The sequence below is a fragment of the Bacillus cereus group sp. MYBKT14-1 genome (genome assembly GCF_051915185.1).
In the GTDB taxonomy this organism is placed as follows: Bacteria; Bacillota; Bacilli; order Bacillales; family Bacillaceae_G; genus Bacillus_A; species Bacillus_A cereus.
The window spans coordinates 802,046-1,032,731 of the sequence record NZ_JBQAEF010000001.1 but is presented as its reverse complement, the minus strand read 5'-3'; the positions used below and the strand labels follow the sequence as shown (position 1 = coordinate 1,032,731).

Below are 230,686 nucleotides of genomic sequence, written 5' to 3'. Positions count from 1 at the left end.
CTCAATAATAGGATTAGAATGAACGGTTCCTTTGTTTTGAACATTTGCCGTTAACCCAAGCGCACCTGTTTGAAAATCTACTGTTCGAGTAGGTCCTAATTTATAAGGAATCGGACAAATAAATTTCAAAGTTCCTTTACCTAACGTAACGAAATCATCAGGATTAAAATCTTCATCAATCACAGCTAAATATGTTCTATCAGGAGTTGCATCAAAAACTAACTCAACTGCTTCTTCTGTAATTAACCAACCCGCTATTTCTTCTTTTAACGTTTCTAAATTCGTTCCATCTGGAACAATGATTCCCACAGGGACAGGGAGTGGACGAGGATCCGTTTCTGTTCCTAATAATCTTGCACCAGGGTATCCAGGTGTTTTTAAGAAATTACGTTTTAGAGGTGCCCATGTTGGTGGACTCCATCCCTTTTCTATTTGAATGTACTCCTTTCGTTGGTTGTTAAAAGTAAAAGAACTCATGCCAACACCTCATTTCTTTATAAAATAAAAGAAACCCAAACCTAAAAGGCTGAGTTTCTTTTTGCTTCTCTTTCTTGATACTCGGTTGTATAGCGATAAGTACCGCGTGCCACGTCTCTTCCTTCTAAATTAACAGGCACTTCAATAACTAAATCTCCCCCAAGCATTGGAATAACTTCACCACTAGAAGATGAACCAGATCCGTAATTAATCACTTGATTTGATACGCTGCTTGCCATAGCTTGTCTACTATTTGACATACTTCCATACACACCACTCATGACACTCTTTAATCCTGATAATTGACTCACAGAACTAGCCATCATACGGCTCATGTCACCCATTAGTTGATTTATTTCTCTCGGCATTGCAAATTGTTGTCTTGGCATGGCTGCCACAATTCCTGCACCAATATCTCCAAGTGTCTTTTTATTCAGAGGAAGCACTGCTTCTCGCCCCGCTTCTCCTGCACCTTGCAAGTTTCCGCCATTCATTCCAAAGATAGTTGGTTTAGTAAAGATACCGCCTTTTGCACGCCAATCAATATTAATTCCTGACGGAAATGTAATATCTTTACCTAAAACATTTTTCGTGCTTGTTTGTAAGCTGAAGTGTGGAAGAGGTGGCATTTCTGGTTTTGGAATTTTCAACTTCAAGTCACTAAAGAATCCTTTAATCTTTCCAATGAATTTTTCTATACTGTCAACTGCATCTTTAATTGGATCTATAATGAAATGTTTTGCCGCTTCAAATTTTTCTTGAGCTGCATTCTTAACAGAATCAAATTTTTCCCGTGCTGTATTGTACATATCATTGAATTTCTCTTTTGCAGAATTATAAGCTGAAATAACTGGTTGAACGATGTATGTGTAAACCATCTTCCACGCTTCAAGTGTATAGCCTTTTATTTTCGCCCAAATTCCTAACATCCAATTGGATAAATCACTAAACTTTTCTTTTACTAAATTCCAAGTATCTTGTACAGGTTTTATAATATATTGTTTAAATAACCCCCATGCTGCTGATGTATATGATTTAACTGTCTCCCATTGTGAATTTAGCCAAGAAACTAAATCACTGAACTTTTCTTTTACTAAGCTCCAAATGTCTAGAACAGGTTGAATAATATATTGCTTAAATAGTCCCCAAGCAATTTGTGCCATAGCTTTTGCAATTTCCCATTGTGTACCAAGCCAAGTGACCATTTCACCGATTTGTGTACTTACCCAGTCGTAAGCTTCCTGAATCGGTTGAATAATATATTGACAGATTGCCGCCCATGCAATTTGTGCACCTGCCTGTATTAACAACCAACCAGCTTCTAAAACGGTGGAAACTGCCGAAATAATTGGATCTAAAACAGTAAGAATTGTATCCCATGTTTCTTGCCATGCTTGCGTTAATGTTCCCCACAATTCAGATGCTGTTTCAACTAAAGAGGACCACCAGGAGGAAGCAGTTTCAACAATCCCAGACCATAAACTACTAAAGAATTCACCTATCGGATCAAAGAAACTATGCATCATTTCTATGAAAGAAGACCATGCTTCAGAAAAGAATTCAACAGTAGAATTCCATGCATCGCTACACGCCTGCTTCACACCCTCCCATAAATCACTAAAAAATTGACCTATCGGATCAAAAAATTCATGCATTGCTTCTAAAAATGAAGACCATGCTTCACTACAGGACTGGGATATCCCGTCCCAAAGCTCTACTAAGTACTCTTTAATAGAATCCCATGCTTCTATTGTCCAATTTTTAATATCATCTCAGTTTTTATAAATAGCCACTCCTAGAGCAACTATAGCCGCTATGATAATAGGAACTATTGCAACTATGCCTAGTGCGGCGGCGGCTCCGATTTCAAATACACCCATGACCGCCATAACTATTGGCGCAATTGCCATAAGTGCCCCTGAAATTACCCCAATAGCCGTTGCAACTGCTGCTAATGTCGCTGCTAATTCTGGATTATTAGAAATCCAATCAGCAATACTAGCAACAACATCAGCAATCACTCCTAGTATAGGTTCAAGAGCCATTTTTAAATCTTCCATTGCCTTTTGAAACTTAACTGCTGGATTTGCATCCATTTTTTTTATGGATTCATTCAATTTCTCCTGATTCTTTTGGAAGTCTACGGTTTTTTCCGAAGCTCTTATTAAAGTATTAGTTAAATTTTGCCCTTGGTCCTCAAACATAGTGGCTAGAACTTTAACCCCTACTTGATTCTTTTTAACAGGATCTTCTATTCCTTCTATCGCTTTAGCTACTTCTACCATAGCTTTTGAACCATCACTTCCACCTTTAGCGACAGCTGCACCCCATTTTTCTATTTGTTCAGTTGCAATACCAGAACCATCAAGTGCTTCTTTTAAAGCTTTGTCAGCTCCTTGTGCGAATTCATTTAATTGAATCCTACCTTCTTTAAGCCCATCTAAAAGATTATCAATCATTTATATTCAACGTGATGCGCAACGTCACGCACGTTCTCTTATGAACTGCTATACGTCACCGTATAGATTAGACTATATCTTCAACTACTTGAGTTGCTCCCCGTTTCGAGTGTCATTTGCTTACACCCTACGTCTTCCGACTAGTCGTTGCACGTTCCTTAATAAAAAGGCTTCGCTCAGTATTGTCTCATTTGAGAGTTTCACTGAATTAAAGGAGTTTTTCATTGTACGTCACCATACAAGGGAACTATAATCTAATTCCAACTACCAGTTTCAACACCAGCTTCCATAATTGCTTGGACTTCTTCAGCTTTAAATCCTGCACGAGTCAACTGACTCCCATATTCGGCAATGATATCTAATTGTTCCGGTGGAAATCCCATTTTTAACAACGCATCTGTCATAGATAGAGCGTGTTCTTGAGATATTCCTAATTCATTACCTATTTCATAGGTTTCTTGAATTAATTCAGTAAAATCAATCCCTTCATAGGATTGAGCTATAACTGCTGCACTTTTTGCCATTGATGCATTTGCTTGGTCACTTATATCTTTATTTAAAGCCCATTGTCTTCTAATACCTTCTAAAGCCGCTGCTCCATCCACACCATATGCCGTAATTACTCTTACAGCTTCTTCAACTGATTTTTTCGAAGACTCTGGGACCTCAAAAGTAATATCAATCTTTGTCTTTAACTTTGACATATCCATCGCTTGTTCTACTGCGCTTGCAATACCACCACCAGCCGCTATACCACCAATGACGTTTTCGAGTCCTACTTTGAGTCCTTCAAACTTCTTCTCTGTTCTGCCAGCTTCTTGTTGTAAATCTCTTAACTCATTTTGTACTTGTTGTATAGAGTTTCCGGCATCCACAGATCGAAGGGCACGTTGTAATTTTTCAATATCAGCTTCAGTTCCTAATGCTTCACGACCAATAAGACCAATTGCTTGTTCTAACTGTCGACTTGTAGCCGATCCACTTTTAATTGCATTTACAAGACGATTACCTAATGCCCTCGCAAAATCATCAACACTTTTTCCTGTAGCACTAAATAAAGTTTCTAATTGTCGTGTTGAACTTGCTACATTTTCTTGTTCGGCTTTCATATTACCGAGCTTGTTTTTCAGACCATCAAGTGACCCTTGTGTAAATTCAATTTCACGCCTAAATGCGCGGTACTGCTCTTCTGAAATTTTCCCATTCTGAAATTGCTCTTGAACCTGTTGCTCCGCTTCTTTTAATTTATCGAGCTTTTGTGTAGTTTTTTCAATTTGTTGTGTAAGCAACTGTTGCTTTTGAGCAAGTGCCTCAACGTTACCGGGATCAAACTTTAATAAACGTTCAACATCTTTTAACTCTTTAGTCAAAGAATCACTTTGCTTATTCACGTCTTTTAAGGCATTTTGTAACGGCTGCGTATTCCCTCCAATTTCAATCGTAATTCCTTTAATTTTTCCTCCTGCCATTATCTCACCCCTTTTTCTTAGAAAGCATTAAAGTCTTCTTGAGTTGCTTTTCGAACTTTTTCTTTTCCTGGATTTTTCATTTCAGCATACTCAGCGATATAATCAAAACAATCACCAATCGTCATCACTTCCAAGTCCCAATATGTGAGCTTTGCTTCATAACAAAGAGCAAGGAACAATTCAGTGCTTAATTCTTCATCACCGAAAGTCCCTTGCTCTTCATTAATTTTCTTTACTTTTTTTTTGCTCCCATTGTTTTTTGAACCATCTCATTAATTTCCGGCATTATATCGTAAATAGGAAACTCATCAAACCCTTCTAACCAAGTCATCGGGTCTGGAATTTCAGGTTCAGCTGTTTTAGCGTATAACCAAACTAAATCGTAACAAACTTCAAAATCTACTTTATCGAAATCTAAGTTAGAAAAATCAATGGTGCCTTCTGTTGCATCTTGCGAAGCGAATGTACCTATAGCTCCTAATTTAAACATATCGGCAAATAAATCCCGTCTAAATTGCGCCTTATATCGCTTGGCTGATGCTGCGTTAGCTTTTAATTTGACCTGTTTTCCGTCTATTGTAATTGTCTTTTCCATCTACTTACGCTCCTTTTGGTAATGCAGGTACTTTTGTATACACTTTTTTGTACCAATTATTATAAATATCTGTTTTTGATTTAGTAGTAGTTTTCGTTTTAACCATACGTTTTCCATTAATATCAATAGGGCTGGATACAAATTTAAGTTCATTTGTATTTGGCTCCGCTGAATTTGTTTTCGTTTTAGATGCAAGTGTTGGACGACTTGCAGAACAGTTAAACATAACGTGGCGAGTTGCTCGTACATCGCCATCAAATTCAAATAATAATGCAAATGATTTTCCTTTCGCATCCGCTAACTCATTTAACACACCATCTTCTTCGTCTAATTCCTCTCCTAGTGCATCAATTGCAAATTGTTCCGGAATAGTCGCAATAGAAAGCGTTCCATCATACCCTTGGTTATTACTTGCAGCGTAATAAAGCATGTCATCAGCGTAGAATTCAATTAAATCCCCTCGTGGATCAAACGTTAATTCAACCGCACCAGGTAATGGAATTGGTGTATTAAATGTAACTACACCATCTTTAATATCGAAAAGCGCATAATGGACATTCTTTAAACCAAATGCTACTTTATTTTCATTCATTTATATCAACCTCGTTTCATAAAATTTTTGATACATATTTTCAGATTCAATAAAAGTCCCATACGAGTCATAAGGAATCTCGTAATCATCTAGAACTTGTTCTAGCTTGGCTTCCGCAACTACATCTTTCTTAGTTGTATAAAGCTCAATATTTACATCATTAATCTTGTGATACACCTTGTTATCAGCCATTAAATTTGCTGATCCATCCACAAGAAAACAGATATACGGTGGCGCTGGAACTGGATTATTTGGTGTTGCTATGAAATGCGAATAGGCCACAGGATAGCCTGTAGCTTCAAGAATTTTTATAAATTCTCCTAATGTTAATGTCATGATTCAATTGCCCTTTCAATACGTTTTGGCAATTCATCAATTACATACTCTTCAACGGGACGAATATGCACTTTCTCCGGTACTCGGCCACCACTAGCTTTCGCATGGCCATTTTCTAAAAGATGCGTTAATTGCCCTTTTGTATTATGGATAACAACGGCTTTACCTACTTTTTTCTTACGCCAACCTTTACGATAACCACCTGTTTTTTTAGGGCTATTTTGTCTTAACTTACTTACAGCAATATCAGCTACATCTTCTTGTGCATTTGTTAACTCTTCTTCCACAACATTTGCATATCTTTGTAATTCTCTAGCAATCTCACTCGCAAAATCATTCATATTAAGTATGCTCCTTTGCGATAATAGTCAATGTTTGATACGTTTCATCATCATTCATTGGCGGTTCGATAATATCAAAGATACGACCTTTCATATTGATTCGCATTTCTTCTGTAATATCAGAAGCATAAGGAATCACAAAGCGATAAACCCGTGTAGCTTGCGAAGCAGAAGCTTCAATGTACTCGGAACCTTTCACCGTTTTTATCATTGACCAGGCTTTCTTTAATTCTTGCCAAGATGTTTGGATTACTTGGTTTAATTCATCTTTTATTATTACAGGCTGTTCAATGCTAATCCGATTTCTAAAATCACCTGTATTCAGTGGTTTTTTATACTGAAAAGGACGCATATTACTCACCGTCCAGTTTAATTTCTTCTAATGCTTTATCAATACCTAAACTATTAATCTGACTTGAAAAATTCTTGTCAAAATACTCTAATGCATCGTTATAAACATAACGAGAGCGTTCAAAGACTAATTCTTTGAACTCCTCGTCTTTATTTAAATCATAATTCCCACAAACCCTAATTAATACCTTGTTAGACGTAAAAAGGATGCGTTTTAAGTTATCATCTTCCTCATCTCCTAAGTGCATCCTCTCTTTAAATTCTTGCAATATTTCATCTGAAATTGTTGCGTTTCTCATTCACTTCACCCTTTATTTAGTTTTTGTTTCTGTAGATGGTGTAAATGAAATTTCTAAATCGTAAACAAGAGCCGCTTTATTATCTTTCGGTTTCCCATTAGCAAATTGTTTAATTGTATAAAGGGTAGCATCTTCGAAAGCTAATGTTTGATCAAATTCTTTTAGCTTGTATCCACCTGCGATTGCAGCAATATATTGTCCTTTTACAAAGAATAATGCTTTACCAACAGGAACTTCCTCACACTCGACAGGTTTAATGTTATAAGGCAATGCCATTACCCATTGACCTGTTGCGGTCTGGATTGTATTACGTGCTTGTACGCCAATCGCATCAATCGGGTTAACTACCATTACAATTTTATTTAATACTTTTCTGGATTTCCCTTTTGCATCAACAGATAAAGCTTTTACTACTTCATAAAGTTCGCCTGCTACAATTACCCCTTTATCAGACGGAGCAAATGTTAGTTTACCAGAAGATTTTTTATCAGTAACAGCGCCTGTTTCTGGATTTACATCTTTCATTAAACCAACTGGTTGATGTGCTACAGATCCGCCACCATTAATAAAGCCAAATTCTAGACCGACTGAATATGTTTCTACTAAAACAGTTCGAACATAACGTTCAATCCATTCCGGGCCAAGTTCCTTCATATCATTTGGAATTGCTGCAAATGCAGTTAATTTAAGTTGACCAATTTTTTCTTGTTTGAAGATAGCATCAATTTGCCCACGGATTTCCCCGAATAATTCGCCCCATACATACGCCTTCGTTGCATCAGAGTAAATAAACTTCGTAACTGCTCCTAAATCTTGCAAACCAATTTCAGCTAATAAGGGATGTTCTGTAACTAAATCTTCAAACACACGCTCTTGAGTCGTTACAGGAAGGATTGAGCCATCTGTAAATCCACCTTCTTTAACAACTGCATTGAAGAATTTTGTTTCTGCTGAAGTTAAAACATTTTGACCACGTTGCTGTAAAATTGAACGATCAAGCATATCGTTATTTACTTGTTCACGGACCGTATTTGCTACATCTGTTTGTAGTGCATCAAAGAAACCTTCAAACGCTGACGTTTGTTCTTGTTCTGTACTTTCCGCGTTAGTTAAAGTGTCCGTCAATTTTGCTTTTGCTTTATTAAATGCTTCAGATTTATTAAATTTAATCGTCATTATGTGTTTCCCCCAATTTTTATAATTTTAAAAGGAGCCCTTTAATCCCACTGTTTTTTACAGGTTTAGGATGCGGCTCCTTTGGTTCTTCTATATTGTTTTGTAAATCATTCAGGATTTCATTTTTTAATCCTGATAATGCTGCATTTAAATCTTCTTTTGTAATCCCTTGGCCTTTGTTCATTGTTCCATTTCTAAAGCCATCGATTACTTTCTGCGGAAGCATGGTGGCAGTAGCAGTTGAAGCTGTCATTTTAACCTGATTATCCATAAACATAATTTCATCCACAAAATTATTTTCTAATGCTTGTTGCGGCCCCATCCAAGTCTCTTCAGCCATCATATTAAGTAGTTCCTTTTCTGATTTACCGCTTTTAATGACATAAGCATTTACAATTGCTCTATCTGTTGTTTTCAACATTTCAGCTGCCTTTTCCATGTCACGATGATCTCCACCATTCCACATTGAAGCATTATGAATCATAATTTGTGCTGTAGGTGAAATTCGGACTTTATCACCAGCCATCGCAATAACAGAAGCTGCACTTGCAGCCAAACCAACAATTTGAACTTCCACATTACCAGGATAATTTTTTAATGCTGTATAAATTTCTGATCCTTCGTGCACATAACCACCAGGACTGTTAATCGATACAATTAAATCATCACCATTGGCATTAGTTAGTTCTTTTGAAATTTTACCTGGGCTTGCAGCATCCATTTCAAACCAATCATAAATCCAAGCTTCATCATTTGAAATAATTGGTCCTTTAACGTCAATTTTCACCGTCATTTGTATTCTCACCTCCTTCAGATTCAGTTAGTTTCGTATAGTTTTTCGTAATATGATGTGTATTTAAGTTAGGATCATCAGAAACTTCATATCCTACTTCTAATCGAATCTCATTCCCTGTAAATGCACTTGAAGAAATGAGTTTATCGATGCTTGTTGCAAGATCAAATATACTTTGATAAGAAACAGCTTTAACTTCAATTTTTTGACCTGAAAGATACTCTTCTTCTTCAAAAAATTTAACGTTTGCTTCATCAGAAATCTTTTTTAATAAAGGTTTCACTGTGAAAAGCATATAATTTTTCGTTTGCTTCTCAACGTCAGCCATTTCGCCATATATCAAAGCAGTTGGAATACCAAAAGCCATTGCTACTTGATTTAAGAAGCCATTTGTTACTTTATTAATTTCCTCCACACTCTGCCCAGAATTTGCTCCACCTGACGTTTCAGCATACTTAAAACCTGGTTGTTGTGGAATGATAGCGACATCTTTTTCTCCAATCGCTTTGTACATGTTATCAATGAACTCTTGCAGTTTTGATTGGTGTTCTTTGCTCTTTGCAGCGAGCATGTCCATATCAACTGTTCCACGAATTTGATTCTTACGTTTTTGAGAACTTAATATTCTACCGAATAAATCACCATAATCAGTAAACAAACCATCGATAAGAGGTGATAACTTATCATTCCTGTATCTTAAATGAATGACTTCACTTTGTTTAAAACTTCTCTTAAACTGATAATCTTTTACAGTGACATTTGTAAAAGTATCTTCAAACACAGCATATTCGTTATGTTCAAAGTCATCAGCAATAAGTAGATCACCATCATCCGCTTGGACAATCAAAGCTTCATTATCATAAATAAGTTTATAAATGAAACTCTCCCAAAAGGTACTTGCTGTCATATTCTTATTTGGTCTAACATTTAATCGGTAATAAAGCTCATCCTTTTCAAATTCTTCACCGTTTTTCACTCTGAATTCCGACTGACTTATTGTTCTTCCTAAAAAAGAAATACATGTATCAATCGCTAGTCGCTTCATATGGACTCTATTTGCCTTTTCGATAAACATTTCCACATCAAACATAAATCCTACTTCACTATTTCTTTTAAATACTGCGTCCAACCATCCAATGATTATCACCCCCCTTATTAGAATTTAATACCGTCTAACATAAAGTCGAATTCATCCACAAGAATGTTATCCGCTTGCCATAATGCATGGATAAAGGCTTGGAATCCATCTGTTTTTCTCTTAAATTCATCTTTCTTCAAATATTCTTTGTTGCCGTCTTTTTTGATGTGGACGTAGACGTTATTGGTGTACCAACGCATTAATGGATTATCACCAAAAATAATACGATTGTTTGCAAATAACGTTTCTACCCTTGGCGCTAATAAAGAATGAATAGCTTTTGGGTTACGAATGTATAACAATATGAAGCCTTCAGCTTCAAGTGCTGTTTTAACAAGATCAAGACGGAATGTATCAGCTACTATTGTGTTAAATCCGTATATCTCACGCATTTTTACAAACCAATCCACAATATGAGAGATATTAATAACCGGCTCATCCACAATAGTTAGTAAGCCATTTTCAGCCCATTCATAAATAGGCGCTTTTAATTTCACCTTGTCCAAGAATCCTTTACGTACAAATGAATGACCTTTCCATATATAATCTTCACCATGTTTAAATAGCAAGCCGACTGCTGCGAAGTCTTTGATGCTGGCGAAGTCGAGACCGCCTACAGCTACTTTGTGCTTTAAATCCGGAACTTCTCTCAGTGTTTCTCCATCTTCTTCAAAACCAGTACGCATGATTTCTTCCCATGAAGCTACAGACTTTGTTAAATCTACTTCCGGTATATTCATCCTCTTAGTCATGAAATTTTCTCTATTAGACGGATCGTTTTCTAGATTTTTATACTGACGCATAACTTTCTTAAACAATCCTCTAGCGTATTGACTCATTGGCTTACTAAACATCGGATTTGCTTTTTCCCACATATCAGGATTATCTACTTCTTCAGCGTTATCAAGCTTACAAATAAAAGGAAACAATCTATCTTCTTTTTCTTTCCCTTTCAGGATATTCATAGCTCGCTCTTTCATTTTGTCAAGATACCCCTCACGAACAAATCCATCTGTGGTAATAAAAAATTCCCTAGAGTTAGGAACTTTACCTAAACCGCTAGAGAACACTTCTACAACATCGCTATTTTCATATCTATGTATCTCATCGTAAATAACACACCCGTCCCTTAACGAGTCTTTACTCCCAGCATTAGACGTATGAAATTCAAAAGTCGAACGAGTAGCTTTATTTGTTATCAATTGTTTTGTTGATACAAATAACTCGTCTAATATTTCATGTTTTTTATTCTTTTCATAAACATCTATAAAAGAAGTTTTAGCCTGTCTTTCTGTATTAGCAACTACTGATACATTGTAATGCTCAATACCGTGCAACTCGCTAATAAAGAAGTGTGTCAATGCACTAATCAATCCGTTTTTACCAGCACCCCTTGCCATCATCCAGAAGTGTTGATCAAAATAAACATCCTCATATTCATCAAACAAAAACACAAATGCTATTAAAAATTTCTGAAAGGAATTTAATTTGAAATGCCACTTTTCTATGAAAGTTACACATTTATGAATTAAATCCACATCAAAATGTAAATCATTACGGGTTAATATATCTTGCTTTAAATAATTTATAAGCATGATACGTTCTTTATTTAATACCACTGTTCCTATTTCATATAGTTCTATATATTCACTTACATACTTATGAACAATCATATTAAATCACTTGCCGAATATTTCTTAATTTCTTTTTTATTATTTCCTTCTGGCAACAAATCCGTTAGTTGTTTAATGACCCTTTGATATGATTGATCACGGGTATTATATAACCGGGCAACAGGTCGTTCTCTTTCATACGGCTCTGTTTTATCAGATTGTGAGAACATTTCATAGTCACCATTCTCAGATATATCCATCCACATCTCATTTAATAAAACTCGTAATCTTGCTGCCTGAATAATTAATCCTTCAACCACTTTTAACTTACTAGGTGGGATGTCTTTAAATAATTTTTTCAAACGATTTTTTTCTTTGTTAACTAGCACCTCACGCTCATCAATATCCGCCATAATATCACCTCGATTCAATCATATTTTCATACTGGGTAGGGGTCCTATACGAAACAACTTAAAAATCTGGAAAAACGACCCCCTCCTCCGGTGCCCCTTAGAGCATTTTTTGATGAAATATTTTAAGGGGGGGACTGTTTTCGAATCATTTTTACCACTTTTCATCGTGTTCCCATTTATTCTGTTTCTTTTTGAATGTTCTACCGTGTTCTTTATTGTGGCAATCCACACATACTGTTTCTAAATTGTTTATTTCTAACGCAAGTTCTGGATGATGTTCTAGTTCTTTTATATGATGGACAACGAGTTGTATCTTTTTACGCTTGGCACTCTCACTGTATTCATTATTGTCTGTTTGAACACGACCATTCCGTTTACATTCCTGACATTCATAGTTGTCACGCTTCTTTACTTGCTCGCGTATACTCTTCCACTCACCACTGTCATAGAACTTACGCTTCTCTTGTTTGGTTTTATATTCTTTCATCTGTCTTTACCCAGCGTGTTTGATTTCCTCTATCTCTTTCCAATAAATCTTTTATTGGTGTTTGCGTGAGATATTCTACAGAGTAAAACATCGGCTTCTGTTCATACAGCTTATAATACTTAAATCGATTAACATCAATCCCAACCTTCTTATACGCCTTCTCATTAGGCTTAAGGTATTTGATGTATGCTTTCTTATCGATGGGTATAAGACCAAGTGCAGCGATTCTACCATTTAAAAAGCTATCCAATTCCCCTCACTCCTTAACCAAAATAAAAAGCACCCGAATGGATGCTTAGATTAAACTTATTCATTATTACTTTCTCTACTTTCATCATCATCTTCTGATTTCGGGTCTAACATACTTTCTATATCAGGCGGCAAAGTTAACTCTATGCCAGCTACTGGCTGATTATCCTCATTAAAATAATACTTCTTCACCTTATTCAATTCTTTACTTTTCTTATTTTCACTCATATTACCCCGCCTTTTATGTATGATATTAAATACTTTACTTAATATGTACATCGAGAAAGATAATATACTATTCTTTTAATCCTCACATTACTCATGCAATTTTTGCATAATGAAAGAGCAACCGTGCACCAGTTGCTCTTTCGTCAAAATCTTTTGTTATTACTATATAAATACGGTATTTATTCTTGTTTCAATCACTTAATACCGTTACATTCATTCACTCCCACAATATTAAGTAACTGGAAGAAGAGCAAAAGCCCTTCTCCATCTACACAATGTGAATTGCAATTGAATGTAAAAACAAGAAACAATTGTTCATCCAATCTACAACCACCGCCACCGGCCATGACGATCCATTTTCAATTATCAGGCATCTTGTGAGCGTTATTTTCCGCCACTACTCACAATACAAATATAACATGCTAATTCCAAAACAATCGGCACATTTACTGCCAAAAAGCGGTCATGACTCTGCCACTTATTTTAATTCGCTAATAACCTTTATTTCCTTAGACTAGCTCACTGCAACAGCCATAAAGAATAGATTAAATTTTATTTTTGTTATTATGCTTGATCTGATTGTAGAACATGTAATGGAGGTGGAATAATCCAACCTTTTTTCTTATTCAGACGAAGCAATATAGCTCCAGCTTGTGCTTTTTTCATATGAAATTGACCAAACATCATTCCAACATCTTCTCGAAGAGATTGTCCCATAGCTTGACTACATGCTACTAGCCCAGCAGCAAGATCCATAGAAACTTTAGCTGCAATTTCCGCATCATTAATACGAGCACCAGGAGGAATCGTTTCAATAGATGCAACTGGTCTTTCTGGAGGTGCTGGTGGTAATGCAACTCCATTTAATTTTAATAAGTTTTTTAATTCTTCAACCTCTGATTGGATATCATTCTCTACAAGGTTTTCTAAAAATTTCTTTAAGTCCTCATCTCCTGTGTGGTTAATAAGAACTTGATATCCAGCAATTGTGCCTTGTGCTCCTGCAAGATAACTCCAAATCCCAAAGACTTCCCCGTAGTGCATTGGTTCATTTTGTGGATTTCCACTTAAAATACCCATAAAAATATTCCTCCTTAAAGAAATTAAACTTTTAGCAACAATACTTACTATAGAAAAAATTTTCCTAACCATGTTCTGGATTAAAGAAAATAAGTTCTTATAACTCATACGGAACACCTTACCCAAATATAGTAATTTTCCCTCATAGAATGTACCGTTACTAAAAATTTATTCTTATAAATAATAAATACATTTCAATTAACTTAATCCATTATTATAAGTACTTTTAATAATAAAAATTAAAGATGTTTATCATAATTTCAATTCAAATGGTTTTATATATTTTCAAACGAATATTGTCTAAAAAAACTGGAGACATTACTGAATATGAAAGGAGGGAAAACTATGAAGAAAAAATTCTCATCTATTTTAAGTGCTCTATTACTAACTATTATGGTTTTTGGTACCAATGTTCATGCTGAATACGATGGAAATAATATGGATAGAGTTAATAATAATATTACAACTCGAGTTAATGACAATAACATGAATAGAGTTAATAATGATACTAGAACTCGAAATGTGAATACAACAAATGATTTGAACAATGATCGTGACAATAATAATAATTGGGCGTGGCTTGGTTTATTAGGACTAGCAGGTTTATTTGGTCTTAGAAGAAAAGAAAAAGAACCAGAAAGACGTTAATATAGAACATTGTATTTAAAAGATACTTACTTATCAAAAGAATGCAAAATGAATAAACTATGAATCGCCTTTAATGAGGCGATTTTTTATTTTTTCAAAATCAATAACAACTACATAAAAATGGATACTATTAATTGGAAACAATGAATTTCTTAACTTGATGATAATGAAGCTTTACGTCCATTTGGTAAACCGTGCTTTTGTTTTATGCCGTTGCTTCACTTACCCATATCTTATATTGTGTGTAACTGGTCCTATCGTGAAATCCCTTGGTATCATTGATTTCATTTAACTTTCTCTTTTGAGTTATACATTACAAAAATTATGAGTAACTGTATAGGGATACCACCAACATTTTTCAAAATAACCTACGCTATGCGGAAAAATAAAATAAGCTGCCCATATGGACAGCTTATTTACATAATTATCGTTATCAGAAGTAAAATTTAACTCGAAAATAGCTAATTTTATCAGTTGTTGAATGTCTGAAAAAAATCAAACCAAGGATATTGTTGAGATCCTTTGGCAATTTCTTGCTGTGATGACTATCATAGTGACTTTTTCTCCAACAACAACTATTAGTAGCTAATTACCATAAGGACTTACTTTTGAAATTTGCTATTTTTTAGAAAGTATGTTAATTTAAGAAAGACCTATTTTTGTTCGGTTTGAGATTAAGAATAAATTTTGTTTTTCGTCTAAGGTATTTGAACAAGGGTAGTAACATATGTGTGGGTATCCACACTAGGAGGCAACAATTATGGAACAAGGTAAAGTAAAATGGTTTAATGCAGACAAAGGTTTTGGATTCATCGAGCGTGAAGGTGGAGAAGACGTATTCGTACATTTCTCAGCTATCCAAATCGACGGTTACAAATCTTTAGACGAAGGACAAAGTGTAACGTTTGAAGTAGAACAAGGACAACGTGGCCTACAAGCTACTAATGTTCAAAAAGCTTAATATTAGCTGATGAAAGACTCTCTTGTAGGGTCTTTTTTTTATTTTGTTACAATATTCCGAATACAAATTTTTTAAGGGGATTTGGGGTGCTTAACTTTTAATGAAAAAGAAATAAGCAATAATTAGATTTTAAACCTAGTCATTGCTTTATCCATTGCATCTTGGTTTACACCTATATAACGTAACGTGACCTTCTCTGACGAGTGATTGAATATCTCCATGAGTAATGCTATGTTTTTCGTTTGCATGTACATGTGATACCCGTATGTTTTTCTTAACGTATGTGTTCCTATTTCATCTAACCCAAACTCTGCCGCTGCCCCGCTTAATATCTTATATGCCATGCTACGACCAATTGGACGATTCTTACCTTGTCTGCTTTGCAATAAATACTCATTGTCTTCTCTCTCTATAATAAACCATTTTAGTTCTCTTTTCAGTGCTGCAGTAATTTGTATTCGTTTCTGTTTCCCTGTTTTCTTTTCCCGCATAGATATATGACTGCCTTTAACATCCCCTACTTTCAATTTCAAAATATCTGAGATTCTGAGACCTGTATTAATACCCATAATGAAGAGAATGTAATTACGTAAGCTCTTTTCCTTAAAATACTCTTTTAAATGCTGTATTTGCTCTGGATCACGTATTGGTTGAACAAAATTCATTATTCATTACCTCCAGTTTCTTCTGCCTCATATACTTCTAATCTGAGAGCAAAAGCTAATTTATAAAAAGCATTAGATTTATTTCGTCTATATGTACGCTCACTCATACCAATTTCGTTATAAACCATATAATCAAAGACTTCTTCATCTTCTAAATATCTTTTTACAATAATATCCCTTTGGTTTTTACTAAAACGACTTAACGCCTTATCAACTTGAAAAGACAAACGTTGTAATTTCACTTCTCTTTCACTCATAGCAACATTTGCTAAAGCAATATCTTCAGCTGGCTTCCCTACTATATTTCTTGGACCGTGATATCTTACCTCGCTAGATGCTGTAACCTTCATCTCATGTCTAATCATCCCAAATTGTCTATAAATACGAACATTTTCAAGAATCTCTTCTAAACGAACCTGAGTTGCTTTGCGATCAATTTTAGGTAAGAAAGTTAATTGCGTCATATATATAAACACTCCTTATATATTTTGTTAATAAAAACAAAAAAGCGGACACCAACTACAGAGCAATATCAATAATGCTCTTCATAGTTCAGTGTCCGCTGGTTCTTCCAGTAGGACTAAATGTGTAATTTGGATTATTATATCATTTTCTCATATTTTAGTAACCTTTTATTAGAAAAGGATTATTTTGTTAAGTTTCTACAAAATGGTAATTGTTATATAATTAAATTATTAAAATATTAGGTGGTGTTGTAGATGACTGAAACAATCCGAATTGCTCTTTTCATTCTTGTAGGAATCAGTGCTTTATTCTCTGTAATTAAAGAATTTCAAAAACCAGAAAAAAGAAAATTTTGGATTACATTTGAAACTTTAGTTCTAATCGGGGCAGCCTGGATGTTAATAGGACTTCTCATGTAACCTACATAATTAGTAACCCCCTGAATAAAACTCAATATTCCGTTAATACTGTAGACAACCCATTTCGAACCATATTCTATTACCCGGGCAGTTAGCTTTTGCTAGCTGCTCTTTTATTTCGTTCCTGCTCTTGCTTTTTAAAAAATTCTTTAACTGCGTTTTCCCAATAAGTGCACATTATCCATTCCTCCTCGAATAAATTTCTAAATCTTGTCCATACTATAAATACACTTGAGTTCTGAACTTCCTTCTTAATGCTTTTCTGGAGAGCAGTTAGCTTTTGCTAGCTGCTCTTTTTACGTTTTAAGTAAATAAAATTCTAAACATTGTCTAACACTATAGACAAGACTTTAAAAAGTCGATTTCTCCCACTCTAGCTTTCTTGGTCGAGAGCCGAGCGGTTAGCAAAAGCTAACTGCTCTTTTTTTAATTGAAGGTTTTCTATAACATAATTTATCTGTTTTATGATTAAACTTTCATGATTCTATCTATACTAAACTTGGGCTTTATAGCTCAAATAATCTTTCATTCACTTGGCGGACAGTTTATTTAATAAATTGTCTGCCTAAGCCATTTAATAATTCTGCTTTATATTAAAATGAAAGTTTTATTAAGATCATTATTATTTTCACATAATACTTTTAATTCTGCTTATACTATAGCTGTAACTTAAAGTTACATATCATTTACTTGTAGGGCCTAGTTTCTTTTGTACAGCAGGTAGTTAGCTCATTAAGCTAGCTACTTTGTTGTGCAAAAGAAAGTTTTTATTTAGTTTACTTTCCTGCATAACATTTTCAAATCTGTTTATACTATAAATGTAACTTGTGGTTACAATTTGCGTATCCATGTGGAATAGTATTTACAGCAGGCAGTTAGCTACTTTAGCTAGCTGCTTTGTTGTGCAAAATAGCGTTTTTGTTCAAATACTTCACGCCCATGAAAAAATTACATATGATATCACGTACCCTTTTACATTAAGAGTTTTGGTCCGAAGAGCACTTATATATGGTGCTCTTTTTGGTATGGAATTTAAAATAGAGGCTTGCTCTTAAAACCTATTATGTAATTTTCATAGGTTTTTTCCTTACACCCGTGTGTCTGTTTACTCATAAGTTGTTAAAGTATAAATATAAATTGTTAGTTAATTTATAAGGGAGGTGTAAAAATGAGTAAATTTAAAAAGAATTGTCACATACCCTTTCCATGTGCCTTTCCTTTACCTCAAATCGGGTCTACTGGATTAACCGGTGCTACTGGACCTTCGGGACCTACTGGAGCTACCGGACCTTCAGGTGGACCTCGGGGACCTACCGGGCCTACTGGAATTCAAGGTAGCCTGGGACCTACTGGGCCTCAAGGTATTTCTGGACCTCAAGGGATTCCTGGGATTTCTGGATCTATTGGTCCAACTGGACCTTCTGGAATTCAAGGTATCCAAGGTATCCAAGGCATTCCTGGCATTCAAGGTCCTATTGGACCCACTGGAATAACAGGGGTCACTGGAATTCAAGGGATTCCTGGCATTCAAGGGATTCCTGGCATTCAAGGGATTCAAGGGATTCCTGGTCCGACCGGCCCTCAAGGGATTCCTGGCATTCCTGGTTCTGTAGGTCCAACTGGACCTTCTGGAGCTGTTGGACCTACCGGCCCTTCCGGGGGACCGCCAGGACCAACGGGCCCGACTGGACCTTCTGGGGGACCGCCAGGACCAACCGGAGTGACTGGCCCCACTGGACCTTCTGGGTCACCAGGACCAACCGGACTTCAAGGTATCCAAGGTATCCAAGGCATTCCTGGCCCCACTGGACCTCAAGGAAGTCAAGGGATTCAGGGGATTCAAGGTAATCCGGGGCCTATTGGTCCTATTGGACCCACTGGAATAACTGGGGCGACTGGAATTCAGGGTATCCAAGGTATTCAAGGTAATCCGGGACTTATTGGACCTATCGGCCCGACTGGCCCAACTGGGCTTCAAGGTATCCAAGGCATCCAAGGCATTCCTGGGCCTACTGGATTACCAGGAACCGCTGGAGCTACCGGACCTACTGGGCCTACCGGTCTTACAGTATCTGGGTTATCTCATTATGCTTATGTTTTCAATACAGCAGCTCAAGTTGTTGCCTTAGAAGCACCTATTCTTTTTAATTCACATGGTAGAATGACATCTGGTTTTACTCATACACTGGGAACTTCTCAATTAATGGTTCTTAATGCAGGAGATTATAAAATTTCTTTTTCTGTATCAGGAGTTGAGCCTAATCAATTCACACTTTTTTTAAATGGTGCTCCGGTTACCAGCGCAGTTTATGGATCAGGTGCAGGAACTCAACCAAACAACGGCCAAACAATCCTCGCTTTAGCTGCAGGTGATATTATTACCCTTAATAATCATACTTCCGCTGCTGCAGTTACTTTGCAAACTTTAGCAGGTGGAACACAAACAAATATAAATGCTTCGATTGTAATTGAAAAGTTAAATTAATTTAATCATTTATTTCTTGAAACTCTGCCAGTAAATAACCTGGGGTGGATTCTTTTTTCAACAAGCAGTTAGCTTTTGCTAGCTGCTCTTTTAATTAAAATAACGATTTTGTTTTAAATCCTTACATTCCTAAAAAACATACATACAGTATCATGAGGTATTCTTTTTTATTTTTCTTAAGGAGCGCTTTAAAAAGCGCTCTTTAGTTTTTAAATAAAGATTTTGTTTTACTTTTGCTAGCTACCCTTCCCTTGTATAAATGCACCTTTTTTACATACGATATTAAAATCCAAATAACCCTCTTTTAGGACGGTACTAATATGAACAAGACATTAAAATACATTTTAATCTTCTTTTGTGCGGTATTTTATATTGTAATTATGGGCTCGATTGTCTATCTAAACTTTGTTTAAGAGCATTTTATTTCTCCAAGTAAGAAATTAATCTAAGATCGAACATAAGTATTTATAATTAGGCATAAGGAGCGCTCTACAAGGTGCTCTTTAACTTTAAAATAAGGATTTTGTTTAAAATTCATTAACCTTATTGATTCCTTTGCATACATTACAATCACAAGGGATTCTACAGGTTTCCCTAGGCCAGTTACCTTGTATTCCTTGCACACCTTAAGGGAAGAATCCGTTTATAACAAACGGGTTCTTTTATTTTTGGTTATAAAATAACTATTTTGATCATATCCTTTTGGGACATACATATACTAAGGTATACGATATGCGAAAATATTCGCGTGGCCCTCTTGCAGGGCTCTTTTATTTTTATTTGGTACAAAATAACGCTTTTGTTCGAAAATTAATTAACGCTTATTAAGTTCTTTTATCAACTTTTCTCGTTTCTTCAACCCTGCGAGCTTCCTGCGTTAATTGCAGGGCTTTTGTTCGGAGTTTTCCAGCCCTATCATAGTCTCCCTTTAAAGATGCTTGCTTTGATCTTGTCTCCCAAAGGCTGGCTCTATTTAACAATGTTTCTATTTTTCGGCTCACAGTCACATTCACCTACTTCTATACAAAATTCAAATTTTATTAAATCAACTGTGTTTTTCGTTCTTCCATACGAATTACTTTTCCGCTTTGATATATAAATGATTGTTCACCAAATCCACCTTGAGGTGGTTCTATTAGTTGCACCTGACCATTTTTAACAATATATATTCCATTTGTTTTCAAATCTATTTCAGCTGTCATTTCAACAAGATTTTCTTTTCTAATTCCCACCAAGATCACTCCCATATGTTATAATTACTTTGTCGAAGTAAGTTGAGAGTAATCTCAGCTTTTTTTTATTTATCTATAGATATCGCACAACATTTTCCGGAACAAATGCTTGTTCCAGTGATAGATGAAGCCGTATTGGAATCGGCTTTTTTTCATCCCTTGCTCGCTTACACATTTCTTCAGCTTCTTCCCATACAAATTGTTTATCCTCCACTCGCTTATAACGCCAAATCCCAATTGTGTAATCTTCAAACAACTCATAACGTTCATCAGGCGCTGTTGTTGGTTTTAATTCATCAATCGCTTTGGCTTGACGTGGGATTTGTACAACCACATCTGTATACCGTAATCTTGAATTCAAACGGTGAATATGAGCTTTCTTAAGATCAAATGATACAACTGGTTCTACATCAAAAATTGTTAATTGCTTTGGCATTGTTTTCCCCCTCCAAAACCTGCAAGCTTGCAATTAAAATTCCTTCAAGCTGCGTTAATGTTAGTTGATCCAATGTTTGTCCGTTAATTTCAGTTAAACCTAACCCCAATAATTTACGAATGATTATTAGTTTTCTACGTTCTACTTCCTGACGTAACAACATGATTAAGCCTCCTGTTGGTGGTTGAACTTTCTTTCTAAATTTACAAACTTACTAAATTCTTTAATGAATGCTAATTCAACTACACCAACTGGCCCATTCCTCTGTTTCGCTAAAATAATTTCGGTTATATTTTTATTTTCTGTCTCGCGGTCATAGTAGTCTTCACGGTATAAGAACGCTATTAAATCTGCATCTTGCTCAATTTGACCATTCTCACGTAAATCTGATAGCAATGGCCTCTTATCTTGCCTACTTTCTACAGCACGACTTAACTGTGATAATGCAACTACACATACATTTAATTCTCTTGCCATCAATTTTAACTTACGACTAATCTCACCGATTTCTTGCATACGGTTCCCTTTATGCTTTGGATCTCCCACAATAAGTTGCAAATAATCAATTGCAATTAAAACCTTTTTATCAGGGTACTTACGCTTTAATTTCCTAGCCTTTGCATAAATCTCTTGCATCGTTACATTTGCTTTATCGTAAATTTCTAATGGCAAATCATTAATTAATCCCATCGCTTGACTAATTTTTTCCCAATCCTTTAAATTACATAGTTTCTTAGGATTCTTTAATTTTGTAGCATCAATATTTCCAGTACTTGAAATCATCCTCTTAAGTAGCTGTTCCTCCCCCATCTCGAGCGAAAAGATTCCTGTTGCTGTATGAGCACTTGCTGCATGAAAAGCAACGTTTAATACAAATGCCGTTTTCCCCATTGAAGGCCGGGCACCAACAATGATTAAATCGCCTTCTTGTAAACCTGCTGTCATTCTGTTCAAGTCGTCATAACCAGTTGGTATACCGGTTAAATCTCCTACATCAATTTGCATGTTCTTATACAAATCAACAAGCGTATCTTTCAAGTTAAATTCATCTGAGTAACCCGTTTCTTCAATGGCGCTTAATTCATCAATTGATGTACTAATAGCACTCATATCCCTATCTTGCTGAAGGCGATTATATAAGTTACCAGCAACCTCTTGAGCATGTCTCATCTTCCAAGCTTCAATCACTAAACCTTCGTGATACGAGAAGTTCTTAGTTGTTGTTACAACTTCTGTTAGGTTTACAAAGAATTCAATTCCGCCAATTTGATGCATAAAGCTTTCATCGAATTTTCCAATGAGAGCAACAAGATCTATCGGAACCTCAGCACCCTCTAATTCCCTCATTGCCTTAAAAATCACTTGGTGCGTTGGTAAAGAAAACTGTTTTACCTTTAGCTGACAATCTTTAATTAAATCGCCTTCTTGGATAATGCTACCTAAAACACTTTGTTCAGCTTCTACATTACGAATCATATCGTTACTCATTGGGCCAACCACGCATTCTGTCGGTTAAGTACTGCAAGTTCTTCTTCTGTTGGAATGTTCTGCTCCCATGCTTGTTGCTGTTGTATTACGTTTTTAGTAGTTTCCGATAACCCTTTTTGTTGATAAGGAGCTTGTGTCTGTTGCTGCGATTTTGTTAATCGTTGAGCACGGAATGCTTTATCAGCTGCCTCAACATCAGTTACTGTTTTAAAACCTTTAAGATGCCAATCTCTTAAGATTGTATTTACGTAAGACATGTTTCTCGTATTCTTCTCTAAAGCAATCTCCATAGCCTTAATAACTAGCTCTGCATTTAAATCATCTATCCAAGCATAAATACCATCTGCGATAAAAGGTGTAATGAATCCAAAGTTTTGCTCGTAAAAAGAAATTGGATTAACCTCAACAACTTCTTCCGCGCCTGCGCGTTCTTCTTGTTGTTGTTCTTTTTCTTTTTCTTTTTCTTCTTCCTTGCTAGGGTCTTGGAAGCCCCTTATAAGCCCCTCCAAACGGACTGATAAATACTCCTTAATACGAGGGATTTTAAAATCTTGTTCTCGTTCTAATTGCAAGCAAGTTTCATAGAAATCAACTAAAAAATCCTGGTCCTTTACAGATTGAATTTCTTTTAAAACACACTTTTCAATGTTTACATTTTTAATTGGATTAAATTTCAACCAGTTGATTAAGAACAATTCTTTTGTTTTTTGGTTGTAATTAATTTTTCCGTATTCAGCAAAACGTTCTAATAGCTTCATAACAGTTTCACGGTTATATCCTGTATCCGTTTCAATGATACGAAGTGGAAGCTCATAGATTCCTGATTGAGATGTCTTACTATTTGTCATCAAATATAAGTAGAAATACTTCTCCTCCGGTGTAAGATCTAAAACAAATGAATCCTGCCAAAATGAAACATGTACTGGTCTATAAACTGCCATATTATTCATCCTCCCGTTTACATATCGCGAATCCGTCCTCTACACGTAATAAGCGATAATTCTTGTATCCTATTTTGAGATATTGTTTTACTAAGTAAATTAGGTGTTGCTCTGATGTTGCTTGTTGAAGCACTTTAGGATTCAGCAACACTCTATGTAACGATTTGTCTAAAAGCATGTAGCACACTCCGTTGTTATACGAATGCTAATTTGATATAATTAATCCCAAGATCTTTTGCAAGACCGTTTGTCTATCACTCTGCCAAGTGATAGATCTTTTTATTTTCTACGTGTTACTAACGAAGCGTTAACTCCTCTTGCTCTTAAATCTTTAATTACTACACGATAACTCATCGATGCCTCATGTTCCTCTTTTGTATCACGAAGCATTTTAAATTCCCTTATACATCGCTCCAGCTCTTCTTCCCAGTGATTTGATTCTTCGGTTGATTCTGCATTAAACATGTTATGAATACATTCACTCATACAGTTACGAAGTTTATTCGCAAATGAAAAATCTCCAGGAAGAACTAAATCATGAAGACGATTGTTTTTATCGTTCATGAATTACATCTCCTTTCTAATTAATTTGATGCTGTACGCATCGTTACAACCAGAAAGGAACATTGTAGAGGTATGGGAGGAACAATCCCTTTCTGGTCATAACGACAAGCACAGTGGCTTGTCCAAATGATTTATATAATGTTATAATTGCTTTACGATATTTTTCAGAGCTACTGTTGTCTAGGCGGTAGCTTTTTTATTTACCCATTTATGCTTCAAAATAAATGATGCTTCTATAATTTTGATTCGAATCCCCAACAATTTCTTCTCTTGCTTTAACTCAACTGTTTTTAAATCCTCATTAAGTAATTCTGCTATTTTAATTTCACCAGTTAGTTTTGCATCATAACGAATTAATTCCTTATATTCTTTTAAGCTAGGTTTCTTATAATCTACTGTCATTTTTATCCCTCCTTTACAGCATCTTCGTTAAAGTCATTAAGCTATCCACCGATTGAATAATAACGTTTTCCGCCATAGCCTTTTGCAACCAACTTCTTTGTATTTGTTCCATAATGCCAAAGTGAACTTGTTCAAGGGCTTGTACTACACATTGAGTAGCTTGGATTGTATCGAAGATTTCTTTTGCATGAACTGCATATTCATGTTTCTTTTTTTCATCATGCTTCCATGACCTTGTTGTAACTTGTAAGTTCATGATTTCCTTTGCTGCCGCAATCCCCTCTTCGGCCTGTTTAATGTAGTTCATCAATTGTAGATTTAAATCTTGAGTTAAACGTGGATCTGTAGGCGGTAATCCAACACCATAAATATGTTTAATCGCTTGTTGATTTAACTTTGCTCCTGTTGCATGGCACCAATCCATCGCAAGTTCAAATTCTGGTTTAGAAAGTCCGGATTCAATACGGGTTAATCTTTCATGTGTAATACCAAGGTACTTAGATAGCCCTTTCTTCGTTTTCAGCTGAACATTGTCACAACATTCTCTAGCATTTTGTAATAATTCTCCTATTGCTGAATTGCAGTATATGCTTGTTCCCATATCTGTTCGCCTCCATATTTAGTTTTCAAATAGTTACAATGAACTTAATACATATGTAACTTGTCTACTTTTCGTATAAAAAGAGAGGAACTACTCCTCAACGTTTTCTTTTACTTGTATTTCTTTGATGATAGCCCAACCAGCCTTGTAATATGCTTGACGGATTTTATCAATATCCTTTTGTGATTTTGGCTCAGGAGCCACAACATGGACTTTCGTTTTTCCAAATTCATAAGTCGCCGCATATTCTTCTTGTTGGCTCATGGTGTCACCTCTTGAAGTGCTTTTTATATGTTTATGCGACGGTTCTGTTGGTACTGCCATGTTAGTTGATGGCATTTTCTCACCTACTTTTACACAAGTTTCACAACAAATTCCACTTTACGTGTAATATTTATTCAAAAAAAATTGATGGATGTTCATTTAGTGCCTTTGCAACACACTTTAATTCTTGTGCTTTAAACGAACGTTTCCCTGCTTCTTTCATGTTATAAGCTGATACAGAAATACTAAGTTCTTTTGCCATAAATACTTGTGAAATACCCTTAGAAATTCTTAATTCCCGTATCTTTTGATTAATCTCCATTTAACACCACCTCATTCCACGTAACGTGAACCTTATATATCAATAATAATTACACGTAACGTGAAAGTCAATGTTATTTTTAACTTTTAGTGAATAAAGTTTCACATAACGTGAAATATTGTTAAAATAATTAACGAAAAGACAAATGGAAGAATGGAAGGATAAACTATGACTTTAGGCTATAGATTAAAAAAAGAAAGAGAAAGACGCAAATGGTCTCAAAAGTTTGTCGCCGAAAAAATCGGTATTACAAATACTGTCCTTTCAAATTATGAGCGCGACTATCGTGATCCCGATACAACAACATTAGGCAAATTAGCTGATTTATATGAAATATCTACAGACGAATTATTGGGTAGGTCTAACAAACTTTCTAAAAAGGAAGAACGCGATATTGCACGTGATTTAGAAAAAACATTAGAAGAATTAGAAAATAGCGAAGATGCTTTAATGTTTGACGGCGAACCAATAGACGAACACACAAAAGAAATGATTCGTATTTCTCTAGAAAACTCTATGCGCATGGCAAAACAATTAGCAAAACAAAAATTCACTCCAAACAAGTACAAAAAAGATTGAACGGAGCGAGAAATGAAAATTAAAGACTACGTAATGAAAATCGTAAAAAAACACGGCACAACAAACCCCTTTGAAATCGCTAAACGAAAAGATATTATAGTGTTGTTTGAAGACCTAGGGAATACTCTTGGTTTTTACAACACTTATAAACGCTTTAAATTCATTCATATTAATAATAGGATTGACGAAACTACACAACGCTTTGTGTGTGCCCACGAACTAGGACATGCCCTATTACACCCAAAAGCTAATACTCCATTTTTACGAAATAAAACCTTTTTTTCTGTAGATCGATTAGAGATCGAAGCAAATACATTTGCAGTCGAACTCTTATTACCTGATGAAATGATTTCTGAATATCAAGATACAAATCTATCAATTCAAGAAATAGCTGAAATCTATGGAATTCCAGAAAGTTTTGCTCGTTTAAAAAGCTATTAATATGAATTTTAAATACAACTTTATAAGTTAGGAGCTACATAAATGAAAATATTTTTCTCATTTCTATTTGCAATAGCAATGCTGGCCACGTTTATTTTATTAATCACATCTTTGGTATTTCGTTTAAAAAAGAAACCAAACACTAAGAAATATTTTAAGTTTACAGGAATAGCTTTTATTTTATCTATTATTTCATTAATTGTAGTTAACATGAACATGACACCACAGGAAAAACAAGAAATTCTCGCTAAACAAAAGGCTGAAGAAAAGTTAAAAGCCGAAGAAAAGCAAAAGGATAAAGAGCAAAAAGAGGCTGAAGAAAAGCTAAAAGCCAAAGAGAAACAAAAAGCTAAAGAGCAAAAAGAAGATGAAGAAAAGCTAAAAGCCGAAGAGAAACAAAAAGCTAAAGAACAAAAAGAGGCTGAGGAGAAACAAAAAGCTGAAGAGAAGAAATTAGCTGAGGAACAAAAAAAGGCTGAAGAAAAACAAAAAGAATTTACTTCCTATGCCCAAAACATTAGAGGCGGAAATTTTATTAAGGATATGAAACTTAATAATAAAGATGCTGAAATTACATTCCATGATTCATTTGCATCTTATAAATCAGCAAAACCAGATAGCAACGTTACTGAAGAACAATATAAACAATATTTTTCAACAGGGGATGCTATTGAAAAAATGTTTGTAAGCGAACCTGCGAGATTACTAAGACAATTTCCAGATTTGAATGCTGTAAAAATGACTCTTCCATTTGAAGGAAAAACATACAATATCAACTTAGATAGAAAATCATTAAATTCACACTTAGAATTTAAAATTGAGGATTTAAAAGTTGAAGATAAATCTTGGGTCAAGAAATTTAATGATCCATACGTATATAATAAAGCAAAACGTAAAGCGTTCTTTACAAAGTTTGTTATTGTTCAATGATTTTTAAGTTCATGCTATAATGATGAACTTTTCTCTTTCAATATTTAAAGGAGTATTTTTATGTCTGTAGAAAAAATTTATGATTTATTAAAAATTATAGCTCCACTTCTTGTGTTTCTATGTACTGTAATTGGTTTCTTTTATAATATGTATTTTAAAGTAAAAGTTATTAAAGATTATGATAAAATCTTTTTAAAAAAAGATGAAGTTCAAAAAATTAATTTTATGGATTCTCTTTTTAATTATTTTTTATTTGTTATTGGTATGTATGTAGCACCTGCTACAGGAATTAGTATGTATGTTACAGAAAGAACCGAAGATATTTCCCAGCTTTCCAAAAATATTTTACTTTCATTTTTATTTTTATTGCTAATTATATTTATCATTTCCATAGCAATTTACGCCTATATCTTTTTCTTTTCTAATATTCGTAAAAAACTTAAACATAAAAAAAGAAACCTAATAATTACTTTTATAAGTATAATCTCTAGTAGTATTTTATATAGTTCTATGCTTACCACTATATTTTTTGAAAAACAAAGTGAAGAATTCATGCTTAGCATTATATTATGGCCTATTATTTTAAGCCTTGTTTATTCTTCCATACTAAACTTTTATAATAACAAAGCAGTTAACACGTATCTGGTAAGCACAATAGAAAAAAAAGAACTTGATAAATTAAGCTTAATTCAAAGTCACATGCTGGATAATGATAAAATTGTATTATATGAAAGAAATACATCTATAGAAGATACATTTTATATGTGTGACTATTCCTCCGAAGTTTATTTAAAGTACCAGAAGCAAAACATATATAAACCTGACGTAATACGAAAGAACCCCAAAAATAAATTTTAGAAATAGCTCCAGAATGGGGCTTTTCTTTTGTTATTAACTATCTTTACTTCTTATGCCTATATACCTATCGTATAATAAACCATAACAAGGAGGTTTCCACAATGAAAACCGCACTCTACCTAAGAAAATCCCGTGCCGATTTAGAAGCCGAAGCACGTGGCGAAGGCGAAACTTTAGCAAAGCACCGGTCTACCCTACTGAAAATTGCCAAGGAAATGAACCTAAATGTTTTATCTGTTCGTGAGGAAATCGTTTCTGGTGAGAGCTTAGTGAAACGCCCTGAGATGTTAGCGCTACTTGAAGAGATTGAAGATAATAAATATGATGTTGTTCTTTGTATGGATATGGACCGTTTAGGTCGTGGTGGTATGAAAGAGCAAGGAATCATTTTAGAGACGTTTAAACGCTCGAATACGAAGATTATGACACCTAGGAAGACTTATGACCTTAATGATGAGTGGGATGAAGAATATAGCGAATTTGAAGCGTTTATGGCTCGTAAGGAGTTAAAGATTATTACACGACGTATGCAACGAGGTCGTGTCGCTAGTGTAGAGGCTGGGAATTACCTTGGTACACATGCACCATTCGGATATGATATACATCGTTTAAATAAGCGAGAGCGTACTTTAACGATTAATTCAGAAGAAGCTTCTGTTGTAAGGATGATATTTGATTGGTATGCAAATGAGGATATGGGCGCTAACGCAATCCGAAGCAAGTTAAATGATCTTGGTTACAAAAGTAAGTTAGGGAATGAATGGAACCCCTACAGCATCTTAGATATATTAAAAAACAATGTGTACATCGGAAAAGTAACATGGCAAAAGCGAAAAGAAGTAAAACGTCCTGACGCTGTAAAAAGAAGTTGTGCACGACAAGATAAATCGGATTGGATTATTGCAGATGGCAAACATGAGCCAATCATACCTGAAAGTTTATTTGAACAAGTACAAGAAAAATTAAACTCAAGATATCACGTTCCTTACAATACGAACGGAATTAAAAATCCTCTAGCTGGCATTATTAAATGTAGTAAATGTGGTTATAGCATGGTCCAACGTTATCCAAAGAATCGAAAAGAAACGATGGATTGTAAACACCGTGGCTGTGAAAACAAATCAAGTTATACTGAATTAATTGAGAAGCGTTTACTCGAGGCATTAAAAGAATGGTACATCAATTATAAAGCTAATTTTGAAAAACATAAGCAAGATAACAAATTAAAAGAAACACAAGTTATTCAAATGAATGAAGCTGCATTACGCAAGCTTGATAAAGAATTAGTAGATGTCCAAAAACAAAAAAATAATTTACATGATTTATTGGAGCGTGGTGTTTACACAGTCGATATGTTTTTAGAACGTTCGAATGTAATTTCTAATCGCATTACTGAAATTACTTCCACGATGGAAAACTTAAAGAAAGAAATTAAAACCGAAATTAAGAAGGAAAAAGTCAAGAAAGATACAATACCTCAAGTGGAGCATGTTCTTGATCTATACTTTAAGACAGATGATCCCAAAAAGAAAAATAGCCTCCTAAAATCGGTTTTAGAAAAGGCTGTTTATAAAAAGGAAAAGTGGCAGAGGCTCGATGATTTCGAACTTGTGCTTTACCCTAAGCTCCCTCAAGATGGCGACATATAAGCGTTTATGCTTTGTCGTCACCTTGTTGGTGTAATTAGATTTACCCCATTTAATCCTAAAGCATCATTCGTCGAAACCGCCAATACGACAGGCTTGCCATTTCTTAGCGTCGCTTTTGCTGCCATTAGTACTGGAGAATCTGTCATTGCATTTGCAAATTTACTCATAGAATTTCCTGTTAAAGGAGCGATTACCATGCAGTCTAATGGAATTTTAGGTCCAAGTGGCTCTGCTCCAACAATTGAATTAATTGCTTTAAAACCTGTTATTTCTTCAATCTTCTTAATCCACTCTGCTCCTTCTCCAAATCTAGTATTTGTTGATTGAACAGTGTATGAAACAACAGGACGTACTTCTGCTCCTTCAGCAATTAATTTTTCTAAGTGCGGCATAACTTCCTCATACGTACAATGTGAACCTGTAAATCCGAAACCAATTCGTTTCCCCTTCAAACTCATTTCTTTTCCTCCTCCTTTGCGATTGCATCTGCTGCTAATAACTGAGAAAGAACATTTGCTAAGATTTGCCCAGCCGTTTTTGGGGCAACAATACCTGGTAATCCAGGTGCTAGCAATGCTTTGACTCCTCTTTTTTCCGCATATCTAAAGTCGGTACCGCCTGGTTTAGAAGCTAAATCAATCACTAACGTATGAGCTGGCATTTTTGCAATAACATTCGCTGTTACAACGAGGTGCGGAATCGTATTAATTACAATATCGATATTTCCTACTTCTTTCTCTATGTCTTGCATATGAAAAGGAGAAAACATCATTTCTGTAATACGTGCAATATGTTCAGATCGTCTTGCTCCAACTTTGACATGGGCTCCTAATGATTGAAATGCTCTCGCAACACTCATTCCTGTTCTACCAAATCCTAGAACCATTACATTGGACCCATGAATTGTATAGTCGGTATGTTGAATTACCATCATTAATGTACCTTCTACCGTTGGAATAGAATTGTATATTGCTACATCATCACGATCAAATAATTTAACAAGTTTTCGGTTCGTAGTAGATACGAGATTTTCCAAGTAAGGTGTACCAATACCTGAATATATAGTAAAGTGTTCTGGTGTATTTTCAATTTGTTCTTTCGTTATTGAAACTTTTTCATTTGAAAAAATAGTATCTACTTCTCCTTTGGCATTTGTACCGGCAACCGGCAAAATAATTGCGTCTACAGAAGTGAAATCTAAATTTTGTATACTTTCTTTTGCTGCCCCTGTGAAACCATGATCTAACTGATCAAAACCTATCAAAGAAAGTTTCGCATCCAATTCAACTAGCTTACGAATTACTTCTAGCTGTCTTGCATCTCCTCCTATGACAGCAATATGCATCTCAGTCAACATTCCCTAATTCACCTTCTTTTTCTGTCATTTATAAGAAAAGTGCCTACTTTTTCTTTTTCCTCCACATCATATGTAATGTACGAGTTTATGGTGATTGAAAATCCAAATGCACATATGATTTATCAGGTTTCTATGTAGATACAAAAAAAGATGACCAAAATGGCCATCCTTCACTCCGAATTTGAACGATCTATACTATCACAAAGAAGCATATCGTGTCCGACTTTCTTTATTTGACTCCATGCCACCCTTACTTCTTGTGGTTCCTTTTTAAAACCTCCCCACTTCCCTACAGGTATTATAAGTGTTTGTATTTGCCCGTCTTTCTCATTAATCTCTAAATCCATATAACCTAAGACTCCCATTTTTTCCGCTTTTTCTATATCTACAACCTCTTTACCACTTAATTCACTTAATCGCATACACACTCCACTCCCCTAATGAATTTTTCATTTGCATTGTCTATAATTAGTACCTATTCTATATGTATAAAAAAAATAACCTTCTCTCATTTAAAAAGAGAGAAGGTTATTTTTTTTACATCGTAAAAATTGATTATAGTTTTATTCCTTTTGGAAGTTTTCCGTCTGGACTAATAAGTGCCGCAGAGAACTCGTCAGTAAACATATTGCGAATTAATCCGTCCACATTTTCTTTTGTTACAGTGTTTACACTTTCAATAATCTCATCAAGTGAACGATGTTTACGAAGAAGCAATTCATTTTTACCGTTACGGCTCATACGGCTATTTGTACTTTCTAAACTTAACATTAAGTTTCCTTTTAATTGCTCTTTACTATTCATAAGCTCTTTTTCTGTAATACCTGTATTTTTCAATGTCTCTAATGTTTCTTGCATTGTTTCATACAATGTATCTAATTGTTGGCTACCTGTTCCACCGTAAAGTGTTAACATGCCTGTATCTTCATAAGAAGAGTGGTAAGAAAATACTGAGTAAGCTAATCCACGTTGCTCACGTACTTCTTGGAATAAACGGCTACTCATGCTACCGCCTAAAACATTATTTAATACAATTAAGTTATAAATATCTTCGTGTCCCATTTGTAAGCCTTTATATCCTAGACATAAATGAGCTTGTTCCGTTTCTTTTTTACGGGCTACCTTATTGAAATGGAAAATTGGGCTATGTACTTGTTCACGGTTTGTTGTTCCTTCATAACTACCGAAATATTGCTCCACTGTTTGTAAAAATGCTTCATCAATATTTCCTGCGATTGATACAACTACATTTTCAGGTGTGTAATGATCTTTTATATATTGACGTAACGTATCACCTGTAAACGTATTAAGCGTTTCTTCTGTTCCTAAAATAGGATATCCAAGTGGATGCGTTTCATATGTTGCTTTCGTTAACATATCATGCACAATATCATCTGGAGCATCTTCGTACATTTTAATTTCTTCACATACGACATTCTTCTCTTTTTTCAATTCTTCTTCATCAAATGTTGAATTAAAGAACATGTCAGCTAATACATCTAAAGCATATTTAGCATGTTCATCTAGTACTTTTGCATAGTAACAAGTGTATTCTTTTGAAGTAAAAGCATTCACTTGTCCACCAATGCTATCAAATGATTCTGCAATTTCGCGTGCACTACGTGTTTCTGTCCCTTTAAAGAACATATGCTCTAAAAAGTGAGAAATCCCGTTATTTTTTTCATTTTCATTTCTTGATCCCGCATGGATCCAAATACCAATCGCAACCGATCTTACAGTTGGTATATTCTCCATAACTATTCTTACACCATTTTTACAAGTATATTTTTTAATCAAAAACTTTCCTCCTACTGCCAGTTTCTCTAAATAAGTGCTATTATTTAATGATAACAAGTTTAAGGATGAATGTCATGCAAATGTATTTAATCCACACGTTTTTCATCCAGTAATTCTGTTATATTCCCCACTTTATATCCTTGTTCCTTCAATTTTTTAATCATTGTATCTAATGCTTCTGCCGTTGACGAAGTAGGATGCATTAATACGATAGCACCTGGGTGTATTTTTCTCATTACTCTCTGCAATAGTACATCTGGCTCAGGTCGCTTCCAATCGATTGTATCGACAGTCCACATAATCGTTCCCATTTGGAAATCATCAGCGATTTTCACGACTTCATCCCGAAAACTTCCACTCGGCGGGGCAAACCATCTTACTTTTTGATTCGTTACTACTTCTATCATTCGATTTGTTTTTTGTAACTGCTCTCGTATTTCATCAGACGATAGCGTTTTCATATTAGGGTGCGTATAAGAATGATTTCCGACTTCTTGATTTGCATCGACAATCATTTTTGCAAATCGTAAATTTTCTTTCACCCAACGTCCTTCTAAAAAGAAAGTCGCCTTCACATCATGCTTTTTCAATATTTCTAATATACGAGGCAAATACTCATTTCCCCATGCCACATTTATTGTTAATCCTACCATTTTTTTATTCGGATGGCCTCTATAAATTGGAGCGGGTGATAAATCTTCTAAATGGACACTCGGTGATACTTCCTTGAATTCAAGGTGTTTTTGATCAAATTCCTTTAGCTTCTTCATATTGTTATAGGATGCTTCCATATCAACTTGTCTTCCATTATATCCTGGTGTTGCTTTCCATATTTTATCAATCATCGCATTTTGAGGTGCAATCTCATATTGTTTTGCATGCTTTTGAATTTCTTCATATAAGTTATCCTGTGCAAAAACAGAATAAGAGCCTAAGCTGACATATAAAGAAAATATACATATGTATGCCAATATACGAACTTTCATATAAACCCTCCCAATTTAACTATATAAAAAACATTTTTCTTCTTATCTTTGTTAATTTGAGCGTTATAATGAAAACTATACCTATGCTGACATAAAAATATATATAAATCATATTTTTACATAACAAAAAAGCCAGTTAAACTGGCTTTTACTTATTGCTGCTCTTGTTTGTTTTCTTCTTTAGCAGCTTCTTTTTCTTGCTCTTCTTTTAGCAATACTTTTCTAGATAGATTTACGCGACCTTGCTTGTCAATCTCGATAACTTTAACCGTAATTACATCACCGATTTTTACAACGTCTTCTACTTTACCTACACGCTCAAGTGCAAGTTCAGAAATGTGAACTAATCCATCTTTACCGCTGAATAATTCAACGAAAGCACCGAATTTCTCAACACGTTTCACTTTTCCTTCGTAGATTTCACCTACTTGTACTTCGCGAACGATATCTTCGATAATTTTCTTAGCTTTGTCGTTCATTTCTTGGTTTATTGAAGAAATGAATACTGTGCCATCTTGCTCGATGTCAATTTTAACGCCAGTTTCTTCAATAATTTTATTGATTTGTTTACCGCTCGGTCCGATAACGTCACGGATTTTATCTGGATTAATTGTCATTGTAATAATCTTTGGAGCGTACGCTGATAATTCAGTGCGTGGCTCTGGAATAACAGATAACATATGATTTAGAATGTGCACACGACCAACTTTCGCTTGTTGTAATGCCTCTTCTAAAATTTCACGAGATAGACCATCGATTTTAATGTCCATTTGTAGTGCAGTTACACCTTGTGCTGTACCTGCTACTTTAAAGTCCATATCACCTAAATGATCTTCCATACCTTGAATATCAGATAAAATTGTGTAATGCTCACCAGTTTTAACTAGACCCATTGCAATACCTGCAACTGGAGCTTTAAGTGGAACACCAGCATCCATCATTGCTAAAGTACTACCACAAATACTTGCTTGTGAAGTAGAACCATTTGATTCTAAAACTTCAGATACAAGACGTACTGTGTATGGGAAATCTTTTTCAGATGGAATTACAGGCTCAAGTGCGCGTTCTCCTAGTGCACCGTGACCGATTTCACGACGACCTGGTCCACGCATTGGTCTTGTTTCACCAACACTAAATGATGGGAAATTGTAATGGTGCATAAAGCGTTTTGATTCTTCTACGCCAAGACCATCTAAAATTTGCACATCGCCTAATGCACCTAATGTACAAATACTTAATGCTTGTGTTTGTCCACGAGTGAACAAACCAGAACCGTGTGTACGAGATAAAATACCAACCTCTGATGCTAATGGGCGGATTTCGTCACCTTTACGGCCATCTGGACGGATTTTTTCAACTGTAATAAGACGACGTACTTCTTCTTTTACAATTTTATATAAAATCTCATTTACTTGTCCTAATGTATCAGCGTCAGCTTCCTGCGCTTCGTAATGCTCAATAACACGCTTTTTCACTTCGTTAATTGCATCTTCACGTGCATGTTTCTCATGTACTTGAATTGCTGAATGCATATCTTCTTCAGCCATTTCACGTACAGCTTGGTTAAGATCAGCGTCAACTTCATAAAGTTTCACTTCTGATTTCTCTTTACCTACAGCTTGTACAATCTCTTCTTGGAATGCAATTAGACGTTTAATTTCGTCATGACCAAACATAATTGCTTCTAACATTGTTTCTTCAGGTACTTGATCTGCTCCTGCTTCAACCATGTTAATCGCATCTTTCGTACCAGCTACAACTAAGTGGATATCACTTTGTTCTTGCTGTTCTACTGTTGGGTTAATAACGAATTCGCCATTAATACGGCCAACTGTCGCACCAGCGATTGGACCTTCAAATGGAATATCTGAAATCGATAACGCTAATGAAGAACCAAGCATAGCTGCCATTTCAGAAGAACAATCTTGATCAACACTCATTACAATGCTGACAACTTGTACTTCATTACGGAAGCCATCTGCGAATAGCGGACGAATTGGACGGTCGATTAAACGACTTGCCAAAATTGCTTTTTCACTTGGACGACCTTCACGCTTAATAAAACCGCCAGGAATTTTTCCGACTGCATATAAACGCTCTTCATAGTTTACTGTAAGTGGGAAGAAATCTACATTTTTTGCTTCTTTTGATGCAGTTGCTGTAGATAGAACCGCTGTATCGCCATATCTTACTAATACTGCTCCGTTCGCTTGTTTTGCAAGCTGACCAGTTTCAACTGTTAGCTGGCGACCAGCTAAATCTATCGAGAAGACTTGCTTTTCTTGACTCATTTAAGTACCCCTCTCAATTTAAAGTATTCAATTCTTCTATGTAAATGGATAGTATATCACAATATTCTACCTCTAGTATTGCCTAAAATTAAGTAAGCTATAAAGCGTAGAAGATATATTTTTACCTAACAAAAAAGCGGGAATATTCCCGCTTCTTTGACTATCGACGTAAGCCAAGCTTTGTGATTAATTCACGGTAACGTGTGATATCGCTATTACGAAGGTAAGTTAGTAAGTTACGACGTTTACCAACCATCTTTAATAGACCACGACGTGAATGATGATCTTTCTTGTGAGTACGTAAGTGCTCGTTTAGAGTGTTAATTTGCTCCGTTAGGACAGCAATTTGAACCTCTGGAGAACCAGTATCAGTCTCATGAGTTCTAAATTGTGCAATGATTTCATTTTTACGTTCTTGTGTTAAAGCCATCCTATTTCACCTCCTATTAATTAAACCCCCAATTACCTAGCAAGCGTCGGTGAGTCGCAATGCCAAGCAATGGTTGTCATAAAGTACATAACATAGAATACTACTTTTCATTTGAAAAAGCAAGTATATTCTTCTCGCTCATAAAATATTCTTGTGCTGTTTTCTTATCTTTTGCGATTTGTTCAACTAACTCATCAATACCGTTGAATTTCTTTTCTGATCTTATACGCATATGCCACTCTACTGTAACATTTTGATCGTATATATCTTTGTTAAATTCAAATAAGTGCACTTCAATTGATAATTGACGCTCATCTTCTTTAAAAGTCGGTTTATATCCAATATTACATACACCATCGTACCATTCATCGTGAACTTTTAATCTCACTGCATAAACACCTACAGGTGGCAATAAATACTCATCACTTAAACCTACATTAGCTGTTGGGAAACCAATTTGACGCCCACGTTTGTCGCCGTGTATAACTGTTCCCGCTACAGTATAGGCTCTACCTAAAATAGATGGAATTTGCTCCATTTCGCCATTTCGAATTAACTTTCGTAATGCTGTAGAACTTACTTTCTCTTCTTGAAATTCAACTTTTTCAATCACAGTCTGTGTAAACTCCCCTCTTGCATGAAATGGTAAAGTCTCCATCTTTCCCTTTCCTAAACGTCCATATGAATAATCAAACCCTGCTACTACATGCTTTACATTTAAACCAATAATATAATCATCTACAAATTGTTGCGGTAATAACCCTGCAAATGATTCATCAAATTTAATCACATATAATATATCGATTCCTAAGCTTTCGACTATTTTTTCTTTATCGCGCATTGGTGTAATATACTCCACATGCGCATCCTTTTTCCCTAAAACAACAGATGGATGAGGATGAAATGTCATAACTGCACTTTTATATCCTCGTTCGTCCGCTATTTTTTTCGCAGTTCGAATTACACATTGATGTCCTAAATGAATGCCATCAAAAAATCCTAATGCCATTACAGTAGGTGGTAATTCTAATTTATTTTGTTCATGTGGATGAGTTAAATGAATAAGTTTCACGCTTGAATTCACCTTTTTCTGTAATAATCCTTCCAATAATTCATTATAGCTTTAGTTCTTGATTATTCACAAGTACTTTCATCGGCTTTAACATCCCAGGATGTTTCGGATGATGTTCATAAATTGCTAAGCAACGATCATTTTTATCAAACACTGTAATAAATGGTGCTGTTATTTCTAATTCATTCTTTAAGAACATACCATTCTTTATTTTCTCTGCTTGCTTTTCATCTACAACCATTTTTGGAAACTTGCTTAATGCTTGATCAATTGAAATGAAGATAGACTCTACTGTTCCATTTTGCACGTTTTCTTCAATTTCTTCAAATGATATGCAATCTTCTAATAAAAATTCACCAGATGCCGTTCTTACAAGATGAGACATATGTGATGGGAAACCAAGTTTCTCCCCGATCATTACAGCTAACGTTCTTACATATGTTCCTTTACTACACGTTACACGGAAACGGAATGAAATATTTTCTCCTTCAAAAACTTCACGATCATCAAGTAATACGAATTCATGAATTGTAATTGTACGAACTGGACGTTCCACCTCTTGTCCTGCTCTTGCATATTCGTATAATTTTTTCCCGTTTACTTTTACAGCCGAGAACATTGGTGGCATTTGTTCAATCGTGCCTGTTAATTCCGCAAGGACTTTCTCTACTTCCTTACGAGTAATAGTACGATTTACATTTTTCGTTTCAACAACCTCACCAGAAGCATCTTCAGTTGTCGTTGAAAACCCTAATGTTACTTCACCTTCATATGTTTTCGTTTCACTTGTTAAAAATTGTGCAATTTTCGTTGCTCTTCCAACGCAAATTGGTAATACTCCTGTTACATCTGGGTCTAATGTTCCCGTATGACCAATTCTCTTTTCTCGCAATATCTTTCTTAATTTAAATACACAATCATGTGATGTCATGCCTTTTGGCTTATGTAATAATACTACACCTTCCATATATGTTCACCTCATCATAATTCTTTCGTATTAAATATCCAAAACTTATTTTGCATTGAAAAAATGGATAGACAAATGTCTATCCATTATTCTTCACGTTTACCGTCTTTATTAATTTCATGTAAAAGTGTATCAATTCGATGACCATATCCGATAGACTCATCAAACTCAAAGGTAATTTCCGGTGTTTTACGAAGACGAATACGTTGGCCAATCTCTGAACGAATAAAGCCTTTTGCCTTCGCTAAACCTTTTAAAGTATTTTCTTTCTGTTCTTCGTCACCTAAAACAGAAATATATACTTTAGCAATTTGTAAATCACCACTCACTTGTACATCTGTTACTGTAACAAATCCAATACGTGGGTCTTTAATTTTACGACTGATAATGTCGCCTAATTCTTTTTTCATTTGCTCGCCCACACGGTTCGCACGTAATTTCATAACTCTTCACCTCATTCAATACCATTCCAAATGTGTTATTGTACGTTCAATTTCAGGAAATGAATCGATGTACTCAAGTACACGATTCATTTCTTTTTCACAGATAACACGATTTGAGGATACGGAAACAATTGCAATTTCTGTACGTTGCCATACATCTTGGTGCCCAACTTCAGAAACAGCTACATTATAGCGCTGTTTCACACGAGTTAACACACGTTGTAAAATTGCACGTTTCTCTTTTAAAGAATGCACATCGTAAATCATACACTCGAATGAGAGTGAAGCGATAATCATCGCTTCACTTCTTCCATAATGTACGCTTCAATGATGTCCCCTTCTTTAAGATCATTATATCTCTCAATTGTAATACCACACTCATAGTTTTGTGCAACTTCTTTTACGTCGTCTTTGAAACGTTTTAACGTATCAAGTTGTCCTTCGAAAATTACTACGCCGTCACGGATAATACGTACGCCACTATCACGCGTAATTTTACCGTCTGTTACGTAACAACCTGCGATTGTTCCAACTTTTGTTACTTTAAACGTTTGACGAACTTCTGCTTGACCGATTACTTTTTCTTCGAATTCTGGATCAAGCATACCTTGCATAGCTGCTTCAATCTCTTCGATTACTTTATAAATAATACGGTGTAAACGAATATCAACGTTCTCTAATTCAGCTGTACGCTTCGCGTTCACATCTGGACGTACGTTAAATCCAATTACAATTGCATTAGATGCAGAAGCTAAAATGATATCAGATTCTGTAATCGCACCTACACCAGTGTGAATGATTTTAACTTTTACGCCTTCAACATCAATTTTACGAAGTGATGCTGCCATCGCTTCAACAGAACCTTGTACGTCTGCTTTTACGATTAAGTTAATTTCTTTTACATCGCCCTCTTGGATTTGTTGGAATAAATCTTCAAGGCTTAATTTAGATTTCTCACCACGTTGTGCAACTAACGCTTCTTGTGCACGTGATTCACCAATTTGACGAGCTTTCTTCTCATCAGCGAATGCCATGAAACGATCTCCAGCTTGTGGTACTTCGTTTAAACCAGTAATTTCAACAGGAGTTGATGGACCAGCAACTTTTACACGACGACCAATATCACTTACCATTGCACGAACACGTCCGAATGAAGTTCCAACAACGATTGGATCTCCAACTCGAAGCGTACCGTTTTGAACAAGTAATGTCGCGATAGTTCCTTTACCTTTATCAAGCTGTGCTTCGATTACTGTACCAGTTGCATAGCGGTTTGGATTTGCTTTATATTCTTCTACTTCACTTACAAGAAGGATCATTTCTAGTAAGTTGTCAATGCCTTCGCCTTGAATTGCAGAAATTGGTACGAAAATAGTATCTCCGCCCCAAGCTTCTGGAACTAATTCATATTCAGTTAGTTCTTGCATTACGCGATCAGGGTTTGCAGCTGGTTTATCCATTTTATTCACAGCAACAATAATTGGTACTCCTGCTGCCTTCGCATGGTTAATTGCTTCAACCGTTTGTGGCATAACACCGTCATCCGCTGCAACAACAAGGATTGTAATATCCGTTACTTGTGCACCACGAGCACGCATCGTTGTAAATGCTGCGTGACCAGGTGTATCTAAGAATGTGATCTTCTTATCGTTTACTTCAACTTGATATGCACCGATATGCTGAGTAATTCCACCCGCTTCGCCTGCAGTTACTTTTGAGTTACGAATAGAATCCAGTAATGTTGTTTTACCGTGGTCAACGTGTCCCATGATTGTAACTACAGCTGGACGTTCTTTTAAGTTCTCTTCATCATCTTGCTCATCAATGAATGTTTCAAACTCAGTCTCGCTCACAATTACTTCTTCTTCTACTTCAATACCGTAGTCGTTAGCAATTAACTCAATTGTATCTTTATCCAAGTCTTGGTTAATTGTTGCCATAATTCCAAGCATGAAGAGCTTCTTAATAATTTCAGATGGCTCTTTGCTTAATTTTTTAGCAAGATCTCCTACTGTAAGGCTTCCAGAGAAAGTAATTTTATCTGGTGTTTCTACAATTTGAGTTTGTTGTCTACCAGCAAAGTTTTCTTGACGTTTGTCTTCGTTTCCTTTGCCTTTTTTCTTTTTCTTATTGCTGTTCTTTTTACTGCGAACAACTTTTTCTTCTACTTCAAACTCATCTGCAACAGAAGGTTTTTCAGTTTGATATTCATTATCTAATTTATTTACTACTTCATCGTCTAACATTGTCATATGATTCGAAACCTCGATATTCATTTCTTTTAGTTTTGTCATAAGATCTTTACTTGAGATATTATGTTTTTTTGCATATTCATGCACTCGAATTTTACTCATACCTTCACCCCCGGTAATTTGTATCGAGCATGCTACGCAGCTTTTTCGCAAAGCCTTCATCTAACACAGCTACAACGACTCGCTCATCTCTCCCAATCGCATGCCCTAATTGTTGTCGATTTTCGACCTTTCTCATTGGTACGTTGTAGTACGTAGTTTTATCTGTGATGCGTTTTGTAGTATTTACTGACGCATCTTCAGATAGCAATACAAGTTTTGCTTTGCCACTTCGTACTTCTTTTAAAACGAGTTCTTCACCCGAAATAATTTTCCGAGCCCGGTTTGCTAGTCCTAAAAACGATTTCCAATCGGACACTTATTTCGACTCCTTCTCAACAAGCTCAAGAAGCTCTTCATATAAAGAACCGTCGATTTTCGCTTTTAGATGATGTTCCAAAACATTTTTCTTTTGAGCTTGAAGAATGCTCTCCTTGTCCTTCGACAAGTAAGCACCTCGTCCTGATTTTTTCCCAGTTAAATCAATGGACACTTCTCCCTCTTTGGAACGAACAATGCGAACGAGCTCTCGTTTTGATTTCATTTCTTGCGTTGCAACACATTTTCGTAACGGAACTTTTCGATTGCTCATACTCATCACCTCTATTCGATTTCGTCTTCCACTGAATCGAATCCAAATGCGATTACGCTATCTTCTTCTGTTACAATACCAAGTTGTTTCGCATCAGACTCACTCTTAATGTCAATTTTCCAGCCTGTTAATTTAGCTGCAAGACGTGCATTTTGTCCACGCTTACCGATAGCTAATGATAGCTGGTGGTCTGGAACAACTACTGTTGTCGCTTTTTCTTCTTCATCTACAAGTACTTTAACAACTTGTGATGGGCTTAATGCATTTGCAACATATTCAACTGGATCATTTGACCAGCGAACGATGTCAATTTTTTCACCTTTTAATTCGTCTACAATGCGTTGTACACGTTGCCCTTTTGGTCCTACACAAGAACCAACTGGATCAACATCAGTGTTCTCTGCATATACAGAGATTTTAGAGCGATCGCCAGCTTCACGTGCTACAGAACGAATTTCTACAGTTCCATCATAGATTTCAGGAACTTCCATTTCGAATAAACGTTTTAAAAGACCAGGATGTGTACGTGATACGTAAATTTGTGGTCCTTTTGTCGTTTTTTCTACTTTCGTAATGAATACGCGAATACGATCATGTGGTTTGTATTGCTCATTAGGCATTTGCTCACTTACAGGTAATAAAGCTTCTACTTTTCCTAAGCTTACATAGATAAAACGAGCATCTTGACGTTGTACAATACCTACCATAATATCTTCTTCACGATCACTAAACTCAGAGTAAATAACACCGCGCTCTGCTTCACGCACTCGTTGTGTTACAACTTGTTTTGCAGTTTGTGCTGCAATACGTCCAAAGTCTTTTGGTGTTACTTCAATTTCTAGTACGTCACCATCTTGGTAGTTTGGATTAATTTGTCTTGCTTCCTCTACAGAAATTTCAAGACGTGGATCAAACACATTGTCTACTACGTCTTTACGTGCTAAAACTTGAATTGTTCCCACTTCTGGGTTAAAGCTCACACGAACGTTTTGTGCTTGATTAAAATTGCGCTTATAAGCAGAGATTAAAGCTGCTTCAATCGCATCAATAATAATGTCTTTGCTAATGCCTTTTTCAGATTCTAATACGAGCAAAGCATCTAATAACTCAGTGCTCATGAAGATCCCCCTTCTAACTAAAACGTAACAGCAAGTCGCGCATTTGCGACTTTATCCATCGAAATTTGGATTTCTTTTTTACGTGTTTTAATTGTTAATAATAATGTTATTGTTGTACCATCGTAAGAAAGCAGTTTTCCTTCAAACATCTTTTCACCATCAATCGGCTCATATGTTTTAATTGCCACTTGTTTTCCTACCGCTTGCTGGAAGTCTTTTTCTTTCTTTAATGGGCGTTCCGCTCCAGGAGATGATACATCCAAAAAGTAAAGATGAGGAATTGGGTCCTCTTTATCTAAAGCTTCGCTTAAACGTTCACTTACCGCACCGCATTCTTCAATGTCGACTCCCTTTTCAGAATCGATGAATACGCGTAAGAACCAGTCTTGTCCTTCTTTCACATACTCTACATCTACAAGTTCAAGATTTAACTCTTCAACGATCGGCTGCGCAAATGCTTCTACAACTTCTGTGACTTTCTTATCCATAAACAGCCTCCTTCCTGCCGTCATGTACCATTTAAAAGAAGAAGACCCCGCCAATTTAAAAACGGTCTATCTTATTCTTTCTCGTTAGCTAACAAAAGCCCCTGCTGTTCAGCAGGGATTATCTGTCTTAGTATTACCAAATTTAAGAAGTAAAACTTGTAACAAAATATGTATATACGACAGAAATCTTTTACCTATCTACGTAGATAAAACATAGATAGTAACACGAAAGAGTGGGTTTCCCCACTCTTTTCTTTACACAATATACATGACATGGTTATCTCGGTTAATAGTATATCATAGGAAATGTTGATTTGCAAAGACTTTTCCTACCTACTAGAACAGTGATAACTGGTTTTGATCTGGTAAGTCTCCTAAACAACCTTGGCTATCTAAATACTCAATAATTGTTTTCGAAACCTTACTTCGCTGTTGCAAGTCTTCTTTTGATAAGAAGTCTCCATTTTTACGTGCTTCTACAATACTTAAAGCTGCGTTTGTGCCAAGACCAGGTACTGCATTAAATGGAGGGATTAATGTATCTCCATCAATAATAAATTCTGTTGCATGTGAGCGGTATAAATCCACCTTTTGGAATGAGTATCCACGCTCACACATTTCAAGTGTCATTTCTAGTACCGTTAATAAACTCTTCTCTTTCGGCGCAGCATCGAGTCCCTTTTGAGCAATTTCATCAATTCTTGCACGTATAGATGCTGAACCTTTCGCCATTGCCTCTACATCAAAATCATCTGCACGAACTGTAAAATATGCGGCATAGAATAACAGTGCAAAATGTACTTTAAAGTATGCGATACGTACAGCCATAAGTACGTAAGCAGCCGCATGGGCTTTAGGGAACATGTATTTAATCTTCTTACATGAATCAATATACCAACCTGGTACATTATTATTTTTCATGTCTTCTTCCCATTCTTCCGGTACACCTTTACCTTTACGAACTGACTCCATGATTTTGAAGGCTAATGATGGATCTAGACCTTGATAGATTAAATATACCATGATGTCATCACGACAACCGATAACTTCGCTCAGCGTACATGTACCGTTATAAATTAACTCGTTTGCATTACCAAGCCATACGTCGGTACCATGTGATAGTCCAGAAATTTGGACTAACTCTGAGAATGTCGTCGGTTTTGTCTCTTCTAACATCTGTCTTACGAATTTTGTACCAAACTCTGGTATACCAAGTGTACCTGTTTTACAGTTAATTTGTTCTTCCGTTACCCCTAACGATTCTGGACCAGAGAAAATTTTCATTACTTCTGGATCATCCGTTGGGATTGTTTTCGGATCAATACCACTTAAATCTTGTAACATACGAATAACGGTCGGATCATCGTGTCCTAGTATATCAAGTTTCAATAAATTATCATGAATCGAGTGGAAATCAAAATGCGTTGTTCTCCATTCAGCACCAATTGAATCAGCTGGATACTGTATTGGTGAGAAATCAAAGATATCCATGTAATCTGGCACAACGATAATACCGCCTGGATGCTGTCCTGTTGTACGTTTTACACCGGTACACCCTGCTACTAAGCGATCAATCTCTGCATTTCGAATCGTTAAGTTATGATCATTTGCATAACCTTTTACATATCCGTAAGCAGTTTTTTCCGCAACTGTACCAATCGTTCCTGCACGATATACATAGTCTTCACCGAACAGTACTTTCGTATAGTTATGGGCACGTGGTTGGTATTCCCCGGAGAAGTTCAAATCGATATCGGGTACCTTATCTCCTTTAAATCCAAGGAATGTTTCGAACGGAATGTCATGTCCATCTTTTACATATGGAATATTACAAGCAGGACATTCTTTATCTGGTAAGTCAAAACCAGAGCCTACAGAACCATCATTAAAGAATTCTGATTGCTTACACTTCGGACATACATAGTGTGGTGGTAATGGGTTTACTTCTGTAATTTCCATCATCGTTGCAACAAATGATGATCCTACCGATCCACGCGAACCTACTAGATATCCGTCTACTAACGATTTTTTCACAAGCTTATGTGAAATTAAATAAATTACGGCGAATCCATGCCCAATAATACTTTTTAATTCTTTTTCTAAACGTGCTTCTACAATTTCCGGTAGCTCTTCACCATAAATGCTACGCGCCATTTTATAACTCATATCACGCGTTTCATCATCAGCACCTTCAATTTTCGGTGTGTATAAATCGTCTTTTACTGGATGCACATCACCAATTAATGACGCAATCTTTTGTGTATTTGTTACAACAACTTCTTTCGCTTTATCTTCACCTAAGAATGAAAAACATTCTAACATTTCATCAGTTGTACGGAAATGTACTGGCGGTAATGAATGTCGATTTAACGGATTGGCTCCGCCCTGCGAACTGACTAAAATTTTACGATACATTGCATCCTCAGGGTCTAAATAATGCACGTTTCCTGTAGCAACAACTGGTTTATCTAACGTCTCACCTAGTTTTACTAAGTTAGAAATAATTGTTTTTAATTGACCTTCGTCTCGAACAAGTTCACGTTCTACTAAATGACGCAACACCTCTGGAGGCATTACTTCAATGTAATCATAGAACTGGGCAATTTCTTCTACCTCTTCAGGTGCCTTTTGCATCATTGCCTCGAAAACTTCACCTTTATCACAAGCCGTTCCTACTAAAATTCCTTCACGGTATTTTTTTAATAGTGACCTCGGCACACGTGGTACACGGTAAAAGTAATTAAGGTGAGAATATGAAACAAGTTTATATAAATTTTTCAATCCAACATCTGATGTGGCAAGTAACGTCATATGACTTGGACGGCCACGCTTATACGCATCCCCTTGTCCCATGCTATCATTTAATTGATCGTGATATTCAAATCCCTTTTCAATTACGTCTTTCAACATTTTCACAAGTAAATATCCCGTCGCTTCTGTATCATAAATCGCACGGTGATGTTGTGTTAATTCAATATCAAGTTTTTTACACATCGTATTTAATCGATGATTTTTCATTTCTGGGAATAAGAATCGTGCAAGTTCTAACGTATCAATAACGGGGTTATTCGTTTTTTCTAGTCCAGCCTTTTTAAAACCTACGTTAATAAAGCCCATATCAAAGCTCGCGTTATGGGCAACAAGTGTATGGTCGCCCATCCATTCCTCAAACTTTTTAAACACTTCGTCCACTTCAGGTGCATCAGTTAACATATCATCTGTAATACCTGTTAATTCAATGATCGTCGCCGATAATGGTTGATGCGGATTTGCAAAAGATTCAAAGCGGTCAATAATTTCGCCACCCTTTACTTTTACAGCAGCCAACTCAATAACTGTATCGTATACAGCTGATAAACCTGTCGTCTCAACGTCGAAAACAACATACGTTTCCTCTGCAAGTAAACGATGCGCTTCGTTATATGCTATCGGTACACCATCATTAACTAAATTTGCTTCTACACCATATATAACTTTAACTCCAGCCTTCTTCCCCGCAGAATACGCCTCTGGGAAAGACTGAGCCACGGCATGGTCTGTAACCGCAATAGCCTCATGTCCCCATTTACCAGCTTGAGCAACAAGCTTAGAAACTGGAGTGACAGCGTCCATTTGACTCATCGGAGTATGGAGATGCAGCTCTACTCGTTTTTCGCCTTCTGGTGCTTTATCTTTACGAGACGGTCCTGTTATTTCATTAATATCATTTGCAATCATTACTAAATCTCGAACGAATGTATCGTTTTGAACAGAACCACGCGCTTTCACCCACATTCCTTTTTTCAAGGATTGCAGCATTGGAATATCTTCTTTGTCACGCGAGAACATTTTGATCATAATAGAATCCGTATAATCCGTTATTTTTAAAGTTAATAACGTACGTCCACTACGAAGCTCTTTTGTTTCTACATGGAAGACATATCCTTGAACCGTTTTTCTTCTTTCTTCATCTTGAATTTCTCGCATCGGTGTAATCTCTTCATCTGGCTTAATAAGATACCCGAGTGTAATCGGTCCTTCATACACAACGCTGCTTTCCTCAGCTTGCTTCTTCGCCATTTCTTCCATAGCTTGTATAACACGCTCGCGGTCTTCTTGCTGCGTTTGTTCACGAAACTTTTGCATTTCTTCTGTATTTTGCTGTATATGTGTGTCTAACTGAAAACGCGGGAATCCAAAAATTTCGTATTGATCCCCTACTGGTTTCGCAACGTTTTTCTTTAAAGCAGTAGACTCCAACTCGTTATTCACATTTATTAGCAACTTCACTCCATTCACCTGTGGAAGCTGCTTCTTTAAGTATGCGAACATAGGTGAAAATGTAATTCGTTCCGTACAAAGCGGCCAATACGCCCTCACTTCTTCTTCTGTAAATTGTTTATTCTCTGTTTCTAATGCAAATGTTGTTCTTGCAATATGAGAAAATGATTGCTTAAGCTTTGTTTCTAGCAATTCATATAATTCTGTAGGCAAAATACGTGGCACTTGTAAATCAAAATGCCAACTTTTATTCGCTTTATCAATAACGAGCCTTTCAATACCACCGCCTTGTAAATATTGATTTATAAGGTCGTCTGGTATTTGCAACTGCTGGAGCAAAATTTGAAATCGCTCTTGTTGTTCATTTGTTAAAGACATAAGCACTCTCCTTCCATTTGCTATTATAAATTGAAACGTACCACAAAGAAAGATTTCTCACCTCTTCTTTTACAAAATACGTTTACAAAGAAAGAGAAGGTACCCCATTACGAGGTACCTCTTCTTATTTTAAAATATTTGCAATATATGTTTGAAGTTCTTCTACTTTTACTTCTTCAGACTCACCTGTAGCACGTACTTTCACTTCTACAATACCTTCGTCTGCTTTTTTACCAACTGTAACACGAACTGGAAGACCGAATAAATCTGCATCTGCAAATTTAACTCCTGCACGTTCTGCACGATCGTCTAATAACACTTCATAGCCTTGTTCTTGTAATGAGTTGTAGATATTTTCACCCATTTCACGTTGTGCATCCGATTTCATATTTACTGGAATTACATGCACATGGAACGGTGCTACAGCTTTTGGCCAAACTAAGCCGTTCTCATCGTTAAACTGCTCTGCAATTGCTGCCACTGTACGAGATACCCCGATACCGTAACAACCCATAATAAGTGGTTGTGTTTTTCCGTTTTCATCCAGGAATGTTGCGTTCATTGCTTCACTATAACGAGTTCCTAATTTGAATACATGACCAACTTCAATTCCGCGTGCAAAAAGAATTGTTCCATTTCCGTCTGGAGATTGGTCTCCTTCTTGAATGAAGCGTAAATCTGTATATTGACTTACTTTAAAGTCACGTTCTGGATTTACATTTACATAATGGAATCCTTCTTCATTCGCTCCTGAACATCCGTTAACAATTGATGCTACAGCATGATCAGCAATAATTTCGATATCACCTGTTACATTAATCGGCCCTAATGAACCAACTTCACAATTTAATAATGCTTTTACTTCTTCATGAGAAGCAAGCTCAACAACTGAAGCGCCGTATACATTTTTCACTTTCACATCGTTTACTTCGTGATCACCACGAACAAGTACCACTACTAATTTCTCATCTACTTTAAACACCATAGACTTAATGCACTTGTCAGCTTCGATGTTTAAGAATGCAGATACTTCTTCAATTGCTTTTTGGTCTGGTGTTGCTACTTTTTCAAGTGCTTTTTCTGCTTCGTCACTCTTCGTATACGTAGCTACAACAGGAGCCATTTCGATGTTTGCTGCATAATCAGATGTGTCAGAGTATGCAATTGTATCTTCACCAACATCAGATAATACCATAAATTCATGTGTATCTTTTCCGCCCATTGCTCCAGAATCAGCAATAACTGCACGGAAATTCAAGCCACAGCGAGCAAAAATGTTAGAGTATGCTTTATATAAACGATCGTATACTTCATCTAAGCTCTCTTGTGTAGCATGGAAAGAGTATGCATCTTTCATTAGAAACTCTCTTCCACGTAATAAGCCGAAACGAGGTCTTTGCTCATCACGGAATTTTGTTTGAATTTGGTATAATGTTAACGGTAATTTTTTATATGATTTCACTTCATCACGCACAAGATCCGTAATTACTTCCTCATGTGTCGCTCCTAATGCGAATTCACGAGCATTACGATCTTTCATACGCATTAATTCAGATCCGTAAGAATACCAACGACCTGATTCTTGCCATAATTCCGCAGCTTGCATAGCTGGCATTAATAATTCTACAGCTCCTGCGCGCTCCATTTCTTCTCGAACGATACGTTCTACTTTGTGTAATACTTTTAATCCAAATGGTAGAAAGCTATAAATACCAGAAGCATTTTGACGCATAAAACCTGCACGAAGTAATAGCTGATGACTCTTAATTTCAGCATCAGCTGGAACTTCACGTAATGTAGGACTGAATACCATACTTTGTTTCATTTATTTGCACCTCTTCATTTTACTCTTACACGCAGTAAAACCCCTCACCTCGAGTTAGGTGAGGGATTTTATTCTACGAGCTCTATTTCATTATAAGTTTCACTTTATTTTACAAGAAAAACTTACGAATGTCATTCCAAGTTACAACTAACATAAGTAACATTAATAATGCAAAACCAATAAAGTGAACCATTCCTTCTTTTTGGCGATCAATTGGTTTCCCTCGTAACGCTTCAATTAAGAAGAAGAATAAACGGCCACCATCTAAAGCAGGAACTGGTAATAAATTAAATAAACCAAGATTAATGCTTAGAACTGCAGCTAAACTTAGTACACGCGTAAACCCATAATCTACAACTTGATCTGTTAGATTATAAATTCCTACTGGACCTGATAACTCATTAATAGAAAATTGACCAGTTACTAATTTAACAAGAGATTCAAAAATTAGTTTCGTCCATTGGTACGTTTGTTCAAATCCTGATTTAATAGAACCCATTACTGTTTTCTCTACAGGAGAATACACACCGATTCTACCAACTTCGTCTTTTCCTTCTTTATCGAGTGTTGGCGTTACTTTCACATTAAACTGTTCATTATCACGCTTTACTTGTAACGTAATTTCTTTATTTGGGTTTTCACGTACAATAGTAACAACATCTTTCCATGTACTTGTGTTTTTCCCATCAATAGCTTGAATTGTATCATTCTCTTTCAATCCAGCTTGCTGTGCTGCACTGTTATCCATCACTTTTCCAACCATTGGTTTGTCAATAGGAACCCCTTGTACAAATCCAAGAATCACAAAAATAACAAATGCTAAAATGAAGTTCATTGCAGGACCCGCAAAGATTGTTAAAGCGCGTTGCCCTAGTTTTTTCGAGCCAAATTGTCTATTATACGGAGCAATTTGAATTTCTTCCCCCGCAGTAATAATACGAGCCTTTTCATTCACTCGGAATGTTTGAAGCTCTTCCTCGTACTCTTCATAGCCCGAAATTGTTAAATTATGCTCCAAATCAGCTTGTTCGACTTCAATAACACGAACATTTGGATACTTTTCATATCCATCAAAAACTAATTTCACAACTTCGTCTTTTTCATTTAATACAAGGCCAACCTTTTTCCCAGGCTTTAACTCAACTGTGTCCGCATCCTCGCCGGCCATTCTTACATAGCCACCAAGGGGCAGTAATCGAATCGTATACACCGTTTCATTCTTTTCAAATGAGAATATTTTCGGACCAAAACCAATCGCAAACTCGCGGCATAAAATACCTGCTCTTTTTGCGAAATATAGATGCCCTAGCTCATGGAAAAATACGAGTGCACCGAAAATTAATATAAAGGCAATCGCTGTATTCAATTCCATAACCACCTTTGCTAAATTTGTTCCATCACAAACCGTCTTGTGGCCGCATCAATTTCCAAAATTTCCTCTAAGCTCGGTCGTGCAATGACATTGTGATGGTTCATTGCTTTTTCAATGAGGTCTTCCACTGTTAAGAAACCAATTCTCTTTTGTAAAAAGGCTTCAACAGCTACTTCATTCGCTGCGTTCATTACAGCTGGCATACTTCCACCTGCTTTTCCAGCTTCATACGCAAAACGTAAACAACGGAATCGTTCTTGGTCCATTTTCTCAAAATGCAACGTCCCTATTTCCCATAAGTTTAACTGTTTTGTGTCTGAAAGAGGCAATCTATCAGGATATGTAAGTGCGTATTGAATTGGTACTCGCATATCAGGTGAACCAAGCTGCGCCATTACACTACGATCTTCAAATTCAACCATAGAATGGATAATACTTTCTTTATGTAAAACAACATCGATTTGCTCATAAGGGATACCAAAAAGCCAATGTGCTTCAATTACTTCTAGTCCCTTATTCATCATTGTAGCAGAATCAATTGTAATTTTCGAACCCATTGACCAGTTTGGATGTCGAAGCGCATCTTCTACGGTCACATGATGCAATTCATCCCTCGTTTTATCACGGAAACTTCCACCAGAAGCCGTTATAATAAGACGAGAAATTCTTTTTTCATTTTCACCATTCAAGCACTGAAAAATAGCCGAATGTTCACTATCTACTGGAAGTAACGAAACATTATGTTTTCGTGCTGCTTCCATTACAAGATGTCCTGCAGTTACTAACGTTTCTTTATTTGCAATTCCAATTGTTTTTTTCGCCTCAATTGCACGAAGTGTTGGTAACAACCCTACGCTACCTACAACAGCATTTACTACAATCTCCGCATCTGGATGTAATGCTACTTCTAAAAGTCCTTCACTACCATATACAATTTTTGTATTACCAGAAACAGATTGTAATTTTAAAACATCTTCCTCTCTTTGCACAGAGACGATTTGCGGAGAAAATTCTTGAATTACCTTTACTGCGTAGTCAATATTTTTCCCTACAGAAAAAGCAACGAGACGGAATTGGTCTGGGTGCGAGCGTAATACATCTAAAGTTTGTGTACCAATTGATCCGCTTGCACCTAATAAACTAATGTTTTTCATGACTCCAACCCCTCGTTCATTTATTAATTGTATTGTAATAAGAAGTAGAGAATTGGTAAAACGAATAACCAACTATCTGTTCGGTCTAATATACCACCATGCCCAGGTAAAATTGTACCTGAATCCTTTACGCCATAATGACGTTTAAAAGCAGATTGTACTAAATCACCAATTTGTCCAAAAATAGAAATGATAATTGTCAGCACAATTAAAATTACTACATTCGATTCGACTGGGAAGAACACGTTGTAAACAAGTGCCACAATAATTCCACAAACGATACCGCCTAATGAACCTTCAATCGTTTTATTCGGACTAATTTCTGGCCACAATTTTCTCTTGCCCAATGCTTTTCCTACGAAATATGCGCCTGAATCAGTAGCCCATATAACAAATAATGCGCAAAATACATATTTAATTCCTAATATTCTCGTTTCATTTAAATATAAGAATCCCATTGCCACATATGTCGTTGCCATCAGTAAAAACGAAGCATTATCAAAAGTAAATGTATTCTTAGAAAGGACTGTATATGATAAAAGTAATAAAACAATCACAAATGTGATTTCCAATTTACCTAATCCAATCCATGCAAACAGTTCTGATGCACTACTTGGAATTAAAAGAATCCACAATAATACTGCAGCTAAAACTGTCGGTACTGAAATAAGCGTAAGCTTATTCATACGAATTAATTCATATAAACCTATAGAAGCAAGTGCATACACTAAAACCGTAAAAGGCACGCCACCGTATATTACGATGGGAATGAATAGCGCGGCAGCAACCACTCCAGTAATAATTCTCTGTTTCACTACCAAACCCTCTCTTTCTACACGCCTCCGAATCTGCGCCCTCTATGTTGAAAGTCAGTAATCGCATTTAGCAAATGTTCTTCTTTGAAGTCTGGCCAATACACGTCTGTAAACCAAAACTCCGAATATGCAATTTGCCATAACATGAAATTACTAATACGTAGCTCTCCGCTTGTTCGGATTAACAACTCTGGATCAGGTAAAGAACTCGTCATTAAGTAGGAGGAAAGCATTTCTTCACTTACCTCTTCAGAACGAATTTTTCCTTCCTCATTATCTTTCATCATATGTTGCACAGCAGAAACGATTTCATCTCGACTTCCATAGTTTAACGCGAAATTAAGAATTAATCCCGTATTCTCTTTCGTATCTTCCATGGCTTTCTCCATCGCTCTGCGTGTATGCGTAGGAAGACGATCTTTTTGCCCTATTACTCGGACTTGTACGTTTTCTTCAATCAATTCTGGTAAAAATGTACCTAGAAATTCTTCTGGAAGCCTCATTAAATAATCAACTTCCTTTTTCGGTCTTTTCCAGTTCTCAGTTGAAAAAGCATAGAGAGTTAACACTTTCACATTAAGTTTACTTGCAAATTTTGTAATTTTCTTTACAACTTGCATACCTTCATGATGTCCCGCAATACGAGGCATTGCTCTCCTCTTTGCCCATCTTCCATTCCCATCCATAATGATGGCAATATGTTCTGGGATATATCCTTTTTTCACTTCTTCAACGAGATGATCAAACGATGTGTCCTTTTTACCTTTAAAAAAAGGAAAGTTTTTAAACATCATTCATACCCTCCAGCAAGCAGACGTATGCCTAAAAGTGTAAAAAGACCCCCTTAAGAAGAGGGTCATATTTGCGAAGTTATCGCTATTACACTTCCATGATTTCTTTTTCTTTGTTTTTTGCGATTTCGTCAACTTTTGCAATATATTTATCTGTTTCTTTTTGGATATCTTCAGTATATCCTCTTAAATCATCTTCTGTAATCTCGCCAGCTTTTTCAAGCTTCTTAAGATCATCATTTCCGTCACGACGTACGTTACGAACAGCAACTTTTGCTTCTTCAGCATATTTTTTCACAACTTTTACAAGATCACGACGACGCTCTTCTGTTAGTGCAGGGAATGCAATACGAATTACAGTTCCATCATTAGAAGGGTTTAAGCCTAAATCTGCTTTTAAAATTGCTTTTTCAATATCACCGATAGAAGTTTTATCATAAGGTTGAATTACTAGTAAACGCGCTTCTGGAACTGTAATGTTCGCTAATTGCACAACTGGTGTTGGTGCACCATAGTAATCAACTTGTACCTTATCTAATACAGACGCGTTTGCACGGCCAGCACGAACTGTTGCTAATTCACGAGAATAAGCAGCAACTGCTTTTTCCATTTTTTCATTTGAAGACTTCAATACTTGTTGTCCCATATTTATTTCCCCCTTACCACTGTTCCGATATTTTCGCCTAAAACGGCACGTTTAATATTACCTTTTTCCATAACTGAGAATACAATTAATGGAATATCATTATCCATACATAGAGAAGAAGCTGTAGAATCCATTACACCTAAACCTTCTTTTAATACGTCTAAGTAAGTAAGCGTTTCGTATTTCGTAGCTGTTGGATCAATAGATGGATCTGCATTATATACACCATCTACATTGTTTTTCGCCATTAAAATTACATCTGCTTCAATTTCTGCCGCACGTAATGCTGCTGTTGTATCTGTAGAGAAGTATGGGTTACCTGTACCTGCTGCAAAGATAACAACACGTTTTTTCTCTAAGTGACGAACTGCTTTACGACGAATGTAAGGTTCTGCAACTTGACGCATCTCAATTGAAGTTTGTACACGAGTTTGAATTCCGATATTCTCCAAGCTATCTTGAAGAGCTAATGAATTCATAACTGTCGCTAACATGCCCATGTAATCTGCCCCTGCACGATCCATGCCCATTTCACTTCCAATTTTCCCGCGCCAAATGTTACCGCCACCAACAACAACAGCAACCTCTACATCAAGTTCTGCAATTTCTTTTACTTGTTCCGCAACTGACTTAATAACAGTTGGGTTAATTCCAAATCCTTGCTCTCCAGCTAAAGCTTCTCCACTTAGCTTTAAAACGACACGATTATATTTCGGTTTACTCATAATGAACCTCCAATTGCTTACATCTTTATTTTAAAAAAGGGAACACAATGTGTTCCCTAATCTGTATTAGTTACTACCTTTTACTTGGTTCATTACTTCTTCAGCAAAGTTGTCTTCGCGTTTTTCGATACCTTCACCAACAGCGTAGCGAACGAATCCTTTTAATGTTCCGCCTTTAGACTCAACGAACTGACGAACTTTCATATCAGGGTTTTTAACGAATGCTTGGTCAAGTAAGCAAATCTCTTCGAAGAATTTGCCTAGACGGCCTTCAACCATTTTCGCAACAATTTTCTCAGGCTTGCCTTCGTTTAATGCTTGTTGTGTTAATACTTGACGCTCATGCTCAACTTCTTCAGCTGTTACAGCATCGCGGTCGATGTATTTAGGGTTAACTGCAGCGATGTGCATTGCAACATCTTTAGCAGCAGCTTCATCAGTAGAACCTTCAAGAACTGTTAATACACCAATGCGTCCACCCATGTGTAGGTAAGCGCCGAATGCATCTGCATCAGTTTTTGATACGATTTCGAAACGACGAAGTGTAAGTTTTTCACCAATTTTAGCGATTGCTTCGTTGATGTGCTCTTCAACTTTTTTACCGTTTTCCATTGTTTGAGCCATAGCTTCTTCAACGTTAGCTGGTTTGTTAGTTAATAAGTGAGCAGCTAATTCTTTAATTAGTGTTTGGAAACCTTCGTTTTTCGCAACGAAATCAGTTTCAGAGTTTAATTCTAAGATTAAAGCGTCGTTACCGTTTGTTTCGATGAAAGTTAAACCTTCAGCAGCAATGCGGTCTGCTTTTTTAGCAGCTTTCGCAATACCTTTTTCACGTAAGAAGTCAATTGCCTTCTCCATGTCGCCGTTAGTTTCTGTTAAAGCTTTTTTGCAGTCCATCATACCTGCGCCAGTTTTTTCACGTAATTCTTTTACCATTTGAGCAGTGATTGCCATACTTTTCATCCTCCTAAAATATGTATTTATACCTTTTATAAAGGTGTTTATACCTTAAAAAAGGTGATAAAAGGCCGAACCCCTTATCACCTTTCCAACTTTGTTACGCAGTAACAGTTTCTTCACCTTGTTTTGCTTCAAGGATCGCGTCTGCCATTTTAGATGTAAGAAGTTTTACAGCACGAATTGCATCATCGTTTGCTGGGATAACGTGATCGATTTCGTCTGGATCACAGTTTGTATCAACGATACCGATGATTGGAATGTGTAATTTGCGTGCTTCAGCAACTGCAATACGCTCTTTACGAGGGTCTACTACGAATAATGCACTTGGAAGACCTTTCATATCTTTAATACCGCCTAAGAATTTCTCAAGACGCTCTAACTCTTTTTTAAGTTGAACAACTTCTTTCTTAGGAAGTACTTCGAAAGTACCATCTTCTTGCATTCTTTCGATGTCTTTAAGACGCTTGATACGCTTTTGGATTGTTTGGAAGTTTGTTAAAGTTCCGCCTAACCAACGTTGGTTAACGAAGTACATACCAGCACGAGTTGCTTCTTCTTTAATAGCTTCTTGTGCTTGTTTTTTAGTACCTACGAATAAGATGTCTCCGCCTTCAGCAGCGATGTCGCGCATCGTTCTGTAAGCTTCCTCAACTTTTTTCACAGTTTTTTGTAAGTCGATGATGTAGATACCGTTACGCTCTGTGAAAATGTAACGCTTCATTTTTGGGTTCCAACGACGAGTTTGATGTCCGAAATGAACACCAGCTTCAAGCAATTGCTTCATAGAAATTACTGACATAATATAGTTCCTCCTAAATGGTTTTTGATATCCTCCGTTTACTTCATCTCTAAGCGAAACTACAAACGTAGCACCAACACTTAAATCAGTAAACGTGTGTACTTTGTACTGACACCACTGCTTACTATATCATACTGAAATATTTCAATCAAGTCGAAAATGCGAACAATGTAAAACTTTCTTTGTTCATACTCGAATTCTAGTATTACCAACCTTCATTTCTTTTAAGCAAAAAAGTAAATACAATTAATAGTTTTCCCAGAAAACACACTTATGACACTTTTCACAAGCATCATCTATCCATTGCACAAAAAAACTCTCCTCAATTGAGGAGAGTTTTTTATAAATTAGTTTGTTTTTAATTTAGCAAGTTCTTGTAGAAACTTGTCGTTTAGCACTTTAATGTATGTTCCTTTCATACCTAAAGAGCGAGACTCAATAACACCAGCACTTTCTAATTTACGTAGTGCATTTACGATTACAGAGCGAGTAATTCCTACGCGATCAGCAATTTTACTTGCAACAAGTAAACCTTCTGTTCCATTTAATTCTTCGAAGATATGCTCAATTGCTTCTAACTCACTGTAAGATAATGAGCTGATTGCCATTTGAACAACAGCTTTACTACGCGCTTCCTCTTCGATTTCTTCTGCTTTTTCACGTAAGATTTCCATACCTACAACAGTTGAGCTGTACTCAGCAAGGATTAAATCATCATCTAAGAACTCTTGACCAAGACGAGCTAATACTAATGTACCTAGACGCTCACCGCCACCAACGATTGGTACGATTGTAGTTAAACCTTGACCGAATAATTCTCTGTTTTCTACTGGGAATGCTGTGTAAGCACTGTTCACATCTAAGTTTGAAGATGTTTCTGTAATGTTGAATAAGCTTTGTGTATATTCTTCTGGGAATTGACGTTCTGCAAGCATTTGCTTCATGCGTTCGTTTTCGATTTGTTGGTGAATTGCATAACCTAGTAATTTACCACGACGGCTAACTACGAATACGTTTGCTTCGATTACTTCACACATTGTGTCAGACATTTCTCTAAAGTTTACAGGCTTCCCTGCTGCGCTCTGTAATAACGCATTTAATTTTCTCGTTTTTGCTAATAATTCCATTTCAAAAGTTCCTCCTACATGTTACTCACATATTTTTTCATCACTTGGAAACTAGGGCGAGTCACCTGATGACACTATTACAAAATAAACTGGCTCACATCTTTATTTTTAGCAATTGTTGCTAATTTCTCCTCAACGTATTGAGGTGTTATCGTTATTTTCTCTAACGTAATTTCAGATGCTTCAAACGATAAATCTTCAAGGAGCTTCTCCATAATCGTATGAAGTCTTCTTGCTCCAATATTATCTGTATCCTGATTAACTTGATAAGCAATCTCAGCAATCTTACGAATAGCTTCGTCTGAAAATTCAATTTCTATACCTTCAGTCGCTAATAATGCCATATATTGTTTAATTAACGCATTGTCAGGCTCGATTAATATTTTAACAAAATCGTCTGTCGATAATTTTGTTAATTCTACTCGAATCGGAAATCTCCCTTGCAATTCCGGAATTAAATCCGACGGTTTAGACATATGGAACGCTCCAGCTGCAACGAATAAAATATAATCCGTTTTTACTGATCCGTATTTTGTCGCAACATTCGACCCTTCTACAATTGGCAGAATGTCACGTTGCACACCTTCACGTGATACATCTACGCTATTCGACTGCTTACCAGCAATTTTGTCAATTTCATCGATAAAAATAATCCCGAGCTGTTCAGCACGATAAACAGCCTCTTGTGTAACTTCATCCATATCAATTAAGCGCTGTGCCTCTTCATTTGTCAAGAGTTTTCTTGCTTCTTTTACAGAAAGTTTACGTTTTTTCGTTTTTTTCGGCATAAAACTTCCTAGCGCATCTTGGAAATTCATTCCCATTTGTTCCATGCCAGTTCCTTGTAACATATCAAACATGGAAGACTGTTGTTCAGTCACTTCAATCGATACAATTTCTTCTTCAAGAAGCCCTGCAGCAAGCTTTCTCTCCACATCTTGACGTTTCTTTTCGATTTCAACATCTTCTTGTGTATCAGACGTTTGATTCGAATTTTGAGCGCCTCCAAAAAGCATCTCTAATGGATTTTTGAATCCAGATTGCTTCTCCGGACTCGGCACTAAAATTTCAACAAGACGTTGATTCGCTTGCTCTTCTGCTTTATCTTGAACTTTCACTACCATTTCTTCTTTTACGATACGAACCGATGTTTCCACCAAGTCACGTACCATCGACTCTACATCTCTACCCACATATCCAACTTCTGTGAATTTTGTAGCCTCAACCTTAATAAAAGGTGCTCCAACGAGTTTCGCCATTCGTCGTGCTACCTCTGTTTTCCCAACACCTGTCGGTCCAATCATTAAAATATTTTTAGGTGCAATTTCGTCACGTAAATTTTCAGCTAATTTACTGCGGCGATATCGATTTCTCAACGCTACAGCAACCGCTTTCTTTGCGTCTTTTTGACCGATGATGTATTGATCTAATTTTTCCACAATTTGGCGCGGAGTAAAATGTAAATGCATATAAAATGCCTCCCTTACGATTCTACAATTCTTCAACAATTATGTTGTGATTCGTATAAACACAAATATCGCCAGCAATCTCTAAACTCGCTTTCGCAATTTGCTTCGCTGTTAAGTGTTCACTTGCATATTGCTTTAAAGCACGACCTGCAGAAAGTGCATAATTCCCACCAGATCCAATTGCTAAAATACCATCATCCGGTTCAATCACTTCTCCTGTACCTGAAACAAGGAGCATAGTTGTTTTATCCATGACAATGAGCATCGCTTCTAGCTGACGTAACATTTTATCGCCACGCCATTGTTTTGCCATTTCAACAGCAGCACGCTGCAAGTTGCCATTATACTCTTCTAATTTCCCTTCAAACATTTCAAAAAGAGTAAATGCGTCAGCAACTGATCCTGCGAAACCAGCTAAAACTTTACCTTGGAAAAGTTTACGAACTTTACGAGCTGTATGTTTCATTACAACAGCATTTCCCATTGTCACTTGGCCATCTCCAGCCATTGCACATTCTCCATTATGATGAACTGCAAATATCGTTGTAGCGTGGAAATTTCCCATAGAAAAAACTCCTTTATTTGTTTTTATAGCTTTTAAAGCAATTTATGCCCGCGGGTGATGCTTCATGTAAACAGAACGCAATCTTTCTTTAGAGACATGCGTATAAATTTGTGTCGTCGACAAATTTTCATGGCCTAATAGCTCCTGTACAGTACGTAAATCCGCCCCTTCATCTAGCATATGTGTAGCAAATGTATGCCTTAACATATGGGGACTTATCCGCATTGTCAGCGAAGCCTTTTTAATGAGTTCATTTAAAACATAACGAACCCCACGACTTGTTAGCGGTGTACCTTTCGCATTTAAAAATACCATATGAGAATCTTCGTCAGTCTTATTAACTAACTGTTTTCTCCCATTCTCTATATAAGTAATTAAAGAATCTTGCGCATAGCTTCCGAACGGAATATACCTTTGTTTTTTTCCTTTTCCCATTACTAAAATTGTTCCCACCGCAAAGTCAATATCGGTAAGTTGTAAATTGACACATTCACTCACACGGATCCCAGTCGCATACATCAACTCTAATAAAGCTTGATTCCTTTGACCTAATGGCGTTTCCGTGTCAGAAACTTCAAATAATTCCTCTAACTCTTCAGCATATAAAAACTTTGGGATTGACAATTCTTTTTTGGGGAGTGACGCAAGTGCAAACGGATTATCCTTTCGATAACCTTCACGCATCAAAAAACGATATAAACTTCGTAAGCTTGATACTTTTCTTGCGACAGATTTACGGGCTAACTTTTCATCGTGCAACGTCGTTAAGTACAAACGAACATCCGCGTATGTAACGTCTAAAAAAGAGGATATGCCTTCTCGTTCCATAAATTGCACAAAATGTTCTAAATCATTTTGATAACTTGCAATTGTATATTTTGAATAATTTCTTTCAATTTGTAAATATCCAACGAATAATTGTAACAATTTCTTCACATTCACACAACTCACCTCAATAAAGGCTACTAAATCGTATCACAACTTAGTAGCCTTTGCAAGAAATTTAACTAAATATTTACAAAATTTCGAATCGTTTCTAAAGCGCGTGCTGCGTACGCTTCATTTCGTTCTGCTTTCTTTTTAATCTTCTTCTCTAACGGTGCAAATAGACCGAAGTTCGCATTCATCGGCTGGAAGTTTTTAGCGTTCGTTGCCGTAATGTAATTTGCCATGCTACCCATCGCAGTTACTGGCGGTAATACAACTGGCTCTTCACCTTGCACAAGACGCGCAGCATTAATTCCTGCTAATAATCCTGATGCTGCTGATTCAACATATCCCTCTACTCCAGTCATTTGACCAGCGAAGAATAAATCATCACGTTGTTTATATTGATATGTTGGACGAAGCAAATTAGGTGAATTAATAAACGTATTACGATGCATTACACCATAACGTACAATCTCTGCATTTTCCAATCCCGGAATTAACTGTAGCACTTCTTTTTGCGGTCCCCACTTTAAATGAGTTTGGAAACCTACGATATTGTATAAAGTTCCCGCTGCATCATCTTGACGTAACTGAACAACAGCATATGGCGTTTTCCCTGTTTTTGGATCTTCCAATCCAACAGGTTTCATAGGTCCAAATACTAACGTCTGTCTCCCTCTACTTGCCATAACTTCTACTGGCATACAACCTTCAAAGAAAATTTCTTTTTCAAACTCTTTTAAAGGCACTGTCTCAGCAGCAATTAGAGCCTCATAAAAACGATCAAACTCTTCTTCTGTCATTGGGCAATTTAAATATGCAGCTTCACCTTTGTCATAACGCGATTTCAAATACACTTTATTCATATCAATGCTGTCTTTTTCTACGATTGGGGCTGCAGCATCATAGAAGTAGAAATAATCTTCTCCTGTTAATTCTTTCAATTTTGCAGAAAGATCAGGAGATGTTAATGGACCTGTAGCAATAATTGTCGGTCCCTCTGGAATATCTGTAATTTCTTCATTCATTACAGTTACATTTGGATGGTTCTTTACGTATTCTGTTACTTTAGCTGCGAACTCATGACGATCTACAGCTAAAGCACCTCCAGCTGGTACAGAGCACTCATCCGCCGCACGAATAATTACAGAATCCATTAAGCGCATTTCCTCTTTAATAACTCCAACTGCATTTGTTAAAGTGTTTGCACGAAGTGAGTTACTACATACTAATTCAGCGAATTTATCTGTGTGATGAGCTGGCGTTTGCCTTACCGGTCTCATTTCATATAATCTAACTTGGACACCACGTTTTGCAATTTGGTAAGCTGCTTCACTTCCTGCAAGACCTGCGCCAATGACGTTTACTACTTGTGTTGTCATTTATATCACCTTTCCTTTTCTTCTCGAAAAAAATGTGAGCAGTTACGCTCACATTTGTTGTTCTTCTTCATAATCGCACGAAATACATTGTACTTGCACGCCTTTTTTCAACTTTTTCTCTACAAGCATGCCTTCGCACTTCGGACACTTACGACCAATTGGCTTATCCCAAGATACAAAGTCGCATTCCGGATACGTACCGCACCCATAGAAAAGACGTTTCTTTTTATTACTACGGCGTTCAATAATTTGACCCTTATCACACTTTGGACAAGTAACACCGATTTCTTTCACAATCGGCTTTGTATTACGACAATCTGGGAAATTCGAGCAAGCCATAAATTTCCCGTATTTACCCATTTTAAAGACCATTGGGTGATTACATAATTCACAATCTTCCCCAGCTGGTTCATCTTTAATTTCCACTTCACGCATTTCTTTTTCCGCTTTTTCTAAACGCGGTTCAAAACCTACGTAGAAATCATCAACAATTTTTACCCAATTCGCATTTCCTTCTTCTACTTCATCAAGGCTTTGCTCCATATTGGCAGTAAATTCAATGTTAATAATTTCTGGGAAAAACTCTAAAATAAGTTCAATTACTATTTCACCAAGTTCAGTCGGAACGAAGCGTTTATTATCCAAACCTACATACCCACGCTTTTGAATTGTTTCAAGTGTAGGTACATATGTTGACGGTCTTCCAATTCCAAGTTCTTCAAGTGTTCTTACTAGGCGAGCCTCTGTATAGCGCGGAGGAGGTTGTGTAAAATGTTGCTTTGGTTCTAAATCCTTTGAAAATACAGTTTCCCCTACTTCTAAAGGTGGCAACATCTTATCCTTTTCTTCAGCACCATCATCTTTTGACTCTACATACACTTTCATAAATCCTGGGAACTTTACAACCGATCCACTTGCACGGAACTGAACATTGTTATTAATGAGTCTCGCTGTCACAGTATCCATTATAGCAGACGCCATTTGACTTGCAACAAATCGCTCCCAAATCAATTTATATAATCGAAGTTGATCACGACCTAAGAAACTTTTTAGTTCCTCTGGCTTTCTCATTACTGAAGTAGGACGAATTGCCTCATGCGCATCTTGTGCATTTGACTTTTTCGTTTCTTTCTTCTTTTCTGTTCCTATGTATTCCGTACCATACGCTTCAGTGATGTAAGTACGAGCCTCTGTTTGAGCTGTTTCTGAGATACGTGTTGAATCAGTTCTCATATACGTAATAAGACCTACAGTTCCTTGTTTTCCAAGATCTATCCCTTCATACAATTGCTGTGCAAGCATCATTGTTTTCTTTGCTCGCATGTTTAACTTACGTGCTGCTTCTTGTTGCAAGGAAGATGTTGTAAACGGTAATGCAGGATTACGTTTTCGCTCTTTGCGCGTTACATTTTCAACTGAAAACGCATTGTCTTTCATCTGTTCAATTATTTCATTCACTTGCGTTTCATTTGTTAATTGAACTTTTTCACCATCTACACCGTAAAAGCTTGCTTCAAATGTGTCTTTTCCTTTTACAAATTCTGTTTTAATTGTCCAGAATTCTTCAGGTTCAAAGTTTTGAATTTCCCTTTCACGCTCGATGATTAAACGAACTGCTACAGATTGTACACGTCCTGCACTTAATCCTTTTTTTACTTTCTTCCATAATAAAGGACTAATATTGTAACCAACAAGACGATCAAGTATACGTCTTGCTTGTTGTGCATCCACTAAATCCATATTAATTGCACGAGGATGTTTAAATGATTCTTTGATTGCATCTTTCGTAATCTCATTAAACACAACCCGACAATCTGATTCAACGTCCACATTTAACGTATTCGCTAAATGCCAAGCAATCGCTTCCCCTTCACGGTCTGGATCGGCCGCGAGATAGACTTTCTTTGCTTTTTTCGCCGCTGATTTTAAATCTTTTAAGACGGGACCTTTACCACGAATGGTAATATACTTCGGGGTGAAGTTGTTCTTTACTTCTATCCCCATTTGACTTTTTGGCAAATCGCGAACATGTCCCATAGACGCGACAACTTTGTATTTTTTTCCTAAATATTTCTCAATGGTCTTCGCCTTAGAAGGCGACTCCACGATTACGAGGTAATCTGACATGCTAGTGCCTCCTTAAGAGGTGGATTCAAGTCTTCATTAATCTTATTGATTTCTCTTGTTTTTGTCAATCAAGAATGAATATACCATACAGTGCCAATCTACCATTTGTCAATAATTGTTTAATAAAAACATAAAAATATAAGGTTAATTTAAAATCTCTTCCAAGATATCTTCTGCATTTCTTACTAGTTTTGCTCCTTGCTGAATAAGATGATTCGTTCCCGATGCCCCCTCTACAAATATAGGTCCAGGAAGCGCAAACACCTCTCTATTTTGCTCTAACGCAAGGTCTGCAGTAATAAGTGTTCCACTTCTCGATTTCGCTTCTACAACTAAAACACCTTTACTTATACCACTAATAATCCGGTTCCTTTTTGGAAAATACCATTTTTTCGGTGCATAGTGCGGCGGATACTCTGTCAATAACAATATATATTCCTTCCACATTTCATATAAATGTCTATTTTCTTTCGGATACATAAAAGACAATCCATGCCCTAATATCGCAATAGTCGGGCAATGATGCCTTACTGTAATCTCATGAGACATTGTATCTATCCCTTTTGCAAACCCACTGACAATAAGCCACTCTCTTTCTAATAAAGGGTGTAAAATAAACTTCAAACTCTCATGACCATATAATGATGGTTCTCTCGTTCCAACAACTGCTAATTTATTTACTTTATTCAGGAAATCTTTCTCTCCTTTTCCATATAAAACGAAGGGAGGGTCTTGTATTTCACGTAATAATTGCGGATAATCTTCATCCCATATCGTTATATAAAAAATACGATTTCTCTCTAAATAAGATATATATTGCGGAAGATTTGAACTTTGAAGAAATTTTACTAGTTCTGAAGATTTTTTCGAGGATATTCCAGTGTAGTGTTCCATTTGTTTTTCGTTAAAATTATATATGTTCTTTAATTCTGGATCGACATATAGTAGCCTCTCCATCGCTTTCCAATAATCTGCTAGCAAGTAATGAAGATGTAATAATCTCTCTCTTTTCATCTTAATTCTCCTTACCCATAATTTTTATTATGTAAACAGAAAAAAGTGTAAAAAGACACCCTCAAGTAAGAAGGTGTCTTTCAACAGATTAATAGTTTTTACAAGTCTCAAATAAACCTTTTTCTTTTAAAACAGAGATTAGCGTTTCTCCCATAACTGCTGGAGTTTCAGCTACTTTAATGCCACAAGCTTCCATTGTTTTAATCTTTTCAGCAGCAGTTCCTTTACCGCCAGAAATGATTGCACCAGCATGGCCCATACGTTTGCCAGCAGGCGCTGTTTGACCACCAATGAAGCCTACAACAGGTTTTGTCATATTAGCTTTTACCCATTCAGCTGCCTCTTCTTCTGCTGTACCGCCGATTTCACCAATCATAATTACAGCATGTGTTTCTTCATCTTCATTAAATGCTTTTAACGCATCAATAAAGTCTGTACCGTTAACAGGGTCTCCGCCGATACCTACAGCAGTAGATTGGCCAATACCTTCTTGTGTTAACTGATGTACAGCTTCATAAGTTAATGTACCAGAGCGAGATACGATACCAACATGACCTTTTTTATGAATATATCCTGGCATAATACCAATCTTACATTCATCTGGTGTGATTACACCTGGGCAGTTTGGTCCAAGTAAACGTGTATGTTTACCCGCCATATATCTCTTTACGTTTACCATATCTAATACAGGAATCCCTTCAGTAATACATACTACTAAATCAATTTCTGCATCAACAGCTTCCATAATTGCATCTGCCGCAAAAGCGGGTGGAACGTATACAACTGAAGCGTTTGCGCCTGTTGCTTTCACTGCATCTTCTACTGTATCAAATACTGGTACACCTTCAATATCAGTGCCGCCCTTACCTGGTGTTACACCACCGACAATTTTCGTACCGTATTCAATCATTTGTTTTGTATGGAATAAACCTTGAGAACCTGTAATACCTTGAACAATAACTTTTGTATCTTTATTAACTAATACGCTCATTTTTCTCCCCCGCTTTCTATTAGCCCACTAGTGAAACAATTTTTTGTGCACCGTCTGCCATAGATTCTGCTGCAACAATATTTAAGCCAGACTCATTTAAAATTTTCTTACCTAGTTCTACGTTTGTACCTTCAAGACGTACAACTAAAGGTAACTCAAGACCTACTTGTTTCGTTGCTTCAATAACACCTTCTGCAATAACATCACACTTCATAATGCCACCAAAAATGTTAACGAAGATACCTTTTACATTTTTGTCAGAAAGGATAATTTTGAATGCTTCTGTAACTTTTTCTGCAGTTGCACCGCCACCAACATCTAAGAAGTTAGCTGGGTCACCGTGGTAATGTTTAATGATATCCATTGTAGCCATCGCTAAACCTGCACCATTAACCATACAACCGATATTTCCATCTAAAGGAATGTAGTTTAAGTCGTATTTTGAAGCTTCAATTTCTTTTGAATCCTCTTCATCAAGATCACGAAGCTCTAAAATGTCTTTATGGCGATATAACGCATTAGAATCAAAGTTTAATTTTGCATCTAATGCCATAACTTTACCTTCACCTGTTGTAACAAGTGGATTAATCTCAGCGATAGAGCAATCTTTTTCGATAAACGCACGATATAAGCCCATCATAAACTTCACAGCTTGTCCTACAAGCTCTTTTGGAATATTGATGTTAAATGCAATTCGGCGCGCTTGGAAACCTTGTAAGCCTACTGCTGGATCAATATATTCTTTAAAGATTTTTTCAGGTGTTTTTTCTGCTACTTCTTCAATTTCTGTTCCGCCTTCTTCAGACGCCATTAAAACAACTTGAGAAGTTGCACGATCTAAAACTAGACCTACATAATATTCTTTTTTAATATCGCAACCTTCTTCGATAAGTAAGCGTTTTACTTCCTTACCTTCAGGACCTGTTTGATGTGTCACAAGTGTAGTTCCTAAAATGCTTTCTGCATATGTACGAACTTCATCTAAATTTTTTGCAACTTTTACTCCGCCAGCTTTGCCGCGTCCACCAGCGTGAATTTGTGCTTTCACTACACATACATCTGTTCCTAATTCTTTCGCTGCTTCTACAGCTTCTTCTACTGTAAACGCAACCTTCCCGTTCGGAACGCTAACCCCATAGCTTCTAAGGACTGCCTTACCTTGGTACTCATGGATATTCATGGTCCCATCCTCCCCTGTTTTCCTGTTTTACTCGAAAAGTTTTTTAATGTTTAAAAAACATTACATTGCCATTGTATAAGATGATTGGCACGCTGTCTACAATAAAGTGTCAGAAAACTGAAATCGCTTTATTCTTTTTCAAAAATAGTAATGTTTATATCCCAAAATAAAAAAATAAGCTGTATATTTACAGCTTATTTTTGAATCATATCTTTAATTGGCGCGAATGACTTTCGGTGTTCATCTAATACTCCATGCACTTCAATTGCCTCTAAATGTTGCTTTGTGCCATAACCCATATGTTGCTCAAATCCATATTGAGGATACTTCTCTCCCAGTTCTTTCATCATACGATCTCTCGTTACTTTTGCGATAATGGATGCGGCTGAAATCGAAACACTTTTCGCATCACCTTTAATAATTGATGTTTGCGGAATTGGTGTAGGAAGCTTCATCGCATCAATTAATAAATGTTGGGGTGTACAAGATAAATTTGCAACTGCATCTAACATCGCTTGTTTCGTTGCTTGGTAAATATTAATGTCATCAATAACTTGCGGTGATACAATTCCTACTCCAATTGCAATTGCTTGTACTTTTATTTCATCATAAAAACGCTCACGTTTCGCTTCACTCAACTTTTTCGAGTCATTTAACCCTGGAATATAAAAATCCTCAGGAAGAACGACAGCTGCCGTCACAACAGGCCCAGCCAACGGACCGCGCCCTACTTCATCAATACCCGCGATATATGTGACCCCTTTTTCACGCAAAGCATTTTCATACTTGGACATTTCAAAAAACTTCTCTTTTTCTTTCTGTTCTAACTCTTTTTGTTTATACCACTTCAAAACGAGCTTTTGAACACCTTTTCGCTCATCTTTCATTAATAGTTGAAAGCGATCATCTTCTTCATTCATAATTTCTTTCAATACATTTTCCGCTTCTTTTATCGTCATAGTTTGCATTTATACAAGCTCCTTTTTAAACATATCCAAAAAGAAAAGACGCACAAACGCACGTCTTATACTTCTTCTATTTTTTCCACATCTTCCACTTGCTCTCCAAACTCTTCCGGTGTTTCAAACGTCATTTTTCCAAGTTTGCCACCACGAAGCTCACGAAGCACAAGCTCAGATGTCTTATCATAATCAATCATTCCGCCGCCCATTAAGCAACCTCTATTTTTTCCAATTGCATCGAATAATTCCACAATATCTTCTGGAATCTCATTTAAATTATAGCGTTCTTTCAAGCGTTCTGGATAATGTTTCTCCATAAAACGTAATGCGTAAACAGCTACATCTTGTAAATTTAAAATTGAATCTTTAATTGCACCCGTTGTCGCTAAACGAAGACCCACTAATTGATCTTCAAATTTAGGCCACAGAATACCTGGTGTATCTAACAATTCCATTTCCTTCCCAACTTTAATCCATTGTTGAGCTGTTGTCACACCTGGACGATCTCCTGTTTTAGCAATATTTTTCTTTGCCAATTTATTAATCAATGTAGATTTACCAACATTTGGTATACCTACAATTAATGCACGAATCGCTCTCGGTCTAATACCTTTTGCAACCATTTTATCAAATTTTTCTTTAACAAGCACTTTACAAGCTGCTGCAATTTCCTTCATACCTTGTCCAGCTTGCGCGTTAATCGAAATTGCCATATGGCCGTTTTCTTTAAAATATGCGATCCATTGTTTTGTTAAACGATCATCCGCCATATCCGCTTTATTTAAAACAACAAGCCTTGGCTTATGTGTAATGATTTCATCAATCATTGGGTTTCGAGATGATAATGGTAATCGAGCATCTACAAGTTCAATTACAACATCAATTAATTTTAATTTCTCCGTTACTTGGCGTCTAGCCTTCGCCATATGCCCTGGAAACCATTGAATTACCATGTTGCCACCTTCTTTTTCATTTATTTCACAATACGTGCGTCTTCTAACGGCCAATATAACATATTAGCTTTACCAATTACTTGATCCATTGAAATCGTACCGATTGAACGGCTATCTTTACTAAAACGACGATTATCACCTAAAACAAATAATTGATCTTTTGGAACGGTTTTCTTGCCTGTCATTTCTTCAAGATTAAAATCATATGTAAGCGGTCCGTCAGCAATTTGCTTTTTCTGCTTGTCTAAATACGGCTCCTCATAAGCTTTTCCGTTAACATACAGTTTATCATTACGATACTCTATTTCATCGCCTGGCAGGCCTATAATGCGCTTAATGTAATCTTTATCTTCTGTTGCTCGAAATACGATAATATCAAAGCGTTTTGGATCTCCAATGTGATAACCAATTTTATTCACAATCATTCGATCACGATCATGTAAAGTAGGTGCCATCGATACCCCGTCTACGAGAATTGGCGCAAAGAAAAACTGTCTAATAACACCAGCTAATACAACAGCAATCAAAATTGCTTTAATCCATTCCCAAAGTGAACTCTTCTCTTTTTTCATGCATTTCCCCTCCACGGTTATGTAAACTGCTCGTATTATACCAAAATTTCATATAGATTGGAAAAAGGGAGCTTGTGCATTTACAAGCTCCCATACATGTCTTATCGAATTTCTTTAATACGTGCTTTTTTACCGCGAAGGTTACGTAAGTAGTATAACTTAGCACGACGTACTTTACCACGGCGAAGTACTTCGATTTTCGCGATTCTTGGCGTGTGAACTGGGAATGTACGCTCAACACCTACACCGTAAGAAATCTTACGAACTGTGAATGTTTCACTGATTCCGCCACCACGACGTTTAATTACAACACCTTCGAAAAGCTGAATTCTTTCACGAGTTCCCTCAACAACTTTTACGTGTACACGTAAAGTGTCACCAGGACGGAATGAAGGAAGGTCAGTTTTTAATTGGCCTTTTGTAATTTCTGCGATTAATTGTTGCATATTAAATTCTCTCCTTTAAACAGATGCTCTTATAAAGTCTTAATAAATTACAGCGGAACATCGTTAATACGGCTACTGATTTCAGTAGCACAAATGTTATAATAGCATATTACTAGGCCTGTTGCAATAGCAAATATATGAAGTTATTACTGCTCTCGCTTTATTTCCTCAAGCCATTTTTTCTCTTGTTTAGATAACTCTCTCTCATCTAATAAATCAGGTCTACGCGTATACGTTCGGCGCAAAGATTCCTTATGTCGCCATTCATCAATATTTTTATGATTCCCTGACATTAATACATCCGGTACCTTCATACCACGAAAATCAGCCGGACGTGTATAATGAGGATGCTCTAATAAACCTGTACTAAACGAATCCTCTACTTGTGAAGCATGATTTCCTAACACACCTGGCAAGAGACGTACCACACTATCAGTAATAACCATAGAGGCTAATTCGCCGCCCGTTAATACATAGTCACCAATAGAAATCTCATCCGTTACGAGATGCTCACGAATTCGTTCGTCATATCCTTCATAATGCCCACATACGAAGATTAAATGTTCTTCCCCTGCAAGCTCTTCCGCTTTCTTCTGCGTAAACCTTTCGCCCTGCGGACACATTAAGACAACTCTCGGCTTACGCTCTGTTTCTTTCGTCAAATCTTCTACAGCATCAAAAATAGGCTGAGGAGTAAGCACCATACCAGCTCCTCCGCCGTAAGGATAATCGTCTACGCTATTATGCTTACTTGTTGTATAATCACGAAAGTTAACAACACGAAGGTTTACCGCTTCTTTTTCTTGCGCCTTCTTTAATATAGAAGATCCAAATACACCGGTAAACATGTCTGGGAACAACGTTAAAATATCAATTTTCATTATAGCAGCCCTTCCATTACATGAATGGTTACTAATTTATTTTCAATATTAACTTGAAGTACAACGTCATCGATATAAGGAATTAAGAGATCTTGACCCTTCGGGCGTTTAATTACCCAAACATCATTTGCACCAGGAGATAGAATCTCTTTGATTGTCCCTAGCGCTTCTCCTTCTTCCGTTACAACACTGCAACCAATAATTTCATGATAGTAGTATTCACCTTCAGCAAGTTCACCTAACTGCTCTTCTGGTACTTTTATTAAAGAACCTTTAAACTTCTCTACTTCATCTACATTGTTATATCCTTCAAATGTTAATAAATCGAATGTCTTATGTTGGCGATGAGAAGTTACCTTCACCGGAAGGTAGTCTGTGCCTTTCTCATTCGATATGTATAACGTGTTTCCTACTTTATATCGCTCTTCTGGAAAATCAGTACGAGAAATAACACGGATTTCTCCTCTTACGCCATGAGTATTTACAATTTTCCCTACGTTAAACCATTTTGTCATAAATAGTATGTCACCCCTGGTTTCTATATAAATTAAGCATCTCCATTTCACAGATGGAACATGCACTCTCTATTTAAATGTTAAAAAAGGGAGAGGAATAACTCCTCGCCCTTTTTTACGTTTATTGAATTTCCAGTGTTACTTTTTCATCATTATGATGTCCCACTGAATACAAGAGCATTCGAATCGCTTTCGCAACTCTCCCTTGCTTTCCAATGACTTTCCCAACATCCTCAGGATGTACAGTTAATCGATACTTTATCTCTCCGTTGCAAAGTTCCTGTGTAACTTTTACATCTTCAGGATAATCGACAAGAGGCTTGACAATCGTCTCGACTAACTTCTTCATAGTCATTGCCTCAATTACTTACCTTGTTTAGATAAGTGGAATTTCTCCATGATACCTTGGTTAGAGAATAAGTTACGAACTGTATCAGATGGTTTAGCACCATTTCCTAACCATTTTAATGCTGCTTCTTCGTTGATCTTAACTTCAGCTGGTTGAGCAACTGGATTGTAAGTTCCGATTTCCTCAATGAAACGTCCGTCACGAGGAGAACGAGAATCTGCAACAACTACACGATAGAAAGGAGTTTTTTTAGCTCCCATACGTTTTAAACGAATTTTAACTGCCATTTATAAAGCACCTCCGAATTTATTTCACACAGATAATTATATTAGCAAAAAGACTATTGCTTTGTAAAGTATTTTTTCTTAACAGAGCCATCTTTTTTTCCTTACATGAATGGAAACTTCAATCCACCTAGTCCTTTTTTCTTACCTTTTTGCATTCCCGTCATCGTCTTCATCATTTTTTTCATGTCATCGAATTGTTTAATTAGACGATTGATTTCTTGTACAGTTGTACCGCTACCTTTGGCAATGCGCTTTTTGCGACTAGCATTGATTATTTCCGGTTGTTCTCGTTCTAATTTAGTCATAGAACGAATAATTGCCTCAATATGCCCAATTTGTTTTTCATCAACTTGCGCGTTTTTCAGCCCTTTAATTTTATTTGCACCAGGAAGCATTCCTAACAATTCATCAAGCGGCCCAAGTTGACGCACTTGTCCAAGTTGTTCTAGGAAATCGTCAAGCGTAAACGAAAGCGTACGCATTTTTTGCTCAAGTTCTTTTGCTTTCTCTTCATCAACTGTAGCTTGCGCTTTTTCAATCAATGTTAAGACATCGCCCATCCCTAAAATACGGGATGCCATACGCTCTGGATGGAACGCTTCAATTGCATCTAGTTTTTCACCCATACCAGCAAATTTAATCGGCGTGTTTGTTACAGCCTTAATAGATAATGCAGCACCACCGCGCGTATCACCATCTAATTTCGTTAATACAACACCTGTTAAACCTAACTGTTCATGGAAACTTTGCGCAACATTTACCGCGTCTTGTCCCGTCATCGCATCGACAACAAGGAAAATTTCATCCGGTTTCGCAACTTCTTTAACTTTCGCTAATTCATCCATTAGTTCTTCATCAATATGCAGGCGACCCGCTGTATCGATTAAAACATAATCGTGATGATCTTCTTTTGCTTTTGCAATCGCTTGTTTCGCAATTTCAACAGGACTTACTTGATCTCCTAAAGAGAATACAGGCATGTCCAATTGCTTCCCTAATGTTTCAAGCTGTTTAATCGCTGCTGGACGGTAAATATCCGCTGCAACAAGCATCGGTTTACGGTTATGCTTTTTACGAAGCAAATTCGCAAGCTTACCTGTCGTCGTTGTTTTACCCGCACCTTGCAGACCAACCATCATAATAACAGTCGGTGGCTTATTAGCAACAGCAATTTTGCTTTGCTCTCCGCCCATAAGTTCTGTAAGTTCTTCCTGTACAACTTTAATTACTTGTTGTCCAGGTGTCAAACTTTTCATTACATCTTGTCCGACAGCACGTTCAGACACACGCTTCACAAAATCTTTTACTACTTTAAAGTTAACATCTGCTTCTAAAAGAGCTAGACGAACTTCTCTCATCATTTCTTTCACATCGGCTTCAGAAACTTTTCCTTTGCCGCGGATTTTTTGCATTGTCTGTTGAAGTCGGTCGGCTAATCCTTCAAATGCCATATTGCCGCCCTCCTAATCTAATTTTTCGATAGCTTCAACAACTTGTTTCATTTCTTCATTTACATGCTCTTCTTCGCTGATTAGCTGTTTTAGCTTTGCAACAAGTCGCTGTCGCTCTTGAAACTTTTGAAGTAATACTAATTTTTCTTCATATTCTTCAAGCATCGCTTCAGTCCGTTTAATGTTATCATACACGGCTTGGCGACTTACATCAAATTCTTCCGCAATTTCACCAAGAGATAAATCATCTAGATAATAAAGCGACATATAACTTCTTTGTTTTTGCGTTAACAACGATTGATAAAAATCAAATAAATAGTTCATTCTCGTTGTTTTTTCGAGCATGTTGGATCATCCTTTGTTAAGTGATTTCCCTTTACATGAATTAGTTTACATGTAGTCCAAAAGAGTGTCAAGTTTTTTTCTTAACATCATATATTTTTTATAGAAAAAGAAGCGGAAATACCGCTCCTTTCACTTATGCTTCTTCTGTTTCTACTAAGTTCGCAAATAAACCATACACATATTGTTCTGGATCAAACTGTTGCAAGTCATCCATTTGCTCTCCTAATCCAACAAACTTCACTGGTACATCCATTTCGTTACGAATCGCTAATACAATACCACCTTTAGCAGTTCCATCTAACTTCGTTAAAACAATACCAGTTACATTCGTTGCTTCACGGAATGTTTTCGCTTGGCTTAAACCGTTTTGTCCTGTTGTTGCATCAATAACAAGTAATACTTCATGAGGAGCACCTGGTACTTCACGCTCAATTACACGCTTCACCTTCTCTAATTCTTTCATTAAATTTACTTTATTTTGCAAGCGTCCTGCTGTGTCACATAGTAATACATCTACCTTACGTGCTTTCGCAGCTTGTACAGCGTCATACATAACCGCCGCTGGATCAGATCCAGATCCTTGTTTAATCACTTCTACGCCAACGCGATCGCCCCATACTTCTAATTGTTCAATCGCTCCAGCACGGAATGTGTCTCCTGCCGCTAATAGGACTGACTTACCTTCTGATTTAAACTTATGCGCCAGTTTACCAATTGTCGTCGTTTTTCCTACACCATTAACACCAACAAATAAAACAACCGTTAATTGGTCCTCTTGCATATTAATTTCGTTACTAAAATCGCTGTCGCCTTTGTAAATTCCTACTAGTTTTTCTGAAATAACAGCTTGTACTTCTTTTGGATCTTGAATGTTACGACGTTGTACTTCTTCTTTCAATTGGTCAATTAATTCCATTACCGTCGCAACGCCAACGTCTGCACCGATTAAGATCTCTTCTAACTCTTCGAAAAAATCTTCGTCCACTTTACGGTAACGATAAACTAAATCATTCACTTTATCCGCAAATGAATTTCTCGTTTTTTCTAATCCTTGTTTAAATTTCTCTGTAACTGTATCCGTTTGTTTTGAAATTTTTTCTTTTAGTTTTTTAAAAAAACTCATACTTTCCCATCCTTCCTATTCACTTGCAATAAGTTCTTCTCCGGCGTCTAAACGAACCGAAACAAGTTTAGATACCCCTGATTCTTGCATTGTTACACCGTACAACACATCAGACTCTTCCATTGTACCTTTTCTATGTGTAATTACAATAAACTGCGTCTCATTACTGAATTTCTTTAAATACTGTGCAAAACGAGCTACATTCGCCTCATCAAGGGCTGCCTCTACCTCATCTAGTACACAGAATGGTACTGGGCGTACTTTTAAAATACCAAATAAAAGCGCAATTGCTGTTAAAGCACGCTCTCCACCTGAAAGTAAACCTAAGTTCTGCAGTTTCTTCCCTGGCGGTTGTGCTACAATATCAATACCCGTATTTAGTAAATCCTCTGGATTAGTCATTACTAAATCCGCTCTACCGCCTCCAAATAATTCAGAGAATACCGATTGAAACTCCATTCTAATGCCTTCAAACGTAGTAGAAAAGCGTTTTTTCATTTCTTCATCCATTTCGGTAATAAGCTGGTGCAATGTCGCTTTCGCTTCTTCTAGGTCGTCTCTCTGCTCTAGTAAGAATGTATGACGCTCCGCTACACGTTCATATTCATCAATTGCCCCTAGGTTCACTGTACCTAACTCTTCTATAGATAATTTGATTAATTTTACTTTCTTACGCGCATCTTCTGCAGGCATTGTCATTGTATATTTTAGTTTTGCCGCTTCAAATGAAATCGTATATGTTTCACGTAAATGTTGTAATCTATTTTCCAACTCTACATCAAGTCGATTTATTCTCACTTCTTGATCTTTCAACATTTCAAGAATATATTTATGTTTACCTGTCGTTTCTTTCAAATTGTGCTCTAAATGTTCTACCCTCTCTTGCAACGATACACGTTGTTCACGACGAGAGCGAATTAATTCTGAAGTTTGATTACGATCATATGCTTTCTTCTCAATCATATTCGTAATTTGCTCTTCACCACTTGAATTAGATGTCATTTCTTGTTTTAAGAACGCTAAATCCTCTTTCGTTTTTACAAGTGTCGCATCCGTTTCTTCTTTTTCCTTCGTCAATCGTTCAACTTTTTCTTTTTGATTAAATAAGCGTTGTTGCTTTTCAGCTACCAGCACTTTTAACTCCGTCATTTCTTTTTGAACTTTTTCTTTCGAAGAATGTTGCTCACTTTTTTGTTTTGTTAAAGCTACAATTTTACTATCTAACTTAGTGATATCAGCTTGAAGATTCGTTAAAATCCCTTCTAACTCCTCTTTACGCCCTTGCATTTTTACTCGATCTTGTAAAAACCCTTCAATCTCTAAATCATAAATAGACAATCGATCATTAATACGATGTTCTTCTAATTCTAGACGATTAATCTCTTCTCTTAATTTCTGCTCATCTACACGATCTACTTCTACAGTTTGCCTTAGTTCGCGTATTTTCACTTCTTTTTCTTGAATCTCTTGTTTTACTGCTTTAACAAAGTTTTCTAACTTCATTGTTTTTTCTTCCATATCAGTTAACTTGCGAGTCCACTCTTCCAGTTCACGTTGGCGTCCTAATAAAGAAGATTTCGCTTGCTTTACCGCCCCACCAGTCATAGAACCGCCAGGATTCACTACATCACCTTCGATTGTTACAATGCGATAACGGTATTGCAGTTGTTTCGCCAACTCATTTGCTCCGCGTAAATCTTTCGCAACAATAACCGTACCTAATAAATTTGAAACTACATTTTCATATTTATTGTTGTACTGCACAAGTTCTGCCGCCACACCTACAAACGATGGGTGTTGATTTGCAATGCGTAATTGCTCAAATGATAAAGACCTGCTTTTAATAACAGCTTGCGGTAAAAACGTTGCACGTCCATGTTTATTTTGCTTTAAAAATGCTATCGCATTACGAGCATGCTCCTCTGTTTGTACAACAATATGCTGCATCGCTGCACCTAGAGCAATTTCCATTGCAACTTCGTATTCTTTCGGTACCGTTAACAGTTCCGCAACAGCACCCTCGATACCTTGCAACCTATTTTCTCTAGCTTTCAATACTTCACGTACACCTTGATAGAATCCAGAATAATCTTCTTGCATCTCTTCAAGCATTTCTTTTCGAGAACGTGCCTGTTGCACAAATTGATATGCTTGATACAGTTTTGTTTCATTTTCACTATACTGCGTCTTACATTTCCCAAGCGCCGCCTCTGTCTTCTGTATGTTTGAGAGAATGCCAGCTACTTTTTCTTTCGCTTGTTCGTAACTTTCTACAAGTTTCGTCTTTTTCGCTGTAATTTCCATACGCATTTCTACATATTTCGCATTCTCTTCATCTAGACGCTCGTTTTTAGACGTTTGCTGTTTAGATTGTTCTTCAATCATAGATAATTCATTACGATGACTAGCTTGTTGATTTAAAAGCTCAATATAGTCACCTTTTAAATTCTCAATCTGTTCCTCTAAATTGTCAGCAAAAGTAGCAAGCAGTTGCTCATTATCATGCAATTTTTGCTCCAACTCTTTTACTTCATTCACAAATTGCATTAAAGCTTCTGTACTTGACTCAATCTCACCATCGTAACTTTTAGCTTTCTCTGTTAATTCAACAATTAACTGCTCAAGTTGCGCACAATGCGTCGTAGCATTTTGCTTTCTCTCTTTTAACAACTCGCGCTGCCCTTCAAGTTTTTCTAGCTCTTTACTAGAAAGAAGAAGTACTTCTTGCAACGAGTCTACAGACTCATCTACCGCTTGTAATTGTCCTCGTAATTCCTCAAGCTCTTCTTCACTTTTTTGTAAATTCGTTGACATTTTAGCTTCTTCGTTTTTATTATGCCCAAACTGATTTCGAAGCGCTTCCCATTTCTCGTGCAATTCTTCAATTTCATGGACAATAAGCGCAGCTTCTACTTTCTCTAATTCTTCTTTATTCTCAAGATAATCTTTCGCAATAGAAGCTTGTCTTTCTAAAGGTTCTACTTGACTACTTAATTCATGAATTATATCTTGTACACGATTTAAGTTTTCTTGTGTTTCTGCTAATTTCCCTTCAGCTTTCTTTTTGCGAAGTTTGTATTTTAGTACGCCTGCCGCTTCTTCAAATACACCTCGACGCTCTTCTGACTTACTACTTAAAATCTCTTCCACTTTCCCCTGGCTAATAATTGAAAAAGCTTCTCTTCCCATACCAGAGTCCATAAATAAATCGATAATATCTTTCAATCTACATGATTGTTTATTAATATAAAAATCACTATCACCTGAACGAGATACACGACGTGTTACACACACCTCATTGTATTCAATTGGTAAACGTTGATCTTCATTATTTAAAGTTAATGTTACTTCAGCAACATTAACCGCTCTCCTCGTATCACTGCCTGCAAAAATAATATCCTCCATCTTTGCACCACGTAATGATTTTGCAGATTGTTCACCAAGTACCCAGCGAATTGCATCAGTAATATTACTTTTCCCGCTTCCATTAGGTCCTACTACAGAAGTTACACCTGGGACAAAATCAACAGATACACGCTCAGCAAAAGACTTAAACCCTGCTATTTCTAATCTTTTTAAAAACACGAAAGGCCTTCCTCCTATTCTCCGTCGTTATAAATGTTCTCTATACAAAAACAAGTATTATACGGATTTACCTTCTTTTTCATTATAAACAAAAAGAAAGTTTCATTCTATGCACAAGGAATCCCCCTCATTCAAAGGGGGATTCCTTATAGTTGTTCTTTTAATTTTTTCAATGCTTCTGCAGCAGCTTGTTGCTCTGCTTCTTTTTTCGACTTACCACTACCAAGACCTAAAGCTACGTTATTTAACGTAACACGTGACACAAATTCTCGATTGTGAGCTGGTCCTTTTTCTTGCAAAATTTGATACTCAACATTGCCACTGCCATCACGCTGAATCAATTCTTGCAACTGACTCTTATAATCCATCACATGAGAAAAAGCACCCTCATTAATTTTCGGATATACAATTTCTTTTAAGAATTCCCAAACTGTTTCTAGCCCTTGATCAAGATAAAGGGCACCAATAAACGCTTCAAAGACATCCGCTAATAAAGCTGGTCGTTCACGTCCACCTGTCATTTCTTCACCTTTTCCTAATAAAACAAGGCTACCAAATGACAATTCGTTCGCAAAACGAACAAGAGATGGCTCACATACAATAGCTGCACGTAGTTTTGTTAACTCTCCTTCGCTCATTGTCGGATATTTTTGAAACAGATACTGCGATACAGTCAGTTCCAATACTGCATCTCCAAGAAATTCAAGACGCTCATTATCTTCATGCGGTTTTTTTCGATGCTCATTCACATACGATGAATGCGTAAATGCTTGAATCAATAATTTTTCATCTGTAAACGTAATACCTATCTTTTCTTGAAACACTTTAAATGCTTCACGATATTTTGTTTCGTATTTTTTTTCTCTATATTTTCGGTACGGCATAGGTCCCTCCAGATATAAGCCAGAAAGCCCCGCTAAAAAACGGGACTTCACTTAAGCATTATAGATGACTCTCTATGTAAGTCACAGCATCGCCAACAGTAGCAATCTTTTCAGCATCTTCATCAGAAATTTCCATTTCGAATTCATCTTCTAATTGCATTACAAGTTCTACTACATCTAGGGAGTCTGCTCCTAAATCTTCCTTGAAGCTTGCAGCTGGTACTACCTCAGTCTCTTCTACTCCTAAACGATCAACGATGATTTTTGTTACGCGCTCTAAAACATCTGCCATTCCATTCACCTCCCCTCAAATATTATATTAAATATTGACCAAAAAAACTAGGTGAAATCGATTCTTTTATTACATTACCATACCGCCATCAACATTTAACGTTTGACCTGTAACATATTTGCTTTGATCAGAAGCAAAAAACGTTACAGCATTCGCGATATCTTTCGCTTCACCAAATTGAGCAGCTGGAATAACTTTTAACATTTCGGCTTTAATATTCTCATCTAGTACATCCGTCATATCAGTCGCAATAAAGCCCGGCGCAATTGCATTCACTGTAATATTTCGACTTGCTAACTCTTTTGCAGATGTTTTTGTTAATCCAATAACACCCGCTTTAGCAGCAACATAGTTAGCTTGTCCTGGGTTTCCTATAACACCAACAACCGAAGCGATGTTTATAATTCTACCGTGACGTTGACGCATCATATAACGAGATACTGCTTTTGTACATAAGAATACACCTTTTAAGTTTGTATTAATAACTGTATCCCATTCTTCTTCTTTCATACGCATTAATAAATTATCTTTCGTTACACCAGCATTATTTACAAGAATATCAACTTGTCCAAATGTATCTACTGTTTGTTTCACCATATTTGTAACATCATCAGCATTTGCAACATCTGCTCTTACCGCAATTGCATCAGAACCTAATTTTTTAATTTCATCTACTACTTCATTTGCTTTTTGTTCATTACCAGCATAATTTACTACTACATTTGCCCCTTGTTTCGCTAAATCAATCGCAATCGCGCGACCAATTCCACGTGAAGCGCCAGTTACTAATGCTACCTTCCCTTTTAACATCAGTTTTCTCCTCTCAAATTTGAAATGGTATCTTTTAATGTCTCTTCATCGTATATCGCATATGCTTTTACTGATGAATCAATTGACTTCATAAGTCCAGCAAGTACTTTTCCAGGTCCAATTTCAATAAATGTATCTACTCCCTGGTTCACCATATATTCAATAGACGGGTACCATAATACAGGCGAATAAAGCTGTTCGATTAACTTTTCTTGAATGTCTGCACCACGTGTAATAACTTCCGCCGTAACATTTGCAATAACAGGAATATTCGTGTCATGAATTGTAATTTCATTTAAAACACTTTGGAACTTCTCAGCTGCCGGCTTCATAAGTGAAGAATGGAATGGCCCACTTACTTTTAGTGGAATCGCTCTCTTTGCACCATTTTCTTTCGCTCTTTGAGAAGCAACCTCTACGCCTTGCTTCGTTCCAGAAATCACAATTTGCTTCGTACTATTCATATTAGCGATTTGCACTGCATATCCTTCACTTGTTACTTCTTCTGTAACTTGTTTCAGCATATGTGGGTCAGCACCTAATATAGCTGCCATTGCGCCTTCCCCGCCCGGAACAGCTTCTTCCATATATTCCCCGCGTTTCCTTACAGCATATACAGCATCTTCAAAAGTTAATGCACCAGCTGCTACAAGAGCACTATATTCACCTAAACTATGACCAGCGACAAAGTCAGGTGTAATGTCATACTCTTTCAAAGCTGTCAAAATAGCAAAACTCGTTGTTAATAATGCAGGCTGCGCATTTGTTGTTAATGTAAGCTTTTCCTGCGGTCCTTCAAAAATCACTTCTGAAAGTGAATCTTCCAACACCTCATCTGCTTTTGCAAACACTTTTGCAACCTCTTTATTATTCTCTGCTAATTGTTTACCCATTCCAACTGCCTGTGAACCTTGGCCCGGAAAAAGAAATGCTATTTTTCCCATTTCAAATCCTCCTCTTATTGGAGTGACTCTTTCTCCATTACGCTTGAAATCGTAGGAATTACTTCTTTCGCTACCATTTCTCTCGTTTGACGAATCGCACTAAATATCGACTGGTCATTAGAAGAACCGTGAGCCTTAATGACAGGTGCTTTCAATCCAAATAATGCAGCTCCTCCATACTCCGAATAATCCATTTTATCTTTTAATACCATAAGTTTTGGCTTTAATACCGCCGCTGCTAATTTGCTCGTAAATGAACTCATTAACTGTTCTTTCAACATAGAGAATAGCGCAAGTGCTGTTCCCTCTAATGATTTCAACGCTACATTCCCTGTAAAACCATCACATACAACAACATCTGCTACACCTTGCAATAAATCTCTTGATTCAACGTTCCCCACGAAATTAATTGGCGCATCTTTAAGCATTGCAAATACTTGCTTTGAAAGCTCGTTTCCTTTTCCATCCTCTGTTCCAACGTTTAATAGTCCAACGCGAGGATTTTCAATTCCTCTTACCTTCTCAGCATAAACAGATCCCATTACTGCATATTGATATAAATGAATTGGTTTTGCATCAACATTTGCTCCAACATCTAACATAACAAAACCTTTTCCATCTACAGTTGGCATTGTAGGCGATAAAGCTGGTCGCTCAATTCCTTCCATACGACCGACTACAAATAATCCAGCTGCCATTAAAGCTCCTGTACTACCTGCGGATATACAAGCGTCTGCTTCTCCATCCTTTACTTGTTGTGCCGCAAGCACCATTGAAGCTTGTTTTTTTCGACGAACCGCTCTTACTGGTTCCTCCGTTGATTCTATTTTTTCGTCTGTATGAAGAATAGTAATTCGTTCATCACTCGTTAAGTATTGACGAATTTCCTCTTCTTTCCCTACTAACGTAATATGTAAATCAGAATATTCCTTAATAGCTTTCATTGCCCCTAATACTACAGCCTTTGGAGCGTAATCTCCGCCCATTGCATCTATTGCGATTTTCATAAGTTGTTACCTTCCTCACTATAATTACTAGATCGATACATTTCAAAAGTGCCTGTAAAAACAAGTTCTTCTCCAACGAAGCTACGCACTTTGACAACCGTCCGTCCTTTATCATTCTCTACATCTTCAACGCGCGCTTTTGCAACAACACGCTCTCCTAATTTTACAGGGCGAATGTATCGAATGGTAGACTTTGCAGTTAAAGCTAATTCTTCATCAATAACCGCAACAGCTAGTGAGTTTGCTTGCGCAAACAGATGATGCCCACGAGCGATTTGATTTCTTTTAAATACATGTTCTATCTTTACTTCAAAGATAGAGATTGCATGTCTATCTAATTCAATATCAATAATTTCTCCAACAACCTCTTCTAACGGTAAAGATTTCACATCTTCTTCATGTTGCTTTGTAGCTACATGTTTAATTCTCTCTCTTAATTCAGGAATAGACAATTCCATACGATCAAGTCGTACCGTTTGTATACTCACTTGAAATTTTTCCGCTAAATCTTCATCCGTAATAAAAGGATTTGATTCGATTGTTTGTTGTAATAACTCTTGTCTTTCTTTTTTACTTCTTCTTTTTTTCATACCGCACCATCCATTTTTATGACTAGGTACTAACAGTAGTATATAATCATTAAAAGTAGAATGCAACAAAAACTTTTGTTGACTCCCTTTAATCGAGCTTCTCTCCTTGGAACACACCTGTCCCATCAAGATACGTACGCAAGGCAGCATACTGATCATTGTGCCAAAACGCTTCTGAATCTACTAGTATCGCCGCATCTTGCCTTGCCGTTTCTAACGCTCGATAATCATGTACCATGTCAGCAACCTTAAATTCTGGTAAGCCACTTTGCTTACTCCCAAAGAAATCTCCAGGACCTCGTAATTCTAAATCTTTTTCTGACAATACAAATCCATCATTTGTTTCAGTCATTATGCGCATTCTTTCTTTCCCTGTTTCTGATTTAGGGTCTGCTATTAATAAACAATATGATTGTTCACTACCACGGCCGACACGCCCTCTAAGCTGATGAAGCTGCGATAAACCGAAACGTTCTGCATCATAAATAACCATTACAGTCGCATTCGGTACGTTCACACCTACTTCAACAACTGTTGTCGATACAAGAATTTGTACTTTATTTTCACTAAACTGTCCCATTATCTCTTCTTTTTCCTGAGACGATAATCTCCCATGCATCAATCCAACTTGGCATTTCCCTTGGTAATGATGCGTCAGCATACTATGTAAGTCGATAGCATTTTGCACATCAAGTTTCTCAGATTCTTCAATTAGAGGACAAATAACGTATGCCTGTCTTCCTTTTTTTATCTCCTTTTCAACGAAACCGAGAACGCGATCTAACATATCATGTTTTGCCCAGTATGTTTCAATCACCTTTCTACCTGCTGGCATCTCATCGATTATCGAAACATCCATCTCTCCAAATGCAGTAATTGCAAGCGTACGCGGAATTGGTGTCGCTGTCATAAATAATACATCTGGACTTTCACCTTTCTCCCGTAAAACTCGGCGCTGCGCTACACCAAATCGATGCTGTTCATCTGTAATAACGAGACCCAACCTATGAAATATAACTTCATCTTGAATTAAGGCATGCGTTCCAACAAGAATATCTATTTCTCCTTGTTCTAACTTCGCTAAAATTTCTCGACGTCTCGCTCCTTTAACAGAACTTGTTAACAGTTCCACCTTCATACCAAAATGCGAAAACGTTTCAGCAAGCGACTGATAATGTTGCTCAGCTAAAATTTCTGTAGGAACCATTAAAGCACCTTGATAATGAGCTAATTTCGATGCATAAAGACCAATCGCAGCAACAACTGTTTTCCCAGAACCAACGTCACCTTGCAATAGTCGGTTCATCCGATAAGGAGATGTCATATCTTTCAAAATTTCATCTACAACTCGGCGCTGCGCACCCGTTAATGGAAACGGCAGTGCATCGATAAATTCTTGTAATTCTGCTGACGGAATCTCTTTCTTCGTCCCTTTTGAATTTTCCCTCTCCATTTTCCGGAGCGTTTGCATTTTCAGCTGAAATAAGAAAAATTCTTCATATACAAAACGGCGACGCGCTTGCTTCAAATCTTCCTGTCCTACCGGAAAATGCAATGCCCTGAGCGCTTCATATCTTGGTAATAATTTATATCGCCCTAACAAACCATCCGGTAACACTTCGACTATAGAATCTCCATATTCCTTTAACGCTTGAGCAATAAAACGACGCATCTGTTTTACTGTAAGTTTCCCCTTTACTGAATAAACAGGTTCCACTTCTTGTTGACGTACAACCGGTCCAAAATGAAGTTCTGATACAGCAATTGTTTGACGATGTTGATCCCATTTACCAGTAATCGTTATCGTTTCATCTAACTTTAATTTTTGCTTATAGTAAGGCCTATTAAAACATACCGCCGTAATTAAATAACGACCGACGAGAACACGAACTGTTAAACGCGATTTCTTCTTACCATAATATTGCAGCAAAGGAGCACTATGAACCTTCCCTTCAACTGTTACACGTTCATCATGCTTTACTTCAGCAAGATCTTTCATCGCATAATCTTCATAACGGTACGGAAAATGTTCTAATAGATGAGAAACTGTATAAATACCCATCTCATGTAGTAACTCAGATGTTTCTCCTCCGATCCCCTTTACATCCGTAACAGGAACTTGTACAACATCATTCAAGATTCTCACACCCCGTCACATTATTTTCTTTATTGCATTTTATTTGAGTACCAATTAGCATCTGTAATCGCTCTCTTTCACCTTATATATTCTATCATAGGCATTCTAAGAGAAACTACTCAAATCCCTTATATAAAACAAGTAAAAAAGAGCCTCACTATTAGCAGCAAGGCTCTTTTCTCTCTTCAATATGCTAGCCTTTTGAATAAAAACTAGTAATAAACTTCATATTACTACTTCTTATCCATTAGCAAGTAAGTAATCCATTTATTTTCAAAACGAATCTTATCTTATTCTACAGAGAAGATGAAAGAATACACTGGTTGGTTTCCAGCATGTACTTCTACTTCTGCATCTTCAAATTTCTCTTCTACAAATTCAACTAACTCCGCTACTTCTTCATCAGTTGCATCTTCCCCTTGTAGAATCGTTACGATTTCAGAATCTTCATCAATAAGCGCTTCTAGTAATTGCTTCGCAGCTCCTACCTTTTCAGCATTTGTAGATACAATTTTCCCATCTGCAATACACATGAAATCATCTTTTTGAATTGCTACACCATCAATTTCCGTATCACGTACAGCATACGTAATTTGACCTGTTTTCACATGAGATAAAGCTTCTTGCATGTTTTCTTCATTCTCTTCTAACGTTCCAACTGGGTTAAATGCTAACATTGCTGCCATACCTTGAGGAACTGTTTTCGAACGAACAACAATAACTTCTTGATCTACAACTGATGCCGCTTGTTCTGCTGCCATTACAATATTTCCGTTATTCGGTAAAATAATGATTTTTTCAGCATTTGCTTCTTCAATTGCCTTCACGATATCCTCCGTACTTGGATTCATCGTTTGACCACCTTCGATAACTTTCGTTGCGCCGATGCTCTCAAATAAAGTTTTAATACCAGAACCCATAGCTACAGTTACGATACCATATGGTTGTTTTTCTTTCGATTGAGCTGGTTGCTCAGGAACCATAGTAGGTTCATCTAACAAAGCAGTATGCTGTTCACGCATATTTTCTACTTTAATCTTAATTAAACTACCGTATTTTTGCCCGTAGTTCATAGCGTCTCCAGGATGTTCTGCATGGATATGAACTTTTACAATTTCATCATCAGACACAACTAGTAGAGAATCACCATATACACTAATATCTTCACGGAATTTTTGTTCAGAGAAATTATGCTCTTTCACCTTTTCAGCCTCTAATTTCACCATGAACTCCGTACAATATCCATACTTAATATCTTCTGTACTCAATTGGCTTTGTACACTACGGTGATGTTCTGCGCGTACCATTTCATTCATAGATGGTTGCGTCGGTGCATCAGAAGAAATCGTTTCTCCTTTTAAGTCAGCTAAAAACCCTTCGTATACCACTACAAGACCTTTACCACCGCTATCTACAACGCCAACTTGTTTTAATACAGGTAATAAATCTGGCGTACGATTTAACGATGCGTTTGCTTCTTTCACAACGTCTTCCATAAACAAAACAAAGTCGCGCTGTTTTTTCGCAACTGTTACTGCATATTTACCCGTTTCTCTTGCAACCGTTAAAATCGTTCCTTCAATCGGTTTCATAACCGCTTTATAAGCCGCCTCTACTCCAGCTTCTAGTGCTGCAGCAAAATCAACTGTTGTTAATTCTTCTTTTTGTTCAATGGATTTAGAGAAACCACGGAACAACTGAGATAAAATAACTCCAGAGTTACCACGAGCTCCCATTAATAATCCTTTGGCTAAACTTACGCCGACTTTACCAGCATGCTGTGAAGGATTTGCTTTCACTTCACGCGCACCTGAAGTCATAGATAAGTTCATGTTTGTACCGGTATCGCCATCTGGAACTGGAAATACGTTTAATGCATCAACAAGCTGAACATTATTTGTTAAATTATTCGCTCCTTGCATGATCATTTGTGATAAACGTTTTCCATCAATTTTTTGAATTGACACAGATTTTCCTCCTTAATGCACATTACAAGTTTATTACTTTAACTCCTTGTACGTAGATGTTTACAGAATCTACTGCTAGTCCTACAGTTTGATCTAATGTATATTTCACTTTCGTCTGCACATTATGTGCCACTTCTGAAATTTTCGTACCATAGCTCACAATAATATACATATCAATATGCACTTCATCTTCATCTTTACGAACAATAACACCTCTAGTGAAGTTTTCTTTTCGTAAAATGTCTGTTAATCCATCTTTTAACTGATTTTTTGATGCCATACCTACGATACCGTAGCAATCTACCGCGGCACCTCCAGCAATTGTTGCAATTACATCTGTACTAATATCAATTTGACCGTACTTCGTTTTAATTTCAATTGACATCTCGTTTCCCCCTTCATAAATGGTGAAAGTGAGCTAGACTACTTTAGTTACTATCATATAATCTTTTTAAAGAAAATTCCATCGTTCTTTCTTTTCACTCTCATATTTTATGTTTTAAATTACACTTTTTTATGATGAGCAAAATAGTCCATTGTTATTATACAACATGTACCACTATAATATGTCAAGCAATTTTTATGGATTTCAACTTTTCTTCATTGACATATAGTGTCAAGTAAATTTTCTTGATTTCTTTTTTCTACGGTGTTGCATTCTCTTTTTAGTTGTGTTAAATTATAGTAGTGTTTTTAGCATCGCATAAAAGACTAACATTGAAAAATTACGTATGGTAAGGTATCAAGGGAGGGAAATATAAATGGCTCGTGTTTGTGCTATTACTGGAAGAAAAGCTCGTTCTGGTAACTCTCGTTCTCACGCAATGAACGCTACAAAACGTAAGTGGGGCGCTAACCTTCAAAAAGTTCGCGTACGCATCGACGGAAAAGTTCAACGTGTTTACGTTTCTGCTAGAGCATTAAAATCTGGCAAAATCGAACGTGTTTAATAATAAAAAAAAGAGCCGATAGGCTCTTTTTTTACTATAACAATGGAAAAAGCACCGGTGATAGGTGCTTTTTTTAATCTTTTTTGAAGGTATTTAACATTGCACGAACAATTCCACCAAGAAATTTAGGTAACTTAATTGTATAAAATCTCATGGTTTCCCTCCTAATCCCCATTACTCCACTTGGTCACTATATGATGTAAGGAGCAAAATTGTTTCTTCAATCAGTGCTTCTTATCAACATTAATATGCCAGAAGTAAATGAAAAAGTACCTTTTTCCTCAACGAGTTCGTTACTAATACAAAGTGTTGATCCCCACTCTATTGTTTTATTAGTAAGCGGGTACTTAAAACCAAACAATGTAATCCCTTCCACTATTTCAGTAACTGGTACAAAAGATACATAAGGAAAATTTTTATTTTCTTCAATTATATGTGTACCCACTTTTTTAACTGTTATTTCATTTTTATTGTCCACAATACACATTTCTATCTCTACTTCTAACCCTTTTAAAAGCATCTGTATATTTGCCAAACCGTGATCAAGCCTTCCACCGGTAGCACCAAAAATACGAATTAGTGCCGGCTTCTGTCCTAATGCCCAGTTAATTGCAATTTCTAAATCCGTTTGATCTTTTTCTCGCGGAACAATATGTAATTCGTTCGTTTGCTGTCCCATCCATACTAATTCTTCTTCGGTAACTGAATCGTAATCTCCAAACGCAACAGCCGGTGTAATCCCTTTCTTTAATAGACGGTATACTCCCCTATCAACCGCTGCCCACACTACTTCCTCATCCTCATATCGAGCAAAATCTGCACAATATTCCGAAGGTCCTCCTGCCAAAATATGAATAATCATTTTTTCTTCCCCTTCCATTGTAAAAAGGCAATCTGCCATTCGGTAGATTGCCTTTTTACATATTTTTACGCTATCCTATGAATACCTTACTAGGATAAAGTTCATCACTACCCACGAATTACGCGAATTGCTTCACCGCGGTCTTTTTGATTGTATACTGCTGATCCAGCTACAAGTACATTTGCTCCTGCTTCCACACAAAGTCTTGCTGTTTCAGCATTTACACCACCATCAACTTCAATTTCTACTTCTAGATTGCGCTCTTTCACCATGTCTGCAACTTGTTTAATTTTCGGTAATACAGAATGGATAAACTTCTGTCCACCAAATCCAGGGTTTACTGTCATAAGTAATACCATATCTATATCTTCTAATACATGCTCAATTACTGAAACTGGCGTATGTGGATTTAATACAACGCCCGCTTTAATACCATGAGATTTAATTAACTGAATTGTACGATGTAGATGTGGACACGCCTCTACGTGAACAGTAATAATATCCGCTCCCGCTTGTGCGAAAGTCGGGATATAGTTATCAGGATTTTCAATCATTAAATGTACATCTAATGGTAATGATGTAATTGGACGGATAGCTTCTACAATTAACGGTCCAATCGTAATATTTGGTACGAAATGTCCATCCATTACGTCAACGTGAATGTAATCCGCTCCGCCCTTTTCTACATCTTTAATCTCTTCCCCTAATTTTGAAAAATCTGCTGATAAAATCGATGGTGCAATTTTAATCATAACTAATACCTCGGCTTTCTCTCTCTAATTTCTTCTACGAATTGTTTATAGTTCTTATAGCGATATTCTGTAATCTTCCCTTCTTCAACCGCAGCTTTCACCGCACATTTCGGTTCAGAAAGATGTGTACACCCTCTAAATTTACAGTATTGGCTCGCTTCTTTCAACTCTGGAAAACAATATGTAAGATCTTCTACTTCTATATCAATGAAATCTAGTGAACTAAAACCCGGTGTATCTGCTACTAGTCCACTCCCAATTGCAATTAATTCTACGTGTCTTGTCGTATGCTTCCCGCGTCCTAAATGGGAGGAAATATCATTTGTTTTCAGCTCTAATTCTGGACGTAGCACATTAAGTATTGAAGATTTCCCCACACCAGATTGACCCGCAACGACAGAAACACAATTTTCTAAGTATGGTTTTAATATATCAATACTTTCTGACGTATTAATAGAAGTAAATAAAACATCATAACCCATCTCACGATAATCATTCGCATAAGCTTCAACAGTTGCTTTCATCTTTTCATCTACTAAATCCATCTTGCTAATACAAATAATTGGCTTAATGTTATGATATTCAATCAGCACTAAAAATCGATCTAACAGTCCAGGATTAAAATCTGGTTCTACTGCAGAGAACACAAGAATCGCTTGATCGACATTAGCAATAGGAGGTCTAACAAGTTCATTTTTTCGATCAAACACTTCAAGCACATAACCTTCAGTTGGATTATCTGCCTGAAAAACAACTTGGTCTCCTACAAGTGGTGTAATTTTATTTTTTCTAAATACACCTCGTCCACGACATTGCGTAACCCCTTCTTCATGCTGCACGTAATAAAACCCACTTAAAGCTTTTATAATTTTTCCTTCTGGCATAGAATTCTCCTTTTTTGTATAAGGTGATGCTGAATTTAAAAATGAATGGATTTAAATTTTCTAAATAACGATTTCAAAACCTACCATATATACTTTCGCTAATATACATTAAATTTCCCATTAAATGCAAAAAAATATTTACAGCTGCATCACGTTACTAGCTTTTTGAATCATATATTTTTGCCTGCTATACCGTCCACTTTGTAGACAGCATAACAGGCAATAATAATAAGTAGACTTTCACTATTATTGAGTTGGATATGGTACTTCTTTATCAATAATCGTTACTCCATCTCGTACAATTTTATAGTGTCCCTTTGAACCTTCTTGAATTACAAATTCTAAAGAAATAGTCGCTGATTCAGTAATTGTTCTCGTTTCAACCGGTCTATCCATTTTTTGCTGCATGTCTTCTTTATAAATTTCTATTGTTTGCGGCTTTTTTTCACCTGTTACAGCAGGCTCATATGGGATAGAGATATTGTCCAATTTTACCGTTTTAGTCACTTTAGGCTTTTGACCATCAGAGATAATAATAGTTACTTTATCTCCCTCTTTTAATGGTGTACCTGGTTTTGGAAATTGCGAAATTACAAGTCCTTTTTCGATTGTATCTGAATACTCTCGTTTTATATCTGACGTTAGTTTTCTCTCATTCAAATAACCAGTTACACTATTTTCAGTCCACCCCGAAAAGTCACCTGGTCTAATTTGATAAGGACCTTTACTTACCCAGATTTTCAGTTCTTGCTCCGCTTCTATAACCATTTGATCAGGCGTCGGAATTTGCTCTACAATTTCACCTTTCGGCTTATCATTTTCAATATAATTTACTGTAACTTGTTTATATTTTTCTTCTAACTCAGCTTTTACACTCTCAAAGTTTTGCCCTGTGAAATTCGCCATCTTACTTTTCTTTTTCCCACCTGATTGATAGATAGTAATTTTAGCGTTTTCTTTTACGACTCTTCCTGCTACAGGGTCCGTTTTTATTACATCCCCAACTTCAACATCATCTGTATATACAATATTAGGCTCCGTCACCTCAAAGCCCTTTTCTACTAATGTATTTACAGCTGTCGTGTATTTCATACCAGCCACATCAGGAACTTTCACATCTTTCGGAATAAATAATCCTGGAATAACCGTAAGCGCTAATGTTATTCCTATTGCTAAAAATAAAAATGTTGAAATTAAAACTTTAAGCCACTTGTTACTCCGTTTTTTCTTCTTATCTAACTCAGCTGCTTCTGCTCTTATCGGTTCTTCCACCTTACTCCCTTTTAAAACAATCGTTTCATCACTTACATTTTCAAATAATTGTTCTTGTTGAATAATCGGAATCGCTTTCGTCGCTTCCATATCTTCTGGTATGTAAAACGGTTGCTCATTTATCCTCTCTGGATATAGCGCAGTTTCAATATCTCGCTTCATCGCATTGGCAGATTGATATCGATGGAACGGATCTTTTGCAGTTGCTTTTAATATAATATTTTCAACACTTTGCGGAATATTTTCATTCCATCTTTTTGGTGATGGGATTTCACTTTGTAAATGTTTTAAAGCTATAGCAACAGCAGATTCGCCAGAAAACGGTTGTCTTCCTGTTAACAATTCAAACATAACTATCCCAAGAGAATAGATATCTGATTGTTTATTTGCTATTCCGCCACGTGCCTGTTCTGGTGATAAATAATGGACTGAACCGAGCACTGAATTTGTATGTGTAATTGTTGTTGCACTTGTAGCTGTCGCAATTCCAAAATCTGTTACTTTTATTATTCCATCAGCTCGAATTAAAATATTGTGCGGCTTTATATCACGATGCACAATTTCAAAATGATGGGCGTGTGCCATAGCGGATGTTAACTGCTCCATAATATCAAGAGCTTCTCCTATAGGTAACATCCCTCGCTCAATTATGTATTGCTTCAATGTTTGTCCTGGTACATATTCCATGACAAGATAGTATATACCATCTTCTTCTCCGACATCATACATATTCACAATATTTGGATGCGACAACGTTGTAACAGACTGCGCTTCTCGATGGAAACGTTTAATAAACTCTTCGTTATTTGAGTAGTCGAGTCTTAATATTTTTACCGCTACATCTCGGCCAAGTATATCATCATGAGCTAAATATACATTGGCCATTCCGCCACCACCAATCATTTTCAGCAGCTTATAACGGTCATTTAAGCGTTTTCCAATCAGCACGTTGTACTTCACCTACTTTCGTTTGTCGAACCCGCATAATCAATAAGAACAAGTGTGATATTATCTTCTCCACCGCGATCATTTGCCAATTGAATGAGACACTGCCCTTTACCTTCAAGCTGTTCATTTAACTGTAAAATTTGTCGCATATCATCAATAGAAACTTTGTTTGATAACCCATCAGAGCAAAGAAGTAATTGATCATCTTCCTCAATCACCAACGTTTTAACATCTAACCCAACTTTTTCTTCTGTTCCTAATGCTCTTAATAACACATTCTTTTTCGGATGATACTCTGCGTCTTCCTTTGAAATTTCACCATGTTTCACAAGCTCATTTACAAGCGAATGATCTTCCGTTACTAGCGTCATTTCTCCTTCTGATACCATATAGCAACGACTATCTCCTATATGCCCTATTGTCACAAAGCTTGGTGTACAAACAGCTATTATAAGCGTTGTTCCCATACCATTACATTCTGCATTTTGCTGAGCATATTCATATATACGCTCATTAATAATCCCAACACTAGTATGTAACCATTGTTCTACTTTTTTCGGCTCATTCATATTATGTGTTTGCTTCCAATAATCATGGAATAATTGAATGGCCATCGAGCTAGCTACATCACCAGCTCGATGACCTCCCATTCCATCTGCTACTACCGCTAATACATTTCCATCTAAATTGTGAAAAACTCCTGCACTATCTTCATTATGTTGACGAACTTTTCCTTTATCCGATAGAAATACGGCTTTCATCTCGTCACCTCGTCTCTTCTTTGCGCTCCTTCGCACGCAACTGACCGCAGGCTGCATCAATATCATGACCTTGTTCACGGCGAATCGTTACATTCACTCCACGATCTTTTAACGTTTTTTCGAACAAGAAAATTTGTTCACGTGGCGTACGTACATAATCACGTTCAGGTACGTAGTTTACCGGAATCAAGTTCACATGACATTTTACACCTTTTAAGAGCGCAGCAAGCTCTTCAGCATGCTCTACTTGGTCATTTTCTCCTCCAAATAATCCATATTCAAAAGTAATACGACGCCCTGTTCTATTTACATAGTATTTAATAGCTTCCATTAAATCTGGTAATTTATAAGCACGGTTAATCGGCATTAATTTTGAACGTAATTCTGAGTTTGGAGCATGCAATGAAATCGCAAAATTAATTTGTAGATCTTCTTCAGCAAACTTATAAATTTTCGGGATAATTCCACTCGTCGAAACAGTCATATGTCTCGCACCAATATGAAGTCCTTTTTCATGGTTAATGATGCGTAAGAATCCCATTAAATTATCATAGTTATCAAATGGTTCTCCAATCCCCATAACAACAAGAGAACTTACACGTTCTTCTGTTTCATCAAGCGCACGCTGAACTTCTACTACTTGCGCTACGATTTCTCCAGCTTCTAGGTTTCGCTTTAATCCACCAAGTGTCGAAGCACAGAACGTACACCCAATACGACAACCAACTTGCGTTGTTACACAAATGGAATTTCCATATTCGTGTCGCATTAATACCGTTTCAATAGAATATCCGTCATATAATTGGAATAAGAATTTAATTGTTCCATCCGAAGACGTTTGTTTTACTAACGTTTTTAAAGTAGTAATATCAAAGGAATTCGACAATTTATCACGCAATCCTTTAGAAAGGTTTGACATATCCTCATAATTTTTTACACGTTTTTTATATAACCAATCAAAAATTTGTCCAGCACGGAACTTCGGTTCTCCTTGTTCCTTTAACCAATCTTGCATTTCATGAAGTTGTAAAGAGTAAATTGATGGTTTCTTCGTTTCTAAATTTTTCTTTTGTTTTCTTACAGTCGTTTCCATGATGCTACACCTTCTTCCTTAAACAAGCAATATAAAAGCCATCCGTCGCAAAATAATGCGGTAAAATTTGCACTTGACCTTCATCAATATACGGAGTTAATTTTTCTGGCATACGCTCTTTAAGCGTAGTATCCCATTCAAATTCAGGATGTTCTTGTAAAAATTTCTCTATTACTTGTTCATTTTCTATTTTCTCAATTGTGCACGTACTATAAACAAGACGACCGCCTTGTTTTAATAATGGTGCTATTTTTTCTAGTATTGCAATTTGAATCGTCGATAATCTTTCACTATCGCCTTTATCTTTTCCTAACTTAATATCAGGTTTACGTCTAATTACACCAAATCCAGAACACGGTGCATCTACCAATATTTTATCAAACGTTTCATTTGCAAAGTGCTCTTGCACTTTTCTAGCATCTAGCGCTTTAGTTTCGACATTTTCTAGACCAAGTCGCTCTGCTTGCTGTTTAATTAAACGTACTTTGTGTGCATGTAAATCAAGGGACATGACCTTACCAGTTCCCTTTAATCGTTCCGCGATATGCGTTGTTTTTCCGCCTGGAGCAGCACAACTATCAAGAACTGCATCTCCCGTACTCGGTTCTAAAGCGCGTGCTACAAGCATAGAACTTTCATCTTGAATAGAAAGAAATCCTTTTTTAAACGCTTCTGTATGCGCTACATTTCCTCTTTCAATCTGAATAGCATCATCTGATAAGTCACCACGTTTTGCTTCTATACCTTCACTTGCTAACAACTCAATCGCTTCTTCTACAGTTACCTTATCAACATTCACACGCGCTGTTGGTACAGGGGGTAACATGTTTACTTCGCACATTTTTTCTGCAGTTTCTAAACCGTATTCTGAAGTCCACTCTTGGACAAGCCAAACTGGATGACTTGTTGTAATTGCAAGACGTTCTACTGGATCCTTGATTTCATCTACAGAAGGTACACCTTCTCTCTGAATCGAACGTAATACACCGTTCACCATACCAGCAATTCCTTTATGCCCGCGACGCTTTGCAATCTCAACCGCTTCATGAATAGCCGCTCTTTCTGGCACTCGGTCTAAATAAATCATTTGATATAAAGATAAGCGAAGCAATACTCTTACCCACGCCTCAACCTTCTTTTTTAAAAAAGGCTGTAAATAATAATCTAATGTGTCACGACGTTGAATCGTTCCATATACAATTTCAGTTAATAAACCAATATCTTTTCTATCAATTGCACTTTTTTCAATTAGATTATTTAAAAGTAAGTTGCTATATGCACCACTTTTTTCCACTTGAATTAAACCATCAAGAGCTAATTCACGAACATTTTGTCTCATGCATTTTCTCCTAACTTCGTTCCAATTTCAGGTTTTGTTCCACGTAAAAATTGTGAACAACTCATACGCTTTTTACCAGAAGGTTGCAATTCAGTAATTTTAACACCTGTTTCATTACTCGTTGCTACAACAAAACCATCTTCTTCGATTGCAACAATCGTACCTGCTTCAGCCGGTTCAGTTATAGGCACTTTTTCCCCCCACCATACTTTAACAACTTGTCCTGCTAAAGTTGTATAAGCAACTGGCCATGGATTCAATCCGCGAATGTGATTGTATACTTCTTCACCTGTTTTTGTCCAATCAATTTTCTCTTGCTCACGTTTTATATTGTACGCAAACGTTACTTCTTCTTCGTTTTGTTTAATCGGTTCTAACTTACCTTGAATTAATAAAGGCACTGTTTTAGATAGAAGGTGTGCTCCTGCTTCACTTAATTTATCAAATAATGAGCCTGTCGTTTCACGCTCTTCAATTTCAACTTCCACTTGCGTTAAGATATCACCAGCATCCAATTTTTCTACCATATACATAATTGTAATACCTGTTTTTTCTTTACCTTCCATAATTGCATAATGAATTGGTGCACCACCACGAAGTTCAGGAAGTAAAGAAGCGTGAACATTAATACACCCATACTTTGGTGCTTCTAAAATTTCATTTGGTACAATCTGCCCAAATGCAGCTGTTACAATTAAATCTGGCTCTAATGCCAATACTTTTTCATATTCATCTTTTTCACGAATTTTTAACGGCTGTAACACAGGGATACCATGTTTTTCCGCTTCAACTTTAACAGGTGTAGGTGTTAATACTTTTTTTCTACCTACTGGACGATCAGGTTGCGTCACAACACCTACTACCTCATAGCCATCTTCAATAAGACGACGAAGCACCGGCACTGAAAAGTCCGGTGTTCCCATAAACACTACTTTTATCATTTAAAAACCGCTCCTTTTAACACCTATTCTAGTTCGTTTTCTTCATAATATCTTGTCACTTTCGATGTAAATAAAACACCGTGTAAATGATCAATTTCATGTTGAATTGCACGCGCTAAAAATCCTTCCGCTTCTAATAAGAATACTTTCCCACGGCGATTTTGCGCTCTTACTTTAATATAATCGGCACGTTCTACTTCACCATAAAGTCCCGGGAAGCTTAAACAGCCTTCGGGACCTACTTGTTCACCACGTTTTTCTAATATTGATGGATTGATTAACTCGATTTTCCCAGTATCATCATCGACATCAACAACCGCTACTTGCAAGCTTACACCTACTTGAGGCGCAGCTAAACCGACTCCGTCCGCAATTAACATTGTTTCATGCATATCTTTCAACAATTTCACTAACTTTTTATCAAAGTTAATTACTCTTTCGCATGGTGTTTCTAACACTTCATTTGGATGCTTTATTATTTCTAAAACTGCCATATTTCCCTCCGCTACATTAACATTGTTGGATTAAAATCAATTGAGATTTGTAGCTCTTTTTGCATTTCTGCTTGATAATGTTCATTTACCATTTTGAGCACGTTCTTTAAGTTTGGTTCCCGTTTGTATTTTATCATGCATTGATAACGATATCTATCTTTTATCCTTGGAATCGCTGAAGCAACTGGTCCTAGCACCATTGTTTGCTGTGAGCAATGCGTTCGTAAATACGAGGCAATTTTTTCCGTCACTTGTACCGCTTTTAATAATTCTGGATGAGATACAGTTACGAGTACAACATAGTAATATGGGGGATATTGTCTTGTTCGTCTCATTTGCATTTCTTGGTCAAAAAACACATCATATTGTTGGTTCTTCGCTAACTCTATACTGTAATGTTCTGGCGTATACGTTTGAATCACAACTTCCCCTGGCAATTCATGTCTACCCGCTCGTCCACTTACTTGCGTCAATAACTGATATGTCTTTTCACTCGCCCGAAAATCAGGTAAGTGAAGCATCGTATCTGCAGTTAAAACCCCAACGAGCGTTACTTTCGGAAAATCTAATCCTTTAGCAATCATTTGTGTTCCAAGTAATATATCTGCTTTTTCTTCCCCAAACGCCTTTAATAATTTTTCATGCATTCCTTTTCGACTTGTCGTATCTACATCCATTCGAATGACTCGCGCCTCTGGAAATAGTTTTGTAATTTCTTCTTCTACCTTTTGTGTACCTGTACCAAAGAAACGAATGTATGTACTTTGACAAGCTGGACACTCAGTTGGCATATTCTCTTCGTAACTACAATAATGACATTTTAAACGATGATTCATTTTATGATATGTCAATGAAATATCACAATGCGGACATTGGACAACATACCCACAATCACGGCACATAACAAATGTAGAATGACCTCTTCTATTTAAAAAGAGTACCATTTGTTCTTTCTTTTCTAATCGATCTGCTATTTTTTCATGCAGCGCCTTAGAAAACATTGATCGATTCCCGTCACGAAGTTCTTCTCGCATGTCAACAATCTCTACCGTTGGTAAAGCTTGTTCATTCATACGTTTTTCCATTGTTAATAGTTCATAAACACCTTTTTTCGCCCTTGCAAACGATTCAAGTGTTGGTGTCGCACTACCAAGAACGATAGGACATTTATGATATTGTCCTCTCCAGACAGCTACATCTCTTGCATGATACCTCGGATTATCTTCTTGTTTGTAACTTGATTCATGCTCTTCATCAATAATAATAATCCCTAAATTCTCAAAAGGCGCAAAAACAGCTGAACGCGCACCAACTACAACTTTCACTTCTTTTCTTAAAATCTTACGCCACTCGTCATACTTTTCTCCAACAGACAACGCACTATGAAGAACTGCAACTTGCGAGCCAAACCTACCTTTAAAACGATCCACCATTTGGGGCGTTAGTGCAATTTCAGGAACAAGAACGATAGCTTCTTTTCCTTTCTTGAGCACTGCTGCTATAGATTGTAAATATACTTCTGTCTTTCCACTTCCTGTAACACCATATAGTAAAAATGGATTATAAGTTTCATTTGTAATTGATGATAAAATCGGTGTAATAACTTGTTTTTGTTCCTCCGTAAGTGGAAATGGTTTTGTTTGTTCAAAATCATCATCGTCATACGGATTTCGGTATACTTCCACATACTTTTCTGAAATGAATCCCTTTTTAACAAGTGCTTTTATTGGAGCATCTGTTATTTGTAACTCTTCTGTAATTACTTTCAACGGTGTACTTTTATAATTTTCCACAAAATAATACAGTACATCTTGTTGTTTTTTACTTTTCAGTTCAAATGCCGCTAATTCCAATTTATCTTCTGGCAACTCCGGCTGAACCACTCTTTGCTTCTTCTTTTGTACTTTATCTTTCACCTGATAAACGACTTCAACCGTACCATTTTTAATTTCTTGTTGAATAGTTCGGTATAAATGTGGCTGTTGCTCGATTACTTCAAAATCAATTGCTTCTTTATCCTGAAATAAATATAGTATTTCAGGTGCTATTTCTTCCTGTTTACAAAGTTGTAGACGTTTTTTATACGTTGCTTTTATCGCAGTTGGAAGCATCACTTGAAAAGCTGAAATCATGTAGCATAACGTTTCACTTGTAAGCCAATATCCAAGCTTTAATAATTCATCATTTAAAACCGGTGTTACATCTAATATTTCATGGATTGTCTTTAACTTCTTACTTTCTACATCCACCGAATCTTTAATCCCAATAATAAAACCTTGCAATTTTCTTGGCCCAAACGGAACTACTACACGCATTCCTGTCTGTACAATATCTTCCCATTTTTTAGGAATAATGTAATCAAATGGTCGATCTGTCTGACGGGCAGGTACATCAACAATTACACTTGCAAATTTCATAAACGATCATCTTCTAACATCATTTCAATTTGCTTCAATATTTCACGAGCTACCTCTTTTTTCATTAAAAGTGGCAACTCAATAACTTTTCCATCTTTTCTATACATTGTTACAATATTCGTATCCGTGCCAAATCCAGCTCCTTGCGCTTTTACATCATTCGCGACAATCATATCTGCATTTTTCTCACGTAGTTTTTTCGTTGCATATTCCTCTACATTTGTCGTTTCAGCAGCAAAACCGATAAGTAACTGTTTATCCTTTTTCTGACCTAATGTTTTTAAAATATCCACCGTTCTTTCAAGTTCAATGACAGCATCACCATTTTGCTTTTTCATTTTATTCTCATGCACATATTTCGGACGATAATCTGCAACTGCTGCTGTTTTAATGACAACGTCTACGTTTTGATAATGTTGAAGAACTGCTTCTAACATATCTTGTGCAGATTCCACTTGCACTGTCGTTACATGTAACGGTGGATTTAATGCTGTCGGTCCTGAAACGAGTATAACATCAGCGCCTAAATTCGCTGCCACTTCCGCAATCGCATACCCCATTTTCCCAGAAGAAAAATTCGTCATAAAACGAACTGGATCAACCTTTTCACGTGTTGGGCCAGCAGTTATTAATATTCTTTTTCCCTGCAATGGTTTGTGTTCTGAGAAAGCTTCCTCTAACCGTGCAATAATTGCTTCAGGTTCTTCTAGTCGTCCCTTCGCTACATATCCACATGCTAAAAAGCCTTCCCCAGGCTCAATAAATGTATATCCTAGCGTTTTCAATGTCATCATATTTTTTTGAACTATTTTATTTTCATACATATGCACATTCATAGCAGGCGCAATCCATACCGGAGCTGTAGTAGCTAACAAAGTAGTTGTAATCATATCATCTGCAATACCACCAGCTAACTTTCCAATACAATTGGCAGTAGCAGGTGCGACAAGTACAACATCCGCCCAATCTGCTAAATCAATATGAGCAATAACAGCTGAGTCTTTCTCATCGAATGTATCCGTATATACATCATGGCGAGAAAGCGCTTGGAATGTAAGAGGCGTAACAAACTTCATTGCCGACTCACTCATCATTACTTTGACAATTGCGCCAGATTGTGTCAATTTACTCGTTAACGCAGCTGCTTTAAAAACCGCAATGCCTCCTGTTACACATAAAAGTATCTTTTTCCCTTTTAGCATATGACTCGTCCTCTTTCTTTTTCAAACTTATAATACTGAAATAGAATTCTCAGCTCGTCAGTACCGATATTTCATTCCTTTCGTAAAAAAATAACAACCTACTTGTAAATAGGTTGTTACCGTTACATAGAAAATTATAAAGTCTATGTTTTATTTTGTCGAAGGCAAAGGCTTATTCAGCTACTTTATCTTCACTTGGTACGTAGCTTAATGCTTCTGCATCGATTTCTTCTAATGCTTTACCTACACATTTATGAGAAACAGGTTTTTCTACAACACAGTTATTAGCAAGTTGCATTTCACGTGCGCGTTTTGCAGCCACTGTTACTAAAGTGTACTTAGAATCGATTTTTTGTAGTAATGAGTCAATTGATGGATTTAACATAATTATAGACCCTCCGTCATTTCTTTATAATATTTTGCTACCCTTTCGCGGCGGCAATGTTCGCCAACCACAATTGCTTTAATTCTATCACAAGCTAATTCAACTTGATCGTTTTCTACTACATAGTCGTAAGCGTCCATCATCTCGATTTCTTCTTTCGCTACAGTTAAACGATTTTCAATAACATCTTCAGTCTCTGTACCACGTCCGACAATACGGCTCTTTAGTTCAGATAAACTTGGAGGTGCTAAGAAAATAAATACACCTTCTGGGAAAGCTTTCTTAACTTGAATTGCTCCTTGCACTTCAATTTCTAAGAATACATCTTTTCCTTCTTGTAATGTTTTTTCAACATAGTCAATCGGTGTTCCGTAATAATTACCTACGAACTCAGCCCACTCAAGTAATTTTTCATTACGAATCATTTCCTCGAATTCTTCTCTTTCTTTAAAGAAATAATCCACACCATCTACTTCACCTTCACGCGGCTTACGTGTCGTTACTGAAATAGAGTACTGAAAACGTGTATCCTCATGGCTAAACAGCTCTTTACGAACCGTCCCTTTTCCAACCCCAGAAGGCCCTGAAAGAACGATGAGCAATCCTCTTCTACTTCTCATAAATATGTAAAACCTACCCTTCCTCACTTAAATCTTCTTTATTATTCAAACGATGTGCAATCGTCTCTGGTTGAATTGGACTTAATACAACATGCCCATCATCCATAACAATAACCGCCCTTGTTTTTCTCCCATACGTAGCATCAAGCAAAGCATTATGTTCGCGTGCTTCTTGTACTGTTCGTTTAATAGGAGCTGACTCCGGACTTACAATAGCAATAATTCGATGAGCAGATACAATATTTCCGTATCCAATATTTAAAAACCGCATGGCCATAGTTTGCGCCTCCTAGTAAGTCTATCCGATTTCTCCACCACGTATAACTTTATATATTTTTTGAAAGCTACTCAATATTTTGTACTTGTTCACGAATTTTTTCAAGGTTATTTTTCATTTCTACAACATATTTTGAAATTGTTAAGTCATTTGCCTTAGAACCAATCGTATTAATTTCTCTATGCATCTCTTGCACGATGAAATCCATTTTCCTTCCAACAGGCTCTTCAATCTGCAATGTTTCACGAAATTGCTCTAAATGACTTTGCAAACGAACTAACTCTTCATGAATATCACAACGCTCTGCAAAGATTGCGACTTCTGTTAGCAATCTTTGTTCATCTAGATCTTGATTATGTAATTCTTTTAAGCGATTTTCTAATCGTTCACGATATTTTTGTGTAACAATTGGTGCATGTGGAATAATCGCATTTACACAATTGCTAATCTCTTGTAAACGATACGCTATATCTTTATGTAATCGTTCTCCTTCGCCATCTCTCATCGTTTTCAACATATGAGCAGCTTGACGAACAGCCTCATATAAACTGTTCTCAAAATGTTCATTTACATTTTCTATTTCTTCAATTGCTGTTACTTCTGGCATTGCCATTAATTGTTCGAGTGTAATAGAATCTTGTAATTGAAATTTCCCTTTTATATCTTCCATCATCGATTGGTACTGCTCAAGAAGTGACCAATTCACACTTAATTTTCTTTCAACAAGTCCTTCACCTGCTATACTAATAGACACTTCGATGCGCCCACGTCGAACTTGCTGTGCAATTATTTTACGAATTTTGTCCTCAAATACCATCATTTGCTTAGGAAGTCGAATACTCATCTCTAAAAAACGGTGGTTCACCGATTTCATTTCTACTGTAATTTGAAAAGTATCACTTTCTACTTTCGATCTTCCAAACCCTGTCATACTAGAAATCATTTTTATCACATCCAAGCCATAAAATAACTCAATGAAAAAGGTAATAGAGACAAGGCTCTACTACCTTCTGTAAATTATATCACATTTTCATAACATTGACTATTTCAAGTTTAATCCCTTCTTATATAACATCGGCTTTTTCTTCTTAGCCTTTTTCCCTGTTAATAAAGAACCTACTAGTAAGAAAGTCGGAATTGATGACAAACCTCCAATTAATAACCAATCTCTTGCTTGTATCGGCATTGTGCTAAAGATCGGTTGTAACGGTGGATAATATATAACCACTAGCATAAGTAGTAACGAAATAATAACCGCCCCTACTAAATACACGTTCCCAAATGGATTACGGTGAAAGACAGAATGCTCACTACGACAATCAAATACATGAATAAGCTGTGCAAGTACCAACGTCGCGAACGCTACAGTTTGTGCATATTTCAGTTCATTTGGATGTTGGTTATACGCAATAATAAACGCCACTAACGTCACTGCTCCAATTAAAAACCCTCGACTTATTATTTTCCACGCAAGCCCTCTAGCGAATACCCCTTCTTTCGGGTGACGCGGTGTTCTCTTCATCACATCTCCTTCAGCCTTATCCAAACCTAATGCCATCGCTGGTAAACCATCAGTAACTAAGTTCACCCATAAAATTTGAATAGGAACCATCGGCAGTGGTAATGCAAGTAACATCGCAAATAACATAACTAAAATTTCTCCAACATTTGACGCCAATAAGTAGCGAATGAACTTACGTATGTTCTCGTATATATTTCTTCCTTCTTTAATCGCTGACTTAATTGTAGCAAAATTATCATCTAGTAAAACAAGTGAAGAGGCTTCTTTTGCAACATCTGTCCCTGTAATCCCCATCGCTATCCCAATATCCGCTGTTTTTATAGCTGGAGCATCGTTCACTCCATCACCTGTCATCGCTACTATATGTCCTTGATTTTGCAATGCTTTAACAATTTTCAATTTATGCTCAGGTGATACACGAGCGAATACATACGTATCTTCTACAACATTTTCTAATTCCTCCACATCCATATTCGCGAGTTCTACTCCTTCAACAACGCGTCCATCTGGTGGTAAAACTCCTAATTGTTCAGCAATCGCCATTGCTGTCACTTTATGATCACCTGTAATCATTACTGTTCGAATACCAGCTTCTTTACACTCTTTTACCGCCTGCGCGACTTCTGGCCTTGGCGGGTCAATCATACCTTGTATCCCAACCAACATAAAATCTTTTTCAACGTCTCTTTCATGTTCAATAGAATCCGTGACTTTTAAAGGTTTAAACGCAACTGCAATTGTTCGAAGCGCTTGACTACCTAAGCTATGAATAGCCGCCTGTACTTCTTTTCTATATAGCTCACTTAACGGCTGCTGCTTATCCCCCCATAAGATTGTTTGACTCATTTGCAAAAGAACATCCGGTGCTCCTTTCGTAACAATAAACTTTTTCCCCTCTCGATCTCGTACAATAACACTCATCATTTTTCGAGTTGAATCAAATGGAAATTCACGAATAATTTCAAATTTCCCTTTCAATGCCTCACGTGTTATCCCAGCTTTCATTGCTGCAGCTACAAGCGCTCCCTCTGTTGGATCCCCATCTAATACGTACGCCTTTTTCTTTTGAATAATATTTGCATTGTTACATAGTGAACCAAATGTAAGTAGCTGATAAAGTGATTTTGTCTTAGCTGGATTCACTTCTTTTTCACCTTTCATAAAAGAGCCATTAGGTTCATATCCTTGCCCTGTCACTTTCCACAATTCTCCGCCTGACCACATATGTGTTACCATCATTTTGTTTTGTGTCATTGTTCCCGTTTTATCAGAGCATATAACAGAAGCGCAGCCTAACGTTTCTACGGCCGGTAACTTCCTTACAATTGCTCTCTTTTTTATCATACGCTGTACACCAAGTGATAAAGCTACTGTAACAATTGCTGGCAATCCTTCTGGAATAGCCGCAACAGCTAGCGATACGCCAGCTAAAAACATATGATATACTTCATTCCCTTGATACACACCAGCCAATACAACGAGCGCTGTCAAAATAAGAGCTACAATAATTAATATTTTTCCGAGCTGTTCTAACCTTCTTTGCAGTGGCGTTTCCATTTGCTCTGCATTTTGCAACATATTTGCAATTTGCCCCATCGCTGTATTCATACCAGTTGCTACAACGACTCCTGTACCAGATCCTCGCGTAATCATTGTCCCCATAAAAGCCATATTTTTTTGATCCCCAATTGCAACATCTTGCCCTTGCAGTGCTTCTACCTTCTTTTGTACAGGTACGGACTCCCCTGTCAAAGCAGACTCTTCAATATATAAACTTGATGCCTCAACAAGACGCACATCAGCCCCAATACGATCACCACTGGAAAACTTAATAATATCACCTAAAACAAGTGCTTTAGATGGTGCTTTTACCCACTTTCCATTCCGCATTACAGTAACTTGCGGGGCAGCTAGTTCCTTTAAAGCTTCCAATGATTTTTCAGCTTTTCTTTCTTGAAAAAAGCCGAGAATACCGTTGATAATAACAATGGCAACAATAGCAATAGAATCAATGTATTCACCTAAAAACGCAGAAACAATTGTTGCTCCAAACAAAACGAGTACCATGAAATCTTTAAACTGTGCTAAAAATACCATTAGTGCAGAAGGCCTTTTTGCTTCTTCTAATTCATTAGTACCAAATTTCTTTACTCGCCCTTCTGCTTCTTTCTCTGTAAGTCCAACCTTTACATTCGTATTCGTTCTTTCTTCCACTTCATGTGCTCGCATTCCATACCAGTTCATCCTGCTATCGACCTCCTGATTCCAGACATACTCTATTGAAAGCTTATTCAGCCTCGTCCAAAAAAATGCTATAATTAACATTTAGTTAGAAAGGAGTGTTCATTTATGGCATTCGATGGATTATTTACAAGAGCGATTACACATGAAATTGAAAATTCTCTTTACACAGGAAGAATTTCCAAAATATATCAACCTTCAAAATACGAGATTTTATTACATATTCGAGCGAATGGAAAGAACCAAAAACTAATTCTTTCATCTCATCCTACATATGCTCGTATGCACTTAACGAATCAAAACTACGATTCGCCAGCAATACCGCCGATGTTCTGTATGCTTCTTCGCAAACATTTAGAAGGTGGATTTATTGAAAAAATTGAACAAATCGACTTAGAACGCATTATTCAAATTACAGTTCGCAGTCGTAATGAAATCGGAGACGAATCATTAAAAACATTAGTAATTGAAATAATGGGACGACATAGTAACATTATCTTATTAGATACGAAAACAAACGTGATTTTAGATAGCTTAAAACACGTTTCATTAGCCGTAAACCGTCACCGAACTGTATATGCTGGTGCTGAGTACGTCGCGCCACCAGCCCAACATAAAATCAATCCTCTGCAAATTGAAACCGCAGATGATTTTATTAGACCGCTAGACTTTCTATCTGGAAATATGGATAAACAACTCGTCGGTGCTTTCATGGGAATATCCCCATTATTTGCAAAAGAAGTAGTAAAGAAAGCCGGTATGGTAAACGAGAAAGCATTATCAGAAGCATTTTTCTCTATACAAACACCATTACTATCTCATGCATATACACCTACAATGATTACTGCAAATGGAAAAGAATTCTTTTATCTTTTCCCTCTTACACACTTGCAAGGAGAAGAAAAAACATTCTCATCAGTAAGCGAATTGTTAGATCGTTTCTTCTTTGGCAAAGCAGAACGTGATCGTGTAAAACAACAAGCTCATGATTTAGAACGCTTTATGCAAAACGAAAAAAATAAAAACGAGAAAAAACTCATTAAACTCGAAAAAACACTGCAAGATGCTGAAAAAGCAGATAAATATCAACTATTTGGAGAGCTACTTACAGCCAATATGTACGCTTTAAAAAAGGGCGATAAAGATATTGAGGTCGTTAATTATTACGATGAGGATGGTGGAACTGTAAAAATCACATTAGATCCTTTAAAAACACCATCTGAAAATGCACAACGCTATTTCCAAAAGTATCAAAAAGCAAAAAATTCGGTTGCTGTTGTAGAAGAACAAATCGAAAAAACAAATGAAGAAATTCTTTATTTTGATAGCTTACTTCAACAAATGGAAGCTGCTTCTTCAAAAGATATTGAAGAAATTCGTGAGGAATTAGCTGAAGAAGGTTATGTGCGCAATCGCAAAACGAAAAACGCAAAGAAAAAGCCTACTAAACCAGTATTAGATAAATATGTAGCAAGTGATGGCACAGAGATTTTCGTTGGTAAAAACAATAAACAAAATGATTATTTAACAACGAAGTTTGCCCGCCGTGATGAAATTTGGTTACATACGAAAGACATACCTGGCTCTCACGTTGTCATTCGTTCTTTAGAGCCTGCTGAAGAAACTTTACTAGAAGCTGCCAAAATTGCTGCCTATTACAGTAAAGCGAAAGAGTCTAGCTCTGTACCTGTTGATTTCACCAAAATACGCCATGTCAAAAAACCGAGTGGTGCAAAACTTGGTTTTGTTACGTACGACAATCAGCAAACCGTATATGTAACACCAGATGCTGATATTGTAATGAAATTAAAAGCGTAAATACAAAAATGCGTTGCTTATAAGCAACGCATTTTTTATATTCGTTCACACTAGTTCATATACCCATTTACTAATTCATAACATCTTGCTTTTGTCATCTTATATTTCTCTTCTGAAGCTTCTATACGCCTCATCGTTCCGTTATTTGTATCAGTACCAATTGCTTTAACTTTACTTTCTTTTTCTTTAACCCACGCAATTTGTTTCGTTTTTAACGACTGAAACGCATCAGGTGACATCGTACTTTTTAATGTACTGTAAATTTCATTTAGTTTATTATCCCACAGTTCATAATTTCCTTCTATTTCATTTACTATATCATTGGTTGACATAGCATTCGTATGTTTTTCTTGTTTATCTATAGCAGCTAATTCACTTAAAACATTTGCTCTATCTATCTTTGAAGAAGATTCTTTTTGCGATTGTTTCTCTTCTTTTGAGCCTGTATACGCACTCGAATCCTTTCTCTGTACTTGTTCTGTTTCTTGAATATTTCTTTCTTTCGTTACCTTTTCATACCTATTTTTATCTACATTGTATGAAATAAGAGATGTTTTCGCATTTACAGTAATTAATCCGTTACTATCTTTGAATATGTATTTCTTATCGCCACTATTTTCTTCACTTACAAATGACACATTCTTATCGTCTGGCATTTTTAAAATTCTATTTGCTTCTTCTTTTGTAAGTTTTAAATCTTCAGGAAAAACGAATGACCATTTATCCATTAACCATCCCCCTTCTTTATACACCAAATGAAATTCCCAATCTTGGGCCGCATGACCTATTTCATCTTCTAAACTTAATGTATGTACCGTTAAATTTTCTTTATCTTGTGAAGAAGAAAATCTTATTTCAGTTTGAAAATAATTTGGGAATGGTAACATATCAGTCTCTCTCGATCTATTAAAGTTAGCAAGCAATTCAGGAAGCTGATTCTCTACAAACTTTTCTGAAACCAATCCTTTAACTCCTTTTTTAGCTGTCTCTAAATCCCCAGGATTATTTCGGCTCCATCCATTTTCTTTTTCCATCTCACTAAACGCATTTGCTATTCCATCTACACTCTTTCTTACAATCTTTTTCGCTTCTTTTTCTGTCACTTCTGGCGCTTCATCAAGCTGTTCAATCGTTTCATTTACTTGAACTTTGTGTTCACTTGTTTCACACCCCGTTATAACAAGCATACTAGCGGCAAACAAAATGACATTACTTTACTTAATTTCTTCATACACTCACATTCCTTAACCCAGTTTTTTTCGTTACATCTCTTTACCTATAAAAAACGTAACAATCCCTTATTATACCAATTAAATTAATCCATTTATACAAAAAATATAATATTTAAATTAAAAAGATTTTCGTTTGCGAGTTTATATTATTGTTCAGTCACATAAAAACTTACTGTAAAAATTTTATATATATTTATTTTACATTCGTCTAATTTTTTTGACACACAGCTACCCTCTTCTCTTTTATTCTAAATAAATATACTGGCACAATTCTTGCTTTATTAATGTAAAAAGGAGGAATTAAAATGAATGTAAGAATAACTAACATCCAAAAACAACTACATAATTACGGAATCGACGGGTTACTTATTACAAAAAAAGAAAACCGTCAATACGCAACAAACTTTACAGGTAGCGCAGGCGTTGTCTTAATCGCTGCGCATAAAGCTATTTTCATTACTGATTTCCGTTACATAGATCAAGCAAAAACGGAAATAAAAGCAGCAGAAATTATTATGCATAAAGGAAATTTAGAAGAAGAAGTTGCAAATCAAGTATCAAAATTAAAAATTCAAAAACTTGGTATAGAAGACAATAATATGACTTTGCAACAATTTAAGAAACTACAAAAATATATACATACAGAAATGGTTCCAGTGTGTGAGATTATTGAAGATATTCGACTTATTAAAGACACATCTGAAATAGAAACAATGAAAATCGCAGCTACGATCGCTGACGAAGCATTTCACCATATTGTTACATTTCTAAAGCCTGGAATAAGCGAGACTGACGTTCGAGATGAGTTAGAATTTTTCATGCGAAAAAAAGGAGCCACATCTTCTTCATTCCAAATCATTGTAGCCTCAGGCGTTCGTTCTTCACTTCCCCATGGAGTTGCATCAAATAAAATAATCGAACGAGGCGATATCGTTACATTAGACTTCGGTGCACTTTACGACGGATATTGTTCCGATATAACACGTACCGTAGCAATCGGGGAACCATCGGAAGAATTCCAAAAAATATACAATGTTGTACGAGAAGCGTTAAAGCGTGGGACTGAAGCAATTAAGCCTGGAGAAACTGCGAAAAGTATCGATGATATAACGAGGAATTACATTACAGAACATGGATACGGTCAATACTTTGGCCACTCTACCGGGCACGGTCTTGGGTTAGAAATACATGAACCACTTCGCTTATCCCAAGAAAGCAAGGCAACTTTACAAGAAGGTATGGTTGTTACAGTTGAGCCGGGCATTTACATACCGAACTGGGGCGGTTGTAGAATCGAAGATGATATTGTCATCACCAAAGATGGTTATGACGTTATTACAAAATCAAATAGAGAACTAATTATAATCCCTTGTTAATATTATGAAGGTTTAAACAAAACTTTTTTTGCACATAGAATTCCTTCTCTGGAGTATTCATTTAAAGAGGGGGAATTTTAATTGAATTTTGTAATTGATAAATTGGAGGGTTTACATGTAGAATTTTCAAAGCTTGTTTCCATGATGAATTACGCTCGCTATACAACAATGCAAGCAGTGGAAAGTTTAACAATTGAAGAACTTGATTATTTATATGATAAGGAAGCAAATTCAATTGGCATGTTATTGTATCATATGGCTGCTATTGAATTTTACTACCAAATTCATACTTTTGAAGACCGTGAACCAACGGAGGCTGAATTAGAACGCTGGTTACCTGGCATTGAATTAGGCGATCTTGGGCGTGAAAAAATAAAAGGAAACGCTATAGAATTTTACATAAATACATTACAAGAAGTACGTTCCAAAACAATCGAGACTTTTCAATCGTTACCTGATGAATGGTTATTTAAAACGACAGACTTTTGGTATGACAAACCAGCAAATAACTATTTTAAGTGGTTTCACGTTTTTGAAGATGAAATCAATCATCGTGGACAAATTCGTTTAATTAAAAAGATGCAAAAAGCTCATGCAGTAAAATGAGGAAATGCCACCGAATAAGGTGGCATTTTCTTTTATTCATTAACGAATAGCTTTTCGTTTACTATTTTAGCGACTACCACTACCAACATTAAAATGCATATTAAATATAGCATTTTCGCAATAAACAACCACCCTTGAAACATTACAATTCCATCTATTATCTCATTTCCTTTCCATAACAAAAACGGAATTGTGCTGATTATAATGACAAATTCGATACTGAAAACCATTTTCTTTTTTCGACTATATGCTTTCCATTCATTCCAGTGATACATAGGAGCAAAAATCAATACTCCTATACATAATATAACTGGTACCCATTCACTGTTAAGAAATTGTCCTGAAATAATTGATAATAGTAAACAAACTAGCACACCATAATATCCTATTTTTTCTCTCATTCGTACTCCCCCATTCTACTTCTCCTTTAATATGTAACTTGCTATACTTATAACAATTCTTAGAAAAATAACAACTATAATTACAAGATAAAGAACGTTTGCCGAAGACATCCATTCTTGAAAAATAGACATTTTCTCCATTTGTTTCTGATCCTCTATTAAAATACCCCCTGCGAACAATGAGCAAACAACGATGATACCTATCATAATTCCCATACTTTTTACTGTATTGTTTCATACCATCCCAGTTATATAAAAGTATAAATACAAACCCGAAAACAGGTATAATACTTATCCATTCATTGTTTGTAAATAGCTTTAAAATGATTAATAGACTACAAGATATGATAAATCCCAAAAATCCAATTTTTTTGTGCATAAGCCCTCCTCGAATTCCATTTTTAGGATTAATTGTATTGTAACATCCATTTTTTATCCTTACCATTGCAGTACATGAAATTTTACCTTTTTTTCTGTTTCTTATACTCACATACTTTCCCTACTTTCATACAATAAACTACACGATTGCCTAAGGATGTGAATGTTATGGGAGTTGAATTAACGCTATTACACGCTCTCTATGTTATTTGTTTACTCACTATTATTACCTTTTTTATTCTCCGGAAAGATACTACAATTATTTGTATCGTTTTTATCTTTTTATTAGCATTAATTGCTACAAGTTCTATCCCTCTTGCCGTTAGCGGCATTTTTCAAAGTTTTATTTACGCCATTACTGAGCTATTACCAACTATATTAATCATTTCTATTATTGTATCCATGAGCAATTTACTCGTTCATACCGGTATAAATGATACAATGATTTCACCATTTACAAAGATGATCCGTACCCCTACCCTCGCCTACTGGATTATTGGCCTTTTGATGATGACAATTTCTTTCTTCTTTTGGCCTTCTCCCGCTGTCGCCTTAATGGGAGCTATTTTATTACCGGTTGCTGTACGTGTCGGTCTCCCCCCAATTGGAGTAGCAATTGCTATGAACTTATTCGGTCATGGGATTGCTTTATCCGGCGACTTCGTTATACAAGGCGCACCAAAATTAACCGCAGACGCTGCTGGTCTCCCTGTTTCCAGCGTCGTATCTGCAAGTGTTCCACTCGTTATCGTTATGGGCGTTGTGACAACTTCCGTCGCTTTTTTCTTCTTACGAAAAGAGTTTCATACAGGCTTAGCTATACAAGAATCTATTCTATCAACTGAGTCTTCTAAAACGCTCACTTCATTATCTCCTCGCACAAAGAAATGGCTCGCTATTTGTATCCCTATCGTATATATCATTGATATCCTTTGCATGATTCAATTTCAACTACAAGGAAGCGACGCAACTGCACTTATCGGCGGAACAACTGTTATTATGATTATCATCATTTCTCTCATCGCCTACAAAGGTAATGGACTGAATAAAACGACCGATTATTTCATAGAAGGGCTCCAATTTGGCTTTAAAATTTTCGGACCAGTTATTCCTATCGCTGCACTCTTTTATTTAGGAGATAGTGGCTTTGTGAAAATTATCGGAGACTATTTACCGAAAGGTTCACACGGAATCATTAACGACTTAGGCATCGCTTTATCTCAAACTGTTCCTTTAAATCAATATGTATCGGCAGGGACATTAACCATCGTGGGTGTCATTACCGGCTTAGATGGATCAGGTTTTTCAGGTATATCACTTGCTGGTTCCATTGCCAATCTTTTTGGAACAGCACTTGGTCATGGAACAGCTACATTAACAGCACTCGGGCAAATTGCAGCTATATGGACCGGGGGCGGGACGTTAATTCCTTGGGCACTTATTCCTGCTGCTGCGATTTGTAAAGTCGATCCATTTGAACTTGCACGCCGAAACTTTTTACCGGTTGTTATCGGTTTAATTGTCACCACGATCGTTGCGATGTTTATCCTATAACGTAAGCAAGTGTTCTCTTGCTTACGTTTTTTCTTGTAAAATTCATCATGAATTACTGGTTTTCAACAGGGATTCGTTATCCCTTAGCGAAATTATATTAGGAGAGTAATTTTTTCAAAACGTTTACGAGAAACAGATTACTGCAATTAGAAAAGGGGACATACCTATGAATGAATTGATTTTCGTCTTATTAATTTGTCCGTTACTTATCTTTATCGTTTCTGTTATTGGAACGCGCAAGACGAAAACGTATTACGTAATGCCGATTGTAACGTTTGCTAGTTTTTTAATAATAGGTGTTATCGCCTTTACTCCAAAATTTTTCTTTTGGGTCGGCATGTATAGCATTTTCTCATTTATTGTTTCTTATGTGACTCTATTGTTTGTAAAAGGATATAAACTTGCAGAAAGCACTAAGTAGTTAAGGAGATTGTAATATGATTTTCTTTGATATTGATGGAACTTTACTTGATTATGAGGCTGCTGAAAGAAATGGTATTATAGATTTTTTTCAAATATATATTTACTTCTAGTGAACTTGGTATATCGAAACAGATCCTGAAATTTTTCACAGAACCGTATTATAATCGAACCTTGAAATGAAAGATTGCTATTATATTGGCGATTGATTAGAGACTGATGCGATTAGTAGTACAGCAGCTGGGATGCAAGGGATATGGTTAAATCGAGATAACTCACAACTCAAGTATGATTTTCCTACTATCTGTTCTTTACATGAAGTTTTAACAATAATATAAAAAACGACCGCGTTCCCCCGCGGTCGTTTTTTCATGTTACGCTGTGATCCAAGCTTCGTTAGCTGGATTTTTACGCCACTCTTGTAATTTTTTCGTTTCAGCTTGTCCAATCATACCTTTTTCTGCTGCAACTTCAGTTAATGCACTGTAATCACTTAAAGAATATGATGCTACGTTAGCTGCTTCTAGTTTTTCTTTTCCTGCTTCTAACTCATATGTGAAGATTGATACGATTCCTAATACTTCACATCCAGCTTCGCGAAGTGCTTCTACACATGTAATTGCACTACCACCAGTTGAAATTAAGTCTTCTACTACTACGACTTTTTGACCTTTTTCAGCTTTTCCTTCGATTTGGTTCCCTTTACCGTGACCTTTTGCTTTACTACGTACGTAGCACATTGGTAAATCCATACGATCGCTTACCCATGCAGCGTGCGCAATACCAGCAGTTGCTGTTCCTGCAATAATTTCTACAGTTGGGAAGTGCTCTTTAATTAACTCTTCTAATCCAGCTGCAATCGCTTGACGTACTTTTGGATAAGATAAAGTTAAACGGTTATCACAATAAATTGGTGATTTCATACCTGAAGACCAAGTGAATGGATCATTCGGTTGTAAAAATACTGCTCCAATTTCTAATAAATGCGATGCGATTTCTTTTTTCATACTGTTACACCTTCCCACTGTTGTTTTACTGTTTTATACGCTTCAAGCGGATTTTCTGCTTTTGTAATACTACGTCCAACTACGATGTAGCTTGAGCCAAGTTCCCTCGCACGTTTCGGTGTTGCTACGCGCACTTGGTCATTTACATCATCGCTTGCAAGACGAATCCCCGGTGTTACTGTTACAAATTCATTTCCGCATACTTCACGTAATTTTGGAACTTCAAGTGTTGAACAAACAACGCCATCAAGTCCACTTTCTTTCGTTAATTTTGCATAATGAGCAACCGCTTCTTCTAACGTTTTCTCAATGCCGATCTCTTTTTTCATCATAGCTTCCGAAGTGCTTGTTAGTTGTGTAACTGCAATACAAATCGGTCTCTCTTTTCCTTCTTGCTTACCTTCCTCTAATCCCTCAATCGCAGCTTTCATCATGCTGCTTCCCCCAGCAGCATGAACATTTACCATATCAACATCTAGACTAGCTAGGCTACGCATAGCGCTTTTTACTGTATTCGGAATATCATGAAGTTTTAAATCTAAGAAGATCTTATGTCCTTTTTCTTTTAAGTACGTAATAATCGCAGGGCCTTCTTTGTAAAATAACTCCATACCTACTTTGACAAATAACTCTTCCCCTTCAAAGTGGTGTAAGAATTGTTCTACTTCTTGTTTCCCTGGAAAATCTAGTGCAACGATTAACGACTGTGACATGTTTGCTTCCAGCTCCTTCCTTGACATTCCGAAATGTGATCAAATCCTAATTCATCTAATAATGCTGGTAACTCTTCAATAATTGTCGGACATACGAACGGATCGATAAAGTTCGCTGTACCTACTGCAACTGCGCTTGCGCCAGCATAGAAGAATTCAATTACATCTTCAGCTGTTTCAATACCACCCATTCCGATAATTGGAATGTTAACCGCTTGGCTTACTTCATGTACCATGCGAATTGCTACTGGCTTAATCGCAGGACCTGATAATCCGCCTGTACGGTTTGCTAAAATTGGTTTAGCTGTTTTTAAATCTAGACGCATACCAAGCAATGTATTAATCATCGTTAAACCATCTGCACCTGCATTTTCAATCGCTTTTGCAATTTCTACTATGTTTGCCACGTTCGGTGACAATTTCACGTATACAGGTACTTCAGAAACCTCTTTTACTCGCTTCGTTAAATCAGCAGCAATTTCAGGATTTGTACCAAAGGCGATACCACCTGTTTTTACGTTCGGACAAGAAATGTTTAATTCTAGTGCATGGACATTAGGCGCTTTAGAAATTTCCTTCGCAACCGCTACGTAATCCTCAGCTTGTGAGCCTGCAACGTTTGCAATAATTGGAAGGTCAAATTGTTCTAACCATGGTAATTCCGAATTCATTACTTTGTCTAATCCCGGGTTTTGAAGTCCGATTGCATTTAGCATGCCCCCTGGTGTTTCAGCAACACGAGGCGTTGGATTTCCATAACGTGGTTGTTCTGTCGTCGCTTTAATCATGATTGATCCTAGTACACTTAAATCGTAAAACTGTGCATATTCACGACCAAACCCAAAGCATCCAGATGCCGGTATAATTGGATTTTTTAATGATAATCCTGGTAATTCAACTTGCAATCTGTTCATAGTACAACCTCCCCGATTGGAAATACTGGTCCGTCGCTACACACCTTCTTGTAAGAATGTCCACTTGGATCTTCTTGTAAGTGGCATACACATGCGAAACAAGCTCCAATACCACAGCCCATACGTTCTTCTAATGAAATATAGGCTTTTTTCTCTTTGTAACGTCCTTCTAATGCACGAAGCATCGCTAGCGGACCACATGAATAAAGAATATCAAAGTCAATTCCGTAATTATCAATTACATCTGTGACAAATCCTTTTGTACCGTGTGTACCGTCTACTGTCGCAACGTACGTATCACCAAGTTCTGCAAATTTTTCTTCATAGAAAACTACATCTTTCGTTTGAAAGCCTAAGATGTGAATAACACGTACACCTTTTGCAACGAGGCGCTGTGATAATTCATAAAGTGGTGGTACACCAATTCCCCCACCTACTAGTAAAGCTGTTTGACCAGCTTCTGCTTCTTCTACAGGAAAACCGTGTCCTAATGGTCCTAGTACATCTACCATTTCACCTTGTTTTCTAGTTGCTAATGTTTTTGTCCCTTGTCCTTCGGCACGATATAGCATTGTAAATTCGTTCTTCTCTTGATCTACATTACAAATACTAATTGGGCGGCGCAGAAGGGGCGCAATGCCCTCTGCTACCTTAATGTGTACAAACTGCCCTGGTTCGTTCATTTGCTGTACTAACGTTCCTTGAAGCACTAATTCGTAAATATTTTTTGCGATTTCTTTTTGGTTAACGACGATCATATTTTGCTTTTGCATCATGCATGTACCACCTCGTGACGCTTTGTTTGCGTAATTTCTTTCATTGAATGAGCTGAGAATGTCATAGATTCTAATACTCGTAAGATTGCTCTTGTTGTATCAAGTGATGTTAAGCAAGCCACACCATTTTCTACTGATTCACGGCGAATGCGGAAACCATCACGCGCTGGTTGTTTACCTTTTGTTAATGTGTTAATTACAAACTGTGCTTTTCCTTGACGGATAATATCTAGTAAGTTGTAGTCTTCAGAATCAATTTTGTTTACAACTTGTACTGGGATATTTTGCTCTTCTAATGATTGTGCTGTTCCAGCTGTTGCTAATAAGTTATAGCCGATTTCGTGGAAACGTTTTGCAATTTCCATCGCCTCTTCTTTATCTTTATCCGCTACAGTAATGATTACTGAGCCGTGCGTTGGGATGTTAATTCCAGAAGCAACTAACCCTTTATATAATGCTTTTTCAAGCGTTAAGTCTTTACCCATTACTTCCCCTGTTGATTTCATTTCAGGTCCTAATGTTGTATCAACTGAGCGTAGTTTCGCGAATGAGAATACCGGAGCTTTTACATATACTTCTTTCTCTTCTGGGTGATAGCCAGTTCCGTATCCTTGCTCTACTAGGTCTTGCCCTAAAATAACTTTCGTTGCAACATTCGCCATCGGTACGCCTGTAATTTTACTTAAGAACGGTACTGTACGGCTTGCACGTGGATTTACTTCAATTACGTACACTTGATCTTTGAATACTACAAACTGGATATTTAGTAATCCAACAATGTTTAATCCTTTTCCAAGTGCAATTGTATGTTCAATGATTTGTTCTTTTAGTTTTTCAGATAAACTTTGTGGTGGATATACTCCAATTGAGTCACCAGAGTGAACTCCAGCGCGTTCAATATGTTCCATAATACCTGGAATGAATACATTCTCACCATCGGAAATTGCATCTACTTCAATTTCTTTACCAACCATGTAACGGTCGATTAATACTGGGTGATCTGCATGAACTTTAACTGCATTTTTCATGTAGTGCAGTAGTTCTTCTTGACGATATACGATTTCCATCGCACGTCCACCTAGTACGTAAGATGGTCTTACTAATACTGGGTAACCAATTTCTTCTGCGATTGCTACCGCTTGTTCTACAGTCGTTGCTGTTTTACCAACTGGTTGCGGGATGCCAAGTTTTGTTAAAGCAGCTTCGAATTTATCACGATCTTCTGCACGGTCTAAGTCTTCAAGTGATGTTCCTAAAATTTTCACACCGTGTTCTTCTAGTTTCGCTGCTAAGTTAATTGCCGTTTGTCCACCGAACTGAACGATAACACCTTCTGGTTTTTCTAAATCGATAATATGCATTACATCTTCAATCGTTAATGGTTCAAAGTATAATTTGTCAGAAATACTGAAGTCTGTTGAAACTGTTTCTGGGTTGTTGTTAATGATAATTGCTTCATATCCAGCTTCTTTAATTGCCCATACTGAGTGAACTGTTGCGTAATCAAACTCAACACCTTGACCAATACGGATCGGACCAGATCCTAGAACTACTACACTCTTACGATCTGTTACAATCGATTCATTTTCGTCCGCATATGTGCTGTAGTAATATGGCGTTGCAGATTCAAACTCTGCCGCACAAGTATCTACCATTTTGAATACTGGCATCATATTATTTTCTTTACGCATATCGTAAATTTCGCGCTCCGTTTTGTTCCAAGCTGCTGCAATGTAGTGATCGCTGAAGCCCATTTCTTTTGCAGTTTGTAGTACTTCCATATTTCCTACATTCGCTTTTACTTCACGTTCCATATTTACGATGTTTTCAACTTTTTGTAAGAAGAAGAAGTCCATTTCACACCATTCATTGATTTCTTCTTTCGTTACACCTTGGCGAATTGCTTCTGCTACAATAAACAGTCGTTCATCATCCGCTTTAATGATACGTTTTTTCATCGTTTCTTTATCAAGTTCTTTTAAGTGGTCTAATTCTAAGTGATAAATGCCAAGCTCTAAAGAACGAACTGCTTTTAGTAATGATTCTTCTAAGTTACGTCCGATTGACATAACTTCACCAGTTGCTTTCATTTGTGTTCCAAGCGTTCTGTTCGCTGATTCAAACTTATCAAACGGCCAACGTGGAATTTTTGAAACAACATAGTCTAACGCTGGCTCGAAGCAAGCGTAAGTTTTTTGTGTTACTGGGTTTACGATTTCATCTAACGTTAAGCCGACTGCAATTTTTGCTGCTAATTTCGCAATTGGATATCCAGTTGCTTTAGATGCTAGTGCAGATGAACGACTTACACGTGGATTTACTTCGATTACATAGTATTGGAAGCTATATGGATCTAGTGCAAGCTGAACGTTACATCCACCTTCAATTCCTAGTGCACGAATAATTCGTAATGACGTGTTACGTAACATTTGGTATTCACGGTCGCTTAGCGTTTGGCTCGGTGCTACAACGATTGAATCACCTGTATGAACACCAACTGGATCGATATTTTCCATGTTACACACTACAATCGCGTTATCATTTGAATCACGCATTACTTCGTATTCAATTTCTTTACAGCCAGCAATACTTTTCTCTAATAAACATTGTGTTACTGGGCTATGTTTTAAACCACTTGTTACGATTTCAATTAGCTCTTCTTCGTTATGACAAATTCCGCCGCCCGTTCCTCCTAATGTGAACGCTGGTCGAACGATTACTGGGTAACCAATTTCGTTTACAAATCCATATGCTTCATCAAGGTTATGAATAATTTCACTTGGTGGTGTTGGTTCATTTAAATCTTGCATTAATGTACGGAATAAATCACGATCTTCCGCTTGCTCGATTGCTGATAATTTTGTTCCTAAAATTTCAACTCCACACTCGTCAAGTACGCCTGATTTTGCAAGTTCAACAGCCATGTTTAAACCTGTTTGACCACCTAATGTTGGTAGGATTGCATCAGGACGTTCTTTACGAATAATACGGCTTACGAATTCTAATGTTAATGGCTCGATGTATACTTTATCTGCTGTTGCAGTATCCGTCATAATTGTTGCTGGGTTAGAGTTAACAAGGATTACTTTGTAACCTTCCTCTTTAAGAGATTGACAAGCTTGAGTACCAGAGTAGTCAAACTCCGCTGCCTGCCCAATTACAATTGGTCCTGATCCGATTACTAAAATTGTGTTAATGTCTAGGCGTTTTGGCATAACTCTTCCCCTTCTTTCTTGAAGTTTTCAATCATTGTTAAGAAATCTTCGAATAAATCATTTGCATCTTCTGGTCCCGCTGAAGCTTCTGGATGGTATTGTACTGTAAATGCCGGGAACTTCTTATGACGAAGACCTTCTACCGTTCCATCGTTTAAAGCAACATGTGTAATTTCAAGATCTGTATTTTCAACTGATTCTTCTTCTACTGCGTATCCGTGGTTTTGAGATGTAATTGCTACTTTTCCAGTTGCAAGATTTTTTACTGGATGGTTTAAACCACGGTGACCAAATTTCAACTTACTTGTATTTGCACCTGATGCTAGAGCGAACAATTGATGTCCTAGGCAAATTCCGAATAAAGGAACTTTACCGATAATGTCTTTTAACATTTCAATTGCTTCTGGTACATCTTTCGGATCTCCAGGTCCATTACTTAACATAATTCCATCTGGGCTAAGGCGTAAAATTTCTTCCGCTGTTGTGTTGTAAGGAACTACAATTACATCACAGTCACGCTTATTTAATTCTCGTAAAATACCATGTTTCATACCGAAGTCTACTAGTACAACTCGGTGACCACGACCTGGGCTTGGGTATGGATCTTTCGTTGATACGCGTTTTACATGATCTGTAAATACTGTCGCTTTTAATTGGCTTACAATGTACTCTACATCTGCATCCATGTTACAAAGGCGTCCACGTAATGTACCGTATTGACGAATTTTTCTCGTTAATTTTCTCGTATCAATCCCTGCTAATCCTGGGATATTTCTTTCTTTCAAGTAATCATTTAACGAAATTTCATTACGGAAGTTTGATGGGTGATCACAAATTTCGTTTACGATTAAACCATTTACAGATGGGTGAATGGATTCAAAATCGTCACGGTTAATGCCGTAGTTTCCGATTAATGGGTACGTGAATGTTACGATTTGACCGCAATATGATGGATCAGATAATGTTTCTTGATATCCAGTCATTCCTGTTGTAAATACAACCTCACCTGACTTTTCGATTTCGCCTCCGAAACCTGTTCCAATTAATACTGTTCCATCTTCTAAGATAAGTTGTCTTTTCATACTAATGCACTCTCCTTTTGCCATGCGATCTTACCACCAACGATTGTCATTACCGGCCATCCTTGGCATTTCCAACCTGCGAATGGTGTATTTTTTCCTTTTGATAAGAATGTTGTTGGGTCAATCTCTTCTTCTTGTTCTAAATCAATGATTGTAATATCAGCTGCTCTACCTTCTTTTAGGCGACCTGCTTCTAAGCCGAATGTATCAGCTGGCTTTTCTGTTAAGAATTGAATTAACTGTTCTAGCGTAATAACTCCCTTTTTCACAAGGTTTGTGTATAGAAGCGGGAATGCTGTTTCAAAACCAGTAATTCCAAACGGTGCTCTTTCAATTCCTTGTGCTTTCTCTTCCGCTGTATGCGGTGCATGGTCAGTTGCGATCATATCGATCGTTCCATCTAATAAACCTTCAATTAATGCTGCATGGTCTTCTTTTCCACGAAGCGGTGGGTTCATTTTAAAGTTAGGATCAGCTGATGGGATATCATCTTCACATAACACTAGGTGATGCGGTGTTACTTCTGCTGTTATTTTAATTCCAGCGCGTTTCGCATCACGGATTACACGTACAGAACCTTTCGTACTTACATGACATACGTGATAGTGGCAATCTGCTGCTTCAGCAAGCAGTATATCCCTTGCAATATGTACAGATTCACATACTGATGGGATACCGTTTAATCCGTGTTTCTCAGAAAACTTCCCTTCATGTACACAACCTTTATTAATAAGCGTATTCTCTTCACAGTGCGCAACTACTGCCATATCTAATTTTGCTGCACGTTTCATAGCCGCTAACATCATGCTCGCATCTTGTACGCCTACGCCGTCATCTGTGAAAGCAAATGCTCCAAGTTCTTTTAATGTTTCGAAATCTGTCATTTCAGAACCAGCTTGACGTACTGTAATTGCTCCGTATGGTAGTACGTTAACATGAGCTTTTTCTTCAATACGTTTTTGCAAGTCTTCCATATGTTCTCTGCAATCTGGTACCGGGCGTGTATTTGGCATTGCGCAAATTGTAGTGAATCCACCTTTTGCCGCTGCTAGTGTACCTGTTTCAATTGTTTCTTTATGTTCACCACCTGGTTCACGAAGATGTACGTGTACATCTACTAATCCAGGTGCGATTAACTTTCCGTTCACATCGATTACTTCAGCATTATCTGCCGTAATATTTTCTGCTACCTTAGCGATTTTACCGTCTTGTACGAGAAGATCCGTTGCTACGATTTTTCCTTCTTCATTCATATAACGACCATTTTTAAACAAATAATTCATGTTTCATTCCTCCTAATACATTTGGTAAGGCGCGTTTTAGTACAGCCATTCTTACGTAAACTCCATTTTCCATTTGTTTAAATATACGTGAACGCTCACACTCAACAAGTTCACTTGCAATTTCAACATCACGGTTTACAGGAGCTGGATGCATAATAATGCTTCCTTCTTTCATACGCTTTTCTCTTTCTACTGTTAATCCGTGTTTCTCATGATATTCTTTCATAATGTCTGTTTCATAATGATCATGACGCTCATGTTGTACACGGAGTAACATCATTACATCAACTTCTGGAACAAGTTCATCTAATGGTTTGTATGTTCCAAATGTGTTGTCTTCATCTTTCCACTCTTCTGGACTTGCAAAGTAAATTGTTGCACCAAGCTTCGTTAATGCTTCTGCATTAGAACGTGCTACTCGGCTATGACGAACATCTCCTACTATTGCAATCTTCAAACCTTCAAATCTTCCAAACTCTTGTTTAATTGTAAGAAGGTCCAGTAGGCACTGTGTTGGGTGGTTTCCGCATCCATCTCCAGCATTTAAGATTGGAATATTCACCTGATCTTTTAGTTCATCGAAGTAGCGATCTTGCTCGTGGCGGATGACCACTGCTTTTGTTCCGATTGATTCTAGTGTTCTTATCGTATCGTATAGAGTTTCTCCTTTTTGTACGCTAGATGCATCAGCTGAAAAGTTTAAAACATCAAGTCCTAATCTCTTCTCAGCAACTTCAAAGCTAAATCTCGTTCTCGTACTATTCTCAAAGAACAAGTTCGCAACAAAAGTTTGCTCTGTCGTTTTGCTCTCTTTTCCATTCGCAAAATCTTCTGCATCTTTTAGGATTTCTGAAATTTCTACTTCCGATAATTCACTCATCGTTAACAAATGGCTCATCGTCATCCCTCATCTTTCTGATTTTTATGTTACCACTTTTGAATTTTTATAACAACCTTTGCATAAAAATACCCTAATCGTGTGAGACTAGGGTGCAAGAAAGAAGCCACCCTTTCCGGTCTCACAGGACTGAATTAAAAGGTTATTATTATGAAGCAATCTGCTTAGATTGTTTTATTTGTTTCGTTTCCGGTAGTAGTAGATTTAACAGTACACCTACAATTGCTGCTAGTGCCATTCCTTCTACTTGGAATGATTCTCCTACGTGAAGTACCGCTCCACCAATACCGATTACTAATATTACTGATGCAATCATTAAGTTTCGTTTGTCACTTAAATCTGTTTTATCATCTACCATCATGCGTAATCCGCTTGATGCGATTACACCGAATAGTAAGATTGATACACCACCCATAACTGGTGTTGGGATCGAATGAATCAGTGCAGAAATCTTACCGATAAATCCGAACATGATTGCGAATACTGCTGAACCGATGAATAAGTATACACTGTATGCTCTCGTAATTGCTAGCACACCGATGTTTTCACCATACGTTGTATTCGGTGGCCCACCGATTAGTGACGCGATTAATGTTGCTACTCCGTCACCGAAGATTGAACGGTGTAAACCTGGTTTTTCAATTAAATCTCTTTTAATAACATTTCCAAGAACAATTTGATGTCCGATATGTTCTGATATTGTTACTAGTGCAACTGGTACCATCAAGAGTACAATCTTCCATGAAAACTCTGGTGTGTATGTTACAAATGGTACTGTGAAATCTGGTACAACAAACCATTTTGCCTCAGCTACCGGCTTTAAGTCTACTAGCCCTTGGAAGTAAGCGAAGATATATCCGCCGATAATGCCAAGTAACACTGGTATGATACTGAAAAATCCTCTTCCAAATATCGAGCATATAATTGTAATTGCTAATGTTACTAACGCTACTGAAAAGTGTGTAAAGCTATATTTGCCATCCGCACCGTTCATCGCCATGTTAACTGCTGTATGTGCTAAAGCTAGACCGATTACCATTACTACTGGACCAACTACGATTGGTGGTAGTAATTTCATAATCCACTCTGATCCTGATTTCTTAATTCCGAGTGAGATTAAGATGTACACAAGTCCTGCTAGCAAACCACCAAGCATTGCCGCTCCCGGTCCACCTGCCGTTTTCGCTGTTATAATCGGTGCGATAAAGGCGAATGATGATCCTAGATAAGCAGGTACTTGACCTTTCGTTATAAGAAGGAATGCTAACGTTCCTAATCCACTTGATATTAATGCTACTGATGGATTCAATCCTGTTAAAAACGGAACAAGCACTGTTGATCCAAACATCGCGAACAAATGTTGTATACTTAAAAATAACCATTTTCCCGGTTTCGGTACTTCATTAACGTCTAACACTGGCTTTTGTTCCATTGTTACATCCTCCTTCAGTTTAAATCTTTGCAATAAAAAAACTCTTTGTGCCTGTGCACAAAGAGTCCTACACTTTCGTATGCCAAATTTGACATATGAAAGCCAAGACCCTTTGGCAGCCTCACAGGACTACATTTAAAAGGGCTTTACTTATCGTATATGCTTACTCGATCTTGTTGATCTGTCTCTTGCAAATCAACTTCGATACGCTCTTCACTTGATGTTGGAATATTCTTCCCTACATAATCAGCGCGAATTGGTAATTCGCGATGACCTCTATCAACAAGAACCGCCAATTGGATTTGAGATGGTCTACCTAAATCCATAAGAGCATCCATTGCTGCTCGAACTGTTCTTCCTGTATATAATACGTCATCCACAAGGATAACTTTTTTCTTCGTAATATCTACAGGGATATCAGAACCTTTTACAAGTGGTTCTTTATTTTTCGATTGTAGTGTTAAATCATCACGATATAACGTAATGTCTAACTCTCCAACTTCCATTTCTTTTCCTTCAATTTGACCAATTCGTTCTGCCAAACGTTGTGCAATAAAAATTCCACGAGTTTTAATTCCGACAAGAACACAATTATCGACACCTTTATTTCGTTCCACGATTTCATGACTAATTCGTGTTAAAGCGCGGCGAATCATTTGGTCATCTAAAACGACAGCTTTCTCTTGCATGCTCTACACCTCCAAGCTTTTTTCTTGCGTGAGAGTAATGGTATAAAAAAAGTCCTCTCAACGTGTGCGAGAGGACTTTTGAAAAAAGGGTACAACATACCCTAAGTATTTCAAACCGTTACCTTCTCAACCTCACGGGGCTGTGTTAAAGGATCATTATTTAACTGTTGTCAGTATCTCAATTTTCTTATGATTTGTCAATACTATTTTCGTAAAATATTTAATGCGTCTTCAAACACTTCTGGAATCGGTGCCTCAAACTGAATATATTCACCCGTACGAGGATGATCAAAGCCTAAAATACCCGCATGAAGTGCTTGTCCATTCATATCTAACGTTTTCTTCGGACCATACTTCGGATCTCCTGCAAGTGGATAGCCAATATATTTCATATGAACACGAATTTGGTGCGTACGTCCCGTTTCTAAGCGACATTCTACAAGTGTAAAGTCTTTAAAGCGTTCTAACACTTGGAAGTGCGTAACAGCGTTCTTACCATTTTCATCAACTGTCATACTTTGACGCTCTTTCTTATCACGAGCAATCGGAGCATCAATCGTTCCCTTATCATGCGGAATCACACCGTGTACAATCGCTTTGTAACGTCTCGTTACTGTTTTTGCTACAAGCTGATTCACAAGCGATTCATGTGCCATATCATTTTTAGCAACCATTAATAGTCCAGATGTATCTTTATCAATACGATGCACGATACCTGGACGCATTACACCGTTAATGCCTGATAAGTCTGTACAATGATGCATAAGGCCATTTACAAGTGTACCACTTGTATGCCCTGGTGCTGGATGTACAACCATACCACGTGGCTTATTTACAACAAGCACATCTGCATCTTCATAATAAATTTCTAAATTTAAATCCTCTGGTTGAATATCTAACTCTTCTGGTTCAGGAATTGTTACTGTAATTTCATCTTCTTCTTTTACTTTATAATTCCCTTTTACCGCTTTCCCGTTTACTGTCACAACGTCATCTTTAATCCATTGCTGCACTTGCGTACGTGACCATTCGTTATTTATCCCTGCAACGAATTTATCAATTCGCTCATTTTTTTGCTCTGCTGCAACTGTTACTTGTACTACTTCACTCATTCAATTACTCCTTCGCTTTCTTGCCTTCTAATAATGTTTGAATAATAATTAATACAACACCAATACATAATGCTGAATCAGCTATATTGAATACTGGATAGTTGTACGAGAAAATATACACGTGAATGAAATCCACTACTTCTTGTCTAAATACACGATCAATAAAGTTACCAATTGCCCCGCCCAAAATTAGGCCTAACGAAATACCTAGAAGTTTGTCTGTTTTCGCATACTTTTTCATATAAAATACAATAAACACTACAAAAACAACTGTAATAATGTAGAAGAACCACATTTTATTTTCTAAAATACCCCAAGCAGCGCCTCTATTTCGATGTGATGTTATGTATAATACATTGTCGATAATCGGAATACTCGTACCCAATTCCATGTTCTTTACAATTAACCACTTCGATATTTGATCGATAGCAATGACGAATAACGCTATTACATAATATATCATTTTCATTTCCCCCACAAAGACAGTGTACCTCAAAATTTTAGCATAGCTGCTACCTTTTCACAATGAACCTTTATAGAAGAATAAAATAAATTAAAAAAAGGTAATATAATATCGTTGTGCGTATTCATACATTTACCTTTTCATAAAAGAATTCATGAATCGTACGGGCAGTCGGCATTGTCTTCATTTGCTTTGTCGAAATTAATCTCCCCGTCTCTTCACAAATACCATACATGTCTATTTCCATTTTAAATAATGCGCGTTCTACATCCTTTAAATCCTCTTTTATATCATGTAATAGCAATTTTTTCTTTATCTCTTCCTTAATTTCATATCCAAGCTCTTGGCTGAACTCGACATCATATTTGTGCATTACTTCTTTAGCTAGTCTCTCTTGCAACTCTTTTCTCATCAATTGCAATTCTTCTTTTATTTCCATGTAAATTTCATTCACGTGTACATTCCTCCTAGCTGTAATGTACAGTTAGTGTGTCCGAAATTTATTTGCTTACCTCACACACATTTTTCCTTCACAGGAAAGAGTCTGAAAGTGATTTTGATATGCCATAAACAAAAAAACTGACTGCATCAATAGCAGTCAGCTTTTTTGTTTATTTTACATAGTTTTCTTTAACAACTGTTGCACAACGCTCACATAATGTTTCATGTTCAGCATCTTTACCAATTGTTTCTGAAACTACCCAACAACGTTCACATGTTTCACCAGTTGCTTGAGCAACAACAACCGCTGTATGTTCATACTTCGGTGCATCTGCTGGCGCTTCATCCATCATACCACCAAGTTTATACTCAGAAACGATGAATAATTGCTTTAAGTCTTCGCTAATAGACTCTAACATAGCTTTCATTTCTGCAGTTGGATATAGCGTAATGCTTGCATTTAATGACTTACCGATTACTTTTTCATTACGAGCTACTTCTAGTGCTTTTAACACGTCATCACGTAATGTCATAAATGCATCCCATTTTGTTTTTAACGCTTCCGCATCATCTAATTGTACAGCTTCTGGCATATCAGTTAATTGTACACTTTCTTCTGTTACGCCTGGAATGTATGGCCATACTTCATCAGCTGTATGCGGTAAGATTGGTGTTACAAGTTTCGTTAACGCAACAAGAACATCATATAATACAGTTTGAATCGCACGACGATCTTCGTGGTTTGCACCTTCAATATATAAAATGTCTTTTGCAAAGTCTAAATAGAATGAACTTAAATCAATTGTACAGAAGTTATGAATTGCATGATACACAGCAGCGAAGTCGTATGTCTCATATGCTTCTTTAACTTTTGTAATTAAGTCATTTAATTTCACTAACATGTAACGATCTACTTCACGAAGTTCAGCTACAGCTACTGCATTTTCACTTGGCTTAAAGTCGTCTAAGTTTCCTAATAAGAAACGGAATGTGTTACGGATTTTACGATACACTTCTGCTACTTGTTTTAAAATATCATCTGAAATACGTACGTCAGATTGATAGTCAACAGAAGATACCCATAAGCGTAAAATGTCTCCGCCTAATTGATCCATAATTTTCTTCGGTACGACAATGTTTCCAATCGACTTACTCATCTTACGTCCTTCACCATCTAGTACGAAACCGTGACTTAGTACGCCTTTATATGGAGCTTTACCTGTTACAGCAACTGCTGTTGATAATGAAGAGTTAAACCAACCACGATACTGGTCAGATCCTTCTAAATATAAATCAGCTGGACGCTGTAAATCTTCGCGCTCTTCTAATACCGCTTGGTGAGAAGAACCTGAATCGAACCATACATCCATGATGTCTGTTTCTTTACGGAATTCGCCATTTGGGCTACCTGGATGTGTAAATCCTTCTGGTAATAGATCTTTCGCTTCACGCTCGAACCATACGTTAGAACCGTGTTCACGGAATAAATCTGCTACATGGTTAATTGTTTCATCCGTAATAATTGGATCACCATTCTCAGCATAGAATACCGGAATTGGCACACCCCATGCACGCTGACGAGAAATACACCAGTCACCACGGTCACGAACCATATTATGAAGACGAGTTTCTCCCCATGCTGGTACCCATTTTGTTTCTGCTACAGCTTCTATTAATTCTTTACGGAATGCTTCAATAGATGCAAACCACTGTGCTGTCGCACGGAAAATAATTGGTTTTTTCGTTCTCCAATCATGTGGGTATGAATGTGTAATGAATGTTAGTTTCAGTAACGCGCCTACTTCTTCTAATTTTTCTGTAATTGGTTTATTAGCTTTATCATAGAATAAGCCTTCAAATCCAGGTGCCTCATTTGTTAATACACCTTTATCATCGACTGGGCAAAGTACTTCTAATCCATACTTTTTACCAACAACGAAGTCATCTTCCCCGTGTCCTGGTGCTGTATGAACACAACCTGTACCTGCATCTGTTGTTACGTGGTCTCCTAGCATAACTAATGAATCACGATCGTAGAATGGATGTTTTGCAACTGTGTACTCAAGTTCGCTACCTTTTACTGTTTTCACAACTTCAGCATTTTCCCACTCTAACGTTTTTGCAACTGTCTCAAACAGCTCAGAAGCAATGATATATTTCTCATCGTTTACTTTTACAATGCTATATTCAAGCTCTGGGTGAACAGAAATACCTAAGTTTGCAGGTAATGTCCAAGGTGTCGTTGTCCAAATGATGTACTTTTCATCACCTTCTAATACGTTCTTTCCATCTTTTACAGGGAATGCTACGTAAATAGATGCTGATTTTTTATCTTGATATTCAATTTCAGCTTCCGCTAAAGCAGATTCACTCGTTGGAGACCAGTAAACTGGTTTTTGACCTTTATAGATATAACCTTTTTTCGCCATGTCACCAAACACTTTAATTTGTTGTGCTTCATAAGCTGGCTCTAAAGTAATATATGGATTATCCCAATCTGCACGTACACCTAGACGCTTAAATTGTTCACGTTGACGTTCTACTTGTTCATATGCATACTCTGCACATAACTTACGGAACTCAGCAACTGTCATTTCTTTACGTTTTACACCTTTATTTGTTAAAGCTTGTTCAATTGGTAAACCGTGCGTATCCCATCCTGGAACATATGGCGCACTAAAACCAGTCATTGATTTATAACGAACAATAAAGTCTTTTAATACTTTATTTAATGCATGTCCCATATGAATGTCACCATTCGCATATGGAGGTCCATCATGCAATACAAATAAAGGACGTCCTTTTGTATGTTCTTGTACTTTTTCGTAAATATTCATTTCAGCCCATTTTTCTTGCATTGCAGGCTCACGTTTTGGTAAATTCCCACGCATTGGGAACTCTGTTTTTGGCATCAGTAATGTATTTTTGTACTCCATGCTCAATTCCTCCTTACATGTATAAAAGAAACACTTAAAAAACGGAATAAAAAAGAGACCTTCTCATCCCAAAAAGGGACGAGAAAGTCTCCCGCGGTACCACCCTAGTAGATCATATACATATGTATAGAATCCTCTTTATATTCTTAACGCGAATACACGCCTACGCTTACTCTATTTGTTCAGCGCGGAACTCCAGGGTGATATTCCCACTATCTCCTTATCCTGAGCTTACACCATCCTCAGTTCGCTATATAAGGTTTGAAAAGGTACTTATCCCTATCTTCGTTTTTCTTAATAAATATGTTGTTTAAAATTATATGTAATAATGAGAAAAACGTCAAGCTTACACTGTTTCTTCTTTTTTCAACAGTTCATCTACTTCGTCTTCTAATTCAATTAGTTTATCCCAATCATCGTTGTTTAACATCTCAAGCTGTGTTTCTAATAACATACGGAAACGAGTTCGGAATACTTTCGCTTGTTTCTTTAGCTCTTCAATATCAAAAGCAACTTTTCTTGATTTTACTAATGCTTCGTTAATAATACGATCAGCATTCTTTTCAGCTTCACGCACAATTAATTTCGCTTCTTTTTGCGCATTACGTTTTACTTCTTCCGCTGCTTCTTGTGCAACGACGATAGATTTGTTTAACGTATCTTCAATATTAGAGAAATGATCTAACTTCCCTTCTAACTGCGCAACTTTTTCTTCTAAAGCTTTTTTCTCACGAATGACCAATTCATAATCTTTGATAATTTGATCAAGAAACTCATTTACTTGATCTTCATCATAGCCACGGAATCCGCGACCAAATTCTTTGTTATGAATATCTAATGGTGTTAACGGCACAACGCCACCTCCAAGTAGTTATCTAAATTTCCTCTTTCAATTATATCTTTTCTTCGACAAAATAGGAGGATTTCCTTCTAAAAAACCAATCATTTTAGTATACCATACAAAATTCTCCATTTGTCGCGTTTTGTTCTACCTTCTACAGAAAATAATTTACTTCGGCCATATCCTCTAACAGAAAAAACATCTCCTGGATAGCATTCATAAGAAGTTTGCTCCACTGTTTTCCAATTGACTTTTACTAAACCATTTTTTATGAAAGGTTGTACTTTCTGTCTAGATAAATGTAACATTTCAGCTAACATAACATCTAAACGAAGTGAAGAAACCGTTCCAGATTTCTCTCCCCACGTTTCATCTATCTGTAGAATTTGTTCTCCTTGCACTGACGCTAAAGAGACTTTTACTTTCCCTATTGATTGTAAGTTCATCTCAATATACGATACAATTTCTTTCGCAACTACAATTTGGGCACGATTTTCTTGCAGCAAAATATCACCACATTTTTCTCTTGTTAAACCAAGAGACATAAATGTACCTAATATTTGCCTATGTTCTAGCGTATAAAACTTGGAAGGATAGTCAATTTCTAATACTTCTACTTGAAATTCTTCTTCATTTAATTCTAGATAGTCTGGATAAATAAGTGCTCTTTTACGCTCTGCATTAGGCGTTGCACCACCAAATTGTACAGCAACATCACCTTGTCCTATTACCATAGAAACAATTTGTTGTTGCCTAGGATCAAGAAAATCCGTTAACTTCACTTGATGGTACTCCGCCGCTCGCTTCCACTCTAGCACTTTGTCCACAAAGACCTCCTCATCAGGCCTAAAATGTTCGTAGATGCTCATGTATTTACCTTCTTACTATAAGAAATAGCTTAATAAACTGAACAAACCAGTTTTAGCAAGTTTCAACGCAAAGATCGCAACGATTGGAGAAATATCAATCATTCCAAGCGGCGGAATAAAGCGGCGGAATGGTTCTAAATACGGTTCACAAATACGTGCCAGGAACTCTCCAAAAGATGATTCCTTTGCACCAGGAAACCATGATAGGAGAATGTAAATAATAAGTGCCCACGAGTAAATCTCGATAGCATAACTTAACACTATAAAAACTGTTGTCATGGCGTATTACCACCTCTTTATATTTGTTTCTTCTTCTTCACCGAATAACTCTGAAATCGCACCAACAATATCTACATTTTCAGGTGTACACATAAATGTTTTCGGCCCTATTTTTTGAATGTCCCCGCCTATAGCGTATACAGTACCACTTAAAAAGTCAACGATACGTACCGCTTGATCAGTAGACATTCTCTGCAAATTAATTACAACAGCTCGTCTACCTTTTAAGTGGTCCGCAATCCCTTGTGCTTCCGAATATGTGCGTGGTTCTAATAAAACAACTTTTGAAGATTGTTTTGCTGTTTCAATACTCACAACATTTTGCTTCGGTTGCGCTTTCGGAAACGTAACGTCTTGTTGTTCTGGTGGATCTTGCTGCTTTTTCATGTCTGTTTGCTCCTTTTCATAACCATATTGAGCTGCTTCTTTTTCTTCCGGTGTATCAAAAAAGAAGTATTTTACTTTTGACCAACTCATAATAAGATTCTCCTTCCTTTTACGCTTTTCCTACTAAAATCGTTCCCAAACGAATATATGTAGCCCCTTCTTCAATTGCAATTGTGTAATCGTTGGACATTCCCATTGATAATTCTTTACATGGCGCATGTAATAACTCTAGCTCCTGCACCTCTGTTTGCAGCATACGTAATTCCTTAAAACAGCGTCTGATTTCTTCCTCTTCTTCTGTAAATGGAGCCATCGTCATTAGTCCAACCACTTCAATTTTATCGAATTCTTGCAAACTTTGAATAAAAGAAACAACCTCTTCTATTGCCAATCCTTGCTTCGATTCTTCAGATGAGGTTTTCACTTGAATAAAGCATTTCACTTTCTTATCAGCACGTTTCTGAATTTCTTTCGCCAGCGAAAGACGATCTAACGAATGTAAATAATCAATTTCATTAATGATTTCTTTTACTTTTCTCGTTTGTAATGAGCCAATAAAGTGCCAATTAACTTTTGAACCGAAATGCTCGTATTTCTGTAAGAAACCTTCATTTCTATTTTCACCTAAATCGATAATTCCAGCTTCAATTACTTCGTTTGTTTTTTCAATCCCTACAGTTTTTGTAACTGCAACAAGTTTAATATCTTGCAACGAACGTCCAGCTCGAGCGCAAGATTCTTTAATAGCTTCATTTACAATTACTAAATTTTCTTGTACTGTCACTTGCTTCCTTCCTCCTTAAAACCTATGAAACTCAACATTCTTCCTGTCTTACCTTGATCACGACGATGAGAGAAAAATAGTTGCTCTTCACAGCTTGTACAAAGAGATGACATTACAATATGCTCTTCTTTTATGCCTGCTTGTACACATAATATACGATTAATTTCTTTTAAATTAATTGCGTACTGCCCGTCAGAAATTTTTTGATGAGGAACAGCACCGCTAACTACTTCCTGTGCTGCTGTTAATACACGATCATCCACAACATAACAACAAGATCCGATCGACGGCCCAATTGCAACATGAATTTCATCACTTGAAATACCTTCTGCATTCCACTTTTGAATCATTTCCTTTGCAATCTCTTGTACAGTGCCTTTCCATCCAGCATGCGCAAGTCCTATCATACCATGTGATGGTGCATAAAAATAGAGCGGAACACAATCCGCGTAACAAGACGTTAACAGAACATCTTCATTACTCGTATAAATGCCATCTGTTTTTGAAATGCCGTCCTCATATGAATAGACACCACTTCCCTTTTCCTGTTGCCCTACTTTTTCAACATGATGAGCATGAACTTGTTCAGAGCAAATCCAGTTTTCTAATGGTTTTTGTAACTTATTTGCTAAAATGCGTCTGTTTTCATGAACGTTCTCCACGATATCATTCACATGTAATCCTAAATTCATCGCATGAAAGGAGCCCGTACTTATCCCACCATCTTTTGTCGTAAATCCAGCAGTAATGTTTCCAAGTTCTTTCCACGCTTGTAAATACAGTATACCGTCCACATATTTAAATGGTTCTCTCATAATAAAGCGGCTCCTTTTAATTAAAATAACAGAAAAAAGCATGGTACTTCCTGTCTATTTTACCATACTTTTATTTTTTCATAATCCTAACAGAAAAAAAAGAGGAATTTGTAATATTCTTTATGAAATTGTCGGTGTTTGTATTGATTCTGTTACAGAATTAACAGGATTTACTCTTACAAGTATGACATCTTCCCCAATTTTCACAATTTCCTTCCAAGGAATTACAATCTCAACATCTTTTCCAAAAATACCTAGCATACGTGTCTGTTTGGAAATAATGACAGAACAAATTTTCCCTGTGTTCATATCAATTTCAATATCTCCAATATTCCCAATCCTTTTTCCATCTGAAATATTTATAACATCCTTCATCTGTAACTCTGAAATTCGTATCACCATTTTTATCCTCTCCCTTATATGACAAATTGGAAACTGTTTCTCATATTTACAGGAAGCCATCTATACGAAACACCATGCTAGTTTCATTATATGAACACTAATCCCCTACTATGAGCACAAACCATATTACATATAAAAAGGTCTCACCATAATTGGTGAGACCTTATCCTTGAATCGTTTTATTCATTTGTTTAATGGCTGACTTCTCTAAACGTGATACTTGCGCTTGGGAAATCCCAATTTCTTCTGCAACTTCCATCTGTGTCTTTCCTTGGAAGAAACGTTTTCTAATAATCATTTTCTCTCTATCATTTAAACGCTTCATTCCTTCTTTCAATGCTAATTCTTCAACCCACTGCTCGTCCTTTTGTTTTTCATCACTTAACTGATCCATAACAAAGATAGGATCTCCCCCATCATTATAAATCGGTTCAAATAATGAAACTGGATCTTGAATCGCATCTAAAGCAAATACTATCTCTTCATGAGTTACTTCTAGCACTTTTGCAATATCCATTGCTGTTGGTTCTTTTGAATTTTCTGCAATCAATTTTTCTCTTACTTGCAAAGCTTTATACGCAATATCTCGCAATGAGCGCGATACGCGAATCGGATTATTATCACGCAAATATCTGCGTATTTCCCCAATAATCATCGGCACAGCATACGTTGAAAATTTTACATTTTGGCCTAAATCAAAATTATCAATTGATTTCATAAGTCCGATGCAACCAACTTGAAATAAATCGTCAACATATTCTCCTCTGTTATTAAATCTTTGGATGACGCTCAGTACAAGACGTAAGTTTCCATTCACTAATTTTTCTCTTGCGCTTATCTCTCCACTTTGCATTTCACGAAATAATTTACGCATCTCTTCATTTTTTAATACTGGAAGTTTAGCTGTATCAACACCGCAAATTTCTACTTTGTTTCTCGTCAAAGTGTTCCCTCCTATCGGGAGTTGCTGTACAGTGTAAAGTATTTCCTTTGAAGGGGATTTTATGCATGTGGTTTTTTCACGATTTATTATTTAAATTATCTTTCCTAATACAACTAAATAGAATAAGACCAGCCTACATAACGGCTGGTCTTATTCTTTACACCATTTTATTAAATTCTTTTCGTAATCTTTTTATAATTCTTTTTTCTAAACGCGAAATGTATGACTGTGAAATCCCAAGCATATCAGCCACATCTTTTTGCGTCTTTTCCTCTCCTCCAGCAAGCCCAAACCGAAGTTCCATAATTTGTTTTTCACGATCATTTAATTGGTGTAATGCTTTCATTAAAAGGTGACGATCTACAGTAGCTTCTAAATCTTTTGTAATAATATCATCATCTGTACCTAACACGTCAGACAATAACAGTTCATTCCCATCCCAATCAATGTTTAGTGGTTCATCAAAAGAAACTTCCGAACGATTTTTGTTATTTCGACGTAAATGCATTAAAATTTCATTTTCTATACAACGCGATGCATATGTTGCTAATTTTATTTTCTTTTCTGGATTAAATGTATTTACCGCTTTAATAAGGCCGATTGTTCCTATACTAATCAAATCTTCAATATTTATCCCTGTATTTTCAAACTTTCTTGCTATATATACAACGAGCCTTAAGTTACGTTCAATAAGTAATGACCTTGCTGCCTGATCTCCTTTTGGCAATTTATTCAAAAGAACTTCCTCTTCTTCTTTTGTTAACGGTGGTGGCAACGCTTCACTTCCACCAATATAATAAATTTCATCGGTCTTAATTCCTAATTTCAGCAATACTTTATACCAAAGGTATACTAAATAAAATTTTAATTTCATCATATTATCCCGCCTCTCATTTATTAAGCAATCACCATTTTTTGCGAAATCAACATTTTTGGATGCACAATACATTGATACTCCCCATTAGTAGACAGCTGTTGTGTATTTAATCCAATTAATACTTTGTTTACAACAATAGAACTACCTTCATGGTCAACTTGCACACTGTCAGGCTTAATTGCCCACAAAAATTGACTCTCTACTCCTACTGCACGGAAAGGAATTAAGCGTAATTTGGTCGCCCAACCAGAATCATTTTCTGGTATTTGAGGAATTTCTGTTTTGGAATAAATTTGTTCTGTTAACCAAGATGGTAAGCAATGTTCTAATGATGAAACATGCATAATCATAACAGGTGTTTTTGTTAATGGGTCATAAAGTTGGTTCCCACTGTCAATAAGACCTGCGAGTTCTAGTTCTTCTTCGGCTAATTGAATTTTTACTTTCACAATTTGATCATAGTGTATTTTCGTGACCTCTACGCTTTCAATACGCTTTTTAGAAAAATAATAAATTACTGGAAAACCAAAAATAACAAATAACCAACTAATTGGATCACCGTAAGAAATTGACTGAGATTGAACCAATCCATTTACCATTTCATTCGTTTGCAAAAAGAAATGAGTTCCAATTAATCCTCCGCCAACCATAAAGGTTACAAAGTAAAAAGTAAAAACAGTTTGTGCATAATTTCTAAATGTCGTAAACCCAAATGCTGTATACACAATAAGTAACGAGTACAGTAGTTTCATAATTGGATGTGTCATCATAGAAGCAAAAGGAGTAAAGGCAAAAATAACAATAGTTGAACCTATAAATGCCCCTAACACAAGCCTCCATCTTTTGATTTTCTTTTTTAACACGGTAGCTGTTAATAAAAGCAAAAGAAAATCAATGCAGGCGTTTAACAACCAAACAACGTCGGCGTAAACAACCAAACAATTCACCTCTTTTTTCAAGTTGAGACTAGTATAATGCATATCCAATAGGAAAGTGTGTCAATTTGCGGAGGTGTTTTTTTGTTATTTTGTGATTTCTAGACATAATCTGTCGGTAAAAAATAAAAGTACAAATTCATAGAATGATATACTCTTATTTTCACAAACAAAATATATTGAAATATACGAAATAAAAAAAGACCTGCTTAGCAGGTCTTTTCCATAAAAAATAAAAAGGAGCATGAAAGCTCCTTTTTTTATCGTCTACGACGGTTACGTAAAAATGCTGGAATATCGATATCATCTGAATCTGAATGACGCTCATGTACAACTGGCTCTTCACGCTTCATTTCACGTTTTACTTCACGCTGTTTTGAAGGTTGAGCTACTGGTTGTTGCTGTTGTTGCGTGTGGTTCGCATTCGGACGAATAATTGGTTTTGGTGGTTGAGTTGCAATGCTATCATCAAAACCAGTTGCAATTACAGTTACAACGATATCATCTTTTAATCCTTCGTTAATAACAGAACCGAAGATCATATTTACTTCTGGATCTGAAGCTGAAGCTACGATGTCTGCCGCTTCTTGTACTTCATATAAGCTTAAGTTAGCGCCACCCGTAATGTTCATGATAACACCTTGAGCTCCATCAATAGATGTTTCTAGTAATGGGCTAGAAATCGCTTTTTTCGCAGCTTCTGCAGCACGATTTTCCCCATTACCAGAACCAATACCCATTAAAGCAGAACCTCTATTAGACATAATTGTCTTTACGTCTGCAAAGTCTAAGTTAATTAAACCTGGCGTTGCAATTAAATCCGAAATACCTTGAACACCTTGACGTAATACGTTATCAGCTTCACGGAATGCTTCTAACATTGGCGTATTTTTATCAACAATCTCTAATAAGCGATCGTTTGGAATTACAATAAGAGTATCTACATTTTCTTTAAATGCTGCAATACCAGATGCTGCTTGCGTCGCACGCTTACGTCCTTCAAAAGTAAATGGACGTGTTACAACACCTACTGTTAAAGCACCTAATTCTTTTGCAACTTGAGCAACAACTGGAGCTGCACCAGTTCCAGTTCCACCGCCCATACCGGCAGTTACGAAGACCATATCCGCACCACGAAGTGCTTCTTGGATCTGTTCTTTACTTTCTTCTGCAGCTTTTTTCCCTACTTCAGGGTTTGCGCCTGCACCAAGTCCACGCGTTAATTTTCCACCAATTTGCATTTTTGTTTCAGCTTTTGATAGATTTAATGCTTGTGCATCAGTGTTCACAGCGATAAAGTCTACACCTTGTACACCGTGTTCAATCATACGGTTTACAGCATTGTTTCCGCCACCGCCGACACCGATAACTTTTATATTCGCTAATTGATCTTGAGTAGTATCAAACTCTAACATGTCGAAATCCCCCTAGAACCTCATTTTTCGTGTCCAATTTTAATCCCATAAATAACGGAATACACGTTTTACTTTTGACATCATGCGGTCATCATTTTGATTATTATTGTTTTGATTACGAGTTTTTTGTTTCGTGGGTTGCTGTTGTACCGGCGTTGGTGCTGGTGCTGGTACTGGTTCAAAATGCTCTTGCTTTTCCTGCACATTTTTCCCACGTAATTTAGCTTTTTGATAAGAATGTTTAATTAATCCAACTCCACTTGTATATTGGGGCTCACGCACACCAATATAATCAGGAGTTGCTACACGAACATTTTCATGTAAAATATCATATGCAAGATCAAGAACACCTGGCATAGAAGCAATTCCGCCAGTTAGTACATAACCAGAAGCCACTTGCTTTACTCCTAACTTACGCACTTCATCTTGAACAAACATTAAAATTTCCTCTACACGAGCCTCTATTATATCCGATAATTCCAACTGAGAATATTGTTCTGTTTGATCACTTCCCATAATAGGAACCGTAAACATCTCTTCTTCAGATGCTGTATCATAAAAAGCATGTCCATATTTCAACTTAATTTGATCTGCATTTTCTGTTGAAGTTTTCAACCCAATCGCAATATCTTTCGTTATATGGTCTCCACCTAATGGTAATACGCTTGTCGCTTGTAACTCTCCATCTTTAAAAATAGATAAAGTTGTAGATCCTCCCCCCATATCAACAAGGGCTACTCCTCTATTTTTTTCATCTGAAGATATTGCAACTGTTGCAGCCGCTAAAGGTTGAAGACAAATATCAACAATTTCAAGACCTGCTTTTTCTACACAACGAAGTAGGTTATGTAGTAAAGTTCTCGAGCCTGTAATAAGTGTACCTTCCATTTCTAATCTTACACCGATCATCCCGCGTGGATCGTTAATCTCGTCAAGACCGTCTACGATGAACTGTCGAGGTACCACATCAATAAACTCACGTTCTGGAGCAATTGACACAACTTGTGCTGCATCTAGAACGCGTAAGACATCTTCATTCCCGATTTCACGATCTTCATTTGAAACAGCGACTACTCCGTGACAAGGAAGTAGCTGTACCTGGTTTGCATTGACACCTACTACAACTTGCTCAATGTGGATCCCCACCATGCGCTCAGCTTGTTCAATTGCTTTTTTAATTGATCGAACAGTCTCGTCTATATCAACTATCGATCCCTTCTTTAAACCATTTGATTTTACATTTCCAACACCAATAATGTTTAAGCTGTCATTAACCATTTCACCAATGATGACTTTAACATTGGATGTACCGATGTCAAGACTAACATATATTTCATTGCTGTTCATTCTTTGGCACCTCCTTCTTTATTTATACCATACAACTCAATATATGGAACAACAATCGCAACTTTACTATTTATAAGAAAAATATTCAACGTCTTTATACGTTTCCCTTTTTTAACCCTATATTTTTCTTATTTTTATTTAGCATTCAATTAAGAATATCGCAGTAAACTATGAATAACTGCTTATCTTGAAATAATTCTATTTCGAGTGTAAAGTTTACCGCCAAGTATAAGTCTACACTAAGATGTACTCATAGAAAAGTGAAACTTGTACCAATACTAGTATGAATCTAAGAATTTTTACATATTTTTCATCAAATGAACCATTCTTCTAAATTCGTATACACATAATAGAACGTTCGTTTCGTTTTTTCTGCTATAAGTAACGAAAACTACCATTCTATTCTTTTTTTTCTTCCGCACCTAATTCTTTCGTATATGCACCTACTTCTAAGTCAATTAATACCTTCTTACCTGGCTCAATTGTTTTTAAAATAAGCGGATAGGCTTCCATACGTTTTGCGAAATTTTGAATTGTAGTGCTCACTTCATAACCTTCATTCATATATAAAGTAAGATGATCTTCATTCGCATTCGTTGGTGAATAGCGAATCTCCGAAATAGATTTTAAAATAGCTGGTGTTAATTTTTCTAGTTCAGCGATTAACTCCTTCATTTTCTCTTCTTTAAAAGGTTCGAAAATCGGTGCTGCAACAGGAAGTTTTCCATTAGGTAGTACATCAAGCGTTTTTCCATTCTCTAATAACGGTTGTAATTTTCCCTCTTTATTTATATAACCAATCGTTAAATATTCTTCGATATGAATATCAATATTGTTTGGAAAACGTTTTTTTACATTTACTGCTTTAATTTCTTTTCGCTTCGTTAAGTTTTCTTCAGCTTTATGTGCTGTCACTCGGAAATAACTTGTATCATATGTTACGCCTGAATCCTTCATTACTTGTTCATCCGTCATATAGTGATTTCCAAACACACTAATCTTTTTTATATTACTAAGCGGAGACCGAAAATAAATTAAAAAGAGCACTAATAAAAATAAAATTGATATGTATAAAATCAATCGATGATTAACATTTTTTTTGTTTTTTTTCTTTTGATTTTTCAATTTTGGTACACGATCTTGTAGTTTAATCACTTTACTATTATTCATGTACGATCCCCCTATGTAACATAAAGAACGGCATGTTCCTCATGCCGTTCTTATCTTCTTATTATAACATAAATGATAATGAGCGGAACGAATAACCGTTATCTTCCAATGATTTCTACTTCTGTGTGCATATCTACATCAAATTTATCCTTAATTGTATGTTTTATTAATTCAATTAAAGACAATACATCTTGCGCTGAAGCTCCCCCAGTATTAACAATAAAATTGCCATGCATTTCAGAAATTTGAGCTCCACCAATCCTATAGCCACGAAGCCCTGCTTTTTCTACTAAATCTCCTGCAAAATGTGGGATTGGATTCCGAAATACACTTCCTGCACACGGGTGATTCCATGGTTGCGTTTCACGGCGGTAATCTTTATTATTTTGCATGCTACGTACAATTTCTTCACGTTTCCCCGCCTGTAATTGAAACACCGCCTCTAAAACAATACCAGGACGTTTCGTTTGCAATACAGATGCCCGATAAGAAAACTCCAGTTCTTTATTCGTTAACCAGTCAATTGCACCGTCTTCAAACAGAATGAGAGCCTTCGATAATACACTCGATATATCCGATTTATGTGCACCTGCATTCATATATACTGCACCACCGACACTTCCTGGAATACCGCTTGCAAACTCCAATCCAGCTAACCCTTGACGACTAAGTAAAGTTGACAATTTAATAAGAGGATACCCACTACCAACTCTTACCTTATGTTTTTCGACCTCTAAGTGATCTAATCCTTCTCCTAAACGAATAACAACACCTTCTATACCTTGATCAGATACAAGAAGGTTTGAACCGCGACCAATTACAGTCCACTTCGCTTTGTATTGCTTTACTAACTGTAATGTTTTTTCAATACCGGCTACATGCTTTGGCACAATTAAAATATCCGCTGGGCCACCTATTTTCATAGTTGTATAACGTGCTAACGGCTCGTTAACCAAAACACGACCAACGTCTGCTTCTATAAGCTCATTTACTAATTGTTCCATAGACAATCTCCCCCATATTAAGTCTCCTTATGACAATAATATGCAGGGCGTTCACCTAACGTTATCCCTCTATTTACGGGCAGTACAGCTCCTAAATCAAAATTAGGTGATAACAAAGAAATTAGGCGGAATGAGGATACCAGTAAACATCCGATTAGTGAAAGGTAATAATCAAAGAGAGAGAATCACTCCCCACTGATTAAAGCCTCACTTTATTTTTTTACAAGTTTATTCATTACTTCATACAGCTTATTTGCTGCATCTGGAATACCTAGTTGCTTAGCAGCTAGCTTCATATTTTGTAATGTTTGTGCATCTAATAAAATCTCATCAATATCACGAATAAGCGTTTCAGCTGTTAAATCTTTTTCAAGTAACATTTTTGCCGCTCCTTTATCAACAACTGAACGTGCATTCTTTTCCTGATGATTATTTGTTACATACGGACTCGGTATTAACACACTTGGTTTTCCTAACGCTGTTAATTCTGCAAGTGTTGTTGCCCCAGCCCTTGAAACAACAAGGTCTACACCAGTTAGTACCTCTGGCATATTATGAATGAACGGCTTAATAATAACATTGCTTGGGTTCCCTTTTTGCTTCACGGCTTCCATCACTTTGTCATAATGTACTTCACCTGTTACATATAGTATTTCGTAGCTTTTGTTCCCAAACTGTTCAATTGCTTCAACGAAGGCATCGTTAATCGGTCTAGCCCCACGACTTCCACCAAATATAAGTACAGACTTTTTAGGAAGAGAAAGCCCAACTGAACGTTTCCCCTTCATTCCATTTTGTTCCATTACCTCTGATGCTCGTGGATTACCTGTCATTACCACTTTTGACTCCGGAAAATGCTCTATAGCTGCTTCAAAACAAACAGCAACTTTATCAACATAACGGCTTAAAAACTTGTTCGTTACACCTGGTACACTATTTTGTTCATGTACAATAGTTGGAATACCTAATTTGGCTGCAGCGTATACAACTGGTCCACATACATATCCACCCGTTCCAATTACGATATCCGGATTAAAACGACGAATATATCGTTTACTATCCTGTACACCTTTTAGAAAACGCATTACTGTTTTCACATTATCTAATGATATTTTTCGTTTAAATCCACTTATAACAATAGATTGAAATGGTATACCTGCTTTTGGAACGATTGTACTCTCTAGTCCATTTTCCGTACCAATATATAAAAATCTTGCTTCTGGATTTAACTTTTTTATTTCTCTAATTAAAGCAAGAGCTGGATAAATATGACCACCAGTACCCCCACCACTCACTAATACACGCACTACTAACTCCTCCGCTTCTCTTTTCTTATTTCCATTATATTTATTTCTATATACATATTGCATTTTTACACACATACGAAAAACCCTGTCTTATAAACAGGGTTTAGTAGCGAGAATGGCGACTTATATTTAATAATACACCTACTGCCATTAACATTAATGTCAAACTTGATCCACCATAACTTAAAAACGGTAAGGTAATACCCGTAACAGGCATTAGTCCTGTTACAACACCAACATTAATCATTACTTGAATCGCAATCATCGCCACAATACCTACTGCTAAAAACGTACCATATAAATCTGGCGCTCCTAATGCGATACGAATCCCGCGCCATAATAATAGACTAAATAATAATAACACAAATGAACCACCAATAAAACCTAATTCCTCGGATAAGATCGCAAATATAAAGTCAGTTTGTGGTTCAGGTAAATAAAGAAATTTTTGTCTACTTTGTCCAAGTCCAAGCCCAAATAATCCACCAGGTCCAATTGCAAGTAATGATTGGATAATTTGAAATCCACTCCCGAGCGGATCTGACCACGGATCTAAATATGATGTAATGCGTTTCATTCGATACGGTGCTGATGCAATTAACCCTACAAATCCTGCTACACCAATCAAACCAAACATTGCAAAGTGAAAAACTCTCGCTCCCGAAATGAATATCATAATGATACATGTCCCAACCATTACCGTTCCTGTCCCAAGGTCTGGCTGTAACATAATCATCCCAAAAGCAAGAAACACAAAACTAAGAGCCGGTAATAAACCACGTTTAAAAGATGTAATCAATTTTTGCCGTTCTGCTAAAAACTTTGCCAAGAAAATAATCATCGCAAACTTCATAAATTCTGACGGCTGAATCGAAAATGCTCCGATTCCAATCCAACTTCGTGCTCCTCCTCGAACAAGACCTACTCCAGGAATAAGAACGAGAATAAGAAGAATGAAGCAAACTAGCAAAATCACTTTTGAATACGTACGCCACACCCAATAATCAATTTTCATAATAAAAAACATAGCTACTACACCAAGACCCGCAAACAGTAATTGTCTTTTTGCAAAAAAGAATGAGTCCCCCATTTTATAAGAGGCCCAAACTGCACTCGCACTATAAACCATAATCATTCCGATTGTCAACAATGAAAGTGTTACGATGATGAGAATAAAATCAGGCGTTTTCTTCATTACCCACAAACACCACCTCTTTAGGCACAACCTTTTGCCCTATGTAACAAAACATCAGTAGGTGTTAGCCTACTGATGTTTTGATTTACTTTATATAAGTTTATGCACAGCTTGTATAAAAATGTCTCCTCTTTCTTCAAATGTTTTAAATTGATCCCAGCTTGCACACGCTGGAGAAAGAAGAACGACATCACCATCTTTAGAATGAGCATAAGCTTTCACCACTGCTTCATCTAAAGTATCGACACTTTCAATTATATCTAATCCCGCTTTTTCTGCCGCTCTTACTAGTTTAGGAGCTGTTTGTCCAAATGTTACAATCGCTTTTACATTTTTGAAATACGGAATTAAATCATCGAATTCATTTCCGCGATCAAGCCCACCTGCTAGTAACACAATCGGTTGTGTAAACGCAGATAGTGCTTTCTCAGTCGCTAACATATTCGTTGCTTTTGAATCATTATAAAACTTACGGTTGTTAATCGTTGTTACATATTCTAAACGATGTTTTACACCCGTAAAACGTTTTAACACGACCGTAATTGCTTCATTAGAAGTACCTAATAATTTCGCAATACTCATCGCAGCTAAAATATTTTCTAGATTATGTTGACCAGGTAAAACGATATCGCTTACTTCAATAACTTTTTCACCTTTGAAATAAAGAGCGTTATCTTTTATACACGCACCATCTTCAATTTCTTTCGTTGTCGAAAACAGGATTTTTTGACCTTTAGAATACGCAGACAAAGCCATCACATCTGCATCATCCGCATTTATTACACTATAATCATTTTCTGTTTGGTTTTTAAAAATATTTGCTTTTGCTAAACCATATTCTTTCTTCGTCCCATGATAATCTAAGTGGGCCTCAAATAAATTTAAAAACGCAGCAATTTTAGGTTGGAACAATTCTACTCCCATCAATTGAAACGATGAAAGTTCTGTAACTACAACTTCATTTTCTTTTGCATCCTGTGCTACTTCACACGCTACAGTTCCAATGTTCCCTGCAATTACAGGATGCTTTTGTCCTTCTTTTAGCATTTCAAATGTCAGCATTGTCGTCGTCGTTTTACCGTTAGACCCCGTAATCCCAACAAATGGTGCTTCTGAAATACGATATGCTAATTCAACTTCCGTAACAATCGGAATTTGCTTTTCTTTCGCAGCAACTAATATTGGATTAGAATACGGGATTCCTGGATTTTTTACTACAAGAGAAATATTTCTCTCTAATAATTCTAAAGGATGACCACCGCATACAACGTCCATTCCTTTTGCTTGTAATTCTGCAGCAAGTACATTCTCTGCTAAAGGCTTTCCGTCATTTACAATAACATTTGCCCCTAACTTTTGTAACAATGTAGCTGCTGCATAACCACTTTTTGCAATGCCCAATACAAGAATATTCTTATTTTGAAATTCAGTTACAGTTTTCAATTACATCCACACCCCGATATAAATTCCTAACACAGCTAATAAAAATCCTGCAGACCAAAACGTCACAACAACACGCCACTCTGACCAACCACATAATTCATAGTGATGGTGTAATGGACTCATTTTAAAGACACGTTTTCCTGTTGTTTTAAATGAAATGACCTGAATGATAACCGATAAAGTTTCCATTACGAATACTCCGCCAATAATTACAAGTAGCAATTCTTGTTTTAATAAAATCGCTACAGCTGCAATGGCTCCACCTAAAGCTAATGAACCTGTATCTCCCATAAACACTTTTGCTGGATTCGCATTGAATACTAAAAATCCAAGTACAGCTCCTACAACTGCCATACAGAATATCGCTACTCCAAATTGCTCTTGTGCCACAGCAATAATACTAAATGCTCCAAATGCAATAGCAGCTGTTCCTGATAATAAACCATCTAAACCGTCAGTTAAGTTAACTGCATTTGATCCACCAATAAGCATAAATAGTACAAGTACGAAATACGCCCAACCTAATTCAAACTTAACATCCGTTCCCGGAATCATGATGTATGTGTGGAACGCTTGCCCTTTTCCAATTAAAAAGAATGCAATAGCAATAACAAGCTGACCTACTAATTTTTGCTTTGATGTTAAACCAAGATTTCTCTTCTTAACTACCTTTATGTAGTCATCTAAAAATCCAATCAATCCGTAACCAAACGTCACTAATAGTAATAACGAAACCTCTGCACCTAAATAATTAAACTTAATCGCCATAATAAGTGAAGTTACCATCATAGATACGTATATGACGATACCACCCATTGTCGGTGTCCCTGATTTTTTTTGATGTGACTTTGGTCCCTCATCACGAATACTCTGTCCGAACTTTAATTTTCTTAAAAATGGAATAAACAATGGCGAAAGGGCAACAGAAATTAAGAATGCTACCCCAGCCGTTACTAATAAACCTTGCTCAAGCACATGTAGTCCTCCTCTCACGTTGTTACTCTTCGTTGTTTAAACGCCCTGTAATTGCTTCTTTAGCAACTTCACGATCATCGAAATGATGAACTTCTTTACCAATAATTTGATACGTTTCATGCCCCTTACCAGCAATAATAATGATATCATCTGCTTTCGCTTTAGCGATTGCATGGTGTATTGCTTCTTTTCTATCAATGATCATTTCATAATTTTTCCCGCTTGCACCATGTACCATATCATCTAAAATAGCCGCTGGATCTTCACTTCTTGGATTATCTGATGTATAAATTGCATGAGTTGCATATTTTGTTGCAACACTTGCCATTATCGGTCTCTTCGTTCGGTCCCTATCGCCACCACAACCAACGATACAATACACATCACCTTTTGCAAATTGTTTGGCAGTTTTTAATACATTTTCTAAACTATCTGGCGTATGTGCGTAATCAACAATAACTGTATAATTTTGCCCTCCATCAACAACTTCAAAACGTCCTGGAACCCCAGCTAAATCCTTTATAACAGCAATGATTGTTTCTAATTTCACACCCGAAACAAGTCCTGCTGCTGTTGCTGCAAGTACGTTATATACATTAAATTTACCTATTAATTTCATCGTAACATTTACACTTTCATATGGTGTGACAAGCGTAAATGTAGTCCCGCCACTCGTCATAACGATATTTTTTGCCATAATATCACTTGTTGTATCAATACCATATGTTACAACTGTTGCTGCAGTACTTCTCATATACTCTTCTGTTACATTATCATCGCTATTCAGCACAGCGTACTTTTCACGATTATGATTATAACTATTGCCAAGCTGTGCAAATAGTAACCCTTTTGCATGTTTATATTCTTCCATCGTTTTATGATAGTCTAAATGATCTTGTGTTAAATTCGTAAACACCGCTACATCATAATCACATCCGTGTACACGACCAAGATCTAACGCATGTGACGAAACTTCCATTACCGTGCTGTCCACACCTTGTTCAACCATTTTTGAAAACGTCTGTTGAAGTGTTAGTGCATCTGGTGTTGTATTTTTCACCTCAAATGTTTCATCACCGATTTTCATATTAATCGTTCCAATTAGCCCTGTTTTATGACCATGTGCTCGCATAATCTCATCCATAATATGCGATGTTGTTGTCTTTCCATTTGTACCTGTAATTCCGATTAAATGTAACTTGTGTGTCGGTTGACCATAAAAATAATCAGCTAAAACCGCTAACGAACGAAAAGTATTTTTCACAAGTACAACTGGAACGTCAACATCAATTGGTCTTTCCGCAACAATAGCAGCCGCTCCTTGTGCCGCTGCTTGCTTAGCAAAATCATGGCTATCAACCGTATATCCTTTCATACATACAAATAAGCTTCCCTCTTTCACTTTACGTGAATCAGCTTCTATAGATGTGATTTCTGGATTTTCTTTTGGAACAACTGGAAAATCATGCAAACATGATACAAGTGTATGCAACTTCATTTCACTAAACCCTCTCTACATTGTTTATTTATCTTTTTTCAGTAAGCAACACATTACCTCCTATATAAGGAGGTAAGTGCTACTGACCTATTTATGAATGAGACACTTACTGTCTCAAATTAAGTAACTGTTCTATAAAGAACTCACTTCCACCAATTGTACCATAAAACGTACTATGTTACCTTTAATTCCCGAAGTAAATTCTAATTTTTGAGCCTTCTTTTACTTTAGCTCCCGCTTCTGGTGATTGTTTAATTACTTTCTCTCCATCTCCACTTATATCAAGCTTCAAATCGACGAGTTGTGTTTGTAAGTCTTTCTTTTTCATTCCAATTAAATTCGGAACTTCCACAGTTGGTGTATCGCCCCATTTATATTCTTTCTCAACTTGTTCTTTTCTCGGTTTCACTCCCATAACAGGAAGCGCATCTCGAAGGATATTCCCGACAATCGGAGCTGCTACCACTCCACCAAACTGTGTAACCCCTTTTGGATTATCAACAGCAACATACACAACAATCTCTGGATCATCCGCTGGAGCAAATCCGATAAAAGATACTATATAATTATTCTCTAAATATTTACCATCTTTCACCTTTTGAGCAGTACCCGTTTTTCCACCTACACGATATCCATCAATATAAGCACCTTTACCAGAACCTTTCGCTACAACATTCTCTAATGCATAACGAACTTTTTCTGAAGTTTCCTTGGAAATAACTTTTCTTTTCTCAACAGGTGTCTTTTTACTAACAACTTGATTATTTTTCGGATCAATAAACTCCTTAGCTATATACGGCTGATACAATGTTCCACCATTTACAGCCGCCGCTACAGCTGCTACTTGTTGAATCGGTGTAACAGAAACCCCTTGGCCGAATGAAGTTGTTGCTTGCTCTACTGGACCAACTTTATCTAAATTAAATAAAATCCCACTGCCTTCACCTTGCAAGTCAATTCCAGTCTTCTGCCCAAAACCAAAATTACGAATGTATTTAAATAATCGGTCTTTACCAAGGCGATCACCAAGTTCAATAAATCCCGGGTTACATGAGTTTTGAACGACTTCTAAAAACGTTTGACTGCCATGACCTCCTGCTTTCCAGCATTTCAATCTAGCTCCACCTACTTCAGCTGCTCCATCATCATAAAACGTATCCTTCTCTAAGTCTACTAAATTTTCATTCAATGCTGCAGCTAATGTAATGATCTTAAATGTTGAACCAGGCTCATACGTACTCCATACAGGTAGATTTCTGTTATACACTTCTGGAGAGACACTTTGAAAATCCGCTGGGTCAAAACTCGGTCGACTAGACATACCTAAAATTTCACCATTTTTAGGATTCATTGCAATCGCAATCATACCGTCAGGATTATAAGTTGACTCCGCAATATTCATTTCTCTTTCCATAATCCTTGTAATACGCGCATCGATTGTTAATCCTAAATTTAAACCAGCTTCTGGCTTTTTGAAATCATCACCAACATTAGGCATCCTTTGTCCTTTCGCATCTGCAAAAAAACGCACATGACCTTTGTCCCCATTTAGCTCTTTATCATAATATTTTTCTAGTCCCATAAGACCTTGGTTATCGCTACCTGCAAAACCTAATACATGTGATAAAAAGTTTCCAAATGGATAGTACCGGATAGAATCCTCTGCGATATACACGCCCTTCAAACTTAATCCTCGTACTTCTTTCGCTTTGTCATGTGATATTTTCCTTCCGCCTTTATCTAACCTTACAATCGATTCTTTTTTTGTAATCCTTTTATAAATCTCATCTTTTTCCACACCTAATACTGCAGCTAACTTCTCTGCAGTCTCTGCTGGTTTTTCAATTTGCCTCGGTACAACAAAGACAGTTGGAGCACTTTTATTCGTGGCAAGTTCCACACCATTTCGGTCTAAAATTTTCCCACGTTCGGGTTCAAAAGTAATATTACGACTCCATGAATCTTTCGCACGATCCGTTAACATATTCCCAAGAAAAAATTGCACATATCCAAGACGAATATCGATAATAGTGAAAATAAGTATACCTGATATAAGTATAAAAATAAGTCGTTTTCTAACTGTTACATTTGATACACGCATATCGGAACAAGCCTCCCTTACGCCTAGCTTGTTCCAATATATGCTTGTACTTATTTAATTAGAACTTATTCTCTTTTACCATTACGGCTTTTCTGCTTCTTGCTGTGGTTCGAGTGGCGGTACGAGTGTGACACCTAATTCTGTACCAGGTTGTAATAATGTTCCTTCCGCCACACTTTGTTCTGTTACGTATCCTGTACCAGAAGGTTTCAAGTTAAGCTGTAATGTCTTCGCTAAATTCATAACATCACGCAGTGCCCATCCTTGTATATTTGGCATTGTAGGCTTATCTCCTACCAAGAAGACTCGGTCGCCTTTTAATGTTTGTTCAGTCGCTTTTGGTACTTGTTGCTGTACTTTCCCTTCACCTAGTACGATTGGACGAAGTTTTGCTTTATCAATCGCTTTCCCCGCTTCAGCCATCGTTTTACCAGTTACATCTGGAACAGTAGTTTGTTGTTCTTTCAGATGTTTTTTCGGATCTTTCACTTCATTTGGCTTAATCTTTAAATACTCTAAACTATTTTTTGTTACATATTTAAAAATATCAGCTAAAGGTTGTGCGCCGTTCTCATCATCTTTTAATTTCGGCTGTTTAACAGCTACATACACGACAAGTTGTGGATCGTCCATTGGTGCCATACCTAAGAATGAGAATATATAATTCTGTCTTCCTGTCATATAGCCGCCTTTTCCATCCGGAATTTGCGCTGTACCTGTTTTACCACCAACTGAATATCCATCAATTTTATAAGCTGTCCCTGTACCTTTCGGAGATGTAACAACACGTTCTAATAACTGTCTTACTTGCGCTGCTGTTTCCTTTGTAACAGGTTTTCCTACCTCTTCTGGCTTATGTTCTAATTTTACTTTGTCTGTTATCGGATCTACAATTTTATCAATTGCATAAGGTTTCATCATTTTCCCATCATTTGCAATGGCCGTTGCAGCTTGTACAAGCTGAATTGGTGTTACAGTGGAACCTTGTCCAAAAGCTGTTGTCACTTGTTGTATTTGCTGATCAAATAAAATTGTATTCGATCCTTCACCTGATAAATCAATGTTCGTTTTTTCATCTAATCCAAAACTATGAATATATTTTCGGAAACGTTCTGGACCAAGTTTTTGATCTCCTAAAATTGCAAACGCTACGTTTGAAGAACGCTCTACCCCTTCATCAAACGTGATAGAGCCCCAACCAGCACCGCCATTATGATCTTTTATTTTCCTATTTCCGACTTGATATGTCCCGGATTGATAATAATCTTGTCCTTTGTACACACCTTCATTAATAGCTGCCGCTAACGTAAAAATTTTCATTGTCGATCCAGGTTCAAATGCATTGGCAATCGCGTCATTGAAGAAATATTTAATTTGGCGATCATTAGGGTCATAACTAGGTTTAGTAGACATCGCTAATATTTTCCCAGTTTTCGGATCTGCAACAATCCCTATTAAACTTTCTGGCTCATATTGCTTACTTGCTGCTTTCATCGCGTCTTCTAAATAACTTTGGACACGTTGATCAATTGTTAAATAAGCATTATCTCCATTTTTAGGTGCCTTTACATTAACTTTTCCCCCATCAAGGGACACACCTTTACGATCACCTGTATATGCTACTTCTCCGTTCGAAGCACTTAAGTATTTATCCAAGCTTTTCTCTATGCCAAATTGACCTACCGAGGTTCCATTCTCATTTGGTTTTGCATGACCTATAACGTAAGATGCAAAATCACCGTTTGGATACACCCTTGCATTTTCTGTAATAAAAGATATTCCCGGCAACTTCAACGCTTCTATTTGTTCCTTCTTTTCTTTCGTCAAATCCTTGCCTAACGTTCCAAATTCGACTTGACTTCTACCTTCCTTGTTTAAAGAAGCTAAAATATCCTCTTCGCCTTTTCCAAGTACTCCTGCAATTTTCTTTGCAGTATCTTCTTTATTCTCAACTGAGTTAGCACCTTTTAGTGCAGCTACCATTTTGTAAGAGTTTGCGTCTTGCGCTAACACATGACCGTTTTGATCATAAATGGTTCCTCGGTTCGCTTCAAGAACTCCTTTTTTACTATGCTTTTGTTTAGCAAGTGCATCTAAATCCTGATTATGAACGGTTCCTGTTGATTGTATGTAAAAAAATCGGGCTAATAACAGCAAAAAGAGCAGGAGGAAAAATATCATAAAATAACCTGCTCCCTTATTGGTATGAAATTTAGTCATATTCTTCTTCATCGTTCCTTCACACCTATTGCCTTATTTGAGGCCTTTCACATTATTCGCATTAATTTCTAGCCCATGTTTTTTTGCAACTTCAGCGATTCGTTCATAGCGACTTAACTTCTCTACTTCAGCTTGTAATTCTTGATTTTCTTTTTGCTGCTGTACAATTTTTTCTTCTATCGTCGCTGCTTCTACATTAACTTGATAAAGGCCTGCTTTATTTCCAATAAACGCGACACAGGCATACAATAAAAAGCCAATAAACGCTACATACAACAGTTTTTCGATTCTTGTAATTTTCGCTTTAACCTTCGGCTTAGCCATCTGCTGTGGGGGCGTTTGAATTTGCACCTCTTCTTGCGCTTGTTGTTTGTACTTTACAGCTAAATTAGTCATACCTCTCTCTCCCTTTTATCGTTTTTCAGCGATTCTCAACTTCGCAGAACGCGCACGATTATTTTCTTCTAGCTCTATATCAGAAGGTAAAATTGGTTTTCTTGTAATAAGCTTTAATTTCGGCTTAAATTCATCAGGAATAATCGGTAATCCTGGCGGCAATTGTGGCGTTGTACTATTTCGCTTAAACGTTGTTTTACAAATACGATCTTCTAATGAATGGAATGTTATAACACTAACCCTTCCACCTGGCTTAACCATCTCAATAGCAGATTCCAATGCTTCTTCAAATACTTTTAATTCATCGTTTACAGCTATACGAATTGCCTGAAACACTCGCTTAGCAGGATGCCCACCCGTTCTACGAGCAGGAGCCGGAATACCTTCTTTAATTAGCTCTACTAATTCTCCTGTCGTTTCAATAGCTTTATTCTCACGATAAGCTTCAATTTTTCTTGCAATTTGTTTTGAAAATTTCTCTTCACCGTATTGGAAGAAAATCCTTACAAGTTGTTCATATGACCAGCTATTTACAACATCGTACGCTGTTAATGGGGCATCTTGATCCATCCGCATATCTAGCGGTGCATCATGATGATAACTAAAGCCTCGTTCTGGTGTATCTAATTGTGGGGATGAAACACCTAAATCAAATAAAATACCGTCTACTTCTGTTATACCTATTTCCTGCAGTTTTTCAGCTAAATAACGGAAGTTACTCTTTACTGTTATAAACTGTTCACCGTATGAAGAGAACTTTTCTTTCGCGTTTTGAATCGCTATCTCATCTTGATCAAACGCTATTAATTTTCCACCTTCAGTTAATTGGGATAATAAATAAGAACTATGTCCTCCTCCCCCCAGTGTACAATCTACATATGTACCATCTGGCTTTATATCTAAGCCGTCTACTGTTTCCTTTAAAAGCACTGTTACGTGTTTAAACATTGTTGCACCTACTCTTTTTCCAATTAATTATGTTGAATGTATCCCTTCCTCTAAACACATATTTCACGCTTAGAGAATGAAATAATACGAAAGAACGACTCATTTAACTTACCAACAAAGGCAACATACTATACAAATCGCTATTTTCTTTTATTATATACTAAATTTTATCATCTTTTGCGGGAATTTAAATAAAAAACTGTCGAAAAAGCGAATAATACGTTTACATTTTGTGCTATTTTGTCATATATTTAAGTATCCAACACAATTGCCATATTTAACACTTTTTGATTGATAATTCAGAAAAAAAATCACTTCACAGTAAATTCAACGGAATAAAAATAAAATCCTGCTCCAAAGAGCAAGATTTTATAGTTTTATAACATGATGTTTTCCGTCCCAAGAAAAAGGGTTTTCCATTACACGATCAACGAAATCCAAACCAAACTGATTTAAATAATAACATACATTCCACACACGTTCTTGCGGTGCACCTAATGGACGAAGTGCGAATTGTATACGGCGGAATTTATTTAGCTGAACCTCATACTTTTTCTCAACATTTCTTTTCAACATTCTTTCCAGCAGTTCAATTTGTTCATTAATTTTCAATTCGTTTTTCCCTGCAAACGCACCTAACCCTGGCTCTATTTTCTTTACAAATTGCTGTAAAGATGTATGAATATCGGCAATTTCTTTTTTCGCCTTTTCAAAATGATCATCAATCGGTTCCTCTATTTGATTAGACAACCAGTTTTCACGCAATTTATCGACATCATTTAAAAACGGATCACTTTCTCTCAATTGCAAATCAAATAAATCCGTCGCTATATCTCTCTCCACATAAGTAATTGTAAGACGAGGAACGACAGGTGGCATTTGAAAACCGACAGTATGGAATACTTGTTGTAATTCACTCCAATAAGCTAATTCTCCTGGACCTCCAATAAATGCGAGCGTAGGAAATACATACTCTTGCATAAGAGGACGTGTTACAACATTATTACTAAAACGTGCCGGATTTCTCTCCATCTCTTCAATCAACTCTTCGTATGAAAAGGAATGCGCCCCATCCTTTCCAACAAACTTACCTTGTTGATCTTCAAGCAATACTCGTTCATTATCTATTTCCATGAATATATGCACTGCATGAGACTTCGTTTCAATAATCGGTTTGTATCCTAGTTCTTTAATTACTTCTTGCTGATTACGAAGCCCCTCTTGTACCTCTTTATACTTACTTATAATTCGCTTGAAAAATGGAATTTCTAACTTTCTTAATTCAGGATGATGTGAATCAACAAGGATTAAACCAGAATTAGCAAAGATTTTCGTAATAAGATGAGCAAAGAAATCTACATACGTATTCGATTTTTTCAAAGCATCATCAACAAATTTTAATACATCCTTTGTAAAATTTGTTTCTGGGTATGTTTTAAAAATCTCTTCAATCCAATTTCTACAATCTTCAACAGAAAGTTCAGACTCAGAAGCACTCGCCTTTTTCGGATTACGGTCATAAAAAATAGTTTTTTTCATCTTTTTATTTTTCGCTACAAAAGTATGGTTAATCTCATCCATATCATGGTCTTCACCCGCAATCCAGAAGACAGGGACAACTTTAACTCCTAAACTTTCTTCCTTTTCCTTTGCAAGCTGTAAAATTGAAATAACTTTATGAATTGTATAAAGCGGTCCAGTTAATAACCCTGCTTGTTGTCCAGCTATAACAACATATGTATTTTCATCTCCAAGCGCTTTTACATTTTGAAGTGTAGATTCTCCCGCTTGTAATTTTGTATTATATTCTAATAAATGCGCTACTAAATCTCGGCGGAAAAACTCCCTTTCACGCAAATCATGTAAACGTTGTTTAAAAGCATCTTCTGTTAACATATAATCAAAACATGACTGTATCTCTTTTTTACCGTTCATATAGTCCGCTACAACACCTTGTTGCGGAACAGAGATTTCTTTTATCTCCATATAATTCTTCCTTTCGTATCCAGTTCTCTCACCAATCCACATTGTAGTCAATGTTTCACGTAAAAGCAAAGAATAACACTTATACTCTTGTTTCTAACCCTTTTATTGCATCGAACAAAAATTGAAGTGTCGGAACTGGTAGTTGCTGTTTCTTAGCTTCTTCTAATACATATCCAACAATCGCATTAATTTCCGTCTGTCTATTCGCTCTTACATCCGCTAACATAGAGGATGTATTACGAGACGTTCCTTCACACACATTTCGTACCATTTGCCATACCATTTCTTTTTCTCCTCTAATAAGAAATGCGACCTCCTGAAACACTTGCTCCATCATTTGATAAAAAAAACGATTCGTGATTAATTCACCATTCTTAACTCCCAATAGTGCTGTCAATGGATTGATACATACATTTACTACTAATTTTTTGTGCATAATCTCTTCCCAATCCGTTTCTATTTGAACTGGAAAATAAGTAACAGGAAAATAACGGAATATTTTTTTAAAATGTATAGATTGACCACAAACCACTCCAAATTTTGTTACCCCTATCCCAGTATGATGAACGATATGCCCTCCCTCTTTTTTCGCACCATGTTCTACAATACCAACAGCTATATTTTCACTCCCTATTTTCAGCATCTTTTGAAGATGCGACATTCCGTTTTGCAAAAAGATTAATGATGATGCCCCTTCCACAAACGGTAGTACGTCATCTATATGATATTGCTTCACAGAAATAAATATATAATCTAAATTTTGCGCTATCATACTTTCTATCGGTAAAACAGATGGATATACTGTTTCACATCTTCCATCTCTAATACAAGTTACACCTGTTTCATTCAACTCTTCAGCCTGCTTAGCCGTTCTTGTAAACAACGTAACATCTTGGTTACTTTTTTGTAAATAAAATGTATACAATAGACCAATAGCACCTGGTCCGACAATTCCAATTTTCATTTTCACACAAGGGATTCACATTAAGCGCCCTTGCCTCCCCTCCTTTTTATATCTTTTTAAAGTACATGAGCACGCCCTATAATTTCGTTGTCCTCTGCCAAACAAATACACTCTCTTTTTTCGCTATGTATAATACTACCTATTAATACACTTATACTCTTAGTTTAGCAAATCCTCAAAAAAATAATAAAAGAAATATACTATCTTCTTCATAAAAATAAAAAAATGAGTTATACTATTATTGTAAATATTTTTACTTTTCTGCATTCAACAAGATAACAAAAGGATGTGATGTAATGGGATTCCCAAAAGTTGAGCGCTTGCTCATCAATTATAAAACATTAGATGAATTCAAAAAATTTAAAGGGTGCGGAGCCCAGGAACTATCTATGCTGGAAGAATTGCAAGCAAACATCATTGAAAACGACAGTGAATCTCCATTTTATGGCATTTATTATGGTGGATCACTAATCGCACGTATGAGTCTATATATGAAAAGAAACGGCGGAGAACCATTCGAAATTACAGGTCCTTACCTAGAACTTTATAAACTTGAAGTATTACCAACTTTTCAAAAACAAGGATTCGGGCAAATGCTTGTAAATCATGCGAAACAAATGCAATTTCCTATTAAAACGATAGCACGTATTCATTCAGCTGGTTTTTGGGATAAATTAAATTTCACCCCCGTATCAGTAACTGATGGTGATTTTTATATTTGGCATCCAGAAACAAATTTGAATGCGGTTACAAACGAAGAATCCGCTTAAGAAATAAAAAAACAGCTGTATAACAGCTGTTTTTTATTTCTTAAGCTTCTCTAACTTCTCATTCGAGCGAGCATTGTTTCTTTCCGCTACCATTACACTTCTTTTTTGATCGATATAATCAAGTAATGTTCTATACTCTTCTTCATATACTGATAATCGCTCCAGAAGACGCTCTCTTTCTGTTTGTAATGATTCAACTTGTTGTTGCAACACCGTTAAAGAGTTTTCATCTTTATAATTTTGCAAGAAATCAATAACATCATTCAACGTAATTGACGTAGGTTCTAACACCTTTGTCTCTTTCACTTCATAATGTTCTACTTTACGAAGTTGCTTTGCTTCCTCAATACGTTCTTTATATTGCTTTCTTACGTAAGAATTCCATCTAAACCCACATGCTGCTGGTGTACGAGATAAATTTTTCCCCACTTCCTTAAAGGCAGAAAGTTGTGTTCCACCTTCTCGAATATGCCGGAGTACTACTTCTGCCAGAAGCAAATCTTCATCATCAGTCCAAGCATCTTGTCTTGTTGTCGCCATCTCTCTAGTCCTCCCTATGCATTTTTTATTAAGCATATGCAGTTACTAGAAAAGATAGAATACAACAACTAAAGATTAAGGCAAAAAAAATAAACGCAGAAGATATCTTCTGCGTTTATTTTCCCGCAATTACTTGCTGATTACTTCTTTACCTTTGTAAGTACCGCATGCTTTACATACACGGTGAGCTAATTTCGCTTCACCACAGCTTGGGCACTCTACCATACCAGGTACTGATAATTTGAAATGCGTACGACGCTTTCTTTTTACTGTTTTAGAAGTTCTTCTAAAAGGTACAGCCATTCTTCCCACCTCCTTAAAAGAAATAGTTATTTTCATATGAAGGCCTGAACCAGTCTTCCGATTATTTGTCAAAAAACTTTGCAAGTCCTGCCAATCTTGGATCAACAGTCTTTTCTTTGTCTTCTTCCGAAATCACTTGCCAGTCTTGACCTTGCGTCGGTGCTCCACCAGAAACATCATCACTGAAAATTTGCATTGGAATCTCCAAAAGTATATTTTCCTTGATTACGGGCAGTAAGTCAAGTACTTCTCCTTCTAAAGAATGAATTTCAGCTTCAGTTTCAAATTCTTCTTGTGAAGTTTGGAACACCTCAGTTGTTTTAATGTCAAATGGTAATGTCACATCTACTAAAGAGCGAGAACATGGTAAAACCATGCTTCCAGTTATATGTAGATGAAACGTAAACTTACCGGAGCCAAAATCAACTCTTCCCGTTACATGAACAGGATTAATTTCACGAATATCTTTCTCGACCTCTTTTAGCTCACTTACATCTACCATCTCATCCAATGTCAATCCTTTATTTCTCAATTTATTCAATTGATGGATGGACCATTTCATATCATATCACCTCAAGGCAACAAACAAAATTATAGCTAGCCATTTTATATTTGTCAATGTTTTTTCTTTACACTATAATGAAGTCATCATAGTAAATAATATATAGAGTATCACGTTTTTCAAAAAGATGCTACATCGAAAGGAGAGATTACCATAAAAGCTGGTGGTATTGTTGTTGAATATAACCCTTTTCATAACGGTCATCTTTATCATGTGCAACAGACAAAAAAGTTAACACAATCCGATATAATAATTGCCGTTATGAGTGGTCCTTTTTTACAGCGTGGTGAGCCCGCACTCATTTCCAAATGGTATCGCACTAAAATGGCCTTAGCAAACGGCGTAGACCTTGTTGTAGAGCTTCCATACGTCTTTGCAACACAAAAGGCTGAAACCTTCGCAAATGGTGCTATTTCCATTTTAAATGCCCTACGTGTTTCCGAAATTTGTTTCGGTAGTGAGGATGGACAAATCGAAAATTTTTATAATACCATCTCCATACAAAAAAACGAAGAAGAGACTTTTAACTGCCTTGTAAAACAATTCATGGACGCTGGTAATAGTTATGCAAAAGCAACATCGGATGCTTTCTCACACATTTTAACATCTGAAAAAAACATAGATATGTCACAACCAAATAATATTTTAGGCTTCCAATATATGAAAGCAATTCTGTCACAAAATAGCTCTATACAAGCTCAAACTATAAAAAGATTTGCCTCTCATTATCATGATGAAACATTTAATGACCAACATATTGCAAGCGCGACAAGCATCCGAAAACAACTCTTTAGCGAAGAAGGATCATTTACAACAATTGAACCTTTTCTCCCACAGGCAACCACTTCGCTTTTAGCAAATTACAAACAAAACTACGGGATATTACATAATTGGGAACAATACTTTTCATTTTTTAAATATAGACTCATGACGATGTCTCCAGGGGACTTACGACATATATATGAAATAGAAGAAGGTTTAGAGCATCGTATTTTATCAAAAATACAAAACAGTTCCTCCTTCTATTCATTCATGGAAGCATTAAAAACAAAACGTTATACATGGACTAGATTACAAAGAGCTTGTACACACATTTTAACAAACACAACAAAAGAGGATATACGTAGTGCAAATATAGAACAACACGCACCATATATTCGCCTGCTAGGCATGTCACAAAAAGGACAAACTTACCTTTCAAAAAATAAGAAAAAAATCGAACTTCCAATCCTTACTCATACAAAAACATTCGACCATGCCGCTTTAGATATAGAGAAAAAAGCAAACTCTGTATATTTCTCCATCATGCACGAACCGTTACGCACACAACTATTAAAACAGGATATAACACACCATCCTATTCGCTATGATGAAACAACTACAAAATTCCTATAAAAAACCTCTCTATTTCAGAGAGGTTTTTTCCTTATCCATCTTTTCTAAATATGTTAACGCATCATCCAGCGTATCCACTGGTACAATTTTCATTTTTGTTTTAATATCCTTTGCAGTCTCAAGTGCATCTTTATAGTTCGATTTCTCCGCACCTTTTTCATTTGGCGCAAAGAACACTTCAGCCCCAGCATCGCTAGCAGCCACCACTTTTTGATTTATACCACCAATCGGGCCCACTTCTCCTTTTTCATTAATTGTACCTGTTCCAGCTATTTCATGTCCTTTCGTTAAGTCTTCTTCCACAAGTTGATTATATATTTCTAATGTGAACATTAAACCTGCGGATGGTCCACCAATTTCATGAGAATTAATTTTCACTTTCGGATCGACCACCAATTCTCTTTCCGTAACGATAGAAACACCTATACCGACACGTCCATTCCCATTAGGAATCGTCTTTACATTTAAATTCTCTTTCAATTGTTTTCCATTTCTCATGTACTCAATACTTACAGCATCGTTTTCTTTTTTCCCTGTCATATATTCAATAAATTGCTCCGTCTTTTCAAACGTTTTTCCGTCAACAGCTATAATAACATCACCAAGCTTAAGCTTTCCTTCTGACGGCATTCCTTTTGCCACACCAGCAACTAATACACCTTTATTTTCAAAAGATACTGAGCGATTTGCACGTTTATATGCATTATAAATTGCTGCATTTTGTGAATCTTTCATCGCATAATTTTGGCGAAATTGATATTCTTCATCACTCTCACCTTTTTGCAATATTTCTTCCGCTTTCGAAATATGTGTATATTTATTAAACTGTGCCGCTATTAAATTCACCACATTTGCTGGTCCCATTGAAACCGTAACAAGCATAAAATCACCAGATTCTTTCGTTCCACCCTCAACTTGAACATAAGGCTCTAATTTGGCAGCCATTCCTGGTTTTGTTATATAATACGGTAAACGTACGTAAACAAGTAACATCGCCAATATAACCCCTATTAAGATTGCATATATAAACCGAAAACGCTTAAACATTATGTTTCTCCTTCCACTGCTCAATTAATAAATAAATATTTGAAATATGTTTTTCTGCTTCTACTTCTCCAACTCGAATAATGTCTTCAATGTTTGTAAAAGCACGTGAACTAAATTGCTCTACAGCTGGTCGCATCATTAAATCCGATGCAATTTGCCGATTCATTACAAGCTCATGCTGCATAATTTCAATACTTTGCATGATTACGTCATAAATGGACGTAACATCGCCATTTACCTTAATTGGAGATACATCAACAGCGATAACAATATCGGCCCCTAACTCTTTCACAACCGATACTGGGATGCGATCAATGACTCCACCATCCACTAATAATCTTCCATCTATTTTTTCTGGTACAAACACTCCAGGAACAGATATACTAGCCCTCACCGCATCTGCAACTGGCCCACTTGTAAAAACCACTTTTTCCCCCTTCAATATGTCAGTAGCCACAACAGCCGTCGGGATATCTAACTCTTCTAAATTTTTATTATATGTAAACATTTTAATCATATCTTTGACACGTTTTCCAGCAATAAATCCCATTTTCGGTACCGTGAAATCTAAATAATACTTCCGCTTAAAAACAGATGCCAATTTATACAATCTTTCAACGTTACTACTTGCCGCATAAAACGTACCTATTAGCGCCCCCATACTACTTCCTGCAATCATGTGAATAGGGATACCCGCTTCCCTTAAAACCTTTATTACACCAATATGAGCAAACCCTTTCGCTCCTCCAGACCCAAGTGCTAAACCAATCTTTGGTTCTTTCATTTTTCTCACCCTTTAATTTTTTTCATTCCTTTTTCATACTTATGGTCTAAATTCACTACGTATCCACGTATACTGAAATGAACGTTTTTTGGGACAAAGGGGGATTTACTTACATGTATGAAAAATGGAAAACCGCTTTCCTTACCATATCAACGCTATTTTTAACCTTTTCTCTTGTACTCCACCCCCAAGCCGCTTTGCAAGCTTCTATTCGCGGGTTAAATATATGGTGGGAAGTTGTATTCCCTTCACTACTACCGTTTTTCATCATTGCGGAACTTCTAATTAGTATCGGTGTTGTAAAATTTATTGGCGTTATATTAGAACCACTCATGCGCCCACTTTTTCGCGTTCCAGGGATAGGCGGATTTGTTTGGGCGATGGGAATGGCTTCTGGTTTCCCTGCAGGCGCCAAATTAAGCGCTAGACTACGAAAAAGCAATCTTTTAACTCAGATTGAAGCGGAGCGCCTCGTTTCTTTCACAAATTCTTCTAATCCACTTTTTATTTTCGGTGCTGTGTCTATCGGTTTTTTTAATAATCCGAAATTAGGAATTATATTAGCCGCTGCCCATTATTTCAGTAACTTTGCTGTCGGATTAATTATGCGTTTTTACGGCGATAATACCGCTTACAAAATTAATACACACACTACAAAAAAACGTCGCTTTCAAAACCCTTTTTTAATCCTTCACGAGACACGCTTACAAGAAAAAAGACCAATTGGTAAATTACTTGGGGATGCCATTGTTTCTTCTATTCAAACATTACTTATGATTGGCGGATTTATTATTTTATTCTCTGTGTTAAATAAAATGATTACTGTATTTCACATTACAGCAGCTCTTTCTTTTATTATGCAACATATTTTATCATTCTTCCAACTAAGTACAGATTTTAGTATACCTATATTATCAGGTATTTTCGAAATGACACTCGGAAGCCAAATGATTAGTCAAATAAATGAAACACCGCTCTTACAACAAGCTATGGTAACAAGCTTCATTTTAGCATTTAGTGGTCTTTCTATTCAGGCACAAGTTGCTAGCATATTAGCTGAAACAGATATCCGATTTAAACCCTATTTTTTCGCACGAATTATTCAAAGTATTCTTGCCCCTATTTTTACATTTGTATTTTGGACACCATTTTATGAGAAAGTGAGTTCTTTCTCGCCTATGCCAAAAGATATCCCTGTATTTTTATCCGAGCATCCTTCTATACTACATGAAATTTGGACATCTTTTATACATTATGGACCAATTTTCACATTATTTTGTCTATACTTATATGTTATTTTATTATTTTTGCGCACATATAAAGAAAAACCCCGTTCACTTTAACGGGGTTTGAAACTTTTCTTTTAAAGCACGTTCTACAATAGGAGGTACAAGATCTACTACACTTCCTCCATACCTCGCAACTTCTTTTACAATACTCGAGCTTAAAAATGAATATTGATTGTTTGTCATAATAAAAAATGTTTCAATATTTTCATCTAATTTTCGATTCATAGAAGTAATTTGCATCTCATATTCAAAATCAGAAACTGCTCGTAAACCACGTAATATTGCATTTGCATTACGCATTTTTGCATACTCTACTAATAGCCCACTATGCGAATCTACTTTTACATTCGGGATATCCTTTGTCGCTTCTCGAATTAATTCTAATCGCTCTTCAACTGAAAAGAATGGTTTTTTTGATGAATTGTTTAAAACGACTACGTACACCTCATCAAATACTTTTGCTCCCCTTTTAATAATATCCAGATGCCCAAGGGTAATTGGATCAAAACTTCCTGAAGAAATAGCTATACTTGTCATTCTGTCCCCTCACCTTCATACTTATAAATCGATATTGCAGTAATCCCATAATTCTCAGCTCGTACTTTTACAAGCCTTCCTATTGAATTAGGTAAAACTACATCATTACCATGCTCTGCCATAATTAATCCATCACTATGTAGCAATCCATGTTGATCCATTATACTAATTAAAGATACAATTTTTTGCTCTTTATATGGAGGATCTATCAATATAAGATCGAATGACATTTCACGTTTTATTAGCGCCTTTACTGCACGTTCAGCATCATTTCGATATACTTCAGCTTGTTCCTGTACTCTACAACTTTCTAAATTTTGATGAATTACTTTTATCGCTTTACTATCCCGATCAACAAAAATTGCTTTATCAATCCCTCTGCTCAATGCCTCAATTCCAAGACCACCACTACCACCAAATAAATCAAGGGCGATACCACCATCAAAATAAGGACCTATCATATTAAAAATAGATTCTTTTACTTTATCTGTCGTTGGACGTGTTGTATTACCAGGAACCGCTTTAAGTGGGTGTCCTTTACATTTTCCTGAAACTACTCTCATCTGTTGTCACTACCTTTATTTCAATCTATCGAGCGATTATAGAAAGCCATTCCCACTTCGGTAACCGTTAACAAACCACATTCACCTAACTATAGGAAAACTCGGCCTCAAATAACCTCTCGTTATTTTTATGTATTCATCTCATCATTCACTAATATGAACCCAATATGTATATTAGTTCCACTTTATCTTTTTTATCCTATCACAAAATAAAAAAAAGAAAAATAAAAAGCCCAACATAAAATTTAATTTCATTATGTATATCTTCATTTAGATTGGACATAAATAATTATAACAACATCACCTTCGATGTTGTTGCCAACCGCGGAGAAGACTTACGTTTCCCCATAAGTTCTTCCTCCGGTTTCTCCTCTCCCTTTGCCTTCTTACTAGTACATGCTAGTATAAGAAGGGCCCTGCTATGCAGGGTTTTTTTTCTTTGTGTGCTTTTCATTTAAAAAGTGAAATGGTACAGTAAAAGAAAGAGGAGGAAAAGATATGATTCAACGCTTTATAGAACTTGGAGAAGGCTACTCTGATTTATATGAATTACTTGAAATTGCCAAAACAAATCAAGAACGTATAGCACATATGTTACAATTTGAAACGATAAAAAACGATAAAAAAGTATGTTCGCTTGTTGTAATATTAAAACCAACTACTACTGGTGATTTCCAACCATTATACATATGTCGTGAAGGCATTCCTGTATTTGAAAATAAAAAAAGTAAACGTGTCATTTTATTTGAAGAAACGGCAGAACAACTCGGAAAAAAAGTGACTACCTTTACTGTAAAACCATCTACAACTTTCCCAGAAAAAGAACTATTTTTTAATCATTTAATTGGTATTTTACGAATGAACAATTTCATTCCTCCGATGAAATAACACGTTATTTCAAGTGAAAAACCCCCGGCTAAATTTAGCCGGGGATTTTTTCTATTAGCTATAATCGTATTCTTTTGCTCGATCAGGACGGGAATTTTCAAATTCCGTTTTTAAATACGGGCGATACGACTGTTCTATCTTTTTCACAAAAGGAAGTTTGTTCAACTTATGCATCATATGCTCAATTTGTTCCATATCACAATATACTACAGCATATTTCAATCGTTTTGATATGTAATGTATGTTACCATATTTCCTTAAAATCTTGGCATGTTTCAATGAATGTAAATAAACAATCATACTTTGTCGTTGCCCGAACATAATCTTCTCCATCTTCTCCTTTTAAAAACATATATTTTATATTCTATGAAAACCAATCAGAAATTTATAACATTACAGGACAAACTCTGTATACGTTTTCTTCCAACTTCTAAAAAACGGGGCACATCACCCCGTTTTTTTACAACCACAACCTCCGCCAGTACCACAACCTCCACCACAGCCACCAGCATCAAAGAATGGATTTCCTGTTGGCACTTTAATGGAAGAAGACACTTCCGAACCGATTGCTACACTAACTTCGTCTAATAACTTCTGCAAAGCAGTTTCTGCTCTTTTAAAAGCTGCAACCTTATCATGTAAGTCCACAGAACGCTTTAATTCTCTCATTTTCATTGACACGGTAGTATAGTCAGGATGGTATTTTCCAAAACGCTGTACTTCCTCATACCGTTCTTTCATCGCTGTAAATTGCTGAATGAGCGTCTGAAGTTCCATATCTTCATGTAATTCTCTATAATACTTACGATAATCTTCTGCTATATCTGAACAGATAATCGCTTTTGCAAGCTGCTCTGCCTTATCTAATATTAATACGCTTTCTAGCGTCGCTACAATCATGAGAGACACCTCCGAGTATCCATCATACCACATTTAGATTAGAACTACTAATTGAAGTGACTTACTCAAAAGAAAGATATAATGAAACTATTTTTACACTATATCCGTACACACTTATACATTAATATGTTCCGCTATATTATATTTAAGAACATCCCACTTTCCACTATTTTGTTTCACATAACTAATACACGCATTTTTTAATGGTGTCTTAAATGTAATTTCATCTGGTTCAATGGCATGTAAAATCGCTTTTATCGCGTGTGAGTGAGCAACAATAATAATACGTTTGCCAAAATGAGTTGTCGCAACATCTTCTAAAGCAGCAAAGCAACGAGCTACAATCTCTTCATCTCGCTCCATACCTTCTACTTTACCTTCAGCAATCAACTCTCTAACAGCCGCAACCGGCTTCCCTGAAGCTTCTCCAAAATTCCGTTCAACAAATCGCTCATCTAATAAAATCGATTGTAATCCAACTGTCTTTGCAATTTCATTAGCCGTTTCTTGCGCTCTAATTAACGGGCTACTTATAATGATATCCCACGTTTCTTCTTGTAAAGCAGCTGCACTCTGACTCGCTTGCTTCTTACCAACTTCATTAAGCGGAATATCTTCTCGCCCCTGAATAATTTCTTGAAAATTCCAATCAGTTTGTCCATGTCGTACTAAACAAATTTCCGTCATGCTGCAACTCCTTTTTAAATAATCAACCTCTATTGTAACAAAAGTTCTGCATGACGGACATATTTTTCACTTCCAATTAGGTTGCATTTTGTTGCTTCATATACTGAAACATATCAATCATGATCGAAGCAACGGCCAATTGATTTTGAAACTTTTCCACTTTATCTGGTATTGTTTTTTTGAAATGTTGCATCGCCGCTAACTCAAAAGCCTCTTTTTCTTCAGGATTTCTTGTTAATTTTCTATACCAGTACGGTTGCTCTCTAATATAGCGAGATAAATCCTCATCAGCCTTTATAAACTCCATAATTTCTGCTCTCATCATCCTTCCCCCTAATCCTTTTGAAAGAAAAACGGGTTATTTTCTGAAGTACTTTGCTCTTGCTGCGTACGGTTACCTTGAAATTGCTGAATAACTTGTTGCACGCTCCCAATTGCACTCGTCACATTGGCTAAATGGTTCTGCATTTGTTCCACGTCCAACTTTTTAAAAAAAGAAAGCATTTGCCCCATAACATCAGCAGTTTTTTCCTCTTCAGTTCGATTATCTTTTTCTTTTTTATTTTCTTTTACCGAAGAAAACGCAGGCGCTCCATCCGGTCTATAAGTTGCCCATATTGGATCTTCTTCACCAAGTAAGTACCATTCTTCATAAAATTGTTGCCATGTTTTATGACCACTTCTAACCTCATGAACCATTTTAGGGTGATGGTTTACAAATTCTTTAAACTGTTGAACCGATGGATGTAACGGTCCTTTTGTTGTTGGCATAATCCTCACCTCTCCATGTATATCTACTATATAGTAAGAAAAAAAAGGCGCATGGTTCGCCTATTTTTAGACGATTCATGCACCTTTTTTTCTGCTATTTGCATACGGTCAGATTCCCACCTACAATTCAGTGAATACGAAGTAACTAATTTGGTGATGTTAACACCCCACCGCTTACAATTTCACTTTATTTTCGAATAAAGTTTTGTGTATAAAATTTATCGTATACACCCACACCTAATCCTGTAAATTGTTCATTTAATAAATTCTTTCTATGCCCCTCACTATTTAACCAACCTTGCACTGCCGCAATTCCATCACTATGTTGCGCCGCTATGTTCTCACCAGCAAGTTGAAATCCTACTTTCCCGCGCTGCAAACGATCTCCTAGTGTACCTAATGTAGGTGAGTCATGAGAAAAATAATTATTGTCTTTCATATCTTTACTGTGACCAACAGCAACATCTGCTGTTTCCTGATCCCATATTAATAATGGTAATTTATGACGACTTCGAATGATATTTGTTAAATCAAAAATTTGTTGCATATTCCCATTTTCTACTTGTTTTATTTTTTCTGGAGTCAATGGTTGTTCTGCTATTAATTCACCTGAATAAACGAGCTGATACGGTCTTTGGCGTAATAAAGTTTCATCATCCATATAACGAACACCAACAAGCTCATGTGTAAATTGATCAAAATACAATTGCGCCCATCCATCTTCTACAGGTATTAACGGTTGTTCCATGACTTCGGTATCAGATAGCTCAAATTGATAACTATTTTTCCCTCTTTTTAATGAAATTTCATGCGAAAGCGGACTTTTTTTATATACTTCTTCATATTTTTCATTTATATAATAAGGTGGAACCTTAACTTGTTCACCAGCTGCGTATGCCGTTACAACTTTACGTTCAGAAACTCCAAATTGAACATACTGAGTTAAATCCTGGTTGTATACCCACCATTCATATCCGTATGCAGATGGCTCTATTCGAGAGGGTTCTCCCCACTTCGCTAATAAGTTTTCAGAGTCTTCACCAATCATATTTAAAACAGTGTCTGAGGAGTCTTCCTTAATTTGCTTTTTCTTTTTCACAATTTTATTTTCTTGCTTTGATTGAGATGGGGTTAATATATATTGTGAAACGAGTAATTTCCCGTATAAATCAACAGCTAAAATTAAAAATGTAATCATTACGATACGCAATAATTTCTTCAAACGATATACCTCCTGAACAAAACATAAAATTGAGATATACACAAATCCTTTTCTTTCTTTTTGTGTGTACCGTACTCTTTTCACTATATCATATTTTTGTGAAAAAAGTCTGGATTATCCCTTTTCTCTCAATATGAATTGCACTTTCTTATTATTCATACTATTATAAAAATAATGATGTAACATTAAACAAGGAGGTATTATATGCAATTTACAAATACGAAATTTAATGGAGCCGTCGTTGAATTAACTCTTTTAACTGAAATCATGGAAAACAACCACTTCGTACTTGCCGGACAGTGGGATTATGAGCGAGTTACATACGATTATAAATTTGAAATATTAAAGGATGTTTATTATTTACGAGTGCAAGGAGTTGCTGTTGAAGGTGACATTGGCAGTAGACACGCTGAAGTAAAACTACTTCCCCCCTTATTAGGAAAACATTATTATCCTCACGGCGTTGAATATGGTGATGATGAGACTTTCCCAACGAATGTACTTCAAAAAAGCGAACAACTCCTACAAAATGTCGAAAAAGAGTTAAAAGAATTTCAAATTATTGATTAACAAAAACAAGCGCATCAATATGATGCGCTTGTTTTATTTCCCTTCCCTAAGAATGAATCGTTTTTTTTACTGGATATCCATAAATAGATCCATCTTTTACTTTAATCTCATCTTCCCAAGGAACCTTATATTTACCTTCAGCTAAATCTTTTACAAACGTATATGGATTTTCTTTCACCCCACCAGGAGTTGCTACATATCCTCTTGAACCTAGATTATATATATTATTTTCCAATCCCCATCCTAATCTAGCCTGATCTGCTAGTTCTGGATATACTTCAGCAGTAACAATCTCCCAAGGATTTCGATGTCCCTGTACTAAAGTAGTCCCATCAAAATTACATACTTGTCCTTCACCAAAGTAATAAAATACGCCATCATAACCCGCTAAGTTTACCGACAATGTATACATTAAATTCTGCCATGCATTTGAACGATTGGTTAGCATCCATTGTTCACTAACTTGTGTACTATATCCAGAAATACGAATTAAGACATTTGCACCTTTATAGGCCGCTTCACGAGCTACTTCAGGGAACATGCCATCATGACAAATACAAACAGCTAATTTACTTCCTCCAGGTCCATCACAAACAGGTAAGCCTAAATCTCCAGCTTTCCAAGGCTCGACTGGCACCCAAGGATTTAGCTTACGATACTTCAAAATCATTTCACCTTGTGGATCAATAATAACTGCTGTATTATATGGCTCTCCACCATCAGGATTTTTCTCCATTATTGAAAAAACACCATATACTTTAGATTCTTTACATGCCTCAGCAAATAAGTCTGTTTCTGGCCCAGGCACTGTGCATAAAAATTCTTCTGTAGTCCATTTTTTTGTATTGAGCCCTTGTGTACTATATTCAGGAAATACTATCAATTCTAAACCAGGGTAACCTGATTTGGTCGAATGAATTGTTTTTATGATTTGTTGAATTTGTTTATCAATGTCTGCACGCGATTCTACTACTGGTACTGGATATTGAATTAGTGCTGTCAAAAAACCACTAATCGGCTTTACCATACTTCCACTACTACCCATTTAAACTCCCCCTTAAAATAGTTCGTGTTTATTAAAGATAACAATATATATTTGTAACTCTCTAAAAAACTTGCACTACATATGGAATTATTACGCATGAAAGCTAGTAGTAAATTTTATCTCCACTTTTAGTACACGCCTACACTAACTTAACATAAAAAGTTAGAAAATTCAATCTTTTAAAGGTAGCTAAAACTAAGTAAAAAAAGCGCATGGAATCCCATACACTTTTTTTACTTAGTCTGTAAATAAGGCGGCAATTGTTGCAACTGCTCCTTATCCTTTTCACGTTCTCTACGTGCCCATCTAAAGAATACATAGCCTATAATTGTACCGTACACTATTTCCTGGACAATTTTCATTATGATACCACCAGTTTGCTGGTCTTGTACAACTGGCATCCAGTGCAAAAATTCTGGTCCCGTTATATTTAAATCTGATAAAGTGCCCGCTGGTACACATAGTTCCATCGCTTTCATCCAAGCAGCCGGATCCGTATACGTTGCAAATAACGGCGCTGTCGCAAAAATGATTAACGCACAAGCAGGCGTTAATAATATACCGTTAGCAAACATATAACCAAGTTTCTTTATATCACTTAATGTTTGATATTCTGGTAATGGATTTAACATCGGCCACCACATCATGATTGCTGTAAAAAACAATATAGCGAGACAAATAGGATGAGCTATTTGACTTTGTTTTACCGTATCAAAAACAACTGGTAAATGATAAAAAGAAAACAGGCCGTTAAATACAAATAACGCAATAAGTGGTTTAGCAAATACCTTTAATATAATTTGAACAAACTTAAAAGAAGTAATGTAACGATATAACCAAATTGGTATACCAAGCAACAGTAACGGTGGAACTGCAATATACATGACTGCCATTTCAAACATATGAGCACTAAATATAATATGGCCAATTAAATCAATAGGCCCTCCCTTTACAAAATACAAAAGAACAATACCAGTCGTAAAATAAAAAATTTGCTTCTTACTTACCTTCGTCGCATTTTCAAATCGCATTCTATATGGCCCAATAATTAAGAAGTACCCAATAAGAATCGAAAGCATAAATAATAAAAAGATCGGACTCCATAAAGCCTGAAAACCAAATATCCACAAGTTACTCATTTTCACACCTACCTTCGTAAGGTTATCTCATAATATGAAGAGGGAGCTGTGACAACACAAGCTCCCTTATTTTTCACTTTTCAAATCCACACGATTGTCATAAAAGCTAAAATTGTAATTAACCCTATTAGCAGACCAGAGTAAAGAAAGAAACTTGCTGCTTCATGTCCTTTATGACTCATATGCATAAAATAATACAATTGAAAAATTACTTGTACCACTGCTAATAGTAAAATAAACGGTACAGAGAAAATCGGACTAAAAGTTTTTTGATACGCCACCGCTACAAATGCAACTAATGTTAAAAAAATCATTAATGCAAACGTAATAACTTGATGCCTCATTTCCTCCGCACTTTTTCTCTTCCGATAAACAAGATCAACTTTAGGATTATTCGTTTGCTTTATCGCCATTGTTTATCCCACCATTCCCATTAAATATACTACAGTGAAAATAAACACCCAAACTACGTCAATAAAGTGCCAATAAATCGATGCAACATAAAACTTCGGTGCATTGTATAAATTTAGACCTCTCTTCGCATTTCTAAAGATTAATGTTAGAATCCAACATAACCCAAACAATACGTGGAGTCCATGTGTACCAACAAGAGCATAAAACGCAGAGCCAAACGCACTACTTCTCATAGTATGCTTAAATTCATGTGTATAATGATAAAACTCATATATCTCAAACCCTAAAAACCCTAAACCTAGCAATACTGTTACTAGTAACCAAAGCTGCATTTTCTTAAAGTTAAAGTTTTTCATGTGATACATCGCATATACACTCGTTAAGCTACTCGTTAATAAAAGCATCGTCATAATGAAAACGAGTGGCATTTGGAACATCTCTTGAGATGTTGGTCCACCATTTGTAGAATTCTTTAACGCTAAATATGTTCCGAATAAGGAAGCGAACAACACTGTTTCGCCTCCAAGAAATAACCAAAAACCGACAAACTTATTTTTCCCTTCAAGGGTTGCTTTTTCAGGCTCTGCTGGAAATGTTTCATTCGTTAATTTTTCATCTACATGCATTATGCCTTGCCCCCCTTATCCTCTAAATCTTCTTTATGAATATGATACCCATGATCATCAATTACTGAACGTAGGAACATTGCGCCAAATGTAATGATTAAACCAATAATTGCTACTAATAACCAGAACTTATCTTTTCCGCCCTGCATATACATCGCACCAAATGCCGCTATAAACAATCCGAAAGAAATGACAAATGGTGAAAACGAAGGATTTGGCATATGAATATCACCAACTGGTTCCGCTGCTGTCATCTCTTTATTACCTTCACGTTTTTCAATCCAAAACGGATCTAATCCGCGAACAAATGGTAATTGTTTAAAGTTATATTCTGGTGTCGGTGCTGGCATTGTCCATTCTAATGTACGTGCATCCCACGGATCACGACCAGCTTTTTCTTTTGATACTGTCGTTTTAATTACATTGAATAGAAGAACAATCGTTCCAAGAGCCATAAACACCGCTCCGATGGAACTAATCATATTCCCCATTTCCAACCCTTGCCCTTCAAGATATGTGTAGTAACGGCGTGGCATACCAATCAAGCCAAGGAAATGCTGAATAAAGAACGTTAAATGGAAGCCGATAAAGAATAGCCAGAACGTTATCTTTCCTAATGTTTCATTTAATACTTTATTAAACATCAGTGGCCAATAATAATGAGCTCCTGCAAGTAAACCAAATACAACACCGCCAACGATTACATAATGAAAATGCGCTACTACGAAATAGTTATCATGAAATTGATAATCAGCTGGTGCAGATGCTAGCATAACCCCTGTAACTCCACCCATTACGAATGATGGAATGAAAGCTACTGCCCACATCATTGGTGTCGTAAAACGAATACTTCCGCCCCACATTGTAAAGAGCCAGTTGAATATTTTGATACCAGTTGGAACCGCAATCGCCATTGTTGCGACCGAGAAAATAGCATTAGCAACTGGACCAAGTCCAACAGTAAACATATGGTGCGCCCATACCATAAATCCTAAAAATCCAATTAATACAGTCGCAAACACCATCGATGAATAACCAAACAATCGTTTTTTCGAAAATGTCGCGAAGATTTCTGAGAATATTCCGAAAGCTGGGAGTATAAGAATGTATACTTCTGGATGACCGAAAATCCAGAATAAATGCTCCCATATAATTGTATTCCCGCCCAATGCCGGATTAAAGAAACTTGTTCCAAATAAACGATCTAACATTAAAAGTCCTAATCCTACAGTTAACGGCGGAAAAGCGAATAATATAAGCGAAGATGTTACAAATGTCGTCCATGTAAACATCGGCATACGCATGTACGTCATTCCTGGCGCCCGCATATTAATAATGGTTACAAGGAAGTTAATACCTCCAATTAATGTACCAATACCTGAGATTTGCAAGCCGAGTACATAGAAATCAACACCATGACCTTTAGAGGCTAAAGCTAAAGATGCATAAGATGTCCATCCTGCATCAGGTGCTCCACCTAAAAACCAACTTAAATTTAAAAATACTCCACCAAAGAAAAATAACCAAAATCCGAGTGAATTCAAAAACGGGAACGCTACATCACGTGCACCAATTTGAAGTGGTACAGCGGCGTTCATAAATGCAAACACGAGTGGCATAGCTGCGAGGAAAATCATTGTTGTACCGTGCATCGTTAATACTTGATTATAAGCATCCCCAACAAGAAAAGCGTTGTTAGGAATCGCTAATTGAAGGCGAATAAATAGAGCTTCTATTCCGCCTATTACAAAAAACAATCCACCTGCAATTAAATAGAGAATGGCAATCTTTTTATGGTCTACTGTCGTTAAATAATCCCATATGACAGCACCCATCCCCTGTTTTTTTGCTACAGAACTCACGTTTTCAACCTCCCCTTCGCGAATAATCCCTCTTTACTTTTCAACTTTTAACGTTTGTAAGTATGCATTTAATGCATCAATTTGATCATCCGTTAAGTTGCCATATTTGCCAGTCATTTTGTTTCCTGGCTTCATATTTTCAGGATCTTTCAGCCATTTTTTTAAGTTTTCTTCATTGTTTTCGGCAATACCGGCAACCATATCGCGATCCGCAAAGTTGGCTAAGTTTGGTGCGATACGAGCGGAAGGTGGTCTACTATCATTAGATCCAACTGCATGACAACCAATACAGCTTTTATTAAATATTTCTTGGCCCTCTTGCGCCTTTGTTGAAGCTACTTCTTTCTTCCCATCAATCTTCTTCATATCAGCAAGCCACTTTTTGTACTCGCTTTCATCTAAAGCTTTCACTTTAAATTGCATTAAAGAATGTGATGGGCCGCAAAATTCTGTACAAAAACCATTATAAGTGCCCGATTTATCTGCCTTTAACCACATTTTGTTCACATTGTCTGTATTTGTATCCATTTTCCCTGCTAAAGATGGAACCCAAAATGAGTGTTTAATATCGGCACCCTTCAAATTTAAATACACTTTCTTACCTGTGGGGATGACCAAATCTTGCGAAGTTACTATCTTTTCTGATTTATAAGAAAATTCCCACCAATAAAGATTCGCTGTTACATCAACAACGATAGTATCTTTATCAATATTCTTTTTCTCCATCGCACTTACATCAGCAAGTTTGAATGTATATGTAACTGTTGGAACAGCTAAGATTAGTAAAAGAATAATCGGAATAACTGTCCATATAATTTCTAGCTTGTGATTCCCTTCAACTTGCTCTGGAATATAATCTTCCTGACCTTTCTTTTGTCGGAAACGCACAATTACATATAAGAAAATAATAGTAACTACTAGTACTACTCCTACCATGATTGCACTCGCCAGTAGAAGTAAATCATATTGCATTTTTGCTACTTCTCCTTGCGGAATTAAAGTAGATTGAAAGGCTTTACCGCATCCCCCTAACAGTAAAGCCAGCAGTGAAACGAACGAAAGCAGTCGCCACTGTTTCTTCATACAAACAACCCCCACTTTCCTTGTGAATTAGATTGTACTTTATAGTTAAGTAAAGTAAATCTCAACGTAAAGAAATCCAATTATGTCGTTGTCTTAGAAGAATGTAACTACAATCATTGATACAAATAAGATTGTTAAATAATTTAGGGAATAAACAAACATTTGCACGGACCATTTGATGTCATCTTTCTTACGGAAGCCATAAAATCCTAAAACGATCCATCCGATGTTAAGCAGTGTTGCAATTACCATAAATGTTATCCCTAGTCCACTCATATAAAATGGTAGTGGTAATAAACATACTGTCCAAATCATAATTTGGCGTTTCGTAATTTCAAATCCATGAACTACAGGAAGCATTGGAATTCCTGCATTTCGATATTCATCAACACGTTTCATTGCTAATGCAAGGAAATGTGGGATTTGCCAAATAAACATAATTAAAAATAACATCCAAGCAATTGGATGGCCTAAAGATGGATCAATTGCTGCCCATCCAATTAAAGGAGGAACTGCACCAGATATACTACCTACAACAGTATTTAGTGTATACTTTCTCTTTGTCCATAAACTATATAGAACAACATATGTGAAAGCACCAATAAATCCCATTAAGACTGCCATTGGTGTTGTTAATAATAAAAATACAAAACCAAGAAGTAATATGACTAGTCCAAATGTAAGTGCAAATCCTGGTTTATACTTTCCAGTAACCGTTGGACGGGTCTTTGTTCTTTCCATTAATGGATCGATGTCTCGATCAATGTAGTTGTTTAAACAACATACCCCTGCCATAACTAATCCAGAACCAACGATTGTAAAGAATAACTTATCCAGATTGTCCATTACACTTAATCCATTAAAGTGTAATGCCAACCAAAATCCTGTAAATACAGTAAGTGTATTTGAGTTTACAATCCCCATTTTAACGAGTGCTTTTAAATCTTGTAACCGAGTTGTTTCCGGTACACTTGTAACAGCGGACTCATCATGCAGCTCACTTGTTGCATGGTTCATCACTCTAACCCCCTCTTAAAACTTTCATCTTTCTTTTTGCGCATATTTCAAATGAAATAATTCGCTTCTATATAGCAATATTATTACAGTAGAAACATTGTTAACCCATTCTACTACTAATCTACGCTCATACTCCAATATATTAAATCATATTTCCCGAACATTTTGTGAAGAAAACATGAACTTTTTGTGTCGAATATAAAAAACTTCATTCTGACTTGTCCTTATCATAACATGATGTTACCTTCTATAATAAACTATTTTGTCCTATTTAACACGTATTCTCCCCATTTCTTTTCAAAATAGCCTATTTTTCACCTAAAATTTTCCTTAAGAACCCTGTTTTTACACCTATTTTCTCCCCATTTCCTTCCTCCTCCATTTCTTTGCTATTTTATTATTTTTTATATATCATAGGAACTAGCGCGTTTTATTCTATACATAATGGAATGAAAATATTTCGCAATAACTTCATAGCAGAAAGATGGTGAAAGAGATTGCAACGCTTTATTAAATGGTTAGCAGTCATTACAAGCCTTGATTTATTAATAGTTTTATTAGGAGGCGCTTTAGTTACAAAAACAGGTTCTGGTCAAGGTTGTGGTAAATCATGGCCACTTTGTAACGGTGAATTTGTTCCATCTAATTTATCAATGGAAACTATTATTGAACTTAGCCACCGATTAACATCAGGATCAGCTGGAATTCTTGTCACTCTCCTTTGTATTTTGTCCTGGAAATATTATAAACATGTGCGTGAAACAAAAACGTTAGCAATTTTATCCTTCGTATTTTTAGTTGCACAAGCATTAATGGGAGCAGCAGCAGTTGTTTGGGGACAAATGCCAGCTGTACTTGCTATTCATTTTGGTATTTCCTTAATTTCATTTGCTTCTGTCATTTTATTAACGTGTCTTATCTTTGAAATTGACCAAAAGTTTGATGCACGTTCACTTATTATGGACAAAAAAATGAAATTCCATATCTATGGTGTAACAATTTACAGTTATATCGTCGTCTACACAGGCGCTTTAGTACGTCACGAACGAGCTAGCTTAGCCTGTCCAGACTTTCCTTTATGTAGCAAAAACAGACCTATGCCAACTCAACTACATGAATGGGTTCAAATGGGCCATAGAGTTGCAGCGATGTTAATTTTCGCTTGGATACTATACGCGATGATTCTCGCTATTCGCCATTACAAACAGCAACCTGTCGTATATTGGGGATGGATCATTTCATTTATCCTTGTTACACTTCAAGCTGTAGTAGGAGTTTTAGTTGTATTTACAAACGCTAGTTTAGCAATGGCATTGTTACATTCTCTATTTATTTCTTGCTTGTTTGCCGTACTATGCTATTTAGTTATGTTAGGAACAAGAAGTAAAGTGAATGCAAAAGAAGCTGAATCAACTTCTAAACAAACAAAATAATATAAAACTAAAATCCCTTGCCAATTCGGCAAGGGATTTTTTTGCAATAAAAAAAGAGCTGTATTTACACAGCCCTTTTTTTATTTTAGTGATCTAATTCAATAAGTAAATCACCCGTTTGAATCGCATCACCATCGTTAACATATACTTTCTTCACTTTACCATTGAACGGCGCTTGAACTGTCGTTTCCATTTTCATCGCTTCTGTAATTGCCATAGAATCGCCTTTTTTCACTTCATCGCCTTCTTTTACAACTACTTTAATTACCGTTCCTGGCATCGTTGCACTAATATGATTTGGATTCTCACGGTTTCCTTTCACACGTTGTGCAACTGTTGCTTTTACACTCTCGTCTTTCACGATAATTTCACGTGGTTGACCGTTAAATTCCAAGTAAAGGACACGATTTCCATCCGGCTGAGGTTCTCCAATTGATACTAGTTTAACCATCAATGTTTTACCCTGTTCAATTTCTACATCAATTTCTTCACCTAGTCTCATACCATAGAAGAACGTCGGTGTATCAAGTACAGATACATTTCCATAAAGCTCAGCAACTTTTTCATAATCCATAAATACTTTTGGATATAAAGCATATGCAACTACATCAAAAATCGTTACTTCGCGTCCGAGTTTATGGAATAATTCTTCTTTTAATGCTTCGAAATCTACTGGCTCTAGTAATTCACCTGGTCTTACTGTTAACGGCTCTTTCCCTTTTAAAATAATCTTTTGTAATTCTTTCGGGAAACCACCGTACGGTTGACCTAAATCACCAGAGAACATTTCAACAACAGACCCTGGGAAGTCCATCGCATGTCCACGCTCTAAAACATCTTGTTCTGTCAGATGGTTCTGAACCATAAATAATGCCATATCCCCAACAACTTTTGATGATGGCGTTACTTTTACAATATCTCCAAACATGTCATTCACACGGCGGTACATTACTTTCACTTCATCGAAGCGATCTCCTAAACCAACCGCCTTCGCTTGTTGCTGAAGATTACTATACTGCCCACCCGGCATTTCATGCATATACACCTCTGTATGAGGCGCATTCATACCACTTTCAAACGGTGCATAGTATTTGCGTACATCTTCCCAATAATGAGATAGTTTTTCTAAAGAATCTATATTAACATCTGGTTGTCTTTCGTTTCCACCTAACGCATAGTATAGCGTGTTCGCACTTGGTTGTGACGTTTGACCAGCCATAGAACTCACTGCTACATCGACGATATCAACACCCGCTTCAATTGCCTTCGTATACGTTAATATACCATTTCCACTCGTATCGTGCGTGTGCAGATGAATTGGAATCGACACTGTCTCTTTTAATGCAGAAACTAAATCATATGCTGCATTTGGTTTTAGTAAGCCCGCCATATCTTTAATACCTAAAATGTGAGCTCCTGATGCTTCTAACTCTTTTGCTAAATTTTTATAGTAATTTAAATCATATTTACTACGCAGTGGATCATGAATATCCCCTGTGTAGCACATTGTTGCTTCTGCAATTTTACCAGTGTCTCGTACAGCGTCAATTGCAACTCTCATGCCTTCCACCCAGTTTAAGCTATCAAAAATACGAAATACATCAATGCCTGCTTGAGCAGAACATTCCACAAATTTTTGAATTAAATTATCTGGATAGTTTTTGTATCCAACTGCGTTTGAAGAACGAAGTAACATTTGGAATAACACGTTCGGCATTTTTTCACGAAGATCTAGTAATCGTTCCCATGGATCTTCTTTTAAGAAACGATACGCAACGTCAAATGTTGCACCGCCCCACATTTCCGCTGAGAATAGGTTCGGTAACATTCTCGCTGTTGGCTCCGCAATTTGATGTAAATCTTTTGTACGAATACGAGTTGCAAGTAATGACTGGTGTGCATCACGGAATGTTGTATCCGTTAAAAGTACACGTTTTTGATCCTGTACCCATTTTACTAATCCGTCCGCTCCACGCTCGTCCAAAATTTGTTTCGTTCCATTTTGGATTGGCTCTGAATGTTTTAAACATGGAATACGAGCATCTGGGAATATTGGTTTTTCTTTTTTACCTACTCCTGGGAAACCATTTACTGTTACTGTACCAATGTAATTTAACATTTTCGTTCCACGGTCTTTACGTTTCGGGAACAAGAACAATTCAGGTGACGCATCGATAAATGAAGTATCATATTCTCCTGATAAGAAGTTTTTATGTTTTACTACATTCTCTAGGAATGGAATATTTGTTTTAATACCACGAATACGGAATTCTTTTAAGTTACGTTCCATTTTTGCAGCAGCTTGCTCAAAAGTAAGTGCCCAAGTTGTAACTTTTACAAGTAAAGAATCGTAGTACGGTGTAATAACTGCACCTTGGAAGCTATTTCCTGTATCAAGACGTACACCAAAACCACCGCCTGATCGATATGCCATAATTTTTCCTGTATCTGGCATAAAATTATTTAGCGGATCTTCAGTTGTTACACGAGATTGAATTGCAAATCCATGTACAACTACTTCCTCTTGCTTCGGAACACCTACCATTTTGCTATGTAATGAATGTCCATCAGCTATTAAAATTTGTGATTGAACAATATCTACTCCCGTAATCATTTCTGTAATCGTATGTTCTACTTGAACACGTGGATTTACTTCAATAAAGTAAAACTCATCATCTTTTACAAGGAATTCTACTGTTCCTGCATTTAAATAATTTACATTTTTCGTTAACTTCACAGCAGCATCACAAATACGCTGACGCAGATCATCTGAAAGTGATACACTCGGTGCAATTTCTACAACTTTTTGATGACGACGTTGTACAGAACAGTCACGCTCGTATAAATGAACAACATTGCCTTCTTCATCTGCTAAAATTTGTACTTCTATATGTTTAGGTTTTTCAACGAATTTTTCGACGTAAACTTCATCATTACCAAAGGCTGCTTTCGCTTCTGATTTCGCTCGATTATATGATTCTCCTAATTCCTCACTAGTACGCACAATACGCATACCACGACCGCCACCCCCAAGGGATGCTTTAATAATAATCGGGTAATCATACTTTTCAGCAAATTTTTCGACTTCTTCTAATGAATTTACTGGACCATCACTACCAGGTATAACTGGAATTTGTGCTAGCTGCGCTTGTGTTCTTGCTTTCACTTTATCTCCAAACATATCTAAATGCTTACTTTTCGGACCGATAAAGATAATTCCTTCTTCTTCACAACGTTTAGCGAATTGAATATTTTCTGACAAGAAACCATATCCAGGGTGGATTGCATCTACATGATTACTTTTTGCAATCTCAATAATGCCTTCAATATCTAGATAAGCATCAATTGGTTTTTTTCCTTCCCCAACTAAATAGGACTCATCAGCTTTATAGCGATGATAAGAACCACTATCCTCTTTAGAATAGATTGCAACTGTTTTTAATCCAAGTTCCGAACACGCTCGAAACACACGAATTGCAATCTCTCCACGGTTAGCTACCAATACTTTTTGAATACGTTGCAGCTTTGTCATGATTTTCCCCCTCTACTTTCCTACCACTCTAGAGATAAAATATATACACACCTTAAAAAGCGTGAAGTTCTTCACTTTCCACATTATATTATACTTAGAAAGCTTCACTTTATTTTTATCCATCATACCTTATTTTTTAACAAATGATAAGTTTTCTGTGCAATTTGTTTCACAAAAATAGTATAGCATACCTCTTCCTTTTCTAACAACTTAATTGTATATCACATTAAACCGAATGTGATATATTGTTTAACCGAAAGATATATTAATACATCACATTTAAAACTACTTAAAAATAAAAACACATCATGCTCTAAAGCACAATGTGTTTTTATTTTACAACTACAAGATGTGGTCCATTTTGTTCTTTTTCTTTCATTAATCCATTCTGTTGTTTCTCTTGTCGTTTCACGTGACTAGCAATATTGAGTAGTATCCCCATCGCAAGTAGATTAGCTAATAAAGAACTACCACCGTAACTGACAAACGGTAATGGTACTCCGGTAAGTGGTATTACTCCAGACATACCACCAACATTAATAAACGTTTGAACTCCAAACAAGCTTGCAATTCCGATAGCTATTAAACTTCCAAATGGATCTGTACACTTTTGTGCGACTCTAAATGATCGAATAATTATAAGCAATAAACAAATCAAAATGATTGCTACGCCTATAAAACCAAGTTCTTCCGATATAATTGCCATAATAAAATCCGTTTGTGGTTCTGGTAAATAACCATACTTTTGCACACTATTTCCTAATCCCCTACCATTAAGCCCTCCAGAAGCAATTCCAATAAATGAATTCACCAATTGGAATCCATCCTTTTGAGGATCATTAAACGGATCAAGGAAAACAGAAAAACGTGCCTTTTGATATGGATTTAATGCATAATTGCCAAGAAGATATAGTGCCGGAATCCATACTATAGAAGTTAAAGCAATTCGTTTAATCCATAAGTTAACCTGTACTCCCGAACAAAGGAACATAATTCCTACTGTTCCTGCAATTAACAAATCAGTACCTAAATCATTTTGCTTTAATATTAAAAACATGATTATACCTACACCAATGAGTACTGGACCTGACCCTTTGAAAACAGGTGTATTCGTTTCTTGTCTTTTCGCAAAAAAATGAGCTAATATGAGGATAACCGTTATCTTTACAAATTCCGCAGGCTGTATTCCAAATATCCATCCGTTTGCACCGTTTACTGACTTAGTGAAAAAGGCAGCTGCAGCTAATAAAGCAACACTAGCACCGTAACTCCCCAACAAAAAAATTCGTTTTCTCCAAACTTTATATGGGATAGTAGCAATAATTATTAATACTATTGTCCCAACAACTAAAGTAATTAATTGTCTTTTAAAAAAGAAATTTGCTGGTTTATCAAATCGCGAAATCGCAACAATGGAACTAGAACTATATACCATTATTACCCCCAGCACACATAAGATAACAAGAGGAAGTAACAATGAATAATCCATTGATTTCCATACTTTTTTCATTTCATTTCCTCTTTCTGTTTCAATTTAATTATTGTTGTATTCCATATGTACATTCATTCTTCCTGCTTTATTATACAAATAAAAAGCTCAAACTAATTTAGTTTGAGCCCCCTTATTTGAACCCGTTATTGTTGTTTGTTTGTAAATGCTTCATGAAGTGCAGATAACTCACGTTCGAGCTCACCTAACATTGCTTTCCCTTGTTCTTCTGCAATAAGACCAAGGCGAACTGCAAAATCGACCTCGCGGGATAGTCCAAACATTTGTGTGTCTAACACTTCTTCATATAATGGACATTGCGGCATTGTAAGATGGTCCATTTGCACCTTAATAAGTCTTAAAATCTTCTCTGCATCCGCTTGTAGAAGGGCTAGTGCCTTTTCCTGATGATTTGCTACTGTCTCAGACGCCAAATTGATTCCCTCCGTTTCCGTCCTACTCTCCTCTATCCTATCTATTAATATTAGCGATAGTTTTAATAAATTGCAATAGAAACATTTTTTGTGACAACAGTGTCTAATACTATTATACTGAAAAGTGGGAGTATAACACAAATGGGGGAACAACAATGAGCGAAATTTTATTTATTAACGGAAAAGTACGTTTTCCAATCACTATTGATCCAACTGTTTGGATCTTTGATGATCGAAAAGTAGATTTGACAACTTACTTTGATGAAACTAGAGAAAACACGTCTGAACTAGAAACTTATTTAAAAAACACTTCAGAACATTGGGATCGCGAAATCCGTGATGGTGCCGCTTTTCCTCCAATACAACAAAGTGTGAAGAAATATAAAAAAGAACAGCTGATTACTGGAACATTTGGTATACCATTTCATCCATTCCTTGCTAACGCTGAAATTTTAGAGGACGCTACGCAAGTTGAAATTGAAACGGTAGATCATACAATGACACTTCCATTAGAAACTGTCAAAAATGCTATACTAGGCTTTTCAAAAGAAGGAAAACCATTAAAAGAAGACGGGCCTGTTCATCTCTATTTCAACGATGGATCTAATCAACAAAATCCAATCCGTAACATCCGTAAATTTACAATTATTTAAAGAAAAGGAGTGAGCTTAAGCTCACTCCTTTTTTACAATAAATCTGCTGCTAGTTGAGCTAAATTAGATCGCTCCCCTTTAACAAACTTCACATGACCACTAATACGCTGTTCTTTAAACTTCTCTACAACATACGTTAAGCCATTATTATATTCATCTAAATATGGGTGATCAATTTGCTGAGGATCTCCCATCAATACAATCTTACTCTTTTCCCCTACCCTAGTTAATATCGTCTTCACTTCATGCTTTGTTAAATTTTGTGCTTCGTCAATGATAATGAACTGATCTGGAATACTTCTCCCGCGTATATAAGTAAGGGCTTCTACTTCAATCGAACCCATTCCAGCTAAAATAGCATCTAACTCTCCTGGCTTTTTCGTATTAAATAAATACTCTAGGTTATCAAAAATTGGCTGCATCCATGGTCTTAATTTTTCTTCTTTTTCTCCTGGTAAATAACCGATATCTTTTCCGACTGGAACAATTGGTCTTGCCACAAGTAATTTTTTATATAACCCTAAGTCTTCTGTTTGCATAAGTCCCGAAGCTAACGCAAGTAACGTTTTTCCTGTGCCGGCTTTCCCCGTTAACGTTACAAGCGGAATATCTTCACGAAGCAACAATTCTAATCCCATAATTTGCTGCACGTTTCGTGGTCGTATCCCCCACACTTGTTCATTGTGAAAAATAAGTTTCTTTACCTTCTTCCCTAAGTGATCCACAATGCCAAGCGCAGAACTAGAGCCCCCTAATGCATCTTTCATTACTACAAATTGATTTGGGTAAAAAGGATGATTCGCAATTTCAGATAGAGGCAATTCACCTTTCTCATAAAAATAATCCAATTGTTCTTTTGATATATATCCTTCTAAAAAACCAGAATATATATTTTCTACTTCAATTACGCGATCACTTAAATAATCTTCAGCCTTCAAACCAATTGCATCAGCTTTTACCCTTACGAGTACATCTTTACTTACTAAAATAACAGACTTCCCGTCCTCTTTTTCCTGTTCTTCTAAAGATAGATTTTTTGCTACAGCTAAAATTCGATTATCATTTGTTTTTTCTACAAAAATATCTTGTAGTTGCACAAATGAACGATGGTTCAATTCAATACGAAATGTTCCGCCGTTTTCTAGCGGGATACTTTCATGCAGCTTTCCTATTTCACGAAACTTATCTATTAACTTAGATACATAACGAGCGTTTCTTCCTACTTCATCCATATAACGTTTTTTCGAATCAACCTCTTCTAATACAACTGCTGGAATCACTACTTCATTGGTTTCAAATGAAAAAATAGATAAAGGATCCTGCAAAAGTACATTCGTATCTAACACATAAATTTTATCCAACCTGTTACCCCCTGACTCCACTTTTAAATTTGTAGAACAAGGGTTTCATCCATAAAATATGGACGAACCATTGTTATAATTATATGTACCGTGTAAACGAGGTAGAATCGAAAATCATAGTCATTAAACCTTTTATTTATTCTTTATTCATTTCTATTCAATATATTACTTTTTATTATAATTATTAACGTTAAATCACAATAACCGACTACAAAAGTGAATAAACGAATTTCTTATTTAGCATCTTTATAATTCTCTTATCCCTACTAACACTTCGTTATCCAGCTTTTTCGCTGCCCGAAGATCATATGTTTTTTCATATGTTGGTTCAATTGCAAGTTTCGCTCCATAAAACATAACATCACGCACTTCTTGCACCTTTACTTCTATTACAGTTAATTTTAGAGAAATACCTTCCATTCTATCTGTCAAAATTTCACCTGCACCACTTATAGAAAATACGGATTCATTCGCCATTATAGTCAATACCACACCTGTATTATGACGTATATTTTCCACAATACGTGAACGTTGATCTACTGCAAATCGAATACTAGTTTCACTCACTGCATACACCCAAGAAATAGCACTTACGTTAGGAACTTGTTTTTCGAAATCTGTCGTTGCTATCATAACAATACACTCTTTACGCAACGTTTGTACTAAATCCTCTGTTAAGGTAGGCTCTACTACATTCGCCATATTTTCACCTCCAAATATACTTGGTATATCCTTATCATAACTTATTTTTTGAATTGCGAAAATATTATTTTTTCCCACTATTATTCAAAAACATTATACTTCCATGATATACTTATACTGATAGAATTCGTATTGAGGTGACGAAATGAGAGTCAAATGTATGATTTGTGATAAAAAAGATATGTTAGATGATGAAAATCCTATGGCAAAAAAACTGCGTAATCGCCCTATTCATACATATATGTGCATGGAATGTTCGGAACGAATTGCAGAGCGTACAATGGAACGTCATGCAAGTGGTAATTTCCGATTATATCGTGATAAAAAAATCGAAGATGATTGGTAAAATGTAAATAAGTCCTTACTCATATAGATAAGGACTTATTTATATTTTTCTGGTTCACGATTCATCTGATCCAAAAAACAATCAATGGCTTCTAACGGAAACCTTGCAGATTTCCGTTCTCCATTTATTTCATATGTAATTAAATACATTTCCTCGTTCTTTTCGACTTCCACATTTCTTAATTTATGTTCTTCATATACCATATTTTGAAATAACAAATATGTTTCTTTTGCAGCACTATCATCTGGACGTGCTTTCGCAACTGTTTTAATTGTTAACCAATTATATAGTGCATCTTGTACTGAACGCATGAAAACTCCCCTTTCTTATCCTGCTTTTTGTTGTTTCGCTTGACGCAAACGCAGTCTATAAATTCCAAGTACAATTGCCGCTACAACAAGTCCTTCTCCAACAGGTAAAAACACAGCAAAAAAGGTTAATACTGTGCATCCAATTGCTAATGATATGTATATCACAATATTTTTTAGTACAGACAACTTTCTAGCAAACCCTAAATTATAAACGAGAGCACTTAATATAATAATCGTCCCATAAAGTAACCACATTCCTAACTCTGGATTTTCATCTACCTTACACAATTTTGCAAAAAAAGACATCCTTTCTAACACACTCTTCCCCCCCTAGCAGTAAAATGCAATTTTCTTTATACACTTAATACAAGAGTAACTCGCAAAAAAAATACTGTCCACAAAAAAGAGTAAATATTCTAAAAAATAAACAAAATAAAAAAACAACGCCCTTTATAAAGGGCGTTGTTTTTTTTATTTTTACGCTTCAACAGATTTCTTTTTCTTAGCAGCTCTTTCGCGCTCACTCTTATCAAGAATCTTTTTACGTAGACGAATTGATTCTGGAGTTACTTCACAGAACTCGTCATCGTTTAAGTACTCTAATGATTCTTCTAAAGTCATTAGGCGTGGTTTCTTCATTGTTGAAGTTTGATCTTTCGTCGCAGAACGAATGTTAGTTTGTTGTTTCATTTTCACAACGTTAACTGTTAAGTCGTTCTCACGAGTGTGTTCTCCGACAATCATACCAGCATATACTTCTGTACCTGGTTCAACGAAGATTACACCACGGTCTTCAACTTGCATAATACCGTATTGTGATGCTTTTCCTGTTTCAAGTGAAACTAGAACACCTTGGCGACGTCCACCAACTTGTCCAGCGTGTACTGGTTGGTAGCAATCGAATGTATGGTTTAAAATACCGTAACCACGAGTTAATGTTAAGAATTCTGTTGTGTAACCAATTAAACCACGTGCTGGAACCATGAAAGTAAGACGAACTTGACCGTTTCCGTTATTCACCATATCTAACATTTCACCTTTACGTGCACCCATAGATTCCATAATAGAACCAGTGTATTCTTCAGGTACATCGATTTGTACGCGCTCTACAGGCTCACATCTTACGCCATCAACTTCTTTAATGATTACTTCTGGCTTAGATACTTGTAATTCATAACCTTCACGACGCATGTTTTCAATTAAGATAGATAAATGTAGTTCCCCACGTCCAGATACGATCCACGCATCAGGAGAATCTGTATTATCTACACGTAAACTTACATCTGTTTCTAATTGTGAACGAAGACGCTCTTCAATTTTACGAGATGTAATGTATTTACCTTCACGACCTGCAAATGGGCTGTTATTTACAAGGAATGTCATTTGTAGTGTTGGCTCATCAATACGTAATAATGGTAACGCATCTTGATGTTCAACTGGACATACTGTTTCACCTACGTTAATGTCTTCCATACCAGAAACGGCTACTAAGTCCCCTGCTTTTGCTTCTTCAATTTCTTGACGTTTTAATCCCATGTAACCGAATAATTTCGTTACGCGGAATTGCTTCACGCTTCCGTCTACTTTCATTAAAGCAACTTGTTGTCCAACCTTCATTGTACCGCGGAATACGCGACCAACTCCAATACGTCCAACGTAGTCGTTGTAATCAAGAAGTGCTACTTGGAATTGAAGTGGCTCTTCGCTGTTATCAATTGGTGCTGGAATATGTTCGATAATTGTATCGAATAATGATTTCATATTCTCTTCTTGATTTGCTGGATTTGAATCTAAGCTTGCTGTTCCGTTCATTGCTGATGCAAATACAACTGGGAACTCTAATTGATCTTCGTTTGCACCAAGCTCAATGAATAAGTCGATTACTTCATCAACTACTTCATCTGGACGAGCGAAGTCACGGTCAATTTTGTTTACAACTACGATTGGAGTTAAGTTTTGCTCAAGAGCTTTCTTTAAAACAAATCGTGTTTGTGGCATACAACCTTCATATGCATCAACAACAAGTAAAACACCATCAACCATTTTCATGATACGTTCTACTTCTCCACCGAAGTCAGCGTGACCAGGTGTATCTAAAATGTTAATTCTTTTATCTTCATAGTGAATCGCTGTATTTTTCGCTAAAATTGTAATACCGCGTTCTCTTTCTAGATCATTTGAATCCATTGCGCGTTCTTCAACGTGTTCGTTCGCACGGAAAGTCCCCGCTTGACGTAATAACTGGTCAACAAGTGTTGTTTTACCATGGTCAACGTGGGCAATAATTGCTATATTACGTAAATCTTGTCGTTTTTTCAACATGTCCAACTCCTAATGTCTTTTTAATCCTTCTCTATTATAAGAGCGAAGGGGATACAATAGCAATTAAAATAAAAGCAAGAATGAAAATATAGTTGTATTCTTACTTTTGTGAAAGTAAAATGAGATTGGAGGGTGAAGAAATGGAACACATTCAATATCGCTTTTTATTAACTGCAATTATCGGTGTTATTTTCTTAATCGGTATCGGCATTATGATTGCTGAAAATAGTCCAATCGGTATTATTATTTGCATTATCGGCACATTTGTTACAGTTGGATACGGTTTTGTAACAAAAAGAAAAATGCGCAAATCACAATAACGCTAAAAAGTAAGAAGCTTATACACAGCCTCTTACTTTTTTTGTTGCTCTCATATAAACGATAACACTTCTTCATACACTCCTGGTTTTGCAACTAACACACTGCTCTTCTCTATGATAGAAAGTGGCGCTCCAGAGAATGTCGTCACCTTACCTCCAACTTCTTCTACAATTATCTGCCCTCCGCCAAAATCCCATGGTGATAATCTCGGCGTTACATATGCATCTATTCTTCCTGTTGCAACGTATACCATCTCTAATGCTGCACAGCCATATGACCTTGTGCCCCTTGCTTTCTTAACAAGTGCCATCATACTTTCCATATTAAGCAATGGATTATCTGTAAGCCATATCGCATTTAAAGCTACAATACCTTGCTCTACAGTTCCTTTTTCCAATGGAGGAATTGATATATCATTACAAAAAGCTCCAGATCCCTTGACTGCATGATATAGTTCATCATGCACTGGATCATATATAAGTCCAATCTTTCCGATACCGTTCTCATAAATCCCAATTGAAATCGCAAAATTTCTTTTTTGATGAACAAAGTTCATCGTGCCGTCAATTGGATCAATTAACCAAACAACCCCGTCAGAAGACGTTATCTCGTCTCCATAACCCTCTTCTCCTAAAATATTATGATTCGGGAATGTTTCTTTAATTTTCCCAATTAAAAACTGTTCTATCTCTCGGTCCATATTTGTAACTAAGTCAGCTGCATTTGATTTTGTTTCTATAATAAGTGCTTTTTTCATTGATGCCATTAAATGCTCTCCTGCATCCCGAATCCACCGTTTGGCGTGTGCATCGATGTCTTTCCATACTTCTTGCATGTTTAAACACTCCGATCTATACTGTTCACAGAAAAAACGAACCCTTTATAAGGTTCGCACCAACTAATTTTTTATACATATACTATTATTACGCTTCTAAACGAATCATTTCAAGTCTTAACACTTCTAACTTTTGTACACACTCTTCTTTTTTCTGGTTATCATCTTCCATCATCGCATCATATAAAGTTGCTAATTCATAATCTAGCTCCAAACGTAGCACCGGTATTCTCTTTTCAGCATCTGTTCTCTTTAACGCATTAATCACCTGTCTCATATTATTTGCCTCCTCCCAATATTCGTCTGCCCTCGGACTAGAATTAATTAAATTTTCTGATTTTTTGTTTTATACTATACTATGTTGGATAAATCATCTATGCAACAAAATTATATTTTTTTATTTAAATTTTTTTGTGCTGTTTTTTTTATGAATAGTACAAGCTATGCTAAAATAAAAGCAAAATAGGAGTTGGAGGAACAATCATGACAATACAAACATTCAAGTCAACTGATTTTGATGTCTTTACAGTTGATGGTCTCGAAGAACGAATGAGTGCAATTAAAACGAACATTCATCCTAAGCTAGAAGCTTTAGGGGAACAATTTGCAGAATACTTATCCAAACAAACTGATGAGAACTTTTTTTATCATGTTGCAAAACACGCACGCCGCAAAGTCAATCCACCAAACGATACTTGGGTTGCTTTTTCAACAAATAAACGAGGATATAAAATGCTACCGCATTTCCAAATCGGCTTATGGGGTACTCATGCCTTCATATACTTTGGTTTAATCTATGAGTGTCCACAAAAAGTTGAGACGGCTCATGCCTTCTTAGAACATTTAAATGATTTAAAAACAAATATTCCAAATGACTTCGTTTGGTCCATTGACCATACTAAACCAAGTGTGAAATTACATAAAACACTTGAAACCGAAGACTTACAAAAGATGATTGAACGATTAGCTACTGTAAAAAAAGCAGAATTATTAGTTGGTATTCATATATCACCAGAGGAGTTTTCAGCAATGACCAACGAACAATTCCTTGCTAAGATTGAATCTACGATGCAATCACTCCTTCCTTTATATGCACTTTGTAATCGATAGTAGAAAACGGACAATTTATATTGTCCGTTTTTAGTTGTTATCACATTATATCACTTCAGTTTTTATTTTTCAAAATATTTTTTACATTTTTACAAGCTTTTGTTCTTCGACTTCTTTTGCCCTTTGAATAGCACGATATATAGAGTATCCACTTACCTCTTGAAATTCTTTATCAATTTTCTTTTCTTCTGCTTTCGATGGAACAATCTCTTTAAAACGACGATATAAACCCATTAACTCTTCTCTTATAATTCCTTTTTCATAAGCTTTCTCAATCGCTTCATAAAACTTCACCATTGTAACCATTTCCTCATTTGACCAATCATAATCTAACGGATATTGATATTCCATTTTGCACCTCATTTATCATTTCTTCTTGTTTCATTATGCTATCTTAAAGAGAATATTTTATTCTTCATTATAGCCACTCTGCATTATACACTATTTATTCATTTTAATGGAATTGTCTTCCTCTATTCATTAGTTGAGGCTAACTATTAAACATACTCACCTTAAAAAGATTTTTTTCTATACATCTATAATTATTGGTGATATAATGCTTTTGTTTTATAGAAAATAAAGTGAAGCTACCATCTCAAAAACGATTTTTTGAATGGCAGAAAAACAAGCCTTATTCTAAAAAGGGCTACACTTTTTTAGAGCAGGATTATATAAAACAAATTACACTAAATATTATGAAGAAGAAGGGGTGTATAGATTGTCCCAATACGAAACACCATTGTTTACCGCTTTAGTTGAGCACAGTAAGCGAAATCCAATTCAATTCCATATTCCTGGTCATAAAAAAGGACAGGGCATGGATCCTACATTTCGCGAATTTATTGGGCATAATGCATTAGCAATTGATTTAATTAATATTGCGCCACTCGATGATTTACATCATCCAAAAGGTATGATTAAAGAAGCACAAGATTTAGCAGCAGCCGCATTCGGTGCAGATCATACTTTCTTTTCTATTCAAGGTACAAGTGGCGCTATTATGACAATGGTGATGAGCGTTTGCGGTCCTGGTGACAAAATCCTAGTACCACGAAACGTGCATAAATCAGTAATGTCAGCTATTATTTTCTCAGGTGCAAAACCGATTTTCATGCATCCTGAAATCGATCCGAAGCTCGGTATTTCTCATGGAATCACAATTCAATCTGTCAAAAAAGCACTTGAAGAGCACTCAGATGCAAAGGGCTTACTTGTTATTAACCCAACGTACTTTGGGTTTGCTGCAGACTTAGAACAGATTGTACAATTAGCACATTCTTATGACATCCCTGTACTAGTCGACGAAGCTCATGGTGTTCATATTCATTTTCACGATGAATTACCTATGTCAGCGATGCAAGCTGGTGCGGATATGGCAGCAACAAGTGTTCACAAATTAGGAGGCTCTTTAACTCAAAGTTCTATTCTTAATGTGAAAGAAGGCTTAGTGAATGTAAAGCATGTCCAATCTATTATTAGCATGCTTACAACCACATCAACTTCTTACATCTTGTTAGCATCCCTTGATGTTGCGAGAAAACGTCTTGCTACAGAAGGAACAGCACTCATAGAACAAACAATACAATTAGCTGAGCATGTTCGTGATGCTATAAATTCTATTGAGCATCTTTACTGTCCTGGAAAAGAAATGTTAGGTACAGATGCTACCTTTAACTATGATCCTACAAAGATAATTGTATCTGTAAAAGATTTAGGTATTACCGGCCACCAAGCTGAAGTATGGCTTAGAGAGCAATATAACATTGAAGTAGAACTCTCAGATCTATACAACATACTATGTCTTATCACTTTGGGAGATACAGAAAGTGATACAAATACACTTATTGCAGCATTACAAGATTTAGCAGCAACATTTAGAAATAGGGCAGATAAAGGTGTTCAAGTACAAGTAGAGATTCCAGAAATTCCAGTGCTAGCACTTTCTCCTCGAGATGCTTTTTATTCGGAAACAGAAGTCATTCCATTTGAAAATGCAGCGGGTCGTATTATAGCTGATTTTGTTATGGTTTATCCGCCAGGGATTCCAATCTTTACTCCGGGGGAAATTATTACACAAGAAAACTTAGAGTATATTCGTAAAAACTTAGAAGCAGGTTTACCTGTACAAGGTCCTGAAGATATGACATTACAAACATTACGTGTTATTAAAGAGTACAAGCCTATCAGTTGATAGGCTTTTTTTTCACCTTTTTTCCTTTTCTTCATACGATACTTAAGAATGTAACGTATAGGTGGGGATACTATTATGATTGTAATAGGCCGTTCTATTGTACATCCTTATATTACAAATGAATACGAGCCATTTGCAGCAGAGAAACAACAAATTTTATCAATAATGGCAGGAAATCAAGAAGTTTATTCCTTCCGAACAGCTGATGAACTCAGCTTTGATCTCAATTTACGAGTTAATATTATTATCTCTGCACTAGAGCTTTTTCAAAGTGGATTTCAGTTTCGTACATTTCAGCAATCCTTTTGCAACCCCCAGTATTGGAAAAGAACGTCTCTTGGGGGATTCGAGCTTCTTCCAAACATACCACCTTCTATTGCCATACAGGATATTTTCAAAAACGGAAAACTATATGGAACTGAATGCGCAACCGCTATGATCATTATTTTTTATAAAGCTTTACTATCATTGTATGAGGAAGAAACTTTCAATCGTCTATTTGCAAACCTTTTACTTTATACATGGGACTACGACCAAGATCTAAGGCTCATAACAAAAAACGGTGGCGATCTTGTTCCAGGTGACCTCGTTTACTTTAAAAACCCACAAGTAAATCCAGCTACGATTGAATGGCAAGGAGAAAATACAATCTATTTAGGAAATTTCTTTTTTTACGGGCATGGCGTAGGTGTAAAAACAAAAGAAGAAATTATTTATTCATTAAATGAACGACGAGTCCCTTACGCTTTTATTTCAGCTTTCTTGACCGATACTATTACCCGTATCGATAGTCGTATAATGAGCCAATACGCTTCTTCTAGTACACCACAGACCTCCATAAGCTTTATTCCGATTAGGGATGATGCAATCGTTGCAACAGTTGGTCATACAACTACAATTTATTAAAAAAGCGCCTACACATGTAGGCGCTTTTTCTTATTATTAAGCTTTTGTATGTTCTTTATGGTCACATTCGCAATGAGATCCACATTTCCCGTATAGTACTGTTGATTTTTCATCTTCAAAATGTCCAATTGTTCCTTCACATACTTGGCATACGATTGTTCCCATTTTCATTTCCCCCTGAGTTTCAATAGTAATCTATTTATTTATCATTAAGCTTTCGCATTATCTTTTCTAGCACAGTCACAATTTGTTCCGCATTTTCCGTAAAGTACCGTCGTTTTCTCATCTTCAAAATGTCCGATTGTTCCTTCACATACTTGGCATACGATTGTTCCCATTTTTCATTTCCCCCTAAGTTTATGGTCCTAAAAACTTTTAGCTGTCCATTTCCTATCAATTATTGGGCTTTTGTATGCTCTGTGTGATCACATCCGCAAGATCCACATTTCCCGTAAAGTACCGTTACTTTCTCATCTTCGAAGTGTGCAATTGTACCTTCACAATCTTGACATACGATTGTTCCCATTTTTCATTTCCCCCTAAGTTTATAATCCCAAAAACTTTTTGTAACCGCTTAACTTTCTGTCTTTATTTTAATATGTTATACTTTTTACGTCAATAGGTTTTTAGTATAACACATTAAATATTTTAAATTTAAATTAGTATGCGATATTCAAATAAAAAACAGCCATATTTATAAGTACGACTGTTTCACATTAATTATTCTTCATATTCCGCATGTAAAGAAGTTGACGGAACTAGAAATTTGAAAAACTGAGCTAACTCCTTTGCTTCCTCTTCTGATCCTAATTTAAAAATCTCCTGTATATATTGAACATTCTCTACATCATCTCGTCCGAGTAAAGTAGACCTTCCTGTTTGCATACAAACAATGAGCGGCTTTCCAAAAAACATATTTGTATAAATAACACCAAAATCATAACGTGTATCATGTGTCATAAACCCTAAAAATCGTACCTTCACACTTTCATGCTCATCATACAATTTTTCAAACATTGGTTTCCACCTTTCTACATCACGTTTCATTAATAGTATATTAAACAAAACATGTAATACTCCTTTTAATTGTCAAAAAATTCAGTAGGATGTAGAATGATAGTATTCTACTAAGTTAGGGGGAACTTATATGCAACACGCCTTTATTACGCTTGTACCGAAATCCAACCAACAATCAGTTTCAATAGATGATATAAAACAACTTTTTCATTATTATAAAACAGTTACTTCTAAAACTGGTGCCCAAATTAATTACACGTATACAAATACCGCTTTTCCTTATGAAATTTTAGATACATCTACAACAACATTAAAACTTCAATCCAATCACGACCGGTATGACTCAATTTATATTGGTGTTGGTATAGAAAATGAACAATCTTTCATCCAAGTTTCTTTACCACCTAATGCAACATTTGGTGACAAAGGGAAAGCAAATGAATTTTGCCGTTTTTTAGCGAAGAAATTAGAAGGAGAGTTACAATTATTTAATGGAAGAACAATGTATTTTTATAAACGCTAATTTAAAAAATAGATAATATGATTAAAAATAATATACAATTCGAACATGTAAGAAATAAAGCTTGCTTTCTTACGTGCAATACAAAATATGCTATTACATAGGCTAAATATAGAAATACGAAAAAAAGAATAACTTTATAATGAAACTTATCACCATTCGATAATGTTAATACAGTGGAAAAACCACTCCATAGTAGTAAATGATAAAATATAACATGTAATATTTTCATGGAACCTTCTCCTTTGACATGCTCTATTTTATTAATATATGGGGGTACGTTTGAATCAATTACATATTATAGGATGATATATATTACCTTTGAAGTAAGTTAAGCCGGAATCATTTGTTAAAGTATTATATATTCATTCGACAAGTACGTTTAAAGACCTTGCAAGTCATTTGATGAAAATAAAAATAGCCCCTCTCTTACAATAAGAGAAGGGCTATTTACATTACTTAAATTATTTTACAATGTGAATTGGCATTCCAAGAGCAACTTCAGCTGCTTCCATTGTGATTTCACCTAATGTTGGGTGAGCATGGATTGTTTGAGCGATATCTTCAGCTGTCATTCCAGCTTCGATAGCTAAACCAATCTCAGAGATAATATCAGAAGCACCTGCACCTGCAACTTGAGCACCTACAAGAAGACCATCTTCTTTACGTGTTACAAGTTGTAAGAAACCGTCAGTGCTGTTTAATGATAATGCACGACCGTTAGCAGCGAATGGGAACTTAGATACAGTTACAGTCATTCCAGCTTCTTCAGCTTGTTTTTTAGTGTAACCAACAGATGCTAATTCTGGATCAGTGAAGCATACTGCAGGAATTCCGATGTAATCGATAGCTGATGCATGGCCACTAATTGCTTCTACAGCTACTTTACCTTCGTAAGAAGCTTTGTGAGCTAATGGTGGTCCAGGAACGATATCACCGATTGCATAGATGTTTGGTACATTTGTACGACATTGCTCATCGATTTCGATGATGCCGCGGTCAGTCATTTTAACTCCAACTTGCTCAAGACCGATTTCTTGAGTGTTTGGACGACGACCTACAGTTACTAATACGTAATCTGCTTCTACAGTTTGGATTTCACCTTTAACTTCAAAGCTAACTTTTACGCCAGTTTCTGTTTCTTCAACGCCTTTAGCCATAGCTTTTGTATGGATATTTACGTTACCTTTTTTCTGTAGAGCACGTTTAACAACAGAGCTCATAGCTTTTTCGAAACCAGCTAAGATTTCGTCGCCAGCTTCTACTACAGTAACTTCTGTACCGAAGTTAGCATATGCAGTACCTAATTCCATACCGATGTAACCGCCGCCGATTACAACAAGTTTTTTAGGAATTTCAGGTAAGCTTAAAGCACCTGTAGAGTTGATAACACGTTTAGAGTATTTGAATCCTGGAATTTCGATTGGTGTAGAACCAGTTGCAAGAACAGCATTTTTAAACGTATAAGTTTGAGCTGCATCTTCAGTCATAACGCGTAATGTATTAGCATCTACGAAGTAAGCTTCACCGCGAATGATTTCAACTTTGTTGCCTTTAAGAAGGCCTTCAACACCGCCAGTTAATTTCTTAACTACGCCGTTTTTCCATTCTTGAACTTTTGTAAAGTCAACTTTTACGTTTTCTGCAGTAATACCCATGTCATCAGAATGCATTGCATTCTCATAACGATGACCTGCATTGATTAACGCTTTTGAAGGAATACATCCAACGTTTAAGCATACGCCACCAAGGTTAGCTTTTTCAATGATTGCTACCTTTTGACCTAATTGTGCTGCACGAATTGCCGCAACGTATCCACCAGGACCTGCACCAACAACGACTGTATCTAATTCAATTGGGAAATCTCCTACTACCATTGTTATTACGCCTCCATTACTAATAATTGTGGGTCATTCAATAGACGTTTAATTTGGTTTAACGCTTTTTGAGCAGTTGCACCGTCAATTAAACGATGGTCAAAGCTTAGAGATAATGCTAATACTGGAGCTGCAACGATCTCACCGTTTTTCACAACTGGTTTTTCAGCGATACGGCCGATACCAAGGATTGCTACTTCTGGGTGGTTGATAACTGGAGTGAACCATTGTCCACCTGCAGAACCAATGTTTGTAATTGTGCAAGAAGCACCTTTCATTTCTGCTGGAGCTAGACGACCTTCACGTGCTTTACCAGCAAGATCATTGATCTCGTTAGAGATTGTGAAGATAGACTTACGATCTGTATCTTTAACAACTGGTACTAATAGACCTTTGTCTGTATCAGCTGCGATACCGATATTGAAGTAATGTTTATGAACTACTTCTTGAGATGCATCGTCTAAAGAAGTGTTTAACATTGGGTATTCACGTAATGCAGATGTTAAAGCTTTAACAACGTACGGAAGGTAAGTTAATTTAATACCTTTGTCAGCTGCTACTGCTTTGAACTTCTTACGGTGAGCAACAAGTTCTGTTACATCTACTTCGTCCATTAATGTTACGTGAGGAGCTGTGTGTTTAGAGTTAACCATTGCTTTCGCAATCGCTTTACGGATACCACTCATTTTCTCACGAGTTTCTGGATATTCACCAGCTGGGATTGGTTGTGCTTTTGGTGCTTCTTCTTTCGCTGCTGCTGGAGTAGCTTCTACTGCTGCTGGAGCCTCAGTTGCTGCTACAGTTTGTCCACCATTTGCAAATGCATCGATGTCAGCTTTTACGATACGGCCATTCTTACCAGTACCAGCTACTTTATGAATGTCTACACCTTTTTCACGAGCGTATTTACGAACAGATGGCATAGCGATTACGCGCTCATTTACTACTTCTGCAGTTGCTGCTGGAGTAGCTTCCGCTGCTGGAGCTTCTACTGCTGCTTCTTCAGCTTTTGGAGCTTCATCATGATCGTCACCTTTAAATTTAAGGTTTTCGTATCCAGGAGCATCAAATTTAATTAATGTATCTCCTACGATTGCAACTGTTCCTTCTTCTACAAGTACTTCAAGTACTTTACCTTTAACAGGAGAAGGGATTTCTACTACTGCTTTATCATTTTGTACTTCAAGAAGTACATCGTCTTCGTTTACTTCATCGCCTGGTTTAATAAACCATTTTACGATTTCACCTTCGTGGATACCTTCACCGATATCTGGTAGTTTAAATTCAAATGCCACGGAATTCAGCCCCCTGATTCATTTCATTATTATGGAATATGTACAAAAGAAACCAGCATGTGCTGATTTCTTTTGCACATGAAAAGCTAAAAATTAGAAGTTCATTACTTTGTTTACAGCTTCAACAATATCTTTGTGGTTTGGTAACCATACGCTCTCTGCTTGAGAGAATGGGAATACTGTATCAGCAGCTGCAACACGTACAACTGGAGCTTCTAAGTTTAAGATTGCACGGTCGTTAATTTCCGCTACAACGTTAGCTGCAATACCAGCTTGTTTTTGAGCTTCTTGAACTACAACTACGCGACCTGTTTTTTCAACAGAAGCGATGATTGTTTCGATATCTAATGGTTGAACTGTACGTAAGTCAACAACCTCTAAAGAGATACCTTCTTTTTCAAGTTCTTCAGCAGCTTTTAATGCAGCGTGAACCATAGCACCGTAAGCGATAACAGATACATCTGTACCTTCACGTTTGATATCAGCTTTACCTAAATCAATTGTGTAATCACCTTCTGGTACCTCTTGACGGAATGAACGGTACAATTTCATATGCTCTAAGTAGATAACTGGATCGTTGTCACGAATCGCAGAGATTAAAAGACCTTTAGCATCGTATGGAGTAGATGGAATAACAACTTTTAGACCAGGTTGTTGAGCCACTAATCCTTCTAAGCTATCAGCATGAAGTTCAGGAGTATGAACACCACCACCGAATGGAGAACGAACTGTTACTGGAGCAGTCCAACGTCCACCAGAGCGGTAACGCATACGAGCTAATTGACCAGAAATTGAATCCATTACTTCATAAACGAAACCGAAGAATTGGATTTCTGGAACTGGACGGAATCCTTCAAGTGCAAGACCAACTGCAAGTCCACCAATACCAGACTCTGCAAGTGGAGTATCCATTACACGATCTTCACCAAATTCAGCTTGTAAACCTTCAGTAGCACGGAATACACCGCCGTTTACACCAACGTCTTCACCAAATACAAGTACGTTAGGGTCATTTTTCATTTCAACGCGTAAAGCATCAGTGATTGCTTGAATCATTGTCATTTGAGCCATGGCTTACTTCGACTCCTTTTCTTTGTAGATTTCATATTGTTCAGCTAAGTTGTAAGGCATTTTTTCGTACATGATTTCCATTAAATCAGTTACTTTTTGTTTTGGAGCTTGGTCAGCCTTAGCAATTGCTTGTTTGATATCTTCTTTTGCTTCTTCGATTACTGTCTCTTCAACTTCTTGAGACCATAGGCCTTTAGCTTCTAAGAACTTACGGAAGCGTACGATTGGGTCTTTTTGTTCCCATTCGTTTTCGATATCTTTTGTACGATAACGAGTTGGGTCATCACCAGCCATTGTATGTGGACCGTAACGGAATGTTAAAGTCTCGATTAAAGTAGGGCCTTCGCCATTTACTGCGCGCTCACGAGCGAAAGCAGTTGCTGCGTATACAGCTAATGGATCCATACCGTCTACTTGAATTCCGTAAATACCTGCTGCTACTGCTTTTTGTGCTACAGTTTTAGCTGCAGATTGCTTTTCTACTGGAGTAGAGATTGCATAACGGTTGTTTTGAACAACGAAGATTGCTGGAGCTTTGAATGCACCTGCAAAGTTCATACCTTCGTAGAAGTCACCTTGTGAAGCACCACCGTCACCAGTGTAAGTAATTGCAACAGATTTTTTACCACGTAGTTTCATACCTAACGCAACACCAGCAGTTTGGATGATTTGCGCACCGATAATGATCTGTGGAGCTAATGCATTTACATTCTCAGGCATTTGGTTACCCATGAAGTGTCCACGAGAGAATAAGAATGCTTGGTATAATGGTAATCCGTGCCATACTAATTGTGGTACATCACGGTATCCTGGTAAGATGAAGTCTTCTGCTTCAAGTGCGAAATGACTTGCTAATTGAGAAGCTTCTTGTCCAGCTGTAGGTGCGTAGAAACCTAAACGTCCTTGACGGTTTAAAGAAATAGAACGTTGATCTAATACGCGAGTATACACCATACGACGCATTAATTCTTTTAATTGATCATCAGATAATTCAGGCATAGCTGCTTCATTCACAACTTCACCGTTTTCATTTAAAATTTGTAATGTTTCAAATTGAGCTGCGATAGCTTTCATTTGCTCATCAACATTAAATAGGGTCTTTTTTGTTTTAGTACCCATTCCGTTCACCTCTTCCTCTCTTGAACCATATTCTGAAACGCTTTCACTGGCTATTTTCCAGTTTAAAAAGCGCAACGATGTAAACCAACATGTTTGTATGTCGGTTGAGAATAATTTTGTGTACCTAACAATCTGTACTAATGTTTTTTCAGAAACATATTAATACAATCTTGATCACGTTTTTTAGTTTACAACTATTCTAATTACGATGTCAATTACTTTGAATACGTTTTTTTATAAATAATATGCAGGTTTCTACTACACAAACGTGTTTTTATTTTTTACATCTGTATTAGTAAGCATTGACCTACTGTTATATTATTCCCTTTTTCACTTATTTTTTCTCTTAGAATAATATGTAAACGATTTAATTCTCTTTAGTTTTTCTCTCTTCGTAACAAAAATATACAAACTACTCTTCCTTTTTTAGGTAAATACCTATACATTTCTACCCTCTCTTCCATACATTATAGTAACCGCAGTATTAGCGGGAAATGATAAAGGAGGTCATCTCATGTACGGATACTCATATTGCTATCCAACTTGTTCATATCCTTCCTACGGTTATGGCGGTTCTTGTGGCGGGTCTGGACGCGGCTTCGCCTTAATCGTTGTGTTGTTTATTCTTTTAATTATCGTTGGTGCTGCTTGCATTCGCTAATTGTAAAACGAAACAACTATGGAAAGAAAAAGACGGCTTTGCCGTCTTTTTCTGTTTATCACATACATAACTACTCTATAATAGAACGAGTTCCAAAATGCCTTCCCTTTCTTGCCGATGACTTTTTCCATCTCCTTTGGTAGACTAAAGAGGAAAGGAGAGATTACATATGCTTACAATGAAAGATGTTATTCGCGAAGGAGATCCTATTTTGCGCAACGTTGCAGAAGAGGTGTCCTTACCGGCAAGCGAAGAAGATACAACTACCTTAAAAGAAATGATTGAATTCGTAATAAATAGCCAAGATCCTGAAATGGCTGAAAAATATAGTTTACGCCCTGGAATCGGATTAGCGGCTCCGCAAATCGGTGTTTCAAAAAAAATGATTGCAGTTCATGTAACCGATGCGGATGGTACATTATATAGCCATGCATTATTCAATCCAAAAATCATTAGCCATTCTGTTGAACGTACATATTTACAGGGTGGTGAAGGCTGTCTATCTGTAGACCGCGAAGTACCTGGTTATGTTCCTCGTTATACAAGAATTACAGTAAAAGCAACTTCTATTAACGGAGAAGAAGTAAAATTACGTTTAAAAGGTTTACCAGCAATCGTATTTCAGCACGAGATTGACCATTTAAATGGCGTTATGTTCTATGACCATATCAATAAAGAAAATCCTTTTGCCGCTCCTGATGATTCCAAACCTCTAGAGCGATAATAATAAAAAGGCGGAAGTTAATCTTCCGCCTTTTTATTATGAAATGGGTTCCATATTCACTTATAGCAATCCAGCCCACTTTAGTCCATGATATATACCGTCTTCATTAACATCCTTTGTCACATGATTTGCAAGTTTTTTCAAGTCTTCATGGCCATTTCCCATCACAATACCTGTGCCAACGGCTTCGATCATTTCTAAATCATTTAAGCCATCTCCAAATGCATACACTTGATCACGATTAAAACCTAACTTTTCAATGTATTTCTCAATTCCTTTTGCCTTAGAACCACCATGCGGAATGATATCCATTGAATATGCATGCCAACGAATAAAATGAAAATCTGGATAATGATTAATAAACTTTTCCTCTTCATTTACTTCACAAAAAAGTAGTGTTTGATAAATATTACGTTCCTCATAAAAATTAGGCTCATATGCTGGATGCTCAAAGTTTAAGCTTCCAAAGCCTTCTTTCACATAATCATGATATTCCACTGATGCTCTCATATCTTGATGGTCAAGATATACAAGTGGATATCCTTCTTGTTTTGCAAACTGAGTAAACTTATGTAAAGCATCTGGATGTAACGGATTATTAAATATTACCTCATCTTCAAAGACAACATATTGTCCATTAAAACTAACATAATTATGTATATCAAGTTCCTTACGAATATCTTCGAACATAAATGGCGCGCGCCCTGTCGCAATTGCTACATGCACACCTTTTTCTTGTAACTGTTTTACTGCATCTCGTGTAGATTGCGGAATTTTTTTATCATGATCTAATAATGTTCCATCAATATCAAAAAAGACAATTTTATCATTCATTTGTCAAAATCCTTTCTGGCACTCTATATTCCTATTTTGAATATCACTTTTCAAATTCTAAAAAAAAGTATAACATATTAAACATCTGTGAAGAAAGCGTTCCCTTTCTGACCTTATTTGTAAACTTTGCATATATATATTAGTAAAACATGTGGATACTTGTTCGTATGAATTTTCTTTTCCATTCTTCCTCATACTATACCTATAACTAACGGCTACTAATCGTTACTATAGAATAACTTCCACTGTATGGGAAAGGACAAGATTCACCATTCACTTTTGTCCTATCTCTTATATCAGAGATAGAGTTTTCACTAGTAATAGGCATGTTTAAAATAAGGAAAGGAAGGAGTAATCATGCTGAAGAAGCTGAAGAAAAAGCTCAAGCGTTATTTAAATGGTCTAGTCCGTAAAAAGACAGTCGCTTAAATTGTGCCCATTTCGGGCTTTTTCTTCATTCTCATTCGAAAAAACATGAAAATCGTGACTGTTTGCTTTATAATAAGTAACAGATAATGCAAAACATAGACAAGGAGAGGTTTTCCAAATGATTTTTAAAGTATTTTATCAAGAAAAATTAACTGAGGTTCCAGTACGTGAAAATACAAAAGTTTTATATTTAGAGGCTACGTCTGAAAAGGATGTTCGTACAAAATTAAATAAGTTCGCATATAATATCGAGTTTGTTCAGTCTGTTACTGGCGCTCATCTTGAATATGAAAAAGAAAACGCTGATTTAACATTAGCGGAAATCGTATAGCGATATGAAATTTCTAAAAAACGACCAAGTTGCTGTATTTGCTCTCGGTGGGCTTGGTGAAATCGGTAAAAATACATACGCTGTTCAATTTCAAGATGAAATTATTATAATTGATGCTGGAATTAAATTTCCAGAGGACGAACTTCTCGGAATCGATTATGTAATACCAGACTACACTTATTTTGTGCGAAACGAAGATAAAATTAAAGGGTTATTCATTACACATGGTCACGAAGATCATATCGGCGGAATCCCTTACCTATTACGTCAAGTGAACATTCCAATTTACGGCGGAAAATTAGCAATTGCACTCATCAAAAACAAACTAGAAGAACACGGCTTACTTCGTAAAGCAAAACTTTACGAGATTCAAGAAGATGACGTTATTAAATTCAAAAAAACGTCTGTATCCTTCTTCCGTACAACTCACAGTATTCCAGATTCGTACGGCGTTGTTGTGAAAACACCTCAAGGTCAAGTCGTTCATACAGGTGACTTCAAATTTGACTTCACACCAGTTGGTGAACCAGCTGATTTAACAAAAATGGCTGAAATCGGTAAAGATGGCGTACTATGTCTATTATCTGATAGTACGAACAGTGAAGTTCCAAACTTTACTATGTCTGAGCGTCGCGTTGGTGATAGCATTCAAGACATTTTCCGTAAAGTAGAAGGACGGATTATATTCGCAACCTTTGCATCAAATATTCACCGCTTACAACAAGTTGTTGAAGCTGCTGTTGAAAACAACCGTAAAGTAGCTGTGTTTGGTCGAAGTATGGAAGCAGCGATTGAAATTGGACAAAACCTTGGTTATATTCGTTGCCCGAAAGATACATTCATAGATGCATCTCAACTAAACCGCTTACCAGCTAATAAAGTTGTTATTTTATGTACAGGTAGTCAAGGTGAACCGATGGCAGCACTTTCACGTATTGCAAACGGTACACACCGCCAAATTCAAATTATTCCTGGAGATACAGTTGTTTTCTCTTCTTCACCAATTCCAGGAAATACAATTAGCGTAAGTCGTACAATTAACATGTTGTACCGCGCTGGCGCTGATGTAATTCATGGGAAACTTTCAAATATCCATACAAGTGGACACGGTGGACAAGAAGAACAAAAGTTAATGTTACGTCTAATTAAACCGAAGTACTTCATGCCAATTCATGGTGAATATCGTATGCAGCGTATGCACATGAACATAGCAAATGATTGTGGCATCCCTGAAGAAAATTGCTTCATTATGGATAATGGCGATGTTCTTGCTTTACGTTCGGATGAAGCTAGCGTAGCTGGAAAAATCCCATCTGGTTCGGTCTACATTGATGGAAACGGTATTGGAGATATTGGCAATATCGTATTACGCGATCGTCGTATCCTTTCTGAAGAAGGACTTGTAATTGTAGTTGTAAGCATTGATATGAAAGAATTTAAAGTTGCAGCAGGACCTGATATCATCTCACGCGGTTTCGTTTACATGCGTGAAAGTAGCGATTTAATCAATGATGCACAAACATTAATTACAACTCATTTAGAAAAAGTAATGGAGCGTAAAACAACACAATGGTCTGAAATTAAAAATGAAATTACAGACACATTAGCTCCATTCCTATATGAGAAAACGAAACGCCGTCCAATGATTTTACCAATCATTATGGAAATATAAGAAAAGGACAATGCCATGAAGGCATTGTCCTTTTCTTTTCTCTTATCTTAAAAAGTGTTTAAATCGATCCACTTCATCGTCATGACCAATGACAATTAATATATCTCCTGCTTGAATATTCTCCGTAGCTCGAGGGGATACGATAACTTCTTTGCCTCGTTTAATTGCTACAATATTCAATCCAAACTTCGCACGAATATCTAATTCAATTAAAGAGTGCCCATCAATTTTTTTATTCGCAATAATCTCTACAATACTATGCTCATCTGAAAGCTCAAGGTAGTCTAACACATTGCTTGATGCAATATTATTAGCAATCCTTTTTCCCATATCACGTTCTGGATGCACAATATGATCTGCACCTATTTTACTTAACACTTTTTCATGATAATCATTTTGAGCTTTTACAGTAATATTTTTTACACCCAACTCTTTCAAAATCAAAGTCGTTAAAATACTTGAATTTAAATTATCTCCAATAGCAACGACTACGTGATCAAAATTTCGAATACCAAGGCTTTTTAATACCATCTCATCTGTTGAATCTGCAATTACAGCATGCGAAGCTATATTTGCAAATTCATTAATTTTATCCTCATCTGAATCGATTGCCATTACTTCCATACCTAATTGAGCTAGTTCTCGGCAAATACTTCCACCAAAGCGACCAAGTCCAATGACAGCAAATTCTTTTTCTTTCTCACCCACAGGAATTCCTCCAATAACTTCAAGTACTATTTATTTTCAGTGTAACACACTTTATATGCGTCACAAAAACTGTAATTAGCTCTTATTTTTGTTTTTGTATATAAAAATATTGTTGTAAGTAAAAAGCGATACCAACAAGTAGCATAGCAAATACAAATATATTTCCAAAAGAACTAAATGTTTCAAAAACGAATAATAATGTTTCTTGACCAAAAAAGGCAAATAGAAGCTGTGTGAATGCAAATAACAACGCCCATATGTAATGATGTTGATGGAATAAATAATGCGTTGCACCTAAAAAAGCAATAAACGAAAAGATAAAGATCCACCAATTTTCTAAAAATAGTTGCCAATTAGAAAATTGATATCCATTTACTAATATCGCAATAAGCGCGATAACTACCATCGTCGGCACACTCCAAAATAATGCCCGTCCTCTAAAGAAACGAGTGCCTTTAACATCTCCTTTTTCATGTGCAATATATGTTAGTACTACTGTGCTTATATACAAAACAGAAAGAATTGTTAAAACGATAATAAGCCAAAAATGTAATTGATAATATTCATGCTCTATATTTGTCACGATTGCAGCTAACATGCACGGAATTAACATTCCCGTCCAACCATCTACTTTTCTTTCATTCCAAAAGACCGTATTACCAATCCTTATTCCTAACAACATAAAAATAATGATACCCAATACAAATAACGTAGTTTTATTCCCTACTAAACTCGTTGAAAAAGCAATTAATCCAATAAATAAAAAGAGCACAAACCCATTCATAATTTCTAGTACAGGTGATAAATATCTCTTCACCCATTTGTATGTTTCGTCATATTCATTATTATCTACTAGACGATAGGCATAAAAACTTATCCCAAAATAAACCGCCGCAATAATAACATACGCATATAAGACGAAACATAAAATCGCACTGCTAATTTGCACGTAATTCCCCACCCTTTTTTCTATGTTTCACATTGATTTTACACACTTTTCATACTAAAAGTAAACATATATAAGTTAGTCAAATAATTAATAATGAGCAGTGGCTAAACCCCCTGCTCATTATTAAAACAGTACAATTAACTTTAATTCTTCCATTTGTATGTAAATGTCTAAAATCAATCTATACGAGCGTTACTTACACCTCAGAACAAAAAGTTTTTTGGAACCTTCAAGAAAGTGGAAGTTTTATTTTCTATTCCCTTTCCACTTTACATATTGGCTTAAAAATGTAATTGCCTTTTCAATCACTTCTTCGTCTGGTTTTAATTTTGCATGATGTAAACCATATTCTGAATTTACTCCAAGCCAAAACATAAATCCAGGGATTTCTCGAAGCATATAACCAAAATCTTCACCCGTCATTGCCTCAGTACATGTAATAACATTCATATCAGTTTGTTTATGTACAAATTCCATAAACTCTCTCGTTAACTCTTCATGGTTATATACTTGATGATACATTGCTCCGTAATCTATAATCGCCTCACACTGGAAAGAAGCTTCGATACCTGCAACAATTGACTCAATTCTGCTTTTCACACGCTTCATTGATTCCACTGATAATGTTCGAATCGTTCCTTCTAAACGAGATTTTTCTGCAATAATATTTTGAACCGTACCACCAGTAATTTTCCCGATTGTAATTACTGCACTATCAAGAGGATTTACATTGCGACTAATAACGGATTGAAGCTGTGTAACAAGATGACTCGCTGCAACAATCATGTCATTTGCAGTATGTGGATAGGCAGCATGGCCACCTTTCCCTTTTAAATCAATATATAATTCTGAAGTATTGGCAAATAACAGTCCTTCTTTCGTTGCAATTGTCCCCACAGCGTATTCTGGTGCAATATGAAGACCAAGAATTATATTTGGTTTCCATTCTTTTAACTCTTCACTTTCTAACATAGGAAGAGCACCGCCTGGTCCTTCTTCTGCTGGCTGGAATAGAAATACAAGGTCATCATCTATTCTTTCGCTCACAGCTTTCGTTAGAAGGCCTAAACCGATTGTTGTATGTACATCATGGCCACATGCATGCATCATTCCTTCATGAATAGAAGCAAACTCGTATCCAGTTTCCTCTGTAATTGGTAAACCGTCTATATCTGCACGATAACCTATTATTTTTTCGGGATTTTTTCCATTTACTTTAACGATTACACCCGTTTTCCATGTCTTCACTTCCACAAATTCATGAGAAAGTGTTCCTATATAATCTAAAATATACTGTTGTGTTTTCCATTCCTTAAATCCGATTTCTGGAATTCTATGTAGATCTCTACGAATTTGGACAAATTTGCTTACTGTCATTTTTGCACCTCTATCTATAAAAAGCGTAAGAGCCCATTTACGCTCTTACGCTTTTTTTACTTTTTATTTCTCTGGGTTTAATTGACGAAGCTCTTGTTTAATTTCTGTTTTTGCTTTTGTCTTCTCATCAATTTCTTTAATTACACGTGCTGGAGTACCTGCAACAACTGTGTATGGAGGCACATCTTCTGTTACAACAGCTCCCGCTGCTACAACTGCACCTTTACCTACTGTAACACCCTCTAAAACAACTACATTTGCACCGATTACTACATCATCTTCAACGATAACTGGTTTTGCAGAAGGTGGCTCAATAACACCTGCAAGTACAGCACCTGCACCTACGTGACAGTTTTTACCGACTGTTGCACGTCCACCAAGTACTGCGTTCATGTCGATCATAGAACCTTCACCAATTACAGCACCAATGTTAATTGTTGCATTCATCATAATTACAGCGTTGTCACCAATTTCAACATGGTCACGAATAATAGCACCTGGCTCGATGCGAGCTTTAATACCTTTTAAATCAAGCATTGGGATTGCAGAATTACGACGATCGTTTTCTACAACGTAGTCAACGATGTGCTTATTATTCTCATCAAGAATTGTCTTAATTTCAGACCATTCTCCGAATAATACACCTGATTTTTTATTCACAAATGCTTGTACTGTTTCAGGGAATGTTACTTCTTTTAAATCCCCTTTTATGTATACCTTTACAGGAGTTTTCTTTTCACTTTTTTGAATAAACGAAATAATTTCGTTAGCGTCCATCATTTTCATTCTTGTTGCCTCCTAAATCCATTTATAATGTTACTCTACCAAACGAAAGAGCGAGTAGCAAGATAATAATCTTATTTTCCCCTTTGAATTTCTTCTATAATTTCTAAAAATGCTTGTACTTGCTTCAACTGCCTTGCCGAGTCACTTGTTAACAACCATGTTTCTCTCGTCAGTTGAACAGGTGTTTTATACATATTTTCCTGTACTTCCTTTAAAACAGTAGAAGGTAAAAGGGCATAACCTATACCATTTAAAACAAGTTGTTTACATGTTTCAATTTGGTCAACTACAATCGTTCGCTTAGGCGGATTAGAAAATAAACCATACCACCAATTTTGTATTTGTCCATAATAAGTCGAGTCACTTTTAAATTGAATGAACGGCCTATTTGTTTCTTTTAACATCGAAATATCTTTTATTTCTTTATCAACTAAATACAGTTCATCTTCAAATAATTGTTGCTTCTGACCTTTATATTCTTGTGTTCCCCTCAGTATAGCAACATGCACGTCTCCTTCATAAAACTGCTTTTGCACTTCACTACTCCATCCAGTAAACAGCGATATCTTTACAGAAGGATATTTATGCACAAACTTTTTCAAAACAGGTGGGAGCCAATATTGACCAATAACTGATGCAACAGCTATTTTTAACGTTCCATGAGTTTCCGTTCTGAAAACAGCCAGCTCACTTTTTATATCTTCTTCCCTTTGCAACATTTCTTTGGCATAATTTGCAACTTTTTCCCCTTCAGGTGTAATTGTCAATCCTTTTTGTGAGCGAATAAAAAACTTCATTCCCCATTGTTTCTCCATAGATTGTAATCGTTGACTCAGCGCAGGTTGGGAAACAAATAAACGTTCCGCCGCTTTTCTCATATTTGATTCCTGAGCTAACACAACCATCATTTGAAAATCATCAATTTGCAACTTTCTCCCTCTTTCCTTAGCTTCCATACACCTTATTTCAATAAGCTTTTCATCCTTAATTTACCCGAATGCTTTCATTCAGAAAATACAATTGTCCAGCACAAACTTTCCTTATGTTTTATGTCTTTTTAAATATAATACATACACAAGTGATATGCACGAAAAAAAAGTGACTTCTTCGTTTCTATGAAGTCACTTTTTTCACTTTATCGATTATGTTGCCTTACTTTCTTATTCAACAATTTTAAAATAGCCCGACGTGTTAAAATCCCCTCAAAATAGCCTTCTTCATTAACAGCGCAAATAAAAGGATGATCAATTGTCATTTCTAAAGCTTTTGCAAATGAATCGTCTAATTTAAGAACAGGTATATCTTCTTTCATCACCTGCTCTACTTTCATATCATCGAGCCTTTCAAACTCAATACGTTCTAATCCTAACATACCATCTAATATCATGGCAGTACTAATCAAACCATGTAGTTTATACATTGGATCTAAGACAGGTATCGCTGAATATCCAGATTTTACAAGAACGAGTAAAGCATGTTCTAAACTATTTCCAATTTGGACATGAGCTACTTTTTCCGATGAAATCATTAAATCCTTCACAAGAATTTGTTGAAATTCGTCTTTCGGAATACTAATCATATTACATCCCCCATTTTCCCTTTTTCCTGCTTATGTTCACAACTCTATTCACATTTTATGACAGCGTTTTCATATTATTATTTTGTCCTAAATTTATTTCAATAAAAATACAATCACACAGCTATTTTAGCATACCGCACAAAAAAAAGACTACCATTCCGGTAGCGCTTAATACCCTTTATTTTTTAATCTGTAAAATAACCTTGTGATTTTTTTATATTGCATCACATCTGTCTGTTTCAAACCATTCTCAATATCTGTAAGTTCCACAGCTAAAATTTCACTTGCGTAATTTTGCTGAAATAAAATATCTAGTAGTAAACTTTCTTCTTCCTTCGTTAAAACAACTTCCCTTTGCATATACCCCTCTCCTTACACTCGCATCGTTACTCTTATTATATAAAAAATTCAACCTATTTAATAGATGTAATATTCAGTTTTTATTAAAAGATATGTAACAATCGTACACATACAAAAAAATCATTTCGTATATCGATTTGCATAGCTAAACGCCGCATAAGCATCCGGCTTAATTTTTGCAGTTAATCCCATCGCTCGAATTTTTTCTGTCATATCTAAAATAAATTCTTTTGTTAAGCCATCATTCCCAATGTCTAAATGAATTTCCATTATGAATCCAGCCCCATCTTGAGCATAAGGATGCAATAACTCCCATATTGTTTGTATATGAGTAGGCGTAAATAGACATGCGATTTCTTGACTAAACTGCGTTTCTAAATATATTTTCTCACGTAAGGTCGCTGGCTTATCTTTTACTGATCTATGGTGTAAACAACCCCAGGCACCTTTTCCAACACGATGAATATGGATTGCTGTAATAAACCTCGTATCCTTTTGATGCGCTTGCGAGTCTGTCCCAATGGATAATCGATACAAATTTCGCGGATCCTTTTCAATGAAACTACAAATACGGTTAAAGACCATATCAAAATTTAAATGTCTCTCTGAAACATTGTAAAATTTATGTGCACCGTCCACAGAGTCACGTCCTTTCAATTAGACAGACTTTTCGTATTCTCATTGTATGGGACAAAAACTAAAATTATAACTTCCTATCCTTTATTCGTTTCAATATTTCGAATTACAAAGTGACAAACTTGGCACGTATAAATTACATTTTGATTAGATTGAGCCGTTAATACATGAATAATCTCAGCAGAACTTTGACAATTAGGACAAATCACAACTGGTAAACGTTCCATACGATAACCTCCTAGTTATATTTCTCCCGCTATTTGCAAAACCCAGCGATAGTGAGAAGTTTAGCTTCACATATTCACCCGGTTGACGGGACTAATTATCCACATGGATAAGCAAACTTGCACGGATTAAATTTTCATTTTAATACCATTGTAGGAAAAATAAAAAACTTCTATACATTATGCTAGAAAGTAATAGAACTAAAAAAGGTACTGCCATGTGGCAGTACCTTTTTTATATGTATCAAGAAATGATATCGTAAATCTCAATTGCAACCATGTCGATATTATCGAATTGATATACTTGAGGTTTTTCACCTTGTTGATACACTTCTAACTCATACATTTCACTTTTATCGAAAAATTTCACGCTACATTTGCGCTCACCGTTCACTTCAAAATAGCGTTGTGCTACTTCACCGCTTTCAGCTTGTTCTTGTAGACTAACAAGTCGAGTTAAAATTCCTTGGAGTAGAGACATGAAATCTCTCCTTTCTCTGATCTTCCTACCAATAGGTTTTACAGCTATACTCATTCTATCCGTCATAACAGAAAAAATGTTCCACACTCTAGGATAAAGGTTATTGGCCAGAAACTCAACTAAAAATTTGTCGAAATGCGAAGGAAAAAACAGAAAGAACATATTTCTCCTTCATTATTGCGGTTTTTATACTGGAAGAATATAATAAAAAACAGAAAAAAGGAGGAATTACAATGAAAAAAATTGAGGTTTATACACAACCCGATTGTCCGCCATGTGTTATTGTAAAAGAATTTTTGAAGCATAATAACGTTGCATATGAAGAATTTGACGTAAAAAAAGACGCTGCTGCTCGCAATCGTCTTTTAAACGACTATGATTCCTATTCAACTCCAACAGTCGTAATTGATGGCGAAGTAGTTGCAGGTTTTCAAATTGAAAAGTTACAACAACTACTCAATATAGAATAGGAATAGGTAAATACCTATTCCTATTCTTATCCCGCTGTTTGTAGGTAGTAAAACTCCCACTAATTAAAAGTTTCACTTTATAATTGTTGCAACCTTTTTATTTCAGTTAAAAGTTCCTGACTTTCATGATATCCTGCTAACTTCCATTTATCTTGATCCCTTTTCAATGTTACAATTTGATATTGTCCACTTTTTGTCCGCTCATATACATATAAATTTTTATGCTCTTGATCATACGACATTTTCGTTTCTGAATTAAAAGAAAACGGTGCTTCTTTTGCCGGAAGTAAATATTCACCACTTTGTTTATCACTTCTGCTATTTTCATCTGTAAATACTTGAAGGAAATTATCTGTAAAATACGGTGATAACGTCTCTATCATCTTATTCATCGGCAAATGCTTCCCACGAATTGAAAACTGGGTTTCATAGCCTTTTTGTATCGTTGTAAATACTTCTTTCCGATCGACTTCCACTTCCTCTTTTCCTAAAACAGTGGTAACACTATAACCAACTAGAAAGGCAACACATACAAATAGAACAAGCCATATTCCATATTTCCTCATTTTTTCACCTTCCTTTAAAAAAACTTGTCTTTGTAGTATTCATTGTAACAATGATTATGCAAAGAAAGGACAGATTTCGTTCGTAAAATCTTTACAACGATAGACAGCATTTTCATCACCATTTTCACTATTACCAATTTATGATAAAAACAAACAAAAAATGCACGAATCTCTTCGTGCATTAAAATAAAACATCTTCTTCATATAAATATTCATAAGATAAATCTATAAATAAAAAGTTGTCATCATCAATCGGGAAAGAAAATGTTCGTACCATTTCTCCCGTTTCAATATCTGCATATAAATCTGAAAGCCTCGCCTTATTCTCAAAACGCATTTTCATTATATTCTCGAGAAAATACGGGCGCCAGCTCCAGTTCTTCATATAATAATCTGGCATCACAATCCATTCTCCATCTTTTTTCATAACATTTCCTGATTGTTGGAAACCATCTTCATTACAAATAAATATACGAAAACTACACTGTGATACACTTTGACTAAATTGTAATAACCAATCATTTATATCTTCATTCTTTTTTTGTTTTGATAAAACATCGCCAATGCGATCGCGTAACATCTCTGTTAAATTATAAATTTTTTGTAACTTCTTCTTTTCATGCTGAATAAACTGATGACATTCATTACCTAGTCGCTCTTTCAAAACATTCGTTTCAATAAAATCAGGTAAACATTCTTTTAAATAATTACCTTGATAATATCTTCCGCCGTTCTTCCAAGCATATTGCAGTTGATAAAAAGCATCTATTTCTTCATATAATAAAGTTGCACCAATTCTTCTAGCAAGTAATGATAAAGAATATAAAATATCTTGATAAGATTGTAAAAGTGCTGTTTGCCTTAAGTTCGTTAAATCTACTTTTAAAATATCAGGTGCTAACACGCTAATACGCTCTAAATTACTTGTACCCGTTCCGACTTTATTAATCGAAATTTGAATACCATATGTACGATAATACATAAGCAAATGATTAAATTGCTCTATATCTTCTTTACATTCATGCTCTGTAATCTCTAAAACAATTTGTTTTAAATTTAAACCTTGTTCTTCATACCTCAATAAAAGTTGAAGCAAGCTTTCATCATCATCATTCATTAATACATTAGCATTCCGATGTATAAATAATAATAATTTTTGATCGCTTTCTAAATAACGATTTAAAGCTTTTTCTACTATAATATTATCCGCTTCCAGTTGAAATTCACTTGGAATCGAATCATCGTGAAAGAAAGAAGCTAAACTTTGTATGCCCTCTTCTGTTTGAATACGTCCTACTACTTCATATCCAATTACAGTATGCTCATCAGCACTAAAAATAGCTTGATAATAAGGAAGGACTTTATCCAAGTTACTCATTACATCTAATGCATCTATCAACGTGCTTCCCTCCCTTTACTTTTCAAAAATTATAACATGATATTTACGGAAAAATAATAAAAAATCCCTTCAGTTTTCCTGAAGGGATTAGAGGGGTAAAATGCTAAGGGGAATTAGCAATTCTACTATGAAGAAAAAAGAGGTCTTAAATATAACGTATATATGACCTCTTGTAAACACTTTTCTTTCATATGTCACAATTCCGTCACATTTAACCGTAAAAAAATGAATCAAACATTCATTTTTTTATCCCTTTTAAAATGGATATTGATGTAAATGTTGTCCTCCATCCATTGTCATGCAAGTTCCATTTATGTACGCAGCTTCATCTGAGCATAAATAATAAGCTAGACCAGCGATTTCTTCTGGCGTACCCAGCCTTCCAAGCGGAACACTTTGTATCGTACGCTTAGCCATTTCTTCTGAAATCCATAATTTATCAGCACCGCCCGTACGTTCAATTGGTCCTGGAGCGATAGCGTTAACTCGTATTCCATATTTACGTCCCCACTCAACAGCGAGCGTCTTCGTCATCGCTAATACTCCTGCCTTCGCTGCAGCCGAATGAATAACTCCTGGACCTGCATCCCATGCATATGTTGCTACCATGTTAATGATATTCCCTTTTATACCTTTTTCAATCCAATATTTTCCGACAGCATGGCTACAGTAAAATGTACCGTTTAATACAATATTAATGACCGAATTCCAGCCATTCACGGATAAATCTTCTGCTGGACAAATAAAGTTTCCAGCGGCATTATTTATTAAAACATCAATTCGACCAAACTTCTCATCAATCTGTTCAATCATTTTCTGAATGTCATCCGTATTTCTTACATCCATTTGTACAGGTAATACTTGCCCTGGAAATTGTTCAATTTCCAACTTTGTTTCCTCTAGTTTTTCTTTTGTACGTCCTGTAATAACAACTCGTGCCCCTTCTTTTGCAAAGCGAGTCGCCATTCCTTTTCCCATTCCACTCGATCCACCTGTTATAATAACTACCTTTTCTTTCACATACATCCCCTCCAAAAAATGAATACACATTCATTTTATCACTTTATTTGATAGAAATCTTTATATTTTTAAACTTTTCTGATATTTTAATGTAAAGAACTTTCTTTTTATTCATTTTTTTCGTAATCTATACTAATTTTTTATTATGTAAAGTATATTTTTAAATAAACTGAAAGGAGATTTGAGTAGCCTGTAAATGGAATAAAAACATTGAGGTATACTCATATTTTTATGACGCACATTACAAGAAGAAATTTTTTAAAAATTGGTATGCGTACTTGTCTCTATTCATTTATAACCAGTGGCATCGGATACTACTATGCTAAATATATAGAACCCCATTTCATTTCTTTTACACAGCACACATTAAAATCACAACTCATCCCAAAAAGTTTTCATGGTATGAAAATTCTTCAATTCAGCGATTTACATCTCGGATACTATTTCTCGCTTCAACATTTATCTCAAGTTGTTTCTAAAATTAATACTGTAAATCCAGATATTGTCCTTTTTACCGGAGATCTCATTGATAATTATCAAACGTATACTGACACTCCTTTCGTCGCATCCATTTTAAAAAATATACAAGCCCCCTTCGGTAAATTCGCTATTTATGGTAACCATGATCACGGTGGATATGGAACTGAATACTATGAGCACATCATGCGTGAATCAGGATTTGAACTATTGCTAAATAGTGAAAAAAGAATTCGTCTAATGGATAATAGTGAAATTTCTATTTTCGGTCTCGATGATATACTACTAGGCAAACCAAAAATAGAGAAAACATTACAACATGCGCGGCAAAATACTTATAACATCGTTCTTGTTCACGAGCCAGATATCGCGCCGCAAATTTCCAAATATCCAATCAACTTGCAACTTTCTGGTCATAGCCATGGCGGACAAGTACAAATTCCTTTTTTAGGGGCTATTATTACACCATCACTCGCCAAAGACTATATTGAAGGCTTCTATACGATGCAGGATTTAACTCTCTATGTCAATCGAGGCCTCGGAAGAACACGTGTCCCATTTCGTTTTATGTCAAAACCTGAAATCACAATTCTCACACTCCAACATTCGTAATAATTCGCCTATTTTCTTACATATCCTTTCTTGTACGCGCTCATCCATGTTTCGTTTACCATATGATAAAAGTGAGTCCAATAAAGGAGGTATGTTCATGTATCCATATTATCAACCAATTCCAGTCCGTTCAGCACCTATTGGTCCAGTAGGCGACTCACGCTTCTTCCCGTTTTTTGGCGTTCCCTTTCTAGCTGGAATTGCTGGTGGATTGCTCGGCGGAGCATTAGCTTTCGGCCCTCGACCATTTTATCCACCTTATCCACCACCTTTCCCGCCGCCAGCACCTTATCCTTGTTACGGTGGACCATGTCAGCAACCATACTATTACTAGGTTAAAGTAACGATTCTTTCAAATATTATTCTCTCAACGAGCCATCTCATTACACGCTTATAATAAAACTATTGTTTCTACTCATCCTTCCATTTTTGGAGCATATGAGTAGAAAAAAGTAAAAACCTCTTATGTCCATAAGAGGTTTTTACTTTTTTCATTATTCAGCGTCTGTATTTTGATACGCCATCTTAAACAACTTCACTTGGCTATCAATTTCTTCTGTACTACCATTAATAACATAATAGTAATCACCATCTTTATTTTGTTCACGTGTTTTCACATTATCAGCTAATATAAGCTGTAAAATCGCCTTAATTCGTGCCTTCATTTCAATATCTAATATCGGGAAAGATATTTCCACTCGCTTCTCCATATTTCGCGTCATCAAATCAGCTGAAGATAAATATATTTTCTCCTCTCCATTATGATGGAAATAATAAATACGGCTATGTTCTAAATATCTTCCAACAACACTAACTACACGAATATTTTCACTTACATTTGGAATACCAGGTCGTAGGCAACATGTTCCTCGAACAATGAGCTCTACCTTTACTCCAGCTTGTGATGCTTCGTACATTTTTTTTATTAACGGTTTATCTGTTAATGAATTCATCTTAGCGATAATATATCCATTTCCATATTGCCTATGATAACGGATTTCTTCATCTATTAAATCCATAAATTGCTCTCTTATATCAAATGGAGCAACCGATAAATGATGAAAATGTGGCTTTGTTGTATAACCACTTAAATAATTAAAGAAATTGGTTGCATCGACCCCAAAATCTTTTCTTGATGTAATATATCCAAAATCAGTATATAACTTCGCTGTTGCATCATTATAGTTCCCAGTTCCGAGATGTACGAACCTTTCGATTTTTCCGTTTTTTCTCCTTACAACTAGCGTAATTTTACTATGTGTTTTCAAGTGACTGACACCGTAAATAACATGACAGCCTGCCTGTTCCAATTCTTTAGCCCAGTGAACATTGTTTTCTTCATCAAACCTTGCCTTTAATTCAACTAATACCGTCACTTGTTTTCCCTTTTCAGCCGCTATCTTTAACGCCTGAATAATCGGTGAATCACCACTTACACGATATAACGTTTGTTTAATCGCAAGTACATTCGGATCGTCTGCCGCATCACGGACAAAATCAACTACCGGCTGAAATGATTCAAAAGGATGATGTAATAAAATATCATGCTCAATTGCTTTTTCAAATACATCTTCTTCATCACCTAAATCTTGAGGCGGTTGCGGAATAAGAGCTGGATATACAAGATGTTCATATAAAGGAGCTAGTTTTTTATATAAAGAAAACAAACATGTTAAATCTAATGGGCCATCCATTATATATACATCTTCATCTTTTACTTCCAGAACCTCATATAATAACGCTAATACTCTTTCATCAATGTGTTCTTTCCCAACTTCTAAACGTACAGCAGCCCCCCACTTACGCTTTTTTAATTCTTTTTCAATTACCTTTAATAAATCTCTCGCACCTTCTTCATGAATCGTTAAATCTGCATTGCGTGTAATACGGAAACGAGTAACAGATGATACTGTATATCCCGTAAATAATTTATGAGTAAAGCTACTAATTACGTCTTCTAATAAAATAAATTTATGCTTTTGCCCTTCACTCGGTAAAATTATGAAGCGCTCAAGTAATGAAGGAACTTGTACAATCCCTAACTTCGTCCTGTTTTCTTCTTCTGCTTGCTTCTCATCATATAAAAGAGTAGCCAAATTCAAACTTTTGTTTAATAACATTGGAAATGGGCGATATGCATCAATAGCTACAGGAGTTAACACCGGAAAAATTTGCTCGTCAAAATACTCTTCTATAAATTCTCGCTGCTCTTTCGTCAAATCATTGAATGTTAAACGTTCAATTCCCTCTAACTCAAGCGCTGGTAATACATAATTTTTAAATGTATCATATTGTACTGTCATTAGTGCATGGGCTTTTATCGCAATTTTATTTAATTGCTTTTTCGGTGTTAAGCCAGCTTTATTTTCTGGTTGATTAAATCCAGCACTCACTTGATCCTTTAATCCCGCTACACGTACCATAAAAAATTCATCTAAATTCGAACTAAAAATACTAATAAATTTCAATCTTTCCAAAAGTGGATTATTTGCATCTTGCGCTTCTTGTAAGACACGTTCATTAAATGCTAACCAACTTAACTCTCGATTATTGTAATAAGCTGTATCATTTAAATTTACTGCATTCCCCTTCGATAATTCCATTCTCTTCACACTTCCCCTTGAAACTTTTTTACTATAATTTAGTTAATTTCATTTTATCAAATTACAATATTACAAAGTGTAAATTTTTCGTAAAGACATCCGTACAACCTAATGTTTTAGTTCAAATAATAAATTAATATTCGTTTTTAATACTCTTTCTAACTGTTTTTTTTGTTTTTCAGCTTGCACTTTTTCTGCTAAGGCAGACTGTTCACATAAAACTTTAAACGTTAATCCCTCTTCGCTTTCTGTTATAGATATGGTATCAACAAGCGATCGTTGCCTTACATTTAAAGCAGCTGAAAATTGTAAAACAGCTCCTAATAGGCGGATTTTTTTTTGTTCACTTTTATCAAACCAACCTTCAAATGGAGATAAATATTGTTTAAATAGCATTTTTGATTTATAAGATGCAATAAGTGCTAACCTCACTCTATCTTTATGCATCATGCCATCAATTGTCTTATTCGCTAATAAATAAAACGTATGTAAACGGCTCGCTTCTTCGTCTATATATTTGCCTATATTAAATACTTTCGCTGCTTGATGGAACACTTCCCAGTCTTTTACTGACATAGAAATAAGCCCTATTTCCTCAAGTTGTTTGCAAATTAGTCTTCCATGTTTAATAAGTTGAATAACAAATTCCATGTCCATTTCGTATTCATGTGATAGTAAATACAAACTTTCTTCAACTACGTTCGGATAATATGAAATCCCCAAATCTTTTGTCAACTCTTCATAGAAAACACCTTCTCTTAACCCTTTTCTACTTAATACAAATGCCGGTGCCTCTATAACATGAACAAGTGTATGAAATACTTCAACCGCTGGAATAATCGTATCTGCTCGATCTTTTGCCAATCCTTCCAATTTCTGAAGTTCTATGAACGACAATTTTTCCAATTCCTCTTTTACACTTTCAATATCTTCTTCTTTCATCTTGTATAAATGTAATCCTGCTATAGGATAACATATTAAATTTTGATGGATTTTTACTAAGTTCCTAGCACTACCACCAATTGCAATAAGAGGCAATTTCTTATTGATTAACCATGGTAACGTTCGAAATTGAGACTCTAAATACTGTTGCATTCCCTCTAACTCATCTTTAGTAGGAATATCACCTTTAATAAATTGTTGCTTTAAAGAAAGTGCCCCAAAAGGAAAACTATGGTACTCTAAAATCTCTCTATTTCTAAAGTATGTAACTTCCGTACTTCCCCCACCAATATCTACCGTTATTCCTTCTGAAAACGATGTAGAATTCATAACCGCCAAGTATCCGTAACGCGCTTCCTCATACTCTGATAATACTCTAAGAGTAAAGTCCGTTTGTCCTTCAACAAGCTTTTTAATTTCCTCTTGATTCTCCGACTGTCTAATTGTTGCTGTTGCAACACAAAGTACATGATGCAACTGATGGAATCTTGTACTTTCTTGAAATTGAAATAATGTCTGTAATAATACTTCTATTCCCTCTTCATTCAACACACCATCAATTAAGTAATTCCTTAACCTAGCAACAACTTTCGTATTTTCAATCTCTTTATAAAAACCTCCATTTTGCTTTTCATAAATAACTAAACGCATTGTATTAGATCCAATATCTATAATGGCATACTGTTGTTTTAATATTGCTTTCAAACTTCTCACTCTTTCATTATCAAATTTCAAAAACATATTCTATTACTATTATACAAAATAGTTGTTTTTTGTAACAATATTGCTTTAATATTGAAAATATATACAATCACTTTTTGCGTATAATAAATACCTATTTTATTTATGGTATAATAATGAAAAATTGAAAGGAGATTCAATATGAAACCTTCACAACCACAATCTCAATTACAAAACCAACATTCTATTAATCGACTAGCTCAATCTATTTTCGTTGTGAATCGTCATGCTAAAGCAGCTACTAATCCTAAATATTTATACTGGTTAAAAAAGACAACTTTAGAACGTTTGATTGCTGAAAAAAAAGCAATTAAAGAAGGATTGCATTTTTCTAGAAACCCACGTTTTAGCCAACAACAATCTGATGTCCTTATACGTTTAGGCGATTATTTTTTCCACATCCCTCCTACGAAAGAAGATTTTCGAATTCTACCGCATCTTGGTCATCTTGAATCCTCCTATCGAAATCCGAAAACAACCTTATCTTTAACAGTAGCAAAAAAAACACTTCAAGATTATATTGGTCCTGAAGCATTAAAACAAGAAAAAAAATTAAGTGAGCCTGTTCCATGGTATAGTCGTACTTATACAAAAAAATAAAACAGTTTGGCCAAGTGTAGGCCAAACTGTTTTATTTTTTCTCTTCTTTAATTTTAATATTTGCTTGTTTATAAAAAGCTACTTTTTCTGTATTATAAGACTTTGTAAATTCATTAAATTTATCTTTTTCTGACTCAATATCCTTATAAGATTGATTTACTACTTTTACTTTTTCACTAATATCTTTTAATTTAGTACCTTTATCTTGTAACATTGTATATAACTCTTTTTCTTGTTTTAAAGATTTGTTATAGCTGTCATACATTTTATTAAATGAATCGTGGCGTTTCTCATACGTGCTTTTCACTTTATCAGCTTGATCTTTCAATTTCTTATCTTCAATTTTCTTCACATACTTATCAGCTGACTTCACTTCTTCTTGCGCTTTATTTAAAACTTCTTTTTCTTTTGTAAGCACTTTTTCTCGTTCAGTTGTATTTTTCACTGCTTGATTCAGTTTTTCTTTAACAGTTTGATTATTATCTTTTCCTTCTTGCACAATCTGGTTATATAATTCTTGTCCTTCTTTCTCTAAAGTCTCAAGTTTTTTTGCATCTTCAAACATTGTTTTTTCTTGTTTAGCAGCGTTTTCAAACGCTACATATAATTCTTCTTCTGGTTTCGGACCGAAACAACCGGCTAATAAAATCATTGATAATGTAGTTACAATTGCTAATTTACTATATTTCAACATCTCTTCCTCCTACTTATAAACGACCATCGTGTAATATAAAAAAGTTATAAAATATGTAATTGTTCTATACACTCGCATCTTTTTTACGAAGATCATTAATATTGTTTGTACAAATTATTACTTGATATTACATTATTCTTTTTGAATTATTTAGCAATTCCATATCCATCTTTAAGTATACTACTTCGTGTTTTTTAAGGCCTGTTCACACTATGTATTACTTTCATATCCACGGAATTTCACCTCAGTCTTAATAAGACTATAATAGTTCACCTGATAAAAGGTGATCGCTCCGCTCTCACGTCTATCATTCCCTTTCCAGCTTTCTATCAATTAATCTCTTTGTTCATTTTACACAGTACAATCGATATCTCGCAACAACTTACAAATATTCTTTTCATTTCCTAAAAAGGAAAAGTGTAGAGCTTGCTTTCCTCTACACTTTTAAAATAAAACACACTGTGCAAATTGCATTGGCACTACCATCATAATTATATGCTTATTTCATATATTTTTAAAGACTTTTATTACAAACGTGGCGTTTTTTGTAATAAAAGTCAAAAAAATGTTACAAATAAAACATCTTCCTATCATATATCTTCAAATCAAAGCTTCACTCATTTTCTTGCAAATTTCTATACTGGTACAATTGATTTTGCGACTTTCTCAACAGTTCTTCAAACGTTTTTCCTTCTACTGGATAGCTAGCTGCTCCAAATAAAAGAGTGACACTGAGTAAATCACCTTCTATTTCACTTTCAATATTTTTCATTAATCGTTTTGTTATTGTTGATGTTTCATGACCATTATCAATTGCTACAATAACGTACTTATTTTCATCCCACTTTGTAACAACATCGCCCTTCCGAATTGTCTTTACAATGGTACTCTCTAATTTTTGTACTAACACTCCCAACTTTTTTTCTTGCAACGTGTCTTTTAATCCTTCCCATTCTTTTACAGAAAGAATGTACACTGTAATATTACGAGAATCTCTTTCAGATAAAGCAGCTACTTTCCCAAAAAAATCAACAACAAAATCATTGCTTGCCATTCCTCCTACTTCCATACCCATACGCTCGTTTGTTCTTTTATCGTACCAATGTCCAAAATAATAACTTAGTATCATTTGCAATATATAAATAATAAAGACGGTATAAAATGATCGTGAATCCAGTTTTGCAATTACATCCTGAAGTGCAATCCATTCTGTAACTGCCACAGTATTGCCAAGCAATAATCCACTAATTTTTCCTTTATGTTTCATACTTTTCCCCCTTTTATACCAATATATGTTTCTATATCAATAATGTTTTTCTACAAAATAAAAAATGTACATATGCAATGTACATTTCTGCTTAAGCTTGTATACCTTTTCTACTCTATTTCATATATATAATATATAACTTTTATAGAAAGGAGTAATCTATATGCTACAAAAAGAGAATCTATCAGATGCTATGCGTTTACTAGCTGGTTTTCTATTATCATTAAAATTATTATTTACCTCTTTCGGGATACACTTTATTACAAACGATCAAATCGACGCTATTGTTAATGTTGTTTCATTTTTATTTATTCTATACTTTGGCTACAAAAATAACTATGTAGGAAAAAAAGGAATGGAGCAAAAGAAAATACTCAAAAAACACAACCTTCACTAAAAAAGGAACCTTTTGTACAGGTTCCTTTTTATCATTGACGCACAACAACTTCATTTGTTTGCAGTGGGCCATATGATATCTCTTTATCTTGAAATGTATATGTAGCCTGAAAGAATGTTTGTTTAAGAGCTTTATCTTTATTAGCTTTTATTTTACAACGTAGTTCCACCTTCTCATTTGGTAACAAATCATCAATTCGCCATCTAACAAGCTGGAATAAAAACTCACTTATCCCCTTATCAACTTTTAAAGAATTAGGAATATAAGCAAAGTAATCTCGAATCATATGACTTACAACAACTCTCGAAATCATTTCTACCCCTTTATTTTCCACTTCAATTCTCATAATAAGTATGTCGTTTACATCGTAGGTCAATTCATACGAAAATTGTTCTGTATACATACTACCAATTTGTAATGTAACGGCTACTTGAGGAAATTCGTTTTCCTTTTTCGATCCGTCAATCCACAATACTGGTTGTAGCGGTATTGAATACTTTCCTGTATCCGAAATTCGTCCCCATATTTTCATAATATATATTCACCTCATTTCAGATGTAACATACACACAATGAATTCCCCAAATTACTAAAGCTTGCTACAAGCAATGTTTAATATTTCTCTTCCTTTTATCCTATTCGACAATATGAAGAAAAAACCATTTTTCATCTATTAACAGAAGGTGTTCTTTATGAAATTTTTTTACAATTTACTTCATTCCCTTCATAGCAATATTCAGTATGGCTCACTCGTTCTCTACTCATACGAAAGAATATTTTGACGTAAGAAAAAGTTTGCCTTATAGTCAAATTTGACTATAATATTCTTTATGGCATATCAGTGCACTTATGGAAAAGAAATTAAAATCAACTATACATTAAAATTTTTTATCCACTGCACTCAAAACTTAATATAGTTTACTTATTTCTAAAGGAGGGTTATATTTGGAAACTCAACCATTAAAAAAAGAAGCCAACAAGACAAAATTTGTTGTTGCTGGTTTACTGCTTGGTATATTAATGGCCGCAATGGATAATACAATCGTTGCAACCGCAATGGCAACAATCGTTGGAGACCTGGGAGGATTTGATAAGTTTGTTTGGGTCACATCAGCTTATATGGTAGCAACAATGGCAGGGATGCCTATCTTCGGGAAACTTTCTGATATGTACGGGCGGAAACGTTTTTATATTGGTGGCCTCATTCTTTTCTTATTCGGTTCTGCGCTCTGCGGAACAGCTTCAAGCATTGAGCAATTAAGTATTTATAGAGCTATTCAAGGGATCGGTGGTGGTGCCCTTATGCCTATCGCCTTCACAATTATGTACGATATCTTCCCACCAGAAAAACGCGGGAAGATGACAGGACTATTCGGTGCTGTTTTCGGGACATCTAGTGTATTCGGTCCTTTATTAGGTGCTTATATTACAGACTATATAAGTTGGCATTGGGTCTTCTATATCAATATTCCATTAGGACTTATCTCCTTTTTCTTCATTACTAAATACTACAGTGAGTCTCTAGAATTTAGAAAACAAAAAATTGATTGGGCTGGTGCTATTACACTTGTCATAAGTATCGTTTGCTTAATGTTCGCATTAGAACTTGGTGGTAAGGAATATGCCTGGAATTCTACTGTAATTATTGGCTTATTTACAACAGTAGTTATTACGCTTATTATTTTCTTTTTTGTAGAACGAAAAGCAACCGAGCCTATTATTTCATTCCATCTATTTAAAAAACCTTTATTCGCAGCTAGTCAAGGAGTTGCCTTTTTCTATGGTGCCGCTTTCATTATCTGTACAGTTTATATTCCAATCTTCATTCAAGGCGTCCTTGGAGGTTCCGCCTCTAATGCTGGATTAATTTTAACACCAATGATGGTTGGTTCTGTAATTGGAAGTCAAACGGGAGGACAATTAGCTTCTCGAACAAGCTATCGTAACATTATGATGGTATCTGGTGTCTTCTTCGTTCTTGGTATTTATTTATTAAGTACTTTAACAATGGACACACCTCGTTTACTCGTAACACTATTTATGATTCTCGCTGGGCTTGGTGTTGGTTTCTCATTCTCAGTATTAAGTATGTCTTCTATTCACAAGTTGGAAATGCGGGACCGTGGTTCGGCGACATCAACAAACTCATTCTTCCGATCACTCGGTATGACTCTTGGTGTAACGATTTTTGGTACAATTCAAAATCATATTTTTACAGATAAACTAAACTCTGTATTCCCCCCTGAACTAGCAAAATTAGCTCCAAAAGGCGGAGACACAAGTTTCTTATTATCACCAGGCGCTACCGCAAAAATTCCTGCTGAAATATTAGCGGGTATTAAGGAAGCTCTCGCTACATCTATTGCGAACACATTCTTCTGGGCACTCATCCCGGCTGTACTAAGTATTATTTGTATTTTACTTATGGGAAATGAACGCCTCTTTACAGGCCCTAAAAAGAAAGAAAAACAAAAGCAAGTTAGTTAATATAAAAAAGAAGCGGCATATCCCTTTATGAAAAAGGATATGCCGTT

The 230,686-nt window shown here is 36.2% G+C and carries 238 protein-coding genes, 6 pseudogenes and 1 other annotated feature (1 of these 245 only partly in view); of the genes and pseudogenes, 39 read left to right on the top strand and 205 right to left on the bottom strand.

Features of this window, described 5'->3' with window-relative positions; translation table 11 throughout:
- The 18 genes and pseudogenes from ACTFO4_RS05630 to ACTFO4_RS05545 form a co-directional block, all read right to left on the bottom strand.
- Positions 1 to 477, bottom strand: the start of a protein-coding gene (locus ACTFO4_RS05630; RefSeq protein WP_098852157.1) for a distal tail protein Dit. The gene continues 999 nt to the left of window position 1, outside the view; 477 of the gene's 1,476 nt are visible here — the first part of the coding sequence; the start codon lies at positions 475 to 477; its stop codon lies beyond the left edge, outside the window.
- Between the two features lie 41 nt (positions 478 to 518).
- Positions 519 to 2,681 (bottom strand): annotated as a pseudogene (locus tag ACTFO4_RS05625) (phage tail tape measure protein).
- Positions 2,682 to 3,193: 512 nt separating this feature from the next.
- Positions 3,194 to 4,405, bottom strand: a pseudogene (locus tag ACTFO4_RS05620) (DUF2207 domain-containing protein); the annotation flags it as partial.
- Positions 4,406 to 4,637: 232 nt separating this feature from the next.
- A complete protein-coding gene (locus ACTFO4_RS05615; RefSeq protein WP_098212694.1) occupies positions 4,638 to 5,000 on the bottom strand; it encodes a hypothetical protein in 363 nt (120 codons plus the stop codon).
- A 4-nt stretch (positions 5,001 to 5,004) separates the two neighbouring features.
- Positions 5,005 to 5,592, bottom strand: a complete 588-nt coding sequence (locus ACTFO4_RS05610) for a major tail protein (protein WP_001004907.1) — start codon at positions 5,590 to 5,592, stop codon at positions 5,005 to 5,007.
- Positions 5,593 to 5,928, bottom strand: coding sequence for a hypothetical protein (locus ACTFO4_RS05605; protein WP_098852160.1), 336 nt, complete (start codon positions 5,926 to 5,928; stop codon positions 5,593 to 5,595). It abuts the gene before it with no gap.
- Positions 5,925 to 6,269, bottom strand: a complete 345-nt coding sequence (locus ACTFO4_RS05600) for an HK97 gp10 family phage protein (protein ID WP_000997556.1) — start codon at positions 6,267 to 6,269, stop codon at positions 5,925 to 5,927. Before ACTFO4_RS05600 ends, ACTFO4_RS05605 begins: the two co-directional genes overlap by 4 nt.
- A 1-nt stretch (position 6,270) precedes the next feature.
- Complete coding sequence (locus ACTFO4_RS05595) at positions 6,271 to 6,621, bottom strand: phage head closure protein (RefSeq protein ID WP_065703344.1); 351 nt, start codon at positions 6,619 to 6,621, stop codon at positions 6,271 to 6,273.
- A gap of 1 nt (position 6,622) precedes the next feature.
- Complete coding sequence (locus ACTFO4_RS05590; RefSeq protein ID WP_001243200.1) at positions 6,623 to 6,919, bottom strand: hypothetical protein; 297 nt, start codon at positions 6,917 to 6,919, stop codon at positions 6,623 to 6,625.
- A gap of 12 nt (positions 6,920 to 6,931) precedes the next feature.
- Positions 6,932 to 8,095, bottom strand: coding sequence for a phage major capsid protein (locus ACTFO4_RS05585; RefSeq protein WP_000152778.1), 1,164 nt, complete (start codon positions 8,093 to 8,095; stop codon positions 6,932 to 6,934).
- Between the two features lie 19 nt (positions 8,096 to 8,114).
- Positions 8,115 to 8,888: a head maturation protease, ClpP-related gene (locus ACTFO4_RS05580; RefSeq protein WP_000216394.1), complete on the bottom strand. Its 774-nt coding sequence runs from the start codon at positions 8,886 to 8,888 to the stop codon at positions 8,115 to 8,117.
- Entirely contained in the window at positions 8,872 to 10,035 is a 1,164-nt protein-coding gene (locus tag ACTFO4_RS05575) for a phage portal protein (RefSeq protein WP_420042251.1), read from the bottom strand. The genes ACTFO4_RS05580 and ACTFO4_RS05575 overlap by 17 nt, the downstream gene beginning before the upstream one ends.
- 8 nt (positions 10,036 to 10,043) lie before the next feature.
- Positions 10,044 to 11,699 carry a terminase TerL endonuclease subunit gene (locus ACTFO4_RS05570; protein ID WP_000635294.1) on the bottom strand — a complete coding sequence of 552 codons (1,656 nt, stop codon included), beginning with the start codon at positions 11,697 to 11,699 and terminating at the stop codon, positions 10,044 to 10,046.
- Entirely contained in the window at positions 11,696 to 12,052 is a 357-nt protein-coding gene (locus tag ACTFO4_RS05565; protein ID WP_098852161.1) for a hypothetical protein, read from the bottom strand. Before ACTFO4_RS05565 ends, ACTFO4_RS05570 begins: the two co-directional genes overlap by 4 nt.
- A 151-nt stretch (positions 12,053 to 12,203) precedes the next feature.
- Positions 12,204 to 12,539, bottom strand: coding sequence for an HNH endonuclease (locus tag ACTFO4_RS05560; RefSeq protein ID WP_046946470.1), 336 nt, complete (start codon positions 12,537 to 12,539; stop codon positions 12,204 to 12,206).
- Complete coding sequence (locus tag ACTFO4_RS05555) at positions 12,526 to 12,789, bottom strand: hypothetical protein (protein WP_046946469.1); 264 nt, start codon at positions 12,787 to 12,789, stop codon at positions 12,526 to 12,528. The genes ACTFO4_RS05560 and ACTFO4_RS05555 overlap by 14 nt, the downstream gene beginning before the upstream one ends.
- Before the next feature lie 56 nt (positions 12,790 to 12,845).
- Positions 12,846 to 13,016 carry a hypothetical protein gene (locus ACTFO4_RS05550; protein WP_086410196.1) on the bottom strand — a complete coding sequence of 57 codons (171 nt, stop codon included), beginning with the start codon at positions 13,014 to 13,016 and terminating at the stop codon, positions 12,846 to 12,848.
- A gap of 564 nt (positions 13,017 to 13,580) precedes the next feature.
- Complete coding sequence (locus ACTFO4_RS05545) at positions 13,581 to 14,096, bottom strand: DUF3231 family protein (RefSeq protein ID WP_000512145.1); 516 nt, start codon at positions 14,094 to 14,096, stop codon at positions 13,581 to 13,583.
- A gap of 345 nt (positions 14,097 to 14,441) precedes the next feature.
- On the opposite strand from ACTFO4_RS05545, the gene ACTFO4_RS05540 reads away from it, so the two are divergent.
- The gene (locus tag ACTFO4_RS05540) at positions 14,442 to 14,744 is read left to right on the top strand and encodes a WGxxGxxG family protein (protein WP_086410195.1); all 303 of its coding nucleotides are present in this window, start codon (positions 14,442 to 14,444) and stop codon (positions 14,742 to 14,744) included.
- Between the two features lie 760 nt (positions 14,745 to 15,504).
- Positions 15,505 to 15,705 carry a cold-shock protein gene (locus ACTFO4_RS05535; RefSeq protein ID WP_000434817.1) on the top strand — a complete coding sequence of 67 codons (201 nt, stop codon included), beginning with the start codon at positions 15,505 to 15,507 and terminating at the stop codon, positions 15,703 to 15,705.
- A 122-nt stretch (positions 15,706 to 15,827) separates the two neighbouring features.
- On the opposite strand, the gene ACTFO4_RS05530 is transcribed toward ACTFO4_RS05535, so the two are convergent.
- On the bottom strand, positions 15,828 to 16,370 hold the full coding sequence (locus tag ACTFO4_RS05530) for a site-specific integrase (RefSeq protein ID WP_001012125.1): 543 nt from the start codon (positions 16,368 to 16,370) through the stop codon (positions 15,828 to 15,830).
- Positions 16,370 to 16,834, bottom strand: coding sequence for an ArpU family phage packaging/lysis transcriptional regulator (locus ACTFO4_RS05525; protein WP_086410194.1), 465 nt, complete (start codon positions 16,832 to 16,834; stop codon positions 16,370 to 16,372). The genes ACTFO4_RS05530 and ACTFO4_RS05525 overlap by 1 nt, the downstream gene beginning before the upstream one ends.
- 255 nt (positions 16,835 to 17,089) lie before the next feature.
- On the opposite strand from ACTFO4_RS05525, the gene ACTFO4_RS05520 reads away from it, so the two are divergent.
- On the top strand, positions 17,090 to 17,254 hold the full coding sequence (locus ACTFO4_RS05520; RefSeq protein ID WP_000140896.1) for a hypothetical protein: 165 nt from the start codon (positions 17,090 to 17,092) through the stop codon (positions 17,252 to 17,254).
- Positions 17,255 to 18,422: 1,168 nt separating this feature from the next.
- Positions 18,423 to 19,739 carry a BclA C-terminal domain-containing protein gene (locus ACTFO4_RS05515; protein ID WP_000032820.1) on the top strand — a complete coding sequence of 439 codons (1,317 nt, stop codon included), beginning with the start codon at positions 18,423 to 18,425 and terminating at the stop codon, positions 19,737 to 19,739.
- Between the two features lie 824 nt (positions 19,740 to 20,563).
- Here ACTFO4_RS05515 and ACTFO4_RS05510 read toward each other — a convergent pair.
- The 11 genes from ACTFO4_RS05510 to ACTFO4_RS05460 all read right to left on the bottom strand — a co-directional run bounded on the left by ACTFO4_RS05510 (position 20,564) and on the right by ACTFO4_RS05460 (position 25,989).
- Positions 20,564 to 20,740: a hypothetical protein gene (locus ACTFO4_RS05510; RefSeq protein WP_176519929.1), complete on the bottom strand. Its 177-nt coding sequence runs from the start codon at positions 20,738 to 20,740 to the stop codon at positions 20,564 to 20,566.
- Positions 20,741 to 20,779: 39 nt separating this feature from the next.
- The gene (locus tag ACTFO4_RS05505; RefSeq protein ID WP_000512856.1) at positions 20,780 to 20,971 is read right to left on the bottom strand and encodes a DUF3954 domain-containing protein; all 192 of its coding nucleotides are present in this window, start codon (positions 20,969 to 20,971) and stop codon (positions 20,780 to 20,782) included.
- 73 nt (positions 20,972 to 21,044) lie between these two features.
- Complete coding sequence (locus ACTFO4_RS05500) at positions 21,045 to 21,407, bottom strand: cell division protein SepF (protein ID WP_257115643.1); 363 nt, start codon at positions 21,405 to 21,407, stop codon at positions 21,045 to 21,047.
- The gene (locus ACTFO4_RS05495; RefSeq protein WP_060488440.1) at positions 21,382 to 21,570 is read right to left on the bottom strand and encodes a hypothetical protein; all 189 of its coding nucleotides are present in this window, start codon (positions 21,568 to 21,570) and stop codon (positions 21,382 to 21,384) included. The genes ACTFO4_RS05500 and ACTFO4_RS05495 overlap by 26 nt, the downstream gene beginning before the upstream one ends.
- A gap of 2 nt (positions 21,571 to 21,572) precedes the next feature.
- Positions 21,573 to 22,895, bottom strand: a complete 1,323-nt coding sequence (gene dnaB / locus ACTFO4_RS05490) for a replicative DNA helicase (protein ID WP_257115644.1) — start codon at positions 22,893 to 22,895, stop codon at positions 21,573 to 21,575.
- Positions 22,892 to 23,836, bottom strand: a complete 945-nt coding sequence (locus tag ACTFO4_RS05485) for a DnaD domain-containing protein (protein WP_257115645.1) — start codon at positions 23,834 to 23,836, stop codon at positions 22,892 to 22,894. Before ACTFO4_RS05485 ends, dnaB begins: the two co-directional genes overlap by 4 nt.
- 279 nt (positions 23,837 to 24,115) lie before the next feature.
- Positions 24,116 to 24,400: a hypothetical protein gene (locus ACTFO4_RS05480; RefSeq protein ID WP_000998370.1), complete on the bottom strand. Its 285-nt coding sequence runs from the start codon at positions 24,398 to 24,400 to the stop codon at positions 24,116 to 24,118.
- Between the two features lie 180 nt (positions 24,401 to 24,580).
- A complete protein-coding gene (locus ACTFO4_RS05475) occupies positions 24,581 to 24,802 on the bottom strand; it encodes an RNA polymerase subunit sigma (RefSeq protein WP_098300026.1) in 222 nt (73 codons plus the stop codon).
- 13 nt (positions 24,803 to 24,815) lie between these two features.
- Positions 24,816 to 25,403, bottom strand: a complete 588-nt coding sequence (locus tag ACTFO4_RS05470; RefSeq protein WP_257115646.1) for a sporulation sigma factor-processing peptidase — start codon at positions 25,401 to 25,403, stop codon at positions 24,816 to 24,818.
- A 90-nt stretch (positions 25,404 to 25,493) separates the two neighbouring features.
- Positions 25,494 to 25,742: a hypothetical protein gene (locus ACTFO4_RS05465; RefSeq protein WP_002082295.1), complete on the bottom strand. Its 249-nt coding sequence runs from the start codon at positions 25,740 to 25,742 to the stop codon at positions 25,494 to 25,496.
- Between the two features lie 55 nt (positions 25,743 to 25,797).
- Positions 25,798 to 25,989, bottom strand: coding sequence for a helix-turn-helix domain-containing protein (locus ACTFO4_RS05460; RefSeq protein WP_097826050.1), 192 nt, complete (start codon positions 25,987 to 25,989; stop codon positions 25,798 to 25,800).
- A gap of 168 nt (positions 25,990 to 26,157) precedes the next feature.
- Between ACTFO4_RS05460 and ACTFO4_RS05455 the strand changes: the two genes are divergently transcribed.
- The 5 genes from ACTFO4_RS05455 to ACTFO4_RS05435 all read left to right on the top strand — a co-directional run bounded on the left by ACTFO4_RS05455 (position 26,158) and on the right by ACTFO4_RS05435 (position 30,446).
- Positions 26,158 to 26,568, top strand: coding sequence for a helix-turn-helix domain-containing protein (locus ACTFO4_RS05455; protein ID WP_000172329.1), 411 nt, complete (start codon positions 26,158 to 26,160; stop codon positions 26,566 to 26,568).
- A gap of 12 nt (positions 26,569 to 26,580) precedes the next feature.
- Positions 26,581 to 27,009 carry an ImmA/IrrE family metallo-endopeptidase gene (locus tag ACTFO4_RS05450; protein ID WP_063548463.1) on the top strand — a complete coding sequence of 143 codons (429 nt, stop codon included), beginning with the start codon at positions 26,581 to 26,583 and terminating at the stop codon, positions 27,007 to 27,009.
- A 42-nt stretch (positions 27,010 to 27,051) separates the two neighbouring features.
- The gene (locus ACTFO4_RS05445) at positions 27,052 to 27,939 is read left to right on the top strand and encodes a hypothetical protein (RefSeq protein ID WP_400154623.1); all 888 of its coding nucleotides are present in this window, start codon (positions 27,052 to 27,054) and stop codon (positions 27,937 to 27,939) included.
- A gap of 60 nt (positions 27,940 to 27,999) precedes the next feature.
- Positions 28,000 to 28,797, top strand: a complete 798-nt coding sequence (locus ACTFO4_RS05440; protein WP_257115648.1) for a hypothetical protein — start codon at positions 28,000 to 28,002, stop codon at positions 28,795 to 28,797.
- Between the two features lie 101 nt (positions 28,798 to 28,898).
- On the top strand, positions 28,899 to 30,446 hold the full coding sequence (locus tag ACTFO4_RS05435) for a recombinase family protein (protein ID WP_257115649.1): 1,548 nt from the start codon (positions 28,899 to 28,901) through the stop codon (positions 30,444 to 30,446).
- Positions 30,447 to 30,478: 32 nt separating this feature from the next.
- Here ACTFO4_RS05435 and dpaB read toward each other — a convergent pair.
- The 56 genes and pseudogenes from dpaB to ACTFO4_RS05155 form a co-directional block, all read right to left on the bottom strand.
- Positions 30,479 to 30,904: pseudogene (gene dpaB / locus ACTFO4_RS05430) on the bottom strand (dipicolinate synthase subunit B); the annotation flags it as partial.
- Positions 30,901 to 31,803: a dipicolinic acid synthetase subunit A gene (gene dpaA, locus ACTFO4_RS05425; protein WP_000954735.1), complete on the bottom strand. Its 903-nt coding sequence runs from the start codon at positions 31,801 to 31,803 to the stop codon at positions 30,901 to 30,903. The gene dpaA and the pseudogene dpaB, both read right to left, overlap by 4 nt.
- Positions 31,804 to 31,973: 170 nt before the next feature.
- Positions 31,974 to 32,225: a YlmC/YmxH family sporulation protein gene (locus ACTFO4_RS05420; RefSeq protein ID WP_001239759.1), complete on the bottom strand. Its 252-nt coding sequence runs from the start codon at positions 32,223 to 32,225 to the stop codon at positions 31,974 to 31,976.
- A 133-nt stretch (positions 32,226 to 32,358) separates the two neighbouring features.
- On the bottom strand, positions 32,359 to 33,600 hold the full coding sequence (locus tag ACTFO4_RS05415; protein WP_000592996.1) for a M16 family metallopeptidase: 1,242 nt from the start codon (positions 33,598 to 33,600) through the stop codon (positions 32,359 to 32,361).
- A gap of 86 nt (positions 33,601 to 33,686) precedes the next feature.
- On the bottom strand, positions 33,687 to 34,586 hold the full coding sequence (locus ACTFO4_RS05410; RefSeq protein WP_017672874.1) for a polysaccharide deacetylase family protein: 900 nt from the start codon (positions 34,584 to 34,586) through the stop codon (positions 33,687 to 33,689).
- Between the two features lie 152 nt (positions 34,587 to 34,738).
- Positions 34,739 to 36,877, bottom strand: coding sequence for a polyribonucleotide nucleotidyltransferase (gene pnp / locus ACTFO4_RS05405; protein ID WP_000076737.1), 2,139 nt, complete (start codon positions 36,875 to 36,877; stop codon positions 34,739 to 34,741).
- Positions 36,878 to 37,037: 160 nt separating this feature from the next.
- Entirely contained in the window at positions 37,038 to 37,307 is a 270-nt protein-coding gene (rpsO, locus tag ACTFO4_RS05400) for a 30S ribosomal protein S15 (protein WP_001229392.1), read from the bottom strand.
- Positions 37,308 to 37,407: 100 nt separating this feature from the next.
- The gene (gene ribF, locus ACTFO4_RS05395) at positions 37,408 to 38,379 is read right to left on the bottom strand and encodes a bifunctional riboflavin kinase/FAD synthetase (RefSeq protein ID WP_000766707.1); all 972 of its coding nucleotides are present in this window, start codon (positions 38,377 to 38,379) and stop codon (positions 37,408 to 37,410) included.
- A gap of 43 nt (positions 38,380 to 38,422) precedes the next feature.
- Entirely contained in the window at positions 38,423 to 39,346 is a 924-nt protein-coding gene (gene truB, locus ACTFO4_RS05390; RefSeq protein ID WP_000399356.1) for a tRNA pseudouridine(55) synthase TruB, read from the bottom strand.
- A gap of 86 nt (positions 39,347 to 39,432) precedes the next feature.
- The gene (gene rbfA / locus ACTFO4_RS05385; RefSeq protein ID WP_000776437.1) at positions 39,433 to 39,789 is read right to left on the bottom strand and encodes a 30S ribosome-binding factor RbfA; all 357 of its coding nucleotides are present in this window, start codon (positions 39,787 to 39,789) and stop codon (positions 39,433 to 39,435) included.
- 15 nt (positions 39,790 to 39,804) lie between these two features.
- Positions 39,805 to 40,086, bottom strand: coding sequence for a DUF503 domain-containing protein (locus ACTFO4_RS05380; RefSeq protein ID WP_000582363.1), 282 nt, complete (start codon positions 40,084 to 40,086; stop codon positions 39,805 to 39,807).
- Positions 40,083 to 42,143 (bottom strand): translation initiation factor IF-2, encoded by a 2,061-nt coding sequence (gene infB / locus ACTFO4_RS05375; protein ID WP_000036343.1) that lies wholly within the window; start codon positions 42,141 to 42,143, stop codon positions 40,083 to 40,085. Before infB ends, ACTFO4_RS05380 begins: the two co-directional genes overlap by 4 nt.
- 4 nt (positions 42,144 to 42,147) lie before the next feature.
- A complete protein-coding gene (locus tag ACTFO4_RS05370) occupies positions 42,148 to 42,459 on the bottom strand; it encodes a YlxQ family RNA-binding protein (protein ID WP_001286523.1) in 312 nt (103 codons plus the stop codon).
- Positions 42,460 to 42,732 (bottom strand): RNase P modulator RnpM, encoded by a 273-nt coding sequence (gene rnpM, locus ACTFO4_RS05365; protein WP_000071127.1) that lies wholly within the window; start codon positions 42,730 to 42,732, stop codon positions 42,460 to 42,462.
- An 11-nt stretch (positions 42,733 to 42,743) separates the two neighbouring features.
- Positions 42,744 to 43,850 (bottom strand): transcription termination factor NusA, encoded by a 1,107-nt coding sequence (gene nusA / locus ACTFO4_RS05360; protein ID WP_000102604.1) that lies wholly within the window; start codon positions 43,848 to 43,850, stop codon positions 42,744 to 42,746.
- A 17-nt stretch (positions 43,851 to 43,867) separates the two neighbouring features.
- The gene (rimP, locus tag ACTFO4_RS05355) at positions 43,868 to 44,338 is read right to left on the bottom strand and encodes a ribosome maturation factor RimP (RefSeq protein WP_000359096.1); all 471 of its coding nucleotides are present in this window, start codon (positions 44,336 to 44,338) and stop codon (positions 43,868 to 43,870) included.
- Positions 44,339 to 44,674: 336 nt separating this feature from the next.
- Positions 44,675 to 48,976, bottom strand: a complete 4,302-nt coding sequence (locus ACTFO4_RS05350; protein ID WP_061457648.1) for a PolC-type DNA polymerase III — start codon at positions 48,974 to 48,976, stop codon at positions 44,675 to 44,677.
- 124 nt (positions 48,977 to 49,100) lie between these two features.
- A complete protein-coding gene (locus ACTFO4_RS05345) occupies positions 49,101 to 50,801 on the bottom strand; it encodes a proline--tRNA ligase (RefSeq protein ID WP_000814302.1) in 1,701 nt (566 codons plus the stop codon).
- Positions 50,802 to 50,910: 109 nt separating this feature from the next.
- Positions 50,911 to 52,167, bottom strand: a complete 1,257-nt coding sequence (gene rseP / locus ACTFO4_RS05340; RefSeq protein WP_001090243.1) for an RIP metalloprotease RseP — start codon at positions 52,165 to 52,167, stop codon at positions 50,911 to 50,913.
- Between the two features lie 17 nt (positions 52,168 to 52,184).
- On the bottom strand, positions 52,185 to 53,327 hold the full coding sequence (gene dxr / locus ACTFO4_RS05335; RefSeq protein WP_000790373.1) for a 1-deoxy-D-xylulose-5-phosphate reductoisomerase: 1,143 nt from the start codon (positions 53,325 to 53,327) through the stop codon (positions 52,185 to 52,187).
- Between the two features lie 23 nt (positions 53,328 to 53,350).
- On the bottom strand, positions 53,351 to 54,142 hold the full coding sequence (gene cdsA, locus ACTFO4_RS05330) for a phosphatidate cytidylyltransferase (protein WP_000813588.1): 792 nt from the start codon (positions 54,140 to 54,142) through the stop codon (positions 53,351 to 53,353).
- A gap of 17 nt (positions 54,143 to 54,159) precedes the next feature.
- On the bottom strand, positions 54,160 to 54,936 hold the full coding sequence (gene uppS / locus ACTFO4_RS05325; RefSeq protein ID WP_061457651.1) for an isoprenyl transferase: 777 nt from the start codon (positions 54,934 to 54,936) through the stop codon (positions 54,160 to 54,162).
- 85 nt (positions 54,937 to 55,021) lie between these two features.
- On the bottom strand, positions 55,022 to 55,579 hold the full coding sequence (gene frr, locus ACTFO4_RS05320) for a ribosome recycling factor (protein WP_000531501.1): 558 nt from the start codon (positions 55,577 to 55,579) through the stop codon (positions 55,022 to 55,024).
- 2 nt (positions 55,580 to 55,581) lie between these two features.
- On the bottom strand, positions 55,582 to 56,304 hold the full coding sequence (gene pyrH / locus ACTFO4_RS05315; protein WP_000042668.1) for a UMP kinase: 723 nt from the start codon (positions 56,302 to 56,304) through the stop codon (positions 55,582 to 55,584).
- A 66-nt stretch (positions 56,305 to 56,370) separates the two neighbouring features.
- The gene (tsf, locus tag ACTFO4_RS05310) at positions 56,371 to 57,258 is read right to left on the bottom strand and encodes a translation elongation factor Ts (protein ID WP_001018578.1); all 888 of its coding nucleotides are present in this window, start codon (positions 57,256 to 57,258) and stop codon (positions 56,371 to 56,373) included.
- A 103-nt stretch (positions 57,259 to 57,361) separates the two neighbouring features.
- The gene (rpsB, locus tag ACTFO4_RS05305) at positions 57,362 to 58,063 is read right to left on the bottom strand and encodes a 30S ribosomal protein S2 (RefSeq protein WP_000111485.1); all 702 of its coding nucleotides are present in this window, start codon (positions 58,061 to 58,063) and stop codon (positions 57,362 to 57,364) included.
- A 347-nt stretch (positions 58,064 to 58,410) separates the two neighbouring features.
- A complete protein-coding gene (codY, locus tag ACTFO4_RS05300) occupies positions 58,411 to 59,190 on the bottom strand; it encodes a GTP-sensing pleiotropic transcriptional regulator CodY (RefSeq protein WP_000421290.1) in 780 nt (259 codons plus the stop codon).
- Between the two features lie 77 nt (positions 59,191 to 59,267).
- A complete protein-coding gene (gene hslU, locus ACTFO4_RS05295) occupies positions 59,268 to 60,659 on the bottom strand; it encodes an ATP-dependent protease ATPase subunit HslU (RefSeq protein ID WP_000550078.1) in 1,392 nt (463 codons plus the stop codon).
- Between the two features lie 22 nt (positions 60,660 to 60,681).
- Positions 60,682 to 61,224 (bottom strand): ATP-dependent protease proteolytic subunit HslV, encoded by a 543-nt coding sequence (gene hslV / locus ACTFO4_RS05290; protein WP_000526272.1) that lies wholly within the window; start codon positions 61,222 to 61,224, stop codon positions 60,682 to 60,684.
- Between the two features lie 42 nt (positions 61,225 to 61,266).
- A complete protein-coding gene (gene xerC / locus ACTFO4_RS05285) occupies positions 61,267 to 62,166 on the bottom strand; it encodes a tyrosine recombinase XerC (protein WP_001101243.1) in 900 nt (299 codons plus the stop codon).
- Between the two features lie 65 nt (positions 62,167 to 62,231).
- Positions 62,232 to 63,536, bottom strand: a complete 1,305-nt coding sequence (gene trmFO / locus ACTFO4_RS05280) for an FADH(2)-oxidizing methylenetetrahydrofolate--tRNA-(uracil(54)-C(5))-methyltransferase TrmFO (protein WP_000213002.1) — start codon at positions 63,534 to 63,536, stop codon at positions 62,232 to 62,234.
- 48 nt (positions 63,537 to 63,584) lie between these two features.
- Positions 63,585 to 65,663, bottom strand: a complete 2,079-nt coding sequence (topA, locus tag ACTFO4_RS05275) for a type I DNA topoisomerase (protein ID WP_001286963.1) — start codon at positions 65,661 to 65,663, stop codon at positions 63,585 to 63,587.
- A 144-nt stretch (positions 65,664 to 65,807) separates the two neighbouring features.
- Complete coding sequence (dprA, locus tag ACTFO4_RS05270) at positions 65,808 to 66,677, bottom strand: DNA-processing protein DprA (RefSeq protein ID WP_017672866.1); 870 nt, start codon at positions 66,675 to 66,677, stop codon at positions 65,808 to 65,810.
- An 88-nt stretch (positions 66,678 to 66,765) separates the two neighbouring features.
- Positions 66,766 to 67,668 (bottom strand): succinate--CoA ligase subunit alpha, encoded by a 903-nt coding sequence (sucD, locus tag ACTFO4_RS05265; RefSeq protein ID WP_000115178.1) that lies wholly within the window; start codon positions 67,666 to 67,668, stop codon positions 66,766 to 66,768.
- 19 nt (positions 67,669 to 67,687) lie between these two features.
- Positions 67,688 to 68,848 carry an ADP-forming succinate--CoA ligase subunit beta gene (sucC, locus tag ACTFO4_RS05260; RefSeq protein ID WP_001020791.1) on the bottom strand — a complete coding sequence of 387 codons (1,161 nt, stop codon included), beginning with the start codon at positions 68,846 to 68,848 and terminating at the stop codon, positions 67,688 to 67,690.
- A gap of 194 nt (positions 68,849 to 69,042) precedes the next feature.
- Positions 69,043 to 69,816 (bottom strand): ribonuclease HII, encoded by a 774-nt coding sequence (locus ACTFO4_RS05255; RefSeq protein WP_061457655.1) that lies wholly within the window; start codon positions 69,814 to 69,816, stop codon positions 69,043 to 69,045.
- A gap of 56 nt (positions 69,817 to 69,872) precedes the next feature.
- Entirely contained in the window at positions 69,873 to 70,763 is an 891-nt protein-coding gene (ylqF, locus tag ACTFO4_RS05250; RefSeq protein WP_017672865.1) for a ribosome biogenesis GTPase YlqF, read from the bottom strand.
- A 20-nt stretch (positions 70,764 to 70,783) separates the two neighbouring features.
- Positions 70,784 to 71,335, bottom strand: coding sequence for a signal peptidase I (gene lepB, locus ACTFO4_RS05245; protein ID WP_000711853.1), 552 nt, complete (start codon positions 71,333 to 71,335; stop codon positions 70,784 to 70,786).
- A gap of 101 nt (positions 71,336 to 71,436) precedes the next feature.
- Positions 71,437 to 71,781 (bottom strand): 50S ribosomal protein L19, encoded by a 345-nt coding sequence (rplS, locus tag ACTFO4_RS05240; RefSeq protein WP_001186516.1) that lies wholly within the window; start codon positions 71,779 to 71,781, stop codon positions 71,437 to 71,439.
- Positions 71,782 to 71,927: 146 nt separating this feature from the next.
- Positions 71,928 to 72,662, bottom strand: a complete 735-nt coding sequence (gene trmD / locus ACTFO4_RS05235; protein WP_000686903.1) for a tRNA (guanosine(37)-N1)-methyltransferase TrmD — start codon at positions 72,660 to 72,662, stop codon at positions 71,928 to 71,930.
- On the bottom strand, positions 72,662 to 73,177 hold the full coding sequence (gene rimM, locus ACTFO4_RS05230) for a ribosome maturation factor RimM (protein WP_000170278.1): 516 nt from the start codon (positions 73,175 to 73,177) through the stop codon (positions 72,662 to 72,664). Before rimM ends, trmD begins: the two co-directional genes overlap by 1 nt.
- A gap of 121 nt (positions 73,178 to 73,298) precedes the next feature.
- Positions 73,299 to 73,526, bottom strand: a complete 228-nt coding sequence (locus ACTFO4_RS05225; protein ID WP_000737401.1) for a KH domain-containing protein — start codon at positions 73,524 to 73,526, stop codon at positions 73,299 to 73,301.
- Between the two features lie 14 nt (positions 73,527 to 73,540).
- A complete protein-coding gene (rpsP, locus tag ACTFO4_RS05220; RefSeq protein ID WP_000268750.1) occupies positions 73,541 to 73,813 on the bottom strand; it encodes a 30S ribosomal protein S16 in 273 nt (90 codons plus the stop codon).
- 101 nt (positions 73,814 to 73,914) lie between these two features.
- Positions 73,915 to 75,264: a signal recognition particle protein gene (gene ffh, locus ACTFO4_RS05215; protein WP_000863460.1), complete on the bottom strand. Its 1,350-nt coding sequence runs from the start codon at positions 75,262 to 75,264 to the stop codon at positions 73,915 to 73,917.
- Positions 75,265 to 75,276: 12 nt separating this feature from the next.
- Positions 75,277 to 75,609, bottom strand: coding sequence for a putative DNA-binding protein (locus ACTFO4_RS05210; protein ID WP_000891062.1), 333 nt, complete (start codon positions 75,607 to 75,609; stop codon positions 75,277 to 75,279).
- A 133-nt stretch (positions 75,610 to 75,742) separates the two neighbouring features.
- Positions 75,743 to 76,732, bottom strand: coding sequence for a signal recognition particle-docking protein FtsY (gene ftsY / locus ACTFO4_RS05205; RefSeq protein WP_017672864.1), 990 nt, complete (start codon positions 76,730 to 76,732; stop codon positions 75,743 to 75,745).
- Between the two features lie 15 nt (positions 76,733 to 76,747).
- Complete coding sequence (gene smc, locus ACTFO4_RS05200; protein WP_061457657.1) at positions 76,748 to 80,317, bottom strand: chromosome segregation protein SMC; 3,570 nt, start codon at positions 80,315 to 80,317, stop codon at positions 76,748 to 76,750.
- 146 nt (positions 80,318 to 80,463) lie between these two features.
- Positions 80,464 to 81,201: a ribonuclease III gene (rncS, locus tag ACTFO4_RS05195; protein WP_001146875.1), complete on the bottom strand. Its 738-nt coding sequence runs from the start codon at positions 81,199 to 81,201 to the stop codon at positions 80,464 to 80,466.
- Positions 81,202 to 81,259: 58 nt separating this feature from the next.
- Entirely contained in the window at positions 81,260 to 81,493 is a 234-nt protein-coding gene (gene acpP, locus ACTFO4_RS05190; RefSeq protein ID WP_000786062.1) for an acyl carrier protein, read from the bottom strand.
- Between the two features lie 69 nt (positions 81,494 to 81,562).
- Entirely contained in the window at positions 81,563 to 82,303 is a 741-nt protein-coding gene (gene fabG / locus ACTFO4_RS05185; RefSeq protein WP_000911773.1) for a 3-oxoacyl-[acyl-carrier-protein] reductase, read from the bottom strand.
- Positions 82,303 to 83,247, bottom strand: coding sequence for an ACP S-malonyltransferase (gene fabD / locus ACTFO4_RS05180; RefSeq protein ID WP_000515899.1), 945 nt, complete (start codon positions 83,245 to 83,247; stop codon positions 82,303 to 82,305). The genes fabG and fabD overlap by 1 nt, the downstream gene beginning before the upstream one ends.
- A 14-nt stretch (positions 83,248 to 83,261) precedes the next feature.
- Positions 83,262 to 84,254, bottom strand: a complete 993-nt coding sequence (gene plsX, locus ACTFO4_RS05175) for a phosphate acyltransferase PlsX (RefSeq protein ID WP_000684115.1) — start codon at positions 84,252 to 84,254, stop codon at positions 83,262 to 83,264.
- Complete coding sequence (gene fapR, locus ACTFO4_RS05170; protein WP_000747348.1) at positions 84,251 to 84,844, bottom strand: transcription factor FapR; 594 nt, start codon at positions 84,842 to 84,844, stop codon at positions 84,251 to 84,253. Before fapR ends, plsX begins: the two co-directional genes overlap by 4 nt.
- A gap of 88 nt (positions 84,845 to 84,932) precedes the next feature.
- On the bottom strand, positions 84,933 to 86,981 hold the full coding sequence (gene recG / locus ACTFO4_RS05165) for an ATP-dependent DNA helicase RecG (protein ID WP_001000816.1): 2,049 nt from the start codon (positions 86,979 to 86,981) through the stop codon (positions 84,933 to 84,935).
- A 290-nt stretch (positions 86,982 to 87,271) separates the two neighbouring features.
- Positions 87,272 to 88,948, bottom strand: a complete 1,677-nt coding sequence (locus tag ACTFO4_RS05160) for a DAK2 domain-containing protein (RefSeq protein ID WP_000027129.1) — start codon at positions 88,946 to 88,948, stop codon at positions 87,272 to 87,274.
- Between the two features lie 22 nt (positions 88,949 to 88,970).
- The gene (locus ACTFO4_RS05155) at positions 88,971 to 89,333 is read right to left on the bottom strand and encodes an Asp23/Gls24 family envelope stress response protein (protein ID WP_000021109.1); all 363 of its coding nucleotides are present in this window, start codon (positions 89,331 to 89,333) and stop codon (positions 88,971 to 88,973) included.
- Positions 89,334 to 89,709: 376 nt separating this feature from the next.
- Between ACTFO4_RS05155 and rpmB the strand changes: the two genes are divergently transcribed.
- A complete protein-coding gene (gene rpmB, locus ACTFO4_RS05150) occupies positions 89,710 to 89,898 on the top strand; it encodes a 50S ribosomal protein L28 (RefSeq protein WP_000124776.1) in 189 nt (62 codons plus the stop codon).
- A gap of 73 nt (positions 89,899 to 89,971) precedes the next feature.
- On the opposite strand, the gene spoVM is transcribed toward rpmB, so the two are convergent.
- The 17 genes from spoVM to ACTFO4_RS05065 all read right to left on the bottom strand — a co-directional run bounded on the left by spoVM (position 89,972) and on the right by ACTFO4_RS05065 (position 107,911).
- The gene (gene spoVM, locus ACTFO4_RS05145; protein WP_001213599.1) at positions 89,972 to 90,052 is read right to left on the bottom strand and encodes a stage V sporulation protein SpoVM; all 81 of its coding nucleotides are present in this window, start codon (positions 90,050 to 90,052) and stop codon (positions 89,972 to 89,974) included.
- 66 nt (positions 90,053 to 90,118) lie between these two features.
- On the bottom strand, positions 90,119 to 90,799 hold the full coding sequence (locus ACTFO4_RS05140; protein ID WP_002026234.1) for a thiamine diphosphokinase: 681 nt from the start codon (positions 90,797 to 90,799) through the stop codon (positions 90,119 to 90,121).
- Between the two features lie 68 nt (positions 90,800 to 90,867).
- Positions 90,868 to 91,512, bottom strand: a complete 645-nt coding sequence (gene rpe, locus ACTFO4_RS05135) for a ribulose-phosphate 3-epimerase (RefSeq protein ID WP_000589974.1) — start codon at positions 91,510 to 91,512, stop codon at positions 90,868 to 90,870.
- A gap of 2 nt (positions 91,513 to 91,514) precedes the next feature.
- Entirely contained in the window at positions 91,515 to 92,396 is an 882-nt protein-coding gene (gene rsgA / locus ACTFO4_RS05130; RefSeq protein WP_017672860.1) for a ribosome small subunit-dependent GTPase A, read from the bottom strand.
- Between the two features lie 246 nt (positions 92,397 to 92,642).
- Positions 92,643 to 94,616 carry a Stk1 family PASTA domain-containing Ser/Thr kinase gene (gene pknB, locus ACTFO4_RS05125; RefSeq protein ID WP_017672859.1) on the bottom strand — a complete coding sequence of 658 codons (1,974 nt, stop codon included), beginning with the start codon at positions 94,614 to 94,616 and terminating at the stop codon, positions 92,643 to 92,645.
- Between the two features lie 8 nt (positions 94,617 to 94,624).
- The gene (locus tag ACTFO4_RS05120) at positions 94,625 to 95,377 is read right to left on the bottom strand and encodes a Stp1/IreP family PP2C-type Ser/Thr phosphatase (RefSeq protein WP_000648703.1); all 753 of its coding nucleotides are present in this window, start codon (positions 95,375 to 95,377) and stop codon (positions 94,625 to 94,627) included.
- A 4-nt stretch (positions 95,378 to 95,381) separates the two neighbouring features.
- Complete coding sequence (gene rlmN / locus ACTFO4_RS05115; protein WP_000450540.1) at positions 95,382 to 96,470, bottom strand: 23S rRNA (adenine(2503)-C(2))-methyltransferase RlmN; 1,089 nt, start codon at positions 96,468 to 96,470, stop codon at positions 95,382 to 95,384.
- A gap of 4 nt (positions 96,471 to 96,474) precedes the next feature.
- Positions 96,475 to 97,809, bottom strand: coding sequence for a 16S rRNA (cytosine(967)-C(5))-methyltransferase RsmB (gene rsmB, locus ACTFO4_RS05110; protein WP_061457659.1), 1,335 nt, complete (start codon positions 97,807 to 97,809; stop codon positions 96,475 to 96,477).
- A complete protein-coding gene (gene fmt / locus ACTFO4_RS05105; RefSeq protein ID WP_000598804.1) occupies positions 97,806 to 98,750 on the bottom strand; it encodes a methionyl-tRNA formyltransferase in 945 nt (314 codons plus the stop codon). The genes rsmB and fmt overlap by 4 nt, the downstream gene beginning before the upstream one ends.
- A gap of 23 nt (positions 98,751 to 98,773) precedes the next feature.
- Positions 98,774 to 99,244, bottom strand: coding sequence for a peptide deformylase (gene def, locus ACTFO4_RS05100; RefSeq protein ID WP_000279455.1), 471 nt, complete (start codon positions 99,242 to 99,244; stop codon positions 98,774 to 98,776).
- A gap of 11 nt (positions 99,245 to 99,255) precedes the next feature.
- Positions 99,256 to 101,661 carry a primosomal protein N' gene (priA, locus tag ACTFO4_RS05095; protein WP_000666720.1) on the bottom strand — a complete coding sequence of 802 codons (2,406 nt, stop codon included), beginning with the start codon at positions 101,659 to 101,661 and terminating at the stop codon, positions 99,256 to 99,258.
- Positions 101,658 to 102,863 (bottom strand): bifunctional phosphopantothenoylcysteine decarboxylase/phosphopantothenate--cysteine ligase CoaBC, encoded by a 1,206-nt coding sequence (gene coaBC / locus ACTFO4_RS05090; RefSeq protein WP_000911750.1) that lies wholly within the window; start codon positions 102,861 to 102,863, stop codon positions 101,658 to 101,660. The genes priA and coaBC overlap by 4 nt, the downstream gene beginning before the upstream one ends.
- A gap of 172 nt (positions 102,864 to 103,035) precedes the next feature.
- Entirely contained in the window at positions 103,036 to 103,248 is a 213-nt protein-coding gene (gene rpoZ / locus ACTFO4_RS05085; RefSeq protein WP_000933960.1) for a DNA-directed RNA polymerase subunit omega, read from the bottom strand.
- A 2-nt stretch (positions 103,249 to 103,250) separates the two neighbouring features.
- Complete coding sequence (gene gmk / locus ACTFO4_RS05080; protein WP_001257741.1) at positions 103,251 to 103,868, bottom strand: guanylate kinase; 618 nt, start codon at positions 103,866 to 103,868, stop codon at positions 103,251 to 103,253.
- A 13-nt stretch (positions 103,869 to 103,881) separates the two neighbouring features.
- A complete protein-coding gene (remA, locus tag ACTFO4_RS05075; RefSeq protein ID WP_001251456.1) occupies positions 103,882 to 104,145 on the bottom strand; it encodes an extracellular matrix/biofilm regulator RemA in 264 nt (87 codons plus the stop codon).
- A gap of 67 nt (positions 104,146 to 104,212) precedes the next feature.
- Positions 104,213 to 105,088, bottom strand: a complete 876-nt coding sequence (locus ACTFO4_RS05070; RefSeq protein WP_000625866.1) for a YicC/YloC family endoribonuclease — start codon at positions 105,086 to 105,088, stop codon at positions 104,213 to 104,215.
- A 99-nt stretch (positions 105,089 to 105,187) separates the two neighbouring features.
- Positions 105,188 to 107,911, bottom strand: a complete 2,724-nt coding sequence (locus ACTFO4_RS05065; protein ID WP_001104778.1) for a calcium-translocating P-type ATPase, SERCA-type — start codon at positions 107,909 to 107,911, stop codon at positions 105,188 to 105,190.
- Positions 107,912 to 108,016: 105 nt separating this feature from the next.
- On the opposite strand from ACTFO4_RS05065, the gene ACTFO4_RS05060 reads away from it, so the two are divergent.
- A complete protein-coding gene (locus ACTFO4_RS05060) occupies positions 108,017 to 109,726 on the top strand; it encodes an Rqc2 family fibronectin-binding protein (RefSeq protein WP_440013069.1) in 1,710 nt (569 codons plus the stop codon).
- A 50-nt stretch (positions 109,727 to 109,776) separates the two neighbouring features.
- Here ACTFO4_RS05060 and ACTFO4_RS05055 read toward each other — a convergent pair.
- Positions 109,777 to 110,957: pseudogene (locus tag ACTFO4_RS05055) on the bottom strand (lysozyme inhibitor LprI family protein).
- 306 nt (positions 110,958 to 111,263) lie between these two features.
- Here ACTFO4_RS05055 and ACTFO4_RS05050 point away from each other — a divergent pair.
- Together ACTFO4_RS05050 and ACTFO4_RS05045 are read left to right on the top strand one after the other, a co-directional pair.
- Complete coding sequence (locus tag ACTFO4_RS05050; RefSeq protein ID WP_440013070.1) at positions 111,264 to 112,334, top strand: M24 family metallopeptidase; 1,071 nt, start codon at positions 111,264 to 111,266, stop codon at positions 112,332 to 112,334.
- Between the two features lie 81 nt (positions 112,335 to 112,415).
- Positions 112,416 to 112,940 carry a DinB family protein gene (locus ACTFO4_RS05045; protein ID WP_001012056.1) on the top strand — a complete coding sequence of 175 codons (525 nt, stop codon included), beginning with the start codon at positions 112,416 to 112,418 and terminating at the stop codon, positions 112,938 to 112,940.
- Between the two features lie 32 nt (positions 112,941 to 112,972).
- Here ACTFO4_RS05045 and ACTFO4_RS05040 read toward each other — a convergent pair whose 3' ends face one another.
- Positions 112,973 to 113,341 carry a YoqO family protein gene (locus tag ACTFO4_RS05040; RefSeq protein WP_440013072.1) on the bottom strand — a complete coding sequence of 123 codons (369 nt, stop codon included), beginning with the start codon at positions 113,339 to 113,341 and terminating at the stop codon, positions 112,973 to 112,975.
- Positions 113,342 to 113,356: 15 nt separating this feature from the next.
- Positions 113,357 to 113,720 (bottom strand): annotated as a pseudogene (locus ACTFO4_RS05035) (YoqO family protein).
- Positions 113,721 to 113,887: 167 nt separating this feature from the next.
- Between ACTFO4_RS05035 and ACTFO4_RS05030 the strand changes: the two are divergent.
- The 3 genes and pseudogenes from ACTFO4_RS05030 to ACTFO4_RS05020 form a co-directional block, all read left to right on the top strand.
- Positions 113,888 to 115,273, top strand: a complete 1,386-nt coding sequence (locus ACTFO4_RS05030; RefSeq protein WP_377901217.1) for a hypothetical protein — start codon at positions 113,888 to 113,890, stop codon at positions 115,271 to 115,273.
- Between the two features lie 166 nt (positions 115,274 to 115,439).
- On the top strand, positions 115,440 to 115,694 hold the full coding sequence (locus ACTFO4_RS05025) for a YbeF family protein (protein ID WP_001003935.1): 255 nt from the start codon (positions 115,440 to 115,442) through the stop codon (positions 115,692 to 115,694).
- 86 nt (positions 115,695 to 115,780) lie between these two features.
- A pseudogene (locus ACTFO4_RS05020) lies at positions 115,781 to 116,031 on the top strand (HAD family hydrolase); the annotation flags it as partial.
- Between the two features lie 36 nt (positions 116,032 to 116,067).
- On the opposite strand, the gene pyrE reads toward ACTFO4_RS05020, so the two are convergent.
- The 39 genes from pyrE to panE form a co-directional block, all read right to left on the bottom strand.
- Complete coding sequence (gene pyrE, locus ACTFO4_RS05015) at positions 116,068 to 116,700, bottom strand: orotate phosphoribosyltransferase (RefSeq protein WP_000711440.1); 633 nt, start codon at positions 116,698 to 116,700, stop codon at positions 116,068 to 116,070.
- Complete coding sequence (pyrF, locus tag ACTFO4_RS05010) at positions 116,697 to 117,413, bottom strand: orotidine-5'-phosphate decarboxylase (RefSeq protein ID WP_000083510.1); 717 nt, start codon at positions 117,411 to 117,413, stop codon at positions 116,697 to 116,699. The genes pyrE and pyrF overlap by 4 nt, the downstream gene beginning before the upstream one ends.
- Positions 117,398 to 118,327, bottom strand: coding sequence for a dihydroorotate oxidase B catalytic subunit (gene pyrD, locus ACTFO4_RS05005; RefSeq protein ID WP_001081049.1), 930 nt, complete (start codon positions 118,325 to 118,327; stop codon positions 117,398 to 117,400). The genes pyrF and pyrD overlap by 16 nt, the downstream gene beginning before the upstream one ends.
- Positions 118,324 to 119,103: a dihydroorotate oxidase B electron transfer subunit gene (gene pyrK, locus ACTFO4_RS05000; protein ID WP_000983359.1), complete on the bottom strand. Its 780-nt coding sequence runs from the start codon at positions 119,101 to 119,103 to the stop codon at positions 118,324 to 118,326. The genes pyrD and pyrK overlap by 4 nt, the downstream gene beginning before the upstream one ends.
- Complete coding sequence (gene carB / locus ACTFO4_RS04995) at positions 119,100 to 122,318, bottom strand: carbamoyl-phosphate synthase large subunit (RefSeq protein WP_001126101.1); 3,219 nt, start codon at positions 122,316 to 122,318, stop codon at positions 119,100 to 119,102. Before carB ends, pyrK begins: the two co-directional genes overlap by 4 nt.
- Positions 122,303 to 123,400 carry a carbamoyl phosphate synthase small subunit gene (locus ACTFO4_RS04990; protein WP_000828680.1) on the bottom strand — a complete coding sequence of 366 codons (1,098 nt, stop codon included), beginning with the start codon at positions 123,398 to 123,400 and terminating at the stop codon, positions 122,303 to 122,305. Before ACTFO4_RS04990 ends, carB begins: the two co-directional genes overlap by 16 nt.
- Positions 123,397 to 124,683, bottom strand: coding sequence for a dihydroorotase (gene pyrC, locus ACTFO4_RS04985; RefSeq protein WP_017672854.1), 1,287 nt, complete (start codon positions 124,681 to 124,683; stop codon positions 123,397 to 123,399). The genes ACTFO4_RS04990 and pyrC overlap by 4 nt, the downstream gene beginning before the upstream one ends.
- Positions 124,667 to 125,581 (bottom strand): aspartate carbamoyltransferase, encoded by a 915-nt coding sequence (gene pyrB, locus ACTFO4_RS04980; protein WP_000018849.1) that lies wholly within the window; start codon positions 125,579 to 125,581, stop codon positions 124,667 to 124,669. Before pyrB ends, pyrC begins: the two co-directional genes overlap by 17 nt.
- A 148-nt stretch (positions 125,582 to 125,729) precedes the next feature.
- Positions 125,730 to 127,013: a uracil permease gene (gene uraA, locus ACTFO4_RS04975; RefSeq protein ID WP_000435928.1), complete on the bottom strand. Its 1,284-nt coding sequence runs from the start codon at positions 127,011 to 127,013 to the stop codon at positions 125,730 to 125,732.
- A 146-nt stretch (positions 127,014 to 127,159) separates the two neighbouring features.
- Positions 127,160 to 127,702 (bottom strand): bifunctional pyrimidine operon transcriptional regulator/uracil phosphoribosyltransferase, encoded by a 543-nt coding sequence (gene pyrR / locus ACTFO4_RS04970; protein WP_001156491.1) that lies wholly within the window; start codon positions 127,700 to 127,702, stop codon positions 127,160 to 127,162.
- Positions 127,703 to 127,905: 203 nt separating this feature from the next.
- Entirely contained in the window at positions 127,906 to 128,814 is a 909-nt protein-coding gene (locus ACTFO4_RS04965) for an RluA family pseudouridine synthase (protein ID WP_000005829.1), read from the bottom strand.
- Positions 128,815 to 128,818: 4 nt separating this feature from the next.
- Positions 128,819 to 129,277, bottom strand: coding sequence for a lipoprotein signal peptidase LspA (lspA, locus tag ACTFO4_RS04960; RefSeq protein WP_000642180.1), 459 nt, complete (start codon positions 129,275 to 129,277; stop codon positions 128,819 to 128,821).
- 124 nt (positions 129,278 to 129,401) lie between these two features.
- Complete coding sequence (locus tag ACTFO4_RS04955; protein WP_001002956.1) at positions 129,402 to 129,731, bottom strand: molecular chaperone DnaK; 330 nt, start codon at positions 129,729 to 129,731, stop codon at positions 129,402 to 129,404.
- Between the two features lie 157 nt (positions 129,732 to 129,888).
- Positions 129,889 to 132,654, bottom strand: a complete 2,766-nt coding sequence (gene ileS2 / locus ACTFO4_RS04950; protein ID WP_000455951.1) for an isoleucine--tRNA ligase — start codon at positions 132,652 to 132,654, stop codon at positions 129,889 to 129,891.
- A 71-nt stretch (positions 132,655 to 132,725) separates the two neighbouring features.
- Positions 132,726 to 132,949: a binding site (T-box leader), on the bottom strand.
- 51 nt (positions 132,950 to 133,000) lie between these two features.
- The gene (gene divIVA / locus ACTFO4_RS04945; protein WP_001131611.1) at positions 133,001 to 133,507 is read right to left on the bottom strand and encodes a septum site-determining protein DivIVA; all 507 of its coding nucleotides are present in this window, start codon (positions 133,505 to 133,507) and stop codon (positions 133,001 to 133,003) included.
- Positions 133,508 to 133,596: 89 nt separating this feature from the next.
- Complete coding sequence (locus tag ACTFO4_RS04940) at positions 133,597 to 134,364, bottom strand: RNA-binding protein (RefSeq protein WP_002164454.1); 768 nt, start codon at positions 134,362 to 134,364, stop codon at positions 133,597 to 133,599.
- A gap of 15 nt (positions 134,365 to 134,379) precedes the next feature.
- On the bottom strand, positions 134,380 to 134,643 hold the full coding sequence (locus ACTFO4_RS04935; RefSeq protein WP_000214233.1) for a YggT family protein: 264 nt from the start codon (positions 134,641 to 134,643) through the stop codon (positions 134,380 to 134,382).
- Between the two features lie 6 nt (positions 134,644 to 134,649).
- Complete coding sequence (locus ACTFO4_RS04930) at positions 134,650 to 135,120, bottom strand: cell division protein SepF (RefSeq protein WP_000119129.1); 471 nt, start codon at positions 135,118 to 135,120, stop codon at positions 134,650 to 134,652.
- 19 nt (positions 135,121 to 135,139) lie between these two features.
- Positions 135,140 to 135,814 (bottom strand): YggS family pyridoxal phosphate-dependent enzyme, encoded by a 675-nt coding sequence (locus tag ACTFO4_RS04925; RefSeq protein WP_000218005.1) that lies wholly within the window; start codon positions 135,812 to 135,814, stop codon positions 135,140 to 135,142.
- Positions 135,811 to 136,629, bottom strand: coding sequence for a peptidoglycan editing factor PgeF (gene pgeF / locus ACTFO4_RS04920; RefSeq protein WP_001209008.1), 819 nt, complete (start codon positions 136,627 to 136,629; stop codon positions 135,811 to 135,813). Before pgeF ends, ACTFO4_RS04925 begins: the two co-directional genes overlap by 4 nt.
- A 120-nt stretch (positions 136,630 to 136,749) precedes the next feature.
- Positions 136,750 to 137,031: a YlmC/YmxH family sporulation protein gene (locus ACTFO4_RS04915; protein ID WP_000236745.1), complete on the bottom strand. Its 282-nt coding sequence runs from the start codon at positions 137,029 to 137,031 to the stop codon at positions 136,750 to 136,752.
- Positions 137,032 to 137,194: 163 nt separating this feature from the next.
- Positions 137,195 to 137,974: an RNA polymerase sporulation sigma factor SigG gene (sigG, locus tag ACTFO4_RS04910; protein WP_000197755.1), complete on the bottom strand. Its 780-nt coding sequence runs from the start codon at positions 137,972 to 137,974 to the stop codon at positions 137,195 to 137,197.
- 157 nt (positions 137,975 to 138,131) lie between these two features.
- Positions 138,132 to 138,851 (bottom strand): RNA polymerase sporulation sigma factor SigE, encoded by a 720-nt coding sequence (sigE, locus tag ACTFO4_RS04905; protein ID WP_000976948.1) that lies wholly within the window; start codon positions 138,849 to 138,851, stop codon positions 138,132 to 138,134.
- Between the two features lie 20 nt (positions 138,852 to 138,871).
- Positions 138,872 to 139,789: a sigma-E processing peptidase SpoIIGA gene (gene spoIIGA, locus ACTFO4_RS04900; protein ID WP_000261975.1), complete on the bottom strand. Its 918-nt coding sequence runs from the start codon at positions 139,787 to 139,789 to the stop codon at positions 138,872 to 138,874.
- A 257-nt stretch (positions 139,790 to 140,046) separates the two neighbouring features.
- Positions 140,047 to 141,201 carry a cell division protein FtsZ gene (gene ftsZ, locus ACTFO4_RS04895; RefSeq protein ID WP_000888984.1) on the bottom strand — a complete coding sequence of 385 codons (1,155 nt, stop codon included), beginning with the start codon at positions 141,199 to 141,201 and terminating at the stop codon, positions 140,047 to 140,049.
- Between the two features lie 39 nt (positions 141,202 to 141,240).
- On the bottom strand, positions 141,241 to 142,548 hold the full coding sequence (gene ftsA, locus ACTFO4_RS04890) for a cell division protein FtsA (protein ID WP_001087558.1): 1,308 nt from the start codon (positions 142,546 to 142,548) through the stop codon (positions 141,241 to 141,243).
- 399 nt (positions 142,549 to 142,947) lie between these two features.
- The gene (divIB, locus tag ACTFO4_RS04885; protein ID WP_001065793.1) at positions 142,948 to 143,718 is read right to left on the bottom strand and encodes a cell division protein DivIB; all 771 of its coding nucleotides are present in this window, start codon (positions 143,716 to 143,718) and stop codon (positions 142,948 to 142,950) included.
- 98 nt (positions 143,719 to 143,816) lie between these two features.
- On the bottom strand, positions 143,817 to 144,722 hold the full coding sequence (gene murB / locus ACTFO4_RS04880; protein ID WP_017672852.1) for a UDP-N-acetylmuramate dehydrogenase: 906 nt from the start codon (positions 144,720 to 144,722) through the stop codon (positions 143,817 to 143,819).
- Between the two features lie 212 nt (positions 144,723 to 144,934).
- Positions 144,935 to 146,029, bottom strand: coding sequence for an undecaprenyldiphospho-muramoylpentapeptide beta-N-acetylglucosaminyltransferase (murG, locus tag ACTFO4_RS04875; RefSeq protein ID WP_025689214.1), 1,095 nt, complete (start codon positions 146,027 to 146,029; stop codon positions 144,935 to 144,937).
- A 103-nt stretch (positions 146,030 to 146,132) separates the two neighbouring features.
- Complete coding sequence (spoVE, locus tag ACTFO4_RS04870; protein ID WP_000753520.1) at positions 146,133 to 147,224, bottom strand: stage V sporulation protein E; 1,092 nt, start codon at positions 147,222 to 147,224, stop codon at positions 146,133 to 146,135.
- 90 nt (positions 147,225 to 147,314) lie between these two features.
- Positions 147,315 to 148,667 carry a UDP-N-acetylmuramoyl-L-alanine--D-glutamate ligase gene (gene murD, locus ACTFO4_RS04865; RefSeq protein WP_000860115.1) on the bottom strand — a complete coding sequence of 451 codons (1,353 nt, stop codon included), beginning with the start codon at positions 148,665 to 148,667 and terminating at the stop codon, positions 147,315 to 147,317.
- Positions 148,668 to 149,642, bottom strand: a complete 975-nt coding sequence (mraY, locus tag ACTFO4_RS04860; RefSeq protein ID WP_000893060.1) for a phospho-N-acetylmuramoyl-pentapeptide-transferase — start codon at positions 149,640 to 149,642, stop codon at positions 148,668 to 148,670.
- 22 nt (positions 149,643 to 149,664) lie between these two features.
- Positions 149,665 to 151,140 carry a UDP-N-acetylmuramoyl-L-alanyl-D-glutamate--2,6-diaminopimelate ligase gene (murE, locus tag ACTFO4_RS04855; protein ID WP_000766313.1) on the bottom strand — a complete coding sequence of 492 codons (1,476 nt, stop codon included), beginning with the start codon at positions 151,138 to 151,140 and terminating at the stop codon, positions 149,665 to 149,667.
- A gap of 184 nt (positions 151,141 to 151,324) precedes the next feature.
- Positions 151,325 to 153,241, bottom strand: a complete 1,917-nt coding sequence (locus ACTFO4_RS04850; protein ID WP_001266234.1) for a stage V sporulation protein D — start codon at positions 153,239 to 153,241, stop codon at positions 151,325 to 151,327.
- Between the two features lie 81 nt (positions 153,242 to 153,322).
- On the bottom strand, positions 153,323 to 155,473 hold the full coding sequence (locus ACTFO4_RS04845; RefSeq protein ID WP_000739960.1) for a penicillin-binding protein: 2,151 nt from the start codon (positions 155,471 to 155,473) through the stop codon (positions 153,323 to 153,325).
- 21 nt (positions 155,474 to 155,494) lie between these two features.
- Entirely contained in the window at positions 155,495 to 155,857 is a 363-nt protein-coding gene (ftsL, locus tag ACTFO4_RS04840; protein ID WP_000182804.1) for a cell division protein FtsL, read from the bottom strand.
- Between the two features lie 15 nt (positions 155,858 to 155,872).
- A complete protein-coding gene (rsmH, locus tag ACTFO4_RS04835; RefSeq protein ID WP_000472508.1) occupies positions 155,873 to 156,805 on the bottom strand; it encodes a 16S rRNA (cytosine(1402)-N(4))-methyltransferase RsmH in 933 nt (310 codons plus the stop codon).
- Positions 156,806 to 157,174: 369 nt separating this feature from the next.
- Entirely contained in the window at positions 157,175 to 158,791 is a 1,617-nt protein-coding gene (bshC, locus tag ACTFO4_RS04830; protein WP_098770766.1) for a bacillithiol biosynthesis cysteine-adding enzyme BshC, read from the bottom strand.
- Positions 158,792 to 158,870: 79 nt separating this feature from the next.
- Entirely contained in the window at positions 158,871 to 159,755 is an 885-nt protein-coding gene (gene panE, locus ACTFO4_RS04825; RefSeq protein ID WP_142390974.1) for a 2-dehydropantoate 2-reductase, read from the bottom strand.
- 296 nt (positions 159,756 to 160,051) lie between these two features.
- On the opposite strand from panE, the gene ACTFO4_RS04820 reads away from it, so the two are divergent.
- A complete protein-coding gene (locus ACTFO4_RS04820) occupies positions 160,052 to 160,525 on the top strand; it encodes an N-acetyltransferase (RefSeq protein WP_000506696.1) in 474 nt (157 codons plus the stop codon).
- 33 nt (positions 160,526 to 160,558) lie between these two features.
- On the opposite strand, the gene ACTFO4_RS04815 is transcribed toward ACTFO4_RS04820, so the two are convergent.
- The 3 genes from ACTFO4_RS04815 to ACTFO4_RS04805 form a co-directional block, all read right to left on the bottom strand.
- Positions 160,559 to 161,065, bottom strand: a complete 507-nt coding sequence (locus tag ACTFO4_RS04815) for an RsfA family transcriptional regulator (RefSeq protein WP_000246467.1) — start codon at positions 161,063 to 161,065, stop codon at positions 160,559 to 160,561.
- A 129-nt stretch (positions 161,066 to 161,194) separates the two neighbouring features.
- Entirely contained in the window at positions 161,195 to 161,368 is a 174-nt protein-coding gene (gene rpmF / locus ACTFO4_RS04810) for a 50S ribosomal protein L32 (RefSeq protein WP_001984764.1), read from the bottom strand.
- Between the two features lie 61 nt (positions 161,369 to 161,429).
- Positions 161,430 to 161,930 carry a YceD family protein gene (locus ACTFO4_RS04805; RefSeq protein ID WP_000872149.1) on the bottom strand — a complete coding sequence of 167 codons (501 nt, stop codon included), beginning with the start codon at positions 161,928 to 161,930 and terminating at the stop codon, positions 161,430 to 161,432.
- A gap of 213 nt (positions 161,931 to 162,143) precedes the next feature.
- Here ACTFO4_RS04805 and ACTFO4_RS04800 point away from each other — a divergent pair, with 213 nt between their 5' ends.
- The gene (locus ACTFO4_RS04800) at positions 162,144 to 163,325 is read left to right on the top strand and encodes a nucleotidyltransferase (protein WP_002182932.1); all 1,182 of its coding nucleotides are present in this window, start codon (positions 162,144 to 162,146) and stop codon (positions 163,323 to 163,325) included.
- Positions 163,326 to 163,334: 9 nt separating this feature from the next.
- On the opposite strand, the gene ACTFO4_RS04795 is transcribed toward ACTFO4_RS04800, so the two are convergent.
- A complete protein-coding gene (locus ACTFO4_RS04795) occupies positions 163,335 to 164,372 on the bottom strand; it encodes a SepM family pheromone-processing serine protease (protein WP_000476280.1) in 1,038 nt (345 codons plus the stop codon).
- Positions 164,365 to 165,156, bottom strand: coding sequence for a patatin-like phospholipase family protein (locus ACTFO4_RS04790; protein ID WP_000662588.1), 792 nt, complete (start codon positions 165,154 to 165,156; stop codon positions 164,365 to 164,367). The genes ACTFO4_RS04795 and ACTFO4_RS04790 overlap by 8 nt, the downstream gene beginning before the upstream one ends.
- Positions 165,157 to 165,269: 113 nt before the next feature.
- Between ACTFO4_RS04790 and ylbJ the strand changes: the two genes are divergently transcribed.
- Entirely contained in the window at positions 165,270 to 166,499 is a 1,230-nt protein-coding gene (ylbJ, locus tag ACTFO4_RS04785; protein WP_000273082.1) for a sporulation integral membrane protein YlbJ, read from the top strand.
- Here the strand turns inward: ylbJ and coaD are convergent.
- Together coaD and rsmD are read right to left on the bottom strand one after the other, a co-directional pair.
- Complete coding sequence (gene coaD / locus ACTFO4_RS04780; protein ID WP_000200601.1) at positions 166,491 to 166,982, bottom strand: pantetheine-phosphate adenylyltransferase; 492 nt, start codon at positions 166,980 to 166,982, stop codon at positions 166,491 to 166,493. The two genes, ylbJ and coaD, sit on opposite strands and share 9 nt — an antisense overlap.
- Positions 166,979 to 167,545: a 16S rRNA (guanine(966)-N(2))-methyltransferase RsmD gene (rsmD, locus tag ACTFO4_RS04775; protein ID WP_001266978.1), complete on the bottom strand. Its 567-nt coding sequence runs from the start codon at positions 167,543 to 167,545 to the stop codon at positions 166,979 to 166,981. Before rsmD ends, coaD begins: the two co-directional genes overlap by 4 nt.
- 498 nt (positions 167,546 to 168,043) lie before the next feature.
- Between rsmD and ACTFO4_RS04770 the strand changes: the two genes are divergently transcribed.
- Entirely contained in the window at positions 168,044 to 168,433 is a 390-nt protein-coding gene (locus tag ACTFO4_RS04770) for a DUF7147 family protein (protein WP_000616019.1), read from the top strand.
- A 54-nt stretch (positions 168,434 to 168,487) separates the two neighbouring features.
- Here the strand turns inward: ACTFO4_RS04770 and ACTFO4_RS04765 are convergent, their stop codons facing one another.
- The 6 genes from ACTFO4_RS04765 to ACTFO4_RS04740 form a co-directional block, all read right to left on the bottom strand.
- Positions 168,488 to 168,754 carry a YlbG family protein gene (locus ACTFO4_RS04765; RefSeq protein ID WP_002082261.1) on the bottom strand — a complete coding sequence of 89 codons (267 nt, stop codon included), beginning with the start codon at positions 168,752 to 168,754 and terminating at the stop codon, positions 168,488 to 168,490.
- Positions 168,755 to 168,880: 126 nt separating this feature from the next.
- On the bottom strand, positions 168,881 to 169,333 hold the full coding sequence (locus ACTFO4_RS04760) for a YlbF family regulator (protein WP_000634366.1): 453 nt from the start codon (positions 169,331 to 169,333) through the stop codon (positions 168,881 to 168,883).
- 114 nt (positions 169,334 to 169,447) lie between these two features.
- Positions 169,448 to 170,020 (bottom strand): histidine phosphatase family protein, encoded by a 573-nt coding sequence (locus tag ACTFO4_RS04755; RefSeq protein ID WP_000134946.1) that lies wholly within the window; start codon positions 170,018 to 170,020, stop codon positions 169,448 to 169,450.
- 76 nt (positions 170,021 to 170,096) lie between these two features.
- Positions 170,097 to 170,342, bottom strand: a complete 246-nt coding sequence (locus tag ACTFO4_RS04750) for a YlbE-like family protein (protein WP_001200990.1) — start codon at positions 170,340 to 170,342, stop codon at positions 170,097 to 170,099.
- 11 nt (positions 170,343 to 170,353) lie between these two features.
- Positions 170,354 to 170,791, bottom strand: coding sequence for a YlbD family protein (locus ACTFO4_RS04745; RefSeq protein ID WP_001143346.1), 438 nt, complete (start codon positions 170,789 to 170,791; stop codon positions 170,354 to 170,356).
- Positions 170,792 to 170,978: 187 nt separating this feature from the next.
- Positions 170,979 to 172,013 carry a CAP domain-containing protein gene (locus tag ACTFO4_RS04740; protein ID WP_017672847.1) on the bottom strand — a complete coding sequence of 345 codons (1,035 nt, stop codon included), beginning with the start codon at positions 172,011 to 172,013 and terminating at the stop codon, positions 170,979 to 170,981.
- A gap of 204 nt (positions 172,014 to 172,217) precedes the next feature.
- Here ACTFO4_RS04740 and ACTFO4_RS04735 point away from each other — a divergent pair, with 204 nt between their 5' ends.
- A complete protein-coding gene (locus ACTFO4_RS04735) occupies positions 172,218 to 172,583 on the top strand; it encodes a YugN family protein (protein WP_001160947.1) in 366 nt (121 codons plus the stop codon).
- Between the two features lie 46 nt (positions 172,584 to 172,629).
- Here the strand turns inward: ACTFO4_RS04735 and ACTFO4_RS04730 are convergent, their stop codons facing one another.
- The 7 genes from ACTFO4_RS04730 to ctaB all read right to left on the bottom strand — a co-directional run bounded on the left by ACTFO4_RS04730 (position 172,630) and on the right by ctaB (position 179,769).
- A complete protein-coding gene (locus ACTFO4_RS04730) occupies positions 172,630 to 173,628 on the bottom strand; it encodes a formamidase (protein ID WP_000535802.1) in 999 nt (332 codons plus the stop codon).
- A gap of 233 nt (positions 173,629 to 173,861) precedes the next feature.
- Positions 173,862 to 174,767, bottom strand: coding sequence for a cytochrome c oxidase assembly factor CtaG (ctaG, locus tag ACTFO4_RS04725; protein WP_000069026.1), 906 nt, complete (start codon positions 174,765 to 174,767; stop codon positions 173,862 to 173,864).
- Positions 174,768 to 174,847: 80 nt separating this feature from the next.
- Complete coding sequence (ctaF, locus tag ACTFO4_RS04720; protein ID WP_440013079.1) at positions 174,848 to 175,180, bottom strand: cytochrome c oxidase subunit IVB; 333 nt, start codon at positions 175,178 to 175,180, stop codon at positions 174,848 to 174,850.
- A 3-nt stretch (positions 175,181 to 175,183) separates the two neighbouring features.
- A complete protein-coding gene (gene ctaE, locus ACTFO4_RS04715; protein ID WP_000557861.1) occupies positions 175,184 to 175,807 on the bottom strand; it encodes a cytochrome c oxidase subunit III in 624 nt (207 codons plus the stop codon).
- On the bottom strand, positions 175,807 to 177,642 hold the full coding sequence (gene ctaD / locus ACTFO4_RS04710) for a cytochrome c oxidase subunit I (protein ID WP_153579316.1): 1,836 nt from the start codon (positions 177,640 to 177,642) through the stop codon (positions 175,807 to 175,809). The genes ctaE and ctaD overlap by 1 nt, the downstream gene beginning before the upstream one ends.
- Positions 177,643 to 177,702: 60 nt before the next feature.
- The gene (gene coxB, locus ACTFO4_RS04705) at positions 177,703 to 178,752 is read right to left on the bottom strand and encodes a cytochrome c oxidase subunit II (RefSeq protein WP_000745268.1); all 1,050 of its coding nucleotides are present in this window, start codon (positions 178,750 to 178,752) and stop codon (positions 177,703 to 177,705) included.
- Between the two features lie 93 nt (positions 178,753 to 178,845).
- The gene (gene ctaB / locus ACTFO4_RS04700) at positions 178,846 to 179,769 is read right to left on the bottom strand and encodes a protoheme IX farnesyltransferase (protein WP_001015058.1); all 924 of its coding nucleotides are present in this window, start codon (positions 179,767 to 179,769) and stop codon (positions 178,846 to 178,848) included.
- A 497-nt stretch (positions 179,770 to 180,266) separates the two neighbouring features.
- Here ctaB and ctaA point away from each other — a divergent pair, with 497 nt between their 5' ends.
- Positions 180,267 to 181,202 (top strand): heme A synthase, encoded by a 936-nt coding sequence (gene ctaA / locus ACTFO4_RS04695; protein ID WP_001188744.1) that lies wholly within the window; start codon positions 180,267 to 180,269, stop codon positions 181,200 to 181,202.
- Between the two features lie 85 nt (positions 181,203 to 181,287).
- Here ctaA and pyc read toward each other — a convergent pair whose 3' ends face one another.
- From pyc to ACTFO4_RS04680, 3 genes are all read right to left on the bottom strand, one after another.
- A complete protein-coding gene (gene pyc / locus ACTFO4_RS04690; RefSeq protein WP_000164087.1) occupies positions 181,288 to 184,734 on the bottom strand; it encodes a pyruvate carboxylase in 3,447 nt (1,148 codons plus the stop codon).
- Between the two features lie 331 nt (positions 184,735 to 185,065).
- On the bottom strand, positions 185,066 to 186,244 hold the full coding sequence (locus ACTFO4_RS04685; protein ID WP_000758402.1) for an FtsW/RodA/SpoVE family cell cycle protein: 1,179 nt from the start codon (positions 186,242 to 186,244) through the stop codon (positions 185,066 to 185,068).
- Positions 186,245 to 186,369: 125 nt separating this feature from the next.
- A complete protein-coding gene (locus ACTFO4_RS04680) occupies positions 186,370 to 186,657 on the bottom strand; it encodes a YlaN family protein (RefSeq protein WP_000135694.1) in 288 nt (95 codons plus the stop codon).
- Between the two features lie 155 nt (positions 186,658 to 186,812).
- On the opposite strand from ACTFO4_RS04680, the gene ACTFO4_RS04675 reads away from it, so the two are divergent.
- The gene (locus tag ACTFO4_RS04675) at positions 186,813 to 187,310 is read left to right on the top strand and encodes a hypothetical protein (protein ID WP_001289809.1); all 498 of its coding nucleotides are present in this window, start codon (positions 186,813 to 186,815) and stop codon (positions 187,308 to 187,310) included.
- Between the two features lie 32 nt (positions 187,311 to 187,342).
- On the opposite strand, the gene ACTFO4_RS04670 is transcribed toward ACTFO4_RS04675, so the two are convergent.
- Complete coding sequence (locus ACTFO4_RS04670) at positions 187,343 to 188,671, bottom strand: PhoH family protein (protein WP_000358083.1); 1,329 nt, start codon at positions 188,669 to 188,671, stop codon at positions 187,343 to 187,345.
- A 246-nt stretch (positions 188,672 to 188,917) separates the two neighbouring features.
- Positions 188,918 to 189,373, bottom strand: coding sequence for a pyridoxamine 5'-phosphate oxidase family protein (locus ACTFO4_RS04665; protein WP_000024593.1), 456 nt, complete (start codon positions 189,371 to 189,373; stop codon positions 188,918 to 188,920).
- A 145-nt stretch (positions 189,374 to 189,518) separates the two neighbouring features.
- Between ACTFO4_RS04665 and ACTFO4_RS04660 the strand changes: the two genes are divergently transcribed.
- Positions 189,519 to 189,719 (top strand): YlaI family protein, encoded by a 201-nt coding sequence (locus tag ACTFO4_RS04660; protein ID WP_002082250.1) that lies wholly within the window; start codon positions 189,519 to 189,521, stop codon positions 189,717 to 189,719.
- 35 nt (positions 189,720 to 189,754) lie between these two features.
- Here the strand turns inward: ACTFO4_RS04660 and ACTFO4_RS04655 are convergent, their stop codons facing one another.
- The 3 genes from ACTFO4_RS04655 to typA form a co-directional block, all read right to left on the bottom strand.
- Positions 189,755 to 190,030 (bottom strand): hypothetical protein, encoded by a 276-nt coding sequence (locus tag ACTFO4_RS04655; RefSeq protein WP_440013081.1) that lies wholly within the window; start codon positions 190,028 to 190,030, stop codon positions 189,755 to 189,757.
- 15 nt (positions 190,031 to 190,045) lie between these two features.
- A complete protein-coding gene (locus tag ACTFO4_RS04650; RefSeq protein ID WP_000893662.1) occupies positions 190,046 to 190,348 on the bottom strand; it encodes a YlaH-like family protein in 303 nt (100 codons plus the stop codon).
- Between the two features lie 159 nt (positions 190,349 to 190,507).
- Positions 190,508 to 192,352 carry a translational GTPase TypA gene (typA, locus tag ACTFO4_RS04645; RefSeq protein WP_000914762.1) on the bottom strand — a complete coding sequence of 615 codons (1,845 nt, stop codon included), beginning with the start codon at positions 192,350 to 192,352 and terminating at the stop codon, positions 190,508 to 190,510.
- 140 nt (positions 192,353 to 192,492) lie between these two features.
- Here typA and ACTFO4_RS04640 point away from each other — a divergent pair, with 140 nt between their 5' ends.
- Complete coding sequence (locus ACTFO4_RS04640) at positions 192,493 to 192,672, top strand: DUF5325 family protein (RefSeq protein ID WP_000400127.1); 180 nt, start codon at positions 192,493 to 192,495, stop codon at positions 192,670 to 192,672.
- Positions 192,673 to 192,722: 50 nt separating this feature from the next.
- Here ACTFO4_RS04640 and ACTFO4_RS04635 read toward each other — a convergent pair whose 3' ends face one another.
- Positions 192,723 to 193,508, bottom strand: a complete 786-nt coding sequence (locus tag ACTFO4_RS04635) for an inositol monophosphatase family protein (RefSeq protein WP_001158701.1) — start codon at positions 193,506 to 193,508, stop codon at positions 192,723 to 192,725.
- Positions 193,509 to 193,596: 88 nt separating this feature from the next.
- The gene (locus ACTFO4_RS04630) at positions 193,597 to 193,785 is read right to left on the bottom strand and encodes a hypothetical protein (protein ID WP_001250165.1); all 189 of its coding nucleotides are present in this window, start codon (positions 193,783 to 193,785) and stop codon (positions 193,597 to 193,599) included.
- Positions 193,786 to 193,991: 206 nt separating this feature from the next.
- Between ACTFO4_RS04630 and ACTFO4_RS04625 the strand changes: the two genes are divergently transcribed.
- Positions 193,992 to 194,618: a YktB family protein gene (locus ACTFO4_RS04625; RefSeq protein WP_000155317.1), complete on the top strand. Its 627-nt coding sequence runs from the start codon at positions 193,992 to 193,994 to the stop codon at positions 194,616 to 194,618.
- Between the two features lie 81 nt (positions 194,619 to 194,699).
- Here ACTFO4_RS04625 and ACTFO4_RS04620 read toward each other — a convergent pair whose 3' ends face one another.
- On the bottom strand, positions 194,700 to 194,969 hold the full coding sequence (locus ACTFO4_RS04620) for a UPF0223 family protein (protein WP_000456562.1): 270 nt from the start codon (positions 194,967 to 194,969) through the stop codon (positions 194,700 to 194,702).
- A 367-nt stretch (positions 194,970 to 195,336) separates the two neighbouring features.
- On the opposite strand from ACTFO4_RS04620, the gene speA reads away from it, so the two are divergent.
- Positions 195,337 to 196,809, top strand: coding sequence for an arginine decarboxylase (speA, locus tag ACTFO4_RS04615; RefSeq protein WP_000084899.1), 1,473 nt, complete (start codon positions 195,337 to 195,339; stop codon positions 196,807 to 196,809).
- Positions 196,810 to 196,884: 75 nt separating this feature from the next.
- Positions 196,885 to 197,715: a protein-glutamine gamma-glutamyltransferase gene (locus ACTFO4_RS04610; RefSeq protein WP_000635337.1), complete on the top strand. Its 831-nt coding sequence runs from the start codon at positions 196,885 to 196,887 to the stop codon at positions 197,713 to 197,715.
- Positions 197,716 to 197,751: 36 nt separating this feature from the next.
- Here ACTFO4_RS04610 and ACTFO4_RS04605 read toward each other — a convergent pair whose 3' ends face one another.
- The 4 genes from ACTFO4_RS04605 to ACTFO4_RS04590 all read right to left on the bottom strand — a co-directional run bounded on the left by ACTFO4_RS04605 (position 197,752) and on the right by ACTFO4_RS04590 (position 198,732).
- Positions 197,752 to 197,880: a GapA-binding peptide SR1P gene (locus ACTFO4_RS04605; protein ID WP_000536796.1), complete on the bottom strand. Its 129-nt coding sequence runs from the start codon at positions 197,878 to 197,880 to the stop codon at positions 197,752 to 197,754.
- A gap of 44 nt (positions 197,881 to 197,924) precedes the next feature.
- Positions 197,925 to 198,053, bottom strand: a complete 129-nt coding sequence (locus ACTFO4_RS04600; protein ID WP_000536803.1) for a GapA-binding peptide SR1P — start codon at positions 198,051 to 198,053, stop codon at positions 197,925 to 197,927.
- 59 nt (positions 198,054 to 198,112) lie between these two features.
- Positions 198,113 to 198,241 (bottom strand): GapA-binding peptide SR1P, encoded by a 129-nt coding sequence (locus ACTFO4_RS04595; RefSeq protein WP_000536778.1) that lies wholly within the window; start codon positions 198,239 to 198,241, stop codon positions 198,113 to 198,115.
- Between the two features lie 194 nt (positions 198,242 to 198,435).
- Entirely contained in the window at positions 198,436 to 198,732 is a 297-nt protein-coding gene (locus ACTFO4_RS04590; RefSeq protein WP_000462038.1) for a DUF3055 domain-containing protein, read from the bottom strand.
- Positions 198,733 to 198,862: 130 nt separating this feature from the next.
- Between ACTFO4_RS04590 and ACTFO4_RS04585 the strand changes: the two genes are divergently transcribed.
- Complete coding sequence (locus ACTFO4_RS04585) at positions 198,863 to 199,255, top strand: DUF1885 family protein (RefSeq protein WP_001163299.1); 393 nt, start codon at positions 198,863 to 198,865, stop codon at positions 199,253 to 199,255.
- A gap of 1 nt (position 199,256) precedes the next feature.
- Here the strand turns inward: ACTFO4_RS04585 and ACTFO4_RS04580 are convergent, their stop codons facing one another.
- The 5 genes from ACTFO4_RS04580 to pdhA all read right to left on the bottom strand — a co-directional run bounded on the left by ACTFO4_RS04580 (position 199,257) and on the right by pdhA (position 204,614).
- Entirely contained in the window at positions 199,257 to 199,484 is a 228-nt protein-coding gene (locus ACTFO4_RS04580; protein ID WP_000697469.1) for a hypothetical protein, read from the bottom strand.
- A gap of 232 nt (positions 199,485 to 199,716) precedes the next feature.
- The gene (lpdA, locus tag ACTFO4_RS04575) at positions 199,717 to 201,129 is read right to left on the bottom strand and encodes a dihydrolipoyl dehydrogenase (RefSeq protein ID WP_000260104.1); all 1,413 of its coding nucleotides are present in this window, start codon (positions 201,127 to 201,129) and stop codon (positions 199,717 to 199,719) included.
- A 5-nt stretch (positions 201,130 to 201,134) separates the two neighbouring features.
- Positions 201,135 to 202,424, bottom strand: coding sequence for a pyruvate dehydrogenase complex dihydrolipoyllysine-residue acetyltransferase (gene pdhC, locus ACTFO4_RS04570; RefSeq protein WP_000863419.1), 1,290 nt, complete (start codon positions 202,422 to 202,424; stop codon positions 201,135 to 201,137).
- A 93-nt stretch (positions 202,425 to 202,517) separates the two neighbouring features.
- On the bottom strand, positions 202,518 to 203,495 hold the full coding sequence (pdhB, locus tag ACTFO4_RS04565) for a pyruvate dehydrogenase complex E1 component subunit beta (RefSeq protein ID WP_000068168.1): 978 nt from the start codon (positions 203,493 to 203,495) through the stop codon (positions 202,518 to 202,520).
- 3 nt (positions 203,496 to 203,498) lie between these two features.
- Positions 203,499 to 204,614 (bottom strand): pyruvate dehydrogenase E1 component subunit alpha, encoded by a 1,116-nt coding sequence (gene pdhA, locus ACTFO4_RS04560; RefSeq protein WP_000536895.1) that lies wholly within the window; start codon positions 204,612 to 204,614, stop codon positions 203,499 to 203,501.
- A 514-nt stretch (positions 204,615 to 205,128) separates the two neighbouring features.
- Here pdhA and ACTFO4_RS04555 point away from each other — a divergent pair.
- Together ACTFO4_RS04555 and def (ACTFO4_RS04550) are read left to right on the top strand one after the other, a co-directional pair.
- Positions 205,129 to 205,275: a YjcZ family sporulation protein gene (locus ACTFO4_RS04555; protein WP_000274562.1), complete on the top strand. Its 147-nt coding sequence runs from the start codon at positions 205,129 to 205,131 to the stop codon at positions 205,273 to 205,275.
- Positions 205,276 to 205,444: 169 nt separating this feature from the next.
- Positions 205,445 to 205,999 carry a peptide deformylase gene (gene def, locus ACTFO4_RS04550; protein ID WP_000957048.1) on the top strand — a complete coding sequence of 185 codons (555 nt, stop codon included), beginning with the start codon at positions 205,445 to 205,447 and terminating at the stop codon, positions 205,997 to 205,999.
- Between the two features lie 60 nt (positions 206,000 to 206,059).
- On the opposite strand, the gene ACTFO4_RS04545 is transcribed toward def (ACTFO4_RS04550), so the two are convergent.
- Positions 206,060 to 206,833, bottom strand: a complete 774-nt coding sequence (locus ACTFO4_RS04545; RefSeq protein ID WP_098771439.1) for a Cof-type HAD-IIB family hydrolase — start codon at positions 206,831 to 206,833, stop codon at positions 206,060 to 206,062.
- Between the two features lie 547 nt (positions 206,834 to 207,380).
- Between ACTFO4_RS04545 and ACTFO4_RS04540 the strand changes: the two genes are divergently transcribed.
- A complete protein-coding gene (locus tag ACTFO4_RS04540) occupies positions 207,381 to 207,593 on the top strand; it encodes a DNA-dependent RNA polymerase subunit epsilon (protein ID WP_000576435.1) in 213 nt (70 codons plus the stop codon).
- 4 nt (positions 207,594 to 207,597) lie between these two features.
- The gene (gene rnjA / locus ACTFO4_RS04535) at positions 207,598 to 209,265 is read left to right on the top strand and encodes a ribonuclease J1 (RefSeq protein ID WP_000670377.1); all 1,668 of its coding nucleotides are present in this window, start codon (positions 207,598 to 207,600) and stop codon (positions 209,263 to 209,265) included.
- Between the two features lie 42 nt (positions 209,266 to 209,307).
- Here the strand turns inward: rnjA and ACTFO4_RS04530 are convergent, their stop codons facing one another.
- From ACTFO4_RS04530 to ACTFO4_RS04485, 10 genes are all read right to left on the bottom strand, one after another.
- Complete coding sequence (locus ACTFO4_RS04530; protein WP_000504032.1) at positions 209,308 to 209,973, bottom strand: potassium channel family protein; 666 nt, start codon at positions 209,971 to 209,973, stop codon at positions 209,308 to 209,310.
- A gap of 82 nt (positions 209,974 to 210,055) precedes the next feature.
- A complete protein-coding gene (locus ACTFO4_RS04525; RefSeq protein WP_001167324.1) occupies positions 210,056 to 210,922 on the bottom strand; it encodes a cytochrome c oxidase assembly protein in 867 nt (288 codons plus the stop codon).
- A 246-nt stretch (positions 210,923 to 211,168) separates the two neighbouring features.
- Positions 211,169 to 212,299 (bottom strand): N-acetyldiaminopimelate deacetylase, encoded by a 1,131-nt coding sequence (locus ACTFO4_RS04520; RefSeq protein ID WP_000218672.1) that lies wholly within the window; start codon positions 212,297 to 212,299, stop codon positions 211,169 to 211,171.
- A gap of 63 nt (positions 212,300 to 212,362) precedes the next feature.
- Positions 212,363 to 213,085, bottom strand: a complete 723-nt coding sequence (gene dapD / locus ACTFO4_RS04515) for a 2,3,4,5-tetrahydropyridine-2,6-dicarboxylate N-acetyltransferase (protein WP_000783241.1) — start codon at positions 213,083 to 213,085, stop codon at positions 212,363 to 212,365.
- Between the two features lie 71 nt (positions 213,086 to 213,156).
- On the bottom strand, positions 213,157 to 214,041 hold the full coding sequence (locus tag ACTFO4_RS04510) for a LysR family transcriptional regulator (protein WP_002026259.1): 885 nt from the start codon (positions 214,039 to 214,041) through the stop codon (positions 213,157 to 213,159).
- Between the two features lie 179 nt (positions 214,042 to 214,220).
- Positions 214,221 to 214,664, bottom strand: coding sequence for a cyclic-di-AMP-binding protein CbpB (gene cbpB / locus ACTFO4_RS04505; protein ID WP_000623579.1), 444 nt, complete (start codon positions 214,662 to 214,664; stop codon positions 214,221 to 214,223).
- Between the two features lie 168 nt (positions 214,665 to 214,832).
- The gene (gene abbA, locus ACTFO4_RS04500) at positions 214,833 to 215,024 is read right to left on the bottom strand and encodes an antirepressor AbbA (RefSeq protein ID WP_001188692.1); all 192 of its coding nucleotides are present in this window, start codon (positions 215,022 to 215,024) and stop codon (positions 214,833 to 214,835) included.
- Between the two features lie 120 nt (positions 215,025 to 215,144).
- Entirely contained in the window at positions 215,145 to 215,663 is a 519-nt protein-coding gene (locus ACTFO4_RS04495) for a ribonuclease H-like YkuK family protein (RefSeq protein WP_000348489.1), read from the bottom strand.
- A gap of 74 nt (positions 215,664 to 215,737) precedes the next feature.
- Positions 215,738 to 215,887: a hypothetical protein gene (locus ACTFO4_RS04490; RefSeq protein WP_000440540.1), complete on the bottom strand. Its 150-nt coding sequence runs from the start codon at positions 215,885 to 215,887 to the stop codon at positions 215,738 to 215,740.
- A gap of 241 nt (positions 215,888 to 216,128) precedes the next feature.
- The gene (locus ACTFO4_RS04485) at positions 216,129 to 216,365 is read right to left on the bottom strand and encodes a YkuJ family protein (RefSeq protein WP_000055151.1); all 237 of its coding nucleotides are present in this window, start codon (positions 216,363 to 216,365) and stop codon (positions 216,129 to 216,131) included.
- Between the two features lie 233 nt (positions 216,366 to 216,598).
- Between ACTFO4_RS04485 and ACTFO4_RS04480 the strand changes: the two genes are divergently transcribed.
- Complete coding sequence (locus tag ACTFO4_RS04480) at positions 216,599 to 216,835, top strand: glutaredoxin family protein (RefSeq protein WP_000717873.1); 237 nt, start codon at positions 216,599 to 216,601, stop codon at positions 216,833 to 216,835.
- A 77-nt stretch (positions 216,836 to 216,912) separates the two neighbouring features.
- On the opposite strand, the gene ACTFO4_RS04475 is transcribed toward ACTFO4_RS04480, so the two are convergent.
- The 3 genes from ACTFO4_RS04475 to fadH all read right to left on the bottom strand — a co-directional run bounded on the left by ACTFO4_RS04475 (position 216,913) and on the right by fadH (position 219,820).
- Positions 216,913 to 217,401, bottom strand: a complete 489-nt coding sequence (locus ACTFO4_RS04475; protein WP_001233805.1) for a DUF3993 domain-containing protein — start codon at positions 217,399 to 217,401, stop codon at positions 216,913 to 216,915.
- A gap of 181 nt (positions 217,402 to 217,582) precedes the next feature.
- Entirely contained in the window at positions 217,583 to 218,800 is a 1,218-nt protein-coding gene (locus tag ACTFO4_RS04470; RefSeq protein ID WP_000564306.1) for an EAL domain-containing protein, read from the bottom strand.
- A gap of 255 nt (positions 218,801 to 219,055) precedes the next feature.
- The gene (gene fadH / locus ACTFO4_RS04465) at positions 219,056 to 219,820 is read right to left on the bottom strand and encodes a 2,4-dienoyl-CoA reductase (protein WP_000660913.1); all 765 of its coding nucleotides are present in this window, start codon (positions 219,818 to 219,820) and stop codon (positions 219,056 to 219,058) included.
- Between the two features lie 231 nt (positions 219,821 to 220,051).
- On the opposite strand from fadH, the gene ACTFO4_RS04460 reads away from it, so the two are divergent.
- On the top strand, positions 220,052 to 220,909 hold the full coding sequence (locus tag ACTFO4_RS04460) for a metallophosphoesterase (protein ID WP_098772200.1): 858 nt from the start codon (positions 220,052 to 220,054) through the stop codon (positions 220,907 to 220,909).
- Positions 220,910 to 221,006: 97 nt separating this feature from the next.
- Positions 221,007 to 221,243, top strand: a complete 237-nt coding sequence (locus ACTFO4_RS04455) for a hypothetical protein (protein WP_000283738.1) — start codon at positions 221,007 to 221,009, stop codon at positions 221,241 to 221,243.
- Between the two features lie 160 nt (positions 221,244 to 221,403).
- Here ACTFO4_RS04455 and ACTFO4_RS04450 read toward each other — a convergent pair whose 3' ends face one another.
- Both ACTFO4_RS04450 and ppx read right to left on the bottom strand, forming a co-directional pair.
- A complete protein-coding gene (locus ACTFO4_RS04450; RefSeq protein WP_440013085.1) occupies positions 221,404 to 223,512 on the bottom strand; it encodes a polyphosphate kinase in 2,109 nt (702 codons plus the stop codon).
- 108 nt (positions 223,513 to 223,620) lie between these two features.
- Complete coding sequence (ppx, locus tag ACTFO4_RS04445) at positions 223,621 to 225,195, bottom strand: exopolyphosphatase (RefSeq protein WP_004407438.1); 1,575 nt, start codon at positions 225,193 to 225,195, stop codon at positions 223,621 to 223,623.
- Positions 225,196 to 225,336: 141 nt separating this feature from the next.
- On the opposite strand from ppx, the gene ACTFO4_RS04440 reads away from it, so the two are divergent.
- Positions 225,337 to 225,795 (top strand): YkyB family protein, encoded by a 459-nt coding sequence (locus ACTFO4_RS04440; RefSeq protein ID WP_000804870.1) that lies wholly within the window; start codon positions 225,337 to 225,339, stop codon positions 225,793 to 225,795.
- Between the two features lie 31 nt (positions 225,796 to 225,826).
- Here the strand turns inward: ACTFO4_RS04440 and ACTFO4_RS04435 are convergent, their stop codons facing one another.
- Entirely contained in the window at positions 225,827 to 226,489 is a 663-nt protein-coding gene (locus ACTFO4_RS04435) for a YkyA family protein (protein ID WP_000922498.1), read from the bottom strand.
- Positions 226,490 to 227,102: 613 nt separating this feature from the next.
- A complete protein-coding gene (locus ACTFO4_RS04430; protein WP_000680820.1) occupies positions 227,103 to 227,756 on the bottom strand; it encodes a diguanylate cyclase domain-containing protein in 654 nt (217 codons plus the stop codon).
- Between the two features lie 163 nt (positions 227,757 to 227,919).
- Here ACTFO4_RS04430 and ACTFO4_RS04425 point away from each other — a divergent pair, with 163 nt between their 5' ends.
- Positions 227,920 to 228,153 carry an SPP1 phage holin family protein gene (locus tag ACTFO4_RS04425; protein WP_000939448.1) on the top strand — a complete coding sequence of 78 codons (234 nt, stop codon included), beginning with the start codon at positions 227,920 to 227,922 and terminating at the stop codon, positions 228,151 to 228,153.
- A 31-nt stretch (positions 228,154 to 228,184) separates the two neighbouring features.
- On the opposite strand, the gene ACTFO4_RS04420 is transcribed toward ACTFO4_RS04425, so the two are convergent.
- On the bottom strand, positions 228,185 to 228,685 hold the full coding sequence (locus ACTFO4_RS04420) for a hypothetical protein (RefSeq protein ID WP_000708120.1): 501 nt from the start codon (positions 228,683 to 228,685) through the stop codon (positions 228,185 to 228,187).
- A gap of 412 nt (positions 228,686 to 229,097) precedes the next feature.
- Between ACTFO4_RS04420 and ACTFO4_RS04415 the strand changes: the two genes are divergently transcribed.
- Positions 229,098 to 230,639, top strand: a complete 1,542-nt coding sequence (locus ACTFO4_RS04415) for an MDR family MFS transporter (RefSeq protein WP_000449912.1) — start codon at positions 229,098 to 229,100, stop codon at positions 230,637 to 230,639.
- The last annotated feature ends 47 nt before the right edge of the window (positions 230,640 to 230,686 follow it).

Excerpts from the sequence above, each read along its gene's own strand:
- ACTFO4_RS05615 (WP_098212694.1), bottom strand. The coding sequence starts at position 5,000 with ATGGAAAAGACAATTACAATAGACGGAAAACAGGTCAAATTAAAAGCT.
- ACTFO4_RS05610 (WP_001004907.1), bottom strand. The coding sequence starts at position 5,592 with ATGAATGAAAATAAAGTAGCATTTGGTTTAAAGAATGTCCATTATGCG.
- ACTFO4_RS05605 (WP_098852160.1), bottom strand. The coding sequence starts at position 5,928 with ATGACATTAACATTAGGAGAATTTATAAAAATTCTTGAAGCTACAGGC.
- ACTFO4_RS05600 (WP_000997556.1), bottom strand. The coding sequence starts at position 6,269 with ATGAATGATTTTGCGAGTGAGATTGCTAGAGAATTACAAAGATATGCA.
- ACTFO4_RS05595 (WP_065703344.1), bottom strand. The coding sequence starts at position 6,621 with ATGCGTCCTTTTCAGTATAAAAAACCACTGAATACAGGTGATTTTAGA.
- ACTFO4_RS05590 (WP_001243200.1), bottom strand. The coding sequence starts at position 6,919 with ATGAGAAACGCAACAATTTCAGATGAAATATTGCAAGAATTTAAAGAG.
- ACTFO4_RS05585 (WP_000152778.1), bottom strand. The coding sequence starts at position 8,095 with ATGACGATTAAATTTAATAAATCTGAAGCATTTAATAAAGCAAAAGCA.
- ACTFO4_RS05580 (WP_000216394.1), bottom strand. The coding sequence starts at position 8,888 with ATGACGGTGAAAATTGACGTTAAAGGACCAATTATTTCAAATGATGAA.
- ACTFO4_RS05570 (WP_000635294.1), bottom strand. The coding sequence starts at position 11,699 with ATGATTGTTCATAAGTATGTAAGTGAATATATAGAACTATATGAAATA.
- ACTFO4_RS05565 (WP_098852161.1), bottom strand. The coding sequence starts at position 12,052 with ATGGCGGATATTGATGAGCGTGAGGTGCTAGTTAACAAAGAAAAAAAT.
- ACTFO4_RS05560 (WP_046946470.1), bottom strand. The coding sequence starts at position 12,539 with ATGAAAGAATATAAAACCAAACAAGAGAAGCGTAAGTTCTATGACAGT.
- ACTFO4_RS05550 (WP_086410196.1), bottom strand. The coding sequence starts at position 13,016 with ATGAGTGAAAATAAGAAAAGTAAAGAATTGAATAAGGTGAAGAAGTAT.
- ACTFO4_RS05545 (WP_000512145.1), bottom strand. The coding sequence starts at position 14,096 with ATGGGTATTTTAAGTGGAAATCCACAAAATGAACCAATGCACTACGGG.
- ACTFO4_RS05540 (WP_086410195.1), top strand. The coding sequence starts at position 14,442 with ATGAAGAAAAAATTCTCATCTATTTTAAGTGCTCTATTACTAACTATT.
- ACTFO4_RS05535 (WP_000434817.1), top strand. The coding sequence starts at position 15,505 with ATGGAACAAGGTAAAGTAAAATGGTTTAATGCAGACAAAGGTTTTGGA.
- ACTFO4_RS05530 (WP_001012125.1), bottom strand. The coding sequence starts at position 16,370 with ATGAATTTTGTTCAACCAATACGTGATCCAGAGCAAATACAGCATTTA.
- ACTFO4_RS05525 (WP_086410194.1), bottom strand. The coding sequence starts at position 16,834 with ATGACGCAATTAACTTTCTTACCTAAAATTGATCGCAAAGCAACTCAG.
- ACTFO4_RS05520 (WP_000140896.1), top strand. The coding sequence starts at position 17,090 with ATGACTGAAACAATCCGAATTGCTCTTTTCATTCTTGTAGGAATCAGT.
- ACTFO4_RS05515 (WP_000032820.1), top strand. The coding sequence starts at position 18,423 with ATGAGTAAATTTAAAAAGAATTGTCACATACCCTTTCCATGTGCCTTT.
- ACTFO4_RS05500 (WP_257115643.1), bottom strand. The coding sequence starts at position 21,407 with ATGCCAAAGCAATTAACAATTTTTGATGTAGAACCAGTTGTATCATTT.
- ACTFO4_RS05495 (WP_060488440.1), bottom strand. The coding sequence starts at position 21,570 with ATGTTGTTACGTCAGGAAGTAGAACGTAGAAAACTAATAATCATTCGT.
- dnaB (WP_257115644.1), bottom strand. The coding sequence starts at position 22,895 with ATGAGTAACGATATGATTCGTAATGTAGAAGCTGAACAAAGTGTTTTA.
- ACTFO4_RS05485 (WP_257115645.1), bottom strand. The coding sequence starts at position 23,836 with ATGGCAGTTTATAGACCAGTACATGTTTCATTTTGGCAGGATTCATTT.
- ACTFO4_RS05480 (WP_000998370.1), bottom strand. The coding sequence starts at position 24,400 with ATGAACGATAAAAACAATCGTCTTCATGATTTAGTTCTTCCTGGAGAT.
- ACTFO4_RS05475 (WP_098300026.1), bottom strand. The coding sequence starts at position 24,802 with ATGACAGTAGATTATAAGAAACCTAGCTTAAAAGAATATAAGGAATTA.
- ACTFO4_RS05470 (WP_257115646.1), bottom strand. The coding sequence starts at position 25,403 with ATGGGAACAAGCATATACTGCAATTCAGCAATAGGAGAATTATTACAA.
- ACTFO4_RS05465 (WP_002082295.1), bottom strand. The coding sequence starts at position 25,742 with ATGCCATCAACTAACATGGCAGTACCAACAGAACCGTCGCATAAACAT.
- ACTFO4_RS05460 (WP_097826050.1), bottom strand. The coding sequence starts at position 25,989 with ATGGAGATTAATCAAAAGATACGGGAATTAAGAATTTCTAAGGGTATT.
- ACTFO4_RS05455 (WP_000172329.1), top strand. The coding sequence starts at position 26,158 with ATGACTTTAGGCTATAGATTAAAAAAAGAAAGAGAAAGACGCAAATGG.
- ACTFO4_RS05450 (WP_063548463.1), top strand. The coding sequence starts at position 26,581 with ATGAAAATTAAAGACTACGTAATGAAAATCGTAAAAAAACACGGCACA.
- ACTFO4_RS05445 (WP_400154623.1), top strand. The coding sequence starts at position 27,052 with ATGAAAATATTTTTCTCATTTCTATTTGCAATAGCAATGCTGGCCACG.
- ACTFO4_RS05440 (WP_257115648.1), top strand. The coding sequence starts at position 28,000 with ATGTCTGTAGAAAAAATTTATGATTTATTAAAAATTATAGCTCCACTT.
- ACTFO4_RS05435 (WP_257115649.1), top strand. The coding sequence starts at position 28,899 with ATGAAAACCGCACTCTACCTAAGAAAATCCCGTGCCGATTTAGAAGCC.
- dpaA (WP_000954735.1), bottom strand. The coding sequence starts at position 31,803 with ATGTTGACTGAGATGCATATTGCTGTCATAGGAGGAGATGCAAGACAG.
- ACTFO4_RS05420 (WP_001239759.1), bottom strand. The coding sequence starts at position 32,225 with ATGCGATTAAGTGAATTAAGTGGTAAAGAGGTTGTAGATATAGAAAAA.
- ACTFO4_RS05410 (WP_017672874.1), bottom strand. The coding sequence starts at position 34,586 with ATGAAAGTTCGTATATTGGCATACATATGTATATTTTCTTTATATGTC.
- pnp (WP_000076737.1), bottom strand. The coding sequence starts at position 36,877 with ATGAGTCAAGAAAAGCAAGTCTTCTCGATAGATTTAGCTGGTCGCCAG.
- rpsO (WP_001229392.1), bottom strand. The coding sequence starts at position 37,307 with ATGGCTTTAACACAAGAACGTAAAAATGAAATCATTGCACAATTTAGA.
- truB (WP_000399356.1), bottom strand. The coding sequence starts at position 39,346 with ATGGAAGGTGTAGTATTATTACATAAGCCAAAAGGCATGACATCACAT.
- rbfA (WP_000776437.1), bottom strand. The coding sequence starts at position 39,789 with ATGAAATTACGTGCGAACCGTGTGGGCGAGCAAATGAAAAAAGAATTA.
- ACTFO4_RS05380 (WP_000582363.1), bottom strand. The coding sequence starts at position 40,086 with ATGATTATCGCTTCACTCTCATTCGAGTGTATGATTTACGATGTGCAT.
- infB (WP_000036343.1), bottom strand. The coding sequence starts at position 42,143 with ATGAGTAAAATTCGAGTGCATGAATATGCAAAAAAACATAATATCTCA.
- rnpM (WP_000071127.1), bottom strand. The coding sequence starts at position 42,732 with ATGAGCAATCGAAAAGTTCCGTTACGAAAATGTGTTGCAACGCAAGAA.
- nusA (WP_000102604.1), bottom strand. The coding sequence starts at position 43,850 with ATGAGCACTGAGTTATTAGATGCTTTGCTCGTATTAGAATCTGAAAAA.
- rimP (WP_000359096.1), bottom strand. The coding sequence starts at position 44,338 with ATGGATAAGAAAGTCACAGAAGTTGTAGAAGCATTTGCGCAGCCGATC.
- ACTFO4_RS05350 (WP_061457648.1), bottom strand. The coding sequence starts at position 48,976 with ATGTCTTTAACAAATGAACAACAAGAGCGATTTCAAATTTTGCTCCAG.
- ACTFO4_RS05345 (WP_000814302.1), bottom strand. The coding sequence starts at position 50,801 with ATGAAACAAAGTATGGTATTCAGTCCTACATTACGTGAAGTTCCAGCT.
- dxr (WP_000790373.1), bottom strand. The coding sequence starts at position 53,327 with ATGAAAAACATTAGTTTATTAGGTGCAAGCGGATCAATTGGTACACAA.
- uppS (WP_061457651.1), bottom strand. The coding sequence starts at position 54,936 with ATGATGTTTAAAAACTTTCCTTTTTTTAAAGGTAAAAAGGACACATCG.
- frr (WP_000531501.1), bottom strand. The coding sequence starts at position 55,579 with ATGGGACAACAAGTATTGAAGTCTTCAAATGAAAAAATGGAAAAAGCA.
- pyrH (WP_000042668.1), bottom strand. The coding sequence starts at position 56,304 with ATGAGTAAACCGAAATATAATCGTGTCGTTTTAAAGCTAAGTGGAGAA.
- tsf (WP_001018578.1), bottom strand. The coding sequence starts at position 57,258 with ATGGCAATCACTGCTCAAATGGTAAAAGAATTACGTGAAAAAACTGGC.
- rpsB (WP_000111485.1), bottom strand. The coding sequence starts at position 58,063 with ATGTCAGTAATTTCTATGAAGCAATTGCTTGAAGCTGGTGTTCATTTC.
- codY (WP_000421290.1), bottom strand. The coding sequence starts at position 59,190 with ATGGAATTATTAGCAAAAACGAGAAAATTAAATGCGTTATTACAGAGC.
- hslU (WP_000550078.1), bottom strand. The coding sequence starts at position 60,659 with ATGCATTTACATTTTACTCCGCGCCAAATTGTGGAAAAATTAGATCAA.
- hslV (WP_000526272.1), bottom strand. The coding sequence starts at position 61,224 with ATGGGAAATTTCCACGCTACAACGATATTTGCAGTTCATCATAATGGA.
- trmFO (WP_000213002.1), bottom strand. The coding sequence starts at position 63,536 with ATGACAACACAAGTAGTAAACGTCATTGGCGCAGGTCTTGCAGGAAGT.
- topA (WP_001286963.1), bottom strand. The coding sequence starts at position 65,663 with ATGTCAGATTACCTCGTAATCGTGGAGTCGCCTTCTAAGGCGAAGACC.
- dprA (WP_017672866.1), bottom strand. The coding sequence starts at position 66,677 with ATGAAAAGAGAGAGATTATTACATCTTCATTACTTGCTAGCAGATTAT.
- sucD (WP_000115178.1), bottom strand. The coding sequence starts at position 67,668 with ATGAGCGTATTAGTTAATAAAGATACAAAAGTTATTGTTCAAGGTATT.
- sucC (WP_001020791.1), bottom strand. The coding sequence starts at position 68,848 with ATGAATATCCATGAGTACCAAGGTAAGGCAGTCCTTAGAAGCTATGGG.
- ACTFO4_RS05255 (WP_061457655.1), bottom strand. The coding sequence starts at position 69,816 with ATGCAAACTATGACGATAAAAGAAGCGGAAAATGTATTGAAAGAAATT.
- ylqF (WP_017672865.1), bottom strand. The coding sequence starts at position 70,763 with ATGGTAATTCAATGGTTTCCAGGGCATATGGCGAAGGCTAGACGCCAA.
- lepB (WP_000711853.1), bottom strand. The coding sequence starts at position 71,335 with ATGAAAAAAGAGAAGAGTTCACTTTGGGAATGGATTAAAGCAATTTTG.
- rplS (WP_001186516.1), bottom strand. The coding sequence starts at position 71,781 with ATGCAACAATTAATCGCAGAAATTACAAAAGGCCAATTAAAAACTGAC.
- trmD (WP_000686903.1), bottom strand. The coding sequence starts at position 72,662 with ATGAAAATTGATATTTTAACGTTGTTCCCAGACATGTTTACCGGTGTA.
- rimM (WP_000170278.1), bottom strand. The coding sequence starts at position 73,177 with ATGACAAAATGGTTTAACGTAGGGAAAATTGTAAATACTCATGGCGTA.
- ACTFO4_RS05225 (WP_000737401.1), bottom strand. The coding sequence starts at position 73,526 with ATGAAGAAGTTAGTCGAGACGATTGTCAAGCCTCTTGTCGATTATCCT.
- rpsP (WP_000268750.1), bottom strand. The coding sequence starts at position 73,813 with ATGGCAGTTAAAATTCGTTTAAAACGTATGGGAGCTAAAAAAACTCCT.
- ffh (WP_000863460.1), bottom strand. The coding sequence starts at position 75,264 with ATGGCATTTGAAGGATTAGCCGACCGACTTCAACAGACAATGCAAAAA.
- ACTFO4_RS05210 (WP_000891062.1), bottom strand. The coding sequence starts at position 75,609 with ATGCTCGAAAAAACAACGAGAATGAACTATTTATTTGATTTTTATCAA.
- ftsY (WP_017672864.1), bottom strand. The coding sequence starts at position 76,732 with ATGAGTTTTTTTAAAAAACTAAAAGAAAAAATTTCAAAACAAACGGAT.
- rncS (WP_001146875.1), bottom strand. The coding sequence starts at position 81,201 with ATGCCGTACCGAAAATATAGAGAAAAAAAATACGAAACAAAATATCGT.
- acpP (WP_000786062.1), bottom strand. The coding sequence starts at position 81,493 with ATGGCAGATGTTTTAGAGCGCGTAACAAAAATCATCGTTGATCGTTTA.
- fabG (WP_000911773.1), bottom strand. The coding sequence starts at position 82,303 with ATGTTAAAAGGGAAGGTAGCATTAGTAACTGGCGCTTCACGTGGAATT.
- fabD (WP_000515899.1), bottom strand. The coding sequence starts at position 83,247 with ATGGGAAAAATAGCATTTCTTTTTCCGGGCCAAGGTTCACAGGCAGTT.
- plsX (WP_000684115.1), bottom strand. The coding sequence starts at position 84,254 with ATGAAAATCGCAATAGATGCAATGGGCGGAGATTACGCTCCAAAGGCT.
- fapR (WP_000747348.1), bottom strand. The coding sequence starts at position 84,844 with ATGAAAAAAAGAAGAAGTAAAAAAGAAAGACAAGAGTTATTACAACAA.
- ACTFO4_RS05155 (WP_000021109.1), bottom strand. The coding sequence starts at position 89,333 with ATGTCAATTGAAATTAAAACGAAGTACGGTCAAATTGATATTAGTACA.
- rpmB (WP_000124776.1), top strand. The coding sequence starts at position 89,710 with ATGGCTCGTGTTTGTGCTATTACTGGAAGAAAAGCTCGTTCTGGTAAC.
- spoVM (WP_001213599.1), bottom strand. The coding sequence starts at position 90,052 with ATGAGATTTTATACAATTAAGTTACCTAAATTTCTTGGTGGAATTGTT.
- ACTFO4_RS05140 (WP_002026234.1), bottom strand. The coding sequence starts at position 90,799 with ATGGCAGATTGCCTTTTTACAATGGAAGGGGAAGAAAAAATGATTATT.
- rpe (WP_000589974.1), bottom strand. The coding sequence starts at position 91,512 with ATGATTAAAATTGCACCATCGATTTTATCAGCAGATTTTTCAAAATTA.
- rsgA (WP_017672860.1), bottom strand. The coding sequence starts at position 92,396 with ATGCCAGAAGGAAAAATTATAAAAGCTTTAAGTGGGTTTTATTACGTG.
- ACTFO4_RS05120 (WP_000648703.1), bottom strand. The coding sequence starts at position 95,377 with ATGAAAGCCGTATTTCTATCGGATAAAGGAAAAGTTCGTCAACATAAT.
- rlmN (WP_000450540.1), bottom strand. The coding sequence starts at position 96,470 with ATGGAAACGACTGTAAGAAAACAAAAGAAAAATTTAGAAACGAAGAAA.
- rsmB (WP_061457659.1), bottom strand. The coding sequence starts at position 97,809 with ATGAGACAAAATGTTCGTGAATTAGCTCTTGATGGTTTAATTCAAGTG.
- fmt (WP_000598804.1), bottom strand. The coding sequence starts at position 98,750 with ATGATAAAAGTAGTGTTTATGGGAACACCGGACTTTTCAGTGCCGGTG.
- def (WP_000279455.1), bottom strand. The coding sequence starts at position 99,244 with ATGGCAGTTTTAGAAATAATAAAGCATCCAAATGAAGTGTTAGAAACA.
- priA (WP_000666720.1), bottom strand. The coding sequence starts at position 101,661 with ATGAAATTTGCAAGTGTAATTGTTGATGTACCTGCCCGTCAGACAGAT.
- coaBC (WP_000911750.1), bottom strand. The coding sequence starts at position 102,863 with ATGCTAAAAGGGAAAAAGATACTTTTATGTGTAACAGGAGGCATTGCG.
- rpoZ (WP_000933960.1), bottom strand. The coding sequence starts at position 103,248 with ATGTTAAATCCATCAATTGACTCATTACTACAAAAAATCGATTCTAAG.
- gmk (WP_001257741.1), bottom strand. The coding sequence starts at position 103,868 with ATGAGAAGTAGAAGAGGATTGCTCATCGTTCTTTCAGGGCCTTCTGGG.
- remA (WP_001251456.1), bottom strand. The coding sequence starts at position 104,145 with ATGGCCATGCGGTTTTTAAATATTGGATACGGAAATATTGTATCTGCT.
- ACTFO4_RS05070 (WP_000625866.1), bottom strand. The coding sequence starts at position 105,088 with ATGATTTCTAGTATGACAGGGTTTGGAAGATCGAAAGTAGAAAGTGAT.
- ACTFO4_RS05065 (WP_001104778.1), bottom strand. The coding sequence starts at position 107,911 with ATGAACTGGTATGGAATGCGAGCACATGAAGTGGAAGAAAGAACGAAT.
- ACTFO4_RS05060 (WP_440013069.1), top strand. The coding sequence starts at position 108,017 with ATGGCATTCGATGGATTATTTACAAGAGCGATTACACATGAAATTGAA.
- ACTFO4_RS05050 (WP_440013070.1), top strand. The coding sequence starts at position 111,264 with ATGAATGTAAGAATAACTAACATCCAAAAACAACTACATAATTACGGA.
- ACTFO4_RS05040 (WP_440013072.1), bottom strand. The coding sequence starts at position 113,341 with ATGAGAGAAAAAATAGGATATTATGGTGTGCTAGTTTGTTTACTATTA.
- ACTFO4_RS05030 (WP_377901217.1), top strand. The coding sequence starts at position 113,888 with ATGGGAGTTGAATTAACGCTATTACACGCTCTCTATGTTATTTGTTTA.
- ACTFO4_RS05025 (WP_001003935.1), top strand. The coding sequence starts at position 115,440 with ATGAATGAATTGATTTTCGTCTTATTAATTTGTCCGTTACTTATCTTT.
- pyrE (WP_000711440.1), bottom strand. The coding sequence starts at position 116,700 with ATGAAAAAAGAAATCGCATCGCATTTATTAGAAATTGGAGCAGTATTT.
- pyrF (WP_000083510.1), bottom strand. The coding sequence starts at position 117,413 with ATGTCACAGTCGTTAATCGTTGCACTAGATTTTCCAGGGAAACAAGAA.
- pyrD (WP_001081049.1), bottom strand. The coding sequence starts at position 118,327 with ATGAACAGATTGCAAGTTGAATTACCAGGATTATCATTAAAAAATCCA.
- pyrK (WP_000983359.1), bottom strand. The coding sequence starts at position 119,103 with ATGATGCAAAAGCAAAATATGATCGTCGTTAACCAAAAAGAAATCGCA.
- carB (WP_001126101.1), bottom strand. The coding sequence starts at position 122,318 with ATGCCAAAACGCCTAGACATTAACACAATTTTAGTAATCGGATCAGGA.
- ACTFO4_RS04990 (WP_000828680.1), bottom strand. The coding sequence starts at position 123,400 with ATGAAAAGACAACTTATCTTAGAAGATGGAACAGTATTAATTGGAACA.
- pyrC (WP_017672854.1), bottom strand. The coding sequence starts at position 124,683 with ATGAATTATTTGTTTAAAAATGGTCGTTATATGAATGAAGAAGGAAAA.
- pyrB (WP_000018849.1), bottom strand. The coding sequence starts at position 125,581 with ATGAGCCATTTGTTAACGATGAGTGAATTATCGGAAGTAGAAATTTCA.
- uraA (WP_000435928.1), bottom strand. The coding sequence starts at position 127,013 with ATGGAACAAAAGCCAGTGTTAGACGTTAATGAAGTACCGAAACCGGGA.
- pyrR (WP_001156491.1), bottom strand. The coding sequence starts at position 127,702 with ATGCAAGAGAAAGCTGTCGTTTTAGATGACCAAATGATTCGCCGCGCT.
- ACTFO4_RS04965 (WP_000005829.1), bottom strand. The coding sequence starts at position 128,814 with ATGAGTGAAGTAGTACAAGTAACAGTTGCAGCAGAGCAAAAAAATGAG.
- lspA (WP_000642180.1), bottom strand. The coding sequence starts at position 129,277 with ATGATATATTATGTAATAGCGTTATTCGTCATTGCTATCGATCAAATA.
- ileS2 (WP_000455951.1), bottom strand. The coding sequence starts at position 132,654 with ATGGAGTACAAAAATACATTACTGATGCCAAAAACAGAGTTCCCAATG.
- ACTFO4_RS04940 (WP_002164454.1), bottom strand. The coding sequence starts at position 134,364 with ATGAGCATCTACGAACATTTTAGGCCTGATGAGGAGGTCTTTGTGGAC.
- ACTFO4_RS04935 (WP_000214233.1), bottom strand. The coding sequence starts at position 134,643 with ATGACAACAGTTTTTATAGTGTTAAGTTATGCTATCGAGATTTACTCG.
- ACTFO4_RS04930 (WP_000119129.1), bottom strand. The coding sequence starts at position 135,120 with ATGAGTTGGTCAAAAGTAAAATACTTCTTTTTTGATACACCGGAAGAA.
- pgeF (WP_001209008.1), bottom strand. The coding sequence starts at position 136,629 with ATGAGAGAACCATTTAAATATGTGGACGGTATACTGTATTTACAAGCG.
- ACTFO4_RS04915 (WP_000236745.1), bottom strand. The coding sequence starts at position 137,031 with ATGGTGATACGAATTTCAGAGTTACAGATGAAGGATGTTATAAATATT.
- sigE (WP_000976948.1), bottom strand. The coding sequence starts at position 138,851 with ATGATGAAATTAAAATTTTATTTAGTATACCTTTGGTATAAAGTATTG.
- ftsZ (WP_000888984.1), bottom strand. The coding sequence starts at position 141,201 with ATGTTAGAGTTTGATACTACTCAAGATCAATTAGCGAATATAAAAGTT.
- ftsA (WP_001087558.1), bottom strand. The coding sequence starts at position 142,548 with ATGAACAGCAATGAAATATATGTTAGTCTTGACATCGGTACATCCAAT.
- divIB (WP_001065793.1), bottom strand. The coding sequence starts at position 143,718 with ATGAATAATAGTAAAGTGATTAAACTACAAGATCGTGTACCAAAATTG.
- murB (WP_017672852.1), bottom strand. The coding sequence starts at position 144,722 with ATGGAACAATTAGTAAATGAGCTTATAGAAGCAGACGTTGGTCGTGTT.
- spoVE (WP_000753520.1), bottom strand. The coding sequence starts at position 147,224 with ATGAAGAAAACGCCTGATTTTATTCTCATCATCGTAACACTTTCATTG.
- murE (WP_000766313.1), bottom strand. The coding sequence starts at position 151,140 with ATGAAGTTGCATACACTTGTATCATGTTTGCATGATTTTCCAGTTGTT.
- ACTFO4_RS04850 (WP_001266234.1), bottom strand. The coding sequence starts at position 153,241 with ATGCGTGTATCAAATGTAACAGTTAGAAAACGACTTATTTTTATACTT.
- ACTFO4_RS04845 (WP_000739960.1), bottom strand. The coding sequence starts at position 155,473 with ATGAAGAAGAATATGACTAAATTTCATACCAATAAGGGAGCAGGTTAT.
- ftsL (WP_000182804.1), bottom strand. The coding sequence starts at position 155,857 with ATGACTAATTTAGCTGTAAAGTACAAACAACAAGCGCAAGAAGAGGTG.
- rsmH (WP_000472508.1), bottom strand. The coding sequence starts at position 156,805 with ATGTTTAAACACGTAACAGTGCTTTTAAAGGAAACAGTAGACGGCTTA.
- bshC (WP_098770766.1), bottom strand. The coding sequence starts at position 158,791 with ATGGAGATAAAAGAAATCTCTGTTCCGCAACAAGGTGTTGTAGCGGAC.
- panE (WP_142390974.1), bottom strand. The coding sequence starts at position 159,755 with ATGAAAATTGGAATTGTCGGACCAGGTGCTATTGGTCTATTGTATACA.
- ACTFO4_RS04820 (WP_000506696.1), top strand. The coding sequence starts at position 160,052 with ATGGGATTCCCAAAAGTTGAGCGCTTGCTCATCAATTATAAAACATTA.
- ACTFO4_RS04815 (WP_000246467.1), bottom strand. The coding sequence starts at position 161,065 with ATGGCGACAACAAGACAAGATGCTTGGACTGATGATGAAGATTTGCTT.
- rpmF (WP_001984764.1), bottom strand. The coding sequence starts at position 161,368 with ATGGCTGTACCTTTTAGAAGAACTTCTAAAACAGTAAAAAGAAAGCGT.
- ACTFO4_RS04805 (WP_000872149.1), bottom strand. The coding sequence starts at position 161,930 with ATGAAATGGTCCATCCATCAATTGAATAAATTGAGAAATAAAGGATTG.
- ACTFO4_RS04795 (WP_000476280.1), bottom strand. The coding sequence starts at position 164,372 with ATGTTTAAGCGTTTTCGGTTTATATATGCAATCTTAATAGGGGTTATA.
- ACTFO4_RS04790 (WP_000662588.1), bottom strand. The coding sequence starts at position 165,156 with ATGAAAGAACCAAAGATTGGTTTAGCACTTGGGTCTGGAGGAGCGAAA.
- ylbJ (WP_000273082.1), top strand. The coding sequence starts at position 165,270 with ATGTATGAAAAATGGAAAACCGCTTTCCTTACCATATCAACGCTATTT.
- coaD (WP_000200601.1), bottom strand. The coding sequence starts at position 166,982 with ATGACAAGTATAGCTATTTCTTCAGGAAGTTTTGATCCAATTACCCTT.
- rsmD (WP_001266978.1), bottom strand. The coding sequence starts at position 167,545 with ATGAGAGTAGTTTCAGGAAAATGTAAAGGACACCCACTTAAAGCGGTT.
- ACTFO4_RS04770 (WP_000616019.1), top strand. The coding sequence starts at position 168,044 with ATGATTCAACGCTTTATAGAACTTGGAGAAGGCTACTCTGATTTATAT.
- ACTFO4_RS04765 (WP_002082261.1), bottom strand. The coding sequence starts at position 168,754 with ATGTTCGGGCAACGACAAAGTATGATTGTTTATTTACATTCATTGAAA.
- ACTFO4_RS04760 (WP_000634366.1), bottom strand. The coding sequence starts at position 169,333 with ATGATTGTAGCGACGCTAGAAAGCGTATTAATATTAGATAAGGCAGAG.
- ACTFO4_RS04755 (WP_000134946.1), bottom strand. The coding sequence starts at position 170,020 with ATGACGGAAATTTGTTTAGTACGACATGGACAAACTGATTGGAATTTT.
- ACTFO4_RS04750 (WP_001200990.1), bottom strand. The coding sequence starts at position 170,342 with ATGAGAGCAGAAATTATGGAGTTTATAAAGGCTGATGAGGATTTATCT.
- ACTFO4_RS04745 (WP_001143346.1), bottom strand. The coding sequence starts at position 170,791 with ATGCCAACAACAAAAGGACCGTTACATCCATCGGTTCAACAGTTTAAA.
- ACTFO4_RS04735 (WP_001160947.1), top strand. The coding sequence starts at position 172,218 with ATGCAATTTACAAATACGAAATTTAATGGAGCCGTCGTTGAATTAACT.
- ACTFO4_RS04730 (WP_000535802.1), bottom strand. The coding sequence starts at position 173,628 with ATGGGTAGTAGTGGAAGTATGGTAAAGCCGATTAGTGGTTTTTTGACA.
- ctaG (WP_000069026.1), bottom strand. The coding sequence starts at position 174,767 with ATGAGTAACTTGTGGATATTTGGTTTTCAGGCTTTATGGAGTCCGATC.
- ctaF (WP_440013079.1), bottom strand. The coding sequence starts at position 175,180 with ATGGCGATAAAGCAAACGAATAATCCTAAAGTTGATCTTGTTTATCGG.
- ctaE (WP_000557861.1), bottom strand. The coding sequence starts at position 175,807 with ATGCATGTAGATGAAAAATTAACGAATGAAACATTTCCAGCAGAGCCT.
- ctaD (WP_153579316.1), bottom strand. The coding sequence starts at position 177,642 with ATGGGTGCTGTCATATGGGATTATTTAACGACAGTAGACCATAAAAAG.
- coxB (WP_000745268.1), bottom strand. The coding sequence starts at position 178,752 with ATGAAGAAACAGTGGCGACTGCTTTCGTTCGTTTCACTGCTGGCTTTA.
- ctaB (WP_001015058.1), bottom strand. The coding sequence starts at position 179,769 with ATGAACCATGCAACAAGTGAGCTGCATGATGAGTCCGCTGTTACAAGT.
- pyc (WP_000164087.1), bottom strand. The coding sequence starts at position 184,734 with ATGACAAAGCTGCAACGTATTCAAAAAGTATTGGTAGCTAACCGTGGA.
- ACTFO4_RS04685 (WP_000758402.1), bottom strand. The coding sequence starts at position 186,244 with ATGAAAAAAGTATGGAAATCAATGGATTATTCATTGTTACTTCCTCTT.
- ACTFO4_RS04675 (WP_001289809.1), top strand. The coding sequence starts at position 186,813 with ATGAGCGAAATTTTATTTATTAACGGAAAAGTACGTTTTCCAATCACT.
- ACTFO4_RS04665 (WP_000024593.1), bottom strand. The coding sequence starts at position 189,373 with ATGGCGAATGTAGTAGAGCCTACCTTAACAGAGGATTTAGTACAAACG.
- ACTFO4_RS04660 (WP_002082250.1), top strand. The coding sequence starts at position 189,519 with ATGAGAGTCAAATGTATGATTTGTGATAAAAAAGATATGTTAGATGAT.
- ACTFO4_RS04655 (WP_440013081.1), bottom strand. The coding sequence starts at position 190,030 with ATGCGTTCAGTACAAGATGCACTATATAATTGGTTAACAATTAAAACA.
- typA (WP_000914762.1), bottom strand. The coding sequence starts at position 192,352 with ATGTTGAAAAAACGACAAGATTTACGTAATATAGCAATTATTGCCCAC.
- ACTFO4_RS04640 (WP_000400127.1), top strand. The coding sequence starts at position 192,493 with ATGGAACACATTCAATATCGCTTTTTATTAACTGCAATTATCGGTGTT.
- ACTFO4_RS04635 (WP_001158701.1), bottom strand. The coding sequence starts at position 193,508 with ATGCAAGAAGTATGGAAAGACATCGATGCACACGCCAAACGGTGGATT.
- ACTFO4_RS04630 (WP_001250165.1), bottom strand. The coding sequence starts at position 193,785 with ATGAGACAGGTGATTAATGCGTTAAAGAGAACAGATGCTGAAAAGAGA.
- ACTFO4_RS04625 (WP_000155317.1), top strand. The coding sequence starts at position 193,992 with ATGACAATACAAACATTCAAGTCAACTGATTTTGATGTCTTTACAGTT.
- ACTFO4_RS04620 (WP_000456562.1), bottom strand. The coding sequence starts at position 194,969 with ATGGAATATCAATATCCGTTAGATTATGATTGGTCAAATGAGGAAATG.
- ACTFO4_RS04610 (WP_000635337.1), top strand. The coding sequence starts at position 196,885 with ATGATTGTAATAGGCCGTTCTATTGTACATCCTTATATTACAAATGAA.
- ACTFO4_RS04605 (WP_000536796.1), bottom strand. The coding sequence starts at position 197,880 with ATGGGAACAATCGTATGCCAAGTATGTGAAGGAACAATTGGACATTTT.
- ACTFO4_RS04600 (WP_000536803.1), bottom strand. The coding sequence starts at position 198,053 with ATGGGAACAATCGTATGCCAAGTATGTGAAGGAACAATCGGACATTTT.
- ACTFO4_RS04595 (WP_000536778.1), bottom strand. The coding sequence starts at position 198,241 with ATGGGAACAATCGTATGTCAAGATTGTGAAGGTACAATTGCACACTTC.
- ACTFO4_RS04590 (WP_000462038.1), bottom strand. The coding sequence starts at position 198,732 with ATGTTTGAAAAATTGTATGATGAGCATGAAAGTGTGAAGGTACGATTT.
- ACTFO4_RS04585 (WP_001163299.1), top strand. The coding sequence starts at position 198,863 with ATGCAACACGCCTTTATTACGCTTGTACCGAAATCCAACCAACAATCA.
- ACTFO4_RS04580 (WP_000697469.1), bottom strand. The coding sequence starts at position 199,484 with ATGAAAATATTACATGTTATATTTTATCATTTACTACTATGGAGTGGT.
- lpdA (WP_000260104.1), bottom strand. The coding sequence starts at position 201,129 with ATGGTAGTAGGAGATTTCCCAATTGAATTAGATACAGTCGTTGTTGGT.
- pdhB (WP_000068168.1), bottom strand. The coding sequence starts at position 203,495 with ATGGCTCAAATGACAATGATTCAAGCAATCACTGATGCTTTACGCGTT.
- pdhA (WP_000536895.1), bottom strand. The coding sequence starts at position 204,614 with ATGGGTACTAAAACAAAAAAGACCCTATTTAATGTTGATGAGCAAATG.
- ACTFO4_RS04555 (WP_000274562.1), top strand. The coding sequence starts at position 205,129 with ATGTACGGATACTCATATTGCTATCCAACTTGTTCATATCCTTCCTAC.
- def (WP_000957048.1), top strand. The coding sequence starts at position 205,445 with ATGCTTACAATGAAAGATGTTATTCGCGAAGGAGATCCTATTTTGCGC.
- ACTFO4_RS04545 (WP_098771439.1), bottom strand. The coding sequence starts at position 206,833 with ATGAATGATAAAATTGTCTTTTTTGATATTGATGGAACATTATTAGAT.
- ACTFO4_RS04540 (WP_000576435.1), top strand. The coding sequence starts at position 207,381 with ATGATTTTTAAAGTATTTTATCAAGAAAAATTAACTGAGGTTCCAGTA.
- rnjA (WP_000670377.1), top strand. The coding sequence starts at position 207,598 with ATGAAATTTCTAAAAAACGACCAAGTTGCTGTATTTGCTCTCGGTGGG.
- ACTFO4_RS04520 (WP_000218672.1), bottom strand. The coding sequence starts at position 212,299 with ATGACAGTAAGCAAATTTGTCCAAATTCGTAGAGATCTACATAGAATT.
- dapD (WP_000783241.1), bottom strand. The coding sequence starts at position 213,085 with ATGAAAATGATGGACGCTAACGAAATTATTTCGTTTATTCAAAAAAGT.
- ACTFO4_RS04510 (WP_002026259.1), bottom strand. The coding sequence starts at position 214,041 with ATGGAAGCTAAGGAAAGAGGGAGAAAGTTGCAAATTGATGATTTTCAA.
- cbpB (WP_000623579.1), bottom strand. The coding sequence starts at position 214,664 with ATGATTAGTATTCCGAAAGACGAATTTCAACAAATTCTTGTGAAGGAT.
- abbA (WP_001188692.1), bottom strand. The coding sequence starts at position 215,024 with ATGCAAAGGGAAGTTGTTTTAACGAAGGAAGAAGAAAGTTTACTACTA.
- ACTFO4_RS04490 (WP_000440540.1), bottom strand. The coding sequence starts at position 215,887 with ATGGAACGTTTACCAGTTGTGATTTGTCCTAATTGTCAAAGTTCTGCT.
- ACTFO4_RS04485 (WP_000055151.1), bottom strand. The coding sequence starts at position 216,365 with ATGTCTCTACTCCAAGGAATTTTAACTCGACTTGTTAGTCTACAAGAA.
- ACTFO4_RS04480 (WP_000717873.1), top strand. The coding sequence starts at position 216,599 with ATGAAAAAAATTGAGGTTTATACACAACCCGATTGTCCGCCATGTGTT.
- ACTFO4_RS04475 (WP_001233805.1), bottom strand. The coding sequence starts at position 217,401 with ATGAGGAAATATGGAATATGGCTTGTTCTATTTGTATGTGTTGCCTTT.
- ACTFO4_RS04460 (WP_098772200.1), top strand. The coding sequence starts at position 220,052 with ATGACGCACATTACAAGAAGAAATTTTTTAAAAATTGGTATGCGTACT.
- ACTFO4_RS04455 (WP_000283738.1), top strand. The coding sequence starts at position 221,007 with ATGTATCCATATTATCAACCAATTCCAGTCCGTTCAGCACCTATTGGT.
- ACTFO4_RS04450 (WP_440013085.1), bottom strand. The coding sequence starts at position 223,512 with ATGGAATTATCGAAGGGGAATGCAGTAAATTTAAATGATACAGCTTAT.
- ppx (WP_004407438.1), bottom strand. The coding sequence starts at position 225,195 with ATGTTTTTGAAATTTGATAATGAAAGAGTGAGAAGTTTGAAAGCAATA.
- ACTFO4_RS04440 (WP_000804870.1), top strand. The coding sequence starts at position 225,337 with ATGAAACCTTCACAACCACAATCTCAATTACAAAACCAACATTCTATT.
- ACTFO4_RS04435 (WP_000922498.1), bottom strand. The coding sequence starts at position 226,489 with ATGTTGAAATATAGTAAATTAGCAATTGTAACTACATTATCAATGATT.
- ACTFO4_RS04430 (WP_000680820.1), bottom strand. The coding sequence starts at position 227,756 with ATGAAACATAAAGGAAAAATTAGTGGATTATTGCTTGGCAATACTGTG.
- ACTFO4_RS04425 (WP_000939448.1), top strand. The coding sequence starts at position 227,920 with ATGCTACAAAAAGAGAATCTATCAGATGCTATGCGTTTACTAGCTGGT.
- ACTFO4_RS04420 (WP_000708120.1), bottom strand. The coding sequence starts at position 228,685 with ATGAAAATATGGGGACGAATTTCGGATACAGGAAAGTATTCAATACCG.